201 protein-coding genes, 11 tRNA genes, 3 pseudogenes and 2 riboswitches (2 of these 217 running past the window's edge) are annotated in these 230,686 nt (G+C 56.4%); of the genes and pseudogenes, 142 read left to right on the top strand and 73 right to left on the bottom strand.

Annotation, left to right across the window (positions count from 1 at the left end):
- Both BBPC_RS04035 and rpsD read left to right on the top strand, forming a co-directional pair.
- Positions 1 to 766, top strand: the 3' portion of a protein-coding gene (locus BBPC_RS04035) for an ABC transporter ATP-binding protein (protein WP_004221687.1). The gene continues 74 nt to the left of window position 1, outside the view; 766 of the gene's 840 nt are visible here — the last part of the coding sequence; its start codon lies beyond the left edge, outside the window; its stop codon occupies positions 764 to 766.
- 278 nt (positions 767 to 1,044) lie between these two features.
- Positions 1,045 to 1,671, top strand: a complete 627-nt coding sequence (gene rpsD / locus BBPC_RS04040) for a 30S ribosomal protein S4 (RefSeq protein WP_004221688.1) — start codon at positions 1,045 to 1,047, stop codon at positions 1,669 to 1,671.
- A gap of 127 nt (positions 1,672 to 1,798) precedes the next feature.
- Here rpsD and BBPC_RS04045 read toward each other — a convergent pair whose 3' ends face one another.
- Positions 1,799 to 2,164 (bottom strand): phage holin family protein, encoded by a 366-nt coding sequence (locus BBPC_RS04045; RefSeq protein WP_033524093.1) that lies wholly within the window; start codon positions 2,162 to 2,164, stop codon positions 1,799 to 1,801.
- A gap of 53 nt (positions 2,165 to 2,217) precedes the next feature.
- On the opposite strand from BBPC_RS04045, the gene BBPC_RS04050 reads away from it, so the two are divergent.
- From BBPC_RS04050 to mltG, 6 genes are all read left to right on the top strand, one after another.
- Positions 2,218 to 2,892, top strand: coding sequence for a histidine phosphatase family protein (locus tag BBPC_RS04050; protein WP_033524008.1), 675 nt, complete (start codon positions 2,218 to 2,220; stop codon positions 2,890 to 2,892).
- A 95-nt stretch (positions 2,893 to 2,987) separates the two neighbouring features.
- Positions 2,988 to 3,371: a DUF948 domain-containing protein gene (locus BBPC_RS04055; protein ID WP_022244770.1), complete on the top strand. Its 384-nt coding sequence runs from the start codon at positions 2,988 to 2,990 to the stop codon at positions 3,369 to 3,371.
- Complete coding sequence (locus BBPC_RS04060; protein WP_004221698.1) at positions 3,371 to 3,607, top strand: hypothetical protein; 237 nt, start codon at positions 3,371 to 3,373, stop codon at positions 3,605 to 3,607. Before BBPC_RS04055 ends, BBPC_RS04060 begins: the two co-directional genes overlap by 1 nt.
- Positions 3,608 to 3,696: 89 nt before the next feature.
- Positions 3,697 to 6,375, top strand: coding sequence for an alanine--tRNA ligase (gene alaS, locus BBPC_RS04065; RefSeq protein ID WP_004221709.1), 2,679 nt, complete (start codon positions 3,697 to 3,699; stop codon positions 6,373 to 6,375).
- A gap of 10 nt (positions 6,376 to 6,385) precedes the next feature.
- A complete protein-coding gene (gene ruvX / locus BBPC_RS04070) occupies positions 6,386 to 6,859 on the top strand; it encodes a Holliday junction resolvase RuvX (protein ID WP_004221710.1) in 474 nt (157 codons plus the stop codon).
- Positions 6,856 to 8,040, top strand: a complete 1,185-nt coding sequence (mltG, locus tag BBPC_RS04075; RefSeq protein WP_004221712.1) for an endolytic transglycosylase MltG — start codon at positions 6,856 to 6,858, stop codon at positions 8,038 to 8,040. Before ruvX ends, mltG begins: the two co-directional genes overlap by 4 nt.
- Positions 8,041 to 8,042: 2 nt before the next feature.
- On the opposite strand, the gene BBPC_RS04080 is transcribed toward mltG, so the two are convergent.
- Positions 8,043 to 8,513: a prepilin peptidase gene (locus BBPC_RS04080; RefSeq protein ID WP_033524009.1), complete on the bottom strand. Its 471-nt coding sequence runs from the start codon at positions 8,511 to 8,513 to the stop codon at positions 8,043 to 8,045.
- 47 nt (positions 8,514 to 8,560) lie between these two features.
- On the opposite strand from BBPC_RS04080, the gene aroC reads away from it, so the two are divergent.
- The 12 genes from aroC to BBPC_RS04140 all read left to right on the top strand — a co-directional run bounded on the left by aroC (position 8,561) and on the right by BBPC_RS04140 (position 27,411).
- Positions 8,561 to 9,754, top strand: coding sequence for a chorismate synthase (gene aroC, locus BBPC_RS04085; RefSeq protein ID WP_004221715.1), 1,194 nt, complete (start codon positions 8,561 to 8,563; stop codon positions 9,752 to 9,754).
- Between the two features lie 16 nt (positions 9,755 to 9,770).
- Positions 9,771 to 11,390: a bifunctional shikimate kinase/3-dehydroquinate synthase gene (locus tag BBPC_RS04090; RefSeq protein WP_004221718.1), complete on the top strand. Its 1,620-nt coding sequence runs from the start codon at positions 9,771 to 9,773 to the stop codon at positions 11,388 to 11,390.
- Between the two features lie 20 nt (positions 11,391 to 11,410).
- Positions 11,411 to 11,860 carry a type II 3-dehydroquinate dehydratase gene (locus tag BBPC_RS04095; RefSeq protein WP_004221719.1) on the top strand — a complete coding sequence of 150 codons (450 nt, stop codon included), beginning with the start codon at positions 11,411 to 11,413 and terminating at the stop codon, positions 11,858 to 11,860.
- Positions 11,861 to 12,266: 406 nt separating this feature from the next.
- Complete coding sequence (gene pulA / locus BBPC_RS04100; protein ID WP_004221722.1) at positions 12,267 to 17,525, top strand: type I pullulanase; 5,259 nt, start codon at positions 12,267 to 12,269, stop codon at positions 17,523 to 17,525.
- 132 nt (positions 17,526 to 17,657) lie between these two features.
- Entirely contained in the window at positions 17,658 to 19,319 is a 1,662-nt protein-coding gene (locus tag BBPC_RS04105) for a CTP synthase (protein WP_004221727.1), read from the top strand.
- Between the two features lie 146 nt (positions 19,320 to 19,465).
- Positions 19,466 to 21,148: a L,D-transpeptidase family protein gene (locus tag BBPC_RS04110; protein WP_004221728.1), complete on the top strand. Its 1,683-nt coding sequence runs from the start codon at positions 19,466 to 19,468 to the stop codon at positions 21,146 to 21,148.
- A gap of 222 nt (positions 21,149 to 21,370) precedes the next feature.
- On the top strand, positions 21,371 to 22,825 hold the full coding sequence (gene sufB, locus BBPC_RS04115) for a Fe-S cluster assembly protein SufB (RefSeq protein WP_117501912.1): 1,455 nt from the start codon (positions 21,371 to 21,373) through the stop codon (positions 22,823 to 22,825).
- Positions 22,826 to 22,830: 5 nt separating this feature from the next.
- Positions 22,831 to 24,054, top strand: coding sequence for a Fe-S cluster assembly protein SufD (gene sufD / locus BBPC_RS04120; protein ID WP_004221730.1), 1,224 nt, complete (start codon positions 22,831 to 22,833; stop codon positions 24,052 to 24,054).
- An 18-nt stretch (positions 24,055 to 24,072) separates the two neighbouring features.
- Complete coding sequence (sufC, locus tag BBPC_RS04125) at positions 24,073 to 24,852, top strand: Fe-S cluster assembly ATPase SufC (protein WP_004221731.1); 780 nt, start codon at positions 24,073 to 24,075, stop codon at positions 24,850 to 24,852.
- Entirely contained in the window at positions 24,849 to 26,123 is a 1,275-nt protein-coding gene (locus tag BBPC_RS04130) for a cysteine desulfurase (RefSeq protein WP_004221732.1), read from the top strand. Before sufC ends, BBPC_RS04130 begins: the two co-directional genes overlap by 4 nt.
- 5 nt (positions 26,124 to 26,128) lie before the next feature.
- Positions 26,129 to 26,680 (top strand): Fe-S cluster assembly sulfur transfer protein SufU, encoded by a 552-nt coding sequence (gene sufU, locus BBPC_RS04135; RefSeq protein ID WP_004221733.1) that lies wholly within the window; start codon positions 26,129 to 26,131, stop codon positions 26,678 to 26,680.
- A 143-nt stretch (positions 26,681 to 26,823) separates the two neighbouring features.
- The gene (locus BBPC_RS04140) at positions 26,824 to 27,411 is read left to right on the top strand and encodes a metal-sulfur cluster assembly factor (protein WP_004221736.1); all 588 of its coding nucleotides are present in this window, start codon (positions 26,824 to 26,826) and stop codon (positions 27,409 to 27,411) included.
- A gap of 196 nt (positions 27,412 to 27,607) precedes the next feature.
- Here the strand turns inward: BBPC_RS04140 and glgC are convergent, their stop codons facing one another.
- From glgC to BBPC_RS04155, 3 genes are all read right to left on the bottom strand, one after another.
- Positions 27,608 to 28,852 carry a glucose-1-phosphate adenylyltransferase gene (gene glgC / locus BBPC_RS04145; RefSeq protein WP_004221738.1) on the bottom strand — a complete coding sequence of 415 codons (1,245 nt, stop codon included), beginning with the start codon at positions 28,850 to 28,852 and terminating at the stop codon, positions 27,608 to 27,610.
- A 147-nt stretch (positions 28,853 to 28,999) separates the two neighbouring features.
- Positions 29,000 to 29,866: a TrmH family RNA methyltransferase gene (locus tag BBPC_RS04150; RefSeq protein ID WP_004221739.1), complete on the bottom strand. Its 867-nt coding sequence runs from the start codon at positions 29,864 to 29,866 to the stop codon at positions 29,000 to 29,002.
- Positions 29,867 to 29,930: 64 nt separating this feature from the next.
- Positions 29,931 to 30,020: transfer RNA gene (locus BBPC_RS04155), tRNA-Leu, on the bottom strand.
- Positions 30,021 to 30,140: 120 nt separating this feature from the next.
- Here BBPC_RS04155 and BBPC_RS04160 point away from each other — a divergent pair.
- The 6 genes from BBPC_RS04160 to era all read left to right on the top strand — a co-directional run bounded on the left by BBPC_RS04160 (position 30,141) and on the right by era (position 35,541).
- Positions 30,141 to 30,938, top strand: a complete 798-nt coding sequence (locus tag BBPC_RS04160; RefSeq protein WP_004221741.1) for a 16S rRNA (uracil(1498)-N(3))-methyltransferase — start codon at positions 30,141 to 30,143, stop codon at positions 30,936 to 30,938.
- Positions 30,939 to 31,022: 84 nt separating this feature from the next.
- A complete protein-coding gene (locus BBPC_RS04165) occupies positions 31,023 to 31,358 on the top strand; it encodes a histidine triad nucleotide-binding protein (protein ID WP_033524010.1) in 336 nt (111 codons plus the stop codon).
- Positions 31,359 to 31,397: 39 nt separating this feature from the next.
- On the top strand, positions 31,398 to 32,537 hold the full coding sequence (locus BBPC_RS04170) for a PhoH family protein (protein ID WP_004221744.1): 1,140 nt from the start codon (positions 31,398 to 31,400) through the stop codon (positions 32,535 to 32,537).
- Positions 32,534 to 33,079, top strand: a complete 546-nt coding sequence (gene ybeY, locus BBPC_RS04175) for an rRNA maturation RNase YbeY (protein ID WP_004221746.1) — start codon at positions 32,534 to 32,536, stop codon at positions 33,077 to 33,079. Before BBPC_RS04170 ends, ybeY begins: the two co-directional genes overlap by 4 nt.
- A 49-nt stretch (positions 33,080 to 33,128) precedes the next feature.
- Entirely contained in the window at positions 33,129 to 34,550 is a 1,422-nt protein-coding gene (locus BBPC_RS04180; RefSeq protein WP_004221749.1) for a hemolysin family protein, read from the top strand.
- Entirely contained in the window at positions 34,543 to 35,541 is a 999-nt protein-coding gene (gene era / locus BBPC_RS04185) for a GTPase Era (RefSeq protein ID WP_033524011.1), read from the top strand. Before BBPC_RS04180 ends, era begins: the two co-directional genes overlap by 8 nt.
- A gap of 203 nt (positions 35,542 to 35,744) precedes the next feature.
- Here the strand turns inward: era and BBPC_RS04190 are convergent, their stop codons facing one another.
- On the bottom strand, positions 35,745 to 37,781 hold the full coding sequence (locus BBPC_RS04190) for an AMP-dependent synthetase/ligase (protein WP_004221752.1): 2,037 nt from the start codon (positions 37,779 to 37,781) through the stop codon (positions 35,745 to 35,747).
- Positions 37,782 to 38,017: 236 nt separating this feature from the next.
- On the opposite strand from BBPC_RS04190, the gene BBPC_RS04195 reads away from it, so the two are divergent.
- The 5 genes from BBPC_RS04195 to BBPC_RS09800 all read left to right on the top strand — a co-directional run bounded on the left by BBPC_RS04195 (position 38,018) and on the right by BBPC_RS09800 (position 43,248).
- Positions 38,018 to 39,163: an NAD(P) transhydrogenase subunit alpha gene (locus tag BBPC_RS04195; protein ID WP_004221753.1), complete on the top strand. Its 1,146-nt coding sequence runs from the start codon at positions 38,018 to 38,020 to the stop codon at positions 39,161 to 39,163.
- 3 nt (positions 39,164 to 39,166) lie between these two features.
- Positions 39,167 to 39,472, top strand: coding sequence for an NAD(P) transhydrogenase subunit alpha (locus tag BBPC_RS04200; protein ID WP_003809446.1), 306 nt, complete (start codon positions 39,167 to 39,169; stop codon positions 39,470 to 39,472).
- Positions 39,473 to 40,918, top strand: coding sequence for an NAD(P)(+) transhydrogenase (Re/Si-specific) subunit beta (locus tag BBPC_RS04205; protein ID WP_004221756.1), 1,446 nt, complete (start codon positions 39,473 to 39,475; stop codon positions 40,916 to 40,918).
- Positions 40,919 to 41,163: 245 nt separating this feature from the next.
- Positions 41,164 to 42,531 carry a hypothetical protein gene (locus BBPC_RS04210; protein WP_004221762.1) on the top strand — a complete coding sequence of 456 codons (1,368 nt, stop codon included), beginning with the start codon at positions 41,164 to 41,166 and terminating at the stop codon, positions 42,529 to 42,531.
- A 330-nt stretch (positions 42,532 to 42,861) separates the two neighbouring features.
- The gene (locus BBPC_RS09800; protein WP_129901833.1) at positions 42,862 to 43,248 is read left to right on the top strand and encodes a hypothetical protein; all 387 of its coding nucleotides are present in this window, start codon (positions 42,862 to 42,864) and stop codon (positions 43,246 to 43,248) included.
- Here the strand turns inward: BBPC_RS09800 and BBPC_RS04220 are convergent.
- On the bottom strand, positions 43,186 to 44,469 hold the full coding sequence (locus BBPC_RS04220; RefSeq protein WP_004221769.1) for an MFS transporter: 1,284 nt from the start codon (positions 44,467 to 44,469) through the stop codon (positions 43,186 to 43,188). The two genes, BBPC_RS09800 and BBPC_RS04220, sit on opposite strands and share 63 nt — an antisense overlap.
- 74 nt (positions 44,470 to 44,543) lie before the next feature.
- Positions 44,544 to 45,200, bottom strand: coding sequence for a TetR/AcrR family transcriptional regulator (locus BBPC_RS04225; RefSeq protein ID WP_004221771.1), 657 nt, complete (start codon positions 45,198 to 45,200; stop codon positions 44,544 to 44,546).
- Positions 45,201 to 45,698: 498 nt separating this feature from the next.
- Here BBPC_RS04225 and nrdH point away from each other — a divergent pair, with 498 nt between their 5' ends.
- The 4 genes from nrdH (at position 45,699) to nrdF (ending at position 49,678) form a co-directional block, all read left to right on the top strand.
- Positions 45,699 to 45,932 carry a glutaredoxin-like protein NrdH gene (gene nrdH, locus BBPC_RS04230; protein ID WP_003835061.1) on the top strand — a complete coding sequence of 78 codons (234 nt, stop codon included), beginning with the start codon at positions 45,699 to 45,701 and terminating at the stop codon, positions 45,930 to 45,932.
- Positions 45,839 to 46,363, top strand: coding sequence for a class Ib ribonucleoside-diphosphate reductase assembly flavoprotein NrdI (gene nrdI, locus BBPC_RS04235; RefSeq protein WP_231857847.1), 525 nt, complete (start codon positions 45,839 to 45,841; stop codon positions 46,361 to 46,363). The genes nrdH and nrdI overlap by 94 nt, the downstream gene beginning before the upstream one ends.
- Positions 46,364 to 46,365: 2 nt before the next feature.
- A complete protein-coding gene (gene nrdE, locus BBPC_RS04240; RefSeq protein ID WP_004221779.1) occupies positions 46,366 to 48,549 on the top strand; it encodes a class 1b ribonucleoside-diphosphate reductase subunit alpha in 2,184 nt (727 codons plus the stop codon).
- A gap of 136 nt (positions 48,550 to 48,685) precedes the next feature.
- Positions 48,686 to 49,678 (top strand): class 1b ribonucleoside-diphosphate reductase subunit beta, encoded by a 993-nt coding sequence (nrdF, locus tag BBPC_RS04245; protein WP_004221780.1) that lies wholly within the window; start codon positions 48,686 to 48,688, stop codon positions 49,676 to 49,678.
- Between the two features lie 65 nt (positions 49,679 to 49,743).
- On the opposite strand, the gene BBPC_RS04250 is transcribed toward nrdF, so the two are convergent.
- The 3 genes and pseudogenes from BBPC_RS04250 to BBPC_RS04260 form a co-directional block, all read right to left on the bottom strand.
- On the bottom strand, positions 49,744 to 52,260 hold the full coding sequence (locus BBPC_RS04250; protein ID WP_033524012.1) for an excinuclease ABC subunit UvrA: 2,517 nt from the start codon (positions 52,258 to 52,260) through the stop codon (positions 49,744 to 49,746).
- A gap of 364 nt (positions 52,261 to 52,624) precedes the next feature.
- Positions 52,625 to 53,397 (bottom strand): annotated as a pseudogene (locus tag BBPC_RS09560) (hypothetical protein).
- Positions 53,398 to 53,437: 40 nt separating this feature from the next.
- Positions 53,438 to 54,433, bottom strand: coding sequence for an alpha/beta hydrolase (locus tag BBPC_RS04260; RefSeq protein ID WP_004221799.1), 996 nt, complete (start codon positions 54,431 to 54,433; stop codon positions 53,438 to 53,440).
- Positions 54,434 to 54,718: 285 nt separating this feature from the next.
- Between BBPC_RS04260 and BBPC_RS04265 the strand changes: the two genes are divergently transcribed.
- The 7 genes from BBPC_RS04265 to BBPC_RS04290 all read left to right on the top strand — a co-directional run bounded on the left by BBPC_RS04265 (position 54,719) and on the right by BBPC_RS04290 (position 59,778).
- On the top strand, positions 54,719 to 55,315 hold the full coding sequence (locus BBPC_RS04265) for a 50S ribosomal protein L25/general stress protein Ctc (RefSeq protein ID WP_004221801.1): 597 nt from the start codon (positions 54,719 to 54,721) through the stop codon (positions 55,313 to 55,315).
- Positions 55,316 to 55,642: 327 nt separating this feature from the next.
- The gene (locus BBPC_RS10175; protein ID WP_004221803.1) at positions 55,643 to 55,768 is read left to right on the top strand and encodes a hypothetical protein; all 126 of its coding nucleotides are present in this window, start codon (positions 55,643 to 55,645) and stop codon (positions 55,766 to 55,768) included.
- Positions 55,769 to 55,776: 8 nt separating this feature from the next.
- Positions 55,777 to 56,286 carry a fluoride efflux transporter FluC gene (locus BBPC_RS04270; RefSeq protein ID WP_004221805.1) on the top strand — a complete coding sequence of 170 codons (510 nt, stop codon included), beginning with the start codon at positions 55,777 to 55,779 and terminating at the stop codon, positions 56,284 to 56,286.
- On the top strand, positions 56,283 to 56,651 hold the full coding sequence (crcB, locus tag BBPC_RS04275) for a fluoride efflux transporter CrcB (RefSeq protein ID WP_004221807.1): 369 nt from the start codon (positions 56,283 to 56,285) through the stop codon (positions 56,649 to 56,651). The genes BBPC_RS04270 and crcB overlap by 4 nt, the downstream gene beginning before the upstream one ends.
- 85 nt (positions 56,652 to 56,736) lie before the next feature.
- Positions 56,737 to 57,150, top strand: a complete 414-nt coding sequence (locus BBPC_RS04280) for a GNAT family N-acetyltransferase (protein WP_004221810.1) — start codon at positions 56,737 to 56,739, stop codon at positions 57,148 to 57,150.
- Positions 57,151 to 57,710: 560 nt separating this feature from the next.
- A complete protein-coding gene (locus BBPC_RS04285) occupies positions 57,711 to 58,838 on the top strand; it encodes a branched-chain amino acid aminotransferase (RefSeq protein WP_004221819.1) in 1,128 nt (375 codons plus the stop codon).
- Positions 58,839 to 59,028: 190 nt separating this feature from the next.
- Entirely contained in the window at positions 59,029 to 59,778 is a 750-nt protein-coding gene (locus BBPC_RS04290) for a trimeric intracellular cation channel family protein (protein ID WP_004221823.1), read from the top strand.
- A 97-nt stretch (positions 59,779 to 59,875) separates the two neighbouring features.
- Here BBPC_RS04290 and rpsT read toward each other — a convergent pair whose 3' ends face one another.
- Complete coding sequence (gene rpsT / locus BBPC_RS04295; protein WP_003835031.1) at positions 59,876 to 60,136, bottom strand: 30S ribosomal protein S20; 261 nt, start codon at positions 60,134 to 60,136, stop codon at positions 59,876 to 59,878.
- Between the two features lie 156 nt (positions 60,137 to 60,292).
- Between rpsT and lepA the strand changes: the two genes are divergently transcribed.
- Positions 60,293 to 62,173 (top strand): translation elongation factor 4, encoded by a 1,881-nt coding sequence (gene lepA, locus BBPC_RS04300; protein ID WP_022245173.1) that lies wholly within the window; start codon positions 60,293 to 60,295, stop codon positions 62,171 to 62,173.
- Positions 62,173 to 63,378: a radical SAM family heme chaperone HemW gene (gene hemW, locus BBPC_RS04305; RefSeq protein ID WP_004221832.1), complete on the top strand. Its 1,206-nt coding sequence runs from the start codon at positions 62,173 to 62,175 to the stop codon at positions 63,376 to 63,378. Before lepA ends, hemW begins: the two co-directional genes overlap by 1 nt.
- A gap of 153 nt (positions 63,379 to 63,531) precedes the next feature.
- Here the strand turns inward: hemW and BBPC_RS04310 are convergent, their stop codons facing one another.
- The 4 genes from BBPC_RS04310 to BBPC_RS04325 all read right to left on the bottom strand — a co-directional run bounded on the left by BBPC_RS04310 (position 63,532) and on the right by BBPC_RS04325 (position 68,445).
- Complete coding sequence (locus BBPC_RS04310; RefSeq protein WP_004221839.1) at positions 63,532 to 64,329, bottom strand: SDR family oxidoreductase; 798 nt, start codon at positions 64,327 to 64,329, stop codon at positions 63,532 to 63,534.
- Positions 64,330 to 64,345: 16 nt separating this feature from the next.
- Positions 64,346 to 65,845, bottom strand: a complete 1,500-nt coding sequence (locus tag BBPC_RS04315) for an acyl-CoA reductase (protein ID WP_004221842.1) — start codon at positions 65,843 to 65,845, stop codon at positions 64,346 to 64,348.
- The gene (locus BBPC_RS04320; protein WP_004221844.1) at positions 65,842 to 66,957 is read right to left on the bottom strand and encodes a LuxE/PaaK family acyltransferase; all 1,116 of its coding nucleotides are present in this window, start codon (positions 66,955 to 66,957) and stop codon (positions 65,842 to 65,844) included. The genes BBPC_RS04315 and BBPC_RS04320 overlap by 4 nt, the downstream gene beginning before the upstream one ends.
- A gap of 54 nt (positions 66,958 to 67,011) precedes the next feature.
- Positions 67,012 to 68,445, bottom strand: a complete 1,434-nt coding sequence (locus BBPC_RS04325) for a solute carrier family 23 protein (protein WP_004221847.1) — start codon at positions 68,443 to 68,445, stop codon at positions 67,012 to 67,014.
- Positions 68,427 to 68,529, bottom strand: a riboswitch (TPP riboswitch). It overlaps the preceding gene by 19 nt.
- A gap of 214 nt (positions 68,530 to 68,743) precedes the next feature.
- On the opposite strand from BBPC_RS04325, the gene gltB reads away from it, so the two are divergent.
- The 17 genes from gltB to pyrE all read left to right on the top strand — a co-directional run bounded on the left by gltB (position 68,744) and on the right by pyrE (position 92,915).
- Positions 68,744 to 73,315 carry a glutamate synthase large subunit gene (gene gltB, locus BBPC_RS04330; protein WP_033524014.1) on the top strand — a complete coding sequence of 1,524 codons (4,572 nt, stop codon included), beginning with the start codon at positions 68,744 to 68,746 and terminating at the stop codon, positions 73,313 to 73,315.
- Between the two features lies 1 nt (position 73,316).
- Positions 73,317 to 74,864 carry a glutamate synthase subunit beta gene (locus tag BBPC_RS04335; RefSeq protein ID WP_004221851.1) on the top strand — a complete coding sequence of 516 codons (1,548 nt, stop codon included), beginning with the start codon at positions 73,317 to 73,319 and terminating at the stop codon, positions 74,862 to 74,864.
- A gap of 198 nt (positions 74,865 to 75,062) precedes the next feature.
- Positions 75,063 to 75,524: a DUF2975 domain-containing protein gene (locus tag BBPC_RS04340; protein ID WP_022245180.1), complete on the top strand. Its 462-nt coding sequence runs from the start codon at positions 75,063 to 75,065 to the stop codon at positions 75,522 to 75,524.
- Positions 75,525 to 75,760: 236 nt separating this feature from the next.
- Positions 75,761 to 77,017 (top strand): glycogen synthase, encoded by a 1,257-nt coding sequence (gene glgA, locus BBPC_RS04345; RefSeq protein WP_004221867.1) that lies wholly within the window; start codon positions 75,761 to 75,763, stop codon positions 77,015 to 77,017.
- 105 nt (positions 77,018 to 77,122) lie between these two features.
- The gene (locus BBPC_RS04350; protein WP_004221873.1) at positions 77,123 to 77,974 is read left to right on the top strand and encodes an ABC transporter ATP-binding protein; all 852 of its coding nucleotides are present in this window, start codon (positions 77,123 to 77,125) and stop codon (positions 77,972 to 77,974) included.
- A gap of 111 nt (positions 77,975 to 78,085) precedes the next feature.
- Entirely contained in the window at positions 78,086 to 79,141 is a 1,056-nt protein-coding gene (locus BBPC_RS04355; RefSeq protein WP_004221874.1) for a tRNA (adenine-N1)-methyltransferase, read from the top strand.
- 91 nt (positions 79,142 to 79,232) lie between these two features.
- Positions 79,233 to 79,790 (top strand): SixA phosphatase family protein, encoded by a 558-nt coding sequence (locus BBPC_RS04360; RefSeq protein ID WP_004221875.1) that lies wholly within the window; start codon positions 79,233 to 79,235, stop codon positions 79,788 to 79,790.
- A 161-nt stretch (positions 79,791 to 79,951) separates the two neighbouring features.
- Positions 79,952 to 82,258 carry a 5-methyltetrahydropteroyltriglutamate--homocysteine S-methyltransferase gene (gene metE / locus BBPC_RS04365; RefSeq protein WP_004221876.1) on the top strand — a complete coding sequence of 769 codons (2,307 nt, stop codon included), beginning with the start codon at positions 79,952 to 79,954 and terminating at the stop codon, positions 82,256 to 82,258.
- Positions 82,259 to 82,287: 29 nt separating this feature from the next.
- A complete protein-coding gene (gene metF, locus BBPC_RS04370; protein ID WP_022245183.1) occupies positions 82,288 to 83,127 on the top strand; it encodes a methylenetetrahydrofolate reductase [NAD(P)H] in 840 nt (279 codons plus the stop codon).
- A 93-nt stretch (positions 83,128 to 83,220) separates the two neighbouring features.
- The gene (locus BBPC_RS04375; protein ID WP_080723476.1) at positions 83,221 to 86,313 is read left to right on the top strand and encodes a bifunctional [glutamine synthetase] adenylyltransferase/[glutamine synthetase]-adenylyl-L-tyrosine phosphorylase; all 3,093 of its coding nucleotides are present in this window, start codon (positions 83,221 to 83,223) and stop codon (positions 86,311 to 86,313) included.
- Between the two features lie 209 nt (positions 86,314 to 86,522).
- Positions 86,523 to 87,536 carry an aspartate carbamoyltransferase gene (gene pyrB / locus BBPC_RS04380; protein ID WP_004221884.1) on the top strand — a complete coding sequence of 338 codons (1,014 nt, stop codon included), beginning with the start codon at positions 86,523 to 86,525 and terminating at the stop codon, positions 87,534 to 87,536.
- Positions 87,536 to 87,961: an aspartate carbamoyltransferase regulatory subunit gene (locus BBPC_RS04385; RefSeq protein WP_003834948.1), complete on the top strand. Its 426-nt coding sequence runs from the start codon at positions 87,536 to 87,538 to the stop codon at positions 87,959 to 87,961. The genes pyrB and BBPC_RS04385 overlap by 1 nt, the downstream gene beginning before the upstream one ends.
- A gap of 3 nt (positions 87,962 to 87,964) precedes the next feature.
- Positions 87,965 to 89,383, top strand: coding sequence for a dihydroorotase (locus tag BBPC_RS04390; RefSeq protein WP_022245185.1), 1,419 nt, complete (start codon positions 87,965 to 87,967; stop codon positions 89,381 to 89,383).
- On the top strand, positions 89,383 to 90,345 hold the full coding sequence (gene pyrF, locus BBPC_RS04395; protein ID WP_004221887.1) for an orotidine-5'-phosphate decarboxylase: 963 nt from the start codon (positions 89,383 to 89,385) through the stop codon (positions 90,343 to 90,345). The genes BBPC_RS04390 and pyrF overlap by 1 nt, the downstream gene beginning before the upstream one ends.
- A gap of 75 nt (positions 90,346 to 90,420) precedes the next feature.
- Positions 90,421 to 91,239 (top strand): dihydroorotate dehydrogenase electron transfer subunit, encoded by an 819-nt coding sequence (locus BBPC_RS04400; RefSeq protein WP_004221889.1) that lies wholly within the window; start codon positions 90,421 to 90,423, stop codon positions 91,237 to 91,239.
- 1 nt (position 91,240) lies between these two features.
- Positions 91,241 to 92,191, top strand: coding sequence for a dihydroorotate dehydrogenase (locus BBPC_RS04405; RefSeq protein WP_004221891.1), 951 nt, complete (start codon positions 91,241 to 91,243; stop codon positions 92,189 to 92,191).
- 28 nt (positions 92,192 to 92,219) lie between these two features.
- The gene (gene pyrE, locus BBPC_RS04410) at positions 92,220 to 92,915 is read left to right on the top strand and encodes an orotate phosphoribosyltransferase (RefSeq protein ID WP_004221893.1); all 696 of its coding nucleotides are present in this window, start codon (positions 92,220 to 92,222) and stop codon (positions 92,913 to 92,915) included.
- A 116-nt stretch (positions 92,916 to 93,031) separates the two neighbouring features.
- Here the strand turns inward: pyrE and BBPC_RS04415 are convergent, their stop codons facing one another.
- Together BBPC_RS04415 and thiC are read right to left on the bottom strand one after the other, a co-directional pair.
- Entirely contained in the window at positions 93,032 to 93,955 is a 924-nt protein-coding gene (locus BBPC_RS04415) for a LysR family transcriptional regulator (protein ID WP_004221895.1), read from the bottom strand.
- Between the two features lie 330 nt (positions 93,956 to 94,285).
- Positions 94,286 to 96,928, bottom strand: a complete 2,643-nt coding sequence (thiC, locus tag BBPC_RS04420; protein ID WP_370739615.1) for a phosphomethylpyrimidine synthase ThiC — start codon at positions 96,926 to 96,928, stop codon at positions 94,286 to 94,288.
- Positions 96,929 to 97,128: 200 nt separating this feature from the next.
- Positions 97,129 to 97,231: riboswitch (TPP riboswitch) on the bottom strand.
- 192 nt (positions 97,232 to 97,423) lie between these two features.
- Here thiC and BBPC_RS04425 point away from each other — a divergent pair.
- Complete coding sequence (locus BBPC_RS04425) at positions 97,424 to 97,969, top strand: GNAT family N-acetyltransferase (RefSeq protein ID WP_022245190.1); 546 nt, start codon at positions 97,424 to 97,426, stop codon at positions 97,967 to 97,969.
- 73 nt (positions 97,970 to 98,042) lie between these two features.
- Here the strand turns inward: BBPC_RS04425 and BBPC_RS04430 are convergent, their stop codons facing one another.
- Both BBPC_RS04430 and BBPC_RS04435 read right to left on the bottom strand, forming a co-directional pair.
- Positions 98,043 to 98,393 (bottom strand): low molecular weight phosphatase family protein, encoded by a 351-nt coding sequence (locus BBPC_RS04430; protein WP_229030117.1) that lies wholly within the window; start codon positions 98,391 to 98,393, stop codon positions 98,043 to 98,045.
- A gap of 169 nt (positions 98,394 to 98,562) precedes the next feature.
- On the bottom strand, positions 98,563 to 99,684 hold the full coding sequence (locus BBPC_RS04435; protein WP_004221905.1) for a 5-methyltetrahydropteroyltriglutamate--homocysteine S-methyltransferase: 1,122 nt from the start codon (positions 99,682 to 99,684) through the stop codon (positions 98,563 to 98,565).
- Between the two features lie 304 nt (positions 99,685 to 99,988).
- Between BBPC_RS04435 and BBPC_RS04440 the strand changes: the two genes are divergently transcribed.
- The 3 genes from BBPC_RS04440 to BBPC_RS04450 all read left to right on the top strand — a co-directional run bounded on the left by BBPC_RS04440 (position 99,989) and on the right by BBPC_RS04450 (position 101,993).
- Entirely contained in the window at positions 99,989 to 100,618 is a 630-nt protein-coding gene (locus tag BBPC_RS04440; protein WP_022245192.1) for a sugar O-acetyltransferase, read from the top strand.
- Positions 100,619 to 100,908: 290 nt separating this feature from the next.
- Positions 100,909 to 101,211: an autorepressor SdpR family transcription factor gene (locus BBPC_RS04445; protein ID WP_022245193.1), complete on the top strand. Its 303-nt coding sequence runs from the start codon at positions 100,909 to 100,911 to the stop codon at positions 101,209 to 101,211.
- An 11-nt stretch (positions 101,212 to 101,222) separates the two neighbouring features.
- Positions 101,223 to 101,993: an SdpI family protein gene (locus BBPC_RS04450; protein ID WP_004221911.1), complete on the top strand. Its 771-nt coding sequence runs from the start codon at positions 101,223 to 101,225 to the stop codon at positions 101,991 to 101,993.
- 225 nt (positions 101,994 to 102,218) lie between these two features.
- Here BBPC_RS04450 and BBPC_RS04455 read toward each other — a convergent pair whose 3' ends face one another.
- Positions 102,219 to 102,854: an HAD family hydrolase gene (locus tag BBPC_RS04455; RefSeq protein WP_004221913.1), complete on the bottom strand. Its 636-nt coding sequence runs from the start codon at positions 102,852 to 102,854 to the stop codon at positions 102,219 to 102,221.
- 92 nt (positions 102,855 to 102,946) lie between these two features.
- A complete protein-coding gene (locus tag BBPC_RS04460) occupies positions 102,947 to 104,722 on the bottom strand; it encodes a bifunctional ADP-dependent NAD(P)H-hydrate dehydratase/NAD(P)H-hydrate epimerase (RefSeq protein WP_022245195.1) in 1,776 nt (591 codons plus the stop codon).
- 93 nt (positions 104,723 to 104,815) lie between these two features.
- Between BBPC_RS04460 and BBPC_RS04465 the strand changes: the two genes are divergently transcribed.
- From BBPC_RS04465 to BBPC_RS04475, 3 genes are all read left to right on the top strand, one after another.
- Positions 104,816 to 105,517 carry an ABC transporter ATP-binding protein gene (locus BBPC_RS04465; protein WP_022245196.1) on the top strand — a complete coding sequence of 234 codons (702 nt, stop codon included), beginning with the start codon at positions 104,816 to 104,818 and terminating at the stop codon, positions 105,515 to 105,517.
- 98 nt (positions 105,518 to 105,615) lie between these two features.
- Positions 105,616 to 105,688: transfer RNA gene (locus BBPC_RS04470), tRNA-Asn, on the top strand.
- Between the two features lie 57 nt (positions 105,689 to 105,745).
- Positions 105,746 to 105,821, top strand: a tRNA-Asn gene (locus BBPC_RS04475).
- A 32-nt stretch (positions 105,822 to 105,853) separates the two neighbouring features.
- On the opposite strand, the gene BBPC_RS04480 is transcribed toward BBPC_RS04475, so the two are convergent.
- Complete coding sequence (locus tag BBPC_RS04480; protein WP_022245197.1) at positions 105,854 to 106,231, bottom strand: hypothetical protein; 378 nt, start codon at positions 106,229 to 106,231, stop codon at positions 105,854 to 105,856.
- 160 nt (positions 106,232 to 106,391) lie between these two features.
- Between BBPC_RS04480 and BBPC_RS04485 the strand changes: the two genes are divergently transcribed.
- Together BBPC_RS04485 and BBPC_RS04490 are read left to right on the top strand one after the other, a co-directional pair.
- Positions 106,392 to 107,003, top strand: coding sequence for a M23 family metallopeptidase (locus BBPC_RS04485; RefSeq protein ID WP_022245198.1), 612 nt, complete (start codon positions 106,392 to 106,394; stop codon positions 107,001 to 107,003).
- A 114-nt stretch (positions 107,004 to 107,117) separates the two neighbouring features.
- Positions 107,118 to 108,929 carry an AMP-dependent synthetase/ligase gene (locus BBPC_RS04490; protein WP_004221926.1) on the top strand — a complete coding sequence of 604 codons (1,812 nt, stop codon included), beginning with the start codon at positions 107,118 to 107,120 and terminating at the stop codon, positions 108,927 to 108,929.
- 140 nt (positions 108,930 to 109,069) lie between these two features.
- Here BBPC_RS04490 and BBPC_RS04495 read toward each other — a convergent pair whose 3' ends face one another.
- Positions 109,070 to 110,602 carry a substrate-binding domain-containing protein gene (locus BBPC_RS04495; protein ID WP_004221928.1) on the bottom strand — a complete coding sequence of 511 codons (1,533 nt, stop codon included), beginning with the start codon at positions 110,600 to 110,602 and terminating at the stop codon, positions 109,070 to 109,072.
- Positions 110,603 to 110,757: 155 nt separating this feature from the next.
- Positions 110,758 to 111,978, bottom strand: coding sequence for an NADP-dependent isocitrate dehydrogenase (locus BBPC_RS04500; protein ID WP_004221932.1), 1,221 nt, complete (start codon positions 111,976 to 111,978; stop codon positions 110,758 to 110,760).
- 146 nt (positions 111,979 to 112,124) lie between these two features.
- Here BBPC_RS04500 and BBPC_RS04505 point away from each other — a divergent pair, with 146 nt between their 5' ends.
- A complete protein-coding gene (locus BBPC_RS04505) occupies positions 112,125 to 113,243 on the top strand; it encodes a GuaB3 family IMP dehydrogenase-related protein (RefSeq protein ID WP_004221934.1) in 1,119 nt (372 codons plus the stop codon).
- A 148-nt stretch (positions 113,244 to 113,391) separates the two neighbouring features.
- Complete coding sequence (locus BBPC_RS04510) at positions 113,392 to 113,982, top strand: 3'-5' exonuclease (protein WP_004221936.1); 591 nt, start codon at positions 113,392 to 113,394, stop codon at positions 113,980 to 113,982.
- A gap of 68 nt (positions 113,983 to 114,050) precedes the next feature.
- Here BBPC_RS04510 and BBPC_RS10025 read toward each other — a convergent pair whose 3' ends face one another.
- Both BBPC_RS10025 and BBPC_RS04515 read right to left on the bottom strand, forming a co-directional pair.
- On the bottom strand, positions 114,051 to 114,314 hold the full coding sequence (locus BBPC_RS10025; RefSeq protein ID WP_231857848.1) for a hypothetical protein: 264 nt from the start codon (positions 114,312 to 114,314) through the stop codon (positions 114,051 to 114,053).
- Entirely contained in the window at positions 114,250 to 114,687 is a 438-nt protein-coding gene (locus BBPC_RS04515; protein WP_022244728.1) for a cation:dicarboxylate symporter family transporter, read from the bottom strand. Before BBPC_RS04515 ends, BBPC_RS10025 begins: the two co-directional genes overlap by 65 nt.
- A 298-nt stretch (positions 114,688 to 114,985) precedes the next feature.
- On the opposite strand from BBPC_RS04515, the gene glmU reads away from it, so the two are divergent.
- The 22 genes from glmU to bsh all read left to right on the top strand — a co-directional run bounded on the left by glmU (position 114,986) and on the right by bsh (position 138,831).
- Positions 114,986 to 116,368, top strand: coding sequence for a bifunctional UDP-N-acetylglucosamine diphosphorylase/glucosamine-1-phosphate N-acetyltransferase GlmU (gene glmU / locus BBPC_RS04520; RefSeq protein WP_004221957.1), 1,383 nt, complete (start codon positions 114,986 to 114,988; stop codon positions 116,366 to 116,368).
- A gap of 2 nt (positions 116,369 to 116,370) precedes the next feature.
- Complete coding sequence (gene rsfS, locus BBPC_RS04525; RefSeq protein ID WP_022244726.1) at positions 116,371 to 116,778, top strand: ribosome silencing factor; 408 nt, start codon at positions 116,371 to 116,373, stop codon at positions 116,776 to 116,778.
- Positions 116,779 to 116,886: 108 nt separating this feature from the next.
- Entirely contained in the window at positions 116,887 to 117,618 is a 732-nt protein-coding gene (locus BBPC_RS04530; protein WP_022244725.1) for a histidine phosphatase family protein, read from the top strand.
- 113 nt (positions 117,619 to 117,731) lie between these two features.
- Positions 117,732 to 118,862, top strand: coding sequence for a hypothetical protein (locus BBPC_RS04535; protein ID WP_004221963.1), 1,131 nt, complete (start codon positions 117,732 to 117,734; stop codon positions 118,860 to 118,862).
- Between the two features lie 163 nt (positions 118,863 to 119,025).
- Positions 119,026 to 119,098, top strand: a tRNA-Ala gene (locus tag BBPC_RS04540).
- Positions 119,099 to 119,449: 351 nt separating this feature from the next.
- Positions 119,450 to 120,712, top strand: a complete 1,263-nt coding sequence (locus BBPC_RS04550) for a Fic family protein (RefSeq protein ID WP_004221966.1) — start codon at positions 119,450 to 119,452, stop codon at positions 120,710 to 120,712.
- Positions 120,713 to 121,202: 490 nt separating this feature from the next.
- Entirely contained in the window at positions 121,203 to 121,607 is a 405-nt protein-coding gene (locus tag BBPC_RS04555; protein ID WP_004221972.1) for a pyridoxamine 5'-phosphate oxidase family protein, read from the top strand.
- A 316-nt stretch (positions 121,608 to 121,923) separates the two neighbouring features.
- Positions 121,924 to 123,600 carry an isopeptide-forming domain-containing fimbrial protein gene (locus BBPC_RS04560; RefSeq protein WP_022245646.1) on the top strand — a complete coding sequence of 559 codons (1,677 nt, stop codon included), beginning with the start codon at positions 121,924 to 121,926 and terminating at the stop codon, positions 123,598 to 123,600.
- A gap of 108 nt (positions 123,601 to 123,708) precedes the next feature.
- Positions 123,709 to 124,617, top strand: a complete 909-nt coding sequence (locus BBPC_RS09565) for a class C sortase (RefSeq protein WP_147327258.1) — start codon at positions 123,709 to 123,711, stop codon at positions 124,615 to 124,617.
- Positions 124,550 to 125,338: a histidine phosphatase family protein gene (locus tag BBPC_RS04575; protein WP_072043554.1), complete on the top strand. Its 789-nt coding sequence runs from the start codon at positions 124,550 to 124,552 to the stop codon at positions 125,336 to 125,338. The genes BBPC_RS09565 and BBPC_RS04575 overlap by 68 nt, the downstream gene beginning before the upstream one ends.
- Positions 125,339 to 125,579: 241 nt before the next feature.
- Complete coding sequence (locus tag BBPC_RS04580; RefSeq protein WP_003834895.1) at positions 125,580 to 126,530, top strand: magnesium transporter CorA family protein; 951 nt, start codon at positions 125,580 to 125,582, stop codon at positions 126,528 to 126,530.
- Between the two features lie 20 nt (positions 126,531 to 126,550).
- Complete coding sequence (locus BBPC_RS04585) at positions 126,551 to 127,417, top strand: transporter substrate-binding domain-containing protein (protein WP_022245649.1); 867 nt, start codon at positions 126,551 to 126,553, stop codon at positions 127,415 to 127,417.
- Between the two features lie 94 nt (positions 127,418 to 127,511).
- Positions 127,512 to 130,484 (top strand): leucine--tRNA ligase, encoded by a 2,973-nt coding sequence (gene leuS / locus BBPC_RS04590; protein WP_004221986.1) that lies wholly within the window; start codon positions 127,512 to 127,514, stop codon positions 130,482 to 130,484.
- 174 nt (positions 130,485 to 130,658) lie between these two features.
- The gene (locus BBPC_RS09805; protein ID WP_004221989.1) at positions 130,659 to 131,450 is read left to right on the top strand and encodes a ComEA family DNA-binding protein; all 792 of its coding nucleotides are present in this window, start codon (positions 130,659 to 130,661) and stop codon (positions 131,448 to 131,450) included.
- Positions 131,447 to 133,198 (top strand): ComEC/Rec2 family competence protein, encoded by a 1,752-nt coding sequence (locus tag BBPC_RS04600; protein WP_004221991.1) that lies wholly within the window; start codon positions 131,447 to 131,449, stop codon positions 133,196 to 133,198. Before BBPC_RS09805 ends, BBPC_RS04600 begins: the two co-directional genes overlap by 4 nt.
- A gap of 33 nt (positions 133,199 to 133,231) precedes the next feature.
- Positions 133,232 to 134,209, top strand: a complete 978-nt coding sequence (holA, locus tag BBPC_RS04605) for a DNA polymerase III subunit delta (RefSeq protein WP_004221993.1) — start codon at positions 133,232 to 133,234, stop codon at positions 134,207 to 134,209.
- Positions 134,210 to 134,300: 91 nt separating this feature from the next.
- Complete coding sequence (gene tsaE, locus BBPC_RS04610; RefSeq protein ID WP_095279867.1) at positions 134,301 to 134,843, top strand: tRNA (adenosine(37)-N6)-threonylcarbamoyltransferase complex ATPase subunit type 1 TsaE; 543 nt, start codon at positions 134,301 to 134,303, stop codon at positions 134,841 to 134,843.
- Positions 134,844 to 134,917: 74 nt separating this feature from the next.
- Positions 134,918 to 135,727, top strand: coding sequence for a tRNA (adenosine(37)-N6)-threonylcarbamoyltransferase complex dimerization subunit type 1 TsaB (gene tsaB / locus BBPC_RS04615; protein WP_004222000.1), 810 nt, complete (start codon positions 134,918 to 134,920; stop codon positions 135,725 to 135,727).
- A gap of 9 nt (positions 135,728 to 135,736) precedes the next feature.
- The gene (gene rimI, locus BBPC_RS04620; protein WP_004222003.1) at positions 135,737 to 136,312 is read left to right on the top strand and encodes a ribosomal protein S18-alanine N-acetyltransferase; all 576 of its coding nucleotides are present in this window, start codon (positions 135,737 to 135,739) and stop codon (positions 136,310 to 136,312) included.
- Between the two features lie 48 nt (positions 136,313 to 136,360).
- Positions 136,361 to 137,404: a tRNA (adenosine(37)-N6)-threonylcarbamoyltransferase complex transferase subunit TsaD gene (tsaD, locus tag BBPC_RS04625; RefSeq protein WP_004222006.1), complete on the top strand. Its 1,044-nt coding sequence runs from the start codon at positions 136,361 to 136,363 to the stop codon at positions 137,402 to 137,404.
- 117 nt (positions 137,405 to 137,521) lie between these two features.
- A tRNA-Asn gene (locus BBPC_RS04630) sits at positions 137,522 to 137,597 on the top strand.
- Positions 137,598 to 137,880: 283 nt separating this feature from the next.
- On the top strand, positions 137,881 to 138,831 hold the full coding sequence (gene bsh / locus BBPC_RS04635) for a choloylglycine hydrolase (RefSeq protein WP_004222012.1): 951 nt from the start codon (positions 137,881 to 137,883) through the stop codon (positions 138,829 to 138,831).
- A gap of 160 nt (positions 138,832 to 138,991) precedes the next feature.
- Here bsh and BBPC_RS04640 read toward each other — a convergent pair whose 3' ends face one another.
- Complete coding sequence (locus BBPC_RS04640; protein WP_004222014.1) at positions 138,992 to 139,681, bottom strand: ECF transporter S component; 690 nt, start codon at positions 139,679 to 139,681, stop codon at positions 138,992 to 138,994.
- Positions 139,682 to 140,172: 491 nt separating this feature from the next.
- Between BBPC_RS04640 and BBPC_RS04645 the strand changes: the two genes are divergently transcribed.
- From BBPC_RS04645 to BBPC_RS04655, 3 genes are read left to right on the top strand one after another with little or no spacing between them, the layout of a single operon-like run.
- Entirely contained in the window at positions 140,173 to 140,637 is a 465-nt protein-coding gene (locus BBPC_RS04645; protein WP_072043408.1) for a MerR family transcriptional regulator, read from the top strand.
- Positions 140,638 to 140,695: 58 nt separating this feature from the next.
- Positions 140,696 to 141,742 (top strand): zinc-dependent alcohol dehydrogenase family protein, encoded by a 1,047-nt coding sequence (locus BBPC_RS04650; RefSeq protein ID WP_004222018.1) that lies wholly within the window; start codon positions 140,696 to 140,698, stop codon positions 141,740 to 141,742.
- Between the two features lie 51 nt (positions 141,743 to 141,793).
- Complete coding sequence (locus BBPC_RS04655) at positions 141,794 to 142,561, top strand: carboxymuconolactone decarboxylase family protein (RefSeq protein WP_033524020.1); 768 nt, start codon at positions 141,794 to 141,796, stop codon at positions 142,559 to 142,561.
- A gap of 112 nt (positions 142,562 to 142,673) precedes the next feature.
- On the opposite strand, the gene BBPC_RS04660 is transcribed toward BBPC_RS04655, so the two are convergent.
- Positions 142,674 to 143,804, bottom strand: coding sequence for a 5-methyltetrahydropteroyltriglutamate--homocysteine S-methyltransferase (locus tag BBPC_RS04660; RefSeq protein ID WP_004222020.1), 1,131 nt, complete (start codon positions 143,802 to 143,804; stop codon positions 142,674 to 142,676).
- A 126-nt stretch (positions 143,805 to 143,930) separates the two neighbouring features.
- On the opposite strand from BBPC_RS04660, the gene BBPC_RS04665 reads away from it, so the two are divergent.
- Positions 143,931 to 144,404 (top strand): GtrA family protein, encoded by a 474-nt coding sequence (locus BBPC_RS04665; RefSeq protein WP_004222022.1) that lies wholly within the window; start codon positions 143,931 to 143,933, stop codon positions 144,402 to 144,404.
- Positions 144,405 to 144,500: 96 nt separating this feature from the next.
- Entirely contained in the window at positions 144,501 to 145,529 is a 1,029-nt protein-coding gene (locus BBPC_RS04670; RefSeq protein ID WP_004222025.1) for a cation diffusion facilitator family transporter, read from the top strand.
- 57 nt (positions 145,530 to 145,586) lie between these two features.
- Here BBPC_RS04670 and BBPC_RS04675 read toward each other — a convergent pair whose 3' ends face one another.
- Positions 145,587 to 145,769 (bottom strand): hypothetical protein, encoded by a 183-nt coding sequence (locus BBPC_RS04675; protein WP_004222028.1) that lies wholly within the window; start codon positions 145,767 to 145,769, stop codon positions 145,587 to 145,589.
- A 235-nt stretch (positions 145,770 to 146,004) separates the two neighbouring features.
- Between BBPC_RS04675 and BBPC_RS04680 the strand changes: the two genes are divergently transcribed.
- The 5 genes from BBPC_RS04680 to BBPC_RS04700 all read left to right on the top strand — a co-directional run bounded on the left by BBPC_RS04680 (position 146,005) and on the right by BBPC_RS04700 (position 151,230).
- The gene (locus tag BBPC_RS04680) at positions 146,005 to 146,721 is read left to right on the top strand and encodes a hypothetical protein (protein WP_033524022.1); all 717 of its coding nucleotides are present in this window, start codon (positions 146,005 to 146,007) and stop codon (positions 146,719 to 146,721) included.
- 104 nt (positions 146,722 to 146,825) lie between these two features.
- Entirely contained in the window at positions 146,826 to 147,725 is a 900-nt protein-coding gene (locus BBPC_RS04685) for a hypothetical protein (protein WP_004222031.1), read from the top strand.
- Between the two features lie 251 nt (positions 147,726 to 147,976).
- Complete coding sequence (locus BBPC_RS04690; RefSeq protein WP_004222032.1) at positions 147,977 to 148,897, top strand: hypothetical protein; 921 nt, start codon at positions 147,977 to 147,979, stop codon at positions 148,895 to 148,897.
- A 145-nt stretch (positions 148,898 to 149,042) separates the two neighbouring features.
- The gene (locus BBPC_RS04695; RefSeq protein WP_004222035.1) at positions 149,043 to 149,819 is read left to right on the top strand and encodes a MazG nucleotide pyrophosphohydrolase domain-containing protein; all 777 of its coding nucleotides are present in this window, start codon (positions 149,043 to 149,045) and stop codon (positions 149,817 to 149,819) included.
- Positions 149,812 to 151,230 (top strand): C1 family peptidase, encoded by a 1,419-nt coding sequence (locus tag BBPC_RS04700; RefSeq protein ID WP_004222041.1) that lies wholly within the window; start codon positions 149,812 to 149,814, stop codon positions 151,228 to 151,230. The genes BBPC_RS04695 and BBPC_RS04700 overlap by 8 nt, the downstream gene beginning before the upstream one ends.
- 124 nt (positions 151,231 to 151,354) lie before the next feature.
- Here the strand turns inward: BBPC_RS04700 and BBPC_RS09575 are convergent, their stop codons facing one another.
- Positions 151,355 to 152,308, bottom strand: coding sequence for a CBS domain-containing protein (locus tag BBPC_RS09575; RefSeq protein ID WP_080550621.1), 954 nt, complete (start codon positions 152,306 to 152,308; stop codon positions 151,355 to 151,357).
- 349 nt (positions 152,309 to 152,657) lie between these two features.
- The gene (locus BBPC_RS04710) at positions 152,658 to 154,259 is read right to left on the bottom strand and encodes an ABC-F family ATP-binding cassette domain-containing protein (protein ID WP_004222045.1); all 1,602 of its coding nucleotides are present in this window, start codon (positions 154,257 to 154,259) and stop codon (positions 152,658 to 152,660) included.
- Positions 154,260 to 154,485: 226 nt separating this feature from the next.
- Between BBPC_RS04710 and BBPC_RS04715 the strand changes: the two genes are divergently transcribed.
- From BBPC_RS04715 to BBPC_RS09365, 21 genes are all read left to right on the top strand, one after another.
- Complete coding sequence (locus tag BBPC_RS04715; RefSeq protein WP_004222048.1) at positions 154,486 to 155,091, top strand: isochorismatase family protein; 606 nt, start codon at positions 154,486 to 154,488, stop codon at positions 155,089 to 155,091.
- A 23-nt stretch (positions 155,092 to 155,114) separates the two neighbouring features.
- Positions 155,115 to 155,492, top strand: coding sequence for an MGMT family protein (locus BBPC_RS04720; RefSeq protein WP_004222051.1), 378 nt, complete (start codon positions 155,115 to 155,117; stop codon positions 155,490 to 155,492).
- Between the two features lie 315 nt (positions 155,493 to 155,807).
- A tRNA-Gly gene (locus BBPC_RS04725) sits at positions 155,808 to 155,883 on the top strand.
- A 514-nt stretch (positions 155,884 to 156,397) separates the two neighbouring features.
- The gene (locus tag BBPC_RS04730; protein ID WP_004222061.1) at positions 156,398 to 157,894 is read left to right on the top strand and encodes a DUF3375 domain-containing protein; all 1,497 of its coding nucleotides are present in this window, start codon (positions 156,398 to 156,400) and stop codon (positions 157,892 to 157,894) included.
- A gap of 2 nt (positions 157,895 to 157,896) precedes the next feature.
- Complete coding sequence (locus BBPC_RS04735) at positions 157,897 to 158,679, top strand: DUF4194 domain-containing protein (RefSeq protein WP_004222063.1); 783 nt, start codon at positions 157,897 to 157,899, stop codon at positions 158,677 to 158,679.
- On the top strand, positions 158,679 to 162,137 hold the full coding sequence (locus BBPC_RS04740; RefSeq protein ID WP_033524024.1) for an ATP-binding protein: 3,459 nt from the start codon (positions 158,679 to 158,681) through the stop codon (positions 162,135 to 162,137). The genes BBPC_RS04735 and BBPC_RS04740 overlap by 1 nt, the downstream gene beginning before the upstream one ends.
- Positions 162,138 to 162,140: 3 nt before the next feature.
- Complete coding sequence (locus BBPC_RS04745) at positions 162,141 to 163,343, top strand: DUF3322 and DUF2220 domain-containing protein (protein ID WP_033524025.1); 1,203 nt, start codon at positions 162,141 to 162,143, stop codon at positions 163,341 to 163,343.
- 79 nt (positions 163,344 to 163,422) lie between these two features.
- Positions 163,423 to 166,410 carry an excinuclease ABC subunit UvrA gene (uvrA, locus tag BBPC_RS04750; RefSeq protein WP_004222071.1) on the top strand — a complete coding sequence of 996 codons (2,988 nt, stop codon included), beginning with the start codon at positions 163,423 to 163,425 and terminating at the stop codon, positions 166,408 to 166,410.
- Complete coding sequence (uvrC, locus tag BBPC_RS04755; RefSeq protein WP_004222073.1) at positions 166,407 to 168,710, top strand: excinuclease ABC subunit UvrC; 2,304 nt, start codon at positions 166,407 to 166,409, stop codon at positions 168,708 to 168,710. The genes uvrA and uvrC overlap by 4 nt, the downstream gene beginning before the upstream one ends.
- A 66-nt stretch (positions 168,711 to 168,776) precedes the next feature.
- Positions 168,777 to 169,721, top strand: coding sequence for a shikimate dehydrogenase family protein (locus BBPC_RS04760; protein ID WP_004222076.1), 945 nt, complete (start codon positions 168,777 to 168,779; stop codon positions 169,719 to 169,721).
- Positions 169,721 to 170,653, top strand: a complete 933-nt coding sequence (gene rapZ, locus BBPC_RS04765) for an RNase adapter RapZ (protein ID WP_004222080.1) — start codon at positions 169,721 to 169,723, stop codon at positions 170,651 to 170,653. Before BBPC_RS04760 ends, rapZ begins: the two co-directional genes overlap by 1 nt.
- Positions 170,654 to 170,802: 149 nt before the next feature.
- Positions 170,803 to 171,753 (top strand): DNA-binding protein WhiA, encoded by a 951-nt coding sequence (gene whiA / locus BBPC_RS04770; RefSeq protein WP_004222082.1) that lies wholly within the window; start codon positions 170,803 to 170,805, stop codon positions 171,751 to 171,753.
- Positions 171,754 to 171,882: 129 nt separating this feature from the next.
- A complete protein-coding gene (locus tag BBPC_RS04775) occupies positions 171,883 to 173,088 on the top strand; it encodes a phosphoglycerate kinase (protein ID WP_004222084.1) in 1,206 nt (401 codons plus the stop codon).
- A 128-nt stretch (positions 173,089 to 173,216) separates the two neighbouring features.
- Positions 173,217 to 174,011, top strand: coding sequence for a triose-phosphate isomerase (tpiA, locus tag BBPC_RS04780; protein ID WP_004222087.1), 795 nt, complete (start codon positions 173,217 to 173,219; stop codon positions 174,009 to 174,011).
- Between the two features lie 124 nt (positions 174,012 to 174,135).
- Positions 174,136 to 174,384: a preprotein translocase subunit SecG gene (secG, locus tag BBPC_RS04785; protein WP_004222089.1), complete on the top strand. Its 249-nt coding sequence runs from the start codon at positions 174,136 to 174,138 to the stop codon at positions 174,382 to 174,384.
- Between the two features lie 134 nt (positions 174,385 to 174,518).
- Positions 174,519 to 175,331, top strand: coding sequence for an HAD family hydrolase (locus BBPC_RS04790; protein ID WP_047749610.1), 813 nt, complete (start codon positions 174,519 to 174,521; stop codon positions 175,329 to 175,331).
- Between the two features lie 168 nt (positions 175,332 to 175,499).
- The gene (locus BBPC_RS04795; RefSeq protein WP_004222092.1) at positions 175,500 to 177,035 is read left to right on the top strand and encodes an aminotransferase class I/II-fold pyridoxal phosphate-dependent enzyme; all 1,536 of its coding nucleotides are present in this window, start codon (positions 175,500 to 175,502) and stop codon (positions 177,033 to 177,035) included.
- Positions 177,036 to 177,190: 155 nt separating this feature from the next.
- The gene (locus BBPC_RS09810; RefSeq protein ID WP_155114912.1) at positions 177,191 to 177,361 is read left to right on the top strand and encodes a hypothetical protein; all 171 of its coding nucleotides are present in this window, start codon (positions 177,191 to 177,193) and stop codon (positions 177,359 to 177,361) included.
- 17 nt (positions 177,362 to 177,378) lie between these two features.
- Positions 177,379 to 177,996 (top strand): nicotinamide riboside transporter PnuC, encoded by a 618-nt coding sequence (gene pnuC / locus BBPC_RS04800; protein WP_004222097.1) that lies wholly within the window; start codon positions 177,379 to 177,381, stop codon positions 177,994 to 177,996.
- Positions 177,997 to 178,073: 77 nt separating this feature from the next.
- Complete coding sequence (locus BBPC_RS10260) at positions 178,074 to 178,262, top strand: hypothetical protein (RefSeq protein ID WP_354001504.1); 189 nt, start codon at positions 178,074 to 178,076, stop codon at positions 178,260 to 178,262.
- An 83-nt stretch (positions 178,263 to 178,345) separates the two neighbouring features.
- On the top strand, positions 178,346 to 178,606 hold the full coding sequence (locus BBPC_RS09365) for a hypothetical protein (RefSeq protein WP_004222105.1): 261 nt from the start codon (positions 178,346 to 178,348) through the stop codon (positions 178,604 to 178,606).
- A gap of 88 nt (positions 178,607 to 178,694) precedes the next feature.
- Here BBPC_RS09365 and tal read toward each other — a convergent pair whose 3' ends face one another.
- On the bottom strand, positions 178,695 to 179,798 hold the full coding sequence (tal, locus tag BBPC_RS04810) for a transaldolase (RefSeq protein ID WP_004222108.1): 1,104 nt from the start codon (positions 179,796 to 179,798) through the stop codon (positions 178,695 to 178,697).
- Between the two features lie 92 nt (positions 179,799 to 179,890).
- Positions 179,891 to 181,999: a transketolase gene (gene tkt, locus BBPC_RS04815; RefSeq protein WP_004222111.1), complete on the bottom strand. Its 2,109-nt coding sequence runs from the start codon at positions 181,997 to 181,999 to the stop codon at positions 179,891 to 179,893.
- 392 nt (positions 182,000 to 182,391) lie between these two features.
- On the opposite strand from tkt, the gene hrcA reads away from it, so the two are divergent.
- Together hrcA and dnaJ are read left to right on the top strand one after the other, a co-directional pair.
- Complete coding sequence (hrcA, locus tag BBPC_RS04820; protein WP_033524026.1) at positions 182,392 to 183,525, top strand: heat-inducible transcriptional repressor HrcA; 1,134 nt, start codon at positions 182,392 to 182,394, stop codon at positions 183,523 to 183,525.
- Positions 183,526 to 183,578: 53 nt separating this feature from the next.
- Positions 183,579 to 184,727 carry a molecular chaperone DnaJ gene (dnaJ, locus tag BBPC_RS04825; protein WP_004222117.1) on the top strand — a complete coding sequence of 383 codons (1,149 nt, stop codon included), beginning with the start codon at positions 183,579 to 183,581 and terminating at the stop codon, positions 184,725 to 184,727.
- Between the two features lie 166 nt (positions 184,728 to 184,893).
- Here the strand turns inward: dnaJ and BBPC_RS04830 are convergent, their stop codons facing one another.
- A complete protein-coding gene (locus tag BBPC_RS04830) occupies positions 184,894 to 185,685 on the bottom strand; it encodes a fructosamine kinase family protein (protein ID WP_004222119.1) in 792 nt (263 codons plus the stop codon).
- A 199-nt stretch (positions 185,686 to 185,884) separates the two neighbouring features.
- On the opposite strand from BBPC_RS04830, the gene uppP reads away from it, so the two are divergent.
- Positions 185,885 to 186,769, top strand: coding sequence for an undecaprenyl-diphosphatase UppP (gene uppP / locus BBPC_RS04835; protein ID WP_004222120.1), 885 nt, complete (start codon positions 185,885 to 185,887; stop codon positions 186,767 to 186,769).
- A gap of 95 nt (positions 186,770 to 186,864) precedes the next feature.
- Here the strand turns inward: uppP and BBPC_RS04840 are convergent, their stop codons facing one another.
- Positions 186,865 to 187,689, bottom strand: coding sequence for a PAC2 family protein (locus BBPC_RS04840; protein ID WP_004222123.1), 825 nt, complete (start codon positions 187,687 to 187,689; stop codon positions 186,865 to 186,867).
- Positions 187,690 to 187,941: 252 nt separating this feature from the next.
- On the opposite strand from BBPC_RS04840, the gene BBPC_RS04845 reads away from it, so the two are divergent.
- The 11 genes from BBPC_RS04845 to BBPC_RS04890 all read left to right on the top strand — a co-directional run bounded on the left by BBPC_RS04845 (position 187,942) and on the right by BBPC_RS04890 (position 191,157).
- Positions 187,942 to 188,014, top strand: a tRNA-Gly gene (locus tag BBPC_RS04845).
- Positions 188,015 to 188,044: 30 nt separating this feature from the next.
- Positions 188,045 to 188,115: transfer RNA gene (locus tag BBPC_RS04850), tRNA-Cys, on the top strand.
- A 39-nt stretch (positions 188,116 to 188,154) separates the two neighbouring features.
- Positions 188,155 to 188,226: transfer RNA gene (locus BBPC_RS04855), tRNA-Val, on the top strand.
- A gap of 32 nt (positions 188,227 to 188,258) precedes the next feature.
- A tRNA-Val gene (locus tag BBPC_RS04860) sits at positions 188,259 to 188,334 on the top strand.
- 83 nt (positions 188,335 to 188,417) lie between these two features.
- Positions 188,418 to 188,627 (top strand): hypothetical protein, encoded by a 210-nt coding sequence (locus tag BBPC_RS09435; protein WP_004222125.1) that lies wholly within the window; start codon positions 188,418 to 188,420, stop codon positions 188,625 to 188,627.
- 76 nt (positions 188,628 to 188,703) lie between these two features.
- The gene (locus BBPC_RS09815) at positions 188,704 to 188,868 is read left to right on the top strand and encodes a hypothetical protein (protein WP_155114913.1); all 165 of its coding nucleotides are present in this window, start codon (positions 188,704 to 188,706) and stop codon (positions 188,866 to 188,868) included.
- 107 nt (positions 188,869 to 188,975) lie between these two features.
- On the top strand, positions 188,976 to 189,140 hold the full coding sequence (locus BBPC_RS09820; protein WP_004222131.1) for a hypothetical protein: 165 nt from the start codon (positions 188,976 to 188,978) through the stop codon (positions 189,138 to 189,140).
- 106 nt (positions 189,141 to 189,246) lie between these two features.
- Complete coding sequence (locus BBPC_RS04875) at positions 189,247 to 189,438, top strand: hypothetical protein (protein WP_033524028.1); 192 nt, start codon at positions 189,247 to 189,249, stop codon at positions 189,436 to 189,438.
- Between the two features lie 82 nt (positions 189,439 to 189,520).
- Entirely contained in the window at positions 189,521 to 189,961 is a 441-nt protein-coding gene (locus BBPC_RS04880; RefSeq protein ID WP_033524029.1) for an FHA domain-containing protein, read from the top strand.
- Positions 189,962 to 190,059: 98 nt separating this feature from the next.
- Positions 190,060 to 190,683 (top strand): MerR family transcriptional regulator, encoded by a 624-nt coding sequence (locus BBPC_RS04885; RefSeq protein ID WP_004222140.1) that lies wholly within the window; start codon positions 190,060 to 190,062, stop codon positions 190,681 to 190,683.
- Positions 190,684 to 190,788: 105 nt separating this feature from the next.
- Positions 190,789 to 191,157 carry a hypothetical protein gene (locus tag BBPC_RS04890; RefSeq protein WP_004222143.1) on the top strand — a complete coding sequence of 123 codons (369 nt, stop codon included), beginning with the start codon at positions 190,789 to 190,791 and terminating at the stop codon, positions 191,155 to 191,157.
- 352 nt (positions 191,158 to 191,509) lie between these two features.
- Here the strand turns inward: BBPC_RS04890 and BBPC_RS04895 are convergent, their stop codons facing one another.
- The 7 genes and pseudogenes from BBPC_RS04895 to BBPC_RS04920 form a co-directional block, all read right to left on the bottom strand.
- Positions 191,510 to 192,232, bottom strand: coding sequence for an HAD hydrolase-like protein (locus tag BBPC_RS04895; RefSeq protein WP_004222146.1), 723 nt, complete (start codon positions 192,230 to 192,232; stop codon positions 191,510 to 191,512).
- Positions 192,233 to 192,343: 111 nt separating this feature from the next.
- On the bottom strand, positions 192,344 to 192,691 hold the full coding sequence (locus BBPC_RS04900; RefSeq protein ID WP_004222148.1) for an RNA polymerase-binding protein RbpA: 348 nt from the start codon (positions 192,689 to 192,691) through the stop codon (positions 192,344 to 192,346).
- Between the two features lie 95 nt (positions 192,692 to 192,786).
- Positions 192,787 to 195,387 (bottom strand): DEAD/DEAH box helicase, encoded by a 2,601-nt coding sequence (locus tag BBPC_RS04905; protein WP_004222150.1) that lies wholly within the window; start codon positions 195,385 to 195,387, stop codon positions 192,787 to 192,789.
- Positions 195,388 to 195,407: 20 nt separating this feature from the next.
- A complete protein-coding gene (locus tag BBPC_RS04910; RefSeq protein ID WP_022244805.1) occupies positions 195,408 to 195,725 on the bottom strand; it encodes a hypothetical protein in 318 nt (105 codons plus the stop codon).
- Positions 195,726 to 195,738: 13 nt separating this feature from the next.
- Positions 195,739 to 196,833: pseudogene (locus BBPC_RS10265) on the bottom strand (helix-turn-helix transcriptional regulator); the annotation flags it as partial.
- A gap of 74 nt (positions 196,834 to 196,907) precedes the next feature.
- Positions 196,908 to 197,649 (bottom strand): annotated as a pseudogene (locus BBPC_RS10270) (helix-turn-helix transcriptional regulator); the annotation flags it as partial.
- 146 nt (positions 197,650 to 197,795) lie between these two features.
- Positions 197,796 to 199,190, bottom strand: a complete 1,395-nt coding sequence (locus tag BBPC_RS04920; protein ID WP_047749745.1) for a UTP--glucose-1-phosphate uridylyltransferase — start codon at positions 199,188 to 199,190, stop codon at positions 197,796 to 197,798.
- A 257-nt stretch (positions 199,191 to 199,447) separates the two neighbouring features.
- On the opposite strand from BBPC_RS04920, the gene BBPC_RS04925 reads away from it, so the two are divergent.
- Together BBPC_RS04925 and BBPC_RS04930 are read left to right on the top strand one after the other, a co-directional pair.
- Positions 199,448 to 199,524: transfer RNA gene (locus BBPC_RS04925), tRNA-Pro, on the top strand.
- An 88-nt stretch (positions 199,525 to 199,612) separates the two neighbouring features.
- A complete protein-coding gene (locus tag BBPC_RS04930; protein WP_004222161.1) occupies positions 199,613 to 200,017 on the top strand; it encodes a hypothetical protein in 405 nt (134 codons plus the stop codon).
- Positions 200,018 to 200,120: 103 nt separating this feature from the next.
- Here the strand turns inward: BBPC_RS04930 and der are convergent, their stop codons facing one another.
- Both der and BBPC_RS04940 read right to left on the bottom strand, forming a co-directional pair.
- Positions 200,121 to 202,250, bottom strand: a complete 2,130-nt coding sequence (gene der, locus BBPC_RS04935; protein ID WP_004222162.1) for a bifunctional cytidylate kinase/GTPase Der — start codon at positions 202,248 to 202,250, stop codon at positions 200,121 to 200,123.
- Positions 202,247 to 203,020, bottom strand: coding sequence for a pseudouridine synthase (locus BBPC_RS04940; RefSeq protein WP_004222165.1), 774 nt, complete (start codon positions 203,018 to 203,020; stop codon positions 202,247 to 202,249). Before BBPC_RS04940 ends, der begins: the two co-directional genes overlap by 4 nt.
- Positions 203,021 to 203,130: 110 nt before the next feature.
- Here BBPC_RS04940 and BBPC_RS04945 point away from each other — a divergent pair, with 110 nt between their 5' ends.
- A complete protein-coding gene (locus BBPC_RS04945) occupies positions 203,131 to 204,069 on the top strand; it encodes an MIP/aquaporin family protein (RefSeq protein ID WP_004222168.1) in 939 nt (312 codons plus the stop codon).
- Here the strand turns inward: BBPC_RS04945 and BBPC_RS09580 are convergent.
- The 28 genes from BBPC_RS09580 to BBPC_RS05080 form a co-directional block, all read right to left on the bottom strand.
- Positions 203,986 to 204,267: a hypothetical protein gene (locus tag BBPC_RS09580; protein ID WP_022244809.1), complete on the bottom strand. Its 282-nt coding sequence runs from the start codon at positions 204,265 to 204,267 to the stop codon at positions 203,986 to 203,988. The two genes, BBPC_RS04945 and BBPC_RS09580, sit on opposite strands and share 84 nt — an antisense overlap.
- A 121-nt stretch (positions 204,268 to 204,388) precedes the next feature.
- Positions 204,389 to 206,017 carry a bifunctional phosphoribosylaminoimidazolecarboxamide formyltransferase/IMP cyclohydrolase gene (gene purH / locus BBPC_RS04950; protein WP_004222171.1) on the bottom strand — a complete coding sequence of 543 codons (1,629 nt, stop codon included), beginning with the start codon at positions 206,015 to 206,017 and terminating at the stop codon, positions 204,389 to 204,391.
- Positions 205,965 to 207,353: a cell division protein PerM gene (locus BBPC_RS04955; RefSeq protein WP_004222174.1), complete on the bottom strand. Its 1,389-nt coding sequence runs from the start codon at positions 207,351 to 207,353 to the stop codon at positions 205,965 to 205,967. The genes purH and BBPC_RS04955 overlap by 53 nt, the downstream gene beginning before the upstream one ends.
- A complete protein-coding gene (sucD, locus tag BBPC_RS04960; protein WP_022244812.1) occupies positions 207,350 to 208,273 on the bottom strand; it encodes a succinate--CoA ligase subunit alpha in 924 nt (307 codons plus the stop codon). The genes BBPC_RS04955 and sucD overlap by 4 nt, the downstream gene beginning before the upstream one ends.
- A gap of 1 nt (position 208,274) precedes the next feature.
- On the bottom strand, positions 208,275 to 209,468 hold the full coding sequence (sucC, locus tag BBPC_RS04965; RefSeq protein ID WP_004222178.1) for an ADP-forming succinate--CoA ligase subunit beta: 1,194 nt from the start codon (positions 209,466 to 209,468) through the stop codon (positions 208,275 to 208,277).
- A gap of 50 nt (positions 209,469 to 209,518) precedes the next feature.
- Complete coding sequence (locus tag BBPC_RS04970; protein WP_022244813.1) at positions 209,519 to 210,100, bottom strand: adenine phosphoribosyltransferase; 582 nt, start codon at positions 210,098 to 210,100, stop codon at positions 209,519 to 209,521.
- Positions 210,101 to 210,216: 116 nt separating this feature from the next.
- Positions 210,217 to 210,609, bottom strand: coding sequence for a preprotein translocase subunit YajC (locus tag BBPC_RS04975; protein WP_004222184.1), 393 nt, complete (start codon positions 210,607 to 210,609; stop codon positions 210,217 to 210,219).
- A gap of 65 nt (positions 210,610 to 210,674) precedes the next feature.
- On the bottom strand, positions 210,675 to 211,748 hold the full coding sequence (gene ruvB, locus BBPC_RS04980) for a Holliday junction branch migration DNA helicase RuvB (protein WP_022244815.1): 1,074 nt from the start codon (positions 211,746 to 211,748) through the stop codon (positions 210,675 to 210,677).
- Positions 211,749 to 211,759: 11 nt separating this feature from the next.
- Entirely contained in the window at positions 211,760 to 212,377 is a 618-nt protein-coding gene (gene ruvA / locus BBPC_RS04985; RefSeq protein WP_004222187.1) for a Holliday junction branch migration protein RuvA, read from the bottom strand.
- 44 nt (positions 212,378 to 212,421) lie between these two features.
- Positions 212,422 to 213,003 (bottom strand): crossover junction endodeoxyribonuclease RuvC, encoded by a 582-nt coding sequence (gene ruvC / locus BBPC_RS04990; RefSeq protein WP_022244816.1) that lies wholly within the window; start codon positions 213,001 to 213,003, stop codon positions 212,422 to 212,424.
- A 6-nt stretch (positions 213,004 to 213,009) separates the two neighbouring features.
- Positions 213,010 to 213,765, bottom strand: coding sequence for a YebC/PmpR family DNA-binding transcriptional regulator (locus BBPC_RS04995; RefSeq protein WP_004222191.1), 756 nt, complete (start codon positions 213,763 to 213,765; stop codon positions 213,010 to 213,012).
- Positions 213,766 to 213,880: 115 nt separating this feature from the next.
- Entirely contained in the window at positions 213,881 to 214,543 is a 663-nt protein-coding gene (gene pgsA / locus BBPC_RS05000) for a phosphatidylinositol phosphate synthase (RefSeq protein WP_004222193.1), read from the bottom strand.
- Between the two features lie 108 nt (positions 214,544 to 214,651).
- The gene (thrS, locus tag BBPC_RS05005) at positions 214,652 to 216,685 is read right to left on the bottom strand and encodes a threonine--tRNA ligase (RefSeq protein WP_004222196.1); all 2,034 of its coding nucleotides are present in this window, start codon (positions 216,683 to 216,685) and stop codon (positions 214,652 to 214,654) included.
- A 156-nt stretch (positions 216,686 to 216,841) separates the two neighbouring features.
- The gene (locus tag BBPC_RS05010; RefSeq protein WP_004222198.1) at positions 216,842 to 217,669 is read right to left on the bottom strand and encodes a DUF881 domain-containing protein; all 828 of its coding nucleotides are present in this window, start codon (positions 217,667 to 217,669) and stop codon (positions 216,842 to 216,844) included.
- Between the two features lie 6 nt (positions 217,670 to 217,675).
- The gene (locus BBPC_RS05015; protein WP_004222200.1) at positions 217,676 to 218,008 is read right to left on the bottom strand and encodes a small basic family protein; all 333 of its coding nucleotides are present in this window, start codon (positions 218,006 to 218,008) and stop codon (positions 217,676 to 217,678) included.
- Positions 218,008 to 218,979: a DUF881 domain-containing protein gene (locus tag BBPC_RS05020; protein WP_004222204.1), complete on the bottom strand. Its 972-nt coding sequence runs from the start codon at positions 218,977 to 218,979 to the stop codon at positions 218,008 to 218,010. Before BBPC_RS05020 ends, BBPC_RS05015 begins: the two co-directional genes overlap by 1 nt.
- Before the next feature lie 5 nt (positions 218,980 to 218,984).
- Entirely contained in the window at positions 218,985 to 219,587 is a 603-nt protein-coding gene (locus tag BBPC_RS05025) for a CDP-alcohol phosphatidyltransferase family protein (protein ID WP_004222207.1), read from the bottom strand.
- 13 nt (positions 219,588 to 219,600) lie between these two features.
- The gene (hisG, locus tag BBPC_RS05030) at positions 219,601 to 220,452 is read right to left on the bottom strand and encodes an ATP phosphoribosyltransferase (protein ID WP_004222211.1); all 852 of its coding nucleotides are present in this window, start codon (positions 220,450 to 220,452) and stop codon (positions 219,601 to 219,603) included.
- 45 nt (positions 220,453 to 220,497) lie between these two features.
- Complete coding sequence (locus BBPC_RS05035) at positions 220,498 to 220,761, bottom strand: phosphoribosyl-ATP diphosphatase (protein ID WP_004222214.1); 264 nt, start codon at positions 220,759 to 220,761, stop codon at positions 220,498 to 220,500.
- 32 nt (positions 220,762 to 220,793) lie between these two features.
- The gene (gene rpe, locus BBPC_RS05040) at positions 220,794 to 221,459 is read right to left on the bottom strand and encodes a ribulose-phosphate 3-epimerase (RefSeq protein ID WP_022244817.1); all 666 of its coding nucleotides are present in this window, start codon (positions 221,457 to 221,459) and stop codon (positions 220,794 to 220,796) included.
- Positions 221,460 to 221,493: 34 nt separating this feature from the next.
- Positions 221,494 to 222,507: a prolipoprotein diacylglyceryl transferase gene (gene lgt, locus BBPC_RS05045; protein WP_022244818.1), complete on the bottom strand. Its 1,014-nt coding sequence runs from the start codon at positions 222,505 to 222,507 to the stop codon at positions 221,494 to 221,496.
- Positions 222,508 to 222,571: 64 nt separating this feature from the next.
- Positions 222,572 to 223,453 carry a tryptophan synthase subunit alpha gene (trpA, locus tag BBPC_RS05050; protein ID WP_004222231.1) on the bottom strand — a complete coding sequence of 294 codons (882 nt, stop codon included), beginning with the start codon at positions 223,451 to 223,453 and terminating at the stop codon, positions 222,572 to 222,574.
- 17 nt (positions 223,454 to 223,470) lie between these two features.
- The gene (locus tag BBPC_RS05055; protein WP_004222232.1) at positions 223,471 to 225,564 is read right to left on the bottom strand and encodes a bifunctional indole-3-glycerol phosphate synthase/tryptophan synthase subunit beta; all 2,094 of its coding nucleotides are present in this window, start codon (positions 225,562 to 225,564) and stop codon (positions 223,471 to 223,473) included.
- A 45-nt stretch (positions 225,565 to 225,609) separates the two neighbouring features.
- The gene (trpE, locus tag BBPC_RS05060) at positions 225,610 to 227,166 is read right to left on the bottom strand and encodes an anthranilate synthase component I (RefSeq protein WP_004222233.1); all 1,557 of its coding nucleotides are present in this window, start codon (positions 227,164 to 227,166) and stop codon (positions 225,610 to 225,612) included.
- Positions 227,163 to 227,570 (bottom strand): phosphoribosyl-AMP cyclohydrolase, encoded by a 408-nt coding sequence (gene hisI / locus BBPC_RS05065; protein ID WP_004222236.1) that lies wholly within the window; start codon positions 227,568 to 227,570, stop codon positions 227,163 to 227,165. The genes trpE and hisI overlap by 4 nt, the downstream gene beginning before the upstream one ends.
- A gap of 68 nt (positions 227,571 to 227,638) precedes the next feature.
- Entirely contained in the window at positions 227,639 to 228,409 is a 771-nt protein-coding gene (gene hisF / locus BBPC_RS05070; RefSeq protein ID WP_004222237.1) for an imidazole glycerol phosphate synthase subunit HisF, read from the bottom strand.
- Positions 228,410 to 228,528: 119 nt separating this feature from the next.
- A complete protein-coding gene (gene rlmN, locus BBPC_RS05075; protein WP_004222239.1) occupies positions 228,529 to 229,710 on the bottom strand; it encodes a 23S rRNA (adenine(2503)-C(2))-methyltransferase RlmN in 1,182 nt (393 codons plus the stop codon).
- Between the two features lie 17 nt (positions 229,711 to 229,727).
- Positions 229,728 to 230,686, bottom strand: partial view of a phosphatidate cytidylyltransferase gene (locus BBPC_RS05080; RefSeq protein ID WP_022244819.1) — the 3' portion only. It continues 28 nt past the right edge of the window; the window shows 959 of its 987 coding nt (coding positions 29-987); its start codon lies off the right edge, out of view; it ends in the stop codon at positions 229,728 to 229,730.

Here is a 230,686-nt window from a genome sequence, read left to right on the forward strand (position 1 = left end):
AGCCGTGGACCATGTGGATTTCAGGCTGGGCCAAGGCGAGTTCGTGGCGATCGTCGGCCGTTCGGGCAATGGCAAAAGCACATTGTTGAATCTCATCACCGGACTGCTGAAACCCACATCGGGCTCTATCGACTTGGACGGCAATGACGTGACGCGGTTGAACGACAAACAAATGTCAGTCGTACGCAATCGGATCGTCGGATTCGTCACGCAAAGCCAGACATTGCTGCCGAATCTCACGGCACTCGACAATGTGATTCTTCCTTCCGTGCTGTGCAACGGCAAAACGGCGCAGCGCGATGTTGAGATACCTGCGGATTCGTCTGATGCGAAATCAGTGGAAGAAACCGTATCCGACGCATCTTCCGAACAGACGGTTGACGACGGACTTCCGGACGTCATCGCGGCGGCTCCGGTATCGAAAACACACAACGATCCCGTTCAGGACCATGCCATGGAACGTGCGCACGCATTGCTGCGCCGACTGCAGGTCGACGATTTGGCGGAATGCTACCCGAAAGAGCTTTCCGGCGGCGAAATGAGACGCGTCAGCATAGCGCGAGCTCTGATGAATGGTCCGAAACTTCTGATAGCGGACGAACCCACCGGAGATCTGGATGCCGAAAGCACTGCCATCGTCATGCGGCTGCTGCAGGAAGTGGCGCACGACGGCACCGCAGTGTTGATGGTCACCCATGATCCGGATGCCTTGACGTATGTGGATCGAATCTATCGCATGGACAGGGGAGTGCTGGCTGAAGCATAGCGGCGCCATGATGGCATGACATGCCGAAGAGGGCGAAACGACGAGCTCGTCCCGCCCTCATGTGTATTATTAACGATTGGTGTGCGCCCGCAAGGGAGCATACCGTCTGGAGTCTTAGCCCATCAGTGGGTCGGCGACCGATACGAGCTGTTTACGGCACGTGTTCAAGTCGTTCGTGCGCATGCACGAAGAAGCACTGGAGAGGCTGGCTCAGCGCATATCGGAAACCGGTGTGCGCTCCGTTCAGACAACGACAGAACAAACAAAGGATTAAACCAATGACGAACGTTCAGCGTTCTCGCCGTCAGGTGCGCCTTTCCCGCGCCCTCGGCATCGCTCTGACCCCTAAGGCTCAGCGCATCTTCGAAAAGCGTCCGTACGCTCCGGGTGAGCACGGCCGCACCCGCCGTCGCACTGAGTCCGATTACGCAGTGCGTCTGCGCGAAAAGCAGCGTCTTCGCGCTCAGTATGGCATCTCTGAGAAGCAGCTTCGCGCCGCTTACGAGAAGGGCACCCACACCGCCGGCCAGACCGGTAACGCCATGCTGATCGATCTCGAGACCCGTCTCGACGCCCTGGTTCTGCGTGCAGGCTTCGCCCGCACCACCGCTCAGGCACGTCAGTTCGTGGTTCACCGCCACATCCTCGTTGACGGCAACATCGTCGACCGCCCGTCCTACCGCGTCAAGCCTGGCCAGACCATTCAGGTCAAGGCCAAGAGCCAGACCATGGTTCCGTTCCAGATTGCGGCCGAAGGCACTCACCGCGATGTGCTGCCGCCGGTTCCGGGCTATCTGGACGTCAACCTGCCTTCCCTGAAGGCCACCCTGACTCGCAAGCCTGAAGCCGAGGAAATCCCGGTGCAGGTCAACATCCAGTACGTGGTCGAATTCTACGCCCGCTGATCTGGATCTACATACTGTAAGAACATACAGTATAAGGACATACAGCAAGAGCCTCGCAATCGTCAGGATTGCGAGGCTCTTCGCTATCTCAAGCGCATGTGCGGCCTTTTTAAGCAACGGGAAGCCTTCAGTCGCCGATGATGCCGCCTACTATGCCGCTCACAATCGTCATAACAAGTGAGCCAAGCACAGACCATGCGAATCCGTCAATAGTGACGCCCACAGAGAAAAACGACAGCGCCAACCATGACGCAAGCTGCATGAACAGCCAATTGATCACCAGTGCGACCAGTCCGAACGAAATAATCGAGAACGGCAACGCTATGACATGGATAATCGGCTTTATGGAAGCATTGATAAGCGCCATGAACAAGGCGAACGCCGCGATGCCAAGCACAGGGGGCTCGCCAATGGCGTGCATGCCGGGCAGAACCGCAACCATAACGCCCGCCGCGACGGTAAGAATTAGCCAACGTGAAATAAAATGACCCATAACAACATCGTATAGCACGGATTTGCTCAAACCGTGAGGGTAGCATGGAACCCATGTTGCTTCATCTTCATCTTGTCCGACACGGGCAGACGTTTTTCAACCGATATAACAGGTTGCAGGGCTGGTCTAATTCTCCATTGACGGAATCCGGCATCGCCGACGCAGACAAAGCCGCAAACAAACTGAAGGAGTTTGATTTCGCCGCGGCATATTGCTCCGACACCACGCGTGCGCAAATGACAGCCCAGCGCATCCTCGACGTGAATGAGGCCGCAGGACACACCCGCCCCCAACTGGTCAGTGACATGCATTTCCGCGAACAGTTCTACGGCTATTTCGAAGGCCAGGATATGGGCGTGGCGTGGACCGCCGCGGGAGGGCCGCACGGTGCGAAGAACTACAACGACATCGTCGCAAAGTTCGGTCTTGGTGCGACCCGCGACTTCCTTAAGGAAGCGGATCCATTCCACGATGCCGAGTCCGACGTGGAATATTGGTCGAGAGTCGAGGAGGGATTCGCGCTGATCGCTTCGAATCCTGCGCTGAGGGACAGTGATGACGTGTTGCAGATTTCCCACGGCAACACGCTGCTGAGCCTTATGCACCGTTTCGCGCCGGAAGGCTATGACCTCAGCGAACGCCCTGCGAACGGATCGGTCACCACGCTCGATTTCGACACCAGTAAGCCTATCGCTGAAGCGGTAACCGTCGTATCGTATAACCAGTGACCGGCGGACGAAACTTGCCTTAGGTCTGGGCTTTTTACTACTGTTATGCGCGTGTTGTGTTCGCGGGCAACCGTGGGACTGAAAAGAGGTACAAGATGGGTGTTGGAGAAATCGCCGGTCTGATTGCGGCAATCGCTTTCGCGATTCTTGCCGGTTTCATGATCTACCCGTTGATTCGTCTCGGCAAACTGTTCGACCAGCTCGCCGAGACAGTCAAAGAAACGGGAGATCATGCGATTCCTGCGCTTGATGAGAGTGTGACCACGGTGCAGCAGGTCAACAAGTCGCTGGAAGACGTCAACAAGATTTCCGCAGCGGCTTCCACAACCGCCAATAATGTCAGCGCCCTGACCGATCTGTATGGATCCTTCTTGGGCAAGCCGGTTATCAAGGTTGCTTCCGCTGCATATGCCCTGAAAACCACCGCGCAGTCCTTCATGAACAAGAAGAACGTCAACAGCAATAACAAGGGGGAGTGATGTTCAAGCGTCTCTTCTGGATCTCCATTGGTGTGGGCATCGGTGCGGTGGCAGTGACCAAAGCACAGGCGTACGTCAAGGCCAACACCCCTGATGCGGCTCGACAATTTCTGTTCGGGCCGGATCAAGATCATGTCGCCGTGCGCACCCTTGAAGGTCTGTTCAATGAGTTCAACGAAACGCGTCGAGCCCGCGAGGCTGAACTTAATACCAAATACGCGGATAAGATCAGCTGATCTTATTCCCGTAACGTACGTTCGGACAACAATCACGAATTCGTTTGAAAGGCACCAGGCCTTTCAGCAAAAAAGGAGCTTAATCTCATATGCGCACTTCTGAAATCGCGAAGCGCTATCTTGATTATTTCGAAAAGCACGGCCATCTTATCGTGCCTTCGGCATCGCTGATCTCTCCAAACCCGACCACCCTGTTCACCATCGCAGGCATGGTCCCGTTCATCCCGTACCTCATGGGCGAGCAGACTCCGCCGAAGAGCCGCATGGCATCCAATCAGAAGTGCGTGCGTACCTTGGATATCGACGAGGTCGGCAAAACCACCCGTCACGGCACGTTCTTCCAGATGCTGGGCAATTTCTCCTTTGGTGATTACTTCAAGGAAGAAGCCATCCACTATGCGTATGAGCTGCTGACCACCCCGCAAGACAAGGGCGGCTACGGCTTCGATCCGGAGAAGCTGTGGATGACCACCTTCACCGACGACGAGGAAGCCCGTTCAATGTGGAAGAACGAGGGCGTTGACCCCGAACACATCCAGATCATGGGCATGGAGGACAACTTCTGGACCACCGGCGGCCCTGGCCCTGGCGGTCCGTGCTCCGAGATCTACGTGGATCGCGGACCTGAATACGGTGTGGAAGGCGGCCCGATCGCCGATGAGAACCGTTACATCGAAATCTGGGATCTCGTGTTCGAAAACTACGAGGTCGACAACGTCAAGTCCAAGACCGACCTGCACATCGTTGGCGAGCTCGAGAACAAGAACATCGATACCGGTGCCGGCTTGGAGCGTCTTGCCTATCTGATGCAGGGTAAGCAGAACATCTATGAGACCGACGAGGTCTTCCCGGTCATCGAAGCCGCCCAGAAGCTGTCCGGCCGCACGTATGGCGATGACGAAGCCATGGATGTGCGTTTCCGCATCGTGGCTGACCATGTGCGTTCCGCATTGATGATCATGTCCGATGGCGTACGTCCGTCCAACAACGGTCGCGGCTACGTGCTGCGCCGACTGCTTCGCCGCACAGTCAAGGCCATGCGCGAGCTCGGCGTGACCGATCCGGTCATGCCGACCCTGCTGCCGACCTCCAAGGCAGCTATGGAGCCGAGCTATCCGGAACTCAACGACACCTTCCACGATGTGTCCGAAGCCGCATATGGTGAAGAGGACGCGTTCCGTCGCACGCTGGAATCCGGCACCGAGATTTTCGACCTCGCTGTGGCCAAGGCCAAGGAATCCGGATCCGACGCCGTTTCCGGCGAAGATGCGTTCAAGCTGCACGACACCTACGGCTTCCCGATTGAGATCACCCTCGAAATGGCCGCCGATCAGGGCGTCAAGGTCGATGAGGCGAAGTTCCGCGAGCTCATGGCCGAGCAGAAGAGCCGTGCCCGTGCAGATGCCCTGAAGAAGCGTCACAATGTGGATCTGTCGGTCTATGACGATTTCAAGAAGACGCTGGTCCAGCCCATCGACTTCCTTGGTTACACCGACATGTCCGCCCGCGCCAAGGTGCTGGGCATCATGCAGGAAGGCAAGGGCTCCGTCCCCGCAGTCACCGGTCCGGCCACCATCGAAGTCATTCTCGACCGCACTCCGTTCTATGCGCAGGCCGGTGGCCAGCTCGCCGATCAGGGCGAGATCCTTTCCGACGATGGTGCTGTGCTCGAAGTCGACGATGTGCAGAAGCCGATCAAGGACCTCATCGTGCACCAGTGCCGCCTGACCGAAGGCACGTTGGTTGTCGGCGCCGAAGTCAACGCCAACATCGACCTTGACCGACGCGGTGCCATCGCCCGCGCGCATACCGCGACCCACATGGTGCACAAGGCGCTGCGTGAGGAGCTTGGCCCGCAGGCCACCCAGCGCGGCTCTGAAGACGCGCCGAACCGTTTGCGTTTCGACTTCCAGTGGTCCAGCGCCCCGAGCAAGGATGCGATGAACTCCGTCGAGGCGCGTGTCAACGAGAAGCTGCGCGAAAACCTTGCCGTCACCACGCAGGAGATGAAGTTCGACGACGCCATCGCCTTGGGTGCCATGCACCTGTTCGGCGAGAAGTATGGCGACGTCGTGCGCGTGGTCTCCATCGGCGAAGATGGATGGAGCCGTGAGCTTTGTGGTGGTACCCATATCGACCATGTGGGCAAGATCGGTGCCATCAACATCATGTCCGAAGCCTCCATCGGCTCCGGCGTGCGTCGTGTCGATGCGGTTGTGGGCGAAAGCGCTTATGAGTTCAACGCTCGCGAGCATGCGCTGGTCTCACAGCTTTCCGACATGGTCAATGCCCGTCCGGACGAGCTTGCCGACCGTGTGAACGCACTGCTTGCCAGGCTCAAGGAATCCGACCGTCGTCTTGCGACCATGTACGAATCCCAGCTTGCGGCTTCCGTGCCTGCTTTGGTTTCCGAAACCAAGGCATCCCAGGCTCCGGTCAAGGTGGCAGCGAAGAATGTCGAGCACTTCGGCTCTTTCGACGCGCTGCGCAAGACCGTGCTGGATGTGCGCGGACAGCTTGGTGAGGAATTCCCGGTTGTGGTGGCTCTCGCCGGTGTGAACGAGGAAGGCAAGCCTATGGTTGCCGTGGCCACTAACGAGGCTGCACGCAAGCAGGGTATCAAGGCCGGCGATTTGGTTCGTGGCGCTTCCAAGATCCTTGGCGGTGGTGGCGGCGGCAAGCCGGACTTCGCCCAGGGTGGCGGCGCGGATGCCACCAAGATCAATGAGGCGCTTGAGGCTTTGGCCGATCAGGCCATGAAGGGCTGAACCACCAAGCATGGTTTGGCTTGGCATTGATTTAGGTGATGCCAGGGTTGGACTCGCACTGTCTGATCCTGGCATCACTCTTGCACACCCCGCAGGCAATATTCAGGTCTACGGGGATTCGTTCCGTGCATTGGACGAGGTCGTGGACGTCATCGAAGACGAATCGGTCGACCATGTGGTAGTCGGATTGCCGTTGCTACTAAGCGGAGAAGAAGGCAAAAGCGCGAAAAAAGCACGGCGATGGACTGTTAATCTTGAGAAGAGACTGCGTGTCGCAGTAGATGATGAGAACTATGCGCTAAAGGAAGTGCCGTCCATCGAATTGGTGGATGAGCGTCTAACTACGGTGACTGCACATCATCAGCTATTCGATGCGCAGGTCGGTGGACGAAAGCACCGTCCGATGGTCGACCAGCAGTCTGCAGTGGTGATATTGCAGACGGCCATCGACCGAAGAGAGAGACCAGAGGAGAGAGGCCTGTGACTGATAATCTCGACGATTTTTTCTCCGATAACGCGCAATGGGTGAATTCGTCGGATGATGCATCCTTCGTTTCGGCAATGCCTCCGCAACCACCGAAATCACGTAAGGACATGCGTCGTCACCGTGAGCAGAAGCGTCGTCGCCGCTATATCACCATTATCGCCGCTCTGGTGGTGATCGTGCTGATCGGTGTCGGCGGATTCTTCGGCGTGCGCGCGCTGAAACATTGGAAGGCCGTGAACGAAGCGAATTCTCAAAGCCAAATCGAGGATTACACGGGCCCAGGCGATAAAGGCGTGACGTTTGTCGTGGAATCCGGGCAGGGAGCCGCGGAAATCGCGGACAACCTTGTTAAAGCTAAAATCGTCAAATCCGCAGCCGCCTTCACTTCCGCAGTAAGCGGAGCTGGCGCCACGTTGTATCCGGGATCATACGCATTGAGGACGCATATGAGGGCGTCCGATGTGGTCAAGGTGCTTTCTGACCAAAGCCAGGCCGGCGGTTTTGCCGAAGTGCGTGCGGGTGAACGTGTGTCGGACGTCATCGAAAATGCGGCGAGTGTGTCCGGCTTGGATGTTTCACAGTTCCAAGCCGTGATGGACGGTGGCGGTGCTGGAATCCTTCCTGACGAGGCCGGCGGCAAATTCGAGGGATGGCTTGAACCAGGCAGCTACAATGTGCAAAACAAGTCAGCGGAAGACATCATCAAGGAAATGGTCGACGCGCGAGTGAGCAAACTCGATTCCTTGGGCGTACCTACAGGCAGCGAACGTGAGCGCATCCTGAATATCGCATCCATCGCGGAGGCGGAAGTCGGCAGCGAAAAATACTACGGCCAGGTGGCAAGAGTGATTCTCAACCGTCTTGACGCCGATATGGCTCTCGGCATGGATACCACGGTCGCCTACGGTCTTGGTATTTCCGCAAGCCAGTTGACCGATGACCAGTTGGGCGATGACAGCAACGCGTACAACACCAGAATCCACAAGGGACTGCCGCCCACGCCAATCAGCAACCCTGGAGATGGCGCGATCACAGCAGCCGTCAATCCTCCGGACGGCAAGTGGCTGTACTTTGTCACCACAAACCTGCAGACCGGCGAAACGAAATTCGTGGAAACCGAAGATGAGTTCTGGCAGATTCGCGACGAGTACAAGAACAACAACGAGAACGCGAACTGATCTCAGAATAAAACGCCAATCGCAATGCCTATCGCCCCAGCTGCCACAAGCGCTGGGGCGAACGGCGTTTTACCGGCATATGCGGTATGCTTCTGCGGATCGAAACGTGTCCACAAAACGAGCCATAACAAGCCGACCACACCAATCGCAAGCCACCAAAACACCACGGCGAACAGACCGAACATGCCGACTGCCAATCCCATCAGCAAGGTGGCGGTGACATCGCCAAAACCCAATGAACCAGGTTTCACCAAAGCGAGCGCGCATTGCAGTACGGCCGACAGTACGGCGAAGAGTATTGCCTGCAATGCCAGGTACAGAGTGTTGATGGAAAGTGCGTATATGAGGTTTACGATGATTTGCGCTGTGCATCCGGTGGCGATCCAGGCGCGTGGAATGCGGCGTGAACGGATGTCTTCAACGCTGATGGCCAGTCCACAAAGCAGACTTGGCAGGCAAATCATATACCACATACCGTTAAGATAGTCCACTAGTTGCATTCGTGAGAAAAGGAGTTGGCATGTTGCGTTGGCAGACAGCAGGCGAGTCGCATGGTGAGGCGCTTGTCGCCATGATTGAGGGATTGCCCGCGGGCGTTCATATCACCACGGAGGATATTGTTGGCGCGTTGGCGCGTCGTCGTCTTGGGTATGGTCGTGGCGCGCGTATGAAGTTCGAGCAGGACAAGGTTCGTATGCTGACTGGTGTGCGTTTTGGTGAGACGATTGGTTCTCCGGTGGCCATTGAGATCGCCAACACCGAGTGGCCGAAGTGGACTGAGGTGATGAGTGCGGATCCGCTTGATCATGAGCTTGCTCGTGAGGGCCGCAATGCCCCGTTGTCTCGCCCGCGTCCGGGGCATGCGGATTTGACTGGCATGCGTAAGTATGGTTTTGATGATGCTCGTCCGGTGTTGGAGCGTTCTTCCGCGCGTGAGACGGCTTCGCGTGTGGCGTTGGGTGAGGTTGCCAAGCAGTTCTTGGAGCAGGCGTTCGGTATTCGTACCGTTTCGCATGTGCTTTCCATTGGTGGCGCAGGTATTACCGATCCGCAGCAGGCCACGCTTCCCAAACCGGAGGATCTTGAGGCGTTGGACGCTTCTCCGGTGCGCACTCTTGACAAGAATGCGGAAGAGCGGATGATTGCCCGTATTGACGAGGCGAAGGAGAACGCCGATACGTTGGGCGGTGTGATCGAGGTTGTGGTGTACGGCGTTCCCGCAGGCGTGGGCACGTATGTTGAATCGGATCGTCGTCTTGATGCTGCTCTTGCCAGTGCGGTGATGGGTATTCAGGCCATCAAGGGCGTGGAGATCGGTGATGGTTTCCTTGAGGCCATGCGTCCGGGTTCTCAGGCTCATGACGAAATGGTGGTGGGCGATGACGGCCGTATTGCGCGTCTAAGCAACCGTGCGGGCGGTATCGAGGGTGGCATGTCGAATGGGCAGCCGATCGTCGTACGTGCGGCGATGAAGCCGATTCCTTCCATTCCGAAGGCGTTGCGTACCGTCGATGTGACCACGGGCGAGCCGGCGCAGGCCATTAACCAGCGTTCCGACAATACTGCGGTTCCGGCGGCGGCTGTTGTTGCCGAGGCGATGGTGCGTTTGACCATCGCGCAGTATGTGCTTGAGAAGTTTGGCGGCGATTGCGTTGCCGAAACCAAGCGTAACGCCGAGCAGTACGTTGCCTCATGGCCTGAGCATATGAGGTGATTCGTCTATGAGTGGTATGCGTAGGCCTGTCGCCGTGATCATCGGCATGATGGGGGCGGGCAAGACTCGTGTCGGCAAGGAAGTGGCGCAGATGATGAATCTGCCGTTCGCCGATGCGGACAATGAGATTGAGCATGATGCCGGAATGCGGATTCCCGAGTACTTCGAAAAGTATGGGGAACCGGAATTCCGGAGGCTGGAAAGCGACGTCGTGCTTGATATGCTCGAGGATTTCGACGGTATCTTTTCCTTGGGCGGGGGAGCGCCGATGACGCCTTCCATTCAGGAAGGATTGGCGCAGTATATCGCGGACGGCGGCAAGGTCGTGTATCTTATGGCCGATCCTGAGGAAGCCATGGAGCGGGCAAATCGCGGTGGAGGCCGTCCGATGCTTAATGGCGATGCCAATGAGCGTTGGAAGAAGCTCTACAAGGAACGTGACCCGGTGTTCAGGAGCGTGGCGAACGTGCATGTGGGCACGCGTGGCCAGTCTCCCCAAGCCGCGGCGAGAAAGCTGATGGAAATGATTGATCAACGTATAGTCCATGTCACCGGTTCCACCATCGAACCATACGATGTTCGTATCGGAGAGGGTGTGATGGGCCAGCTTGCGCAGGTGTTGGGAAGCAAGCCTGCCAAAGTGGCGCTTATCCACACCCAGCCGGTGCAGCGTCATTCGGACCGTGCGCGTACTTTGTTGCGTCAGGCGGGCTATGATGCGTACGATATTGTGATTCCCGACGCGGAGGCCGGCAAGACCATTGAAGTGGCCAATGGTATCTGGCAGCGTTTGGGGGATGAGGGTTTCACTCGTTCTGACGCGATCGTCGGCCTTGGTGGTGGCGCGGCAACCGATTTGGCGGGGTTTGTGGCTGCCACATGGATGCGTGGCATTCGCTACGTGAACTGCCCGACGTCGTTGCTGGCCATGGTTGACGCTTCGACCGGCGGTAAAACCGGCATCAATACCCCTCAGGGGAAGAACCTGGTCGGCTCTTTCTATACGCCTGCCGGAGTGCTTGCCGATCTGAAATCGCTTGCGTCACTGCCGAACGACATCTTCATCGAAGGATTGGGCGAGGTCGCCAAGTCCGGTTTCATCATGGACCCGGAGATTCTGCAGATCCTCGAGGACCATGCCGGTGAATTGCGTGCCTTCGACGGGTCGACGTTCTTGGATTCCGGCCTGAAGGATGTGGTCGCGGAGCTGATCGAACATACCGTGAGCGTGAAGGCCTACCATGTGTCCGCCGACCTTAAAGAGGCGGGATTGCGCGAATTCCTCAACTATGGGCATACGCTCGGTCATGCCATCGAGAAGCTTGAGCATTTCCGCTGGCGTCATGGTAATGCGGTGGCGGTCGGTTGCGTGTATGCGGCCGAACTGTCGCATCTTCTGGGGTACATCGATCAGGATCTCGTGGACTATCATCGTTCGTTGTTGGGATCTCTGGGGCTGCCTACGTCCTGGAACAATGGCACATGGGATGATGTGCTCGCATTGATGCACCGGGATAAGAAGGCTCGCGGCAATAAGCTTCGTTTCGTGGTGCTTGAGGGCGTCGGCCATCCGATTCATCTTGAGGATCCGCCTGCGGACGCCGTTGAAGAGGCGTTCCGTCGTATTCAGCAGTAAACAAGGTAGGGAAGTGGAATATGACTAAAGTAGTGGTCGTCAATGGGCCGAATCTTGGCCGTCTTGGCGTGCGTCAGCCTGACGTGTATGGCAAGCAGGATCTTGAAACCCTGCGTACCCTGTGCGCGCAGTGGGGCAGCGAGCTTGGTCTTGACGTGGAAGTGCGTCAAAGCGATGACGAAGCCGAGATGATCGGCTGGATGCACCAGGCCGCCGACGAGAAGACCCCGGTCGTGATGAATCCGGCGGCTTTCACCCATTACTCCTACGGTCTGGCCGATGCCGCGCATATGGTGATCGATGAGGGATTGCCGCTGATGGAGGTTCACATCTCCAATCCATCCGCACGCGACGAATTTCGCAAGCGTTCCGTGATCTCGCCAGTAGCGACGGGCACTATCACCGGTATGGGGTTCTATGGCTACAAGCTGGCGTTGGATGCGGTGGCGCATCTGTTGGAATCGAAGTGATGATTTTCCGATTTCCCCTTGAGATAGTCTCGGAGGAACTATGAATGCCGGATGCTCTTGATGGGCATCCGGTTTTTACATAGCATTGCATTCGTTTGCAGAAAAAGCTGCAACAATCGCAAATATGATTGCCGTTTTGCGCAACACAATGAATTGTTGCTGAAAGCATTTTCTTTCGCTTGTCCTTCTTTTCCGTATATTGCAATCGGTCACGCTGTTTCATTGCGATGCGCAGCATCTACTGTACGATGAACCCCGATCTAGGGTGCAAACGTATGCACATTCATCGCAGAGTGTGTCTTAGATGATCCGCAGGTAACGCGGATGACCATGGCGCATACGTTGTCGAAGGGCGGAACCTGCCATGGGGGCCGGAATTCGATCTCAACGATGAGAACGGAGAACAATGGTCGTTCAGCGAATGAATCGGCCGGCTAGCCGTGCGGTGGCCATAGGCGTCGCCGCCGCCATGGCGTGCGCCACCTTGGTGGCGGTACCGCATATGGCTCAGGCTCAGCCCGAGGCGCAAACGAATGCGAAGAAAGACGTGCAGGTCATCGCCTTCCAGCAGACATGGAACACGGTCGCCAAGGAATGCACGAGCACATACGGTCCGGAAGGCGTGGCATACGTCGAGGTGTCGCCGCCGCAGGAATCCATCCAAGGCACGCAATGGTGGACGTCCTACCAGCCGGTAAGCTACAAGCTCGATTCCAAGCTCGGCACGGAAGCCGAATTCAAAAACATGATCAAGCAGTGCAATGCCGTCGGCGTTGACATCATCGCCTACGTTGTGCTGAACCAGACCACCGGTGCCGACGTGGCCGACGGCAAGCAGACCGGCGTCGCAGGAACCGAATACAACGGTTCGACCGGCGACTACCCGGGATTTGCCACCGAACAGTATCCGGAAGGCATCACGGCCTCCGACTTCCACAGCTGCTCCAAGAACATCTCCAACTACGCCAACCAGCAGGAAGTCCAGGAATGCCGCCTGAGCTCCATGTGGGACTTCGACTCCGAGAGCGAAAAGGTCCAGGATATTCAATCTGACTATCTTGCCGCCCTGTGGAATGCTGGTGTTCGCGGCTTCCGTATGGATGCCGTCAAGCACATCCACACGGACAGCATGAGGGCCATCAAGGAGAAGTTCGCAAAGAAGATCGGCGTGAATGCCGACAGCATCTACTGGATCCAGGAGGTCATCGGGAACTCCTCCGAAGCCGCGGGCATCCAGCCGAGCAACTACGTGCAAAACGGCACGGTGACCGAATTCGGCTTCAAGTCCGAAATGAACCAGACCTTCAAAGACAAGATCGCAAACCTCAAGGGACTTAATGAGCGGTTGAGCAAGGATCTCGCCTCCGAAGACGCCAACGTGTTCGTCACCAACTGGGACACCGCGCGCAACGAGGGCGCCCTGACCTACAAGGACGGTGCCAAGTATCAGCTGGCCAACGCATTCATGCTTGCCTACGACTACGGCACGCCGCGTCTGCTTTCCGACTACAAGTGGGATGAGAACGACAACGGCGCACCGGGAGCCACCGCCACATCCGTTCCGGACGTGAATATGGACGAGGTCTGTTCCACCAACAGCTCCGACTGGAACTGCGAGCAGCGCTGGACCTCCACCCGAGGCATGATCGCCTTCCGCAACTACGTCAACGGCACCAAGGTCGCCGACTGGCAGGATGACGGCGGCGACAACATCGCCTTCTCCCGCGGGGATAAGGGCTTCATCGCCATCAACAACGGCAAGACCGACAAGGACGCCTCCTACACGACATCGCTCGCCGACGGCGAATACTGCAACGTGTACGCCACCATGGACTGCTCCCAGACTGTAAGCGTCAAGAACGGCAAGGTCGAGACCACGGTACCGGCGCATTCCGCCATCGCACTGTATGCAGGCGCCACCAAGGACAGCCACCCGGCATCCAGCGTGGCCAACGACCCGTCCGATCCTGACGTGAACCAGGAAGGGGACGAGACCCTGCCCGACGACAGAAGCGTCACCATCTACTACAAGCCCGCCGATTCCAGCTGGAAGAGCCCGAAGGTCCACTACGGTCTTGGCGATGACTGGAACCAGCCGGAAGCCGACATGACCCTCGACGAGCAGGGGTACTATCGCGCCACCATCGACACCAGGGGCAAGAAGATCGACTTCGTGTTTCACGATACCGGCACCGACCAGTGGGAGAACCCGAAGGGCGGCGGCAACTACCACGCCAACGCGGGCATCACGCACGTGGGTGTGGCCGATCAGGCCGCGACCGTGGGTAATCCGGAATCCGTCAACGGCCAGACCCGACTCGTCGTGCACTACAAGCCAGCCAGCGATTCCGATAATCGCGGCGTGTACGTGTGGGGCACAGACGCTGGCGGCTCGAGCCTCTCGGCAGTCAACCATCCCTTCACCGGAGCTGACTGCTGGGGCAAGGTGGCTACGTTGACCTTCGGCGGCAAGTTTGACAAGTTCGGCTTCATCGTCACCACCGCAGACTGGAACAAGTACGGTGGCGACCGTAGCGCCACGGTGAACGCCGACGGCACAGCCGAAGTGTGGATCGACGGCACCAAATATGAGGATCAAGGCGAATCGACCACCGTCGAAACCCTCGACTCCGCTCCGAGCGACTACGAATGCAAGGCCAACACCGTTACCGTGAAGGTCCACTACAACCGTGATGACGGCCTGTACTACAACGCCGAAGACACCTCGGTCACCGTTCCCCAGTGGGACATCTGGACCTGGGCTTCCAATTGGAACGGCGGAGCCGCCACCTTCACCACCCACGATGACTGGGGCGAGGTCGCGGAATACTCCTTCACCAACTACACCTACTACAACGTCGACGGAGCCTCCGACATCGGCATGCTGCGCCGTTACGGAAAGGATGCGTGGAAGGCCAAGGATCCGGATGACGCCGATTACAAGATCCCGTCAAACGCCTTGGTGTTCAACGAATCGGACGGCACCGCATCGGCCGAAGTGTGGCTGATGGGCGGCGACGCCACCGTGTATTCCTCACGTCCATCGTTGGGAGCGTCCATGAAGTCTGTTGAAATCTCCGACGTCAACAAGCTGACCGCAAGACTGTCCAAAAAGGTCACTTCGGATGAGCTTGAAGGCAAGGTCTCCGTCACTGACGCCGACGGCAAGGCTGTAGATGTCAAGAACATCAAGACCGACGGCACCAAGGTGATCATCACCACGGCCAAGGATCTTGACATGCGAGGCAAGTACACCGTCGAAGTCAAGGGCTTCGGTTCGCAGGACGCCATCGCGGGCTCGGTGGTGCGTACGGATGCCTTCGACAAGAAGTACGCCTATGACGGCGACGATCTGGGCGCCACTTACACGAGCGCGAAGACCGGATTCAAGGTGTGGGCTCCAACCGCCACCAAGGTTGAGCTTGTCACCTACCAGTCCGACGATGTGAATGCCGAAGTCGACAAGACCGTCGACATGGCCTCTGAAGACAAGGGTGTGTGGAGCGCCCTGGTGAAGAACCTTGCTAGCGGCACGGCCTACTCCTACAAGCTCACCTTCGCGGACGGCACGGTGAACGTCTCCGCCGACCCGTACGCGACCGCTGCGGTCGCCAACGGCGAACGTTCCGTGGTGCTCTCCAGCGAAGACATGGGCTCCGCAGGCGACCGCATGCCGGAATTCGGCAAGACCACTGACGCCACCATCGCCGAAATGAACATCCGCGACTTCTCCATCAACCCGAATTCCGGAATCTCCGCCGACAAGCGGGGCAAGTATCTGGGTGTTGTGGAATCCGGAACGAAGACGGCGAACGGCGCCACCTCCGGTCTTGACTATCTCAAGCAGTTGGGCGTCAGCCACGTGCAGATCATGCCGATGTACGACTACGGTTCCGTTGATGAGATCGGCGATCTGAGCTACAACGCGCAAGGTGCGCAGAACTGGGGCTACGATCCGGAGAACTACAACGTGCCGGAAGGCTCGTATTCCTCCGATCCATCCGACCCCGCCTCTCGCGTCACCGAAATGAAGCAGATGGTCAAGGGACTGCACGAGAACGACATTCGCGTGATCATGGATGTGGTGTACAACCACGTCTACAATGCCGCCAACCACTCGTTCAACAAGACCGTTCCCGGCTACTACTTCCGTTATGATGACAACGGTTCCCTGGTCAACAACTCCGGCTGCGGCAACGATACGGCCTCCGAGCGCAAGATGATGCGCAAGTACATCGTCGATTCGGTGACGTATTGGGCGAAGAACTACAACGTCGACGGCTTCCGATTCGATCTCATGGGTCTGATCGACACCGAAACGATGAAGGAAGTGCGTGCAGCGCTCGACGAGATCGACCCGTCCATCATCATCCTCGGCGAAGGCTGGGATATGAACACCACCATGGACGAGGGCGAGATGACCATCCAGCCGAACGCGTACCAAGTCGCGTCCGACGGCACGAACAACGGCATCGCGTTCTTCAACGATTCCGTGCGTGACGGCTTGAAGGGATCCGTGTTCTCCGACACCGACACCGGTTTCGTTTCCGGCAAGGCCGACCAGGAGAGCCTGATCGCCCACAACGTGCTCGGCTGCCAGTACGACGAGAACGCGACCACGACCTGCTGGAACGGCAACGCGCAGGATCACTACGCCGATGCCGGACAGGTGGTCAACTATGCCGAAATCCACGACAACATGACCCTGTACGACAAGCTCAGGAAGTCCGTCCCGACGGATGACGACGCCACGACCGTGGCACGTGCCAAGCTTGCCGACTCCGTCGTGTATCTGTCGGAAGGCATCCCCGCGATCCAGCTCGGCCAAGAGTTCCTGCGCACCAAGGGCGGAGACGGCAACAGCTACAACACGGGCGACGCGGTGAACGCCATCGATTGGGACCGCACCACCCAGTACGCCGATTCCGTCGACTACGTCAAGGGCCTGATCAAGCTGCGCAAGCAGATCAACGCGCTGCGTCTGACCGACTACAACGACATCAACGCCAACGTGACGATGCTCAAGTCCGCTGACGGCGTCGTGGCCTACCAGGCCGAGCAGTCCGACGGCACCTACGTGGTGATCTTCAACGCCAACGCAGACAAGACCGCGATCGAAGGCTTGGCAAACGGCTCCTACCAAGTGCTTGCAGCCGACGGCAAGGTCTACTCCGATGATGCTATCGCCAATGTCGATCTCGCCGAAGGGGCCTCGTACGAAGCGGGCGCACTGTCTGCCACTGTGCTGAAACTCGACAGCAGCACCAAGCCCGATACCGACAGCGCGCCTGTCATCAAGGGTCTGGTGGCTTCCGACAGCGTGACTCTGGGATCAAAGTTCGATCCGATGTCCGGCGTCAGCGCATGGGATGAGGTTGACGGCGATCTGACCGACAAGATCACGGTCGAAGGTTCGGTCGATACCTCTAAGGAAGGCGAATACACGCTCGTGTACTCGGTGACCAACAGCAGGGGCAAGACCGCCACCTTCACGCGCACGGTAACCGTGCGCAAACCCGCGGTCCAGCCAGCTTCCGACAAGAAGAGCGATGCTGTGCAAAGCCCGAATACTGGTTCCGCCATCACCGGTTTCGCACTGGCCGCGGTGGCTCTTGCCATCGCATCCGTGTTCGCGTTCGCGGCCTCCCGCAGAAAGGAGGACTGATCTCATAAGCCAATGATTGACTGAATGTATCTCCTATTCCTGCTAGGCGGGGCCATCAAGGCAATGATGGCCCCGCCTTTTTGTATTGAAGGAAACACGCCGCGTCTCATGCCGCTGATAGACTGAAGTTCCATGGTTAGAAGACAACATGGCAATTCTCAAGAGCACGTTACCAAGCATATTTTCGTCACCGGTGGCGTCGTTTCCTCTCTCGGCAAAGGCCTGACAGCCTCCTCCCTCGGCCGCCTGCTTCGTAGCCGCGGCATCAAGGTTTTGCAGCAGAAGCTCGATCCGTACATCAACGTGGATCCGGGCACGATGAATCCATTCCAGCATGGTGAAGTCTATGTCACCGAAGACGGTGCCGAAACCGATCTCGACATCGGCCACTATGAGCGTTTCCTTGACGTGTACCTGAGCCAGAAGGCAAACGTCACCACCGGCCAGATCTACCAGGAAGTGCTGCGCAAGGAACGCGCCGGCGAATACCTTGGACAATGCGTGCAGGTCATCCCGCACATCACCAACGAAATCAAGTCCCGCATGCGTGCGCAGGCGTCCGATGACGTCGACGTGATCATCACCGAAATCGGTGGCACCGTCGGCGACATCGAATCCCAGCCGTTCCTGGAGGCCGCGCGTGAGGTCCGCCGCGATCTGGGCGCCGAGAACTGCATGTTCGTGCACGTCTCCTTGGTACCGTACATTGCCGCCGCCCATGAGCTCAAGACCAAGCCGACCCAGCACTCCGTCATGATGCTGCGTCAGCTGGGCATCTCCCCGGACGCGCTGGTGCTTCGTTCCGACCGCCCGCTGAACCAGTCCATCAAGGACAAGATCTCCCTGATGTGCGACGTGGATTCCGAAGGCGTGGTCAACTGTGTGGACGCCCCGAGCATCTATGACGTGCCGAAGACCCTGTTCGACGAAGGCCTCGACGCCTATGTCGTGCGCGAGCTCGGCCTGCCGTTCCACGATGTCGATTGGGACGAGTGGGAGGACCTGCTGGAGCGTGTGCACCACCCGAAGCATGAGGTGAACATCGCCATCGTCGGCAAGTACATCGATTTGCCGGATGCCTACCTGTCCGTCACTGAAGCCATCAAGGCCGGTGGTTTCGCCAACTATGCCAAGGTGAACGTCAAGTGGGTCGCCGCCGATAAGTGCGAGACCGAGGAGGGCGCGGCCGCCGCGCTCGACCAGGTCGACGGCATCGTCGTTCCCGGAGGCTTCGGCATCCGTGGCATCGACGGCAAGATCGGTGCCCTGAAGTTCGCCCGTGAGAACAAGCTGCCGGCCCTCGGCCTGTGCCTCGGCCTGCAGTCCATGGTCATCGAATACGCCCGCCACGTCCTCGGCTTGGAGGACGCGAACTCCACCGAGTTCGAGCCCGATTGCGCGACCCCAGTCATCGCAACCATGGAGGAGCAGAAAGACATCGTCGCCGGCAATGGTGACATGGGACACACCATGCGTCTTGGCTCCTATCCGGCTGAGCTTGAAGAAGGTTCCATCGTCGCGGAACTGTACGGCACCACGCATGTCACTGAACGTCATCGTCACCGTTACGAAGTGAACGTGGCATATAAGGACCGTCTGCGTGAAGCGGGTCTGCGCATTTCCGGCCAGAGTCCGGACGGCGAACTCACCGAGTTCGTCGAGCTTCCTCGCGAGGTGCACCCGTTCTATGTGTCCACTCAGGCTCATCCTGAGTTCAAGTCCCGCCCGACCAAGCCGCACCCGCTGTTCGCAGGTCTGGTCAAGGCCGCTCTGGACCACCAGCAGGAGCGCTAAATCGACGAATTGTGATTAACGTCGGATAACCCGATATGCAACATGGTCATGAGTCCAAAGGAGTTCATGGCCATGTTGCATAATAAGGGCTTGGCCTTGAATTATCAACAAGACGTATTCGTAATGAAAAACCTTTACGAGGGAGCATGAGCTTGAACGATATGGATTCTCCGGAAAGCGGCAACGGTAAGTTCGCCTTCCCGAACATGGGCGATGAACCAAAAGTCATCTCGCAGGTGAGCTTGGATTCGTTTGCCGAAACGGCCGATTCCATTGATGATGGTGCAGCGTTGACTGTGAATGCCAGCAAGAAGCGCCACCTGTTGTGGCTGTGGATTGTTCTTGCGGTGATGCTTCTTCTCGGTGCCGTGGCCGGCGGCGGATACTGGTTCTTCCAGTCACATGCGTTGCCAGGTGTCACGCTCTGGGGCAAGTCCATGACAGGACAATCCCGAGATCATATCATCCAAGAGATTTCCGATACGGCGGAATCATTAACGGTTCCCGTTTCCTATGAGGGAACGAGCAAGAAAGTCACGTTGAAGGATCTTGGCGTCGCCATTGACGCGGAATCCATCGCCGAAAATGTGATGAACGCGAAACGTGACGATTCCTTCTTTCAGAAGTATGCATTCTGGACCCGTGAGGATGTCGACGTCGAGTCTTTCGATGATTCTCGAGTCAGCGCCCAGACGGTAGGTGACATGTTGGGAGTGCAGTCCGTGTCCGCCACCAACCCGTCGCTACAGCTCAACGCGGATGGTACCGCTTTCGATGTGACGCCAGGTCAGCAGGGGACTGGTATCGATGTGACGGATATCGTCAAAGAAGCCAAGAACGTGCTTGAGTCCTTTGGCAAGCAGACCGCTCAAATGGTGACTCTTAAAAATAAGGTTACTGATCCCGCCATCACGGATGACCAAGCCAACGAGGCCAAGGCTTCTGCTGACGCGTGGATAGCGAAGCCGGTGGCTATCAAGATCGGCGACCATAAAGTGGCGGAATTCGGTGCGCAGTCCATTGCATCGGCCATCACGCTTGGACCGGATAGTGAGAAGCTCGGCGATAATCAAACCCGAAATGGCTCTTTGATTATCGATGGTGACAAATTGCAGCAATACTATAACGATTCCATCAAATCGAACTTCCATGCTGATCGAGTTGACGGTGATGTCATCGTTAATAGTGTCGGTGATGTGCTGCAAACCAATGTAGCTGGGCATGATGGTATAACCGTTACTGATGGTAGCGACACCAATGTTGGCCGTGATGCCGCTGAGGCGTTTGCCAAGGGTTCTGATTCAGTAAGTATTCAAGGCACTTGCGACCCACAGAATGAGAAAAAAACCACGCGTACCGTGGTAGTCAGCTTGTCTTCGCATACCGTTACAGCCATTGAAAATGGGCAGACCGTCCGTGTCATGCATATGTCTGCCGGTCAGGGCAATGATTATCAGACGGGCCAGTGCCAGCCGAGCGGCGACTTGTGCACGCCAACCTACTGCGATCCGAACTCCTACGACAACTGCACGCCTGACGGTGACTTCAAAGTGTGGCTCAAGTACCAGTCCCAAGATATGAGCGGCACCCTTACCCTATCGGATGGAAACACCGAGAAGTGGGATGTCAAGGATGTTGGATTCGTCAACTATTTCTCGAAAACAGGTTGCGCGATTCATCGCATCGCCACTCAAAGTGCGTTTAACGACAGCAGTATTCAGGCTATGGGGAAGAACACGTCCCATGGTTGCGTCGGCGTCGGCTGGGATCAGGCTGAATGGTTCTACAATTGGTGCCTGATGGGAACGACGGTTCACGTTCAGGCCTGATATGCGGGCTAACGGCAGAAAGACGCAAAGGCGGAAGACTGAATGTTCGGTTTCCGCCTTTACGCTATGTAAGATAAATCACGACAAATCATTGCCGAATAGCGAAAGGGGCGCTAGTGTTTAGCCCCACGTTCTGTTAGGTTGTCATAGGTACAAACGAGTGATTGGAGGCAGCGTACGGTGGCAGAGAACCAAGCGCCCAACGCCGCGGCTGACGTGGAGATGAGCCAGTATGTGGCTGATCGCACGCGAGTGAATGAAGACAAGATCAAGCAGGATGACGAGATCATCCAGCAGTTCGGCGACTATACGTACGGATGGCATGACACGGATTTCGCCGGAGAAGCGGCAAAAAAAGGCATTGACGAGAATGTCGTGCGCGCTATTTCCGCAGATAAGAACGAGCCGGAATGGATGCTGGAAAAGCGATTGGAAGGCTATCGCGATTTCATCAACCGTCCGATGCCTCAATGGGGTGTCGATCTGAAGGATTTCGACGCCGACGATTTCAAGTATTACGTCAAGCCGATCGACAAGCAGGCCACGACTTGGGAGGAATTGCCTGACGAGATCCGTGCGACGTATGACAAGCTCGGTATTCCCGAAGCGGAAAAAAGCCGTCTTGTCTCCGGCATCGCGGCACAGTACGAATCCGAGGTCATCTACAACTCAATCCAGAAGGATCTTGAAGACCAAGGCGTGATTTTCGTCGACACCGACACCGCGGTGCAGAAGTATCCGGAAATCGTCAAGAAGTATTTCGGCAAGTGCATTCCGAGCAACGATAACAAATTCTCGGCATTGAACACCGCCGCATGGTCGGGCGGATCGTTCGTCTACGTGCCGAAGGGTGTGCATGTCGATATTCCGTTGCAGGCATACTTCCGTATCAATACGCCGAATATGGGTCAGTTCGAGCGCACGTTGATCATTGCCGACGAGGGATCGTACGTGCATTATGTGGAAGGCTGCACCGCACCGATCTACTCGACCGATTCGTTGCATTCCGGCGTGGTGGAGATTTTCGTCGAGCCGCATGCCCGCGTGCGCTACACCACCGTGCAGAACTGGTCGAACAACGTTTACAATCTGGTGACGCAGCGTGCCTACGTGCGTGAAGGCGGCACCATGGAATGGGTCGATGGCAACATTGGTTCCAAGGCAACCATGAAGTATCCGGCCTGCATTCTCGCCGAGCCGTATGCGAAGGCCAGCACCATGTCGCTCGGCTTCGCAGGCAAGGGCCAGTATCAGGATACCGGTGCGAAGATGATCCATCTTGCCCCGCATACCAGCTCCACCATTGTGGCGAAGTCGATTTCCCGCGGCGGTGGACGTTCCGCATACCGTGGTCTCGTCAAAATCGTCAAGGGTGCCGAAGGATCGTCCAACTCGACGGTATGCGATGCACTGCTTGTCGATGAGTTCAGCCGCTCCGACACCTACCCGCATGTGGACGTGCGCGAAGATGACGTTTCCATGGCACATGAGGCTACGGTTTCCAAGGTTTCCGAAGACCAGCTGTTCTACCTGATGAGCCGCGGTCTTTCCGAAGAGGAGGCCATGGGCATGATCGTGCGAGGCTTCGTGGAGCCTATCAGCCGTGAGCTGCCGATGGAATACGCGCTTGAACTGAACCGACTGGTGGAATTGCAGATGGAAGGATCGGTGGGCTGATTACCATGGCACAAACTCAGGAAATCAATATTCCCGTTGCGGATCCGAACGATCCGTATGCGAATCCGGCAGCCATGCCCTCTTCGGCGGATCGCTCGCCGCGGTCATTTGATGTGGACGCATTTGAAGTGCCCGACCGCAAGCAGGATGATTGGCGTTATACCCCTGTGGAACGTGTCGAAGAGTTCTTCAACGCGTTCACGCCGTCGAACGAAACCCAGATTGCCGTCACTATGATCGACGGCACGGCTCTCACTGAAGGCGTGACCTATAGCGAGGGCAAGCCGGGAGACGCCGATACGGGCATCGTTTCCAAGCCCTGCGATCGTGTGTCCGCAGTGGAATGGAACTCCGCCTCCCGTGCCGGAATTCTGCGTATCGACGGTGAAATCAGCCAGCCGATACTCGTTAAGATTCATGGTGCCGGAACGGATCTGGACGCATTCCACCTGGTGATCATTGCCGCCGATCGCGCCCACGCTGACGTTGTGGTAGAGCATGACGGCGATGCACGTATCGCCGAAGGTGTGGAGATTCTCACAGGTAGGGACTCCCATGTGTCCACCACGTTCATTCAAGAGTGGAACAAGGGCTCCAAGCATGTGGGCAACCAGCGTATCCACTTGGGGGAGGGTGCGTCCCTGCGCCATTCCGTGGTCACGCTTGGCGGCGATGTCGTTCGGATTCGTATGGATCAGGATTTTGGCGGCGATCAAGGCGATCTCAACATGCTTGGCATCTACTTTGTGGATCCGGGCGAGCATATCGAACATCGCACCATGATTGTGCACAACCATCCCGAGTGCAAGAGTCGTGTGGTATATAAAGGCGCTCTTGACGGCAAGGGCGCGCACTCCACATGGGTCGGCAACGCGCTGATTGCTCCGACCGCGCCGGGTACCGACTCGTATGAGCTCAACCGCAATTTGGTACTTACTCCGGGCGCGATCGCCGATTCCGAACCGAATCTGGAAATCGAAAACGGCAACATCATCGGAGCCGGACATGCCTCTTCCGTCGGGCGCTTTGACGATGAGGAGCTGTTCTATCTGCAGTCTCGCGGCATTCCGGAAACCGAAGCCCGCAAACTTGTGGTGCGAGGCTTTTTTGGCGAACTCGTCGAGGAAATCGGCATTCCCGCAATCAGCGAACATCTCATGAACGTTATCGACAAGCGCCTGGCACGCGGCGAGAACGACGCGATCGCCCAGGTGTTGGAAGAGAAGTAGAACGTAGGAGCGAAAACCATGTCAACTCTTGAAATCAAAGATCTGTACGCGCACGTCGAAACCAAGGACGGCATCAAGCCGATCCTCAAAGGCGTGAACCTGACCGTCAACTCCGGTGAAACCCATGCCATCATGGGGCCGAACGGATCCGGCAAATCCACGCTGGCCTACACGCTGGCGGGCCACCCCAAGTACGTGGTCGATTCCGGACAGGTGCTGCTCGACGGCGAAGACATCCTCAAGATGACCCCGGACGAGCGAGCCAAGGCAGGCATCTTCCTAGCCATGCAGTATCCGGTCGAAGTGCCGGGCGTGTCGATGACCAACTTCCTGCGCACCGCAAAAACCGAAGTCGACGGCAAGGCTCCGGCCATCCGCACGTGGACCAAGGAACTGTCCGAGGCGATGAAGCGCCTGAAGATGGATCCGAAGTTCGCCACACGTTCCGTGAACGAGGGTTTCTCCGGCGGCGAGAAGAAGCGTGCCGAAGTGCTGCAGCTCGAACTGCTCAAGCCGAAGTTCGCCATCCTCGACGAAACCGACTCCGGCCTTGACGTTGACGCGTTGCGCATTGTCTCCGAAGGTGTGAACCGCGCCAAGGAAGCCAACCAGTTCGGTATTCTCATGGTCACGCACTACACGCGAATCCTCAAGTACATCAAGCCGGACATCGTGCATGTGTTCGCAGCCGGTCACTTCGTCAAGACCGGCGGCCCTGAACTGGCCGATGAGCTCGAGGAATCCGGCTATGACGCATACCTGCCGGAAGGATCCGATTCCGAAAGCGCGCTGGCATGACCGATTTTGCAGCGATTCGCAAGGAATTTCCGATCCTTGATCAGGAGATCCACGGCCATCCGCTCGTGTATTTGGATTCCGCGGCGACTTCTCAGAAGCCGCAATGCGTGATCGACGCCGAAAGCGATTTTTACCGCACCATCAACGCCGGCGTGCATCGTGGAGCGCATGAGCTTGCCGCACGCAGCACCATGGCGTTCGAAGAGGCACGTGCCAAAGTCGCACGTCTTGTCGGCGCCAACTCCGCTGAAGGCGAAGAGGAGATCGTTGTCACCTCCGGCGCCACCGCAGGACTGAATCTGCTAGCCACCGCATTCGGCAACGCATCGCTGGGACGTGGGGGAGAAGCGGCACGACGTTTCGCTGTGAAGCCGGGAGACGAAATCGTCGTATCCAAGGCCGAACACCACTCCGTGCTATTGCCGTTCCAGGAGCTTGCCGTGCGTACCGGAGCGACATTGAAATGGTTCGATCTGGACAGTGAAGGTCGCATCCTTTCCAACACTGCGGACGAGGTGATCACCGAACGCACAAAGATCGTGGCCGTCACCCATGTGGGCAACACCACCGGTGCCATCACCGACATCGCGCCGATGGTGAAACGTGCGCACGAGGTAGGCGCGGTGGTTGTGCTCGACGCATGCCAGTCCGTACCGCACCTGAAGATCGACCTCCACGCTTTGGACGTTGACTTCGCGGCATGGAGCGCGCATAAGATGTACGGCCCGACCGGTGTCGGCTTCCTCTACGGCAAGCGCGACATGTTGGAGGCGTTGCCACCGGCGAATTTCGGTGGATCCATGGTGGAACTTGCCTGGATGGATCAGGAAGCCCAATACATGGCTCCTCCTGCGCGTTTCGAGGCGGGCACGCAGCCGGTCGCGCAGGTCGTTGCGGCCGGTGTCGCGGCCGAATGGCTGATGAATATCGGCATGGAGAATCTCGAAGCCCACGAGCGCGTTATCGCAGGCGAACTCCTCAAGATGGGGCAGATCGACGGCGTGCGCATTCTCGGACCGCAGACCAACGAGCAGCGCATCGGCACGGTGGCTTTTGAAATCGACGGCGTGCATCCGCATGATGTTGGCCAGTTCATCGATGCGCAGGGCATCGCCATTCGTGTCGGACATCATTGCGCGCAGCCGGTCCACCGTCACTTCGGCGTGTACGCATCCAACCGCGCATCCAGTGGCATCTACAATTCCGTCGAAGACGCGCAGGCATTGGTTGAGGCGTTGAAGAAGGTCCGTCCGTTTTTTGGAGTTGAGTAACGCATATGAGTGATTTTGCAATGTCTGGCGACGATCTCGAGCAGATGTACCAAGAGGTCATTCTCGAAGCCTCGAAGAATCCGCATGGCAAGGAGCATTTCGCTCCGGATCTGGCTTCCGAAAACGCCTCCCAGGCGGGAAAGACCACGGTTCAGGCAACCCACGAGTATTGCACTCCCGGCGAGTCCCACCAGTTCAATCCGACCTGCGGAGACGAGGCCACCGTGCATGTGGAGGTTTCCGACCAGGAGCCGCACGTTATCGAACGACTGGTGTGGGACGGTCACGGCTGCTCCATTTCACAGGCCAGCCTTTCGGTGATGGTGGATCTGGTGGAAGGCAAAACCGTGGATGAGGCCATGGAATTGGCCGGAACGTTCCATAAGCTCATGGAATCACGCGGCAAAGGCTTGGACGATGAATCCGCCGAGGAATCGTTGGAAGACGGCATCGTGTTCCAAGGAGTGTCCAAGTATCCAATGCGTATCAAGTGCGCGCTGCTCGGATGGGAAGGCATGAAGGACTCCGTGGCCAAGGCATTGGCCGCGAAAGCCTGACAAGTATTGTTCTATGGTGGAAAGCAGGATGTTTCCCGTGCTTCGTGCGCCGCGTTCTACAACGGGCGAAACACGTGAGACAAACTCCAGCCAACGCGATAGGCTACTCAACGGAACATATTCGAATCATATATGGAGCGACAATGAGCGATACCTTGGTACCTGAACCGCAAGCCTCGATTTTCGATTCCGTGGCCAAGGCATTGGGCAATGACGAGGCCGCGGCGCGTCGCGTCATGCTTAACCCAAATCTCGCCAAAGGATTCAAGGACGGCAAACCAGTGGAAATCGAACACGAAGACACCAAGCAGGACGCTTGTGGCTGCGGCAATCAGGCTGGAGCATGCGGTTGTTCCGAAGAACAGGATGACGGCATCGCGTTGAAGGCTATTGACGACATTGGTCGAGCTACTGCGGCCGACGTGAAGGAAGCGTTGCATCAGGTCATTGATCCTGAGCTTGGCATTGATGTGATTGATTTGGGATTGGTGTATGGCATTGAGATCGATGAGCTTGGTCGTGCCATTATCACGATGACATTGACCACTCCGGCATGCCCGTTGACTGATCTGATCGAAGACGAGTGCGCGAGCACGCTTGCCGGCCTCGTCGAGGAATTCCGCATCGACTGGACGTGGCAACCGCGTTGGAGCATGGAAAAGATCACGCCGGAAGGTCGCGAGCAGTTGGCTGCGCTCGGCTTCAATTTCGACAATCTGCCAAAATACTGACAGAAAATCTGTGATATATCAACCTGATATTGCTGATATGTTGATTCCGCAGCGAAACTGCATGTTCGTTGCGGAATTTTTTGTAAAACAGATTTTGATGATATTTGATTGGATATCATCATCAAGAAAAAATGGCACAGAAAAAGCGTGCTCCCGACGCCGGGAAGCACGCTTTTGTTCTGTGTGCGGCAGAACGTCAGTCGTCGACCACGGTACCCTTCGGCACCACGGTGATGCCTTCCGGCGTGACGGTGAAGCCACGGGCCAGATCATGTTCGGTATCGATACCGACGGTCGAATTCTCGGTAAGCACAACATTCTTGTCGAGGATCGCCTTGTAGACGCGTGCTCGACGATTGATGGTCACGCCGTCGAACAGAATCGAATCGACGACCTGGGACCACGAGTGGATACGCACGTTCGGCGAAAGCACGGAATGATGCACTTCACCGCCCGATACGATGACGCCAGGGGAGACGATCGAGTCGGTGGCGTGTCCGAGACGGTCGCGACCGGCATGGACGAACTTCGCTGGCGGCAGATTGCCGGACAGCGTGTAAATCGGCCATTCGGTGTTGTACAGGTTGAATTCCGGCACATACGAGATCAGATCCATATGCGCATCGTAGAACTGCTTCAGAGTACCCACGTCGCGCCAGTAGGCATGATCGGTCGGCGTCGCTCCCGGAATCTCGTTGGAGTTGAAGTCGTACACGCCAGCCTCGTTACGGGCCGCGAAGTACGGTGCGATATCGCCGCCCATATCATGCTTGGTGTCTTCGGCCTTCTCGTCAAGCGCCAAAGCTTCGAACAGGGCGTCGGTGTTGGCCACGTAGTTGCCCATGGAAGCAAGAATGGAGTTCGGATCATCTGGCAGGCCGGTCGTGGTCTGCGGCTTCTCCTGGAAGCTCTTGATCATATTCGGGTGCTCCGGATCAACCTCGATCACGCCGAACTGGTTGGACTGGCTGATCGGCTGGCGAATACCCGCCACCGTGAACTCCGCGCCGGATTCGATATGCTGCTGCACCATCTGCTGGAAATCCATGCGGTAGACGTGGTCGGCGCCGACGATCACCACAATATCCGGCTGCACGTCCTCGATGATGTTGATGGTCTGGTAGATGGCGTCGGCAGAGCCGAGATACCAGTGCTTGCCAAGTCGCTGCTGAGCCGGAACAGGGGAGACGTAGTTGCCGAGCAACGGCGAAAAACGCCACACCGTGGAAATATGACGGTCAAGCGAATGGGACTTGTACTGGGTGAGCACCACGGTCTGCATATAGCCTGAATTGACCAAATTGCTCAGCGGGAAATCAATCAGACGGAACACGCCGCCGAACGGGACGGCGGGCTTTGCCCGGTCTCTGGTCAAAGGCATCAGACGAGTGCCTTCGCCTCCTGCAAGCACGATGGAAAGAATTTTCGGATTCTTTGCCATGAGAACTCCTCTCCTAGAGCGTCGTTACGACACCGCACACATTGGTCGGTCTGCATCATCGCAAACCACTTACGCACTCAATAATTGCATATTTTCTGCAACATGCAAGGAGTTTGCATCGCGAGTCTTGAAAATTTGCTGACTGTTTCAGTGAACAGCTGTTGAATAGAAGGCCACGGCGCTCGATGCGGCGACGTTAAGACTGTCCACTCCGTGGCTCATGGGAATCTTGACCGTCAGGTCGGCGCGGGAGATGGTGTGATGCGACAGACCGTCGCCTTCGGTGCCGAAAATCAGCGCCAATTTGTCGATATGGTCCTTTTCGCCGTTGTCGTTGTTCAAACGACGAACAAGCTCCTCCAGCGAAATGGAATCGTCTTCAAGGGCCATCGCAACGGTGGTGAACCCAAGATCGCGCAATTCCTGCATGCCGGTGAATGGCCAGTAGTGTTTATCATCTCCGCCGATACGAGTCCACGGAATCTGAAACACCGTGCCCATCGACACGCGGGCGGCGCGTCGATACAACGGATCGCCGCAGGAGGGCGTCACCAACACTGCATCGACGTTCAACGCGGCGGCTGATCGCATGAGGGCTCCGACATTGGTGTGGTCAACGATGTTTTCCATGACCGCGATGCGTCGTGCGCCGCGACACACCTCCTCGACGCTGGGCAGTGGCCAGCGTTTCATCGCGGCCAGGGCGCCACGATGCAAGCGGTAGCCGGTCAGCTGCTTGAGCTGTTCAGGGGATGCCACGTACACGGGAATGTCGGTGCCCCAACGTTGGTCGATGCGTGCGAAGGTTTCCGACATGCCTCCGATCCACGGTTCTTCGACAAGCAGGGAAATCGGTTCCCGGTCGGCGGTCAGCGCGCGATCGATGACTTTCGGCGATTCCGCGATGAACAGGCCCTTGCTGGGTTCAAGCTTGTTGCGAAGCTGGATTTCCGTGAGATTCGTGTATGCCGACACGCGCTCGTCGTCAATGGAATCAAGATGGATGAACTGCATGTGATCGATCTTTCGCCGAATAGCTTTCAGATACAAGAAAACCCCTTGTTTCCAAGGGGTTTGCTGGTGTCCGGAGCGGGACTTGAACCCGCACGCCTGTATAAATAGGCACTAGCACCTCAAGCTAGCGCGTCTACCATTCCGCCACCCGGACAGGTGCGTTGCTCAGCGGCAACAAACGAAAACTATAGCAGATGCTCGGTGTGATGCAAGTCTCGGCGTGTCGCGCGGAATTACGCCATTGGTATCCGAGGTGCTGGTAGGCTCTGAAACTATGACTGATGCCCTTTTCCTGCTTGATACGGAACATGATGATGTGCCGGTGAACAGTGACGAATTGAACGCCGGATGGAAATTGACGTTGCCCCAGTCGGTGCGTCGACATGCCATTCAGGCCATGCGTCTGAAAGACGGTGACGAATTGCAGCTTTCCGACGGTAAAGGGCTACGTATCCACGCGGTGTTGCGCGATGCGCAACAAGGAATCGCGGAAGTGTCGAGCTTCGGCAAAGAACCGCAGCCTACCACCAAACTCGCTTTGATCCAAGCGCTGGCGAAAACAGGACACGATGAGCAGGCCATCGACACCGCAACGCAGATCGGTGTGGATGAGGTGATTCCATGGCAGGCTGATCGTTCCATCGCCAAATGGAAGGCGGGGCGCACCGATAAGAAGTGGCGGCAAGTGCTTGATGCCGCCACTGAACAATCCCGACGCTCCTGGACGCCGGAATTGGGGGAGTGCGTGACCAGCAAGCAGTTGATTGCCATTTGCAAGCGTGCCTGTGTGCACGGCGACATGGTGATTGTGCTGCACCAGGATGCTACCAAAACTTGGAGCCAGCTGGAGGAAGCGATCGCGGTGCTTTCCGACAAATGCTTGCAGGACGGGCGCCAGCGCACCGTGTACGTGGTGGTCGGCCCGGAAGGCGGCATCAGCGATGCTGAAATCGAATCCTTCACCAATGCGGGAGCTGAAGCATGCGTGCTTGGAAGCAATATTCTGCGAGCGTCGACAGCTGGTCCCGTCGCGTTATCGCTGCTCGCACGGGCGTTGGGACGATTCATCTGACGCCACACGCCGGCGAAATGCGGCGGATTATCCCGGTTGCGCAATAGCATGGGTACCGAAGGACAACCAGCATTAAGGAGCATTATGAGCGACAAGGATTGCCTGTTCTGCAAGATCATCGCAGGAGAAATTCCAAGCGAAAAAGTGTATGAGGACGATACCACCTACGCATTCAAGGACATCAATCCGAAAGCCAAAGTACATGTGCTCGTGGTGCCTCGCAAGCATTATGCGAACGTGACCGAGCTTGCGGCGGCCGATCCCCAGCAGCTCGCCCACATGGCTCAGGTCGCGCAAAATATCGCCGACCAGGAATTCCACGGTGCCTTCCGCCTGATCTTCAACACCGGAATTGATGCTGGCCAGACGGTACTCCACGTGCATGCTCACGTGCTGACCGGCGAAAAGCTTGACGAATAATCTTCCCTTTCCCCATATATCGACGTCAGAAGAGGTTTTGTGGCCACTACTACACGTACCATCGCGATTCCGCAGCAGCTTGACCCGGTGACCGTGCTCGGACCGGTCGACGAGGTCCTTCGGGAAGTGGAACGTGCGTTCCCCGACTTGACCATTATCGTCAGAGGCAACCGCATCGCGATCATGTCACGTTCCAGCAAATCCGAATCCCAAGCCGCACAGGCCGAGCATGTGATCGAAAACATCATCCAAGCCGCATATACGGCTCCGATGGACGCCGATACGGTGCGACGCATGCTCGATCAAAACGTGTTGAAAAATCCTGTGCGTGCTACTCGCCCGGGCCATGGACGTGTAGTGGAGGAACTACGGCTGGCCGATCGGCAACAGGAGCATACCTCCAATCGCGAGAATCATGCGGACCGACGCAAACCGCATGTGCCCGGAGTGATCACCTTTGCGCTCGGCAAGCCGGTGCGTGCCAAAACGGCTGGTCAGATCACATATGTCAATGCCATCGAATCACATACCATCACATTTGCCATCGGACCGGCAGGCACCGGCAAAACATACCTTGCAGTGGCGAAAGCGGTACGCGCATTCCAAGATAGGCAGGTGCGCCGCATTATCCTGACCAGACCAGCCGTCGAGGCGGGAGAAAGCCTTGGTTTTCTTCCTGGCACATTGAACGAAAAAGTCGATCCATATCTGCGTCCGCTATATGATGCGCTTTCTGACATGCTCGGGGCGGACCAGCTCAAGCGCTACATGGATGACGGCACCATCGAAGTCGCACCGCTCGCATATATGCGTGGACGCACGCTCAACGATGCATTCGTGATCCTCGATGAGGCGCAGAACACCACCGAACAACAAATGAAGATGTTCCTGACCCGACTAGGCTTCAATACGAAAATGATTATCACCGGCGACGTGACGCAGGTCGATCTGACAGTACCGAAATCCGGGCTCGCCACCATCGAACGCATCCTTGACGGCATTGACGACATCGCATTCGCCCACCTCAAACCGGAAGACGTAGTGCGACACGCGCTTGTCGGCAAAATCGTCGCAGCGTACGACCGACACGCGGCCATTGCCGGCGACCACAGCAGACACGCCACGGGCAAAACCACATCCAGGCAAACAAGCGAGCAAATCGAAAGGAACGCTGAATGAGCGTCGAGGTAACCAACGAAACCGTCTGGCAAATTGACGGCAAGGTGTTCTCCGATCTTGGCATATGGGTGATGGACCAAATGCGGGTCAGCACGCAATCCGACCTGACCATCATGTTCGTAGACCCCGATCCCATCGCCCAACTGCACATGCGTTGGATGAATCTTGAAGGCCCCACCGACGTGATGAGCTTCCCCATGGACGAGCTGCGCCCAGGAGACGGCCGAACTGTGATGGAAGGCGTGCTTGGAGATATCGTGATTTGCCCGTGGGTGGCTGCGCAGCAGGCGCTCGCGGCCGGACATAACACCATGGAGGAAATGATGCTGCTGACGATTCATGGCATCCTCCACCTACTCGGATACGACCATGCCACCCCAGAACAGGAGCGTCAGATGTTCGGTCTGCAGCGACAGCTGCTACTCACCTTCTTCGCGCTTCGCCAGGGAGCGGGGACGCAGGCCATCCTTCCGCCGGATACGCCGGACGCGCTCGCCGAATGGGATAGGCAGCATGGCACGGGACGGCAGATCGCCAAATAATGATTGACGTTGCCGGTAGCATATCGTCCGGCATGATGGGGGCTGAATTATGCAGGCAACAATGATTGCGATGATCGTGGTGCTCGCCGTGGTGGCGCTGCTGTTGGTCTGGCTGTCGCTTTCAATGGCCGCGACTGAAGGCGCTGTGGGACGTGTGACCAGGGCGAGCCTGAATAACCTTATTCTCGAAATTCAAACGGATGCCGAGCTTTCGCAATTCATACGCGACAAGAAAATCAGGCGCATTCATAAGGTTCAGCGGTTGGTGGCCGATCGCTATGCCACCGCCGGATCGTGCGCGTTCTTCCGCATCTGCTGCAATGTGGTTGATGGTGTGCTCGTGACGGTGATTGCGGGCATGTTGGACGCTCCACTATGGGCCGAATTACTTGCCGGATTTGTTTTTGCCATCGTCATTGCGGTGATTTCGCTGTTGGTGCGTCCGCGTAGTGCCGGGGCATCCAAGCCAGTCGACATTATGCTGCAGCATGTGGATGCTGTTTCCATTGCGGTTCTATTAACCCCATTCGCAAAAATCGGGGGGCAAAAAGGCGCGAAGCGTCGCGGCAGTGATCTTTCCGACGACGAGGAGCTCGAAAAAATCCAGATCGAACAAGGACGGGCAACCATTGACCGTCTGGTCGAAGCCAACGATTTCGATCCTGAAGTTTCCGAAATGCTGCGCAATGTGCTCACGCTTTCCGAAACGCTGACTCGTGAGATCATGGTGCCGCGCACCGACATGATTTGCATCGAGCGAGACGAAACGTTGGAGAATATGCTTAAGCTTTGCTCCCGTTCCGGATTCTCACGTGTGCCGGTCATCGGCGACGATGTGGACGATCTGGTCGGCGTGGCTTATTTGAAAGATGCCGTGCGCGCGACGACCTTCAACCATGCGGCGATGACACGCGAAGTCGAATCGATAGTTCGTGACCCCATGCTCGTGCCGGAATCCAAGCCGGTCGACGATCTTTTCCACCAAATGCAGCGCACACGCCAGCATGTCGCCATTGTGGTGGATGAATATGGCGGAATCGCGGGCATGGTCACCATCGAAGATGCCATCGAGCAGATTGTGGGCGAACTGGAAGACGAACATGATCGCACGCAACATGCCGATCCGGAACGGATCGGTGACAAGAAATGGAGCATGCCCGCACGCACGCCTATCGCCGACTTGGAAGAGATTTTCGAAATCGACATTGACGAGGATGATGTCGACACCGTTTACGGCTTGCTGACCAAGCTGTTGGGACGTGTGCCGATCGTCGGATCCTCCGCAGTCACTCGAGGCTTGCGCATGACCGCGGTCGACTCCGCAGGACGCCGCAAAAAAGTGTCGACCATTGTGGTGGAGCCGGCCCACGTCGAGGGCGTGGACGAAACTGAAACACGTAACGAAGAACATGCGGATGATGCCGAAAAGGCATCCGACAACGATAAGGATTCCAAAGACAAGCATGACTGACGCAGCAACAACCGAGACGACTTCCGACCATTCCGATTCCGCCACGCCCGTTCCATATCGGTCCGGTTTCGTTGCCGTGGTCGGGCGTCCTAACGTGGGCAAGTCGACGTTGATCAACGCGTTGATCGGTACGCAGATCGCCATCGCATCATCTCGCCCGGAAACCACTCGTAAAGCCATTCGTGGCATTTTAACCACGGATAATGCGCAGATCGTTTTGGTTGATACGCCTGGCATCCATCGACCGCGCACACTACTTGGGCAGCGTCTGAACGATGTTGTGGACGAGTCGCTCGCCGACGTGGACGCCGTTGCTTTCCTGCTGCCTAGTAATCAGGAGATTGGTCCCGGCGACAAGCGCATTTTGAGCCGTCTGCGTTCTGATTTCGCAGTCAAGCGAGATGATGGCACATTCAAATGGAAGGTGCCGCTGGTTGCCATCGTTACCAAGATTGACGAATTAAGCCGTGACGGGCTGATCAACAAGCTCATTGAAATCAACGAATTCGCCGACTTCACCGATATTGTGCCAGTCAGCGCGCTGAAGCATGACAATCTTGCGGAAGTCAAGAACGTGCTTATCGAGAACATGCCGGAAGGCCCGCAAATGTACCCGGCCGAGCAGATCACCGAAGAGCGTCCGGAAGAAACCATTGCGGAACTGGTCCGTGGCGCTTTCCTGGAAGAATTGGATGACGAGTTGCCGCATTCACTGGCCGTAGTCGTGGATTCCATCGAATATCCGGAAGACAACGATAGTGGCGAAGCTTACGATGGCAAAGCCCACGTGATTGTGTCGATTTATGTGGAACGCGATTCCCAGAAACCGATCATCATCGGCAAGGGAGCGGAACATCTTGTGCGTGTCAAGAAGAAGTTGCGTACGCCGGTCAACCGTATTGTTGGACAGAAAGCCAAACTCGATTTGCATGTCAAGGTTGCCAAGGGATGGCAGTCGGATCCTAAACAGCTCGAGAAGCTAGGCTTCTGATCTGTTTAGGATCCGCTTCGCAGCGAAGCTGCTCACTTCACCTAAGGACAGTCCACTGGACTGTCCTTTTGACGGTTCAGCCAAACAGCTCGAGAAGCTAGGCTTCTGATCTGCTTAGGATCCGCTTCGCAACGATTGCGTGGAAAATAATAAATGAGGTCTGATTCCCGTAGGAGTCAGACCTCATTCTGCTGTTTCGAAGACTACTTCTTCTTGGTGTACATCTGCGTATTCAGCAAAGTGGCATAACGCTTGATGACCTTCGGACGAATCACCTTCATGGAAGCGGTCATCAAACCATTCTCCTGAGTGAATTCCTCCGGCAGAATGATGAACTTACGTACGGACTCCGCACGGGAAACACCTTCGTTGGCCTGATCGACCCACTTCTGCACTTCCGCACGGACGGCGGCATTGTTGGCGGCCTCCTCCATGGGTATGTCGCGATTCAGCCCCTTGCTTTCCAACCACGGACGCAAGGATTCCTCGTCAAGCGTAACAAGTGCGGAAATGAATGGACGCTTGTCGCCAAGCACCAAGGCCTGGGAAACGAATTCGCAACGCTTGATAACCTCTTCGATCGGACCGGGCGAGACATTCTTGCCGCCTGCGGTGATGATGAGATCCTTCTTACGTCCGATGATATACAGGAAGCCGTCATCGTCGATACGTCCCAAATCGCCGGTACGATACCAGCCGTCTTCAGTGAATGAATCCTCGGAGGCTTCCTCGTTCTTGTGGTACTTCGGGAACACGGCGGTACCCTTGACCTGAATCTCCTCATCTTCGGCGATACGCAGCTCGAAGCCAGGGAAAGCCACGCCGACGGAACCCTGATGATAGGGCACACCAAGCGGATTGAACGCGCAAGGAGCCGTGGTCTCGGTCAAGCCATAACCCTCATACACGGGCACTCCGGCGCCACGGAAGAACGCCATAAGTTCCGGGTCAAGAGGAGCGCCGCCCGCCACGATCCACTGGGCACGTCCGCCGAGCACCTCGCGTAGCGAAGCGTAGACCACCGGGTCGAACGCCATACGGCGAGCCTTGGCCAAAGCTCCGGCCTTACCCTTCGCACTGACCTCCTTCATGTAATTCTGGGCTGCCACAACGGCTGCGGCGAACGCCACGCCCTTGGCGCCATGACCAGCCTTCTGCGAGGCCGCGTTATACACCTTCTCAAGAACACGCGGAACAACGATCATGACGGACGGCTTGGCGACCTGAAGATCGGCGATCAGCGTCTTGATGCCCTGCGCGATGTAAATATGCAGTTCGCTGGCTACGCAAATGTAGTTGATGGCACGTGCGAAAGAGTGCGCCTGTGGAAGGAACAGCAGCACGCTGTTCTTCCTCTCATGCAGCAGTTTCGGCATATACGCCGGAAGATTCAACGCGGTGGTGCAATAATGCTCATGGGTCATCTCCACACCCTTCGGCGCGGCGGTGGAACCAGAAGTATACACAATGGAGCACAGGTCGGTTTTCTTGATGGAAGCGATGCGCTCGTCAAGCTCTTCGTCGCTCACGCCGGAGCCGTAGGCCATGATTTCGTCGAGACCGCCGTTCTCGAAGCAGATAATGTGTTCCAGTGCCGGGCATTCCTTATCGGCACCATCGGCTTTGGCGCGCATATCGGTGGTCTCGACCACCAGCAAGCGGGAATCGGAATTATTGACGATATTACGGATCTGCTCCGCGGAATCCGTGTCGTAGATCGTGGCGAGCACACCACCACATGCCATGACGGCCGCGTCGAACACATCCCACTCGTACGAGGTACGGCACATGAACGCCACGCCGTCGCCCTTCTTAAGACCGTAATGCATCAGACCCTTGGCGATCTGACGAATATCGGCGAGCACCTCGTTGCCGGTTTTGGTCACCCATTCGCCGTTCGTCTTATAGGTGTAGAGCGGCTCGTCACCCATACGCTCGGCTCGATCGGCGTAAATATCGTAGATGGTGGTGCCCTCGTCCAGCGGCGGCTTGCCCTCGGTTTTGGTGGTCAACAGACCGGTTTCCGGATCGAGGAACGTGGTGGATGGGAATCCTTCGCCCCATTCGACGGTGTGCGGAAGGTCGATATGGCCGTCGGGGGAGATGATGTTGTTCGGATCGTTGTAATCCGGAGTGTTGCCGGAATCGTCGCTGACGGGGTGAACGAAGTCACCTCCCAAACGCAGTGCCTTCTGCGCAAGATTTGCAGCTCGCTTGTTCAAAGAGGTGATGACGGACACGTGACTCTCCTACACATTTAAATCCAATATCTGTAGGAATGATAGACCCATGAATGCGACACGTCACCTTACGGTAGCGTAGGGAAAGTGCGCATCCAGCGGGGCCTGCGTAAAGGAATTGCCATGCGATGCCATTCAATAGGTGAACTTTTCTTCATACAAAGGTGTGACCTACGTTACACTGGTGCGCTGTATCTGTTCATTTTGATTTCTTTAACGAGGAAGAAAGGGCACCTATGGCTGAAACAGCTGAAGCCACCGTGGTCTTCGGAGTTCTCAATGAGACCTCCGAACACGAGTCTCGTGTTGCTCTGACACCGGATATCGTAACGAGGTTGCGTAAATCGGGTGTTAACTGCCTGATCGAATCCGGTGCGGGCGTCGCATCGCATTATGTTGATGAGGATTATAGTAAGGCCGGAGCGCAGGTCGTCTCCGCCGATGAAGTGATTGCGCGTGCCGACGTGCTTGGTTTCGTCGATCGTCCGAGCAGCGCGCTGCTCGGACGCGTTAAGCAGGGTACCTGGATTATCGGTATGCTCGGTTCGTTCACCGACGCCGATTATGTCACTGCGATTGAAAAGGCCGGTCTGGTCGGTGTTGCCATGGAGAAGCTGCCGCGTCAGTTGAGCTCCGCGCAGTCTATGGACGAGATGACTTCTCAGAATTCCGTAATGGGTTATAAGGCGGCCATCGTGGCGGCCAACGCGTACGGTTCGTTCCTGCCGATGATGACCACCGCCGCTGGCACGATCCGCCCGGCCAAGGTGCTTATTCTTGGCGCAGGCATCGCGGGTCTGCAGGCCATCGGCACCGCCAAGCGTCTTGGCGCGGTTGTCACCGCGTACGATGTGCGTCCGGCTTCCAAGGGCGAAGTTGAATCCTTGGGCGCGAAGTTCCTGGATCTGGGTCTTGACTTCTCCAAGGGTCAGGGCGAGGGCGGCTATGCCCGTGCGCTGAGTGCCGAAGAGCAGGCCCAGCAGCAGGCTGCCGTCGATCAGAAGGCTGCCGGCTTCGATATCGTCATCACCACCGCCAAGGTTCCCGGCCGCAAGCCTCCGGTTCTGCTGACCAAGGCTGGCGTGGCCGGACTGCACCGTGGCGCTGTGATCGTCGACTGCGCGGCAAGCGACCTCGGCGGCAACGTCGAAGGTTCCACCGTCGGCACCCAAGTCACTGAAAACGGCGTGACCATCATCGGCGCTCCGTACCTGTCAAGCGGCGTTTCCACTACCGCATCCAACCTGCTGAGCCGCAATGTGGCCGATGTGCTTGCGCATTTCGTGCGTGACGGCAAGCTGGCCATCGATCTGAACGAAGAGCTTGACAACGCCATGGTCGTGGCCGGCCGCGGCGAGGAAGCCAAGAAGGAAGGGGAGTAAGCAATGGATATCGTTGTTGCGATTACTCTGTTCGTCCTCGCGCTGCTGATCGGCGTTGAGGTTATCGGCAAGGTGCCGGCCACCTTGCATACTCCGTTGATGTCGGGCGCGAACTCGATCCACGGCATCGTCATCGCCGGCGTTGTTATCGTCGCCGCGCATGCCACCAGCCCGCTCGCCTGGGTGTTCATCTTCCTGGCTGCAGTGCTGGGCACGATGAACGTGGTCGGCGGCTATGTCGTCACCGACCGCATGCTGGAGATGTTCAAGTCCGACAAGGGCAAGAAGAAGGAAGAGGAGGCCAAGTAAATGGGTACCATGGCTGAAATGCTGAGCACGCCGCTCGGCGTCATCGAATGGTTCGTCTATCTGCTGGCCGCCGTGATGTTCGTTATCGGCCTGCACTTGATGAACTCTCCGAAGACCGCTCGCAAGGGCAATATGGTCTCCGCTGTCGGCATGATCCTTGCCGTGGTCATGGCGTTCATTGTGCTGTTCGCAGGTGAGATCTCCAACGGATTCCAGCATGGCGTTGCCGTTGTGCTGCTGATAGCCGGCATCATCATCGGTGCCGTCGCCGGTGTGGTTTCCGCCAAGAAGGTCAAGATGACCGACATGCCGCAGCTCGTTTCCGTATTCAACACCGTGGGTGGCGGCGCCGCCGCGCTTGTGGCTTTGAACGACATTCTGACCTCCGAGGGCACGCCTTCCATCGTGGTGTTGATCACCGCTGGTTTGGGCATCATGATCGGTTCCGTCACGTTCTCCGGCTCTCTGATCGCAGCCGGCAAGCTGCAGGGCATCAAGTGGGTGAAGAAGCTGAACTTGCCGGGCAAGGGCTTCTGGAACATTCTGTTCGCCGTACTGACCGTCGTATCCTTCGTCATGCTGTGCGTGCAGCCGGGCCAGCGTCTGCTGTGGTCCGTGCTCACCACCGTGTTCGCGCTGTGCTACGGTCTCGTGTTCGTCATCCCGATCGGTGGCGCCGATATGCCGGTGGTCATTTCCGTACTCAACGCCTGCACCGGTACTGCAGTGGCCATGTCCGGCTTGGCTATCAATAACATCGCTCTGATCGTGGCCGGCGCACTGGTTGGTGCCGCCGGTGTGACCCTGTCCATCGCCATGTCCAAGGCCATGAACCGTCCGCTGCTGTCCGTGCTTGCAGGCGGTTTCGGTGGTGCCAATGCCGCCGCTGGCGCTGGTGAGGGTCCGGAAGGCAGCATGAAGGAAACTTCCGCGGACGATCTGGCCGTACAGCTCGTATACGCCGAAAAGGTCATCTTCGTGCCGGGCTTCGGTCTGGCCCAGGCTCAGGCCCAGCGCGAGCTTGCTGATCTTGGTGTGCTCCTCAAGAACCACGGCGTCGAAGTCTCCTACGCCATCCATCCGGTGGCAGGCCGTATGCCTGGCCACATGAACGTGCTGCTCGCCGAAGCCAACGTGCCGTACGAGGAGCTCGTCGATCTGGATGACATCAATCCGCAGTTCCCGCAGGCCAACGTGGCTCTTGTGGTCGGCGCCAACGATGTGACCAACCCGGCCGCACGCAAGCCGGGCACCCCGGTCTCCGGCATGCCGATCCTCGACGTCGACAAGGCCCAGAATGTGGTGGTCATGAAGCGCGGTCGCGGTACCGGTTATGCCGGTATCCAGAACGAACTGTACTTCGAAGACAACACGCAGATGCTTTTCGGCGACGCCAAGGCAAGCCTGCAGGCCGTTATCGCGGCAGTCAAGGAGCTCATCAACTAACAGCTGAAACGTTGCGTTGATGCTTTTCCTGAAAGGTCTCTTCCGGTGAGGGAAGGGACCTTTTTGCATATGGTGATTTTCGTAAGATCAGGTCTGTTGCATGCGAATTGTGAGTTATCCACAGTCGTTATTCGCCTGTGGATATGGGTGGAGTTTTCCACATATCCACAGATTTTCAAGGTTCGGTGGCGCAAGATGATTTGAATATGAGACAGTAGGTGCACCCTACAACAAAGGAGTTGCACATGGCGGAAATAATCACTGGCCCGTTCCATATGGATGAACAGGGATTTTTGGCAACGATCGAAGAACTTATCGAGCGGTTTGATGGATACAGTTCTGGCAAATATCTTGCGGAATTGGGAAAAATCCACGATGAATACGGTGAGATCGGATCTCTTTCGCTTTTTGACGAAAAAGTCTGTGAACTGGGGAAGGAATTATTCTGCAGCACATCATGGGTGGCGAATCTGGCGTGGGCCATGATTTCGTTCGATTATGATCTGGTTGAGCATGATGCGAATTTTCTTGATGGATGCCGTAACATCGTGCGTAAGTACGGTATGAGCGTTTGGCTCTATGAAATGATCAATGACGCTTCGATAGCGGTGGCTTTGCAAAGGCCCAGCAGCAGAATGCCATTCCAGATTGGATTGACCTACACCAAGGATGTGTTTCGGAGAAGCAAGAAAAAGGGTGGAAAATACGCTACCAGCAAAAAGAAGAGACTGGCCTGCATGGCTGAATATTTGCAGGAAGTATATTGGCTGGCCGCGTACAGTCTGCTACGTTGGGGTGAGGAAGAGCCGCGTGCGGCCGATGTTGCGTTGATGGTGCTTGGATATGGCGGTATCGGCATGTGCATGCTGAGGGACGATCCGAAAGTGGTGGATTCCGGATGCGATGAAGACTTCTCCTATCGAAATCTGTGCGACCATCTGCGCGATCTTAGAATTCAAGCCGATCTGGACTATGCTTGCAATGCCGACCTTGCCGAATCCATGTTGCTTGAATATCCCGCGTGTATGGATGCGCGATATCTGTACGATGCGGGGAAAATCGTGGAAGCGTATCGTGCTTTGTGGAACAAGCAGACTGAATCAGCTTCGCAAATCATGGAACGCGTTTACCAGAAGGGCGCGTATCAGGTGACGAACATTTGGGAGGATCCGCTGTACCTGCATGATCTTGCCCTGTCGCTGTTGGGGGCAGTCGGCTCGCGGCCCCTTACTGAAGGGTTCCGGACTCGTGATGACAAGATGTTCCAGCAGGGAGTGGAAAGTCTGAGACGAACGACTGAATCCGTTAAAGGGATGGGGTTGGCGATGACATTGGGAGGGTACATCTGCTTCCCGGAACCGGAAAGTAGGGATGATGCGCTTTTCGCACCGCGAAAGGAGAAGAAACGATTAATGGACGCCTGTAACGGGCTTAGGGATTTGTCGGCAATGGTTGCGCTCTACCGTTTTCCAAGGGATATCGAATCCCTGCGTGCAACGCGTGCGCTTCTCGCTCATGACGCGAAGGGATATATCGATCTGATGGGTCCATACATGGGAAGCGCGGATGAGACGGGAGGAAACGAGGGGAGGCCGGTTTCAATCGGCGACTGATCGGCCTCTCAGATCGCGAACGTCAAAGCGTATGTATCATGGTTGTGCCGAGATTGAATGGCGGAACGTTCAGATGAACTTTGTCTCTTCGATCTCGGTGCATGCTATGCCGTATTGCTCCAACAATTCGCGAAATGCTTTTACGTATCTATCTGTGGCGAACTTCTGTGTGAATGACAGACAGAAGTTCTCGTTTACGTAATTCACTTCCACCAGCGTGGACGTCCAATCCGCATAGGCGTAACAATTTTGGACATGCCGTGCCAAAGAACCCCGATCGAACATTCCTGTATAACTGATGTCAGCTGTTGAACATCGCATGCTGATAACTTGTCTGCACATCTGTTTCTGGGCTTCCAGATTCGGCAGGCTCTCAAGATAGTGATTCAGCCAAGTGGTTCCTGCCAGCTTGGGAATCAGTGTTTCAATATCGCACGCGTCTACCTGTTCATGGGGCATTTTCAGCTTGGTCCGGCAGATGCGGCCCTTGGCACAATCTTTGCACAGACCATCAGTGTGATCGTCGCGCTGGTGGTGATTCGTTGCAAGCAGAAAGGCATTCGTTTAAGGAAGGCTGATTTCAAGCCGAATCGCAATATGTTGGGCGGCATTCTCAGCATACGGACGTTCGTATATCGGCTTCATTACCCTGCCTTACTTGGAAATCGTATCGTCAAGGTGCGCAAACAGTGGGCGAGCCAACCATGCCAAGGGTAGTGATGCCAGTGCTGAAATCAGCAGAATAAGCCAAACCGTGCAATGTGCGTGCAGCCATCCGTAAAGCATCTGCCCGAGTGGCTGGGCGCATATCGTCAATGATGAAATAATGGCCATGACCTTGCCTGTAAGCGCGGTTGGTGTCCTCATCTGAATAGATGGTACGAGAATGAGGTTCAAGAAATCAACGGCGATTATGACTGCCGCAGTGCAGAGCACCAGCATGATGAGCTTGGTTTGCGTTGAACATGGAAGCAGGAAGGCGATGGCCGGTGGGAGCAGCATAAGACTTTCCACGAACAACAACGAAGGGGCGTTTCGTGATTTCAAACGGTTGGCGAAACAGCCAGCGATGAATGTTCCCGCTATGCCGGCAATGCCGATAATGCCATCGCATAGACCATATGTCGCCGCATCGTAGCCTAACGTAGTTCGAATAATGTAAGGAAAGCTTACTGAACTGAATCCAGTCAGTATCAGATTGATCCATGTGCAAACACCGGCTAATCGTGCTACGGTCGGCTCCTTGCGAAGCAGGAAAGCGGTCGCCGAATGCATATCGCCAATGATGACGTCGAGCAGGCAGATGCCGGCATCATCTTGATTCGATAGGGGCTTTGCGAGTCTGATGAAGCATTCAACCATGGCTGCCGACATAAGACATGCTGCGGTGATGAGCATCATCGGTCGAATGCCGACCAGCCCGTACATCACGCCACCTAGGAAACTCGGGAGTAATTGGCTGAGCTGCTGCACTTGGTTGATGATGGCCGCGCCTCGGCGAAGATCAGTGGAGGACTCTCTTCCGATGATTTGTGGCAGTGCGGATTGCACGACGGGAGTTTCCATGGCATCGAGTACTGCCAACACTACCTGCATGATGGCGATGGCGAGAATGTTGAATCCGGATAGTGCGAAAAACACAGTCGCGAGCAGTGTGACGATTCCTGAGATGATATCGAGCGCCACCATCATGGCACGTTTGCTTACTCGGTCGGCCATAACACCTCCGAATGGGCTAATAAGTATGGTCGGAATGACGGATATGGCCAGCACGGTGGCGAAGGTCGTGGATGATGCGGTTTCGTCCAGTACCCACATGGACATGGCAAATCGGAGCATGGTATTGCCGAACAAGGAAATGCCTTGACCGAGTACAAGCAGGATGAAGTTTGCGGAGCACAAGCTGGATTGGAGTGTCTTTGCTGACGAGTTTTTCATGACTATTCCTTTCGATACCGACTGACGGTATGTAAAAAAGGTACAAATAAAGACAGATTGACATTGCCGAGCTTTTATTGCGGATTACTGGCGAGTAGGAAGAAGCCTTCCGCAAGCCGATCTTCCATATCACTGTCGTGATCGATAAGTGGAACTCCGAGCGAGTCCATAATCAATCCAAGACCGTGGATGCGATGCTTGAATTCACTTAGGGTAGTGATGGGGTAGAAGTTTGGGGCTAGCCAGTAATTGAACAGCAGTGAAAAAAGTTCCGCGGCTTCTTGAGGGTATTCGGTTGTGATTGAACCGTCCCTTAACCCCTCCTGGATGAAGTCGTACGCGATTTTGGTGCTGTCGGTTCGCCAGATGCGAAGATTTTCGGCGAGGATTTTCGGGTCGTTCAGCAGGGGAAACGCATCGCGCATGAGGGTCATATGTTCGGTGTCGGTAATCTGCATCATGAGCGAATTGCGTAGTTTCTGCAATCCGTTTCGTGAGCCATCCTCTTGATTTGCCTGGGGAAGAAGTCGTTCGTTGTCGGAATCTACCAGCGCATGCAGCATCGCTTCTTTGTTTTTGAAATGATGGTAGATAGCGCCTTTGCTGAGGTCTTCGAGCTCGTCGAGAATATCTTGAATCGTGGTGCGCTCATACCCCTTTTGCGCGAACAGCTTTTTCGCGGCGTCAAGGATTCGCTGTCGTGTCACTTCAGGGTGCGCATTGCGCGCCATATGCCTCTCCTTCGATGATGGAGTCGAATACACCGACATTATACATACCGTTGGTCGGTATGGTATGTCGGATATCTCCCAGCTCGATCGAAAAGTGTGCCGAAAGACTCTCTGCAGATTTCTGCGAAGAAACCTGAATCTGCGTTGCCGGGGTGCGGGATGTCTGTCTTTTCTGCGGTTGGTGCATGATTGGGTGTCCAAGGTCAACTTGAGTGAGTGACGGCTGGTTTCCCGAAGGGAATAAGACCCTGGTTCCTATATGCCTTTTTATGGCATGGGGCTTTCGGTGAAGAACGATTGCATCCGATGTGAAAAATCCCACAAATCCGGCCCACGTCCTGCTCGAGAACTTCAAAACTGTTGCCAATACTGGAAACACGCCGTATATAGTGTTTGAAAATGTGACGAGACACTGTATGTTGTGGTCTTGATTTTTATTTTCGTTCGGATAATGTGTGCCACATACCAACGACGTACGGTCGTGAAAGGACGTGGAACATGAACATTACGTTATACACCAAAGCAAACTGCCCGCAATGCACGGCGACGAAACGCCAATTGGACAAACGAGGCCTTCCCTATACGACTGTCGACATTACGGCCAACGCACGTATTTCCGACAGATTGCGGAACGAAGGATGGCGGCAGATGCCAGTCATCATCGCAGACGACGAATCCTGGTCCGGGTATCGTCCCGACAAAATCCACGAGCTGGAGGCTCGCTGCCGGTGAGCGCGTTGGTGTACTTCTCGTCGGCATCGGGCAATACGACACGCTTCGTCGAAGGATGCCGATTGGATGAATTCGGCATTCATACAATGCGCATACCGCTGCGGCCGGACGAGCCGGAGCTGCATGTGGATGAGTCCTACGTCTTGCTGACACCCACATACGGCGGAGGAACAATCGGCAAAGCAGTGCCCGTGCAAGTCAAACGATTCCTCAATGATGAACGCAACCGCAGTGGCATCATCGGCGTCATCGCATCGGGTAACACCAACTTCGGCGAAGCCTACGGCATCGCAGGCGACATCATCGCGGCTAAATGCCGCGTGCCGCTACTCTACCGGTTCGAACTGATGGGCACTTCAGAAGACACCGCGACCGTGCGCGAAGGACTGCGCAGATTTTTCGACGAATACACACAACAGGAACAACGATAACCATGCCAGAAGATTCAACGACACCACACGCAGCAACCGACGTCATAGCCTCCTACGATCGCGCCCATGACTGGCACTCGCTCAACGCGATGCTGAATCTCTACGACAAGCAGGGGCGCATCCAATTTGATAAAGACATCCAAGCCGTACGCGAGTACGTCGAAAAGCACGTGCTGCCGAACACCGTCCGTTTCAACTCCACACAAGACAGACTCAGCCGGCTCATCGCAGACGGCTATTACGACGAATCCGTATTTGCCCAATATGATGCCGAATTCCTTGACAGGTTCTACCGCAACGTGGATGACTGCGGATTCGAATTCGATACATTCCTCGGAGCTTTCAAGTTTCACCGCTCATACGCATTGAAAACCTTTGACGGCAAACAGTACCTGGAGAACTTCCCGCAACGCGCGGCCGCCGTTGCGCTCGCGCTTGCCGCCGGCGACCATGCGGCCGCCGAATCGTATTTCGAAGAACTTATATCAGGACGTTTCCAACCGGCGACGCCCACTTTCCTCAACCTCGGCAAGGCGCAGCGCGGAGAGGCGGTCAGCTGTTTTCTCGTACGTATCGAAGACAACATGGAGTCCATATCGCGTGGCATCAACGCCGCATTGCAGTTGAGCAAACGAGGTGGAGGCGTCGCGCTGTTGCTTAGCAATCTGCGCGAGGCCGGCGCGCCCATCAAGCGCATCAAACACCAGTCCAGCGGCGTTGTGCCTGTGATGAAACTGCTTGAGGACTCTTTCAGCTACGCCAACCAGTTGGGCGCTAGACAGGGTGCCGGTGCGGTGTACCTCAACGCTCATCATCCGGACATCATGCATTTCCTCGATACCAAACGCGAGAACGCGGATGAGAAGATCCGTATCAAATCTTTGGCTCTTGGAGTAGTGATACCCGACATCACATTCGAGCTGGCGAAGAGACACGAACCTATGGCCCTGTTCAGCCCATATGACGTCGAACGCGTCATGGGCAGACCCTTCGCCGATGTCTCCATCAGCGAAAACTACCGGAATATGGTGGACGATGAACGCATCGGGAAAACCTACATCGACGCACGAGAGTTCTTCATGACTTTGGCCGAATTGCAATTCGAATCCGGATACCCGTACATGGTGTTCGAAGATACTGTGAACCGAGCCAACCCGATCGACGGACGAATCGCCATGAGCAACCTGTGCTCGGAGATCCTCCAAGTGCAGGAGCCAAGCACCTATCATGAGGATCTGTCCTACAATCACGTGGGACGTGACGTGTCCTGCAATCTTGGATCGCTCAACATCGCCAAAGCGATGGACGGTGATTTGGGACGAACCGTGGAACGTGCGATTCGCGCATTGACCTCGGTGTCGGAACATACGGACATCGCGTGTGTGCCATCCATCCGACGCGCCAACGACGAAGGTCATGCCATCGGCCTGGGACAGATGAACCTCCATGGATTCCTTGCCAGAGAATCGATCATGTACGGTTCACCGGAAGCCCTCGACTTCACCGACATGTACTTCATGACCGTTGCATACCATGCCTACCGTGCCTCGCATGAGCTCGCAGTCGAACGCGGAACACGGTTTGCAGGCTTCGAACGGTCCGCCTATGCGAAGCCTGCAGGCGCAGGCAACTATTTCGACAAATATACGAACGGCGAGCGCTCGCTGGCGCCGAAGACCGGGAAAATCGCGTCGCTGTTCGCACGGCGGGGCATCCATATCCCCAACGAGGATGATTGGCGTCGTCTGCGTGACGACATCATACGTGACGGTATCTTCAACCAATATCTACAGGCCGTGCCGCCCACCGGGTCAATTTCGTACATCAATCATTCCACGAGTTCCATCCATCCTATCGCCTCGAAGATTGAGATTCGCAAGGAAGGCAAGATTGGACGGATCTACTATCCAGCTCCGTATATGACCAACGACAATCTCCAGTATTTCGCGGATGCGTACGAAATCGGATGGAAGGCCATTGTTGATACGTATGCCGAGGCAACGCGGCATGTCGATCAAGGCCTGTCGTTGACCTTGTTCTTCCCCGATACGGCGACTACCCGAGATTTGAACAAGGCGCAGATTTATGCATGGCGCAAAGGCATCAAAACGCTGTATTACATCCGCATTCGTCAGCAGGCGTTGTCTGGCACCGAAGTACAAGGCTGCGTCAGTTGCATGTTGTGAAACCTGTGACTTGAAAGGAAAAGAAAAGACATGTCTCGTTTGGTTTACCGCGCGATGCTTCGTCTGACGGCTCCGGACGAATACAGGCGGTTATACGGCCGCGACGATAAGACGACGATTAGAAAGGACGACCATCATGGCGCCGATATCCGTACCTCGACAGAGGATTAAGCTCATTGACCGTGTGAGTGCCATCAACTGGAACAAACTTGAGGATGACAAGGACCTTGAGGTATGGGACAGGTTGACCGGCAATTTTTGGCTGCCGGAGAAAGTGCCCGTCTCCAATGATTTGCCCGTTTGGCGCACAATGAGCGAGGCCGAGCATACGTTGACCATGCGCGTGTTCACCGGTCTCACCTTGCTTGACACCATCCAGGGAACCGTTGGCGCGGTCAGCCTCATACCCGATGCGCTTACCCCGCATGAGGAAGCCGTCTATACGAACATCGCGTTCATGGAGTCAGTGCACGCCAAGAGCTATTCCTCGATTTTCTCCACCTTGTGTTCCACCCGACAGATCGACGAGGCGTTCTCTTGGAGTGAGGAGAACGAGTATCTGCAAAGGAAAGCGCGCATCGTGCTCGACTATTACGAGGGGGATAGTCCACTCAAGCGCAAAGTGGCCTCCACGCTGCTGGAATCGTTCCTGTTCTACTCAGGCTTCTATCTACCGATGTATTTCTCCGCGCATGCCAAACTCACCAACACCGCCGACGTGATCCGTCTTATTATCCGCGACGAAGCCGTGCATGGTTATTACATCGGATACAAATATCAAAAAGGGCTTGAGCTGGTCAGCGAGGACAAACGCGGCGAACTGCGCGACTACACCTACGACCTGCTCAACGAGTTGTATGACAACGAGGTGGAGTACACGCGCAGCCTCTACGAGCCTGTCGGATTGACGCAAGATGTCGAAAAGTTCCTGCGATACAACGGCAACAAGGCGTTGATGAATCTCGGATATCCAGCGCTTTTCCCACAAGAGATCTGCGACGTGAACCCGTCGATCCTTGCCGCGTTAAGTCCGAACGCCGATGAGAACCATGACTTCTTCTCCGGTTCGGGAAGCTCGTACGTAATGGGCAAATCAGTCGAGACCGACGACGATGACTGGGATTTCTGACTGTATCCCAGACAACCCCGAGGAAAGCAGCTATGGGAAACCGTCACGGGCGAGTTCGCGTCGGATCATCCACGCAGATATCTGCCCGTGACGCTGTCAGGACAGGCACGGACCGTTTCCGGTGTTCCCTCGCATACGATGCGACCGCCGGCCATGCCTCCGCCCGGACCCATGTCGATGAGATAATCCGCGTTCGCGATTACATCAAGATCATGTTCGATTACTACAACTGTCGCCCCAGAAGCCACCAACGAGTCGAACACGCGTAGTAATACCAGCACATCCAACGGGTGTAGCCCGATCGTCGGCTCGTCGAACACGAATACCGAACCGGACTGTCCGCGTCCCATTTCGCTGGCCAGCTTCAGCCGTTGCGCTTCGCCGCCTGATAACGCAGGAGTCGGCTCGCCAAGTGTCAGATACCCCAGGCCAAGCTCATGCAGTGTGGCCAGTTTCGATCGAACGGGGCGTAGGAAATCCAATAGAGGCATCATCTCGTCGACGCTTAGCAACATCAATTCCGGCAGTGAACGGGCGACGCTGTCCGCGCAAACCAATCGAATGTCATCGGCGGTCTGTGCATACCGTGTCCCATGGCAATCGGGACACGTGACGTCAACATCGGGCAGGAACTGCACGTCCAACGAAATGGTACCGGTTCCATCGCAAGTGGAGCAGCACAACTTGCCCGTGTTGTATGAGAATGCGCCAGGTTTGAGATTCTTCTTATGGGCATCGGAAGTCTTCGCAAACGCACGACGCAGATCATCGTGAACACCGCAATATGTCGCCACGGTCGAACGGATGTTTGCTCCAATGGGCGTGGCATCGATCAGTTCCACTTTCGAAATGCCATCCGCGTCAATCAGACGAATCGAGCTCGGGGAAACGGTACCATCAGCGGCCGAGCGCAACGCAGGGACCAGTGTCTCCAATACCATCGTCGTCTTACCGGAACCCGACACGCCAGACACCACAGTGAGACGTCCTCGCGGAATGTCCACCAATAACGGATGCACCGTATGCACGGTATTCGTCTCCAAATGAATCCGACCCTTGGCGAACATCGCATCTAAGTCAATCTGCGGCCGCGCCCGCTCATGTATTTTGCCACCATCACGCAGAAAAGGCGCTATCTGAGAACCAGGTGCCGTCATAACATCCGCCACCGCACCCTGAGCGATCACATGACCGCCTTCGGCACCGGCCGTTGGACCCATCTCCACCAAATGATCCATCGCGGCAAGCACACGGGTATCATGATCGACCACAACCACCGAATTGCCGTCAGCCACCAAATCGCGCATCACGCCCAACAGTCCATCCACATTCGCCGGATGCAATCCGATAGACGGTTCATCCAGCACATACAGCACGCCTGTAGTGCGGTTACGCACCGAACGGGCCAACTGCACACGTTGGCGCTCGCCGGTGGACAGTGTCGCACCTGCGCGGTCAAGCGACAAATAGCATAATCCGAGTTCCACGAGCCGCTCGGCCGTATCCTCGAACGATTCGCAGATGGCTGTGGCCATCGCACGCATCTCCTGCGGCAATGACTTGGGTACTGAACGCACCCAACGTATCGTTTCGTCAAGTGTCATCGCCGTGGCTTGTGCCAGATTAATACCGAGAATCTGCGGTTGACGAGCCTGCTGTGAAAGCCTCGTACCGGAACAATCCGGACATGGTTGCTCGCTGAGGAATCTCGACACGCGTTTGATACCCTTCTCATCCTTGGCTTTGGCGAGCGCGTTCTCCACGGTATACACGGCGTTGAAGTACGTGAAGTCAAGTTCGGCGAAATCATTGCCTTTCTTCGGTTTGTATAGAATATGCTTCTTGACGGCCGGGCCGTTGAACACGATGTCCCGCTCGGCGTCGGTCAGCTGGTTGAATGGAATGTTCGTGCGCACTCCCATCGCGCCGCACACCTGCTTCATCAGATCCCACATCAACGATCCCCATGGTAATACTGCGCCGGCGTCGATGCTTTTGGTCTCGTCTGGTACCAGGGAAGCACGGTCGACGGTTCGCACGATGCCTGTTCCGGAGCAGGTCGGGCATGCGCCGGCGGAATTGAACGACAGCTGTTCGGCGGATGGTGGGTGCATGAGTTGATTGCAGGATGTGCATCGTATAGGCAACTCGGCCGCCACGTTCATTGTGGGACGGTTGCGTTCGCCACAATGCTCGCAGACATGTGAGGCGCAACGGGAGAACAACAGACGCAGACTGTTGAGCAGCTCCGTCATCGTGCCGAACGTGGATCGCACGCCGGGCACTGAAGGTCTTTGATGGAGGGCGAGAGCCGCGGGCACATGACGTATGTCGACTACCTGCGCTCGACTCGCTTGGGTGAGACGTCGCCTGGTATACGTCGACAAAGCCTCCAGATAACGTCGGGATCCTTCAGCGTATAGCACACCTAAAGCGAGAGAGCTCTTTCCGGACCCGGAGATACCGGCGATGCCGACTAATTTGTTCAACGGAATGTCGACGTCGACGTTCTTGAGATTATGTACACAGGCACCGCGCACTTCGATGCGGGACGGCGGGAAAGCTCCAGATGATTGTTCCATACCCACTACAGTACCTGTGTGGCGGAAAACACGCGGGCAGGGGAACCCTGTTCGTCATGGTATTGCTGCAATTGTGGTATCTGATCCATATATTCGACCGCAACGGAGGGGATGCCATTGTTTTTCACGGCTACCGTCAGCGTACGTGAATCGGAAGGCGATGCGGTGGAATACGGGGAAATGGATTGGGAAAGGAAAGAATCATATACATCGTATATATCAATGGGAAGAAGTTCGCCGGGGAGCGGAACCAGAGTCTGTTCCCCGGCGCAGGGCGGCTAACAAGCGAATGCCCAGAACATCCGCATAAGGCGTTGATGGGCTCATCCGCCGTGTCAGCGTGTTGAACGATGTATCATGCCGCTCAACGTGATGATAAGGCGTTGGCGCCCTTGCCTTTCGTGGCGAGCGTCACGGCGATGATGGACGCGAGAGCGACGGCGTACAGTACGGTGATGATCGGAATCAGCGCGCTGTATCGGTGGGCCGCATCCGTCGCATGAGAGACGACGAAGGATGCCAACTGGTTGCCGGACAATCCGGCGAACGCCCACGCGCTCAAAGCCAGTCCGTGCACGGTGGACACTGACTTCATGCCAAAGTGCTGCTCAAGCAGCACCGGCAGCGTTGAACACGGCATCGACGGTCAGGATGACGCTGATGCTTCCCGCGATGGCCTTGGCCAGACCGAATCCCGCGACGGCGATGCCGGTGGCGAGACCTTTGGCGAACCACAGCATTAGGTTCTTCACCGGCGTCAGATAGCCGACGCCCAATCCAATGCCCATGATTACGCCATAGAAGATGAGCACGCCGGGGGCATCCTGCCGCGATACTGGCTCCGGTACCGGCGAACCTGCAGGCGAAGCAGACCGTTGAGATCAAAGCCGATTTCTTGATGTCCTTTTCGACGAAGGGTCCAAGGAAGACGGCCGACATGCCAAGGATGTTGATTGGCCATGTAATATTCGTTCCTCTCTGTTGTTTGTTCGCCCTGCGACGAACAAACAACAAGATAATGGTGAAGTATTCCGTGGCCTTGAGCGTGCCGGGAGGCGGCAGAAGTGGGTAAGCCGTTGATTTCATTGGATTTTCCAACAAATGAACATTGTGTATGTTCACCTTGGGGATAAGCATGAGGAAAATCTCATGTGAACCTTGACACAGTTTTCATGGCTCACAATTCGAATGCGCGTTTGATGAAGGCATTGACGGTGTTCCAATACAGTTCGGGATCCACGACGGATGCTTCCATATGGCGTGCGTCGGGAACCATGAGCTTTTCTCGATCGATGCTCGAGCACGCTTCGTAATTGATCTTGAGAAAACGTGAGCTCACGATGTCGTCCTGTTCGCCATGAATGAACAGCATCGGAATGACAGTATGTCTGAGCGACTGCAGACAGGTGGCTTCCGAAAAATCGTACCCTGCATAATGTTTGCAGAACAATCCCGCGGCATCCACACATACCGCGGCAAGCGGTTTCGGCAGACGCGACGAATGCCGAAGGCTGTCGATGAACACCATGCGCGCAGACGTGTAGCCGCTATCGACAATCGCGGACACCACATTGCGCGGCAGACGCGGGTCTCCCGTCGTCATCATCACCGTTGCCGCGCCCATCGAACCGCCATACAGCAGGATACGGGCGTCGGCGTCACTCGACGCGATAAGGTCGATCCAATTCAGTAGATCATTGCGTTCAAGCCAGCCCATGCCGACGTACCGTCCCTCGCTCAAGTCTTGGGCACGCTGTGACGGAACCAATACGGTGAAGCCCATGCGGGCGTAACGATGTGCCCATTTCGCGGTTTCCTCCGGTACACCGGTATAACCATGCATGCAGATTGCGTACAGGTGTGGTTTTGGCGCAGTGCAATCCGGATCGAACAGCCATCCATGCAGTCGAAGTCCATCATCGCTGGTAATCGTCACAGGCTGTTTGGCTTGCGCGAACCATTCTCCTGCTTCCTGTGCCTCACCCTGCTGAAGTTTTTCGATACGCTCCGGCGCAATCAGCGATTGATGGAAAACGGAACGTTTCCATTGCGTATCGATGCAGAAATGGAACAGGTATTTCGCAGTCGTAGCCAACGATGCGATACAGGCAGCCGTCACGGCTCCCGTGGCGATGCAAATGTCGCGAACGATTGTGTCATTGTCATGCTTCATTGCTGTCTCGTTTCCTTGCGATTGACGGATTGTTCACAATTACTATCGATTGTACGTGCGTACGGCGTTTTCGTGGGCTTTGACAGATTTTTTCATTTTTGATGTGAGACGTTTTTCGATAATGTCCGCCCTCGCCGTATACTGGTTAACTGTTGTCTTGGCGAGGGAAGCGTATGGCTTCCGTAATCGACTCGGCGTGTGATTGTAGGCTCCTTGTGGGTTGATTCACGGCTCGTTGATGCGCCGAAACAGAATGAACGAATAAAACATAAGGAGAAATAGCCCATGGCTACCACCATTACCCTCGAAGGCGCTGCCCGTACCGAGTTCGGCAAGGGCGCTGCCCGCCGCATGCGCGTCGCCAACCTTATTCCGGCCACCGTGTACGCAGGCGGCGAAGAGCCGGTCTTCGTGCAGCTGCCGATGAAGGAAACCACCCTGTCCCTGCGTCACACCAACGCTCTGTTCACCATCAAGTTCGGTGACGAGACCAAGATGGCCGTCGTCAAGGACGTTCAGCGCAACCCGGTGAAGCGCATCGTCGAGCACGTTGACTTCTACGAGGTCAAGGCCGGCGAGAAGATCGACGTCGAGGTGCCGGTGTTCGTCGAGGGCACCCCGAAGGGCGCTGCCGTCGCATTCGTCGACATTCAGGAGCTCAAGGTTCGCGCCGATGTCGCCAACCTGCCGGAGAAGATCGTGGTCAACGTTGACGGCCTGACCGACGGTTCCAAGGTCTTCGCCAAGGACGTCGTGCTGCCGGAAGGCGTTGTGCTCGACGTCGAGGATCCGGAAGAGTCCGTCGTCACCGTCGAGGTGCCGGAAGACGCTGCCGATGAGGCTGCTCCGGTCGAAACCGCTCCGGCTGAAAACGCTGAGTGAGTTCAGATAGCTTAAGGAAGCAAACTTCCATCTTACGGTTTTGAACAACCGTAAGAGATGATGAAAAAGCCCATGTGCTCAGACGCACATGGGCTTTTTCATACTCGGCAACACCCGTTCTATGAGCTGGAAGACATAAGAGACTGACGGCGCATCCTGCATTCCTTACGCAATATTGATACAACGGGTGGATACGGACGTATACTCGCCTATACGTTCAGTGAACCCGTATGGCACTGTCGGGTACGAAGGGAGCGATTGCGTACTGCCGGAGACGGACTGCGTGACGATCCGTTTTCCCGGCAGCCATCCTGATGCCGCACATTAATGGACTATATCGAGAATCATCATTTGACGGTGGTAGGCTTCCCACGTGAGATCACACTGATCGACAATGATCTGACGCAGGATTCCAGCAAATACGTGGCATGCATCAGCATTCCAATCGAATAACGACTAGCATGACTGACGATGCATGGAAACAATGCACGAGAGACGAAGTGAGACGGTGCGGAAGAGAGAAACATTTGAATAAGCATATTATTCGGCTTGATGTGGTGACGGTGGTATTCCTTGGCGGATGCGTCGGCACGGGACTGCGGTATGCGAGCTCGTCCATTGCGGACGTGGGCGGCTTCCATGTCGGTACGTTCGCGGCCAATATGGTGGCCTGCTTCGTATATGCGGCGCTTTCCGCATGGCTGGGATCTTCCAGTCTGTTGAAAGGCCGTGCAAAAGAATACGTGAATCGTGGATTCGGCATGGGCATGTGCGGAGGCCTTTCCACCATGTCCACGCTCGCATTGGAAGAATTCATGATGATTGACGATCATGCGATTCCCGGAGTCCTCACCTATTGCTGCGCAACGTTCATTGTCGGTTTTTCGCTCGCCTACGCCGGTGCCTTATGCGGTTCGTGGTTGGCGGAACGAAACAAAGACGAACATGCTGACAAGGAGGCGATTCGATGAGCGCAATGCTTGCGATCGGCGTATGCGCATGCGGTGGCGTCGGCGCGGCCGCACGCTATATCTGCGATTCGTATATCAAGGCATTGTGGCGCAAAACGTTCCCGCTTTCGACGTTTGCCATCAATGTTGTGGCCGGTCTGCTTGCCGGCTTGGTGGCGGGATTGTTCGCGGCGAACACCATAAGCCCCGACTGCCGCCTACTGCTCGCAACAGGATTTCTCGGCGGTTTCTCAACGTTCTCAACCATGATGAACGAGACGGTTACGCTCCTGCGCAATGGGAAAATCGCTTGTTTCATCGGTTATGCTCTGGCTTCGATCGTCGTGCCCGTCATGGCCGTTGCGTGCGGTTACTGGCTGGCCTGAGCCAACGTAAACGTGATTCCAAAATCACGTCCGAATGCAGAGACTGGCTTCAGTCCGCGCGTAGCATGCAACCACGCTCGGGGCTATGGGAATCACGTATACCGATGAAAAGAAGTTCACCAAAGAACGGACGCAGCAACTGTTCCGATCCGTCGGATGGGTGTCAGGCAAATATCCGGAACGTCTGTACAAGGCTCTGATGGGATCGTCCACCGTGTTCAGCGCATGGGACGGCGACCGCTTGGTAGGCTTGGTGCGCGTGCTCGATGACACTGAGATGGTGGCTTATATGCATTACGTGCTGGTCGATCCGGAATATCAGGGTCATGGCATCGCAGGCCACCTGGTGGGCATGGTCAAAGAGAGATATCGCGACTACCTTTATATTGAAGTCATGCAGGAAGAAAGCAAGAACGCCACCTTCTACCAGAAGCACGGCTTCTCAATCATGGAAGACGGCGCGGCCATGCAGATCCGCAATCCAGGAGAACGCCGCTGAAACAAGCATCGTGACGCCAACAATCTTATTGCCCCGTCTAATGACGGGGGTATTGCTTTTTCGAGTATCCACCAATACATCGGAGGGTTGGCTTGCATGCTTCACCCGAAAGGATCGCAGCATGACCGGAAGCGACGAACGGAACACGCAGAACGCGACGAGCGTTGGGAAGGCTGCGTTTCCAGCGCCTTCCGCCATGAAGTCTCCTCACCCCAATAGGCGACAGCGGCATGTTGTACTACGACGTCGAAACTACTCGCCCCATCATTCTCACCCACATCCCGCTGTCAGAGACCTGAACGTCATAATGGTGTTTTGGGGAATGAGGCACAGTCATTTTTTGAACAATTCAGAATACGTTCCGAGTCTATAGAGCATCAATCAGGCGTGAGGGCGGCGACTTTTTCGCAGGATGTTTCTTCCTATCTCATATCGCGAACGCTTGTAATCGAAAGAGATTATGATGTGGGAAAGTTACTAACCAGAACCGGTGCCACAAGCACTGGGATACCAACAACCGCGGGCCGCTTTCGGGTGGCTGCAACAAGAAGAAGTAAAGAATGACTGAACAGAATCATCACGATCCGGCAGAGCTTGACAAGCTCACCGAGAAGTTCACCGTGCTCCCGAACGACAACCCGGCATCCGACGCCAAACGTGCCGAACTCATCGACAAGCCGGCATTCGGTCAGGTCTTCTCCGACAACATGGCCCACATGACTTGGACCAAGGGCGAAGGCTGGGGAGACCGCCGCATCGAGCCGTATGCGCCGCTGAAGATGGATCCGGGCGCATCCGTTCTGCACTATGCTCAGGAATGCTTCGAAGGTCTGAAGGCCTACCGTCATGCCGATGGCTCCACCTGGCTGTTCCGTCCGGATGCGAACGCCGAGCGTTTCCAGAACTCCGCCAAGCGTCTGTACCTGCCGGAACTGCCGATCGACGATTTCATCGGTTCCGTGGCCGCCCTCGTCAAGCGTGACGTGAACTGGGTTCCGACCCGCCGCGAGTACACCCTGTACATGCGTCCGTTCATGTTCGCTTCCGAGCCGTTCCTCGGCGTGCGTGCTCCGCAGGAAGTGGACTACTGCGTGATCGCATCCCCGTCCGGCCCGTACTTCCCAGGCGGCGTGAAGCCGGTCAGCATCTGGGTTGAAGACAAGTGGTTCCGCACCGGCCCTGGCGGCACCGGCTTCGCCAAGTGCGGTGGCAACTACGCCGCATCCCTGCTGGGCGAATACACCGGCATCGACCACGGCTGCGAGCAGGTCTGCTTCGTCGACGCCGCTACCAAGACCTACCTCGAGGAGCTTGGCGGCATGAACATGATGGTCGTGCACAAGGACGGCCACGTAGAGACCCCGTCTCTGACCGGCAACATTCTGCCGGGCGTGACCCGTCGCTCCCTGATTCAGCTCATCCAGGACAACGGCCACGACGTGGTCGAAACCATGATCGCTCTGGACCAGTTGCTCGAAGACATCAAGTCCGGCGAAGTCACCGAGGTGTTCGCTTGCGGTACCGCAGCCATCATCACCCCGATCGGTCGTTTCAAGTCCGAGAAGTTCGACGTGACCGTTGCCGACGGCAACTCCGGCGAATTCACCGTGAACCTGCGCAACCAGCTGCTGGGCATCCAGCTTGGCGAGATCGAGGATCCGCACAACTGGATGTGGAAGGTCTGCTGATTTTTCGCGACTGACTTATAGTTCAAAGTCCGCCGAGGGGCGGGGAACATGGTATTCGACATACTCAAGGCCGTTCGGCCAAGCCTACGGTCGAACACCATGTTTCCCGCCCCTCGGCTTATTGTGTACGATGGGAAGTCGCGAAATCCGAGAGTGAGGGAAGTGAGGGAAGGGAAAAGGATGGGAAAGCATGTCGGTGGCGTTGGAGAGTAATGCCTTCTTTTGGGGGATTGAATATTTGGCGACGTTCTGCTGCGGCATGTGCGGCGGACTTGCCGCCGTGCGCAAAGGCTACGATATCTTCGCGATTCTCGTCACCACATGGCTCACCGCATTGGGCGGAGGAATCATCCGTGACGTGCTGCTGGGCATCGCGCCACCGGTAGGCGTGTCGGATAAAGGACTGGTGATCGTTGCTCTGCTGGCTTCGGTGGCCGTCGCGGTGTGCCATCCCGAAATCAACAGGCTCAAATGGTCCATGCTGTCGTTGGATGCTCTGGCATTGGGATTGTATGCGGTCAACGGTACCAGCAAAGCCATGATGTACCACACGTCAGGCATGACCGCGGTTTTTCTCGGCATGTTCACCGCGCTTGGAGGTGGCCTGATTCGAGACATGCTCATCAACGAAGTGCCGATGGTGATTCGTGACAAACATTGGTATGCGGTTCCATCTGCCGTGGGGTGCGTACTGACGGTGCTTGTCTGCAAAGGCGTGGACGCTGGAATCGTCAGTTTTCCAGCCGAAGTGGTGCTTGATCTGCTGATCGTCGCATTGATGGTCAGCATGCGATTGGTATCGGTGATTTTCGACATTCAGCTTCCGGGAGCGTTGGTGCGTCATAATACATATCTGCCAAGTGAAGCGAAATATTTGAAACGACCGGTCATTCATTCTGATAAGGATTCCGACAAACGCAAGTGTGACAAGCGTAGGTAGCGACAGTGAGATGGTAATTAAACGGAAGACATTTGCGTAACAAAAAATCCCGCAGGAAAAACCTGCGGGATTTTCGTTAGCTGTGAGCTTCTAAAACTCAGAGAGCGTTGATGGCCACGGCAAGACCGGACTTGCGGTTAGCAGCCTGGTTCTTGTGAATCACGCCAGCGCCAGCAGCCTTGTCGAGCTTCTGAGCTGCGACCTTGTAGGCGGCTTCTGCTGCGGACTTATCGCCGGCGGCGATAGCTTCACGGGTGGCGCGAACGGCAGTCTTCAGGCTGGACTTCACGGCCACGTTGCGCTTGTGGGCCTTCTCGTTGGTGAGAACGCGCTTCTTCTGCGACTTAATGTTTGCCACTATTTCTCCAAACGACGTTTTCTATAAGGACATACAAACGATGATGATAACATGGCGCGCGGATAAATTGCCAACGGGCTTAGGAGTGTCGCGACTCACCATGCCGATACTAGCAGTTAGAATCGTTTGCGTCGAATATTTCAAGAGGAGGATGGCGTGGGCCAGCAGCATAACCAGCCCGGTTTCACCGATCAGTCGTTGATTCGCAATTTCTGCATCATCGCGCATATCGATCACGGCAAGTCCACGGTGGCAGACCGTATTCTGCAGCTCAGCGGCATCGTGCCCGAACGTGAGATGCGTGATCGTTTCCTGGATCGTATGGATATTGAGCAGGAGCGTGGCATCACCATCAAATCGCAGGCTGTGCGCGTGCCGTGGACGTTCGACGGCACTGAATATACCCTCGGCATGATCGACACTCCAGGCCACGTCGATTTCACTTATGAGGTTTCCCGCGCTCTCGCCGCATGCGAAGGCGCAGTGCTGCTTGTCGACGCGACGCAGGGCATCGAAGCGCAGACCCTGTCGAACCTGTATATGGCCATCGACCATGATCTGGCCATCATTCCTGTACTGAACAAAATCGATCTTCCCAGCGCGGAACCAGACAAGCATGCCGAGGAAATCGCAGGTCTGATTGGTTGCGATCCTTCCGAAGTGCTGCGCGTGTCCGGTAAAACCGGTGAAGGCGTGACCGAACTGCTCGACCGCATTGTTGCCGACGTTCCTGCACCAACCGGCGATCCGGAAGCTCCCGCGCGTGCGCTGATCTTCGACTCCGTCTACGACTCCTACCGCGGCATCGTCACCTACATTCGTATGGTCGATGGCGAGTTGCGTTCCCGTGAGAAACTGCACATGATGGGTATCGGCATGACCCATGATCCGATTGAAATCGGCGTGATCAGCCCAGACATGATGCCTACGAAGGCGCTTGGTGCGGGTGAGGTCGGTTATGTTATCACCGGCGCGAAAGACGTCAGCCAGTCCAAGGTGGGCGACACCATCACTTCCGCGCTCAAGCCTGCGGCCGATCCGCTCGAAGGCTATCGTGACCCGCAGCCCATGGTCTACGCTGGCCTGTTCCCAATCGACAACGCGCAGTATCCGGAACTTCGTGAGGCGCTCGACAAGCTCAAGCTCAACGACGCGGCTTTGATCTACGAGCCGGAAACGTCCGTGGCGTTGGGTTTCGGTTTCCGCTGCGGCTTCCTTGGCCTGCTGCATATGGAAATCGTGACCGAACGACTGAGCCGCGAATTCGATCTCGACTTGATCTCCACCGCACCGAACGTGCCATACGAGGTCACCGCGGAAGACAATTCCGTGCATCGTGTGACCAATCCGAGCGAATTCCCCGACGGCAAGATCAAGCAGATCGTCGAACCGGTGGTTGCCGCCGACATCATCACTCCGAAGGAATTCATCGGCGCGGTTATGGACTTGTGCCAGGACCATCGTGGACAGATGGGCACTATGGAATATATTTCCGCCGACCGTGTGGAAATGCATTATCGCATTCCGTTGGCCGAAATCGTGTTCGACTTCTTCGACCAGTTGAAGAGCCGCACCAAGGGCTATGCGTCGCTCGACTACCATGAGGACGGCGAACAGTCCGCCGATCTGGTGAAGGTCGATATTCTCATCCAGGGTGAGAAGGTCGATGCGTTCAGCGCCATCGTGCATAAGGATAAGGCGTATTCCTACGGCGTGATGATGACGAAGAAGTTGCGTGAGCTCATTCCTCGCCAGCAGTTCGAAATTCCGATTCAGGCCGCCATCGGCTCCCGCATTATCGCACGTGAGAACATTCGCGCACTGCGCAAGGACGTGCTCGCCAAGTGTTATGGCGGCGATATTTCCCGTAAGCGCAAGCTGCTCGAAAAGCAGAAGGCCGGCAAGAAGCGTATGAAGATGCTCGGCCATGTCGAGGTGCCGCAGGAGGCGTTCATCGCCGCATTGTCGACCGGAGACGCAGGCAACGACCGCGACACCAAAGACAAGATTCGCGCCGCCCAGAAAACCGAAGGCTGATGTTCGAAGCCTACATTCATGTGCCGTTCTGCATACGGCGCTGTGGGTACTGTGATTTCAACACGTATACCGCTGTCGACATGGGAGCGGGCGCTTCGCGTGGCAATTACGCCAATATGGTGATTCGCGAGATGTCAATCGTCCATGATTGGCAGATCGCGCATGGCGTTAACGAACCGGAAGCGGCCACCGTCTTTTTCGGCGGTGGCACTCCCACGATTCTGAAAGCCTCGGATCTGGTCGCCATGTTGAATGCCGTGCGTGACACGTGGGGCATTGCCGACAATGCGGAAATCACCACCGAAGCGAATCCGGACACGGTGAACGCCGATTACGTGAAGGAACTCGCGGACGGCGGATTCAACCGCATCTCTTTCGGCATGCAGTCGGCTGTGCCAAGCGTGCTGAAAACATTGGATCGTACGCATACCCCGGCCAATGTGGCGGCGGGAATCGCAGCGGCAAATGCTGCCGGCATGCGTTCCAGCGTGGATTTGATTTACGGTGCGCCGGGGGAGAGTCTCGACGATTGGCGTGTTTCCGTACGGACGGCGATCGACTTGGGTGTTGACCATATTTCGGCATATGCGTTGACCGTCGCACCGAACACGAAAATGGGACGTCAGATTGCTGTTGGAACCTTGCCTACGCCTGATGATGACGATGAGGCGACCAAGTATGAGATTGCCGACGATCTACTGAGCGCAGCCGGTCTTGAATGGTATGAGATCAGCAATTGGGCACGTCCTGGTTATGAATCGCAACATAATCTTGGCTATTGGCGCAATGTTGATTGGGCGGGGCTCGGTCCCGGCGCACACAGCCATTACGGCAATGTGATGGATGTTGAACAGTCCACGTCGGCTGAAACATCTGAAACGGTCAAATCGTCGGGCTTGCGCAGCTGGGATATTGCGCATCCTCGCATGTGGGGGCAGGCTATCAACGATGATAATGTGCCATGGTCGGGAAGCGAACGAATCTCCAACGAGGAGAACCTCGAAGAAATCATCATGCTTGGTCTGCGCATACGTGAGGGTCTGGATTTGAGTCGCCTTGGAAACATGGTTGATATGGCTCGCATCCAGCCCATGGAAGACGAAGGCCTTATCGTTATCCGTGACGGACGTGTGATTCCAACCCGAACCGGACGCTTGCTCAACGACACCGTCATCGAGCGTTTCTTCGACGCCTGCTCGTTGTAATGCCGATAATCCTCTGACGAATTGGTTTTAGATGATCCATCTTGGTATGGGTGGATACAGTGTGCAGATTGAAACGGGCCTCGGATGCAGGTTGTTGCATTCCAGGCCCGATGGCATAGAGCCTAGAACGAGGCTGTCACCGGATGTTCGTAATCAGCGCATCGTGAGTCCGCCATCGACATGCAACGTCTGACCGGTGACGAAACGAGCGTCCTCGCCAACCAGCATCGCCACACCGCCCGCAATATCATCAGCCGTGGCAAGCCTGCCCAAAGGCGTCTGCGCGATGATGCGCTCGCGGACGTCTTCGGTGGTGGCGCGGCTCGAATCCGTGCCCACGGTCAAACCGGCCGCGATGGCGTTCACCGTGACGCCCCACGCTCCGGCCTCCTGCGCCAGCGAGCGCGTGAATCCGATGAGTGCTCCTTTGGCTGCGATGTAGTCGTGGTAGGGGACGATCGGGCTGTCTACGAGGTTGCTGGAGATGTTGACGATGCGTCCCCATGATTGGCGTCGCATGTAGGGCAGCGCGGTCGTGCAGGTGTTGTAGGTGCCTTTGAGACATCCTTCGAGTTGGGTCGCGTAGTCGTTCCAGCTGGTGTTGCTGAAGGTGTTGCGGTTGCGTGGGTCGAACGAGTAGTGGCTGAGCGCGTTGTTGATGAGGATGTCGATGCCTCCGAAGGTGTTGGCTGTGGTTTGTGCGAGTTCGTTGACTTGGGTTTCGTCGGTCACGTCGGCTTTGCATGTGATGACGCGTCCTTGTGCGTCCGCTTCGTTTTCGATGTGTTGCTTGGTGTGTTGGGCGCGTTCGTCGTTGCTTAGGTAGTCGATGGTCACGTTGGCGCCGAGTTGTGCGAGTCTGAGTGCGATTGCGGCGCCGATGCCTCGGCTTGCGCCGGTGATGATGGCGGTTTTGCCGGTGAGTGTCCGGTGTTCGGATTGCTGGTTCACGTAAGGTCCTTTGGGATTATTCGTAGTCGATGTCGAAGGTGTCGGCGTAACGGTCGGTGTTGCGTTCGATGTCGACGGCTCTGACGAGGTCGAGGATGTTGAATCCGCCGTCGTGGTGCCATCCGGATTTCGCGCGGTTCATTTCTCCGACGGGGCAGATGCGGTCGATGCCGTATTCGCCCACTTGTTGCGCGAGTGCGAACAGTCTGGATGAGCTTGTGGCGATCGCGCAGGTTTGCAGCCACTCGCGGTAGGGTTTCAGTGTGGGCAGCGCGTGTTTGAGTTGGTCCACGGCGACGATGTTAATGGTGCGGTTGAGCGGTGTCCCCAACGAGGGGAGACTGCTGGTATTGGGGTAGTAGAGCACGGTCCAGTCGGTGCCTTGCGGCGATTCGATGACGAACGGTGCCTGTGGGTCGGCCTGTGCGGCGCTGTCTGGAGTCATGGACGTCATGAACAGCGCTTGCATCTCGGTTTGAGAGCGTGCCCTGCGGATGGCGAGGGATTCCGTGTCGGAAGGGGTTGATCGTGGATATTTGCGTTGTTGCGAGTCGAGCTCGCTGGCGAGCAGTTCCGCCGTCTGAGCGGGGGAGATGGCTCCGCCGCGTTCCACGAAGATGGTTTGCGGCGCCAGGCAGCTTTGCTGGTCGTAGGTGGCCACGTCCACGGCCATACGGTGCACGGTTTGCACGTGAGTGTCCGCGCGTAGCGCTTCACGTCCGATGAGTGAGAAGCCGATGCGTGCGCCATAGCTGAGGAACGGTTTGCCCGCGCTCACGCGTGGACGGATCGCCTCGGTGGTGTGCGACGAACCGTAGGCGATCACGGCGTTCGCTTCGCCGATCGCCACGTCTTCAAGCTCTACCGTGCCGCCGCGCCACGGCACTATGGCCAATACGTCGGCGAGATCCGGGTTGATCTGTGTCAGAGAACGAGCGAACAGTACGGGCATCAGCGGTTCGTCGAACGATGATTTGCCGATGATCGCGCTTTTCGTCAGCAGACTCATGGTCATGCTCCATACGGGAATGCCGGGAACATTGCTGGAAAACACGTGGAATGTCAAGTCCGGCCCGTACAGGCGCGTGTATCCGCCGGACTTGTTCGGTCGGTATTCGTCCAGCATGCGCGGGCTTGGCAGTTCGTCATCAAGAAAACGCAATAGTTCGCGTCTGCGGAACATGCGCATGTAACGTTTCAGTTCGATACGCGTCATCGTCGCGTCATAGCCGGTGATGGAGGGAATCAGAGACTCCGCTATCTGGCGACCCTCATAATCGGGATTCGTCCACAATTCCACCGCCTCGCCGATGATGTCGACGATGTGTTCGACGGAATATGCTGCCAATGTCTGCGATCGATTGCAACGCGTTGTCTCGCACAAATCTTGGACAGTCTCAGGCGTGAGTACCGGATAACGCAACGTGACCTCACCGCGGTCGGTGAGAACGCCGCGTGTTTCGAAATCCTCAAATACGAAGCCGCGCGGCGCATGGAAAATGTCGATGACGCTCATGCGTTTGCCGCCATCACCTCGTCGACGGCGATGGAGCAGCCGCGTGCCTCCGCACCCTTCGCACGACCGTTGAGCTCGTAACCGGAATCGGTGCGCACGCCAAGATCTTCGGTCAGAATCGCCAGACAGGAATTCCAATTCGCCAAATCGTAATGCGCGATCACCCCCTGCTCGCCATCGGCGACAGGCGTGAGCGTCGCCGGATCGAGGAACACGGAACGAACCCACGACGGCGTCGCCTTCAGATAATTCGACGAACCATCCGTATAGTACGACAGCAGATTCTGATCGTAAATCTGCGAACTCAACTCCGTCATACCGTACATGTTCACGCAATGCGTGCGTGCGACGCCAAACACCTCAAGGAACTTCGCATACAAATCATCGACGGTCATATCGGTTTTCGTACTCTTGAAACCACCGGTATCGAAAACACGCGAATCCTTCGCCAACGCATAGGTTTTGCCCCGCTCGGCAAGATAGTCAAGCAGATACAGATACGCGGACGAAGCGCCCATCAGCATCACCGGCTCGCCGTCTGCCACCGACTGATCAAGGAACTTTTCCACACCAGCGAAGTCCAAACCATCCTCATGGAAGAAGAAGCCGCTGCCCTCGCTGCCGCACTGCTCCACCGCACGCGTCAGATAACGGGCCAACGAACCATTATGATTCATCTCCCAGGCAGGGGAGAGCACCGCGATACGCATGCGCTCACGGTCAGGCATGATGAAATGACGGAACGGGCCGATCATCGACGCATCCCACACCTCAAGATCAGGATGATAGTTGCGTCCACGCTGACCCGGATGCGTAGTGCCGCTGGTCATGAACACTGCCTCGCAATCATCTTCAGGCACCGAAGTGAGCGTCAGCATCTTGAACCCATCCACCGGCATCGGCGGAATATCCATCCAATCCGACAACATCTGCGGAGTCACCCTACGAGACATGCAATACGCGCGATACTGCATGTTATGGGCAAACTGGAAAGCGAAAATCTTATGTGCGAGCGCGTCGAACGCCTCATCCGGAGCGACCTCGCAACCATACTTTTCGATGAACTCAAGCACGTTTGCCTTGACTTCCTGCGCGTCGGCACCCAACGACATTGATGTCATATGCGGTATTCCTTTCTATAAACGATACTGATATTCGAAAGCAAATCAGATCTGCGACGGAACTTCAGCTTCGCTGTTTCCTTTACGACGATTGATCAGATTCGGCAGGTCGATCAGCAGTGCCTTGAGAATCACCACACAGAACGCCCCAACCAGAATCGAATTGGAGAAGAACACGTGAGCGCCGCCCTCCAAGCCGCTCAACGCGCTCGGCAGCGCGATGCCCAACAGCAGGGACAATCCAATGACCGCCTGGGAACGGTCGTTCGACTCCACCTTGCGCAGCGTATTGAAGCCCGTGCTGATCAGGCTTGCCGCGGCCGGCAGGAAAATGCCGCCGATCACAGGGGAAGGAATCAACGACAATACCGCTCCGGCCTTCGGAATGAAACCAAGAACCACAAATACCACGCCGGCGATGATCACCGGCACACGGGTACGGGTCTTGCCCTCATCCGTGACCTTAAGCAACGCGACATTCTGCGGATACGCGGTAGTGGTGAAACCGCCGATCATCGAAGAAATCGCGGAACCGGCAGCCTCGCCGGCCAAACCATAACGAACCTGACGATCCTCAAGCTTGACGCCCTGGATCTCACTGGCCGCCTGATACACGCCAAGCGCCTCCATAATCGCAACCATATATGCGATGAAGAACGGCACAAACACCGCCGCATCAAAGTCAAAACCGCCATACGGCATAATCTGAGGAAGACCAAACCAAGGCTTCGACGCGACACCGGAAAAATCAGCCATGCCAAATACCATCGAAAGCGCAGTGCCGGCAACCAGAGCAATCAGATAGGAAAGCGCCCTGACCATACCCTTGCCGAACTGGGAAAGCGCCACCACCAGCACGCAAGTCACGATAGACACGGCCAACGTCTTCGGATCGGCAAAACCATCATCGCCGGGAGCGCCACCAAGAAACTCGCTCAACGTGAAACTCGACAGCGAAACGCCAACCAGAAAAATAATCACGCCCGACACCATCGGCGCGAACAGAAAACGCATCTTCTCAATCACACGGGTCAGACACAGCACCAAGAAAATCAGCGAACTGACAAAAATCGACGTACCAGCGGCAGCCAACGAACCAGCAGTGCCCGCAGCGATCATCAACGCATCGAACGCGGCGGACGGACCCTGCACAATCGGCAAACGCACCAACCTCGTGGCCTGAATCAATGTGACCAAACCAGACACAATGAAAATGGCATTCACCATATTTGACGACAACGCCAACGGCAAGCCAATGGCACCAGCCACAAACACCGGATCAAGCCACACATTGGACACCAACACATGCTGCAAACCCAGCAGCACATTCTTCGGAGTCAACTTCTTCGAACCCGAACCAAGCTGCTCAGGCACCTGCGACGCATCAGACACGCCAAATCCCTTCTCTTTCCACGAAACACACGGCCAAACACCAGCCGTCAGCACAGAGAAGACGCGCACGCGCACCGTTCGTAACATCCCTACGCAGGCACTACCCTGTTCAGGTCATAAGGGTCCGGGCAAACGCCCATCTCAGCCACATCGGCTCCCCTGTACTCTTCGGACAACCACCAGCATAACGACACGCATCGATACCGGCAACCACCACAACCCAACACATATCCTCCACATTTTCCCAAGAAAAACAGTCTTGACTTTTCCGAGTATTCGTTATATGGACACGCGAAACGTATTTGATACAGGGGCGCGGTATTCTAAACCACGCATTAAAGAACCGCAAGACTTTTCTTGCCCAAAAACATTGAAGGTGGTTTCGGTGACTTTCCACGCCCCGTTAGATCTCACGATCCATGATTCCCAAGGTATGTACGATCCCGGCGCCGAGCACGACGCCTGCGGCGTGGGTATGGTCACCACCCTCAACAAGCGCCCCGAACGCAAAATCGTCGACGACGCCATCGAAGTGCTCGTCAACCTCAACCACCGCGGAGCCGTAGGCGCCGAAGAAAACACCGGCGACGGCGCAGGCATCCTCATGAGCATGCCCGACGAATTCATGCGCGCCACCGCAGGCGTCGAACTGCCCGAAGAAGGCCACTACGCCGCCGGCATCGCATTCCTCGACCGCGACATCGCCACCTCCGGACAACAAGAACAAGCCATCGCCAAAATCGTGCGCGAAGAAGGCCTCGAAGTACTCGCATGGCGCGTCGTACCCACCAACCCGGACGGACTCGGACTGCAGGCGCTCGCCAGCATGCCCGCGTTCAAGACGCTGGTCGTGGCCGACCCCGAAGGCCAGCTCGCAGGCATCGAACTGGACCGCAAGACCTTCCGCATCCGCAAGCGCGTCGAACACGAGGTGGGCATCTACTTCGCGTCCCTGTCCGCACGCACCATCACCTACAAGGGCATGCTCACCACCATGCAGCTCAAGCCCTTCTTCCTGGATCTTTCCGACGAGCGCATGAAGGCGAAGATCGCCATCGTGCACTCCCGCTTCTCCACCAACACGTTCCCGAGCTGGCCGCTGGCCCAGCCGTTCCGCCAGCTGGCCCATAACGGCGAGATCAACACCATCCAGGGCAACCGCAACTGGCTGTCCGCACGTGAAGGCCGCCTAAGCTCCGAACTGCTCGGCGAATTCAAGCCGCTGCTGCCGATCGCTACCCCGGGCTACTCCGATTCCGGCACGTTCGACGAATGCCTCGAACTGCTGCACCTGTCCGGACGTTCCATGCCACATGCCATCTCCATGATGCTGCCGCCGGCATGGGAGAAGAACGACCAGCTTGACCCCGATGTCAGGGCGTTCTACGAATACAACAATACGCTGATCGAACCGTGGGACGGTCCGGCGCACATCATCTTCACTGACGGCACCCAGGTCGGCGCGCTGCTCGACCGCAACGGCTTCCGCCCCGGCCGCTGGCAGCTTACCGACGACGGCTACATCGTGCTCGCATCCGAAACCGGCGTGCTCCCGGAGAACGCCGAGGAACACATCGTGTCCAAGGGCCGCCTGGAACCGGGCAAGATGTTCCTCGTCGATACCAAGGAAGGCCGCATCATCCCGGACGAGGAGATCAAGAAGTCCCTCGCGTCCCAGCATCCGTACCGTCAGTGGGTCGAAGGCAACACCGTCGAGATGAGCCAGCTGCCCAAGCGCGAGCACGTCAACCACTCCGGCCAGTCCGTGCAACGCCGCCAGCGCGCCTTCGGCTACACCGAAGAGGATCTGAAGCTGCTGCTCGCCCCGATGGCCAACACCGGCAAGGAGCCGCTCGGATCCATGGGCAATGACGCGCCTATGGCCGCGCTTTCCTCCCGCAGCCGCATGCTGTTCGACTACTTCACCCAGAAGTTCGCGCAGGTCACCAATCCGCCGCTCGACTGGGAGCGTGAAAAGATCGTGACCTGCCTTGAATCCGCCATCGGTCCCGAGCCGAACCTGCTGGCCGATTCCGAACTGCATGCCAAGAAGATCCTCATTCCGTTGCCGGTGCTCAACTCCGACGAGATGGCGCAGCTCAAGCGCCTCGACCGCGCCAAGATCCTCGGCGGCTACTATAAGCCGTTCGTCGTCAAGGGTCTTTATCAGGTCGCTGGCGGCGGCAAGGCGCTGAAGGAACGTCTCGACGAGATCTTCCAGGAAGTCGACGAAGCCATCGAAAACGGATCCAACTTCCTCGTGCTCTCCGATCGCGACTCCAACTACACGTGGGGACCGATTCCGTCGCTGCTGCTCACCTCCGCGGTGCAGCACCATCTGCTGCGCAGACACACGCGCACCCAGATCTCCATGGTCGTCGAGGCCGGCGATGTGCGTGAAATCCACCATGTCGCTCTGCTGATCGCCTATGGCGCGGCGGCCGTCAACCCGTATCTGGCGTTCGAATCTGTCGAAGACCTGTCCCGCAAGGGCTATCTCAACGTCGATGCCGAAACCGCGGTGAAGAACCTGACCAACGCGTTGTCGACCGGCGTGCTCAAGATCATGGCGAAAATGGGCGTCTCCACCATCATGAGCTACCGTGGCGCACAGCTGTTCGAAGCCATCGGCCTGAACAAGGACGTCATCGACGAATACTTCACCGGCACCACCTCCCGCGTCGGAGGCGTCGGACTCGACGAACTGGCCGAAGAGGTCGCCATCCGCCATCGCGTGGCCTACCCGTCGCAGTGGACCGCCCGCCCGCACCGCAACCTGCGCACCGGCGGCGAATACAAGTGGCGTCGTACCGGCGAAGACCACCTCAACGACCCTGAAGCCATCTTCCTGCTGCAGCAGTCCACCCAGCGCGGTGACTACGACATGTTCAAGAAGTACTCGGCGCACATCAACGACACCTCCAACCGTTTGATGACGCTGCGCGGCCTGATGAAGTTCAAGTCCGGTCGCAAGCCGATCGACATCAGCGAGGTCGAACCGGCCAGCGAGATCGTCAAGCGTTTCTCCACCGGCGCCATGAGCTATGGCTCCATCTCCCAGGAGGCGCACGAGACCCTCGCGATCGCCATGAACACCATCGGCGCACGTTCCAACTCCGGTGAAGGCGGCGAATCCGAAGACCGCATCAATGATCCGCTGCGCTACAGCAAGATCAAGCAGATCGCATCGGCACGTTTCGGCGTGACCAGCGACTACTTGGTGCACGCCACCGACCTGCAGATCAAGCTCGCCCAAGGCGCCAAGCCTGGCGAAGGCGGACATCTTCCTGGCGCCAAGGTTCCGCCGTGGATCGCCAAGGTGCGTCACGCGACTCCGGGCGTCGAGCTCATCTCCCCGCCGCCGCACCATGACATCTACTCCATCGAGGATCTGAAGCAGCTGATCAACGACGCGAAGATGGCCAATCCGAAGGCCCGCGTGCACGTCAAGCTCGTTTCCGAGTTCGGTGTGGGCACCATCGCCGCAGGCGTTGCCAAGTGCCATGCCGACGTGGTGCTGATCTCCGGTTACGACGGCGGCACTGGCGCGGCTCCGCTCAACGCCATCAAGCACGCCGGCACCCCGTGGGAGATCGGCCTGTCCGAAACCCAGCAGACGCTCGTGCTCAACGGCCTGCGTTCCCGCATCACCGTGCAATGTGACGGCGAGCTCAAGACGGGCCGCGACGTGGTGATCGCAGCCCTGCTCGGCGCCGAGGAATTCGGTTTCGCCACCGCCGCGCTGATCGTCGAAGGCTGCGTCATGATGCGCGCCTGCCAGAAGAACACCTGCCCGCAGGGCATCGCAACCCAGGATCCCGAACTGCGCGCACGCTTCAAGGGCAAGCCGGAACATGTCATCAACTTCTTCATGTTCATCGCCGAGGAAGTACGCGAGCTGCTCGCCCAGCTCGGCTTCCGCACCTTGGAAGAGGCCGTCGGCCATGTCGAATGCCTCGACCAGAACGAAGCGATCAAGCGTTGGAAGTCTGACGGCATCGACCTGAGCAACGTGCTCATGCAGCCGGGACCGGTGCCGGGAACCATCCTGCACCAGACCATCGAGCAGAACCACGAGCTCGACAAGGCGCTCGACAACAAGCTCATCGAGCTCGCGCAGCCCGCCCTTGAGAAGAAGGAGCCGGTGCGCATCGAGATGCCGATCCGTAACGTGTACCGTACGCTCGGCACCATGGTCGGCTACGAGATCACCAAGCGTTACGGCGAGGAAGGCCTGCCTGACGACACCATCGACATGACGTTCCATGGTGCGGGCGGCCAGTCCATCGGCGCGTTCATTCCGCGTGGCGAGACCATCCGCGTGTACGGCGAAGTCAACGACTACGCGGGCAAGGGACTTTCCGGCGGACGCATGGTCGTGCGTCCGGAGGCGGGCATCACCTTCGATCCGCATGAGAACGTGATCGCGGGCAACGTCACCGGCTTCGGTGCCACTTCCGGCCAGATGTTCGTGGCAGGTCGTGCAGGCGAACGCTTCGGCGTGCGCAACGGCGGCGCCACCTTCGTGGTGGAGGGCGTCGGCGACCATGGTTGCGAATACATGACCGGCGGCACCGTCGTGATCCTCGGTCCCACGGGTCGCAACCTCGGCGCAGGCTTCTCCGGTGGCCACGTGTACGTGCTCGACCTTGACATGAAGCAGGTCAACCCGGCTGCCGCCGCCAACGGCGCGTTGCTGTTCGAACCGCTCGACAGTGAGTCGAACGAAATCGTGCACGGTCTGGTCAAGCAGCATGCCGAAGAAACAGGCTCCGCATTCGCGGCCGGACTGCTCGCCGACTGGGAGAACGCATCCAAGCGATTCACACACATCGTTCCGAAGCACTTCCTCGCCATGCAGAAGGCGATGAAGAACGCCGAAGAGAACAACATCGATTTCAATACGCCCGGCGTCTGGGAACAGGTGTACGAGCAGGTTATGGAAGGAGCGCGCTGACATGGGAGATCCACGTGGATTCCTGAAGGTCCGTACCCGTCGCGAACTGGCCGAACGCCCCGTCGAGGAGCGAATCAAGGATTGGTTCGACGTCCACGCCGAATCCGGCCTGCAGCCTTGGACCACCGAACAGGCGGCCCGATGCATGGACTGCGGCACGCCGTTCTGCATGAGCGGCTGCCCGCTGGGTAACATCATCCCAGAATTCAACGATCTGGTGCGCCAGGAGAAGTGGGAGGACGCGTACAACCGCCTGTCCGAAACGAACAACTTCCCCGAAGTCACAGGCCGCATCTGCCCCGCGTTGTGCGAGGCAGCCTGCGTGCTCGGCATTCACCAGCCGCCGACCATGATCAAGAACGACGAATGCACGATCATCGATCAGGCTTGGGAACTCGACTACGTCAAGCCATTGCCTCCGCAGCGCCTGACCGACCAGACCGTCGCCGTGGTCGGCTCCGGCCCGTCCGGTCTGGCATGCGCCCAGCAGCTTACCCGCGCAGGCCACACCGTGGTCGTATACGAGCGTGATGACGCCATCGGCGGCCTGATGCGCTACGGTATCCCGAACTTCAAACTCGACAAGCGACTCATCGACCGCCGCGTGGAACAGATGGAAGCCGAAGGCACCGTGTTCCGCACCGGCGTGGAGATCGGCAAAGACATCTCATGGGACGATCTGCGATCCCGCTACGATGCCGTGGTCGTCGCCATCGGCTCCACCGTGCCGCGCGACATGAAGATTCCGGGCCGTGAACTCAAGGGCATCCACTTTGCCATGGAATTCCTGCCCGACGCGACCCGCCGCGTCTACGGCGTCAAGCCAGTCAACGACATCACCGCTGAAGGCAAGCACGTCGTGATCATCGGTGGCGGCGACACCGGATCTGACTGCCTGGGCACGTCCATCCGCCAAGGCGCCAAGGACGTCACTGTGCTGCAGATCATGCCGCAGGAACCAAGCGAACGCCCGGCCAACCAGCCATGGCCGACCTTCGCGCGCCTGTACCAGAAGACCTCCTCCATGGAAGAAGGCTTCGAAACCCAGCGCGCCGAGTACGTGTACAGCACGGATTCTGTGAACTTCGTCGGTACCGAAGAGGAACAGGCCAAGGTGAAGGTGGAGCACTCCACCGCTACTGAAGGCTTCGTGGCCGATGAGAACGGACATGTGACCGGTCTCAAGGTAGTGAACGTTGCACCCGGCGAAAACGGACCGTTCACCCGTCAGCCCGGCACCGAACGCGTGATTCCGGCTGATTTGGTGCTCATCTCCGTCGGCTTCCTGCACCCGGACACCACCACGCTCGTGGACCAGCTGCCCGTCGACCTTGACGGACGAGGCAATGTGGCGCGCAACGACAAGTTCGCTACCAGCCAGGACGGCGTGTTCGCCTGTGGTGACGCCGGACGCGGTCAGAGCCTCGTGGTGTGGGCCATCTCCGAAGGCCGTTCCTGCGCGGCCGCCGTGGACGAATACCTCACCGGCGCCACCGAACTGCCGGCACCCATCGTCGCATCCAAAAGGCCGATGATGCTGCCGCGCTGAACATAAGCAGTTAACGTAACAGAAAAATCGTCCGATTCTCCGCCAAAACGGAATCGGACGATTTTTCATATCCCCACTTCCCGGAACCTCGAACAATACAGACGTGGCATAAACGTCCGAATGACGTGCCGTTCGGCGAAAAACCGGCAGTCATGCAGTAAAGTGAACTGCAGCACATCGCAACAAAGGAGTGACCCAATGCCAAATCGTGCAGAACGTCGAGCGCAGGCAAAGAACAACCGCAGGGGAGTGCCGCAGCAGTACGACCAAACCCATGGCCGCGCACGTTCCGGAATGCTGGACGAATACCAGCTGCAGGAAAAGTCCCGCCGACTGCAAGACGGTACCGATGGACCTTGGAAGCCGACCGGCGGCACCATCGAAGAAACCGAAAGCCTGCTGACCACCAGCCCGAACTACACGAACCCGAAGATGTTCAAGGCACCGCATTCCGCACGCCAATGGTTCCGCGTGATCAGCTGGCTGCTCATCGCACTGTCCGCAATCGCATTCCTGGTGATCATGTGGCTGCCGTCACATCCCATGTGGTTGGTCGCCACGGTCTCCATCGTCTTCGCTGTCGGTGTGCTTAGCCTGTTCTTCACGGCGGGTAACCCGAAGCATAATCCGAACCTCGATCAGAATGGTACGGCCGTCTGATAGCAAGGCGATGAACGTAAAGCGGGGCTGCATCCGATGGAAGGATGCAGCCCCGCTTTCACATGCGAGTCACGAATGACGGCACTATTCGTTCCTGGTTTATTGACCTCCTTGCCTGCATTTTTAGGAAAGATGCAAAACTTTGTGACACGAATGAAACAATCAGGCGTTTCATTGAAAAATTGCCTTACAGTAGTGATGGAACAACTGCCTGACTCGAAGAGGAGAGCACAGATATGAAGGTTGACATCCTTTCCCGTGAATATCCGCCCAAGGTGTATGGCGGCGCAGGCGTGCACGCGGAGGAGCTTTCCAAAGTTCTGGCGGAACGCGTGGATGTGACGGTCCGTGCGTTTGACGGACCACGTGCCGAGAATGAGATTCCCGAAATCCCGGGTGACAATCCGAAAGGTTCGCTCAAGGTCGTCGGATACGACGTTCCCAAGGAACTCCAGGAAGCAAACGGCGCGCTGAAGACGTTCGGCGTCGATCTGCAGATCGCCGACGATGTGGACGCCGACATCATCCACGCGCACACGTGGTATGCATGCTTGGCCGGATACCTTGCCAAGATGCTGCACGGAACGCCGCTGGTCATCACCGCGCATTCCCTCGAACCGTTCCGCCCATGGAAGCGTGAACAGCTGGGTGGCGGCTACGATTTGAGCTCGTGGGCCGAGCGTGACGCATACGAGCATGCCGACCGCGTGATCGCCGTGTCCGCAGGAATGCGCGAAGACATCCTGAGCGCCTATCCGAATCTTGACCCCGACAAGGTGGTCGTGGTGCACAACGGTATCACCATGAGCCAGTTCGAAACCCCATCCGACGACGATCCGGGCTGGAAGGTGTTCGAACGCTACAATATCGACCGCAACAAGCCCACGCTGCTGTTCGTCGGACGTATCACCCGGCAGAAGGGCCTGCCATACCTGCTTCAGGCGTTGCATTTCGTCGATCCGGGCATCCAGATCGTGCTATGCGCGGGCGCGCCCGACACTCCGGAGATCATGAACGAGGTCAAAACCGCGTTCGCCAAGCTTGACGAGGAGCGCGGCAACATCATCTGGATTGAGGAGATGCTGCCGAAGCCGGAGCTCAACGCGCTTGAGCACGGTTGCGACGCGTTCATCTGCCCATCCATCTACGAGCCACTCGGTATCGTGAACTTGGAGGCCATGGCGTGTGGCCTTCCGGTGGTGGCCTCCGCGACCGGCGGCATTCCCGAAGTCGTCGTCGATGGCGAAACCGGATATCTCGTGCCTGTCGACCAGCTGCACGACGGCACCGGCACTCCGACCAATCCAGACAAGTTCGTGCATGACATGGCCGACGCTATCAACCGCATCATGGCCGATCCTGAAAAGGCGAAGCAGATGGGACAGGCCGGTTACGAGCGTGCGCGCGACCACTTCAGCTGGGAGTCGATCGCCGACAAGACCGTCAAGGTCTATGAAGACGTGCTTGCCGAGCAGGGCAAAACCGCCGAATAACCAGTTCACCACGTAGACGATGCGTGGAACGCCTTCCGCTGAAAGCATTATGCTGGCGGAAGGCGTTTCCATATCTACAAGCCGAACAACGATAGGGGAGGAAGAATGCCGGAGCAGAACATCGCACTGGAACTCGCTGACGTGGAATTTCGTCGCCGTGGACGCGTGATTCTCACCAAGGTCAATCTGAAAATCAACAAGGGCGAGAAATGGGTGCTGTTCGGACCCAACGGCATCGGCAAATCCAGCTTGGTTCAAATGATGAGCACCAGAGGATTCCCGTCGGAAGGCACCGTCGACATTCTCGGCAATCGCTTGGGCAAGGTCGATGTGTTCTCCTATCGCAACCGTATCGGTTTGAGCTCCGCGGAACTGAGTCGCGCGTTCCCTCCCCAAGAAGATCCGCTCGACGCCATCGTGACCGCATTGACCGCGACCACCGGCCGTTGGCGCGACACCTACACCGACGAAGACTATGCCAAGGCGCGTTCCCTGATGCGTGAATTCGGTATCGAATATCTCGAAGGTAAAATGATGTTCAAACTTTCGGAAGGCGAGCGTACGCGCGTGCTGATCTGCCGTGCGTTGATGGCTGATCCGGATCTGCTGATTTTGGACGAGCCGACTACCGGTCTTGATTTGGGCGGTCGTGAGATTGCGCTTCGTGCGTTGAGCCGTGTCGGCGCCGAGCAGTCGGATCGTGCCGTGGTGCTGGTGACGCATCGTCTTGAGGAGATTCCGCAGGGATTCGACCATGTGGCGATCATGGGCAGGATCACCGGCAGCGAGGCCGACGCCTACGCCGACAATGTCGCAGGCAACGATCCGGCTCCGGGCACCATCGTGTACTCGGGTGATCTGGAACACGGTTTCACTTCGGAACGGTTGAGCGAAGTGTTCGGTTTGGAGCTTGAGGTGACGCATGCGAATGGACGTTGGAGCGCGTACGCGCGGTAACGGGTGCTGTGTGCGCCGGAATATGCTGTAGCATGAATAGCGTCGGACAGGAGTCATTCGGTTCCGTGCTGTCGTGATGGTGGAATCCGTGTGGGTATGAAGGAGTGATTGATGCGTCGAGGACCGTTGACGGCGGGTGAGAAGGTACAGTTCACGGATCGCAGATCCAATAAGATCACCGACCAATTGGTGCCGGGCGGTGTGACGCAGACCTCGCACGGCATCATTCTGCATGACGATGTGATCGGGCAGTCGGAAGGGTCCGTGGTGGTGACGGTGAGCGCCAAACGTGAGGCGCAGATCAATCAGGATCATCCGGAACGCGACGCCAACAAGCCTTGGAAGGGAACGCGCGCCATTGGCGGATGGCAGTTCGCGGTGATGCGCCCTCGGTTGGCCGATTATGTGCTGTCGATGCCTCGTGGCGCGCAGATCATGTATCCGAAGGACATTGCCCAAGTGATTCAGCTTGGCGACATTCGTTCCGGCATGAACGTGTTGGAATCCGGTGCCGGATCCGGCGCCATGAGCGTCAACCTGCTGGACGCGGTGGGGGAGCGTGGAAGACTGACCACCATCGAGATGCGTTCGGAATTCGCCCGCGTGGCCGAAGCGAATGCCACGGTCTATTTCGGTGGGCGCCCCGCATGGTGGGATCTGAAAATCGGTGATTTCGATTCGGTCGCCGCCACATTGCCGGAGCATTCCTTCGACCGCATCATGCTTGACATGCTTGACCCCTGGAACCGTCTTGAGCAGGCATACCGAGTGATTGCGCCCGGCGGTGTGCTCGTGGCGTATGTGACCACTACTACGCAGCTAAGCCGTATGGCGGAGGCGTTGAGGGAGGCTGGCTGCTGGACGGAACCGGATATCCAGGAGACTCTGGAACGCGACTGGAAGGTTCAGGGATTGGCGATACGTCCCGACCATCAGATGATCGGACACACCGGCTTCCTTATGGTTTCGCGGGCTATGGCGCCGGGATTTCAGGCGTTGCGCAAGCGTGACCGTGCCACGAAAGACACGACCACCGATATTGATTCGCTGAGCGCCGAAGAACGTGCCGAACAGCTCGAAGATCTTGAGTTGCGGGATATTTCCGATCGCAAGTTGCGTAAGGTGCTGCGTGATCTCGACGCGCAGGTCGAGGCTATCGGCGATTGATACGGTGTTTCTTGCCGTTGTTCTGAGACAATAGTCATAGCGCGTTGCGTTGGTACATACGCTGGATCGTTAAGGATTGGAGCATTCGTCCATGGGAACGAGCCTCAAGAAGGTTGCGAAAAAAGCCAAGGATTACAAGTATGTGTTGCTGGTGATGCGTCACGCCAAAACCGAGCCGTTTGGTGACGGTGGCGACGCCGGGCGTGAGCTGACCGACAAGGGGCGTAAGCAGGCGAAAGCCGTCGCCAAAGGCCTGGCCGCGCACAAGATGGTGCCGACGCGCATTGCGTGCTCCAGCGCCACCAGGGCCAGGCAGACCTGCGATCGCATGCTTAAGGTGTTCGGCGACGACCCGAAGGTCGACTATCGTCAGAGTCTGTACGAAGGTGGGGTGCAGTCGGTATTTGACGAGCTTGCCCAGACCAAGGAGAAGCATCGCGAGCTGTTGGTACTCGGCCATGAGCCCACTGTGTCGATCGCATGCCAATGGCTGGCGAGCTCCGAATCGGATGCAATGCTGCTCGACATGCTGAATCTGGGCATGTCGCCGGCATCGCTCGCCGTGTTCGGATCAAATGAGCCATTCAACCAATGGCAGCTGCACAGTGGCGAACTCATCGCATTGCTGACGGCCAAGGATTTTGAATGATTCCTTCGCCTCTCGGCATGATGCTGAGAGGCGTGAAATGTTGCCATGCCAACTGATATAAATCGTGCTTATAGCGACACTTAAATTTTCTTGATGAGTTATAGCTGGCGATTTCGTGGTAGCTTGAGCGGGTTGCATTGTTCATATCAGATGGAGGATTCATGTCCGTTCTCACTTCCGTCTCCGGTTTCCCTCGCATCGGCCAGAACCGCGAGCTGAAGAAGATTATCGAAGCTTATTGGAAGGGTGTCGCAACGCTCGACGACGTGCGCGCCACCGCCAAGGAGCTGCGCGCCAAGCATTGGAAGCTGCAGCAGGAAGCCGGAATCGATTTGATTCCGAGCAACGACTTCAGCTATTACGACCAAATGCTCGACACTGCCATCCTGCTGAACGTCATTCCGCAGCGCTACCAGCGCCTCGCCTTCGACAATCCCGAAGAGACGCTGTTCGCCATGGGCCGCGGCTACCAAGGAGACAAGGGCGACGTCACCGCGTTGCCGATGAAGAAGTGGTTCACCACCAACTACCACTATCTGGTGCCGGAAGTCGACGAAGCCACCGACATCAAGCTCAACAGCACCAAGCCGTTCGACGAATTCAACGAGGCGAAGGCGCTCGGCATCACCACCAAGCCGGTGCTCATCGGCCCGTACACCTTCCTCAAGCTCGCCCGCAATCCGCAGGCCGAAGAACTCGAATACGACAAGGGCCTGGTCAACGCGGTCGCCGCCGTCTACGCCGAGGTCGTGGCCAAGTTCGCCGAGCTGGGCGCCGAATGGATCCAGATCGACGAACCGTACCTCGTGCTCGACAAGGAGCCGGGCGACGTCGAACTGTTCAAGAGCCTGTACACCAAGATCCTGCCCGCACGCGACGGCAAGATCAAGGTGCTGCTCAACACCTACTTCGGCCACATCGCCGACGTGTATGAGACAGTCAACCTGCTCGCCTTCGACGGCATCGGACTCGACCTCAACGAAGGCAAGGACGAGAATCTCGCCGCCGTTGAAAAGTTCGGCGTCGCAGAGAGCACCACCATCTTCGCCGGTGTGGTCAACGGCCGCAACATCTGGCGTAACGATTACGCCGTCAGCCTTGGACTCGTCGACGCGCTGAAGAAGGTCACCGACAACGTGGCCGTCTCCACCGCAAGCTCCCTGCTGCATGTGCCGTTCAGCACCGAAGGTGAAGACGGTCTCGCCGATGATGTGCGCAAGCATTTCGCCTTCGCCGTTGAAAAGCTCGGCGAACTGCACGACCTCGCGGTTCTCGCCGACGCCAGCGAGGAAGACAAGAAGGCATCCGGGGCATTGGCAGCCAACCAGGCGCTCTTCGACGGTACCCGCGTCGCCGCCGACAAGAACGTGGCGGAACGTCTCGCAGCCCTGACCGACTCGGACTTCGTGCGCCAGCCGGCACGTGCCGAACGTCAGAAGGCACAGCGGGAGGCGTTGAACCTGCCATTGCTGCCGACCACCACCATCGGATCCTTCCCGCAAACCAAGGAAGTGCGCGCCGAACGCGCCAGACTGCGCAAGGGCGAAATCACCAAGACTGAATACGACGAATACATGAAGGCGCAGATCGACGCCTGCATCAAGCATCAGGAGCAGATCGGCCTTGACGTGCTCGTGCACGGCGAATTCGAGCGTAACGATATGGTCGAATACTTCGGCCAGAACCTCAACGGTTTCCTGTTCACCAAGAACGCTTGGGTGCAGTCCTACGGCACCCGTTGTGTGAAGCCTCCGATCGTATGGGGCGACGTGTCCCGCGCCAACCCGATCACCGTGGAATGGAGCGCCTACGCACAGTCCCGTACCAGCCATGTGATGAAGGGCATGCTCACCGGCCCGGTCACTATTCTCAACTGGTCCTGGCCACGCGAGGACATCACCCACGAGCAGCAGACCCAGCAGCTGGCCCTCGCCATCCGCGACGAAGTGCTCGACCTCGAAGCCGCAGGCATCAAGGTCATCCAGATCGACGAGGCCGCCCTGCGTGAAAAGCTGCCGCTCAGGAAGACCGACTGGCACAAGAAGTACCTCGACTGGGCCATTCCGGCATTCCGACTGGTGCACTCCGCGGTCAAGCCGACCACGCAGATCCACACCCACATGTGCTACTCGGAGTTCAACGACATCATCACCGACATCGACGCCATGGACGCCGACGTGATCTCCTTCGAAGCCTCCCGCGGCGATCTCGTGGTGCTCGACGCCATTCACGACGCCAACTTCGAAACCGAAGCTGGCCCGGGCGTCTACGATATCCACTCGCCGCGCATCCCGTCCGAAGCCGAAATCGAGGAACGCATCTACGAAATCCTCAAGAAGATGGACGTCGAAAAGGTGTGGATCAACCCCGACTGCGGTTTGAAGACCCGCGGCAACGCCGAAACCTGGCCAAGCCTCGAAAACCTCGTGGCCGCAGCCCAGGCTGTGCGTGCCAAGCTGACCAAATAAGGCGAAACGTTAGGAACAAGACGACAGCCATGCATTCGCCAATGTTCTCGCTCGAGGTGTTCCCTCCGAAGCGAACCTCCCCTGTAGGCACCATCTACGACACGTTGGATGGCCTGCAGGGGTTGGACCCCGATTTCATTTCCGTCACCTACGGCACCGGCAAATCATCCGACCGTACATTGACCGCGCGCATCGCCCACACGGTAAGCGAATACGGCATCCCCAGCGTGGCCCATCTGACCGCGCAGTATCTGAACAAGGATGACGTCGACCAGGCACTCGACATGTTCGAACAGGCCAAGGTCTCCGGCGTGCTCGCCTTGCGTGGCGACCGCATCGACGGTGCCGAACCGGCAGGAGTATTCGAACATGCCAGCGATCTGGCCGTATACATCCGCCAGCAACGTCCGGACATGAAAATCTACGGCGCCTGCTACCCGGAAAAGCACCCACAGTCGGCAACGCTGGAAGAGGACATCGACAATCTCAAAAAGAAAGTCGATGCCGGCGTGACGCATCTGATCTCACAACTGTTCTACGACAACGAGGACTTCCTGAGATTCCTCGACAAAGCGAGGGCTGCGGGAATCGACGTGCCGATCGAAGCGGGCATCATGCCGGTCATGAACGCGAAATCGGTGCTGAACATGTCGAACAAATGCCAGTCGAAAGTTCCTGAAAAACTCGGCATCATGCTCGATAAATGGGGAGGTGACAAGGCTCTGCTCAAAGAAGCGGGCATCGCCTACGCATCCGAGCAGATCTGCGAACTGGTGGCGCGGGGCGTCGACGGCGTGCACCTGTACACGATGAACCATCCATGTGTCAGCCGACGCATTTGGTCCAACGTCAAACCATTCTTCGTCTGATTTCAGGCGATGCAACAAACATCAAGGGTGGTTGCGGGTATTTCGCAACCGCCCTTGGTTTTATCAGCGGTTACTATAGAAACCATGACTTCCATGCAACACAAGTTCGGGGCGCTTGATCTGATTCGAGCAGGGCTGCAAGATCTCGACAGGGCTCGCACGTTGTTCGACGAGCTGCACAATGACGGCATCGATGACGACAGGATGCGGCTGCTACTAGCCACGCTGGAAAAAGCGTGCGATCCCGACATCGCACTCAGCAACCTGGTGGACATCATCAAAGTGATGCAAAGTCAAGGCAAGGATTTCACCAACATCATCGCCGATGAAAACTCTTTCGTGCGACTGATCACCGTGCTCGGCGTATCCGATGAAATGGGCAAGCTCATGCGATTCCGCCCGGAACTTGTGGAGGCCGCAGCCAACGATGCCTGCGAAAGCCACCTTTACAATCACGAACAGCGCAGAGCGCATGTGCTCAAATCGGTAGGAGCCGATCCCAATGACCACACCATGCCGACCGCAAGCCTGCCACTTGCCGAAGCTGCGACGGCGCTACGTAAAACCTATCGCAAACAACTCGCCGCAATCATGGCGCAAGACGCCACGGCGAACGATCCCATCGAAATCCAACCGCGCATCAGCACCGAACTTTCCGACCTTGCGGACGCGGCGCTTGAAGGCGCGCTCGCCATCGCACGCCATGAAGTGGACGGCAGCGAACATGTGCGTTTCGCCATCATCGGCATGGGCAAACTGGGCGCACAGGAGCTCAACTATGTATCCGACGTGGACCTGATCTACGTGGTGGAACCCGCCGACATGGACACCAACGGCATGGCACTCAGCCGAATCGGCACCAAAATGGCCACCACGCTGCAACGTGTATGCCAATCCGTCATCATGGGCGTCGCAGAACCGACACTCTGGCAGATCGACGGTGGACTACGCCCCGAAGGCAAGGACGGTCCGCTGGTACGCAGACTCGAATCCCACGAAGCCTATTACGAGCAATGGGCGGAAAACTGGGAATTCCAGGCCCTGCTCAAAGCCCGCCCGGTAGCCGGCGACACCGACCTCGGACAAGCGTATATGGATATGACCCGACCGTTCGTTTGGACAGCTTCCAAGCGAGACAACTTCGTCTATGACTGCCAGCAGATGCGCAAACGTGTCGAAGACCTTATTCCCAACCCGCTGAAAGACCGCGAAATCAAACTCGGCAGGGGAGGCTTGCGCGACGTCGAATTCACCGTGCAGATGCTCCAACTCGTGCACGGCCGCTCCGACGAAGCATTGCGTACCAGCTCCACACTCGAATCCCTGCAGGCCTTGGCCGAAGGCGGGTACGTCTCACGCAAACAAGCCAAGAAACTTTCATGGGACTACCGATTCGAACGTGTGATGGAACACCGCCAGCAAATGTGGGCGCTCAAACGCACCCACCTGTTCCCAGACCTCGGCAAAGCCAACGCTGGCGGTCTTGAACGCAAACGAGACATCACCATCGACGAGCTGAACCAAAATCCCGAACTACGTCGACTCGCGCGCGCATTTCACATGCATCCCGAAGAACTCGTCAACAAATACGATGAGACACGTCGTGAGGTGCGTCACCTGCACATGGACATCTATTACCGGCCCATGCTGCCCATCAACGCGGGACTCGACGACGAACAGGTGGAACTCTCCACGAAAGCCACGCAGGAACGATTCGAATCCATCGGATTCGCCGATGCCGACGCGGCCATGCGGCACGTCACCGCGCTCACCGCAGGCATCTCCCGTGCGGCAAAAATCAACCGCATCCTGCTCCCCGCAGTACTGCAATGGCTCGGCGAAGGGCAGAATCCCGACATGGGACTGCTTAACTGGCGCAAACTTGAAGAAAACTTCGGCTCCGAAAGCGGATACCTCGGATTCCTACGCGATTCACCATCCGCGGCACAACGCCTATGCCACGTACTATCCAACTCACGATTCCTCGGCGACGCACTCAACAAATCCGTCGAATCAGTCACATGGCTCGGCAACGACGACTCTTTGCAACCACGTTCGCGAGAAAGCCTCGACATTCAAACCAAGGCGACGCTTGAACGCAATGCCGGCAACATCAACGATTTCGCCAACTCCATCCGAGCCATGCGCAGACACGAAATCGAACGCATCGGTCTCGCTTGGATGAGTGGCGTGATCGACGATGAAGCATCGCTCGCCGGCATGACCGACGTATACGACGCGGCCATCGAAGCATCGCTGCAGTGGGCCATCCAGCATCGCATCAACGACATACAGATCGACGAAGCTCCGGCGGCGATCGCCATCATCGGCATGGGACGGTACGGCGGTAGGGAAGTGAACTTCAGCTCTGATGCTGACGTGATCATCATCTACAGGCCGGCCGAAGGTGCCGATGACGACCAAGCCAACCTTTTCGCACGAAAAGTGCAGGAAGACCTACGTGCGATCCTGCAAGGTCCAACCACATTCGAACCAAAAATCGAACTTGACATGGATCTTAGGCCTGAAGGCAAAAACGGACCGCTCGTACGTTCCTACGCATCCTGCGAGGAATACTATCGATCCTGGGCAAGCACATGGGAGCATCAGGCGCTATTACGCGCACGATATGCGGCAGGCGACGCGTCTCTTGCCGAGGATTTCCTCATGAACATCGCCGACCCGTTGCGTTATCCGAAAATCGATCTTACGGAAACGCAGATCGCCGAAATCCGCAAACTCAAGGCACGTATGGAAGCTGAACGTCTGCCGCGCGGAGTACGTAGGGATCGCCATCTGAAGCTCGGCAAGGGCGGACTGTCTGACGTTGAGTGGACGATCCAGTTGCTGCAATTGCAGCATGCGGGAGACAATGCCAACTTGCGTGTCAACGGTACGTTGCAGGCATTGAACGAGTTGGAACATCGCAAGCTGATTTCCGCTGGCGATGCTGTGGTGTTGCGTAAGGCATGGCGTATGTGCACGGCCGCGCGCAACGGCAGTTATCTGTGGAGCGGACGCGTCAATCAGGCTGATATTTTGCCGGACGATTCATATTCGCTGGGAGGCATCGCCGTGTATCTCGGTTACGATGCGAATCGCGGCCAACATTTCGAAAACGACCTGCTCGCCGTGATACGCAAAGCCCGTGACGTAACGGAACGCCTGTTCTACGGTCGTTCGTGAGTCGTGCCATTTGAACGGCTAGGAGCATGGTGTGGCCGTCGGACCGAAGTTATACGGCTCTGACGGTTATGCTGATTCAGGGTTTCGTGCATGGAAGGATGGAGGTTGCGCCACGAATACTTGTGAACACGCGGTGAACTGGCAGGGTCTGCATTTCAGGCTATAGTTGGCTAGGTCACTTCGAGTGGCCACCTTCAACCACAAGTTGCATGAAAGGTGAGCCGTTGTCTTCAGTACTCGAACAGGCGGTTGAAACGCCGATGGTCGGGAAAAGCGTCATCACATTGGATGATCTTTCCATTCGCCAGATTCAAGAATTACTCCACAAGGCGCAGTACATTGATTCTCATCGTAAAGAAGTGGCGCACACCTGCGACGGCAGGGTGCTCGCCACTTTATTTTATGAGCCCAGCACCCGTACGCGTCTGAGCTTTGAAACCGCCATGCTCCGACTCGGCGGCAAGGTGATCGGCTTCGCCGGCGCCCAGCTCGCTTCCGTGACCAAGGGCGAAACCATTTCGGACACCCTGAAAACCGTGTCCAACTACGTGGACGTGGTGGCGATCCGCCACCCGAAGGAAGGCGCCGCGCTCGTGGCGTCCCGTGCAGCCTCCGTGCCGGTCATCAACGCCGGCGATGGTGGACATATGCACCCCACGCAGACTCTGGCCGATCTTGCGACGATGCAGTCGCGCTTCGGTCGCGTGAACAATCTGACTGTCGGACTGTGCGGCGATCTGACTTTCGGGCGCACCGTGCATTCCCTGATCGAAACCCTGTGCCGTTTCGGCAACGTGAACTTCGTGCTGATCAGCCCGGATGAGCTCAAGACCCCGCAGTATGTGCTCGACCGCATCAACGCCACCGACTCCTGCTCCTACACGGAAGTCAAGGATCTCGTTTCCGTGATCGGCGATCTCGACGTGCTGTACATGACCCGAGTGCAGAAGGAACGCTTCTTCAACGAAGACGACTATCTGCGACTGCGCGACACCTACATTCTCGACGAAGCCAAGATGGCTTACGCCAAGAAAGACATGGCCGTGCTGCACCCGCTGCCGCGAGTCAACGAAATCGCCGTCGAAGTGGATGACGACCCACGCGCTGCCTACTTCGAACAGGTCAAGAACGGCATGCTTATGCGCATGGCATTGGAAAGCTCGGTGGTCGGAGACGAACTGCCGGGATATGAACCGCTTGAATCCAAGGAGGTTGCAGCCTGATGGAGGTCACCAGCATTCAGAACGGCATCATCATCGACCATGTGCCTGCTGGCACCGCGCTCAAGGTGCTCGAATACCTGAAAATTGATCCGGCTAAGACCAAGCTCGCGCTGATCATGAACACCGACAGCCACATGTTCGGCACCAAAGACATCATCAAAATCGAAAGCGAAGAGGAAGCCGAAACCATCGACCTTGACGTGCTCGGCCTTGTGGCACGCACCGCAACCGTCGGCATTGTGCGCGGCGGTAAAATCGTAGAGAAAAAGCAGCCTACACTGCCGGAACATGTGGTCAATATCATCAAATGCGTGAACCCGCGCTGCGTGACTACCACCGAGCCGGCCGTACAGATGTTCCACCTGGTGCATTCCGACCGTCAGGAATACCGCTGCGACTACTGTGACGAGGAAGCGAAGTTCTGACCCATGACCCTCACCCTTCACGACATCAAGGTTTGGAACACCGGCGAAGTCATCGACCTGATCGTCCCATCTGACGCTGATGAAACGGTGGACGCTTCGGCCATGACCATCGCCCCGGGATTCGAAGATCCCCACGTCCACTTCCGCGATCCGGGCCAGACCTACAAGGAATCCATGGTTTCCGGTTGCGCGGCTGCCGCCTCTGGCGGGTATACGAACGTGCTCATCATGCCGAACACCGTTCCCGCCATGGATGGCGTGAAGGTGACGGCGGGGGAACCGGGCGCCAGTGAAGTGCTCGACGCCGGTTTCGACACGGTCATCGACTATTTGCAGCATTACGAACAAGCCCATGATGTGACCTTGCCGGTGCGTTATGACCTGTGCGTATGCGCTTCCAAAGGGCGTGCAGGCAAGGAAGCAACCGACGTGGCCGACTGGATCGGCTACCTGCCTGAACACGATGACGACAACAAGGACGCCTACCAGCTGTGCCACCCGGTGACCGCCATCAGCGATGACGGTTCCGCGGTAACACCGGAAATCCTCGATCAAGTGTTCGACAACGTCAAGAAATCAGGCTTATACCTGATCGAGCATTGCGAACACCACGACACCGGGGCGGTCAATGAAGGTCCCGTATCACGAGAACTGGGCGTACCCGGCATTCCCGAAGATACCGAACTGAAAATCGTCGAACGCGATATCGAGATGGCGCGCAAAACCGGCGTGCATGTGCACTTCCAGCATGTCAGCACTGCGATTTCTTTCGACGCGATTCGCAAGGCCAAAGCTGAAGGCTTACCGATCACGTGCGAAACTGCACCGCACTACGTTGCGTTGTGCGATGAAGCATTGCTGAAATACGGCACTCTCGCCAAGATGAATCCGCCGTTGCGCTCCGAAGAGGATCGCAAGGCAACCATCGCAGCCGTAGCTGACGGCACCGTCGATCTGCTGGCCACCGACCATGCACCGCATACCATGGAAGAGAAGGACCTTGGTTTCCTCGATGCTCCGAACGGCATCATTGGTCTTGAATGCGCGTATGGCGTATGCCACAAGATTCTTGTGGACGGTGGCTTTATCTCCGACGAACGCCTGATTGAACTCATGTCGACTGCGCCAGCCGAACTTATGGGCCACAGCAAGGCCGACGTCACAGCGTTGCTTGACGAATACGCAGACGCCGTCCCCGGAGACGACGACACCAAACGCGTGCTGGACCTCGTCAAGGTTCCTGCAGAAGACCGCGCGGATCTGGTGGTGCTCAACACCGACGAGGCATGGACCGTGAATCCTGAACGATTCCATTCCTCGGCTCGTAACACCCCGTTTGGTGGATGGCAGGTCACCGGCCGTCCGCTCGCCACCATCATCGGCTCGAAACTAGTCTTCAGCCGTATCAACAAGGAGGATTGATGGATCGCCTGATCGAAGCAATCGAAGCCAAGCAGAATCCGAGCGTTGTGGGACTTGACCCGACCGAAGCGCTCGTGCCAGCGCAAATCGTGGCCGGCTTTGCCGAGGAAATCAGCGAACAGGTTGAAGATCCGGCGGAAGCGCCGTCCATGCAGCTTTCCGTGGCCTTCTTCGAATTCAACCGCGCCATCATCGACGCCGTCGCAGACATCGTGCCTGCGGTCAAACCGCAGATCGCCATGTATGAGACGCTCGGTCCGGCAGGCATCGACGCCTACACCATGACCTGCGAATACGCCAAGCAGCAGGGCCTGTACGTGCTCGGCGACGTCAAGCGCGGAGACATCGGCTCTACCGCGGCTGCATATGCTCATCACCTCAGCGGTATAGGATTGGACGACACCGCCTATGATCCATGGCATGAGGATGCGGTGACCGTGAACCCATACCTCGGCACCGATGGCATCACACCGTTCGTCGACGCCGCCACCGCCAACGACAAAGACATTTTCGTGCTTGTACGCACCTCCAATCCGTCTAGCAGTGAACTGCAGGAACTTGAACTCGCCTCCGGTGAACGCGTATACGAGCATGTCGCCGATCTGGTGGAAGGCTGGGGCGCCGAAACCATCGGCAAGAACGGCTATTCACGTGTAGGCGCAGTGGTCGGAGCCACGCACCCAGAGGAAGGCAAGGCATTGCGCGCACGCATGCCGCACACGTTCTTCCTTGTACCGGGATACGGCGCTCAAGGCGGCACCGCGCAAGGTGTGGCCGGCATGTTCGACCGTGACGGCATGGGTGCGCTTGTCAACTCGTCACGTGGCGTTATCGGTGCATGGAAAAAGTCCGGCAAGTATTCTGAATCCATGAGCGCCGACGATGCTCTGGATCTGGTTGCGGAATCAGCCCGTGAGGCAGCCAAAGATATGCGTGACAATCTGCGTGCGGTCTTGCCGTAACCTGCCGACTGGCCAACTGTTCAATCTGAAAGAAAAACAACCACCAAACCATCGAACGTAACAGAGAGGGAGTTCATGACCACCGCAACAACGTTCGTTCCGACCGTTGCCGAAGCGACTGCGGCAGGCTTTTTCCCGAGCCGGCATGAAGTCGAGGTCGTTGACAATCAGGAACTGACTGACGGCGTGTACCGTTTGACGTTCCGTGACGAATACATCGCCAGCCATGCAAAGCCGGCACAATTCGTTGACGTATATTCCAACGATCCAAGCAAGCTGATGCCGCGTCCGTTCGGCGTTTGCGAAACCAACGGCGACGAAGTCAGCCTCATGTTCGCCGTGGTAGGCAAGGGCACCGCAGAATTTGCCGGATTGAAAGCTGGGGACACCATTCGTGTGATGGGCCCGCTCGGCAATTCGTTCAAGACCAAGGAGCCCGCCAATTATGTGCTCGTGGCAGGAGGTCTTGGCGTGCCTCCGCTCGTGCATGCGGCACAGCATATCGCCGGCGTCGAAGGCGCGGTCAGCACCGCGGTGTTCGGCTACCGCAACGTGCGTTTCGGCGACGAATATGCGGGCAAGTATGCCGACAAGGTGTACAGCATCGACGAGAGCGAAGGCAACGTGATCACCTTGCTTGACCGCATCGAAGGCGAGTTGATGGATTCGGGACTCAAGCCGGTGATTCTGACCTGCGGTCCTCTGCCGATGATGAAGGCCGTCGCCGCATGGGCCGTGAAGCGTGACATGGCGTGCCAGCTGAGCTTGGAACAGCGCATGGGCTGTGGCTATGGCACTTGCGTGCTGTGTACGGTCGACACGTTGGACGGACGTTTGAAGGTCTGCTCCGATGGTCCGGTCTTTACTCGCGAACGTTTGGGATGGGGTGAATGAGATGATCGACGATACCCAGCATGAGAACCTGTACGGTTCGTACGAGTGGAAGCATCCCACGCAGGTGGCGGGCGTGCCGTGGAAGAATCCGGTCGCCACGGCTTCCGGCACCTTCCAGTATGCGGCGGTCCGCTGGTTCTACGACGTGAGCCAACTGGGCGCGGTCACCACCAAGGGCGTCTCCCCGGTGCCATGGGAAGGCAATCCCGGCATTCGTACCGCTGAAGGCCCATCCAGCAACATCAACGCGGTCGGCCTGCAGAACCCGGGTGTGGACCATTATTTGGAAGACGACCTGCCCAAGCTCAAGGCCATCAACGCTACGGTCATCGCCAATGTGGCCGGTCACTGCGACGACGACTATGTCGAAGTCGTGTCCAAGCTGAACGATTCTCCGGCAGACATGCTGGAAATCAACGTGAGCTGCCCGAACGTGTCCGCCGGAGGTATGAGCGTCGGCACTGATCCGGTGGCGTTGAGCCGTCTGATCACCCGCCTGCGCAAGCTCACCGACAAGAAGATGATTGTCAAGCTCACGCCGAACGTCACCGACATCACCGTGCCTGCCCGCGCGGCCGTGGAAAGCGGCGCCGACGCGCTGAGCATGATCAACACACTGCTCGGCATGCGCATCAACATTCGCACTGGAGAACCGATCATCGACCATGTGACCGGCGGCGTTTCCGGACCGGCCGTGCTGCCGATGGGACTCGTGGCCGTGTGGAAGACCCGCTCCGCATTACCGAACACTCCGATCATCGGCATCGGCGGCATCGATTCCGGTGAGAAGGCGCTTGAATACCTGTATGCCGGAGCGAACGCCGTGGAAGTCGGTGCGGCCGCACTGTTCGAACCGACCGCGCCATTGCGTGTGGCCCGCGAACTCGACGAGCTGCTCGACGCACGTCCCGAACTCGCAGACAAGCTCGCCAAGGGCGAAACTTGGCGTTGACCTCGATCATTCATCAAAGGAGCATGACATGACTGAATCCCTCGACCACCGTTTTACCAAGTTCCTGCTGGAAGCGCAGGCGCTGAAATTCGGCGAGTTCACGCTGAAGTCCGGTCGTAAGTCGCCGTATTTCATCAATGCGGGCGCATTCAACGACGGACGTAAGATCGCCACGCTCGGCGCATTCTATGCGGAGAAGATCGCGGCGGAAATCGAAGCAGGCAATCTGCCGAACGACATCGACACCATTTTCGGTCCTGCCTACAAGGGCATTCCGCTGGGCGTCTCCACCGCGATCGCTCTGACTTCCGGCCACGGTATGGAAGTCGGCTACACCTTCGACCGCAAGGAGAAGAAGGATCATGGCGACGGCGGCATGATGGTCGGCACCCAGCTGACCGACGGCATGAAGGTACTGCTCGTCGACGATGTGATGACCGCAGGCACCGCAGTACGCGAGGTCATTCCCAAGCTCAAGGCCGAAGCGGATGTGGAGGTCGTCGGCTTGGTGCTTTCCGTGGATCGTATGGAAAAGACCAAGGATTCCGACACGTCCGCGGTGAAGGCCGTCGAAGCAGAGTTCGGCTTCCCGGTATTCGCCATTGCCAACGTGCGCGAGATCTTCGAGGCCGGCCAGCATATCGAAACCGCTGACGGCACCGCGTATGTGACCGACGAGATCAAGGCCGCTGCCGACGCTTATCTGGAGCAGTATGGTGCCTGAATTCTATAGGCGGGTCCTACAGTTGAACATATGAAAAGTGCCTCACACCAATCGAAAGCATCGGTGCGAGGCACTTTTCAATCTCATATCAGAGTGCATCCAGTTGATGAGTGCATTCAGTCGATCAGGTTGTATCCATGGTCGGCCACCACCGACTTGAGCTTCTCCAAATAGTTTTCCGCGGCCTTCGACAGCTTCGCACGCTCGTTCGTGATCCAGCCGACCAGCATGGTCTCATCGGTGTCAAGCGGCACGGTCACGATTTTCTCATTGTTGAGATCGCCGTTGTCGATGCCGGTGCACACGGTGTAGCCGTTCAGACCGATGATGAAGTTCAGAATCGTCGCACGGTCGGTCACGTTGATCTGCTTGGGGGAGTATTCCGGCCAGACCGCCTCTTCGGCGAAGAAGAAGCTGCCCTCCTCGCCCTGCTCGTACTGGATGAACGGGAACGGCTTCAAGTCGTCCATCGTGACTTTCTTCTTGCCGGCCAGTGGATTGTTGCGTGAAATGAACACATGCAACGGAGCACGGAACAGTGGATGGAATTCCAAATGCTTTTCGCGCAACATCTTGCCAATCACGTCTTTGTTGAAATCGGACAGGTAGATGATGCCGATTTCGGAAAGCATGTTCGCCACTTGGTTGATGATGTCTTTGGTGCGCGTCTCACGAATGGTGAACTCGTATTCGTCGGATTTGATGGAGTTGATCATTTCCACGAACGCTTCGACGGCGAACATGTAATGCTGTGTGGACACGGAGCACAGCTGCTTGCGTGGCTTCGCGTTCTTGTAACGTTCTTCGAGCAGCGACGCCTGATCGAGCACCTGGCGCGCGTAGGTGAGGAATTCCGCTCCGTCCACGGTCAAGGCGATGCCTTGCGACGAGCGGGTGAAGATCTCGATGCCAAGCTCGTTCTCGAGTTCCTTCACAGACGAGCTCAACGCGGGCTGTGACACGTACAGCTCGTGCGAGGCTTCGTTCATGGAACCGCATTCCACGATTTTCACAATATATTTCAGCTGAAGAAGAGTCATAAATTCAGGTTAGAGCCATGTACTGACCGTGGGGGAGTGCTTATACCCTCTTGTCTGGATAGTGGACTGCCGATCGCGCAGATCAAGGACGTGAAAAAACCAATTGCAGCTTGACGAGGATCGCACACAGTTGGAAACCCCACAAACCGTGCTCGACAAAACCGGTCAGGTGTTCGCCCAATGGGAGCGGACCGGCTTGACGGGTCAGGCCTACAAGCAAAAGAGTTGTCCCTATCGGAGTGCTCCATATCGGCATAAGCGACAAAAAGGGATTGCCCGGCTTTCTACACACCAGACAATCCCGTTCGTCACAACCTACTACAGTTCGGTCTACTGGTACAGATGGCCGCCCTGCTCGCGGAAGCGCTCGCTCATCTCTTGCATGCCGGCAGCGATGGTTTGCGCGTCGGCGACGAGCTTCTCCTGTGCTTCGGCATTACCGAATTTTTTGCGGATGTTTTGGCTGATGGCCATGGAGCAGAACTTCGGACCGCACATCGAACAGAAATGCGCCATCTTCGCAGGCTCGGCCGGCAAAGTATCATCATGGAACGCGATGGCGGTGTCCGGATCGTAGCTCAGGTTGAACTGGTCAAGCCAACGGAATTCGAAACGTGCCTTGCTCATGGCATTGTCGCGGTCGATGGCATGCGGATGATGCTTGGCGATATCAGCCGCATGGCAGGCGATCTTGTATGCGATCACACCTTGCTTCACATCGTCCTTATTTGGCAGCCCAAGATGTTCCTTCGGCGTCACATAACACAGCATGGCAGTGCCATAGCGGGCGATTTCCACACCGCCGATCGCCGACGTGATGTGGTCGTAGCCGGGAGCGGTGTCGGTGGTGAGCGGTCCAAGCGTATAGAACGGCGCGTCCTTGCAGATCGCCTTTTCCATCTCGATGTTCATGCGCACGGTGTCGAACGGAATATGGCCGGGTCCTTCGATCATCACCTGCACGTCGTGTTCCCATGCGCGCTGCGTAAGCTCGCCCAAAGTCATCAGTTCGGCGAACTGTGCCGCATCGTTCGCATCGGCAAGCGATCCCGGACGAAGTCCATCACCCAGTGAGAATGCGACATCGTACTTGGCGAAGATCTCACACAACTCATCGAAATGCGTATACAGGAAGCTTTCCTGATGATGCTGCAAACACCATTCGGCCATGATCGAACCGCCACGCGAAACGATGCCCGTCATACGATTCGCCGTCAACGGCACGAAACGCAGCAGCACACCGGCGTGAATCGTCATGTAATCCACGCCTTGCTCGCACTGTTCGATCACTGTGTCGCGGAACAGTTCCCAGCTGAGCTTGGACGCATCATCCTCCACCTTTTCGAGCGCCTGATACATTGGCACGGTGCCGATCGGCACGGGGGAGTTGCGCAGAATCCATTCACGAGTGGTGTGAATGTCGTTGCCGGTAGACAGATCCATCACAGTGTCGGCACCCCACTTGGTGGCCCACGTGAGCTTCTCCACCTCCTCGTCAATAGACGAAGTGACCGCCGAATTGCCCATATTGGCGTTGAGCTTGGTGAGGAACTTCGAGCCGATGATCATGGGTTCAGCTTCGGGATGGTTGATATTGCAAGGCATGACCGCACGCCCTGCGGCCAGTTCGCTGCGTACCAATTCCACGCTGCAATGCTCGCGCTCCGCCACATAGCGCATTTCCGGCGTGATGATGTTGTGGCGCGCGTACCACATTTGCGTCACCGGATGATCCTTGGCCTTCATCGGCTTATGCTGGCGACCACGCCATTCCTTGGAAGCCTTGCCACGTTTGATGGCGCGTTTGCCGTCATCTTCCAAATTGCGGCGACGTCCTTCATATTCTTCGACGTCTCCACGGTCAAGAATCCAGTCCAAACGTAGGGGAGCGAGACCCTCCTTCGGATCGCATTTCGGACCTTCGGTGTTGTAATCCTTGAATGGTGCGTTCGGTCCGACGCCAGGAGTGTCAGACAGTTTGATTTCAGTGTACGGCACTTGCAGATCGTAGGAACCGAATTCGTTTTCGAAATGCACCGGCGTGGTTTTGCGAATATGTGCTTTGTCTCGCTGCTTGGAATCGCGTGCGGCAATGTCGACGCGCTGTTGCTTGGCAAGCTTGGAGGCGGCCTTGGCTTCCTTCGCATTGGTGAACTTCTTTTCGCCGGATGCGCCGTCGGCTGTGTTGTCAGTGTTGATTTCCGCTGTTTTCTGGGCTTTCACGCGCGGCGCGTACCCGTGCTTCGTGTCGCCACGTACGGCTTTCCAGCGCGCTACCATATTGCGGGTTGCAGCTTCCGGATCATCGGCTCCTGCAATCGCGGACACCACGAACCAGCCTGCCGCCTTTGAATGCGCCAGCATCTCCATATCATCTGCGGTCACGCCACCGCCTACCACTACCGGAAAACCACTGGCTGAACAAATGGTGTTGATCTGCTCTTCGTCAAGCGTGCGACCGGAACCGTCATTGCCGCCTACGGACGCTTCCGGCTTGGTGACGGAAACATGCAGTGGTGCCGCACCGATATAGTCGATGCAGCCGTCGGGCAATTCGTTGATGAGTTTGACCAGGCTTTCCGTTTCGGCGGACAAGCCCACGATGGCATCTTCGCCAAGCAGTGCACGGGCTTCGCGCGGTTCCATATCGGTCTGTCCGATGTGCACGCCGTCAACCTTGATGCCTTTGCTGCGGGCCTGCCAGACCACGTCCACACGGTCGTCGATCACGAATGCCACGGAATCCGACTTATTGTTGTCTTCGATGATTTGCGCGATATCACGCGCCATGTCGGTGAGATCCTTCGCGTCAGCGTCTTTGACGCGCAGTTGGATGAAGCTTGCGCCCCCGCGCAATGCGTCATCGATGACGTCGGTGATCGGTCGGCCTTTGCAATCCTGTGGTCCTACCACAAAATAGGCGCTCAGGTCGAAGCTGTCTCGCATCGACGCATATGGATAATTGCTCATGATTCCCCCTTGATTATGCTGTTTTGGGTTGGGAAAACTTGATTTCGCAGGCAATGGGTATGCTGACGCGCCCGTATGCTCGGTTATACGGGATAGAAAATGGAATTACGATTGATGATTGCGCGATGCAGACTGTTTGGTCGACGCATCTGCTGCGCAGACTTTTACGGATGCCAATTGACGCTGGCAATGCGTGTGCGCTACGACACTCATTCTTCGCTCCCTACGTTGGTGCTAACCAACAGGTTCAAAGGGTCAGGCATTCGCCTATCTCAGCTCCGTTGGGGAGCCCCCCTGCTTTACGTGTTGGCTATGAATCTACGCCCTGCACTGGACGTAACTTTCATCGAAGCCCACAGGAGAGTTAGGCCAGCCGTCACTTTCGCATGTATCGCCTCCATCCGCGTCACGCCTCCGCCGCGCAACTCACAGCAAACTCTCCTTGCAGGCTAATCTATACTTCAGTTCAATGCATTGCGTGTGAAAGAGGTCGACTACATGTTGGAAACGGAACGGCTGACATTGAGGGCTTGGGCGGAAACAGATGCGGAAAGCTTGTACTCCTATGCGAAAGATCCGGATATCGGGCCTATCGCGGGCTGGCCCGCACACCGATCGAAAGAAGAAAGTCTCAATACGATTCGTCATGTGCTCAATGGCAAGGAATGCTACGCGATTTGCGAGCGCGGCAGCAATAACCCCATTGGTTCGATTGAGTTAAAGCTTAATGGTCATACGGATATGACGGATCGTGATGATGAGTGTGAGTTGGGTTACTGGCTGGGCAAGCCTTTCTGGGGGAGGGGTTATATGCCGGAGGCAGCCAAGGAGGTTATCCGTCATGGTTTTGTTGATCTTGGTATGAGTGCGATTTGGTGCGGCTATTATGACGGCAATCTGAAGTCGAAGCGGGTGCAGGAGAAGGTTGGTTTTGTCTATCATCACACGTGTGATGAGGTACCGGTGCCTCTTATGCACGAGGTGCGTGTCGGGCACGTGAATGTTCTTACCAAATCACGCTGGCAAAATTTAGCTGCCTGCTGATTGTGCTAGAAGCTAACCTAGAATGCTTTGGAAGGGTCTTGGTGGGCTTCGAACGGATGCTGGTCAAGACCCTTTAGAGCTTCATGATGTTTTCCTCGATGCGACGGATGACGTCAATGAAAGCTTCATCGTTGTGCCCGGTTGGATCTGGCAGATTCCAATTATCGTCGAAAGCCTTGCCGATATAGGGACATCCCACGTCGCAGCCCATGGAGATCGCGGTGTCAGGTTTTGGAATATCCGAAATCAGCTTGGAGTATTGCGTTTTCTCCATGTCGATGCCGTAAAGCTCTTTCATGAGTCGTACGGCATCCTGATTGATCTGCGGCTTGGTTTCCACACCTGCGGAATAAAAATCACAATCGGTTCCGCGTAGATGCTTTCCCAACGCTTCGGCAATCTGGCTGCGGCATGAATTATGCATGCAAATAAAAGCCACTTTTCTCATAGCTTTCCCTGTCTGCGATGTTATGATTTCACGATTGCTGTCCCGTATTATACGTTTCGCCCAATGCTCCGCGTTCACATCATCGAATAACACAATGCCCGGTACGACCATGTCATAAGCTGGTCGTACCGGGCATTGGCTTGGATTATTCGCCCCAGACTTCTTCGGCGATGGACCTTACGAGTGCGATCTTGGCCCACTGCTGCTCCTCAGTGAGCTTGTTGCCTTCCTCAGTGGAGGCAAAACCGCACTGGGTGGACAGGCACAAGCGGTCGAGCGGCACATACTGGGCCGCTTCGGAGATGCGAGCCTTAATCACTTCCGGATCTTCAAGTTCCGGTCTCTTGGAGGTGACGAGGCCAAGCACAACCTGTTTATCGCCGGAAACCTCAGCCAGTGGCGCGAAGTCACCGGAACGGTCGTCGTCGAACTCCAGATAGTAGGCGTCCACGTTCTCTTCGCCGAACAGCTTGGCTGCGACCGGAGCATAACCGCCGGACGACAGCCACGTGGAATGGAAATTACCACGGCAGATATGGGTGTTGATCACCAAATCATCAGGCTGGTCTGCGATCACTGCGTTGATCACGTCAAGATTCTCCTGCTGCAGGCGGGCCGCATCCTCATCGCTCCAGCCGAGACGCTCACGCACGCTCTTGTCGCACAGGCGAGTCCAAGTGCAGTCATCGAACTGCACGTTACGGCAGCCGGCGGCATACAGGTCGGCAATGACCTGACGGTATGCGGCCACGATATCCGCGGTCAGCTCGTCGTCATCTTTGTAGAACTCGTCGTACGGGTAGGCGTTCTTGTTGCCGGTAAGCACGAAACGGGTCTGCGCTGGGGAAGGCATGGTCTGGCGAGCAACGGTATTGTCATCTTCAAACTGCCTGACGAACTTGAAATGCTCCACGAACGGATGATCGTGTCCGTCGAGCTTGCCGGTCACCGTGGCAGTGTCGGCGGGAGTGACCTCGTCATGGAAGGCAACGCGATGGGCGGCTGCGACATGGTCCACGCCGTTGAAGCCCCACATGAAATCGAAATGCCACCAGCCGCGACGGAATTCACCATCGGTGATGACATGCAGGCCGGCGGCCTTCTGCTTGGCAACCAGATCAGTGATCAGCCTGTCTTCGACAGCTTTCAATTCAGCGGCATCAATAATACCTGCAGCATAATCTGCACGAGCCTGCTTGAGTTCGTCCGGACGCAGATAAGAACCGACCACATCGGCGCGGAACGGCGCATTCTTGGAATATGTCATGATTCTCCTTCGACTATTGACTTGCAATTAACAATCACAACGACAAAACCAACAATATGCTATCCCACCACCCACAAACACGACGTATTCCATCCGCCTGGTTGACAACGTACTTCCGTCCATCCGCAGAGTTTTCAATGCTGGAATAAATGGGGGTAAATGACACTGCATGGCGTTCCGATATTGGCAGACGCGCGGCCGATGATTGTGCAAAGAATCGCGAAAGGCATGCGGAATCACGACATGAGTGGCGTTGTGTTCGTATATAATCGCAACGGACATGAACGACTGCAAGGAGGCTGCCATGACTGTGCCGCAACGAGTGCTTGACACCATGAATTCCGGACTGATCTACACCTGCGATGACGAAGAGATGATCAAAGCACAGAAGGAACAGATGGAACTGCTATACGACTTCAATGCAACCCGCCCCAGTCAAATGACGCAACGCAACGAAATCGCACGCCAACTGCTTGGCGAATTCGGCGAGGACGCTTATATCGAACCGCCGTTACATGCCAATTGGGGATGCAACACGTATTTCAGTGCGCACGCTTACGCCAATTTCAACCTTACGTTAGTTGATGATGGTGAAGTGCATATCGGCGAACATACCATGATCGGCCCGAACTGCACTATCATTACCACCGGCCATCCGATTCGTCCTGACCTGCGCGAGAAGGTCACACAGTATTCTCTGCCGGTCACCATCGGCCGTAATGTGTGGTTGGGCGCCAACGTTACCGTGCTTCCCGGCGTCACCATTGGCGACAATTCGGTGATTGGCGCATGCTCGCTGGTTACCAAAGATATTCCCGCCAATATGGTCGCATTCGGACAGCCATGCAAGGTGTATCGCGAAATCGGCGAACATGATGACGTCTACTATTGGCGTGACCGCATGATCAACCCACCCTATGACCAGAAGCAGTAAAACAAATCACTATCGACCAACCGTTCAAACAGGTCGAATCATCGTGGACTAGTCGTTATGACAGATCCACGATCCCATAATTTGCGACTGTCAAGCGAAATACCGGGCGCACCATTGCTCCACCACACGGGCAAGGTGCGCCTTCTTTGAAAACTCAGTCCTGGTTGCTCCAATCAATCATGCTTCCCACCATAACGTGCGAAACGTAACGCACGCATGTCCGCGGTAGATGTTTAGATAATTATCTAAATAAGAAAATGTGTGAACATTGCGAAGCGAAGGAGGAATGTATGGCAGGGGAGGGATTCAAAGCGCTCTCCGATCCCACGCGACGGCGCATTTTGGAATTGCTGCGCGAACGTGACATGACGGCTGGTGAACTTGCGGAACAATTCAACATGAGCAAACCGTCGATCAGCCACCATCTGACCACGTTGAAAACCGCGGGACTGGTAACCGACGAACGGCACGGGCAGAACATCATCTACAGTCTCAACACCACGGTGATGCAGGATCTGATCGGATGGTTCATGGGATTCATGGACGGCGATGGAAACGTCAATCAAGCGAATGATCAAACAGACAATAAATAAAGGAGGGTCTTATGCGCGGGAACAACTTGAACGATTTAAAAAACAACATCAACAATGCCGAAGACAAGAACAAGACTGATTCGGGGGAGAAGATCGCTCCGATCGGACGCAATCTGTGCATTGCGCTTGTTGCACTGTGTGTAGTCAACATCATCGCACATCTTGCCTGCTATAGTCGGCTTCCCGAAAACGTGCCGATTCATTGGGGTGCCGATGGTTCGGTCAATGGTTATGGCCCGCGTGCCGTAACGTTGATTCTTGATGTATTGCCGTTGCTGTGCTTGGGACTTTTCCTCGTCATCCCGAAGATGGACCCCAAGGGAGAAAACTACATGAAGGCCAGCGGACTGTATCGTGGATTCGTCATCGCGTTCACACTCATCATGTGCGGTGTCACATGGTTCACTGAAGCCACCGCATTCGGTGTAATCCCAGCTACCGGCGGTCCCGTTGGGCTTATTGTTAGCGTGGTATTGGGCGCGCTGTTCGTCGGCTTAGGCAATTACCTTCCGCGCATGCGCCAGAATTACACTTTCGGCATCAGAACGCCTTGGGCTCTGGTCGACGAGAACAATTGGAAGCGTACGCAGCGTGTGGGTGGCATCTCTTTCATGGTGTTGGGAGTGCTGTTGATTGTGGCGGGTGTTGTCAGCTCTGTTGTGCCTGTGGGCGACATGCTCATGGTCGCAATTATTGTGACGATAGCGGTTGGTGCAGCGCTCGTTCCTTATGTATACAGCTACCTGTTGTTCCGCCGCAGTCGCGGTTCGCGGCAAAACTGAAGTAACGTCATAGCGACGCTAGATACCGTCGCCTTGACACAGAACACAAATCAACGTTGACAAACGCCGTTGGCAATCTGGGAAAGTTTAATGAACGGACTCAGGAGAACCAATTGCAAACAGTGAAGGAATCGAATCTGAATTTCTTCAGTCCAACAATCGGGGTGCGGTTCACATGCGTGCGATCCGCACCCTTTGTTAATTCAAGTGTTCGTTTTGAAAAAGTCAGAAATCCATGCCCAAAGATTTCAGATCGCGGCGAGCCTGACCGGCGTTAGTGAAGCGGAACGCGTGCATGCCCACGGCCTGTGCGCCAGTGACGTTCTTCGCGGTGTCGTCGAAGAACACGCTGGATTCCGGCCTGAGATTGAAACGGCTCAGCGCCAGTTCGTAGATGTCGGCATTCGGCTTGTGCATCTTCTCTACGCCGGACACCACCGTGCCCTGCAGCAGCTCGCCGAGCTGCGGGAAACGTTCGAATGCGAAATGGAACGTCTCATGCGACCAATTCGTCAACCCCCACACGCCGTAGCCTGCAGCCTTCAAATCACGAAGCAGCTGTTCCATATCCGGAATCATGCGGGGAAGCGCATCGCCGTAACGTTCGATGTAATCGCGGAAAATCTCGGCGATCTCTTCGCCCTGTTCACGTACCACGTCGGGATAAATGGCTTCGAAATCCTCGCCATGGTCCATGCGATCCTCATAATCGTAGAAGCCGCACGGATCATTATCCGCGCAAATACGGTCTACAACCACTTGGGGGTACCTGCCTTCAAGGCATGCGCGCGTCTGCCAGTCGATAAGCACGCCGCAAAAATCAAAGACCACATCGGTGACGTTGGCACTGGGGGAGGTCATGAAAATCCTTCCTGCAAAATACGGATTGGCAACGCTAGTGTAGCGCAAAGCCACCGATGTTGGGGCTGGTGTTCGGTAAATTTGTTTTGCAATTAAAGTAATTGCAAAAATGCCGGCTGAATGCCGCCGATAATATCGCTCGCGATGATCGGATGGCCGATTTCCCCGAAATGCTGCTTTTTGGAATGCCCATAGATCTGCGGACGATGCCATCCACGCTGTTCGGATCGCGATGCGATCGCGCCCGCAAGACCATGTATGTAGGCTCCGGCCGCCACGACTTCGGGAACTAATGCCGGATCCTCGGCAAGCATGTCGTCCTGTTGCGCGAGCAGGGCGCCCAACATGCCGGCAAGCACATCGCCCGATCCTGCGGTGGACATCCACGCCGGCGCGCGTCCGGAAAGAATCACCCGCTCGTTGCCTTCGCCGTCCGTGCCGACCACCATGGTCACCGCGCCCTTCAACAATACGGTCGCGCCGGTCAGCTCATGGACCCTGCGGGCGCAGGCGAGCGGCTGCGAGCGCACTTTGTCGACGCTGGCTTCGTTTCCGTCTAGCCGAGTCAACATGCGGGCCAGCTCCCCGACGTGCGGGGTGACAACCACTTGAGCCGGCACTTTGCCTGGCAGCAGGTCCAAAGCTCCGGCGTCTACCACGATCGGCGGCATGCCCAGGGCGCTTTCATTCCTGGCGTCGTCATTGGAGCCGGTTTTTTCCTGCAGTGCGTAATGCTTCAACAACGCGGTTATGGTTTCGCGTTGAATGTCGGTGTCGGCGGCTTCGTCGCCACCCGTGGGAACGCCGGAACCAACCACCCATGATTGGACGCGGCCCTTGCCGATCACCGCCTCGGGCAACGAGGAAAGCACCATGTCCTGCGCTCGTTGCGGGCCGAGATAGCGCACCATGCCAGTGTTGGCGCGCGCCGCCGCCGTGGCCGACAATACGGCTGCACCGGGGTAACGGGCGGAGCCGGTCACCAAGCCGACCACTCCACGCGAATACTTGCCGTCCGAAAGTTGCGGAAGGCGAATCGAATCCGTTACGAAATCGCCGTCCGTCATTTCGGCCGCGGGGACGCAATCATCAATGTCGAAACCGAAATCGACCAAAGTGAGGCGGCCGCATGCGTATGAGGCGGGTGGCACCATCGCGCACGGCTTCATCGCGCCGAATGTTACCGTAACATCAGCAGGAATGTACGGTCCTGGAAGCGAACCGTCATTTACGCCAACGCCGGACGGCGTGTCGATCGCCACGACGAGCGGCAGGGCGGAGGAAGGCTCGTTGTTCGGCAGGGCGGGCCTGTCGGGAAGTTCGCCATCGAATCCCAAGGAGGAAGCGATGGCGCCTGCGATGCCACGCAATGCGCCGCTTACGCCGATTCCGGTCATCGCGTCGATGATCACATGGGAGCCCTGAACGTATTCAACGGCGGCCTGCAGTCGTTCTCCGGCCTCTCCCGCGGAAAAACCCGTGGTGCATCCTGGGATTTCGGCGGCGGGATCAAGTACGAGAACACGGCCTCCGGCATGCACGAACGCGCCGAACGCCTCCTCGTGCAGGGAACGTCCCACGGCGATCGCGGTGACATGCGCGCCTTCGTTCGCCAGTTCCGCGCCGGCGTATAGACCGTCGCCGCCATTATCTCCCGCCCCTACAAGGAGGGCTACCCGCGCGTCCTCGACGGCGAGGTCCTCATCATCGAGCAGTGTCATGGTCACATGGGCCGCAGCCGAGGCGGCCATGCGCATCAGCGGCACGCCGTCGTCAAGCAGCGGACGTTCCATCTCGCGCACGGTATCGGAATCGTAAGCGCTGTACAGCAGTGTTTGCAAACGGTCGGCGTCGTCGGCGATGTCCATAACGTTCCCTTCCTCGTCGTCTATGAGCAACAATCCCTACTGTAGTCGTAATATTGGGAGTCAAGGATTTTTCGGCGTGGAATGGAGACCAAAATGGCATATATCGAAATGCAGCATAGTTACAAGCGTTACCAAATGGGTTCCACCACCATCACCGCGAACGATGATGTGAGCTTCGGCATCGAAAAAGGCGAACTGGCCATCATTCTGGGCGCGTCGGGCGCGGGCAAGTCGACGGTGCTCAACATTTTGGGTGGCATGGACACGAATTCAGAAGGCAGCGTGGTCATCGACGGACGCGACATTTCCAACTATTCCCCGAAACAGCAGACGGCTTATCGCAGGACGGACATCGGTTTCGTGTTCCAGTTCTACAATCTTGTGGCGAATTTGACCGCGAAGGAAAACGTCGAGCTCGCCTCGCAGATCGTTTCCGATGCTCAGGATGCCGTCAAAGTGTTGGAAGACGTCGGTCTCGGCGATCGTGTCGACAATTTTCCCGCGCAGCTTTCCGGCGGTGAACAGCAGCGTGTGGCCATCGCCCGAGCTGTGGCGAAGAATCCGAAGATCCTGCTGTGCGACGAGCCGACCGGCGCGTTGGACTACAACACCGGCAAGCAGGTCCTGCAGATTCTGCAGGACATGAGCCGTAAGAAAGGCGCCACCGTGGTGATCGTGACCCATAATTCCGCGATCGCGCCGATCGCGGACCGTGTGATCCGCATGCATGATGGCAAGGTCACCGCCGTCGACGTCAACGAGCATCCGATGGACATCGCGGAACTCGAATGGTGATGTCGCGACACGCTGTGCGACACTCGATTTGCGAAGACAAAGGATTTGTGTAATATATGTGACTTGTGCACGGAAGCAATTCCGTACAGGAAGCACATTCCTGCGTAGCTCAGTTGGCAGAGCATCCGACTGTTAATCGGACGGTCACTGGTTCAAGCCCAGTCGCAGGAGCGCGTTTTTAGGTTTTTCCTGATTTTCGTCGGGGAGAAGCTTAGAACAGGAGAATATTCCTGCGTAGCTCAGTTGGCAGAGCATCCGACTGTTAATCGGACGGTCACTGGTTCAAGCCCAGTCGCAGGAGCCACATGAAAGCCCTTGGAAATCAAGGGCTTTTTGTTACTCTAACGAATCAAGCACGTCGTCGATCAGCGTGCGCTCGTGCGGTCCATCGGTCTTGAGCCGAGGAAAGCGCCGCAACGCGTTGGCGGGACTTGCCCCGGCCGCGCGCGCCACATTCGATTTCGACTCGCCGTGCGCCAAAGCCGTTTCCGCAAGACGGTCCACCAGCGAGTCCGACACCTTGCGGATCTGCTCGGCAACCCACAACTGCGCCAGTTCGGGGGAGAGCGCGTAATCGTCCTGCAATTCGCTTGACGCTTCCTGCACGGCCGCCCACAGCACCATAAAAGGCTTCTGATAGTAGGTGATCCGATCGTAATCGGACTCGCTTTCCAGTTGCTGCAACGCTTTGCGCTGTGACGTGTTATCGCTCATACGTTCCATCGTATGCCGAGACACGCCCGGAGCCTGTGGATAACTCATCCTCCGACCACAGGGCCGTTTCAGCTGGACAAGCACAACTTCACACTGTCATGCTGGCGATTTACCACAGCACAACGCAACGGCGCAAACACAGCAACGTGAAGGAGCCATCATGGACGAACGTGAATATCGCAGGCGAATCCGACGGAACAGAATCGCACAGGAGGAAAAGAAGCGCATCCGCCAGCAGTTGCGCCAAACCATGGTCGTATGCGCTCTGGCATGTGTCATGCTGCTCGTGTGCTGCCTATGGTCGGCCGAACCGACGTATGCGAAAACGAATGCGGCGACCGCGTCCGGTTCCTGCGCCGTCCTGATGCGATGGCCGCTGAACGGCGCGCAGGTGGTCGGCAAGTACGATGCGCCGAAACAACAGTGGCTTCCAGGCCATCGGGGTGTCGACCTGCTTGCGGACCCTCAGGAAGCCATCGTCGCGCCCGCGGACGGCGTGATCGCCTTCAGCGGCAACGTGGGAGGCAAAGCCGTGGTCACCATCCGGCATGGAGGCGACCTTTCCGGCCTGACCTCGACGTTCGAACCCGCCATTGCGGAACGCGATGTCGGCGCACATGTTGCGCAAGGGGAGCGTTTCGCGCGTGTGGAGGGCGAATCCGACCATTGCGACGAGCGGTGCCTGCATTGGGGGATAAAATCGGAAGGACGGCAATACACCAATCCGGAAAGCAAAACCCGTACGGTGAGAATCGGATTGAAAGGCCTGTGAAACAGGGGTCGACAGAACCATTGATTTTGTCCATACGTCGTGGCCTCGTCGAAAAAAGTGAAGCTCTCAGGCTATGATGCTACATGTACGACGATTACGCAGGGGAGAAATGCCATGTACAAGGAATACACGCGGCCTTTGGAACAGCAGATCGACACGGATAAGAACATTTTCTCGGTGCTTGATGAACGAGCGAACCGCACTCCGAACGATTCATTGGTCGAATACAAGAACGAGCATGGCGAGTGGTCGTCGTTCAGCGCCACCGAATTCCGTGCCAAGGTCATCGCCATCGCCAAAGGCCTGATCGCCCAAGGCATCATGCCCGGCGAATCGGTGTCCATCATCTCTCACACCTGCTGGCAGTGGACTGCGCTCGACGTGGCCATCATGTCGATCGGAGCGCTCACCGTTCCCGTATACGAGACGAATTCTCCCGCGCAGGTCAAAATGATCTTCAACGACGCCAACGTCAAAATGGCGTTCGCAGAAGATGACGCGCAACGCGACAAGATCGAATCCATCAGAAACGAATGCTCCAATCTTGGCGACGTCTACGTCATCGGACTTGGCGCGATCGACACGATGATCGAATACGGACATGCCGTGTCCGACGCCGAATTCCAAGAGCGCGAACATGCGGTCAAAGGATCGGACCTCGCCACCATCGTGTACACCTCCGGCTCCACAGGCACGCCAAAAGGCATTGAGCTCACCCATTCCAATTTCGTGTTCATCACCTATTCGGGCATTAGCTCCATGCCCGATATCGCGATGAAGCCGAACCGTCGTCTGCTGCTGTTCCTTCCACTGGCGCACGTGTTCGCACGCTACATGCAGTTCTTCTGCTTCGCAGGTAACGTCTCGCTCGGCCTATCCAGCAACTTGAAGACGATCCTGGCTGATTTCAAAGCGTTCAAGCCGACGTTCATCCTTGCCGTGCCGCGTATCTTCGAAAAGATATACAATGCGGCGTCGCAAAAGGCCGGAGCCGGCCTCAAAGGACGTATTTTCGCAGGTGCCACGCAGACGGCGCGCGACTGGTCGTACGCACAGCAGTCAGGCGAAGGCATTCCGGTTGTCTTGAATCTCAAGCATGCGCTGTACAACAAGCTGGTGTACTCCTCGATCATGGACGTGTTCGGCGGCCATGTGGAATACGCGGTTTCCGGAGGCGCTCCGCTTGATTCATCCATCGCGCATTTTTTCAATGGCGTCGGACTGCCGCTGCTGGAAGGCTACGGCATGACCGAAACCTGCGCTCCGTCAAGCGTCAATCCGACCTCCGGATACAAGATTGGCACCATCGGACTGCCTCTGCAGGGCGTGGCCATGGGTGTCGACGAGGAAGGTGAACTGTGCATCAAGAGCCCGGCCGTATGCGCCGGCTACCACAACAATCCCGACGTCACCAGGCAGCAGATTGTCGACGGCTGGCTGCATACCGGTGATCTTGGTTCCATCGACGACGAAGGCTTCGTCTCCATCGTCGGACGTAAGAAGGACCTCATCATCACCGCCGGCGGCAAGAACGTCTCTCCATGCGAAATGGAAGCGTCGATCATGACGTCGCCCGTGGTGAGTCAATGCGTGATGATCGGCGACCGCAAGCCGTTCATAGCGGCCATCATTGCGTTGGATCTTGGCGAAACGAACGCATGGCTTGCATCGAAAGGCGCGGAATGCGCGGCATCCCTCGAGGAGGCCTCCCGCAATCCGATCGTGCGCGCCGAAGTGGAACGTGCCGTCAACAAAGCCAACGAGCTCGCATCCCGTGCCGAATCGATCCGTAAGTTCGAAATCGTGCCGGACGAGTTCACCGAAGAAAACGGCTTGGTCACGCCGAGCATGAAGGCACGCCGTCAGGCGGTGGTTGATCACTACCGCATGCTGATCGACACCGTCATCTACGTTCCGAAGAAGTAGAATGCGATGATCGGCGGTAGGAATGTGCCGGCCGCAACATAAAAAGCTGGCTTCCGTCGCGGCGGTTCGACGGAAGCCAGCTTTTTCCATCTCTTGTCGGATTTCCTATGTCTGATAATCCGGATTACCTTGTTGCCGGTCTACAAGCCTGCTTCGGCGAGCGAGATATATCCCGGTTCGATCAGCGTTTTCTTCAGATTGCTGGCGCTGACCGCAAGCGCCTCTTCCTGAATGGTCGGCACTTTCATGTCTTCCATGGCGACGGATGAGATGAACGTCATCTTCGCAAGTTTGCCCGACGTGTTGAGCTGCACGCAGGTCTGTGCGATGTCGGATGCTAAGGTCTTGCGATTTTCCAAAGCGGTCATCCACTGTTTGCCGTTCACGATATTCGGTATGGAGCTGACGTAGGCGCCGTAACCGGTGATGATCGGCCATTGCGAGTTCTGCTCGTCAAGGGAATCGCTGGTATCCTCCGTATCGGAATCGCCGTCATCGGATTCAGGCGCCTGCGCAGGATCGGGAACGGACTGTTTTTTCAGGTCTTTCTTGCCGGTGATATTGTCTACGATGCCGGAAATGGTGATGGATGGGTTGATGTCGGCCGCCGAACCGGTATATCCAAGATCGTTGAGCTCTTCGGAAGCATAGCCGGCCACATAATCATTGCAGGAGATGATGCCGTCGATGCGGGTATGGCGCGATGTGTCCTTATCCATGCCGAGACGTCCGGCGAGCGTGGATTTGACCCGCTCACTTTTCGCCGCGTCGAACGCCACGGACACCCAATCGGATTCCGCGCTCGACGAGGTCAGCGTGCCGGATGGGGAAACGGCCTTCCCATCTTTGAAATACGGTCCAAGCACTGACCAAATGCCTTTGAACACGCCTTGCGCGAAAGTCGCGTCCGCTGTGCTGCCGCTTTCATTGGCGGCATCGTAGGGGAGTAGCACTTCGATATGCTTCGGATTGTCGGAGCTGGTTTTGTCGAGCTCGAGCTTGCTGACCAGCTGTTTGGCTTGAAGCTGGCCGATCTGCTCGGCCGTGGTCATCGGCACGTACACATCCGGAGTGAAACCCTGCAGCGTGTTCGACACTAACACGACTTTCATGCCCTCGTTTTGAGCGAGCTGCAATGCGGAAACCAAACGTTCCGCGGATTGGGCGTAGTCCTGGGCGTCTTCGTCGGAGGAGCTCCCATTCCATGTGATGGCGTGCGACACATAGTCTCCATATTGGCGGTCGGATTCGGTGGTGTCGGCCACCGGCGCCACTACCAGAGTGGTTTTGTCGGAGGAATCCGCATCGTCGCTGGTGCTGTTGACGTGATTCACCACGTAATCCTGCACGCTTTGGCTTTGCTTGTCGAGACTTGGCGCCGCTTTGACGGTGATGTTGGCGCCTTTGACATCATTGTCTTTCAATGATGAAACGATTTCCGGCACCAGCTTCTCCCATTTGCTCAGAGGCGTCTGCTGGGAGATGGTGATGCCGTCCGAAGGGGTGAAGATCACCACGTTGCCGGCATCGGTGGCAGTGGCGGTGCTGGGGGAGTCCGTTTCATGCGATTGCGTTTCATTGGCGGATGAGCAGGCGCCCATGGTCATGATGAGCGAGGTCGATGCCAACAGTGCGAACAGACGTTTCGTCACGGTCGTGCGGTGCAGTGTCATGCCGTTTCCTTCATGAAAATCGAATGATGATTCCTATGCTGAGCTCCGATTGTAATATCCGGACGTCAAAAAGGGCTGGATATGCGTGTGAACCATACATATCCAGCCCTTTTGAGCCTGCTGCTGGCCGTTCAGCCAAAGGTTATTTCGCTAGGTCATTCGGCCAGAGCCTTGGCGAGATTCTCGTCCAAAGCGTTCATGAAGCCTTCGGTGTCAAGCCAGGCCTGATCCGGACCAACGAGCATGGCGAGATCCTTGGTCATCTGACCGCCTTCAACGGTAGACACGATGACCTTCTCCAAAGTTTCGGCGAAATACTTGACTTCCGGAGTGTTATCCAAGTCGGCGCGGTGCTTGAGACCGCCGGTCCAAGCGAAAATCGATGCGATCGGATTGGTGGAGGTCTTCTCGCCCTTCTGCCAGCGGCGGTAGTGGCGGGTCACAGTGCCGTGTGCGGCCTCGGCCTCGACGGTCTGGCCGTCAGGGGTCATGAGCACGGAGGTCATGAGGCCGAGAGAGCCGAAGCCTTGCGCCACGGAATCGGACTGCACGTCGCCATCATAGTTCTTGCAGGCCCAAATGTAGCCGCCATGCCACTTGAGGGAGCTGGCCACCATGTCGTCGATCAGACGATGCTCATAAGTCAGGCCCGCTGCGGCGTACTTGTCTTTGTATTCGTTTTCGAACACTTCGGCGAACGTATCCTTGAACTGGCCGTCGTATGCCTTGAGAATCGTGTTCTTGGTGGAAAGATACACCGGATAGCCGCGCATCAGACCATAGTTAAAGCAGGCGCGGGCGAAACCACGGATGGAATCGTTCACGTTGTACTGCACCTGGGCCACGCCGCCGTCGGCACCATAGTTGTACACGACATGTTCGATCGGCTCGGAACCATCTTCCGGAGTGAAGGTGACGGTGAGCGTGCCTGCCCCCGGAACCTTGAAATCAGTGGCCTTATACTGGTCGCCGAACGCATGGCGGGCTACTACAATCGGCTTGGTCCAGCCGGGAACCAGGCGCGGAACGTTGCTCATCACGATCGGCTCGCGGAAAATGGTTCCGCCGAGAATATTGCGGATGGTGCCATTGGGGGACTTCCACATCTTCTTCAGGCCGAATTCCTTGACACGCGCCTCATCCGGCGTGATGGTGGCGCACTTTACGCCGACATGTTCACGCTGGATGGCCTTCGCCGCGTCGACGGTCACCTGATCGTCGGTGGCATCGCGGTTTTCGATGCCGAGATCGTAATATTCGAGATCCACGTCGAGGTATGGAAGGATCAGGCGATCCTTGATATCTTTCCAGATGACGCGGGTCATTTCGTCGCCGTCGAGTTCGACGACCTTGCCTTCGACCTTGATTTTGGCCATGTGTTGCCCTCCTGTCGGGATTGAAGGTGATAAGTTCCTGTCTTATAACGAACGTGTTAACGGCACCTGTTAATGTCCAAAAAACGGTGTGGCGGCAGGTGACACGCTCTTGCATACTGTCATTGCTGAGCATTAGCCTTGAAAACATGTCTCAGGAAATTGAAATCGGTTTGGGCAAGAAGGGCCGTCTGGCATACTCTCTGGACGACGTTTCCATTGTTCCCTCCCGTCGTACTCGCGATCCGCAGGATGTGTCCACCTCGTGGCAGGTTGACGCTTATGAATTCGACGTGCCGGTTATCGGCGCTCCGATGGATTCGGTGACCAGCCCGGCCACCGCCATCGCCATGGGCAAGATGGGCGCGCTTGGCGTGCTCGACCTCGAAGGCCTGTGGACCCGCTACGACGATCCGCAGCCGCTGCTTGACGAGATCGCCGAACTGCCGGCCGAAAGCGCGACCGAGCGTATTCAGCAGATCTACGCCGAGCCGATCAAGCCGGAGCTCATTGTCGAGCGTCTGCATGAGATTCGTGACGCCGGCGTCACCGTTGCGGGCGCCCTGTCCCCGCAGCGCACGCAGGACTATTATTCGACCGTGCTCGAAGCGGGCGTCGACCTGTTCGTCATCCGCGGCACGGTCGTTTCCGCCGAGCACGTCTCCCAGGATCACGAGCCATTGAACCTGAAGAAGTTCATCTACGATCTGGATGTGCCCGTCATCGTAGGCGGCGCCGCCAACTACACCGCGGCCCTGCACTTGATGCGTACCGGCGCGGCCGGCGTGCTCGTCGGCTTCGGCGGCGGCGCAGTATCCGCGAACCGCAACACCATCGGTGTTCACGCTCCGATGGCCACCGCCATCGCCGACGTGGCCGAAGCCCGCCGCGACTACATGGACGAGTCCGGCGGCCGTTACGTCCAAGTGATCGCCGACGGCGGCATGGGCGACTCCGGCAGCTTCATCAAGGCGTTCGCGCTTGGCGCCGATGCCGTGATGCTTGGCTCTCCGCTGGCCCGTGCCGAGGAAGCTCCGGGCAAGGGCATGCATTGGGGTGCCGAAGCCCGTCATCAGACGCTTCCGCGCGGCTTCCGCACGAACGTCGGCACCGTCGGCACCCTGGAAGATATCATGTTTGGCCCCAGCCACAATGCGGACGGCACCACCAATTACATTGGCGCGCTCCGTCGTGCCATGGCAACCACCGGCTATGTCGATCTCAAAAGCTTCCAGCGTTGCCCGGTCACGGTCGCTCCGACCCGCTGAACGAGCTTTGCGGTAAAGCCTGAATAACGGTTCATTGATCCTGTAGCGTCATGCTGCAGGATCTTTTTTGTTATGTTTCCCCGGCTAAGAAAGTCAGGTTGGAATGATTAAGCTATACATCGCAAATGAAAGAGCAGAGGTGAGATGAATGGCAGCGCATAGAAGTGGCGATTCCCGACGTTTGGACCCGTTGTCCGGACGATTCACGGATTACATCGTGATCGATACGGAAACAACCGGATTGAGTGTGCGCAAAGGTGCCAAGCTCATTGAGATCGGCGCGGTCAAAATCCGTAATGATGAGCTGGTTGACGAATTCGACCAGCTCATCAACCCGTTCGAACACGTCCCGTCAAGAATCACTGGTTTGACGGGAATCGACGATGGCATGCTGCTCGGCAAACCGGATGTGCGTGAAGTCATGGATGAGTTTGCACGCTGGTGTTCGGACACAGCCGTGGTCATGGCGCACAATGCGTCCTTCGACATGTCGTTCCTCGACAATGCTGTACAGCTCGCTTACTCGGAGCGAGACGCGCGCTTTGCGCACCATTTCGTCGACACTCTGGACCTCAGCCGTCGACTGCATCCGGAAAAACGAAGCCACAAAGTTTCCACCCTCATCGTCGACTACCACATCGCCGACATGGAGGAGCACCGCGCATTGTCCGACGCCAGGCAGGAGTGGATGCTGTACCGCGCCATGCGTGACGAGGCCGAGCTGCTCGGCATGCTCTGACAGCCTAACGTCGTTCGAACACTTCGATCCGGTATTCTCCCACAGGTGTCTGTTGATTTATGGATGGATTATTTGTTCGGCTTCGTGCCGCAGCAGGCGTCATCTCCACTGGCGGAGAACATTGCATTGGGTGCGAAGTTCAGAGCGAAACCGCTCTGTTGGTGGGAGACGTTGGCTGAATCGGATTTGGCGTCATTCGTGATATTTGCCCTCTGTGAGGGCTCCGTTCCGGCAACGAACGAGGCGATATCTCCTGGAACGCCTGCGCTACGTAACTGACGCACGGTGACTGGAATCGTGCCGATGCTGCTTTCCGAGGTGAACGCGACCACTCCGGCAGGGAAGAACGCTTTGAAGAAGTGGATTGGATTCAACTTCGTCAGTGTTAAGCAGCAGGAAGAATACGGTTTTCGCACCAATACTCTTTAAGCGCATGGACTCTCCAAGGTTCGTGATGCTGGAGATGATGCTGAACAGCAGCAGCGGAACCACCAGTGCGGTAATTGCGTTGGACCAGATGGAACCCACCGCGCCGACATAATCAGTGTGGCCGTTGAAAGCGATTCCCAAAATGATACCGAATGCCGTTGCAAGCAACACGCGTGTGGTGAAACCCGCGTTTTTCTTACGTTTGAGAAACGCCAGGATGACGAACAGGATCGCGGCTACGCCGAGGGCGATCCAATCATATGCGATGCCTGACATTACTATCATTCCCTTCCCAAAAAATGGTGATACATTACGTGAGATACCCCCACGTTCATGTCGGACATCAATCTATCCGCTCCGTCTCCGGCGCAACGCCTTGTAGTTATTGCTGTTTTCCATAGTCGTCTATCAGACGGTAGTCATTCCGAGGCACGCATGCTGACATTCCAGCGCTCCACAAGTCATTCCGAGACGTGGTTGTTTTGCGTTTAGGGAGGGCTCGTTTTAAGATGGAACGTCGGATAACTGGCTTCGTGTCTGGATTTGTGAGAGCCGGAGGAATTGGAGATTAGACATGGCATTAAGTGCCGCGATTATTCTTGCGGCGGGTGAGGGCACCCGCATGCGTTCCAACAAGCCGAAAGTGCTGCACACTTTGGCCGGAAAGACGTTTTTGAACCGTGTGATGGACTCCGTGTCGGCGCTCGACCCTGAAACGTTGGCCGTGGTCGTGCACTACCAGGCGGAACGAGTCGCCGAAGCGGCCCGCTCCTACAATGAGCGTGTCACCATCGTCAATCAGGACGACATTCCCGGCACCGGGCGAGCCGTGCAGTGCGCCATGACGCAGTTGAAGGAGCAAGGCGGTCTTGACGGCTCGGTGCTGATCGCAGCTTCGGATATGCCGCTGCTCGACGCCGACACGTTGAACCAGCTGCTTGCCTTCCATGAGCAAAGCGGCAACGGAGCCACCGTGCTCACCACCATTCTTGACGATCCTACTGGCTATGGTCGCATCATCCGCGACAGCAAAGGCAACGTGCTGCGCATCGTGGAACAGAAGGACGCCAACAGCAGCGAACTGGCCGTGCATGAAGTGAACACGTCCGTCTACGTGTTCGATGCCAAACTGCTGGCTGAAGCGATCGCCAACCTCAAATCCAACAACGCCCAAGGCGAGTTCTACCTGACCGACGCACTCGAAACCGCCAAAGCCAACGGTGCCGTCGGTGCGTTCGCCGCCCCCGACCCGTTGAGCGTCGAAGGTGTCAACGACCGCGTGCAGCTCGCAGCGCTCGCCAAAGCTCACAACAAGCGTATCTGCGAGCATTGGATGCGTAAGGGCGTGACCATTCTCGACTCTGAAACCACGTGGATCGAAGATGACGTGCGTATCGAACGCGATGCGGTGATCCTTCCCGGATGCTTCCTGGAAGGCCAGACTGTGATCGGCGAGGGCGCGCAGGTCGGCCCATACACAACACTTATCAGCGCGGTCATCGATGCCGACGCCCATGTGGAGCGTTCCCGCGTGCAGGAAACCCACATCGGTCGCGCGGCCAACATCGGTCCGTGGACGTACCTGCGTCCGGGCAACGATCTTGGCGAGGAGTCCAAGGCCGGCGCCTTTGTGGAAATGAAGAAGGCGCACATCGGCAACGGCACCAAGGTGCCGCATCTGAGCTATGTTGGCGACGCCGACTTGGGTGAGCACACCAATATCGGCGGCGGTACCATCACCGCCAACTATGATGGCGTGCACAAGCACCACACCACCATCGGATCGAACGTGCACGTCGGTGCCGGCAACCTGTTCGTGGCCCCTGTCGAAGTCGGCAGCGGCGTCACTACCGGAGCCGGTTCCGTGGTACGCCACGACGTTCCGGACGATTCCATGGTCTATTCCGAAAACACACAACATGTAGTAGAGGGCTGGAAGCCCGAATGGGAGCGCTGAATATGCCGGCAGTACAAGATTCCATCGACGCCATCCGCATCGCCGCCGCCGCGGCCGACCGTATGAAGGCCACCGACCTTGTTGCCTTCGACGTCACCGAACCATTGGCCATTACCGACGCGATGCTCGTCGCCACCGCTTCGAACGAACGTCAGGTGTTGGCGGTTGCCGAAGAGATCGAAAAGGACCTGTATCTCAAAAGCGGCAAGCGTCAACCGCGTTCCCGCGAAGGCTTGACCGAAGGCCAGTGGGTGCTGCTCGACTATGGTGATTTCGTGATCCACGTCATGCATCAGGAGTCCCGCGACTTCTATCGCCTCGAACGCTTGTGGAAGGATTGCCCGAGCATCGACCTGCAGCTCGAACATCCGGAGACTTCCGACGAAGAGACCGCGGAAATCGCGGAATAACACGTATGAACATGCCTTCCCGTATAGATGCGGAAGGCATGTTTTCATATCAAGCGAAGCAGTTTTCGCAAACATTCCATAATCGAGAAAGCAACGGAGAGCAGCAGCATGCCTCGAAACGTCGAACTTGAGCATAACAGCGCAGTACCGGAACACGTGCACGCCATCACGCTGGTGCGTCACGGACGTACCGCCTACAATGCGCAGCATCGTCTGCAAGGCCAGATCGACATTCCCCTCGACGAAGTCGGACAATGGCAGGTTCGCCAGACGGCCGACGCATTGCGTGAACTGTATGTTGATCGTCGTCCCGATATTCCGAACCGGCTGGTCATCTGTTCCGATCTGGGGCGTGCCGCAGCCACCGCGCATGCGTTCGCCGACCCGCTGGGCTTGGAAGTGCATCCCGACATCCGCGTGCGTGAACGCAGCTTCGGCGATTGGGAAGGCATTCCGGTTGAGGAACTCGCGCAACGGTACCCGGAAGACTATCGTTCCTGGGCTGAATTCCGTGGCGGCGAACTCAAATACGGTGCCGAACCCAAGGAGGAAGTCGGACGTCGTGGCGTCGAAGCGTTGAACGATTGGGCGTTCCGTGCCGGATCCGACACGGACTTGTACGTGTTCTCGCATGGTGCATGGATTTCTCAAACGTTGCAGACGCTGCTGGGAATGGCGGATGCGCATGGCGATTTCGCCGACATTTTGTCGATGCGCAACGCTCACTGGGTGCGGCTCATTCCATTGGAGATCGGTTCCACATTGCGTTGGCGTTTGATGGACTACAATCACGGTCCCGCTATCGCCGATTCCGAGGAATGGGAGCATCCCAGCCTGTAGCCAGCCTGTAGCCGGCCGATACATGATGTCGGACGCTGGTCTGTCACCGCTTTTTCAAGCTTTTCACAGAATCGCCAGTACTTTCATAGCGAAATTAGCTATCGTCATGGCTTGTGAAAAACTTTTTTAAGGGAATCTCTTTTTCGTCGATTTGCGCGGGTGCGCTGGCGGCGGTCACGTCATTCCTACTTTCCGCGAAAATCGGTATCGCGGGATCGGTGATTGGTGTGGCCGCGGGTTCGGTTGTTTCCGCGGTTGCCACGCAGGTCTACAAGAACGTTTTGAAGGCATCAGGGGAGAAGATCCAACAGGCCGTGCCGTTCCCGTCGAGTAGCGAGACGGTTTCGAATGAGCGAGCTGCGGATGAAACGCAGGTGCTTGGCTCTTCCGAACAGGATGATGAGACGAGGATTATTGGATCGTCTCCTGTTGCGTCGGATGTCACGATGGTATTGTCTGCCGATACGGCTGCGGTAGCGCAGTCCGGTTTACCGCGCGTCATTTCCTCCGGACAGGAATATGCGGATGCGACTCGTGCGCTCGGCGATATTGCCGGGGCAGGGGAGACTTCCGTTTTCCCGAACGGACAGCGTGGCGTCAGCGATGTTGGCGTAGTTACCGGTAAGACCGGAACACTCGGAAGCGCGCATGATGCCCGAGTACAGCATGCTGGGCAGCGTTCCTCGAATTGGTTGCATAGCAAGTACGCTCCGGCGATCATCGCATTCGTCAGTGCTTTGGTTGGTGTGGGAGTGAGCGCGGGATTGATTCTTGCTTTCACCGGCGGTCAGGGGACGGACACCGTGGTGCGTGACGTGGTGCATGAGAAGGTTGTACCTTCGCATGGAAATACCGATGACTATCAGACTGGCGACGGGCAGACCCCCGTGCAAAAGCCTAAGTCCGATTCCACGGATTCGAACGACGAAACCACCACGGACGGCAGCGACAAAACCACCAACGGATCCACCGACTCGTCCACTTCCAACGGCACATCGAGCAATACCAATGGATCCACGTCCGGAAACAGCGGGTCGTCATCCGATAATTCCAGCAATGGTTCCAGCCAGAACGGAACGGATTCGTCCAACGGCACTGGCTCAAACGGAGGCACGTCCGGCACCACTGGTGATGGCTCATCATCCGGATCCGGAAACAGCGGAACCGATGGTTCGACTGGCACTGGCACGTCGGGATCCACCGACGGTACTACCGGCTCGACGGGAGATGCAAGTAGTAACTAATGTCGCTGGTGGCGCACTTCCCATGTCGCCCGCATAAGGTTCACATAAGGTGATTGCGTAGTGCGGTTTTACTCATGCCAATTCCTCAGTGCGGGCGACACGCCGAAATTTGCGTGACTTATGTCTGCGATGTATATTATACAGAGTTTGCAGGGCAGACTTTGGGGCTATGGCGCAGCTGGTAGCGCATCTCCATGGCATGGAGAGGGTCAGGGGTTCGAATCCCCTTAGCTCCACGATTATCGAGGGCCACTCCGTAAGGGGTGGCCCTTTTTGTTGAAACGACGCTGTTTCGCGGACGTGCTTGCCGAACCTCAAAAACGGTTCAAGGTGATAGAAACCGGTTATAAGGTGGTAAAGAAACAGGACTTCCACGACGACGCGGAGAACCTTCGGCAAGATCGTATACAAGCCGAACAGACGGACGCATGAACGACCCGTGTCGGCAGGGGTGTCGGCGACGGACGGTAGAGCCGACATGGGCTTATTGTTAATTTTCATTCATAGATGCTTTGTCTTGTCTTATGAGTGCTTCTAATTTATAATCCTCATAAAATATAAATGACTTTTTGAAAGCAGTGACCGTTATGAGCATGGAATACAGGACTTTGGCGCGGCTGTTCCACGCCGACAGGAGCATGGACTCCTACGCCAACCACGACCGGCTCGTCAGACAACGCCTCGAAGCGGACTCCACATTCACAACCGGAATCGGCACACCCTTGGGCGAACTGTTCATCGCCACGCCGCGCTGCGTGTGCATGCTCACACAGAAGGTGCTCCTCGCCGAACGCCGGGTATCGGCCATGTGGCGGAGCATCCCAGGAGTCATGCGGTGGAACTACATCTACCACGCCATATCCGAGGAATTGCTCGCCACCAACGAGATGGAGGGGGTCAGGTCGACGCGGAAGGAGACGGAAGCCGCCGTGGCCGCAGCCCGGCAGGCCAGGACCGAGGGCGACATGGAGAAGGCCAGGTTCGGCGAGTTCGCGAAACTGTATCTCAACCTCACCAATCGCGACGTTGAACTGCCCAAGACTCTCGAGGACATCAGGGACATCTACGACAAGATAGCCCTCGACGAGATCGACGACAAGAACAGACCCGACGGGGAGCTGTTCAGGAAAGGCGATGTCGAGGTCCAAGGACCGCACGGCACCGTCATCCACAGCGGCGTCAGCAGCGAGGCGCGGATATCAGCGCTGCTCGCACAGATGATGGACCTCGCCCGGTCGGATACCATACCGTTCCTGCAGCGGGCGATAGCCAGCCACTTCCTGTTCGAATACATCCACCCGTTCTACGACGGCAACGGCAGGACAGGCAGGTATCTGCTCGCGCTCTACCTCAGCAACGATCTCACTCTGCCCACCGTGCTGTCCCTCTCCAGGACGATCGCGGAGAACAAGAACGAATACTACAAGGCGTTCACTGAGGCCGAGGACAAACTCAACAGCGGGGAACTCACGTTCTTCGTATACACCATCCTCGGACTCATCGAACGGGCGCAGGAATCCCTGATCGAGGAGCTCGGCGTCAAAATCGACCAGCTCGACAAGGCGACCGTCCTGCGTGACGAGCTACGGAGGGAACATGCACTGTCCACGAACGCGACCCTGCTTCTCTACGCAGTCATGCAGGAGGAGCTGTTCGACACCACCAAGTCCATGACGCTCGAAGATGCAGGCGGCGACCTCATGCTGACGAAACAGACGATCCGCAAATACGTGGATGAGCTGGCGGGCGCGAGCCTCATCGAGTTCACAGGAAGACGCCCTCTCAGATTCAGGGCCTCCGGGGCGTTGCGTACGCGCATACAAGCAAAGCGAGAATGGGGGATGGAATAAAATGCCTTTGTGCTTTCTCTGGCAGATACTGTCTGACATATCTAAGCCAGCAAACAAGAATTGCCACATCGCAAAAAGCCCAGGCTAAATCGGAAATGTCTGAATCTGCATAAATTCTTTTGAGGGAAAAACCCATCAATGGAATAAAGGAATTCACACACAATATCTAAACCAAGTGCGGATATCGGCATGCTGCAGGCTTTGTCTTTGAACCCATTGCGAATCAACTCGACGTGCATATCGTCCAGCAGATACCGCTGATGCCAACCCAAAATCAATCCTTTCTTTTCCATGATTGATTGGATAGCGGATGATCGTGGTCTGATGCCTCAGCAAAGTGCGAAACAGGTGTTATCTCTCCTAAATTCGGTTTCAGATGGAGCGCGTATGTGATGTTATTCACGTTGGGCGAACATGCGTTGTGGGGTTTCTTGTCGTAGTCTGAAAGTATGCCCGCATTCCATGGGCATATAGACGAAAGGACGGCATCATGGTAGATCTCACCGATGAGATGAAGGGATTCCTCAACAGCAACCTCGCATGGGTGGCCACCATCAGCAAAGAAGGCCAGGTCGATCTCGGTCCGAAGATGAGCATGTTCATCATCGACAACAACCATATCGGCTACCACGAGCGCACCGCGGGCCAGACATACCGTAACCTGCTTGACGGCAGTGATCTGGTCGTCGCGGTCGCCAACCTCGAACAGAAGAAGGGATACCGTTTCCGCGGCAACGTCGTGCTGCATTCCGATGACGCCATCTATGACGAACAGGTCAAAGTCGCCGAAGAACGCGGCACGAAAAAGCCGATGACCATTCCGGTTTTGGAGATCACGGAAATTCAGGATCTCACTCCGGGCGCTACGGCAGGCAAAACCATCGTCAAGGACTGATCGGTTCCATACTGAACCAGTCGAAACGACAATATCGGAGAACCGCAGACGGGACTGTATGTCCGGTCTGCGGTTCGCTGTTATCGGAACGGAAGATCGCGAATCTGCAGCATATCGTTCGCGGCGGTTCGACCATGGATTCCTATACGGCAGTTGCATGTATGGGTTGTGGATAAGTGTGGATAAGTGTTCGCTCATCCACTTATCCACAGATTTTCTTAAAGAGGTGGCGGGCGAATATTGGTTTCTGCCATGCTGGTCTGCACGCATAAGCGAAGACGCCTATGCGACAACCAACAACCAAAGAAGGTGAACCATGACACAACACACCATACGCCGCCGATGGACCTCCATGCTTGCGCTGGGCATGATCGCGGCTCTTGCCATGCCGGGCACGGCCCAAGCCACGCCGCAACTCGGCGATTTAGGCGTCAAGCAGTCCATGAGCGTGAAGGCAAGCAACGGGGAAAGCCTCGAAGGCAAGGACCTCCGCGCCATCCAGCTTGCCACATATACCGCCGCAAGCGTGGACGGCAACACGATCGTCGGCTACGATCTGACCACGAACACGGCATTGGCATCCGACATCACCGCGGCAGCCAAAGCGGCCGGAGCCACCGATACGAACCTTACCGTCAACGGCAAAAACGATCCGATGGTGTGGGTGGTGAAGAACCTGACCGACTCGCGCAGCGATCCATGGAGCGGAAAGCTACGCAACTTCTGCAACAGCCTCGCCAAACAAACCAACTTCGCCAAGCAGGATGGAACGGCGGTTTCCACACTCAGCCAAGACAAAGCCACCATGTCGACCGGCAACGTACTCGTACCGGGAATCTACGCCATCGTGGACCGTACACCGGCGACAACCACACTAAGCAGCGGCACCGCCATCAAAACAACCGCGTCCATCATGATGATGAACGGCACCGCGGTCAACGGCGTCAACCAACTACGTACGGCCGGCGGCACGACCCTGACCCTCGGGCAAGTGATCTACAAGGTATCCAACGTGGAATCGCCAGACAAAAAAGTCAACGTCGGCAGTGCCTGGAAAGACAGCGCATCCGAAGCGATAGGCAAGGACCTGACCTACCGTGTGACGCAGAAAATCCCCAACTGGACAGGCTACGAGCACTACTATCTTGCGTTGAACGATACGCTTGGCGCGGGTCTCGACTATGGTTCGCTCACCTCGATCACCGTCGGCGGCAAAGCATTGGCGAGCACGTTCTACAAGGAAAACGTCAACGGCAAAACCATCAGCTGGCTGTTCGGCGTCAACGGAGACATTCTCGCCTCGGACGCATCAAAGGCGGCCCTGCCGGTCGGCGCGACGATCACAGTCACCTACAAGGCCAGACTCAACAGCAATGCGGTCATCGGAAGCCCCTGCAACGTCAACTCCATCGACTTGGAATACTCCCACAATCCCAACGCATGGCAGGACCACAACAACCAGCCCGGCAACGAGGTTAAAGTCTGCACCGGTGAAATCGCATTACGCAAGGTCGACGCCAAAAGCCAAAAGCTCACCGGCGCGAAATTCGCCATCGCCCAAGGCGCCAGCGACAAAACGCCTTTGAAACTCGTGGCCCTCGGCAACGGCACCTACCGCCTCGCCACCAGCGGCGATACCACCACAACCACCACATTCGAAGCCGGCGAAACCAAAATCCAAGGACTCAAAGGCGAATACACCATCACCGAAACACAAGCGCCCCAGGACTACTCGTCGCTCATGCTGCCCAGCGCAGTCGTCACCGTCAACGTTGACGACACCAACATGACGTGGAGCCTCGACGTCAAATCCGACCCCAACAACCTCATCAAAAAAGGCGACAGCCACACCGTGGTCGTCACCAACATCCGTACCATCACCGAAATACCGTTGACTGGTGCGGCAGGCCTCACCATGCTCTTCAGCATCGCGGCACTCCTCTTCATAGGAGGCATCGTCATGCTGCGCATGTGCCGATCAAGCAACGACTAGCCAACATCCGACAATAGGCAACACATGGCGATTCCCCCGCATAGCAAACCACGGCACAAAAAAGCGCCCAACAAACGCAGCATCATCCGATGGTGCGTGGGAACCGCCATGCTCACCGCAACGGCACTCATCATCAGCATCCCCCTGATCATGCGCGCCGAAGACAACATCCAACAAGCAGCCAACGTCAAAGCGTACGCAGCCACCATCACCAACACCGCAAACAAGGCAATCCAAGAAAGCAAACGGCAGGCGAAACTCTACAACGCGCGCCTCGCAAACCAAACCAGCAACCAAACAGACGACGAACCCGCAACGCAAAATCCCGACGAATACAATCGGCAACTCGTCATCCCACCCAGCGACGTCATGGCAACCATCAACTACCCGAAACTCGGCATCAGCCTACCCATACGTCACGGAACAAGCGAACAGACGCTCGCCATCGGCGCAGGGCATTGGGAAGGCACATCCCTGCCAATCGGGGGAGCGGGAACCCATACCGTCATCACCGCACACCGGGGCCTCGCCGACAAACTCATGTTCACCAAACTCGACCAAGCCCGAGAAGGTGACGAATTCACCATCACCACCCTCGGCGAAACCCTCACCTATCAAGTGCAAACAATCCGCACCATCACCCCCGACGATTTCACCTGGATAAACAAACACGACGCCAGCGCCGATCAGGCCACCCTTATGACCTGCACCCCATACGGCATCAACACCCACCGGCTTCTCATCACAGGAACGCGCGTCCCCAACCACGACGAATGCCCGCCAGAAACAGGATGCCTCACCGACGGAACCCTCTCCACCACGGCATTCGCGCTCACAGCCATCTGGGCGACCCTCACCACACTCGCACGGCATAGCTACAATGAAATGCATGATCGACGAAGTACTCTTCCTGCGCCACGGACGCACCGCATACAATCTCGCAAGACGACTGCAAGGCCAAATCGACATTCCCCTCGACATCGTCGGCAGGTGGCAGGCCGACCAAAGCGCTTATGAACTCGCCAAAACATACTATTGGGCGAAAGTCGCGCACATCGCCGACCATAATGATGAACTCGCCCAACCCGCGTACGAGGGCGCGTATCTCGCCGATCTTAACGAAATCAACGAGGCACCGGCCGCGAGCCGACGCATGGTCGTCGTATCATCCGACCTTTTCCGCGCCCAACAGACCGCTCACGCCATCGCCGACCTTCTCGGACTTGACGTAGCCCTCGACCCACGCCTGCGCGAACGCAGCTTCGGCGAATGGGAAGGCATGACCCGCGAGGAAATCCTCGAACAGTACGCCGACGACTACCATTCATGGCGTGCCCACACCGGAGGCGAAACCAAGCATGGCGTCGAAAGCCGCAGGCATACCGGCCAGCGTGGCTCCCAAGCCATACGAAGCATTATCGCCGAACATGCCGATGATCCGACGGCCACCACGCTGCTCGCAGTCGGCCATGGATCGTGGATCGTGGCCACCGTCGCCGTGCTGCTCGACATGGATCCGGACGACCTCAACAATCTCGGAGCCATGCGCAACGCCTTCTGGACGAGCATGAGCGTCAACACAGGCGGTTCCAACGGTCCTGCGGATCCCGACACATGGCAGTGGAAGCTCGACGCCTTCAACCAAGGTCCCGCCATCGCCGCGCTTACCGATTGGGAGAATGGGCCGAAGGAATTGCGAGGCCCCAACATGCCATTGTGGAAGCCCATCGTGCAGTGATCCGCAGTAACCGCAACGATCTGCAGTGACTGTCGCCTGCCGCGGACGCATGCGTCGAACATGAATTCTCGATGAAATCTCAGGCACGCGGCCGGCCAACTCTCAAGGTGGGACTATCCTAAATAAGGTTGTTTGCCCGAATGTTCCAGATCGATCGCAAGAGACCGATCGCCGGAGATGTTGGATTCGGGCTGCCGTACAGCGATAGAACGTCGGAAAGCGCGAAAGGCGGGTGAGAGACATGTTGAGAATGTTCAGAACGATTAACGGCCAGGTGGAGCAGATCCAAAAACCCGAAAACGGATCTTGGTTATGCCTTTCGGATCCGACGGATGTGGAACTCGCCAACGTTTCCATGGAAACCGGCGTTGATCTCGCCGACCTGCGCGCCCCGCTTGATGACGAAGAACGCTCCCGCGTGGACGTGGAAGACGATTACACGATGATCATCGTCGACATTCCAACCGTCGAAGAGCGCGGCGGGCGAGACTGGTACGAGACCATCCCGTTGTCGATCATCATCACGCAGTCGGCCATCATCACCGTCTGCATGCAGGACACTCCGGTGTTGCACCCGTTCATGGAAGGTACGATCCGCGGTTTCAACACGTATATGAAAACGCGTTTCATCCTGCAGATCCTGTACCGCAACGCCACCATGTATCTGCGGTATCTGCGTATCATCGACCGCGAAAGCGACAAGCTCGAACTCAAACTGCGCCATTCCATGCAGAATCGTGAGATTCTCATGCTGCTCGAACTGAGCAAAACGTTGGTCTACTTCACCACGTCGCTCAAATCGAACGAAATCGTGATGGAAAAGCTGACCACGCTGCCGCGCATCAAGCAGTATCCGGAAGACGAGGATCTGCTCGACGACGTCATCACCGAAAACAAGCAGGCAATCGAGATGGCCAACATCTACAGCGGCGTTCTTGCCAACATGACCGACGCGTTCGCGTCGATCGTGTCGAACAATCTGAACAACGTGATGCGCATCTTCACGATCATCTCCATCACGCTGTCGATTCCGACATTGATCTTCTCAATGTACGGCATGAACTTCCAGGAGGGCATGCTAGGCATGCCGTTGACGGACAAGCCGTGGGGCTTCGCCGTGATCATCGGAATCTCGCTGGTCGTTTCGGCCATTGTCACCTGGTTCCTGACGCGTTCGCGCATGTTCAAGTAGAATCGCGTAGAATCGCGCGTATGCTACGTCTGTCACGTCTGTCACGAAATATCGCGGCGCTGGTATGCGCCGCTTCGACCGTATTGGGCACGAGCGCGTGCGGCACTTCCATTTCCGTAGTGACCAATGGTCTCGCGCAGGGGCCGACCATTGCGATTGGCGTGGCCGCGGACCAGCCTGGTTTGGGTTTTCTGCATGGGGGAGAGTATTCGGGTTTCGATATTTCCGTGGCGCAATATGTGGCGAACACGCTGGGATTCGCGAAAAAACAGATCGTGTTCAAACAGGTGCTGCCGTCGACGCGCGTTTCGTCACTTGAAGACGGCACCGTGGACATGGTGGTCGATGCTTTCGCCGCTGATGACGTTCAGGATGGTGAGGTTGAGCTTGCAGGACCGTATCTGACTGTGCATGCGGCATTGTTGGTACGTTCCGACAGTGCGGGAACCATCACCGGAACCGATGATCTTGCCGGAAGGACGGTATGCGTGGCCAAAGGAGGAATACCCTCCTACAGCGTGCGAAATCTTGCGGAAGATGTGACCGTGAGCGAACGCGACACGTATCCGCAATGCGAAACGGCATTGATGATCGGGCAGGCGGACGCCATCGCGGCAGATGACGCCATAGCGGCGGGCCTCGCATCCAACAGGGGAGGCGGATATCTCAAGGTCGTAGGCGAAACGTTCGGCGAACGTTCGTACGCGATCGCGGTCAAATCCGGCCAATCCACGCTGGCCAAACAGATCGACGCCGCATTGCAGTCCATGATGGACGACGGCTCGTGGAAGCAGGCCATAGACAAGATGAAACAGTCGATCGGCTACGTTCCCGACATGTCGCTCAACCCTCCCGCGATAACGCTCTCGGCAGCGTCGGAAGGCTGACGGCCCCCGCCTTGCGTGACGCTTTGCAAAACGCTTCTTGCATAATGATTGACGCCTTGCGAAGTGTCCAGTTGCGCGGCTAGTTTCATGCATTATGAGTGACATTGAGAAAAGCGCGCAGACGCAGTCGAACGAACCAGCCGAACCGTCGTTCCGTTACAACGCGGATTTGGCTCAGGGCATTGAGGAAAAATGGCAGAAGATTTGGGATGACGAAGGCACCTTCTGGGCCGCCAACGTCAATGGCGATCTGAAGGACGGCAAGGGTCGCAACGCCGAAGGACGCCCGTCGTACTTCGCCATGGATATGTTCCCGTACCCGTCGGGCAAGGGCCTGCATGTGGGCCATCCGCTCGGCTACCTCGCCACCGATGTGGTCAGCCGCTACCACCGCATGAAGGGCGAGAACGTGTTGCACGCCATGGGCTACGACGCCTTCGGTCTGCCGGCTGAGCAATATGCAGTCCAGACCGGCCAGCATCCGCGCATCACCACCGAGCAGAACATCGCCAACATGCGCCGCCAGCTGCATCGTATGGGCCTGAGCTTCGACAACCGCCGCTCCTTCGCCACTATTGACCCGGGCTATGTGCGTTGGACCCAGTGGATCTTCTCCCGCATCTACGATTCCTGGTACGACGAGGATGCCACCAACCCGTCTGGCTCCAAGGGCTGCGCACGCCCGATCAGCACGCTGGTGGAGCAGTTCGAATCCGGCGAGCGTGAGATTCCGGGATTCGCAGGCAAGCAGTGGAATGATCTGACCGAAGCCGAGCAGGCCGACGTGCTCAACGACTTCCGCCTGGCATACATCTCCAAGTCTCCGGTGAACTGGTGCCCGGGCCTGGGCACGGTGCTCGCCAACGAGGAGGTCACCGCCGAAGGCAAGTCCGAACGCGGTAACTTCCCGGTGTTCCAGCGTGAGCTGCGCCAGTGGTCCATGCGCATCACCGCATACGGCCACCGTCTGATCGAAGATCTTGACGGCATCGACTGGCCGGAAAAGGTCAAGCTCATGCAGCGCAACTGGATCGGCGAATCCCACGGCGCTTCCGTGCATTTCGACGTCGAAACCCCGAACGGCGTCAAGGACATGGAGATCTACACCACCCGTCCCGATACCCTGTTCGGCACCACGTTCGCCGTGGTCTCCCCGGAGCATCATCTGCTCGAGGATGTTCCCGCCGAATGGCCGTCCGAGACTCCGGAAGACTGGAAGGGCGGCTACGCCACTCCGGTCGAGGCTGTGAAGGCCTACCGTATGGCCGCGGAATCCAAGACCGCCAAGGACCGTGTGGACGAGGCGGGCGAGAAGACCGGCCTGTTCACCGGCCTGTACGCCATCAACCCGATCACCGGAGCCAAGCTGCCGCTGTTCACCGCAGACTATGTGCTTATGGATTACGGCACCGGCGCCATCATGGCCGTGCCGGGTGGCGACCAGCGTGATTACGATTTCGCGGTCAAGTTCGGTCTGCCGGTCACCTACACCGTGCAGCCGCTGCCGGAATCCGGCGACGATCTGGCCAACTATGAGGGCAAGGCTCCGTTCGTCTCCCACGACGGCATCGTCATCAACTCCGCTGTGGACGCCACCCGTGCCAAGGGCGACGCGTTGAGCCTCAATGGACTGCGCGTGGACGAAGCCATCGACAAGGTGAACGCATGGCTGGAAGAAGCTGGTGTCGGCAAGGGCACGGTCAGCTACCGTCTGCGCGACTGGCTGTTCAGCCGCCAGCGTTACTGGGGCGAGCCGTTCCCGATCGTCTACGGCGAAGATGGCACCCCGCATCTGTTGCCGGACGACCAGCTGCCGATCAACCTGCCGGACGTGCCGGACTACAGCCCGAAGACTTTCGATCCGGAAGACGCCGAATCCAATCCTGAAGCGCCGCTGAGCCGCAACGAGGATTGGGTGAAGGTCGAACTCGACTTGGGCGACGGCAAGAAGACCTACTACCGCGACACCAACACCATGCCGAACTGGGCCGGATCCTGCTGGTACTACATGCGCTACCTCGACCCGACCGACACCGAACACATGGTGGAGAAGAGCGAGTTCGACTACTGGATGGGCCCGAACCACAACGAGACCACTGGCAAGTCCGGCGGCGTGGACCTGTACATCGGTGGCGTGGAGCACGCCGTGCTGCACTTGCTGTACTCCCGCTTCTGGCACAAGGTGCTCTTCGACCTCGGCTTCGTGGATTCCGCGGAACCGTTCCACAAGCTGTTCAACCAGGGCATGATCCAGGCATACGCCTACACCGACGACCGTGGCCAGTACGTGCCGGCCGCCGAAGTGGTGGAAGGCCCGGCCGACGCCAACGGAGAGCCGACCTTCACCTGGAACGGAGAGCACGCCAACCGCGAGTTTGGCAAGATGGGCAAGAGCCTGAAGAACATCATCACGCCGGACGACATGTATGCGAACTACGGCGCGGACACCTTCCGCCTGTATGAGATGGGCATGGGCCCGCTGGCCGAATCCCGTCCGTGGAACACGCGCAACGTGGTCGGATCCATGCGCTTCCTGCAGCGCCTGTGGCGCAACGTCGTCGACGAGAACACCGGCGAAGTGCGCGTCACCGATGGTAAGCTCGACACGAAGACGCTGAAGCTGCTGAACAACACGATCGCCGACGTGACCGTGGAAATGGAAGCGATGCGTCCTAACACGGCCATCGCCAAGCTCATCGTGCTCAACAACCATCTGACCAGCCTCAACGAAGTGCCGCGCGCGGCCGTCGAACCGTTGATTCTGATGCTTTCCCCGATCGCTCCGCACATCTGCGAGGAACTGTGGAACAAGCTCGGACACGGCGAATCGTTGGCCCACGCCGAATGGCCGAAGGCCGACGAACGCTATGTCGGCCAGGACGCCGTCACCGCGGTCGTGCAGATCAAGGGCAAGGTGCGCGCCAAGCTCGAGGTCTCGCCCGACATCGATCCTAAGGAACTTGAGAAGATGGCGTTGGAAGCCGTCGCCGATCGTCTGGGCGGCAAGGAACCGCGCAAGGTCATCGTCAAGGCTCCGAAGATCGTGTCCATCGTTCCTGCGGAATGATATTTCGAAAAACGGATCCAACGGCTTCTGGCGAGACCTTTGACGAGGCTTCCAACAGGGTGGGAACCGTTTCCGCATAAGGCGACACGCCGAACATGTGGATAACTCCCATCCTTCGACCACAGGGGCCGTTTCGACTGGACAACATGCCCATGCATCCTCCACTTTGGATGCATGGGCATTATCGTTACCCCGCCGGGCAGGCGCAACAGGCAAGCCGAAACCGCATCGCAGTCCGCGCAACGGCTGCGCGGACTTGGCATGCCCGAAACACGTGGAAAGAACGCGCGCGGGCAGAACGTTCGCAACGAACATGCTGTTCCCGCGATATCCGAAACAACCTCAATATCCGAGATTTCCGCAGCGGCTGAAACGTCCACTGCAATCGCGACAACTGAACAATCGCCTGAACCCGCAAAACCCACATTGCGGGATCTGGCCGGCGTCAAGCCTTCCGACAAACCGACTGAACAGGACCGGCCCAAACGCGACCGTCCACGACTCGTCTTCCAACCAATCCACGCGGTCATCGCCATACTCACCCTGTCGTGCGCGCTCTGCGCAAGCCTGACCATGCTCATCCAACAGGCCGTCCACTACAGTGCGCTCCAACAATCGCAGATCACCCAATCCGAACAATCGAAGGCGAACGGAACCGAGAAAGACAAGACGGCGTCCACGCAAACAACACCAAGCCAGCAGCCATCCACGGAACCCGACAGCCAGAGCGAACCAACATCCGGACCAGCGGAGCCCGCCGATCCGGCTGACGGTCTGCTGAACATCAACACCGCAGGATCCGACGAACTGCAGACCTTGAAAGGCGTCGGTCCCGTGACCGCGCAACGCATCATCGACTATCGCAATCAGATCGGCCGTTTCGACAATGTCGACCAACTGTTGGAAGTCAAAGGCATCGGCGAGAAAACGCTGGCGAAATTCCGAGACCAAGTGTGCGCACGATGAGAGGAAACACGTTCGAATGGCGGGATGGGGAGCAGGGGAGCAGGGATTGGCGTCTGCTGCCGGCCGCCCTATGCGGGTGGGCGGCGAGCTTGGCCACGCATATGGGATTCGACTATTGCGTCGAACGGGATGGTCGGTTCGGCATGCTGCTGCTCGTTGTGGCATTGGCGGTACCGTTGCTGGCATTATTGGGATTATTGGGATTGCCGTTCCTGCGATCGCCTATGCTGCGAGTGCCGGTTGGCGTGCGGCGGGCGGTCTCGGCATGGCATTTCAGCATTATCGTATGCGTGGTCGCGGCGATGGCATGCGCGTCTTCCGCGTTGACCTACGACGTATTGCAATGGAGGGATGTGGCCTCGTACGCGGCCAGAAACGGCGAAAGCGACGTTGTCACGCTGGTACGTACGACATCTCCCGCAGTGAATTCGAACAGACGTGCAAACGATTGCCAGATTGATGCGACGATCTCAACGATCACGGCAAGCCAGGTCACGCAGCCAAGCATGATGCGGGTGCGCGTCTATGCGGACCGGCCGGACTGTGGCACGCTCAAACAAGGCGGCGAATACCGGATGCGGGGCACGCTCGCCATATCGCAATACGGTGCCATGCCGCTATGGCTGACGGACATCGCCTCCGTGGAACGCATACGGGGACCGAACCTCGCATTGCGCACGATCGGCATGATGCAGCAGGCGTTCTTCGAACAGACGTCACGGCTTTCCGACCAAGGGAAAGTGCTCGTTCCCGGCCTGACCTTAGGTATTCTTGGGCAGGATTACGTTCCTCCAGATAGTGGCAATGGCCAGACGGGCACGGGTATTGATTCCACATACGCCAATCTGCTTGAAAATGCCTTCCAACGTTCGGGCATACTGCATCTGATGGCGGTCAGCGGCGGGCATCTTGCGGTCGTCGCCACCCTGGTGCGCGCCGTCTGCTCGTTCCTGCTGCTGCCCAAACGCGTCACGGCCATCGCCATCGGCGCGTCGTACATCATGCTGGCGATGTGCGTGTTCCCATCCGATTCGGTGTCGCGCGCCCTGCTCATGGGTTTGGCGGGAGCGGGCTTCCTGTTCCTCGGCCGAAGAACGCAAGCCCTGTCAACCCTCAGCTGGACCACGTTGGGCATGCTCATGGTCAATCCGCACATGTCACGCAGTTTCGGATTCGCATTGTCATGCGCCGCCGTACTTGGCATCGTACTGTTCGCAGGACCGTTAGGCGCATGGCTCACACCGATCATGCCGGCATTCATCGCGCAAACCATGGCCATGACCATCGCCGCGCAACTCTTCACCCTGCCGATCCAAGTGCTTATCGAACCAGAACTGCCGGTCTACTCCATTCCAGCCAATCTGGTCGTCGCACCCTTCGTGGGATTCTCTACACTTGCCGGACTCGCCAGTCTCGCCATCTCATGGATACTGCCAAGCCTCGGGTTCATATTCGCCAGCCTCGCCTCATGGGGCACCGCCATCATGGAATTCATGGCCCTCAACCTCGGATCAGGAGACCACGCCACCATTCCATGGACCGGAGACGCAGGCGGCGCGCTACTGATCATCCTCGTCGAAATCATCGGATACACGACCGCACGATTCGCCGGAACACTCTTCGCCCGCATCACCACAACGGAACCAAACCTGCCGGGCCGACGCCTCATACACAATCCGATCGAACGGGCGAAAGCATGGGGCGAACGAACCTACAACGCGCTCAAAACCATGAAATGGAACGAATGAATCTTGTCCACCGATACAGCGAGATTGAATACTATGCCGAAACCATCCGCAACAACGCCCTTCCACCTCATCTACGGAGGCGACCCGTACCTCAACGAGCAGACCGTACGCGACCTGCGCCACCAAGCGCAACGCAAACACCCCGACGCGGAAACCATCGAACTCGACGCAACCAACGCCGATCATTACGCCTTCGACGAAGCGGTAAGCCCATCACTGCTCTCCGAACGATCAATCGTCATCGTATCCAACCTGCAAAACGCCGACGACAAACTCGGCGAAACCATGGTCGCCTACTGCAAGCAAGCCGTCAACAATCCAGCCGAAGCCAGCGTCGTCATCTGCCAACACGAAGGCGGCATCAAAGGCAAACGACTCATCGACCAACTCACCAAAGCCGGAGCCGTCAAAGAAACCGTAGCCGACCTCAAAAAAGCCGAAGCGAAACTCAACTTCACCATACAATGCTTCGAACGACGCAACCGACGCATCGAACCCATGGCCGCACAACAACTCGTGGCCGTACTCGGCGACAAAACCGGCGAACTCGCAGCCATGGCAGGACAACTCTGCTTCGACTTCGACGACAATCCCATAACATTGGAACGCGTCAACCAATACCTCACAGCAAATCCCCAAGTAGACGGCTTCCGTGTCGCCGACCTCGCACTCTCCGGACGTGCCGCCGACGCCATCATCGCCATGCGAGCCTCAATAGAACAAGGCACCGCGCCAATCGCACTCATCGGAGCGCTCGCCATGAAACTACGCACCATGGCCAAAGCCTCAGCCGTACGCTCCGGCACCATCAGCGAAGCGGAAGCGAAAACCAATTCATGGGTGCTGAAAAACGCCACCAGACAGCTCTCCGGATGGACCTCCGACGGCATGAGACGATGCATCCAAATGCTCGCATGGGCCGACGAACAAAGCAAAACTAACGGATCGGACCCTGTCTACGCGCTAGAACGATCCATCGAACTGATCAGCAGCAAAGGACGAACCAACTAACATGAGCGAGGCAACCATTACTGACGCCAACGAAAACACCAGCGAAGGCACTGCCAAAACCGTCACCGTCGAAGCGACAACCGGCGAAGCCATGCGCGAACTCGGCAAACAAGTCGCACACCTCACCCACGGCGGAGACGTCATACTCCTCTCAGGGCCACTCGGCGCAGGAAAAACCACCTTCGCACAAGGCTTCGGCGCAGGACTCAACATCAGCGAACCCATCGTCTCGCCAACCTTCACCATCGCACGCGAACTCAAAGGCCAATTCCCCAGCGGTAACTCCGCCCACCTCATACACGTCGACGCCTACCGACTCGGCGGCAACGCCTATGCCCCAGGCCAAAATGCCATCGAACGACTACTCGATGAACTCGAATCCCTCGGACTCGACGAAGAACTCGAAGACCCCAGCGACAACACCATCATCCTCATGGAATGGGGAGAACAGATGGCAGCCGCGCTCGCACCGGAACGCCTCGAAATCCACATCGACCGGCCACTCAACACCGTTAGCACAGACGAAACAAGCAGAGCCGACAACGAACTCACCAGCAACGGCACCCGCACTGTAACCTTCATTCCCGTCGGCGCATCCTGGCAAACCTTCGACATCACACGCAACAACCGCTAAAACACCAGCAGCAAGCACGATTCCAGCATCGGTTGTACAGTAGTTCCCAGCTTGGCATAAGGAGTTTCCACAAAATGCAGACACTGGTGATCGACACCTCATACGGCTCAACCGTCGGCATGGTCGGACACGACCCCATCGTCGAAACCGACTCACGCACCCACGTCGAAAAACTACAGGTGAACATCGCCACAACCGTGGAACAAGCCGGCCTCAAACCGGAAAACATCGACCGCATCATCGTAGGCATCGGACCTGCACCCTTCACCGGACTACGCGCAGGAATCGTTGCAGCCAAAGCGCTCGCCTTCGCCACCGGTGCACAGCTTATCGGGCAGAATGTGCTTTCCCCGCAGGTGCTTGTGCGCAACGCGGAGCATGACGGCCGCCATCATCTGACGCTCGCCGTGAACGATGCGCGACGCAAGCAGCTGTATTTCACATTGTTGGATGGCAGCGGCTATGAGGCCGGTGGCAGCGCAGGCGAAGACCATGACGCAAACGTTGAAAACGGCTGTGTGGAAACCCTGATCGACATGGATATCGACTATCCCGAATCGATTGCGAACCGTGTCAACGAGGTGCTGGAACGGCTTCGCCAGGCCGATCCGAACGTGGAATATGTGGTCGACGTCGTCGGCCATGGAGCGGCGAAATACGCGCAATCGTGGGCAAGCCTTCCCGAAGGCGGCGAAGTGCGCGATCAGGCGCTGCTCGACGAGGGCGCGTCCGGATTGGAACGATTCGCGGCCTTCGCCACTTCGCAACAGTCTTTGGTGAATCCGGAGCCGGTCGAACCGTTGTATTTGCGCAGGCCGGACGTGTCGGTGCCGAACCCGTTGAAGCATGTACTCAACCATGCCGGCGCGGAACGCACGGAGTGACGATACGGCATGATCGTTGACCATACAAGCATCGATGAACAGATCGCAGTGCCGCAGATGGCCGCTTTGGAAGCGGACCTGTTCGGCAGGGGAGCGTGGAGCGAACAGTCGATTCGCCAGGAATTCCAAGCGCCAGCACGCACGTATCTGTTCGATATTGATGATGACGGCAAGACCGCGGATTGCGGGATTGCGGGTTGCGTTGCCGTGGATGAGCCGGTTGCTGGATCGGTTGCAGGCGATTCTGCTAGACAACAGCCCGTTGTGCGCGGCTATGCCGGTTTCTGGTATGACGGCGACGATGCGGAAATCATGACGATCGGCGTCGGCAGACGGTTCCAACGGCAGGGAATCGCGGCTTCGTTGATGGAGGCGTTGATTGCGCGGGCACGTGAGCAGGGGGCCAAACGCATGTTGCTTGAAGTGCGCGTCGACAATACTCCGGCCTTGGCATTGTACGAACGGTTCGGTTTTGCCAAAATGGGATTGCGCAAACGCTACTACCAGCCCGAAGGCATCGACGCGTACACCATGAGCCTTGACCTTGAGCCGAGGATCGTCGGCTTCGCAGCAGCGGAACAATAAACAGAACAACCAAACGGAACAGCAAGCAAAGCAGCGAACGGAGCAGCAATGAGCGGACCAATCGTACTCGGCATCGAATCCACCTGCGACGAGACCGCGGCCTCGGTAGTGCAGGGGCGCACCCTGATTTCCAACGTCGTCGCATCCTCCATGGATGAGCACGCGCGTTACGGGGGTGTGATTCCAGAAATTGCGTCACGCGCCCACGCCGAAGCGTTCGTGCCATGCGTTTCCAAGGCGTTGGCCGATGCGAACATGACGTTGTCTGACGTCGACGCGATCGCCGTGTCCGCAGGTCCTGGACTTGCTGGCTGCCTCGCCGTTGGCGTGTCCGGCGCGAAATCGCTTGCCTGGGCGGCGAATAAGCCGATTTACGGCATCAACCATGTGATCGGGCATATTGCGGTCACACAGTTGCAGTTCGGCCCGTTCCCCGAAGACACGCTCGCCTTGATCGTGTCCGGCGGACACACGTCCTTGCTGCATGTTGAGGATGTCGCACGTCATATCGACGTGGTCGGCACCACGCTTGATGATGCGGCCGGCGAATGCTTCGACAAGGTCGCTCGCCTGCTCGGTTTCCCCTATCCGGGCGGACCGCATATCGATCGTCATGCGCAGTTGGGCGACCCGCATGCCATCAAAGTGCCGCAGGGACTCACCCAAGGCAAAGCGGGCCAGCAGCATCCGTACGATTTCAGCTTTTCCGGCGTGAAAACGGCCGTCGCGCGTTGGATCGAGGAACAGCAGGCGCAAGGCAATGAGATTCCCGTCGATGACGTGTGCGCGTCGCTGGCGGATTCCGTGGCGACTGTACTCGCCAAGAAGGCGATGCGCGGCTGCGAGCAGTACGATTCGAAGACGTTGATTGTAGGAGGTGGCTTCTCCGCGAATTCGCAGCTTCGTGCCAAACTGTTGGAAGTCGGTGCCGAGCATGGGGTAGAGGTGCGTGTACCGCAGCTCAAACTGTGCACCGACAACGGTGCCATGGTGGCCATGCTGGGCGTCAACCTGGTCGAAGCGGGAGTGGCTCCGTCAAACCCGGATTTCGCCATCGATTCGGCCATGCCGTTGACGAAGATCTCCATGTAAGATTAGGCCGAAAGCATCGTATGGAAACGTTTTGCAAGTCGAAACACACATGTGACACGCTGAAGATTTGAAATCCACAAGTTTTGGTGTAGTATTTTTGTCTTGTGCACAGCGCATTCCTGCGTAGCTCAGTTGGCAGAGCATCCGACTGTTAATCGGACGGTCACTGGTTCAAGCCCAGTCGCAGGAGCCATTTGAAAGCCCTTGGAAATCAAGGGCTTTTGTCATATTCATCGTCATATTCGAGGAATCAACGAAGATGCCGAGGTTCTGGCTTATAGGAACTTTTGGCCAATAACCCGGATATTGCGGCAGGCACGTTTTACACGAAATTCATGATTGAGGAGAACGATACTATGGATGAGGTAGCCAAAGCAGATTCTTCCACGGGCAAAACTTAAGATTTTCCCAGCAAGCGGCGTTTACCATGAACACGCAAGCAAGAAAACCACGGCAAATCATGGAAGGGAGTCCATATGTGCACTGGTGTTCGTTTCTCCGACAATGAGGGAAACATGTATTTCGGCCGTAATCTCGACTGGAGCTTCTCCTACGGCGAGACCATTCTGGTCACTCCGCGAGGCTACCGGTATGACTATGCGTATGGGGCCAAAGGCAAGAGCGAGCCGAATGCGGTGATCGGCGTGGGCGTGGTTATGGCCGATCGCCCCATGTATTTCGATTGCGCCAACGAGCACGGCTTGGCCATCGCCGGATTGAACTTCCCCGGATACGCCTCCTTCGCGCACGAACCGGTCGAGGGAACCGAAAACGTCGCCACTTTCGAATTCCCGCTGTGGGTGGCACGCAATTTCGACAGTGTCGACGAAGTCGAAGAGGCGTTGAAGGACGTGACGCTCGTTTCGCAGGTCGTGCCCGGCCAGCAGGAGTCCTTGCTGCACTGGTTCATTGGCGATGGCACCCGTAGCATCGTCATCGAGCAGATGGCTGATGGCATGCATGTTCATCATGACGATGTGGATGTGCTCACCAATCAACCGACCTTCGACTTCCATATGGAAAACCTGCGCAACTACATGTGCGTGAGCAACGAAATGGCGGAGCCGACCACTTGGGGCAAGGCGGAACTGAGCGCATGGGGCGCCGGCGTGAGCATGCACGGCATTCCCGGTGACGTGAGTTCGCCGTCGCGTTTCGTACGTGTCGCCTACACCAACACGCACTATCCACAGCAGAACAACGAGTCCGCCAATGTGTCTCGTCTGTTCCACACGCTGGCCTCCGTACAGATGGTTGAAGGCATGTCCAAGATGGGCAACGGCCAGTTCGAGCGCACGCTGTTCACCAGCGGTTATTCCGGAAAGACTAACACGTATTACATGAACACGTATGAGGATCCGGCGATCCGCTCGTTTGCCATGTCCGACTTCGACATGGATTCGAGCGAGCTGATCACCGCCGATTGATTCCGGAATTTCGAGTTCGAAGATTCCGCAGTAATCGCACTATGTGCGATGGCATAAAAGGACGCAACGTCGCAGTCGGCGTTGCGTCCTTTTAATCAGTAAAACTGATGAGATTTGATTAAAAAATTAAAATGGTCGAGGCATGCTTCCAAACGTACTTTCAGGCGTTTTCTTCGTTATGTTCCTTATGCGAGGAAGCGAATCGCGACAGAACACCTGACTTACGTAAAGCGCAATACATTCCCCAGGAACCGAAACCGGCGAATGCCACCGCGCTAAGCAGCTCGCAAATAGTGCCGATGATGCCTCGCGGGCTGAAGAACGTGAATGCCTGATAGTAGAAGAACAGCAGGTAGAAGTTGTAGACGATTCCAATCGCCAAAGCAGACAGAATGGTGACGCCGAGCGTCCAACGACGGTAGCGGAACAGTGCGAATACCGCTTCTGCGGCTGCCGCCTGCAGCAATGCGATTACCACCAGGCTCACACTGTATTTCGTGCCGAGTACCACCTCGACGAACGATGCGACCAAAAGCACGTAGGCCGAAGCTCCCGGCTTGCGCACGATCAGAGAGCCCAGCGTGGCGGGGAAGTAGAACAAAGCATGAAGTAGCGCCGCTGAACCAGGAAGAATCAAAGTCATCAACGGAAAAAGACCATACGACAGGCCGTCGAACACCCAAAACATCACTCCCGACATCACGCCGACCGCCGCGCCGACCGCGATATCGACCACACGCCATGTGAGGGCCTTGTGTATTCCTTGGTTTGTTTTCAAAGGCTGCCTTACCTGCTTCGACAGCTTCGCGTCTGTATTATGAATAACGGTTTTAGAGAATGGCTTCGCCATAATGATAATGAATCCTTGCGTTGGTCGATGCCGTGCACCGTGAGTCGGAGATCGCGGCAGTCGCCGTGGGCCGTTCCTCGACCTGCGCGGCTCGGGCAGGAACGACGAAAGGTATTATACGACGTGTTGTTTGCCGAATACGCATCATGGATTTCCCTGTATCCAAAATATCGTTACAAATATTCCAAATCCGCATCATGGATTTCCCTGTACCCAAAATATCGTTACAAATATTCCAAATCCGGGCGTACGGTCCAGTCCAGTACATCTAATCCGCACGATTTCGTTCAACTCAGCAGCATAAGAGCTTTTTGTTGTGAGGTGGCATTCGTCCAAAACAGCGTGGTCTGATGTTCCTTACGATGAACACGTAAGTTACGCTTTGCAGACGCAACTTAGCTAATTGTCAGGATTACATGTTCTTTTGCTATGAGATAGCATGCAACACGCCAATTAGACTTCAAGCACTTTAAGTTTTTACAGTGCAGGGTATGAGCACTACAACATGGCATACGATTCGTGAAGCATCCATGATTTCCGGACTTCCCGAATCCACTTTGCGCTACTACGAGCAAATCGGTATCATTGCCCCGATCGCACGTGACCCAAGTTCTGGCCATCGCGCCTACACCGACGAAGACATTCAATCGTTGGTCACTATTTCCTGCTTGTCTGCGACTGGCATGCCGCTTGACGCCATGCGCGAGTATCTGAAAAACCGTTTCGACGGAACCGAAGGTGCGCGCAGGCAAATGGCGCTACTGGACGCGCAGGCGTTGCGTTTGGCCGCAAAAGCCGAAAGCATCCGCATGCAGCAAGCCTATGTTTCCCTTAAAACATTGTATTGGCGTGCCGTGGCGGAAGGCCATGACGACGAAGCGCAACGACTTCTGGAGGAAAACCACGATGTCATCGAAACAGTGAAAAAACAGATTCGTAGCAAGGCTGACGCATAAGTCGAGGCGTCATCGCAGACGTTACCTTAATTCAATTCGTATAACAAAGGAGCAACTCATGAAGGCAGCGATCTTCAAGGGAGTCAAGCAGATGGCATGCGAAGAGCATGCCGAACCGACCATCATCGATGGGGGAGATGCCATCATCCGCGTGGTACGCGCATGCGTGTGCGGATCCGACCTGTGGTTCTACCGCGACGGCAGCAAGGAACCCAACACTCAGGCCGGACATGAGGCCATCGGCGTGGTCGAGCAGATCGGCGACGACGTGACCGTGGCCAAGCCGGGCGATTTCGTGATCGTACCGTTCCCGTTCAGCTGCGGCAAGTGCCCGGTATGCAAGGCCGGTTTCGAATCCAGCTGCCCCCACGGCGGATATTTCGGAGACGAGGGATTGGGCTGTCAGGCGGAATACCTGCGCGTTCCCGAGGCCGATGGCACGCTGGTGGTCGTTCCGGGCGACGCGAAGAGCTTCTCCGACGAAATGCTCGCATCGCTGCTCACCCTCTCTGACGTGATGTCGACCGGTTACCATGCGGCTGCTTCCGCCGAAATCAAGCCGGGAGACACCGCAGTCGTGTTCGGCGACGGTGCGGTCGGCCTGTGCGGAGTGCTGTCCGCCAAGCTGATGGGCGCCACCCGCATCATTTCCATGAGCCGCCATGCCGACCGCCAACGTATCGCACGCGAATTCGGTGCCACCGATTTCGTGGAGGAACGTGGCGACGAGGCTGTAGCCAAGGTACTGGAAATGACTGATGGTTACGGTGCCGACGCCGTGCTTGAATGCGTAGGGTCCGCATTGTCGAACGACACTGCCATGAAGGTTGCGCGTGCGGGCGCTGTAGTCGGGCGCGTTGGCTTGCCGCACGGCGTGGAAGCCGATATTCCAGGACTGTTCTACCGCAACGTTGGTCTGCGCGGCGGTCCGGCACCGGTGCGCACGTACGATCTGCAGCGACTGCTCAAGGAAGTGCTCGACGGCAACATCAATCCCGGCATCGTCTACACCTCCGAATACACGCTCGACGATATTCAGGAAGCGTACGCGGCCATGGACGAGCGCCGCACCGTAAAGTCGCTGCTGCGCATCAGTGAGGTCTGAGCAATATACCGACGATAGAATAAGCGCAAATCAAACGAAAGGAAGCAAATCTTGTTTGAAGAGCTGCACAAACGGATGAATTCGTTCTGGAATAATGACAGGACATTGTCGCAAACCGATCCGGAATTCATTGAATTCTTCTCGAATTTCGCTTATGACGAAGTGGTGAACGAACCGGGAGCGAACCATCCTGATTTGGATGACAAAACCCGCTCTTTGGCCATTCTTGCCGTGCTGGTCGGATGCCAAGGCTTGGATGCTTTCGAAATGATGCTGCCGGTGGCCTACGAAACCGGACTGTCGTCCATCGCCATCAAGGAAATGGTGTATCAGGCGACCGCATACTGTGGTTTCGGCAAAACCCTGCCGTTCCTGAAGAAACTCAACAACTTTCTCGGCGCGGCCAACGTGCATCTTCCGCTTGAACCGCAAGGCACCACCACGCCGGAAACGCGTGCCAGGGCGGGCGAAGACAAGCAGATCGAAATCTTCGGTGAAGGAATGCGTGGATTCACGCAATCCGGCCCCGAAGATACGCGACACATCAACAAGTGGCTTGCCTGCAACTGCTTCGGCGACTACTACACGCGCGGTGGCTTGAGCACGCGTGAGCGTGAAATGATCACGTTGTGCTTCCTTGCCGCGCAGGGCGGTTGCGAGCCGCAGCTGACGTCTCATGCGAAGGCCAATATGGGCGTAGGCAATGAGAAGGCATTTCTGATTGCCGTTATTTCGCAGTGCATGCCGTATATCGGGTATCCGCGTACGCTGAATGCGATTCGTTGCATCAACGATGCAGCGGAGCAGATGCAAGGCTGATTGCGGTAGGATTTCGTTCGCTTCAGTACGAAAGGGGCTGTTTGCCAGTCACGATTGGATTGCAAACAGCCCCTTATATGTTTTTTACAAGCGCGCTACGCGTGTGCGATCATCACTCGCCCCATACGTCCTTGGCGACGGACTGCACGAGCGCGATCTTGGCCCACTGCTGCTCTTCGGTAAGCTTGTTGCCTTCCTCGGTGGACGCGAAACCGCACTGGGTGGACAGGCACAAGCGGTCAAGCGGCACATACTGGGCCGCTTCGGCAATGCGAGCCTTGATCACTTCCGGATCCTCAAGTTCCGGCTTCTTGGAAGTGATCAGACCGAGCACAACCTTCTTATCTCCGGAAACCTTGGCGAGCGGCTCGAAGTCGCCGGAACGATCATCGTCGAACTCCAGGTAGTAGGCGGCGACGTTTTCCTTGCCGAAAAGCACGTCGGCCACAGTGGCGTATCCGCCGGCGGAAGCCCACGTGGAGTGGTAATTGCCACGGCAGTCGTGCGTGGTGATCACCAGATCCTCTGGCAGATCCTCGATGGCGGCGTTGTTCATGGCGGCATACTGTTCCTGCATGGCGGCGAACTCATCGGCGGTGTAATGCTGGTTGAAGTTCGGATCACAGAACATGCCCCACGTGCAGTCATCCAGCTGAACATTGCGGCAGCCGGCCTCATACAATGCCATGATCAGACCATGGAAGGCCTTGGCGTTGTCGTCGGCAAGCTCGTCGTAATCCTTCTGGGTGTCGCCGTAGAACTCGTGCACGGAAGCGATGTTCTCCGGGCGGAACAGCTCCGCATACAGCTGTGCCGGAGCCGGAATGGTCTGGCGTGCAATGGCGGTGTCGTCTTCGAACTGCTTGATGAACTTGAAATGCTCAACGAACGGGTGGGCCGGGTCGAAGGCGATCTTGCTGGTCAGGCGTGCGGATTCGGCGCGGGTCTCCTCATCGTGGAAGAAATAGCCCTTGTCCATCGACACCTTTTCCACGCCGGCGAAGCCCCACATGCAGTCGAGATGCCACCAGCCACGGCGGAATTCACCGTCGGTGATGACGTGCAGACCGGCGGCCTTCTGCTTGGCGACCAGTTCGGTAATGGCATTATCTTCCACGGCCTTGAGTTCGGCCTCGTCAATCTTGCCTGCTGCGAAATCGGCGCGAGCCTGCTTGAGTTCTGCCGGACGCAGGTATGAGCCGACCACGTCGGCGCGGAACGGCGCGTTCTGGGAATACGTCATTGGATGCTCCTTGTTGTGCTGTCAGTGAAAATACCTAGGGAAGACTAGTCAATCCTTCAGAAAAATGCACGATTACGTCGGGAATATGAGACGGGCGCATTATAGTGTTTTGCGATTGAACGACATATGATTCGGGGGGGGGGTGATATGAGTGATGGGACCGGGCGGCAGGCAATGGCAGCGCAAAGTGGTACGTCGGATAATCCGAAATCCTCCAATCAGGAATCATCGAAAAAGCCGAAAACGCTCGGCAAATATCTGTTGGTGTCGGCAACGCAAACCATTGTGGAATTCGGATCGTTCACCTTGCTGCATGTGCTTTCCGTACCATCCGCCATCGCGAACGGCGTGGCCATCGTGCTGTCGGCTTCGTACAACTTCCTGATGAACCGCAATGTCACGTTCAAATCGTCCAGCAATTTCGGCCGTAGCGTGGCTTTGTTCATGCTGCTGTGGGTTTGGAATTACCTGTTCGGTTCGATCATGCTGGCATGGCTGCCTTCCGCATTCGGATGGAATGCGGTGTTGGTGAAGTTCCTGACTATGGCATGTCAGTTCGCGTGGGGCTATCCGCTGTGCAAGGAAGTGATTTTTCGCTGAACCTGCAAGCGTGTCAATCCGGGTGGCACCCTATGACAGCACCCTATGTATGATTGAATATGTCTTGTATTAACTCCAGAAAGAAATGGAAAGGCAATGAACGAATCGCAAGATTCCAACGACAGTAGTACGAGCAATCCGAACGATATTCGCCAACAGGAGGCAGAACATCAAGGAGCGGCCGTAAAAGCGGCGCTCGGAGCCAACATTGGTGTGGCCATCGCCAAGCTCGCTGCGGCGTTCTTTACCGGATCGTCCGCGATGCTTTCCGAATCGGTGCATTCCATCGCCGACTGTTCCAACGAAATCGTGCTCATGGCAGGCGGTCGCTTCTCCAAGCATAAGACGGACGGCGATCATCCGTTCGGTCTGTACCGCGCCAAATATCTCGCTTCGTTCGTAGTGGCGACGCTGCTGTTTTTCGTCGGTGGTTTCTTCTCCACTTCGGAGGCGGTGAAGAAATTGTTCGCCATTGCCGAAGACCCCGCACTGCGTGACGCCAACCAGATGGAACTGCTGGTGGCGTTTATCGTGGTGTTTATCAGCGCTTGTTTGGAAGGCTACGGCCTGCATCAAAGCATCAAGGAAGCGAACGAGCGTATGGAGCGCACGGGTGTGGCCCATATGGGTGTGTTCCGTTTTTGGAGGCGTACCAAGTCGGCGGAGCTTGCGTCCGTCATTATGGAAGACACGCTTGCTTTGATCGGCTTGGCATTCGCAGGGGCTGGCATCGGTCTTGCGATTCTGTTTGATAATGAGATATTTGATGCATTCGGCGGTTTGATGGTTGGTCTTGTATTGATTGCGGGATCGTTGCTGCTCATGTTCAAATCCGGTTCGCTGTTGATTGGTGAGGCCGTCGATTCGGATACGCGCAAGAAGATTGAGCAGGCTGTTATTTCAACGCCTGGTGTGGAACGACTGCTGAATATGCAGACCGTGCATATGTCCGAGGATGACATTCTGCTGTGCGTCAAGGTGCAGACCAGCAAGCTCGACCGCGATTACGATGTTGAAACCGTGAACAAAATCGAACGAAGCGTGCGTACCGCGCTGCCGTGGTTCCGTTTCGAAATCTACGTAGAGCCCGACCTCTACCGCGCCGACCACAAAATCGTCTCGTAGTGGTGTGCGGTGTACCTATGGTTATGAGACGTAGAGTATGAGGCGACGATACGGTTTTCAGGAGGAGCTGGCATTCCGATGAGTTCGGAGTGCCAGCTCCTCCTTTTCATGTGCTTTCTTGTTATGCGTCTCCTTGAGCCCATACATATGCATCCTTTCCAACATCCGAGCTTTAGCCTCATCAACCTCGGCGCGAGTAATGCCGCTATCCAGTATGAACTGCTCAATGCTATAGCTCATTACATTTCCTTTCGTATGATTCCTCTAATCTAATGGATTACCCCCATATCTAATAGATCGTAAAACCCGTTTTCTTGAAGCAAAGGCGTCTAGGTGGAGGTATGTCTCGGATGCGATTGGTTTGTTTATCTCGAGATGTGAGACACACTTACCCCCCCTAAAGTGGTAGGGTGGGTGGTGCATTCGGGGACGCATGCGCCCCTGTCATAACGTTCCGGGAGACAGGATGGAGAAAATGGAGAATATGGAGAATCCGAAGAAACTGGCCGTTGCGACCATCGCAGGCTTGACCGAGGTGGCCGGTATGGCCGCGCCCGCCATGGCAGATGAGACGGCCGCCGATCCGATGGTGGGCCAGACCCAGTCGGCCGATCCGACGAAGGATGCGCTCGACAAGGCCAACACGGCCGTATCCGAATCCCAGACCGCTTATGATAATGCCCAGCAGAATGTGCAGGACGCTCAATCCAAGGTGGATGATGCGTATGCTTCCGACCCGGCCACGAATGCGGCGCAGTCCGAACTGGATGCCGCCCAGTCGGCTAAGAAGGATGCCGACCAGTCGGCGGCTGACGCGCAGGCCGATGTGGATGCCGCCCAGGCTGCTCTGGCTGAAGTGAACGCCACGCTGAAGACAGCCGAAACCGCATTGGCCACGGCGAAGTCCGACGCGGAATCCGCGCAGGACGCGTACGACAAGGCCCACAAGGTTGTCACCCCGTCGAAGGATACGACCATCACGGTTGATACTCCGGACAGTGCGAACAGTGCGAACAGTGCGAACAGGGCGGCCGTGAAGACCTCCACGCAGGCCAAGCTTGGCGACACGGGCGTGGACGTGATGGAGACCGCCGTGTTTACCATTATGGCCGCCGGTACCGCCGGAGCCACGCTCATGCTGAAGCGTCGTGGTGACGGCCGTTACGGTCTTATGGCACGCCACGCCAAGTAGGTTTTTGCCATAAAATCCTAGAAAATGATGTGCGGATGGGAACGAACGATTCCCATCCGCTTTTTCCTAAAACGTATGTGACATAACTCATCGAAAGCACAAGTATGCAGGGAAAACTATCTGAAGTTTCCAACCCGAATATAAGCGATGCCGGGTCAAAGAATGTAACTGAAAACAAGAAGAAGAGCAGAAAGCCTGCTGTGATCGCCGTGGCTTCGGTCGCGGCCGTGGCTGTGCTGGCTGGTGGCGGCTGGTTCGTTTGGAAGACCTACGCGAACCATGAGCTGGCCGAGGCGAGACAGGCGTGTGTGGAAGCGTCGGAAAGCTACCGCAAGGCGGCGGACTCGTATTCCGGGCTGGTGGATGGCGACGCGGCCACAGCCTCCCAGATCACCGTGAAGCAGGTGGCGGATGCGAAGACCGTGGATGCGTTGGCCGAAGCGTTGAAGGCGAACGAGCCTGACGTGGTCGCCTGCGTGGCCGATTCGAAGGCGGATTACGAGTCGAAGACCAGCCTGATTGAAAAGAACACCGGCTGGTACGGGAAACACGAGAAGAGCTTGGAAGAAGCGGTGAAGGCCGTGAACGATTCGAAACTGGAGAAGACCGTTTCCGATGCGGAACGGTTGTTGAAGAATTCGGACGGCAAGGTCGCCGATGCGGCGACGCGCGACGAACTGTCCAAGGCAGTCAAGGCCAGGGATGCGGACAAGATCGCGGCCGCGTCGAAGAAGGTCAACGACTCGGTGACGGCGAAGACGAAGGCGGACGAGGAGGCGCAGCGCAAGGCCGAGGAGGAGGCCGCCGCACAGGCCGCCGCACAGGCCCAGACGCAGCAGTCGTATTCGGCGCCGCAACAGTCGTACACGCCCTCGTATTCAGGCGGTTCGACATCGAGTGGCGGCGGTTCCAGCAGCGTGCCGGACTTCGTTCCAAGCAGCGGAGGTCTCGGATGCACGACAGACTGCCCTCCGTCCTCAAGCGATGGATTGATTCACCACTGATTTAGATGACTCTTCTTCTCAAGGGACCCTTCGGGGTCCCTTTTTCGTATCCGCAGCCTTCCGGGAAAATGTCCAACCCGACACGCCCGAAACCGTGGTTGCATAGCAGGTGGATGACGGAAACGAATCCGATATCGACGTTTGTCGACGGCCGGGCATGTGAAGTGTTCGGACGGGATTTGTTCTCCTGTCCGACCCCACCGGGAGTGGGGTGAACATCTGCAGATGAATCTCTGAAAGGAGACGGAACATTGGGTTCCAAGAACAGTAACGGAAGGCGAAAGACGCTGGCCCTGCTCGCCGCCACGGCGACATTGGCCGGAGGCCTGACCGCCGGCACCGCCTGGGCGGGCGGCGGCGGAGACCAGGGAGGCACCGGCGGAGGCGGCTCGGCCGCGCAGTTCTGGGCCTACAAGGACGACGCGACGGGCTCGTGGGGTTCCGCGACGGACCTGAACAGCGTGAGCCGCGCCATGGCCTGGAAAGGCGTGACCATGGACGATTCGGCCGGCAAGGCCGCCAAGGCGTTGAGCGACGCGAACGCGGAATGCGTGGCCGGCTTCCGCCAGAGGCATCCGGGCGAGGGCGACGGCGATTGCCGCGTCGTGGCCGTGGGCGCGGCGTCCGGCAACGGGTCCACCACCAGCGTGTGGAACGGGTCCGGCGTCTACGACGCGAAGATATGGAAGGACAACTGGTACAAGTACGTCGCACCGAACACTTACAACTACGCTGGATCTCAGTCTTATCACACCGGCGATGGCTTCAGCGATGATCCGTCGAACAGCGTCGACAAGATCATGGAACGCCATGTCGACTCGACCCGCAGCATCGTCGTGATCGTGCTCGACAAATACCAGCCCGCCCCGCCGAACTACACGCTGAGCGTGGCCACGAAGGCATCCGGCACGACCACCAAGGCCGGCGACACGCAGAACGTGGCGGACACGGTCACCACCAGCCGTAACGGCAGCTCGATCAGTGAGAACGTGACCGGCACCAGCACGCTCCGCTGGGCCGGCGTGGACGGCACCACCCACAACACATGGAACGGTGATACCGAAGTCACCGCCGAAGGCTACTACTACGCATCCGAGGACGAAACCATCCTCCAGCCCGTCGCACGCAAAGACGGCGAAACCGTCGACCAGATCACCAGCACGCTGAGGTGACTGTGAACGTCCCGAATCTTCCAGCTACTGGAAGATTCTTCCCGCTGACGAGCACATGAGCGCACCAAATTCTCCAGTGGGTGGAGGAATCTGCCCATTAACGGTTACGATCGCATGGTCGGCACATGCGAGAAGAATCAGTGGCATGACTGAAGCCGCACATGATGATTATCAGTTGCCCGAAGAATTCGAACACTGTTTGAAACTTGCCCCTGTACGCGATGCGCCTAGCGCGTTGGACCGTGTCAAGCAGGTCGTACGCATTCTGCACGAACCAGGCGGATGCCCTTGGGACGGCGAGCAGACCAACACGAGTCTGCTTAAGCCGCTATTGGAAGAAACCTACGAATACATCGACGCCGTGGAAACGAACGATCGCGACAACATGCGTGAAGAACTCGGCGACATGCTGCTGCAATCCGTTTTCCAAGCGCAAGTGTGTGCCGTGGATGCGCAGGATCCGTTCGGCATCGACGAAGTGTGCAATCGTCTCGTCGACAAGCTCATCACCCGACATCCGCACGTCTTCCAATCAGACGACGCTACCGACGCTTCCGCGCCAGCACCGGAAAATGCGCAAGATACGTTGAAACTGTGGGAAGCGATGAAACAGAAGGAAAAGCATCGCAAGTCCATGCTCGAAGGCATCTCCCACGCGCAAGGCGCATTGCCGCGCGCCACGAAAATCGTATCGAGAGTACACAAATCGCAGTATTGCGATCAGCTTGAAACAGCATTCACAACAAGCGCAAGTCAAATGGACGAACAGCATGATGGCGATCATCCTTACGCTGACGAAATCATCGCCATCATCCGCAAAGCGCAACGTGACGGCGTAGACGTGGAATCCGACCTGCGTTGCCGCCTGCGCGACATAGAATCCGAAATCGAACATATCGAAAGGACCATGAACCATGAGTGACGTCAAAGCACTCGACCCTGCGCTGCTCAAACAGTATTCCACAGACTTCAACGCTGACCGCGCCAATCTGGTGGCAGCCAACGCGGCAGTATCATCCGGTGTGCTCGCCGCAGCCACCGACTATAAGGGCGAGCGCGTGCTGCAGAATGATTTCTCCATCGAGCTGAAGCAGGGGAGTATCACCAATCAGCGTAGTTCGGGGCGTTGTTGGATGTTTGCGGCGCTTAATACGTTGCGTTATGAGTTGATGCATCGTTGGAATTTGGAGGATTTCGAGTTTTCGGAAACCTACCTGTTTTTCTGGGATGCGATGGAGAAGTCGAACACGTATTTGGAGAATGTGCTTGCCACGTTGGATGAGCCGCTGGATAGTCGTGTGTTCGAGGCGATTAATTATGGTCCGGCCGATGATGGTGGTTGGTGGCAGATGTTCGCTGATTTGGTGAACAAGTATGGTTTGGTGCCGAAGAGTGCTTATCCGGAGTCGGCTAATTCGAAGAGTTCGGATGCGTTCAAGCAGTATTTGAATACGAAGCTACGTGAGTTCGCGTCCGATTTGCGTGACCGTCATACAGCTGGAACGTCGTTGGATGAGTTGCGTGCGTTGAAGAATGCGGATATGGCTACGGTGTATCGCATGTGTGCGATTGCATTGGGTGAGCCTCCGGAGCGTTTTGATTTTCTTGCGCGTACGAGCGATGACAAGGATGACGGCAAGAAGAAAACCACGGGGGAGGGGCCGTCTGAAAAGGCTGCGAAAACCGGTAAGGATGAGCGTCCGCAGATTCGTGAATTCGGTATCACTCCGATGGAGTTTTATAAGAAGTACGTGCCGGTGGATGTGAACGATCTGGTCACGCTATGCAATGTGCCGATGGAGAGTCGTCCGTTTGGCAAGCGGTATCGTATTCGTTTTTCCGCCAATGTGGCGGAAGCGGGTGATATGGAGTTTGTGAACGTGCCTCTTGACGTGTTCAAGAAGGCTGCTGTGGACCAGATCAGTGACGGTCATCCGATTTGGTTCGCTTGTGATTGCATGCAGTTCTCGTTGCGTGGCGATGGCTATTTTGATTGCGATACCGTGCGCGTTGACCAGCTTTTCGGTACGAAATTCACGTTCGACAAGGCCAAGGGATTGGAGTATGGCGATTGCCCAAGCAATCATGCCATGACGTTGACTGGCGTGAATTTGGATGCTGACGGGCGTCCGAACCGTTGGAAGGTGGAGAACAGTTGGGGCAAGGATAATGGTCAGGATGGCTATTATGTGGCGTCCGATGCTTGGTTCGACCGTTATGTTACCGAACTGATCATTCGCAAGGAGTATCTCGATGAGACCACACGCGAAATACTGGCCGATCAGCCGGTCGAGCTTGAACCTTGGGAGCCGCTCACCAAGCGAAGCCGGTGAAGGCTTGCGCATATCGCGCATGATTCGGTTTGATTGCAATAAGGAATGAGATAAACAGTGGAGGGCGTCGATTGACAGATTCGGCGCCCTCCACTTATTGCAGTATTTAGTCATTATTTAATTGCTATTCGGCAGTACCAAGGCATGCTTCGAAGGAACGGCGGGTGAGGCGTCCACGGTTGACGACGCCCACGAGCTTGCCTTGTTCAACCACCGGCACTTTCTTGTACTGCTGATAGCCGAACATCTGGCAGACTTGCGCGATATTGGCATCCGATTGCACAGTGACGGCCGGCTTTGCGGCAATAACCATGACGTTCATATCAAGCAGTTCTGCGTGAGACAGTTCCGGGAATTCGCCGCGGGCCATGCCAGTGACCAGCGTGGAAATGTCGGAAACCGGCGCGTTGTCTTGTGCGAAGCGGCGCAGTACGTCGCTATCGGAGATGAAGCCGACCACGTGGCGTTCGTCATCGACGATAGGCATGCCGCTGATGTTCTTTTCCAACATCATGCGCACTGCGTCACGTACCTCGGCATCCGAGGCTACCGTGTAAACGTCATGCTGCATCACATCGGCAACGGTCTTGACATCCAAAGCGGGAACATGCTGTTGCGCGGACTTGTTCCATCCGGCGGCATCGCCGATGGCGTGAACTATCTTGCCGGACAATGGTGCGACGATCAGCATCTGAATCGGCAACGCGATGGTGAAATTGTAGGGGAACATGCGCCAGAATCCCGTGAACGCGCCGAATGTGAAACCGAATGCCATGATGGCGCCGAATACGGTCATCAGCACCACCATGAGGAATTTGACCGTGATGCCTTTCCATACCGCACGGTCGGTTGCCGCGCAGAATGTATTCATAATCGCGCGGGAGCTTGGCGTGCAGATGCACAAATCGCAAATCATGCCGACCACGTAGGCCAACGGCCAGTCGAACAATGCGTAGCTCCACGCCGCCGCACCGACGTCACCGATACGTACGCCGTAATTGAGTGCCGCCATCACATAAATCATGATCGCGGACATGATGAAACTGAAGAGAATGCCCTCCTTGCCGTTACGTGGCATGGAACTTCCTTTCGCTATGCGTTCGATGTGTTGCTGCATCGGCCCCTCTGGTCTGTTCCGCACGTCATGTTCCAACAGGAGCGCGGAAGGCTAGGGGGCGCATAACGAAATCCGAAAAGGTTCGGACGATCGCAATGGCGACTTCCTGGCAAACGAATCGACTCAAGCCCTCAATGGGCATGCAAGATGCGATTCATGAGTCGGGGCCGCTTGCAAATCACAGATTGTTCGCAGACCCCAAGACAAATACGGAAATACCGAACGTGCTCGAAACGCATGTGGAAAGAAAAAGCCGGACGTTTTCGCGTCCGGCATAAATACAATCCGAATAAAACTCGAATTACTCGGCTTACTCTTCGGCGACCAATTCCAGATAGGAATCGTTCCACAGGTCTTCGTCGCCGTCAGGCATGAGCAGCACACGTTCAGGGTTCAATGCCTGCACCGCACCCTCATCGTGGGTGACGAGCACAATGGCACCCTCATACTTGGCGATGGCCTTGAGAATCTCATCGCGTGAGGCCGGATCAAGATTGTTGGTCGGTTCGTCAAGCAGCAGCACGTTCGCACGGCTCGTCACCAATGTCGCCAACGCCAAGCGGGTCTTTTCGCCACCGGAAAGCACGCGAGCCGGCTTCAACGCATCATCCCCGGAAAACAGGAACGAGCCGAGAATCGAACGCGCCTGCGTATCATTCAGTTCCGGAGCCACATGAATGAGGTTTTCCAACACTGTGGCATTCAGGTCAAGCGTGTCATGTTCCTGCGCGAAATAGCCGATTTTACAGCCGTGACCGTAGTCCACGGAACCGGTGTCCGGCTCTTCCAAATGCGCGAGCAGACGCAGGGTGGTGGTCTTACCAGCACCGTTGTATCCCAAAATCACCACACGCGAGCCCTTGTCAATAGCCAGATTCACGCCGGCGAATACAATGTTCGAACCATACGCTTTCGACACATCCTTCGCCATGATCGGCGTGCGACCGCACGGAGCCGGCTCCGGGAACCGGATATCCGCCACTTTCTCCTGCTTTTGCGCTTCGGACGTGTTCTCGAGAAGTTTCTCCGCACGACGCATCATGTTCTGCGCGGCCACGGCCTTGGTCGCCTTCGCATGCAGGCGGATACCCTGCTGCATGAGGCGTTCCGCCTTCTTCTCGGCCACTTCACGTTCGCGACGGCGACGTTCCTCATCAACCACGCGCTGATGCAGGTAGGCTTTCCAACCAAGGGAATACATGTCGATCTGTCCGAGCTGCGCATCCAGATGCCATACCTTGTTCACCACTTCGTCCAACAGTTCGGTGGAGTGGGAGATGACCAGGAATCCACCCTCGTATTTCTTCAGGTATCCGCGTAACCATTCGATGGAGTCGGCGTCCAAATGGTTGGTCGGCTCGTCAAGGATTAGCGTATCCGCGTCAGAGAACAGGATGCGGGCCAATTCGATACGACGACGCTGGCCGCCGGAAAGCGTACCCAATTGCTGGCCCATGACCTCCTGCGGCAGGCCAAGGCTTGCCGCCATCGCAGTTGCCTCGGACTGTGCCGCATAGCCGCCGGCCTTTTCGAAATCCTGCATGGCCTTGTCGTAACGGTTCATCGCTCGGGTCATGACGTCCGGATCCGGATCGGTCATCTCCTTTTCGGCCTTGCGGATACGACTGATGATGGAAGCGATGTCTCGCGCGCTCATCATGCGGTCGAGCGCGGTCTGTTCCGGATCGGCAGCATGCGTGTCCTGCGGCAGATAGCCGAGCTTGCCCGATACACGCACTTTGCCGGCGGTGGGCAGCATGTCGCCGGTGATCACGCGGGTGAGCGTGGTCTTGCCGGCGCCGTTACGTCCGACCAGACCGATCTTGTCGCCCTTGGCGACGTGGAAATTCGTGGGATGCAGCAACGTGCGCGCGCCGATCTGAATCTCAAGCTCCTGCGCTTCAATTGCCATGCCTCAACACCTCTGCACTTTCGTTACTGTCGTTCCAAACTGGCTGTGCCGCACATAACGGCCTGCCCATCATTTCATAAGGCCAAACGCCAATCGAACATCATACCGAACGCCTGTAACCACGTGAATCCCACCGCGTGGTACGCAATCGCAAATGGAATAGATTGCGCGGAAGCGTAACAATCAGATTATTCTGGTGAGCAGGCAAATTCGGAAGGGAGCAAACATGAAGAAAGCTTTGATCATTGTGGATGTGCAGCCGACATTTTGCGAAGGCGGCGAACTGGGTGTAGCCGGTGGCAATGCCGTCGCGGAACGTATCGCGGATTACGTGAATGCGCATCGCGGCGAGTACGAATACATCGCAACCACGCAGGATTGGCATATCGAGCCCGGCTCACACTGGTCGGAGCAACCCGACTATGTGGATACGTGGCCCGTGCACGGCAAGGCCGGCACTCCCGGCGCCGAACTTCATCCAGCGATCGCCGCGCTGCATGTAGAGCATCATTTCAAGAAGGGACAGTATTCGCCGTCATATTCGGGGTTCGAAGGATACGAGGATAATACGGATTCGATTCCTTCCCGCGAACAGGTCGCCTCTGACATGGCTACAGGGCGTACGCTTGTCGTTGCATTGGAATCCGCGGGTATCGAATGCGTCGACGTGGTTGGCTTGGCCGAATCGCACTGTGTCAAGGAAACCGCGCTGGACGCCCGTAAGCTTGGACTTGAAGTGCATGTCATCGAAAACCTGACCGAACCGGTCAGTGAAGAACTCGGCATCGCAGCCCGCCAGCAAATGCTCTCCGCCGGCGTCATCCTCGACTAGTTTCTTGAGGAATGGGACAACGAATGGAGAAGGGATTGTTCAGCAGGCGTGTTTATGAGGTGGTGCGGCGCATTCCGAAGGGTAAAGTCGCCACCTATGGGCAGGTTGCGGCTTTGGCCGGAGCGCCACGCAACGCGCGTTTTGTCGGCTATGCCCTGCATTCGAATCCTGAGCCGGGTGTGATTCCATGTCATCGTGTGGTGTTCCGAGACGGCTCGTTGGCACCCGGATTCGCGTTCGGCGGTCCGGAAAGACAGCGGCTTCTGCTCGAAGAGGAAGGCGTTGTCTTCATCTCTCCGAAAGGTATGCCCGAACTAAGCGAGTCAGGCAAGATGAAAGACTCGAACGCCGGAGCTTCCGGACTGCGAGTCGATCTCGCCCGTTGTCAGTGGGACGCCTAGTCGCTTTCAATCCGTGTCAACCGCTTACGCCCCCAACGACATTTGCTTTATCCGCCGTGGTTGGATAATGGGTGCCTGCCATAAGGCGAAGAAAGCAACGGGGACGCAAAGGTGGAACGGCAAGGCATGTGGCAACAGGACGCACCAGGGGCGATATCGGTCGGAATGCCGGTTGTATCGTTGGCACCGGCTCCGCGAACCATGGCATAACATCGGCTTAAGTCGTTGGAAAATAGCGCGACACGCCGCGATTTGCGGAGTTGGCATGCTTCATGTATATTTTCTACTCGTTGCCCACCACGGTGGAAACAACTTGCGGACATAGCTTAGTTGGTAAAGCGCAACCTTGCCAAGGTTGAGACCGCGGGTTCGAGTCCCGTTGTCCGCTCCATTCGAAAGCTTCCGGAAGGAAGCTTTTTTCATATCCGACCGCAAATCCGGGCGTCATCCTCAATTCATCCCGACCGAAATCCGAACTGGAATCCTCCTCTGTTGAGAAAACGTTTGACCACAATGTGAACGTTCTCTTGAAAAGAGATAATCCATGCGAGAGGCTAGGAGAAGTTCCGCCAAAACAGGCAACGATGCCGGGGGAGAGCGGAACGGACGGAGGCAAAACAAATGAACGAGAACAGCGACATTATTTTCGTGCCGGACGATTCCGCCAGCCACGAGTGGACGGAACGGGACAGCGAACTCGTAGAGGAGTATGCGGCCCAGCTTATGAGCATGAGCATCTAGCCGGAAATTAGATGGGGCCGGGTTCCCTCTTCCATGACAGGAAAAGACGTCGCATTCGTACTGTAACTGCGGCGTCTTTTCCTTGTTTTCGTTTAGAATGGAGACTTGCCGCCAAGGCATCGAACACATGGAAAGGCGTATTGTTGGCTGAGATCAGACGGGAGATGGAACGGCTTCGACCCGTATACGAAACCGGTGTCCTACGGTTGCTGCTGCGTAACAATTCCATGCTGTACGTCGCGTTGTTGCGTTCCACGTTCGACCCGCTGACGGGGGAGCTGCCGCGCGAAATCGTCGAAGAACGGTTCGCGCGCAGTCTCAACCGGCTCATCGAAACCGGCGATTACACGCTGAAAGACGGGCAGACTGCGCGCGAGGCCGCGCATTCGGTCCTGCTTGACCTCGCCCGCGAAGGGGAAGGCGACTACGCCTGGCTCGCCAATTCCATGGACGTGGCCTCGCACCGCTACCTGTACCGTCTCACAGCGCGAGCGCACCGTGCCATCGAAGCGCTCGACCGGCTTGAGGACACCACGAAAGCGCTGTCCGGCGCGCAGGCCAACAGCATCATCATGGAAATCGAGCATGCTCGCATGCAGTTGACCGCCGATCCGCGCGAACGCATCCGCCTGCTGAAGAGGGACATTGAGGAACGGCAGAAGGAAATCGACGAGCTGGAACATAGCGAGGCCTTGGAAAAGCTCACGTCCGAACAGGTCGGCGACATCATCGGCGTGATTCACAACACTCTGCGAGGAGTGCCCATCGACCTGCGCGAGCTCGCCCTTTCCGAACGGGACAACGGCGACGCGCTCCGACGGCGCATGCAGGCCGGCGCCATGAGCGTGGAAAGCATCCTCACCGCATACCATGACGAATACCGACGTGCGTTCCGCGAATCCGACAGCGGACGTCGTTTCGAAGACGCGTTCCAAGTCATCGTCACCGACGAAGGCCGGCGCGAGATCGACGACGCGGTGCGGGACATCGCCAGAAACCCCTATTTGGATGGCGAGCCGAGCGTGCTGCTCAACCAGGTGCGTTCCGAACTCAAACGCATCTATGAAGGCATCGAGGACGTGCGCCGGCAGATCCGCACGTCCGACGAGGCGGTCAGCCGTCTCGTACGCCAGCAGACCGACACGAGCTACCGGACCATGCTCGCCAAACTCAACCAGCTGTTCGCAAAGACCAGCGCCGAAGCCAAAGCCCATCCCAATGACCAAAGCCGGCCCTACCATACGGACGCCGGGCAGGCGAAATTCCCGACATTGCCATCTCGTCCGGCCAGATCAATGGCGCGCGCCGCATCATCCAGCCTGAACGACGCCCCAGCGGCGACCATCGAAGCGCCGGACCTCAAGAACATGGTCGAAATATGCGGGCCGCGGCTGACGCGCATGATCAGGCTTATCCGCAGCAATCCGGTGACGACATCGGACGGCATGTTCGTGGACCTCGCGGCAAGCTTCAACCAGCTGCCGAAAGCCGAACGGAGGGAAAGCGAACTGGTCGGCTTCCTTAGCGCCCTGCGCACGCAGGACGACTCGTCATACGTGACATGGCGCTGCATATCGATCGACGGCAGCGAACGCGTATGGCGCACCAAACCCATTCTCATCACCGAAACGACGCTCGACGACATCATCGAGGAGAGATAAGCATGACGGACTATATCGAAGCCAACATCGAGGAAACGATCCTGACAGAAGGGGAGCCGGTATTGGAAGAGGCCGGCAGCCAGCAGGCCTCGACCGCGCTGTTCAACGGCGACACCGGCGACATGCCCGTCGAAGCGCGCATGGCCGCGATCGCGCTCAAACGCGAACGCTACATCGACGGCAGCCTGTATGACCTCGCCTGCGAGAACCGTGAGGTCGTGGAACGTTCGCTCAACAACGACATGCTCAGACTGGTCGACAACACGAAATACCGCATCATGTACGCGTCGCCGGTCACCGACTCGGAGACATGCATCCGTTCGTTGAAAACACGTATGAGCCTCACCCGCGAGGAGGCCGCCACGCTTGCCGCGCTACGCATCAAAGCGTTGGAATACGAAAACCAGAACGCCGAACCATGCGACTGGCTTATCAGCTTCGACGACATCCGCGCATTGCTCGCCACCGGCGCGGGATTCCTCACCGCCAGCAACGACGAGGAAGGCACTGCGAAGAAAATCACGTCCATCATCTCACGCATGCGCACCTACGGGTATCTCGCGCCGATCGAAGACGACGACATGTACGTCCTCACGCCACTGGTGCCCATGGTGCTCGACCGCGGCCTCGCCGACCAGTGGCTCGGATCCGAAACCACGGACGAGAACGCATTCGCCGACGGCCGCACCAACGCCGGCCCGGACGACAGGCCCATGGAAGACATAGAACAAGACGCATTCGATTTCAACACCGACGACAACCGTTTCGACGAGGAGGAACACTGATGGCAGACGGCATGAAGATCGTTTCCGACAAGTGGATGCTACAAAGCCGACAAATCGTCAACTGGGGCTCATACGGCGGCTGGCACGAATTCCGCCCATCCATGGACGAAACCATGCCGGTGACCCTGCTCGCCGGCGCCAGCGAATCAGGCAAATCCACACTCGTCGACGCGCAAATCTCACTCCTCTACCCATCCGGAACCCCCTACAACAAGGCGTCGAACTCCGGACGTTCGGAACGCAACGACTACACCTACCTGCGTGGCATGATCGGCGTAAGCGATAGCGAAAACGGCGAAACGCCGATCTTCCTGCGCGGCAAAGACGCCGACGGCACCCCACAGAACATCTGGGGCGCAATCGTCGACACCTACGTGAACAAAACCGACGGAGGACTGCTCTCCTGCGGCAAATTCCTCTACCTGAACGCCGGAGACGGACAAGACGGACTACGCCGCCGCTACATCACCTGGAACCGAACCATCGACCCACGACTCATGGACCAGTACCGCAACACACCATTCACCCGGTCCATGTTCGAAAAAACCTATCCGGAATGCACCACGCACACCAACGCCGCGGCATTCCACGCCTCCATCTGGCAGGACATGGGCCTAAGCGCCGACGCCTGCCGCCTCCTGCACAAAATACAATCGGCGGACGCCCCCTCAAAACTCGACGACATCTTCAAGCAAGGCGTGCTCGACATACCCGAATCCATCCGCCTCGCCCACGAAACCGTCGACGACTACAACCGGTTCAACGAAAACTTCCACAGCATGGAAGACAAAATGGCCCGCGTCGCCATCCTGCAAAACATCCAGACACGCTACGGCGAATACGCAAAGCAAACCACCGAACGACGCGAATACGAACCCATCAACCCCGACAGCGAACATGGCAACGCAACACTGTCCGCATGGGCGCGCTCGCGCATGGCCAGCGAAGTGCGCGCTGGTCTGCCGGCCGCGCAGCGCAAGGTCAAGGAGTCGCAGGAGGCCATCGATCGGGCGATGCAGCGCGTCGGCGAGCTCAACACGCGAATCGACGCCGTCAAGGAACGTATCCAAGGCATCGACGGCGGCAGTCTGCAGCAGCTCGGCAAGGATCTTCAACGCGTGCGCCAGGACATCGACGAGGCGAGCAGGCAACGTCATGCCATAGCCGAACGATTCGAACAGGTCGAAGGCAGGCTTCCCGACAGCGAGCAGACATGGGACGCCAAACGCGCCATGCTCGCCGAAACGCTCGACACATACGAGGAACGGTTGAAGGACGCGAACGCCAGATTCCAGCAGCTGGTAGGGGAGCGTCACGACCGCCAGCGCGACCGTGACAGCCTACGACGGGACTATCAGCGCAAACTCACGCACAGGACGCGCATCAGCGATGACATGGACGACGCGCGCACGCTTATCATGCGGGCGACCGGATTGGACGCGTCCGAACTGCCGTATGTGGCCGAACTGATGGACGTGAACGAACAGGACGAACAGTGGCGTCTGGCAATGAACGTCACCTACGCGCCCATCGCGCAGACCATCCTCGTCGACAAACGCCACGAGCAAGGATTCGCGGCGAAAATCAGCGCCATCGACCCGAAACTCATGACACGACGCACGTGGCGGTTCATCGACACCGGCATGCAATACGAATCCTCTGCCAGCGAAGGCTGGATGTCGTCGAAACTGCAATACCGGGAGGACTCTCCGTTCGCCGGATGGCTGAAAAACCAGACGACGTCGCCACGGTTCGACGCGCGTTGCGTGCACGCCATCGACGACATGAACCATGACGAACGACAAGTGCAGGCCGACGGACAAATCAAATCCGGCGACCGTGGATTCCACGGCAGCAAAGGACTACACCAGGTCATCGGCTTCATGAACGAACAATACCTGGCCGAACTGAAAAACCAACTCGACAAGGCGGAGCAGGCGTTGCAGAACGCCGACCGTCGAAGCGAACAAATGTCCAACGCCATCAGCCTGCTGCAAGACGAGCACGAGCTCGCACGAATCGTAGCCGACATGCCATGGAGCAAAATCGACGTGAACGGACTACGGGAACAGGAAACGCGAATCCGCAGGCAGATCGAACGCATCGAAAACGACCCGGAACTCGGCCAACTGCAAACCGAACTGAAACAGCTCAACCAACAGGCCACCGCCGAAAACAGAAACCAGTACCAAGCCGAAGACGACCTCGACAAGGCCCAACACGCCGTCCAAGCCGAACAAGCATGGCTCGACGCCTACGGCAACGACGACTTCGACGATGCCACACTATCCAGCATGGTATCGAACCTACTCGCCGACGCATACGAGAACTGCTTCGGCGCATCCGTACGCGCGCAAGACCGGCCAAAACTCATCGCAGGCCTCTTCGACCATGAAAGCGAAACACCATTCCACGCGCGCGCGCTACGCAACATCGCACGCATCGCACGCACACGAATCCAAGAAATCGACGCCAGATCCAACCAACTGCGCGCCGACACGGAACGCATCATGGACGACTACCTCAACAACCACTCCACAGATGACAACACCGTCATGGCAAGCGTGGAAGACTACCGATACTTCCTCGACGAACTCGACGAACTCAACATGCTCGTCACCCGCGCCGCAACCGACGAAGAATACGCCAACAGCGTCAAAAAACTCTACATGAGCTTCCAACAGCTCAACCGCGCGCTACGCACCGACGAAGAAAACATCAAAGAACAACTCAACCGCATCAACAGCATGCTCAAAGGACAACAATTCGGCCCACAAGGCGGCAGACTATCACTCGACGTGACCTTCAGCCCAATCGACCGACAATTCGAAACAACCCTCAGCCGCATCCTGTCAAAACTGGAAGACTGGACGCGCAACGCAAGCGACAATCCCACGGAAACACGCAAAGCATTCAACAACTGCGAAACATTCGTGAACAGACTGCACAACGAACTCGACAAAATACACGACACCAACGGCATCAAAGCATACGGCGCACGCAACCTCGACCCACGCGTACGCAGCTCATTCTACGCAATCGTGCACCACGACAACGCCCCCGACGAACGCATCAGCTCCACCGGCGGAAAATCCGGCGGAGCCCTCCAAGAACTCACCTCATTCGTCTACGGCGCGGCCCTCATCTACCTCCTCGGCGGCGACCTCACCGCACGCCCCACCTACACCACGCTCTTCCTCGACGAAGCACTCATCAAAGCCGACGGCCGCTACACCAAACGCGCGCTCGCCGTACTACCCCGACTCGGCTTCCAAATCATCGTCTCCGCCCCGGAAAGCAAAACCGCGGAAATCCTCAACGTCGCCAACAGAGCATACGTCGCATACAAAGACCCATCCACCGGCAACTCATACCTACAGGAACTCGACAGCGAAACCATCACACAGGACGAAACACAGCCCACCACCGCACCCGCGAAACCAACAACGGAGGCATAACCCATGGCAACGGCCAGAAGCACCACCAACAGCGACATCCACAGCCAACTCAACGGATACGTCACCGACTATCTCACCAAGCACATGTATGACGCCAACACCTCCTGGCCATTGCGCAAAACCATCCGACTACCCAAACAAGCCGAACTCGAAGCCCATTACACGCACATCCGCGCCCAAGACGAAGCCATCCGCAACTGGGCACAACAACACCACTGCGAAACCAGCGAAAAAACCAAAATCATCTCCAACGGAATCGTCCGACAAACCAGCCAACTCATCGACTCGGTAACCATACCCGACCTCAACACGGCCCTCAACATCACCACACCACAAACACGCAAACTCTACCAACGCGAACACCAACGCGCACACACCATCACCAACCAATTCAACCTCGACTCCAACACCTCCATAAACATCGCCAAAATCCTCAAAAACCACGACGACACCGACTTCAACCTCGTCATACAAGCCGCACACTACTTCGCCAACCACAACACCGAAAACATGACCCCACGCATGGTCCCCATCCCCGGATTCAGCGCAAAATGGCTAGGCAAAACAACATCAAACCGCTGCAAAGCAATCTGCAAACTCCTCAAACGAGAACAACTAGCCCTCAACGACCGCCACGGAGAAATCCGACTCCGACTCCTCGACACACAACACCACAACCAACCAGACCTCATCGTGACACAACCATGGACAGACGGCGCGCCACACGACATCACCCACATCATCATCGTGGAAAACAAAGACACCTACCAAGCCATACCCACAACAGAACACGCCATCTGCATATTCGGCAGCGGACACGCGGCGACCCGAATCAAAACACTACTACCTTGGATCACAACCACACCCCACATCATCTACTGGGGAGACATAGACGCAGACGGCCTCGAAATACTCTCCGAACTACGACAAACCGGCATCACCTGCGACTCCATACTCATGGACAGCACAGCATACAAAACATACGAACCATACGGCACCAAACTCGACACCAAAAAACAACCCCTCAAAACACGCGACCCCAAACCAACACCAGGACTCACACAACACGAAAGAAACTTATACGAACAACTCTGCACCGGGAAAAACACAACCTACCTACGAATCGAACAAGAACGCATCCCCATCAACGACGCAATGACAATACTCCACAACCAACACCAATGGAACACAACACACCACAAATAGAACACCTGTTCGAAATCATAACGAAAATGAGGTATCCTAAACAACTAGAACAAAGAACAACCACCAGCGGAGGCAAGCCGTGGCAACCAAACGCAACAACGCAGCAAACGGCGACGTCATAGTCGAACGCGTTCTCACCAGCGACGCATTCCTCGCAAGAGAAATCAAAAAAGCCCCTCTCAAAACGAAAAACGGTTCACTTACAGCCGACCTCAAGCACCTGCCCAACGACCTCAAAATCACCATCCAAGGCGCTCGCGAGCATAATCTGAAGAACGTGGATCTTGAGTTTCCGCGCAATCGCATGGTGGTGTTCACCGGACTGTCGGGTTCTGGCAAATCCTCGCTCGCCTTCGATACGTTATTCGCCGAAGGCCAACGCAGATATGTGGAGTCGCTGTCGGCGTACGCAAGGCAGTTCCTGGGGCAAATGGACAAGCCCGACGTCGATTTCATCGAAGGTTTGAGCCCTGCGGTGTCGATCGATCAGAAGACCACGAACCGCAATCCACGTTCGACTGTCGGCACGATTACCGAGATTTACGATTATCTGAGATTGCTGTTTGCCCGCACTGGCATTCCGCATTGCCCGGAATGCGGCGCGTTGGTCAGCGCACAGACGCCGCAACAGATGGTGGACGCGTTGCTGCAGTATCCGGAGCGCACACGATTCCAGATTCTCGCGCCGGTCGTCCGTGGGCGTAAGGGCGAGTTCGAGGATCTGCTTGAACTCTTGCGGGGCGACGGCTACGCACGAGCGCTGATTGACGGCGAAATGAAGCAGCTGTCCGACGACATCAAACTCACCAAGCAGAAAAAGCACACCATCGAAGTGGTGGTGGATCGACTGGTGGTCAAGGACGGCATCCGTCAGCGTCTGACCGATTCCATTGAAACCGCATTGAAGCTCGCCAAGGGTATCGTGGTGGCCGATTTTGTGGATTTGGATGAGAAGGATCCTGACCGCCGTAAGCCTTTTTCCGAAAAACGCGCATGCCCGAACGGGCATCAGCTTGAACTTGATGAGATTGAGCCGCGCACGTTCTCGTTCAACGCCCCGTACGGTGCCTGCCCGGTATGCACGGGCATCGGATACAAGCTGGAGATTGATCCGGAACTGGTGATTCCCGATCCCAGCAAGACACTGAATGAGAACGCCATCGAACCGTGGGGCATGACCAAAGGCACCGGCGAATATTATCGCCATGTGCTTGAGGGGCTCGGCGATGAGATGGGTTTCGATCTCGACACCCCTTGGAAGGATCTTCCGGAAGAGGCCCGTCAAGCCATTATGTATGGGCGTGATTTCAAGGTGCAGGTCTCGTATCGTAACCGTTGGGGTCGTATGCGCGAATATTCCACCGGTTTCGAAGGCGTGGTGCGTACGCTGATGCGTAGGCATGACGAGACCGACTCCGATCAGATGAAGCAGTATTACGAATCGTATATGCGTGAAGTACCTTGTCAGGCATGCCAAGGCCGTAGGCTTCGTCCGGAAGTGCTGGCGGTGACCGTTGGCGGGGAATCCATTGCCGATGTGTGCGACATGTCCGCTGAGACAAGCCTCGCATGGATGGACGGCTTGCAGCTTGAAGGGTCGGCCGCGCAGATCGCCGGCGAGGTGTTGAAGGAGATTCGTGCCCGTCTTGGATTCCTCAACGACGTCGGACTGAACTATCTGACACTGTCTCGTGCCGCCAAAACCTTGTCTGGCGGCGAGGCGCAACGTATTCGTTTGGCGACCCAGATCGGTTCCGGTTTGGTGGGCGTGATGTATGTGCTCGACGAACCATCCATCGGCTTGCACCAGCGTGACAATGAGCGGCTGATCACCACTCTGCATCATCTGCGCGATCTTGGCAACACGCTGATCGTTGTGGAGCATGACGAAGACACTATCAAGAACGCTGATTGGGTTATTGACATCGGACCTGGAGCTGGCGAGCATGGCGGCGAAGTGATCTATTCCGGTCCCGCGAAAAAGCTCGTTGACGCTCCGCGTTCGGTTACGGGCGACTACATTGCCGGCCGCCGAAAGATCGAGGTCCCGCAGTCCCGTCGCAAAGTACGTAAGACCAAGCAGTTGCGCGTGGTTGGAGCCCGCGAAAACAATCTGAAGGATTTGACGGTCAACTTCCCACTGGGAGTATTCACTTGCGTGACGGGTGTTTCGGGTTCCGGTAAATCCACTTTGGTCAATCAGATTCTGTACCCGGTGCTTGCCGACAAACTTAACGGTGCGCGCATCGTGCCCGGCAAGCATACCCGTGTGGAAGGTGTGGGCCAGTGCGACAAAGTGATCCACGTTGACCAGAATCCGATCGGACGCACTCCACGTTCCAATCCGGCCACCTATACCGGAGTATGGGATAAGATCCGCACGCTGTTCGCCAAAACCCCTGAAGCGCAAGTCCGTGGATACGGTCCGGGGCGGTTCTCGTTCAATGTCAAGGGTGGCCGGTGCGAAGCATGCCATGGCGACGGCACTTTGAAGATCGAAATGAACTTCCTGCCGGACGTGTATGTGGACTGTGAGGAATGCCATGGCAAACGCTACAACCGCGAAACGTTGGAGGTGAAATACAATGGCAAATCCGTTGCCGACGTGCTTGGCATGCCGATCGAAGAGGCTGCCCAGTTCTTCAAAGCGTATCCCTCCATCTCCCGCTATCTCGACACGCTTGTGCAGGTCGGACTTGGGTATATCCGACTCGGACAGCCTGCTCCAACGCTTTCCGGCGGCGAATCGCAGCGTGTGAAGCTTGCGACCGAGTTGCAGCGAAGGTCTACGGGCAAAACCGTGTATATTCTTGACGAACCTACCACGGGTTTGCATTTTGAAGATGTGCGCAAACTGCTGCTTGTCTTGCAGGGATTGGTGGATAAGGGCAATACCGTTATTGTCATTGAACACAATCTCGATGTGGTCAAGTCGGCCGATTGGATCATCGACCTTGGGCCGGAAGGCGGTGACGGAGGCGGCACCATCGTTACCGAAGGTACGCCGGAACAGGTGGCTCAATGCGAACAGTCTTGGACCGGCAAGTTCCTTAAGGGCATGCTGTGAGCGCACCCATCGAGCGGCACAGCCAGGAGGTTTGGCGCAAAACCGCCGAACAGTTGAACGGCGACGGTTTCAGTGTCGGTGGTGATGATTCTCCCGGCAAAGACGTAAACAAGAACGGCGCGCTGGGGGATTCACGTGACCTGTTTCGTCCGAAAACATCCGACATTCCGGCGCAGCCGGGCGTATACAAGTGGCGAGATGGTGAAGGCAGGGTCATTTACGTAGGCAAGGCGAAAAACCTGCGCAACCGTTTGACCAATTATTTCCAACCGTTGTATCAGCTGCATCCCCGCACTCAAACCATGGTATTGACGGCCCGTAACCTGGAATGGACGGTCGTTGGTACCGAACTTGAGTCATTGACGTTGGAATACACGTGGATCAAAGAGTTTGACCCACGATTCAACGTTGTGTTCCGCGACGACAAAACCTATCCGTATCTGGCGATCTCATCCGGTGAACGCGTGCCGCGGGTGTGGGTGACCAGAAGCCGCAAACGCCGCGATACAAGATATTTCGGCCCGTACGCCAAAGTATGGGATCTGCGTCACAGTCTCGACCGTCTCCTCAAGACTTTTCCTGTGCGCACCTGTTCGCAGAACGTTTATCATAAGGCGGAAATCACTCATCGTCCATGCTTGCTTGCGTCCATCGGCAAATGTTCGGCCCCTTGCATTGGACGTATCAGCGTCGAGGAACACCGGAAGATGTGCGAACAGCTTATTGGCGTATTAACCGGTCGCATCGGCAAATCGTATATCGCACAGCTCACGCGTGAAATGAAGGAGGCCAGCGACGAGTTGGAGTTCGAGAAAGCGGCTCGGTTGCGCGATCAGATCCAGATGCTATCCACAGTGGGTGAGCAGAATGCCGTGGTGTTCGATTCCGATGTCGATGCGGATTTCTTCGGCGTCGATTCGGACGAGCTGGAAGCTTCCGTGCACGCGTTTTACGTGCGTGCCGGTTCCATCCGAGGTGAACGCAATTGGAGTGTGGAACGGGTTGAGGATGTGACGGATGAGGAGCTGATTGCCGACCTTATTGTGCAGGTGTATTCGGAAACCGCAGGGGAGACGATTAGGGCTTCGCAGTCGACTGTTGTCACCGAACAACGCAATGCCATCGGATCGACGCAAATCGTGACGGCGACCGATGCGGTGGCACGCGCGCAAGCTACCAGGGAACGTAACGAGCGGCAGGATCAGACCGGTCGTGCGGATTTGTTGGCTCCTATCTCTCCGGTGCCGCGCGAGGTGATTGTTCCCATCGAGCCGGCCCGGCGTGAAGAGCTTGAATCATGGCTTAGCGGATTGCGCGGTGGTGCCGTGAGCATTCGCGTGGCCAGCAGAGGGGATAAGAGACGGCTTCTGGACCGTGCCAACGATAATGCCAAGCAGGCAATGCAGCGCAGCAAGATGAGTCGCATCAGCGATATGGGCGCCCGCAGCACAGCCATGAATGATGTTGCCAAGGCTTTGGGACTTGAACAGGCTCCATTGCGCATCGAATGCTACGACATTTCCAATACCGTCGGCGGAGCGTTCCAGGTCGCTTCCATGGTGGTATTCGAGGACGCGATTGCCAAAAAGTCCGAATATCGTCGTTTCGCCATTCGCGGAGCGGACGGACAGGGTGCACTCGACGATTTGAGCGCATTGTACGAGACGCTGACGCGACGATTCCAACATGGCAATATCGCCGGTGACTCCGGCGAAAGCATGGATAATGAACGTCGGGCATCCGAGCATGGTGACCAGACTCATGAACCGACTGTCCAGCAGAACACCAATCGGCATCATTTCGCATACAAGCCTAATCTGGTGGTGGTCGATGGCGGCAAACCGCAGGTCATGGCGGCCGCGAAGGCGCTTGAGGATTGCGGTGTGGATGACGTGGCCGTGTGCGGATTGGCAAAACGTTTGGAAGAGGTGTGGGTGCCGGATGACGACTATCCGATCATTCTCAAACGTCAATCCGAAGGCATGTATCTACTGCAACGCGTCCGCGACGAATCGCATCGTTTTGCCATCACCTATCATCGTCAGACCAGAAGGAAAGGCGCGTTGCGTTCCGCCTTGGACGATATTCCAGGCGTCGGCGAGGCATACCAGAAGCGCCTACTGAGCCATTTCGGCTCGGTTCGTGCCATGCGTGAGGCGGATGTCGAGGATTTCGAGCAGGTCAAAGGCGTCGGAAAAGCCAAAGCCGCAGCCATTTACCAAGCGTTGCACGCCCACGACGGGCAACCGTCGACGGAAAATGCCATTTCGTCGAATAGTCCGAAAGATGAAATGGAATAAGATTGGGTAGCGAAAAAAGACAATCGGATTGCTAGCATGATGACGGTGAATATATAGGGAGGGAATATGACCGAGGTCAACCACCGGTGCGCGGTTCTGGGCAAGCCCATCGCACATTCATTGTCTCCGGTGCTGCACAATGCCGCTTATCACGCGTTGCATCTTGACGACTGGTCGTACGACAAGCATGAGGTGGGCGAGCCTGATCTTGAGGGCTTTCTTGAATCGCTTGATCCGACCTGGTCGGGACTCAGCCTGACCATGCCATTGAAGAAAACGATCCAGCCATACGGAACACCGTGCAATACATGGGCCAAAGAGCTTATGGTTGCCAATACCGCGGTGTTTGATTGGACCAAAACCTGCGTCAATGGCAATTCGAACATCCCCTTCATCAGGCTATATAACACGGACGTACGCGGCATCGAACTCGCTTTCGAACACTCGTATCAGACACGTGCGATAACGCCGAAGACGGACCGTTCTGGAACGGCCGTGATCATCGGCAACGGCAACACCGCAACGTCGGCGTTAGCGGCATGCGTGGAGATGTCTGCGATCGGACATGTCATCGTTGTGGCTCGCCATCCTGAGAAGAACGCCGATCTCAAGCCACTTGCCGAACGGTATATGCCATCGGAACAGCCGATCAGCATTGTCGGCATGGACCACGCCATCGAAGCGTTGCGCCAGGCTGATGTGGCGATAAACACCATTCCCGGATTGGCTGCGGACGGTATTGCCGAATCATTGAGAATGCCAGGTGTGCGCATGCATGGAACATTGCTCGACGTCGTATATGACCCACGCCCTACCAAGCTGATGCAGGCATGGCGCCAACAGGGAGGAATCGCCATTGGCGGCGAGCAGATGCTGTTGTATCAGGCCATGGTGCAGGTCTGGTTGATGACGGGAATCTGGGATGACGATCCGCCGAGCGGTATGGTTGATCAGGATTGCACCGCGCGTTTGGAACAAGCCATGCGCATCGCGCTTGAGGAGGCTCTGTGATGGCACAGAAAGACATCGACGTACAGGCGAATGGCACGCATGCCAGCGCCCCTTCGCCGGCTGAAGGTTTTGAAGTATTGCTGATCACCGGCATGAGCGGTGCGGGCCGTTCGCATGCTGCCGACAGCATTGAAGACATGGGTTGGTATGTGGTTGACAACATGCCTCCAAAACTGCTGGTGCCCTTGGTGGACATGATGACCACGGGATCCAATATTCACAAACTCGCCGCTGTTGTCGACGTGCGTTCCCGCGACTATTTCGATGACCTGTCCGCGGTGCTCAGCCATCTGGACGATCTTGGTGTGAAAACGCGTATCCTGTTCCTTGATGCCAGCAACGAGGTGCTGATCAAACGATATGAATCCGTACGCAGGCCTCATCCGTTGCAGCAGGGCAATCGACTGATTGACGGCATTCTCGAGGAACGAGATCTGCTTGAGAATCTCAAAGAACGTGCGGACATCGTTATCGACACGTCATCATTGAGTATCCATCAGCTGTCCACGAAATTATATGAGGCCATGCTCGGATCCGGTCCGACCACGGTTTCCGTGCACATCTTCAGTTTCGGTTTCAAATACGGTATTCCCATCGACGCCGACTTTGTGGCCGACGTGAGATTCCTGCCGAATCCATTTTGGGTTCCCAGGCTTCGCTCGCTGACTGGACGCGACAAAGAGGTGAGTGATTACGTACTTTCCAGCGAAGGGGCCGCGGACTTCCTCGACTCGTATGAAAAGGCGCTTTCGATTGCGATTGAAGGATATGCGCAGGAAGATAAGCATTATGTGACTATTGCGATTGGTTGCACCGGAGGCCAGCATCGTTCTGTCGCGATGAGTGAGGCTTTGGCTAAGCGACTGCGTGCGAGGGGGTTGTCGGTTTCCGTTTCCGCACGCGAGCTTGATAAGCGGTCAGCGGAAAAATGACCGTATTATGAGAGAATAGTGTCCATATGTAAAGAAACCTGGCTGTGATTGTCCAAGATATTCGGTATCACAGTAAGCCGTGGCAGTGCGGAATGATTCCGCGACTCGCCTGAAATTTAGGGAAGAACAGCAAGGTAGGAGGTTGGCTCTTGGCTCTTCTGGATGACGTCAAAAGCGAGCTGGCCGCAATCGATAACGAACTGCCGATCGCCAAAAAGGCGCAGGCGACAGCGATGATTCGATTCGGCAATGGTTTGCACTCGGTGGATCACCACATTCTCGTGCAGGTGCAGCTCGACTCCCAAGATGCGGCTGCTTGGCTGCAGGACACCATCAAGAACCTGTATGGTCATGAAGCCACGCTTACTCCTGTCTCTAGGCAGACGCCAACCGGCACCGTGCAGCGTTATGTGATTCGCGTGCCGAAGGGCAGTACGGCGCTCGTGCTGCAGACCGGCCTGTACAGCCGTTACACCAAGAACATGGTGCTTGGTCTTCCAAGCGATATCATCAACGGCAAAATCGCGCAGATCAAGTCCGCATGGCGCGGCGCGTTCCTCGCCAACGGACGTCTGTCCGATCCAGGCAAGGCCAGCTATCTTGAAATCGTGTGCCCGAACCATGAGGCCGCTCTGGCACTGGTCTCCACCGCACGGCGTCTGGGCATCACCGCCAAGCCGCGTAAGCTACGCAGCTCCGAACGCGTCACCCTGCGCGATCCCGACGCCATCGAACGTATGCTCATTCTTATGGGTGCGCCGCGCTCCGCACGCGAGTGGACCGGAAAGCGTTCCGACGGCGAAGCTCGGGGCAAAGCCAACCGTCTGGCCAACTTCGACGACGCCAACATGCGTCGCAGCGCCAAGGCGGCTGCGGAAGCATGCGACAAGGTTCGTCAGGCGTTTGAGATTCTTGGAGATGACATTCCAGACAACCTCAAATCGGCCGGCCAGCTTCGTCTCGACCATGCTGATGCGTCGCTGGAACAGCTGGGACGTTTGGCCGATCCACCAATCACCAAGGATGCCATCGCGGGCCGCATCCGTCGACTTCTGCAGCTCGCCGAGAAAACCGAAAAGGCGCGCCGCCAGTCGGCTTGATTGAATCTTTTATGCAAAACACCATGCCTGTTTTCGAACAGTATGGTGTTTTTGTTCGTTTGGGCTTGTATTATTCGTAAATGGCAATATGGCCATTCCACGCTTACAAGCGGCTAGGAAAGGATATACATGAAGACACTCAAGGATCTTGGAGATCTCAAGGGCAAGCGCGTTCTCGTTCGCGCCGATTTCAACGTTCCGCTGGACGGCACCACGATCACCGATGACGGTCGTATCAAGGCCGCTCTGCCGACCATTAAGGCCCTGCGCGAAGAAGGCGCGAAGGTCATTCTGATGGCTCACCTCGGCCGTCCGAAGGGCAAGGTCGTTCCGGAACTGTCCCTTGCCCCGGTCGCTGCTCGTCTCGGCGAGCTGCTCGGCATCGAGGTCCCGCTGGCTGAAGACACCTATGGTGAGGATGCCCAGGCCAAGGTCGCCGCAATGGGCGACGGCGATGTCGTTCTGCTGCAGAACGTGCGTTACAACCCGGAAGAAACCAGCAAGGATCCGGAGGAGCGCGCCGCTTATGCCAAGAAGATTGCTGCGCTCGGCGAAGCGTTCGTATCCGATGGCTTCGGCGTCGTGCACCGCGCACAGGGCTCCAATTACGACGTTGCTGCCGATCTTCCGGCTGCTGCCGGCCTGCTGGTCGAGAAGGAAGTCAAGGCTCTGTCCCGCGCTACCGTTGAGCCGGAACGCCCGCTGACCGTCGTGCTCGGCGGTTCCAAGGTCTCCGACAAGCTCGGTGTGATCGAAAACCTGCTCGACAAGGCCAACCGTCTGGTCATTGGCGGCGGCATGGTTTACACCTTCCTCAAGGCCAAGGGCCTCGAGGTCGGCACCTCCCTGCTGGAAGAGGATCAGGTCGAGACCGTCAAAGGCTACATCGAGCGCGCTGAGCAGAACGGCGTCGAACTCGTGTTGCCGACCGATATCGTGGTGAACCCGGTCTTCCCGAAGTCCGATGAGGACATCGCTCCGGAAGTCGTGGCTGCCGACGCCATTCCGGCTGACAAGATGGGTCTGGACATCGGTCCGGATTCCCAGAAGCTCTTCCACGACAAGATCGTGGATTCCAAGACCGTCGTTTGGAACGGCCCGATGGGCGTGTTCGAGGTTCCGGCTTTCGCTGCCGGCACCGAGGCCGTGGCCCAGGGTCTGGTCGACGCTACCGCAGCTGGTGCGTTCACCATCGTCGGCGGCGGTGATTCCGCTTCCGCAGTGCGTAACCTCGGCTTCCCGGAGGATGGCTTCTCGCACATCTCCACCGGTGGCGGTGCCTCCCTCGAGTTCCTCGAGGGTAAGGAACTGCCGGGCCTGAAGGTGCTCGACTGATTGCTTAACGCATAACCGGAGGTGCTCCCTTATCAACAAAAAAGGTGGGGGAGCACCTCTTGTTTTCACTAACCCGAAACCACGGCGTACGAACACTGAATGAAATAAGAACGGAGGCAGGCAAACACATGGCATCGCAACGAATTCCACTGGTCGCCGGCAATTGGAAGATGAACTTCGACCATCTTGAAGCCACCTATTTCGTTCAGCAGCTCGCATGGAAACTTCGTGACATCCATTTCGACTACCGCCATTGTGAAATCGCATTGATGCCGTCCTTCACATCGTTACGCAGCGTGCAGGTGTTGGTCGAATCCGACAATTTGAAGATTCACTACGGCGCACAGGCTGTTTCCGTAACATCGCAGGGCGCGTTCACTGGAGATGTGTCTGCCGATATGATCGCCCACCTCGGCTGTTCGTATGTGATTGTCGGACATTCCGAACGACGAAAGTACCATCCGGAAGATGATGCGAACATCGTGGATCAGGTACGCGCTGTTTTGGCGGCCGGAATGCAGCCGATTCTTTGCGTCGGCGAAAGCTACGAGGAACGTCGCAAAGGCATTGAGCTTGATTTCGCCGTGGGGCAGGTGCATGACGTCACACGCGATCTTTCCGACGAGGAAGCGTCGCGTCTGATTGTGGCGTATGAGCCGATATGGGCCATCGGCTCCGGAATGGTGGCCACTCCACAATCCGCTCAGGACGCGGCCAAGGCGATTCGGGATGATTTGGCTGAAACTTTCGGCACGCATGTAGGAGAGTCCGTGCGCATTCTGTATGGTGGCTCCGTCTCCTCAAAGAACGCCGAAGAATTGATTGGCGAGCCCGATGTGGATGGATTCCTTATCGGCGGTGCCGCGCTGAACGTGGATGAGCTCACCAGAATCTGCCAGCTCACCATGAATGCGACAGTATGATGCTCGCGGAGTAATGTTTTTATCGAGTTGGCCTTTCAAGGTGTGGTCATTATTCGGTTTTCTCAATACCTTGCGCTATTGTTAACAGCAGTGTTTACGAACTGGAGGTTCACTCGTGTCCGCTATGGCCATCGTCAAGCTTGTGCTGCAGATTATTCTTGTTATTTTCAGCCTCTTGCTCACCCTGTTGATTCTGATGCACAAGGGTAAGGGCGGCGGTCTGTCCGATATGTTCGGCGGCGGTCTCACCCAGAATGCGGGTTCTTCCGGTGTCGCGGAAAAGAACCTGAATCGTTGGACCGTCATCATCGCGGTGCTGTGGGTTGCCATCATCATTGCCCTCGGTCTGATGACGAAGTTCGATCTCATCTGATTGGCTTTTTGCTTCGGCCCATGACTGGATTACAGTCATGGGCCGAAGTGTTTTTTATCGTAGTATTGTCTACAACATACGAGCTAAGGATTGATTTGACGTCTTTGAAAATCGAGAAAACCCAAGAAACCACGATGGTCGTCGCGGATTTGGACGGTACTTTGCTGCATGATGGCGAAACGTTCGAGGAACGTTTTCTTACACAACGTTCCATCGATGTGATTAACCGCATGCACGATAATGGCGTGACCTTCGTTGTGGAAACGGCACGTCCGGTCAGCACAGGCTTTTCGTTCGTGGAAAAACTGCCGGTTGATGCCGTTGCCTATCTCAATGGAGCATTGATCGATTTCAATCCAGCCTCATCAAATTATGAAATGCTCACTTCGCCGATGCTGCCGGAAGACGGCCATCTCAAGAAAATCGGATTCTCCTCACAGCGAGCATGCGAAGTCTGCAAGAATCTGTTGAATGAACTGCCCGGTATGGAAGTCGGCATTGTCATGGATGATGTGAGATACACCAATTTCGATGTTACGAAATATTGGAAAACACAGACCTGGCGATACACTGACTTTGACGATGTTCCTGAAGGCATCGCCGATAAGCTCATTATCTTCCCTAACGATGAGCAGCGGAATCAGGTCGGTTCTCTTGTGCCCAACGATTTTGACGTACATATCTCTGAGGGATCGCTGTGGATGTTGATGAATCCTCAAGCCAACAAGGAGCATGCGTTGGATTTGCTGGCAGAACATTTTGAGACGCCGATGAGCAATACCGTCTCATTCGGTGACGATTTGGTCGACATTGCCATGCTACGTAAATCCGGCAGGGGAGTGGCGGTGGCGAACGCCAATCCGGATGTGTTGAACATCGCAGATGAAATCTGTCCATCTAATAATGATGACGGTGTGGCGCAGTGGATTGAAGATAATCTGCTGTGATGTCTCGTGATATTCAAGAGTTACATGAGTTGAACTTCGTGAATTGAACTTTTGTCGCAAAAGGATGCGAAATAGTTACATTTGATATTGAACTTCCGCAATTTCGTTAGTTGGTTTGTGTTAGGATTTGAACTAGCGCTTGATGAAAATTGAACTGAAAGGACTAGTATGGCGGAATCGTTCTCCAACCGGTTGAACGTCGCTATGGCGTTCCGCAATGTCAAACAAATTGACTTTGTGCATGCTGCTGAGAAGTTCAATATCAAACTTGGCAAAAGTCATATGAGTCAGTACGTGAGCGGCAAAACCGTGCCGCGTGCCGATATCGCCCATTTTCTTGCGGCTTTTCTGCAGGTCAATGAGGACTGGCTGATGGGAAAGGACGTTCCCATGGAGCAGAACGTCGCCACCTTGCCCGCAATCAAGTCTGATGAAGCCCAACATGATAGCAATCCTGCATCAGCGCAATCAACAGAAGGAAAGACTATGCGCACCTTTACGAAATCTCATAAGCTCGACAATGTGCTCTACGACGTTCGTGGTCCGGTGGCGGACGAGGCAGCACGCATGGAAGCCGCGGGAACGCATATTCTGAAACTCAATATCGGCAATCCTGCGCCATTCGGATTCCGGACTCCGGATGAAGTCGTGTATGATATGGCGCAACAGCTCCCTGAAACCGAAGGATATTCACCGTCCAAGGGTCTGTTCTCGGCACGCAAAGCCATCATGCAGTATGCACAGCTCAAGAATATTCCGAACGTCTCCATCGATGATATCTTCACCGGCAATGGCGTCAGCGAGCTCATCAACCTGTCGCTGTCCGCGTTGCTGGATGATGGCGACGAGGTGCTGGTGCCTTCGCCGGACTATCCTCTGTGGACCGCCTGCGTGAATTTGGCTGGCGGTACCGCCGTGCATTACATCTGTGATGAGGGATCCGAATGGTATCCCGATATCGACGATATCCGCTCTAAAATCACGGATAAGACCAAGGCAATTGTCATCATCAATCCAAATAATCCGACCGGAGCGCTTTATCCAAAGGAACTGCTGCAACAAATCGTCGACATTGCCCGAGAACATCAGCTCATTATTTTCTCCGATGAGATTTACGATCGTTTGGTCATGGATGGACTGGAGCATATTTCTATCGCATCGCTGGCTCCGGACCTGTTCTGTGTAACGTTCTCCGGTCTGTCGAAGTCGCATATGATTGCCGGATATCGCATTGGATGGATGATACTTTCCGGCAACAAGCGTATTGCGAAGGATTACATCGAGGGCTTGAACATGCTGGCGAACATGCGTATGTGCTCGAATGTCCCAGCTCAGTCGGTGGTACAGACCGCTTTGGGCGGGCATCAGAGCGTCAAGGATTACATCAAGCCAGGTGGCCGTGTGTACGAGCAGCGCGAACTGGTCTATCAGATGCTCAATGAAATTCCCGGCGTTACCGCAGTTAAGCCGAAAGCGGCGTTCTATATCTTCCCGAAGCTGAACGTCAAGAAGTTCAATATTCACTCCGACGAGCAGTTTGCGTTGGATCTGCTGCATGACAAGCATATTCTGATCAGTCATGGCGGTGCATTCAACTGGCAGAATCCGGATCATTTCAGGGTGGTATATCTGCCACGTATCACGATGTTAAAGGAAACCGTAAGTGAGATCGGTGATTTCTTGAGCACATATCATCAGGCATGATGACCTTGATTGCTTGAAGGGCTTTCATGGTGTGAAGTACGCGCAGCATCGCGACACTCCGTCCCCAAATACTTATAGTCATACTGACCATAAGTAGGGCTACGATGGCTCCGGCCTTAGGGCCGAGCCATCGTTTCATTGTGAAAGGGGATATTGTGAACGATTTGCTCAAAGGAATCGGCAACGTCGTCAATCCGAAGCGTGTGTTCCGCGAGCTGACTGACTTCAAGCCGGGGGAGTTTGTCCTGATCGCGGTCATGCTGTTGGCGCAGTTGGTGTCATTCTTCGTGTCCAAAGATTTTCCGCGGCAGGTTGAATTGGTCTGATTTCCGGCCTATGCATCGTGTTCAATCTCATTCTCGTCGACCGTGGGCGACTGACCAACTATCTGTGGGGCTTCATCGGTTGCGCCACTTGGCTGATCGTTGCCATCATGAACCATCTCGTCGGAGACATCTTCGCTCAGATCTTCTACGTCACCATGCAGTTCGTCGGCGTATGGGTGTGGCAGCGCCAGCTTGATCGTCAGGAAAAAAACGAGTATGAGGAAGTCAATGCCCGCATGTTCACATGGTGGCAAGGCATTCTCGCCGTCATCGCAACCATCGTGATCTATCTGATTGTGGTATTCGTGTCGAGCCATACTGGCGGTGTACAGGTTCGGCTTGACGGCACGCTGCTGCCGCTTGGTATCGTCGGACAGATTCTCATGACATACGGCTACCGCAGCCAGTGGGTCGCATGGATTATTCTTGACGTGATCAAGGTGGTTATCTGGTTCAACCAGCTTTCCGCCGGAGGTCCTGGCGCCATGTCGATGTTCGTTCTTCAGGTGGTCATGTTGGCCAACGGTTTTTACGGCGCATGGGTCTGGTTCCACAAGAGCAGCACTATGGCCGTATCGGATGATCTGCAATCAAGTATTTGCACGGAAAGCATAATCGCAAATGGTGGCCGCTGATCAATCAATCGTTCCGTCGCGAGTTCACAACGATCATATTGGTTGTTGGGCCGGCTTCCGTCGGCAAAACCACATTGGTGACACGCTTGTCGAAATTGTATGACGCTCCGATCACGGTCGAGTATGCCCGTGAATTTGAGGAAGCCTGCAATGTTGACGATGATGAACTTACCGCTTTCGATTACGAGCGGCTGATTCTTTCCAAGTTCTCTCAGAACGAGCATGCAATAGCATCGCATGCCAATCATGGCATCGTTTTTTCTTGATACTGATGCCATGGTTACGCGTGTCTATGCGGAACGCTATCTGCCGGCCGATGAGAACGCCAAGCTGCAAGCCGACATTCGATATGGTGATTGAACAGGAGAAGCCTGATCTGGTGTTGCTGATTCCTCCGATCACCGAATATGTGGATGGTGGGTTCCGTGCAATGCGGTGGGCTTCGGATCGGTATCGGTTCCATGAGACTTTGGTACGCGTCATTCAGGAGTCACCGTATGCCGACCGTGTGGTGACGCTTGACAATCCAACTTTTGAAGGGCGCAAAACGCAGGCGATTCAAGCGATCCGCCAGGCCACTGGTTTTACGCCTCGTACCGGAATAAGCTGAAAACATGTAGAGCAATAGCAGATTCCCCCTGCCAGAATTCTGGCAGGGGGAATCCTTAGCTTAGATCGCTAACACTTAAGCAAGAAGCTCAGCCGTTGACGCGGTCGATGCCAGCCTGGACGTCAGTAAGGACGGAATCCCAGGACTTGATGAAGGAAGCGACGCCGTCGGCTTCCAGCTTGTCGGTGACAGCCTTGAAGTCGATGCCCAGCTCAGCGAGCTTGGCCATGATGGCGTGGGACTCTTCGTAGGTACCCTTGATGGTCGGAGCGCCGTTGCCGTGATCGGCGAGAGCGTTCAGGGTCTTCTCCGGCATGGTGTTCACGATGAGCGGGGCAACGAGCTCGTCAACGTAGACGCAATCGGAATAGGCCGGGTTCTTAGTGCCGGTGGAGGCCCACAGCGGACGCTGCTTCTTGGCGCCCTTGGCTTCGAGAGCAGCCCAACGCGGATCGTTGGCGAACTTGTTCTCGAACAGCTCGTAAGCGAGGCGAGCGTTGGCGATAGCGGCCTTGCCCTCGAGAGCCTTGGCCTCATCGGAGCCGATCTCCTCAAGCTTGTTGTCGACGGCGGTGTCCACGCGGGACACGAAGAAGGAAGCGACGGAACCGATGTGCTTCAGGTCATGGCCGTTGGCGTCAGCCTGAGCGATGCCTTCGATGAAGGCATCGATGACCTGCTCGTAACGCTCGAGCGAGAAGATCAGGGTGACGTTGACGGAGATGCCCTTGGCCAGGGTTGCAGTGATTGCCGGCAGGCCTTCGAGGGTTGCCGGGATCTTGATCATGGCGTTCGGACGGTTGACCTTCTCCCAGAGCTCGACAGCCTGCTGCTCGGTGGCTTCGGTCTCGTGGGCCAGACGCGGATCAACTTCGATGGAAACGCGGCCATCGACGAAATCGGTGGCTTCGGCGATCTCACGGAAGATGTCGGTGGCGTTGCGCACGTCGGTGGTGGTGAGCTCGCGGATAGCGGTCTCAACGTCAACCTTGCCGAGCTCCTTGAGCTGTGCATCGTACGGGCCGACCTGGCTCAGAGCCTTCTGGAAGATGGACGGGTTGGTGGTGACGCCAACGACGTTCTTGTCCTTGATGAGCTCCTGCAGGTTGCCGGATTCGATACGGGTGCGGGACAGATCGTCCAGCCAGATCGAGACACCGGAGTCAGAGGTGCGCTGAGTTGCTTCAGTCATTGTTTTTCTCCTTGATACCTTTTTGGATCAAATCTTTATTTATTGTGCGGTAAAAGGGGAGAGGCACATGCATCATGCCCCTCCCCGTCGAATCACTTGGCGGCTTCGACTTCCGCAATGGAGGCCTTGGCGGCTTCGACAACATGCTCGGCGGTGATGCCCAGGTCGATCATGTTCTGAGCACCGTCGCCCTGCAGGCCGAACTGCTCGATGGAAACCGGCTTGCCGTAGGAGCCGAGGTACTTGTACCACGGCATGGCAACGCCAGCCTCGACGGAGACACGAGCCTTGACGGAGGCCGGAAGCACAGCTTCCTTGTACTCGGCGTCCTGCTCCTCGAACCATTCGAGGGACGGAGCGGACACAACGCGAGCCTTAATGCCTTCACCAGCCAGGGTCTTGGCTGCGGAGACGGCCCACTGCACTTCGGAACCGGTGGCCATGATAATGACGTCAGGGGTGCCCTCGGTGTCGACAAGCACGTAAGCGCCCTTCTTGACGCCGTCCTTGGCCTTCTCAGCGGTTTCGGCAAGAACCGGAACGCCCTGGCGGGTCAGCACCATGGCTGCAGGCAGAGTGTTCTTCTTCTCGAAGAAGTAACGGTAGGCTTCGGCGGTCTCGTAAGCGTCGGCCGGGCGGACGACCTCAAGCTGCGGGATGGCACGGAAGGAAGCCAGGTGCTCCACCGGCTGGTGGGTCGGACCATCTTCGCCGACGGCGACGGAGTCGTGGGACCACACATACAGGTTCGGAATCTGCATGAGGGCGGCCAGACGCACAGCGGAACGCTCGTAGTCGGAGAACATGAAGAAGGTGCCACCGAACGGACGGGTATGGGAGCCCAGCAGGATGCCGTTGGTGATGGTACCCATGGTGAACTCGCGCACGCCGAAGTGCAGCTGACGGCCGTACGGGCTGCAGACCGGCCACTGCTTGGTGGCGCACTCGGCAGGAGCGAAGGTGGCAGCGCCCTTAAGATCGGTCTTGTTGGAGCCACCGAGGTCGGCGGAGCCGCCCCAGAGTTCCGGCATGACAGCGGCGATGGCGTTCAGCACGGAACCGGAAGCGCCACGGGTTGCAACGCCCTTGCCGACTTCGAAGGTAGCCTCGAGGTCATCGATGGCCTTGTCGAAGCCCTCCGGCAGTTCGCCGGCCTTGAGGCGGTCATACAGGGCAGCGTTGTCCGGGTTGGCCTTGCGCCATGCGTTGTACTTCTCGTCCCATTCCTTGTGGGCTTCGAGGCCGCGCTCGGCAACCTTGCGTGCGTGAGCCAGAGCCTCTTCGTCGACATGGAAGGACTCTTCCGGATCGTAGCCAAGCAGTTCCTTGAGGCCTGCGACGGCTTCGGCGCCCAGCTTGGAGCCGTGAGAGGACGGATCATTGGTCTTGCCCGGGGTCGGCCATGCGATCAGGGTATCGACCTTGATGAGCTTCGGCTGGTTCGGAGCGGCCTCGCGAGCCTTGGCGATGGTGTCGGCCAGACCCTCGACGTCCTCCTTGTAGGAGCCGTCAGGCTGGATGAAGCTGAACTCGTCGGTGTACCAGCCGTAGGCCTGGAAGCGCTTGAGCACGTCCTCAGCCAGAACCAGATTGGTGTCGCCTTCGATCTGGATGCGGTTGGCATCGAAGATGACGGTCAGGTTGCCCAGCTGCTGGTTGGCAGCGAGGGAGGCAGCTTCGCCAGAGATACCTTCTTCGATATCGCCTTCGCCGCAGATGACCCAGATGTTGTGGTCGAACGGGGATTCGCCTGCCGGAGCTTCCGGATCAAGCAGACCACGCTGGAAACGCTGGCCATAGGCGAAACCAATGGCGGAAGCGAAGCCCTGGCCCAGCGGACCAGTGGTCATTTCGATGCCCGGGGTCAGACCATATTCCGGGTGACCCGGGGTACGGGTGTCAGCACCGCCGCGGAAGTTCTTCAGGTCATCCAGAGTCAGGCCGTAGCCGGAGAAGTACAGCTGGACGTACTGGGTGAGGGAAGCATGACCGCCAGAAAGGATGAAGCGGTCGCGACCTTCCCAATTGGGATCGTTCGGATCATGCTTGATGAAATGCTGGTACAGAGTGTAGGCGATAGGCGCCAGGGAGACGGGGGAACCCGGGTGGCCGTGTCCCGCACGCTCAACCGCGTCGGCCGACAGGACCTTGGCCATCTTGATGGCGCGCTCGTCCAGCTCGGTCTCCTTGAATTCGGTCATGGATTACTTTCCTTCCAATTGGTCGGGCCGCGTATCCGGCTTGTGCCGAGCGCTCGACGCCCTCACATTGCGTTTTCCATAGTAGCGATGTGAGGTGACGTTGTGGTGGATTTTTGGCGTGTTTTGGTAGTTTGTGTTCTGTTAACGCTCACAGTTAACATTCTCGTGCGATTGCTCTGTTCGATTGGTGGTATGACGAGCATTTCGGGAGATTGCTATCGGGAAAAACGAGAAACGAGTACTCTGGAAGCGAACGTATTAGCACTCGCGCCTCGCGAGTGCTAATACAATGGGAGAAGTATTTACGGAAGACGGTTTCTCCTAATATCGCAGATATTCCGAAAACCGGCTCCCGCTGAATCGTATCGTGTATACATAAAGAGGAGGCACGCATGACGCAGTCAAGACGTATGTTGGTGCTGCGTGCCGTCGTCGAGGACTATATTCGCTCGCAGGAGCCAGTCGGTTCGACCACCTTGACCAAAGATCATGATCTGGGCGTCAGCTCGGCCACCGTCCGTAATGATATGGCCGCCTTGGAAGATGAGGGATATCTTATTCAACCCCATACGTCGGCAGGGCGCATACCAACGGAAAAAGGGTACCGATACTTCGTGGACCGCTTGGCCACAGTGGTGCCGATGTCTGAAGCGCAACGCCGTGGCATCAACAGTTTTCTGTCGGGATCCGTCAATCTGCAGGACACCTTGCAGCGCGCAGCCCGCCTTCTGGCACAGATCACCGGTCAGGTCGCGGTTGTGGCGGCCCCGTCGTTGGCGAAATCGACATTACGGCATATCGAAATCGTTCCCGTATCAATCAACACCCTGTTGGCCGTCGTCATCACTGACACCGGCCGAGTGGCGCAACATATACTCAACGTTTCCGAGTTGCCGGACACCACAGTGCTGTCGCATCTGGTCAACGAAATCAACGCGCAGTGTGCCAGCGTTTCTTTGACACGAACCGCGGACTATGTCAGGCAGATGTCATCCCGCAAGGAATACCGCCCCATCAGTAGACTGGCGGAAACGCTTGCTCAAGCTTTCGATGGCATGGCCGACGACGAGCGCGCGAGCGAACTCTATATGGCAGGAACCTCACGACTCGCGCACCAGCGTGCCGTGGCCGATCTTGCACCATTGTTCGATGCGCTGGAAGAGCAAGTCGTGCTCATGAAACTCATGAGCACGTTGAGCGAAACCACGCAATCCGATGGAGTCGGAGTGGCCATCGGCTCCGAAACGCACACGCCCGGTCTGCTGCATGCATCCGTGGTGACCAGCGGGTACGGTCGAACCTCGGCAACCGCTGACGACGTAACAAAAGGCGAGACTGCGGAGGAGCAGGGGAGAGAGACAAGCAATCACACCACTGCAGCGCAGGATTCCACCGAGCCCATCGCCTTCGTCGGATCCATAGGACCGACGCATATGGACTATGCTGCGACCATGGCAGCAGTGCGTGCCGTTGCCAGATATCTGACCGCATTCGTGGCTCACGACGAAAACCAAAACAACAGCTGACCCCGCCTTATGGCACAATGACACGCGAAAAGCAATAGGGAGAAAGAACAACCGTGACGGACTATTACGAAGTGCTGGGCGTAGACCGCTCCGCAAGCGACGACGAGATCAAAAAAGCTTATCGAAAGATGAGCCGCAAATATCATCCCGATATCGCAGGTCCGGAATTCGAAGACAAATTCAAGGAAGTCAATAACGCCTACGAAGTGTTGTCCGATCCACAGAAGCGTCAGATGTTCGACGCCGGCGTGGACCCGAACGATCCGAACGCCGGCGGCATGCATGGCGGATTCAGCGGCGGATTCGGCGACATGGGTGACATTTTCAACATGTTCACCGGAGGTGCTTTCGGCGGTGGCAACGGCGGTCCGACCCCTCGTACACAGCCGGGACGCGATGCACTGGCCACAGTGACCATCGACTTGAAGACTGCGGTGTTCGGCGACACCGCACATGTTGAAATCAAAACGTTCGGTCTGTGCCAGGAATGCGCCGGCACCGGCTGCCAGAAAGGTACCCAGCCGGCACAGTGCCCCGACTGCCATGGTCAGGGCTACGCACAGCGCGTGGTGCGCACCATGCTTGGCCAGATGATGACCACCGCTCCATGCGAGCGTTGCGAGGGACATGGTACCGTTATCGAAAATCCGTGTCCGTCCTGCCTTGGTCATGGTCGTGTGCGTATCACCCGTAATGTCGGCGTGTCCGTGCCTGCCGGCGTGACGAACAATACCCGTCTGCGTCTCGCTAATCAGGGCGAGGTGGGTGAAAACGGCGGTGTTGCCGGCGACCTGTATGTCGACATCCGCATCGCTCAGGATGACACCTTCACTCGTAACGGTGATGATTTGCACTGCTGGATCCAAGTGCCGATGAGCTGGGCCGTACTGGGGCATGATCTGGAAATCGACACGTTCGATGGCAAGCAGTCTGTGAGAGTGCCTGCAGGAAGCCAGCCTGACGACACTGTGACCTTGAAGAATCTGGGCGTCACGCATCTTAACAACAAGAGCGAGCGTGGCGATCTGGTGGCGCATATCGCAGTGAAGATTCCGACAAAGCTCACTGACGACGAGCGTGCCTTGATGGAACGGTTTGCCGAAAAGCATGACACAGATGCCCAACATGTTGCGGTAAGCGCACGCCCGACTTCCGGAACGAAGAAGGGCTTCTTCTCCAAGCTGAAGGATGCACTGCGCTGAATTTCCCTATCCTCATGTCGTACATCCGATGAGAAAACGTTAGATCGCATATCAAATAGCCGGTTGCTTCAAAAACGAAGCAACCGGCTATTTTGTCAATGTTTCTGCTGTAGCAAGCGGATTGCCTCACGCCTACAACAGCCAATCATTAGGCATATCTACGTGTTTATTTGAGCAATGACCGGCACATAGCGCGATACTGGTTCACATAGCCACCGCCGAAGAACACGCAGTGGCCTGCGATGGGGTAGAGCTGCCACAATGTGGTGCGCTCCTGCCATCCTGCTTTCAGCGGATGTACGGACTGGTATCCGTCGAGAATGTCCCGCAAGTACGACATGCCGAATAGGTCAAGCATGGCGAGATCCTCTTCACGATGCCCGCCGTGCGCGGCTGGGTCGATCAGCACCGCTTCCACGGATCCGGAATCGGCCGACCACATGACATTGCCGCTCCACAGATCGCCGTGCACTCGTGCTGGCTTGTCATTGGCCGCCTTGCCCAGTATTTCAGGCAACGCTTCAATGACGGCCTCAGTCAGTTCCATATCGTAATCAGTGAGTTCACGGCGCTTCATACCAAGCTGTACCATCGGGCGGAGCCTGCCTTCGGCCAAATATGTCGCCACATCATCCCATTCGCCTGCGTCCATGGGAACGGGATCCTGCAAGGGGCCGAAATAACAAGTTCCCGTATATCCGGCTGGGGCAGATCCAAAGTAATCGGCTCCGGCATCATGCATACGCGCGAGAGCAGCGCCGAAATCATGCGCGGCCTGCAAAGTCGGACCACAGGCGTTCACTCGTTCAATGTTGAGATAATCCTTGCCCCAGTCGTACACGTCTACCACACGTGGCCCGCCTTTGGATTGCGCTTCGCCAAGCCACTGCAGGCCACGGCCCTCGCATTCGAAGAAACCTTCAGGACTGAATGCCCTGCTCTTGCGATATTTGCTCATGCTGCCCGACCTTTCCTTGCATGATCCGCCACATTTGCGAGACCTTATGGAATCGTTAGTGAAGCTCCGATGGGTTTTGGCACCATTGTGTGCATGGTTTGAGACAACTCAAGGATCCATAGCGAAAAATTAGACCCCTCTCGCTAGTCTTGGATGCGGAAAAGCAGACGAAACCATTGATACATATAAAAGAGGGTTCATGAATTTCTTCCAAGCGATTTTCCTTGGTCTGGTGCAGGCATTGACCGAGTACCTGCCAGTTTCTTCCAGCGCGCATATTCGCATTATCGGCGATTTGATGCTGGGATCCGATCCGGGCGCCGCGTTCACCGCAATCATCCAGATCGGCACCGAGCTTGCCGTGATTTTGTATTTCCGACATGACATCATCCGCATTCTTGGAGCATGGTTCGGTTCCCTGTTCGGCAAAGAAGGCAAGGATTTCAAAAGCCGTATGGGAGCGCACAATCCAGACACGCAGATGGGCTGGTTCATCATCCTCGGCACGATGCCGATTCTGATTGCCGGCCTGCTGTTCAAGCATGCGATCGAAGGGTCACTGCGTAATCTGTGGATCACCGTCACCGTACTTGCATTGTTCGGCGTGCTGCTGTGGGTGGTCGACGCCCGTTCCAAGCAGGTCAAGACCATGAAGGAAATGACCTGGAAGGATGCGCTGATCTTCGGCATCGGCCAGATGCTCGCATTGATTCCCGGCGTTTCCCGTTCTGGGGGCACCATCACCTTTGGACGCGCCATGGGATACACCCGTGAGGCAGCCGTTCGAGTGAGCTTCCTCATGGCCATTCCTGCCGTGTTCGGCGCAGGCATTCTGGAAGCCGTATCGGCCGTCAAGGACGTTGCCGCGGGGGATGCCGGTATGTTCCCCGGCTGGGGTCCTACCATCGCCGCAGCCATCGTGGCATTTGTGGTCGGCTACGTGGTGATCATCGGCTTCCTGAAGTTTGTTTCCACCTTCTCGTACAAGGCATTCGCCATCTACCGCATCGGCTTGGCGATCGTCGTGGCATTGCTGCTGATTACCGGCGTGCTTTCGCCGCTGGAAGCCGCAGCTGCAGCGTGAATCTAATTCGATAATCGAATAACAAAAAAGTCGGGCCGATCATCCTGCGATGGTCGGCCCGACTTATATATTCACTGCTTATCGCCAATCACAACTTAATTGCCACGCAAGAACGATTCAGCCTCACGAATCAGCTCTTCGCAAGCGGGCATGCCATTCGACGCGATACGTTGCGCTTGAGCGTTCAAATCGTAGTCGCGTTCCAGACAGGCAAGATAATCGCCGGCATGCGTCTGCTCGACAATCTCGTCGGCAGCCTTGCGCCATTCGGCGGCTTTTCTGTTCAAATCACCTTCAGTCAGCGGATGCTCAAGTAAAAGAGACAATGCGCGAACCAATTCCAGCGTGCCCTGCAAGCACTCGGTATTCGCACAGTAATGGGGTACGGACACCCACATGGATGTGGTATGAAATCCTGCGTCCGCCGCAAATGCGTCAAGAATGTTGGGGATGCCCACAGGGCCGTTATATTCCTTGTCGGGTTCGCTTTCGCAGTCATTTTTGGAAATGTCAAGCGGCAAAGGCCTGGTGTGGGGGCAATCGTCGAACATGGATCCAAGCGTGACGATACCGCTCACATCGTAGTCTTCTGCGATGCGCAACGTCTGCCTGCAGTATTCCTCCCAACGATAATTTGGCTCGGGGGCGATCTGAGCGAGAAAATGCAGCGAGGGGGAGACTGCAATGTCATAGAACGTGGTCTGTGGCCAGATGATTCGTTTACGACCTTGTACCGAGCAAATCATCGGACGGGCTACCTGATAGTCGTAGAAACCCTCATTGTCGATATGATGCACCTCCTGTGAATCATATCGCGACACAAGATGCCGTATGACGTTCGTCGCAGCCTGGCAGGCGTCATTCCACCCCTCAAACGCGGAGATCATTATTGTCTCGCGTTTTTTCGTCTCCTCACACATGCTTTAAATGTATAACGAAATCATATTTCCGCAAACACGCTTCCGCCATCGGTGAATGTGACGAGCAGGGCATCCCGATCTAGACAACAGCATCTCAAAATACCCGAATGTCAAGAAAGCTCAAAACCTTTTTTCGGTAGATAAAAGCCCTTTGAAAACAGCAAAACACGAACACGACACGCGGACTTGCAAATTTTGAGAATGCGGATATAGTAGATACTCGTGCTCAGGCAGTAGTACTGCGGAGAACAGGCGGACATAGCTTAGTTGGTAAAGCGCAACCTTGCCAAGGTTGAGACCGCGGGTTCGAGTCCCGTTGTCCGCTCTAAGGTCCCGATTGATTATCGACCTTTAGGGTGGGTTAGCCAAGCGGTTAGGCAGCGGCCTGCAAAGCCGTATAGACGAGTTCGACTCTCGTACCCACCTCTTGTTGTGCTTGACATGTGCGAGTGCGACGCATGACCCGGGCGGTTGGCGCAGAGGTAGCGCACTTCCCTGACACGGAAGGGGTCACAAGTTCGAATCTTGTATCGCCCACTGGAACGTGAGTTCCTATATAACCCATCATCGGGTGATTGGCGCAGCGGCTAGCGCACTTCCTTCACACGGAAGGGGTCATAGGTTCGATTCCTATATCACCCACCATCGGGCGGCACGTCGTGCCGCCTTTTTTGTTGGTTTCGTTGGGTTTCCGCCGTTTCGTGCGGCATGTCGGAAACGGGTGGCGCGTGGTGTTGGTTTTGGGCGCCATAGCGATTCATGGCGCCTATACTTCCAGGCAACGCAACATCAATCAAAAAGTCGAGCAGGATCTCAGAGGTAAGCTGGGACTGCCGGCCACAGGCGAAATCTATTACGTGCAGGATCGTCCGTTGTATCAGGAGTACGAGAATCTCGTTCTGACCACCTACGACAAATGGTTCGGATACCATCCATGATGGAACGATTTTCGACAAGGCCAACGTTCCTGCAACAGAGGAGGGCGGTGATTATGTTCACCAGTATATGGTGATTTTGACTGACTACAAAGAATCGGTTGATATTGGATGGTATCAAATGTCTTCCAGCACCGATGAACCTGATGATCTCGTTCAGGCAGGCATCGACGAATTCCAGAATTATGAGAACCAGTTCCTGAAGGATGAGGATCTTGTACGGCCTATTTTGATGCTGTTGTAAGGCATGAGTTGTCTCACAGGGAAATCTGGGCGCGCTGCGGAACCGCTGGTCCGCCTGTCGCGGGCAACTTGATTGGAGCTGCAACCAACTCCTATGCAGTGAAATACATGGGTGCGGATAAATCCCAGATCGAGTCCACGCAGGGAGAAGACTATAAGATGACGCAGCAGAGCGACGCGGTGGCCGAGGCCATTCACTCCGGCGATGCTCCTAATTCAAGAAGAGCCGTCTGCAACAAGGCATTGCGGGAAATGATCGACGAGCAGCGCTGAAATCAATCCCCGCGAATATAACTTCGAATACAGTTTTAAATCCGGAATACACACTATCCGGGCTTTTTCCGTGTTCTTTCAAGGTGTACGGCTACAATGGCAGCTTGTGAGTGACGAAGCATTGAATCTCAATCAGCCGGTCAAAGACATGGGGCCGAACGAGTTGAAGGCTTATGCCAGGCTCGGCAAACAGCAGCATGACGAGGCGAATCGTGAGCTGGAACGCCGTTGGCGCAGCTATGATGACATGTTGCCAAACGACCAGTTCGTGTCAATTATCGACAAGACTGAGGGATAAGACCCACTTTACGGTGTATGATTCGTGACCATGCCGGTCTCAATACCGGCTATTTGCAAGGGTAATGACTAGAATGGCGACTATGACTGATCCGATTCCAAGCGCAGGTGAAACGACCATCATTGGCCTTCCTGCAATAACCGTACCGGTGACTTCCACCGGAGACCGTCCTCTGACGAAAGAGGACCTTGAAACCATCATGCGTCTTGCCGATGGCACGGCATTGCTGATCTCGACTAGGGGAGCGGTGTCGGGGTCGCGGTATCTTCTTGACGAGGATGAGATTACCGTCGGCCGTGATCCAAGAGCGGACATTCTTTTGGATGATTCCACGGTTTCCCGCGCCCATGCGGTGTTCCGCAGGTCTGACGGCAGGTATTCCGTTATTGATGCGGGCAGCTTGAACGGCACCTATGTGAACCGCCAGCGTGTTGATCAGCAGGAGCTCAAGAATGGCGATGAGATTATTCTTGGCAAGTTCCGTCTGGTTTATTTCGACAATAAAGCCGTCATTGCCGGTTGATCCACGTTATGCGGGATAGACTGTGTACAACAGCTTCGCGCCCATGAGCTTCGCACGAATGCTCATGGGCGTTATTGTAGATGTCGTAGGAGAGCGTGATGAACGAAGCAGAGCCAACAACGCGGTTGCGTCTGCATGTGTCGACTGCGGTGCAGGGGGAGTTATTCCCCGCGACCGGCACTCAGCCGGTGACGCGCGGCTACAAGGGTACGGTGGCTTCAAAAGTAGCAGGCATCACTTATCGTCAACTTGACTATTGGGCTCGCAGACAAATCGTGGAACCCTCCATCACGCCGTCGCATGGATCCGGTTCGCGCAGGCTGTACTCGTTCAAGGACGTGGTGATCCTTGCTGTGTCGAAAAGACTGCTTGACGCGGGCATCAATCTGCAAAATGTGACGACTGCCATCAGTTTTCTGACGCAGCGTACCGCGGAACAACTTGAGAATATCACGATTATGTGCGACGGTCAGCAAGTGCACGAATGTACGGATAGTGAGCAAATGGTGGCGTTGTTGCAAAGCGGTCGGGCGGTATTCGGCGTATCGGTGGGATCTTTATGGAAGCAGATCAGAGAGACTCTTGCCCACGAGGAATACGTCGATCTGACCACCATGCCTTCCATGATGGGTGGAAACCGACCTGTTGACGATATCACTGCAATGCGCATGAGAAAGAACTTCGAGGCGCAACATCAGACACGCGCCGCCGCGTCACTGTAACATACCAGAATGCATGCCGTATGGTTGATGCGGACTAAGACGGATGTACGAGTCGTTGATATGAGATAGATATGTACAGACAGACATACAACAGGGGAGCAATACATGTTTGATATTCTGCCGGCATTGCTGTGGATTGTCGCAGCGGTCATATCGTTGAACATTTGTTCGATTACTGCAATTCGAGGAAATATCTTCTCAAAAACCAAGAGTGACGTATATCCGGTACGCTGGTCAATTGTCGGATTGCATTTCACATCGCTGATCATCGGAGCTCTGCCGTATCCGATATATACGATGTTCAAACCCAGCTTTTCCTTGAAATTTCAGCATTTCTACGAACAGGTTGGTTGGCCGTCGGCAGCACTGATGGTTATGCTCATCGCCACGGAACTGGTGTTTATGTATCTGCAGGCCCGAAACGGCATGAAAAGCGAAATGGAAAGAAAACTCAGCCAAGCCATTAAGGACTAGCCAAAAAGACATCCATCGAAGCGAAAACGCAGCCGTGTGGAAAAACGTCCAGCGAAGCGAGGACGCACCATCCATCATGCCGGTGGGTTATGTCGAGCAAAGTCCCGAAAGGGACGTGCTGGCATAACCCACCGATGTTATGTACAGAAAAGAGCGTCAGTCGAAAACTGCTGTAGCTTTTCTGACATAACATACATTATCGGACAAAAGTGGGAGCAGGTGCAGGGGGTATTTGAGATGTACGCGATCTCTCAAAACCCCAGGTATGCAAATGTCATCGCTGGCATGCATACCCAGGGGTTTCTTTGTCTTTATGCACAAGATGATCCGCTCGTGCATCAGCCGTTATCTATCAGGCGAAATAGTCTTCGATGGTTTGCGCAAGCTCACTAACCGAATCGATCACCTTATACGCGCCATGTTCTTTCAGCTCGCCAGGCTCGGCATAACCCCAGCCGCATCCCAAGCAATCCAGACCGCACGCTTTGGCTCCGTCAGCATCGGTCCAACGGTCACCGACCATGAGCGCCTTATCGCCAGCGGCTTCGTCAAACCCAATGTGGTCGAACGCCCATTGAATAACCTGATCTTTGTCGAGACGCGAATTATCTTCGCTGGCACCGTAAATGCCGTTGACCATGGTGTCCAAATGGAAATGCTCGCAAATCGGAATGCACTGATACTGCGGCTTGCAGCTTGCGATCGCCAAGTAGTATCCGTCAGCACGCAGTTTGGCCAACTGTTCTGGGATACCGTCATAAATGGTATTGTTCAAACGGCCCGGAACCTTTTGACCCGGATTATTCGGATCATCGAACACCGCTTCCTGCGCATAATACCTGCGGTAGATGGCAATGCCCTCATCGAGTAAGTCGTCCGGAATATTATTGCGCTGCAACGACTCGACAATTGCAGGACCAATGAATCGCTGCAACTCCTCATCATCAGGCACTGGATACCCCAGTTCCTCAAATACCTTCACCACACAACCAATGATGCCCGGATCAGACTTGGTCAATGTGCCGTCAAGGTCAAGCAGAACGACTTTCTTGGGTTGCTTGGTCTTCTCGGACATGAGATTAATGCACTCCTTGTTAAATGCTCGATGCAATGTGAACTGTTCAGATAACAATTATGCCCGGTCTTACTGACCGGGCATGCAGTTCAAGTGTCGTTCAACTACTGGTTACTCGTAGTCTGGAAACCAGCCGTCGCGATGCATCTGCAGACGCTTTTCAAGCAACGTCTTCAGCTCGTCTTCAGTACGGCGTTCCAATAGCATGTCCCAGTGTGTACGGGTCGGCTTGGAAATCTCGTCGGCCTCACGATCCTCGTCGCCTTCACGATGCGCGGTCATGCCGCACCGGCACTCCCATTCCTCCGGAACCTCCGCGCCTTCAGCGAACGGCAGAATCGTGCGGTGTCCCTTTGGGCACACATATGCGACGTCGTTTCGCGCCGCGAAATCCACATTGTCATCAGATTCCAACGACTTTGCGCCGATGCTCATGCCTCGCAGGCTGCGTTCTGCCATATTGCCTTTGCCTCCTTGGATTGTCTGCTCTGTCTAAGCTACAGAACAGTTCGGACGTGTCTTTTATTCCTTATTCGTCTGCTTGATGTTCGATTTTAGTCGACGCCGGAGTATGCGACGATGCCACGATTGATGCGATCGTACGCCTGCTTTGCGACTGGCGCCAACGTTTCGGCACGATCCGCAAGATACGGTCCAGCCACGGCTATCTGCTGAAGCACGTCGGCAAGCCGTTTGCCGTTACGCACGAAATCGCCGCCCGTCAGATCGGTGCCGTACAGCACCTGCGACAGGCTTTCACCTTGCGCCCAATCGTAGACGATATCGGTGATGCCAAAATCGAGTTGGCGAGGCTCCTCAAGCATGTGATCCTCACATAACATGGCAATCGACGCATGGACGCCCTTAAGCTGCGCTGCGCACACGGCGACGTTCCCTTGAATGCCTCCAGGGTAACGACGCGGCTCTCCCCCGCCTCCCCTGCGGGCTTCGAACACCAACGATGCGACGACGCTGGCCAATTCACAGGCGTTCAACCCGTCAAATGCGCCATCGTCAATCGCCTGCGCCAATACTAGATCAAGCTCGCTGTACAAATGCCGCAACAGCTGGCCACGTTCCGTGAGCTGATAATCACCATGGCCCGCGGATTCCCGTACCGGCTGAAGATAGCCGAGATTGGAAAGCACAGCGCAAATATGATCAAACTGACGTGCCACGGAACCGGTTCGCGAATCGTAACGATGCTGTACCCGTTCCAACTCGCGCATCTCACGAGCCCAACGATGTCCCCATTTCAAGTGCTTCTGCACATCAGGGCATTTACGGCATGGATGGTCGCGGTCTTCTTCTCTGAGTTTCTTGATGCGTTTGTCAAGATCCATAAACGCCTGGCTGCGTTCCTTCTGCGTACGGAACACCTCATGCTTGAGTTTGCGACGTTCGTTCTTCTCCAAATCACTCAAACGCATCCGCAAACGCATGAATTTTTTGAAATCGCCGAATTCACACTGGAAAGCCTGCTCGTATCCTTCCAGAGCCTTGCATAAGGTTTCCATCTGTGCTTCAAGCTGCCATGCCGACTCGTTGGCTTCCCATTGCGCAAAGGAGTGGTCAAGCGTAACGCGAGCTGTTTCATAGTCGCTGGAATTCAATAGATTGACAGCCATATTGAAGGTCGGTCTGAAGCTTGAGTGAAGCGGATACACTCGTTTGCTGGACAAGGCGGCCGCAGTGGCGGGAACAAAACCATGGTGGTCCACCACAACGGCATGTCCGATGGTGTCGATGCCACGTCGTCCCGCACGACCGGTCAACTGGGTAAACTCGCCGGGAGTCAACCCAACATGCCCGGTGCCGTCGAATTTCTCAAGCTTTTCAACCACCACACACCGTGCGGGCATGTTAATGCCCAAAGCCAGCGTTTCCGTGGCGAAGACCATTTTAACCAAGCCTTCTTCAAACAAGCGTTCGACAATCTGGCGGAACAATGCGACCATTCCCGCATGATGCGGAGCGAACCCTTCTTCCAGGGCGAAACGAAATTGCGAGAAATGCAGCGCTTTCAAGTCTTCTTGGCTCAACTGGCCTTCGACCATCTCATCGACGATCCGTCTGATTTGTTGCACTTCGTCGCTGGTGGTGAGTTCCAAGCCTGCGTTGATGCATTGGTCAACCGCTTGATCGCAACCGTTTCTTGAAAAAATGAAGTAGATTCCCGGCAGCATGTCAAGAAAATTCAACTCGTCCACAACCGCCCAGCGTCGAGGCGTATGGCGTTCGACCTTATGCGGGCGATCGTCCCATCGTCCACCTTTACCTTTGGCCCTACGCTTATCAGGACGTCGCTCGCCCTTGCGCCGTTCCGCCTGACGATCAAGCTGATCAAGTCTGTTTATCAGCTGCGCATTGAGTTTGACCGTCTGTTCGCCATTGGCGTCACGCCGATATAGGTCGATGAGTTCTGGTTCGGTATGGTCATCTGCCTGTACGAGCACATGCTGCTCCAACGGTACCGGACGCTGTTCCGACATGACCAACGTGGTTTTGCCACGAACAGATTCGATCCATTCGGAAAAATCCTCGACATTGGAAACCGTCGCGGAAAGACCTATGATGTTCACGTTTTTCGGCAAGTGGATAATGACTTCTTCCCAGACCGGCCCTCGGAAACGGTCAGCAAGATAGTGCACTTCGTCAAGGATCACATAACGAAGCGCTTCAAGCGTCACGGAATGCTCATACAGCATATTGCGCAACACTTCCGTGGTCATAACCACAATATCCGCCTCAGAGTTGATGGACGTGTCTCCGGTCAGCAATCCGACCTTATCCGTTCCATACTGGTCGACCAGATCATGGTATTTCTGGTTGCTCAGCGCTTTGATCGGCGTGGTATAAAAGGCTTTGACATTCCGCGTCTGCGCCAGATAGATGGCGAAATCGGCTGCGACAGTCTTGCCTGCTCCCGTAGGAGCTGCCACGAGCACATTATCGCCAGCCTCCAACGCATCGTTGGCTTGCATCTGGAATTCGTCAAGCTCGAATGGCATGGATCTTGCGAATTCGGCCGCAACCGTGCGCTGCTTGGCCTGCGTTTGTTTGAATGCGGCATACCGTTGCGCGGGAGACAACTCCACGGTCTCATTGATTTTCGACGGGTCAATACCGTTATTACGGCGACGATGATGGGTCATGATTCCTTAATATGGTTGGGTCAATCGTTACAATGACGCCATTGTGCCCACTGTTGAGCATGACGGCTTCGCTTCGCTTCATGCCTCTCAATGACTCCGGCATGGGCATCCGCATAACGATCTGCAGCATCCTTTAAAGGTCTGGTAAAGAAAGGCGCTTCATTCTCGTTGTTTTGGGGCAATGGTTTGCCCATCGCCTCGATTCGTTTTGCCGTCCGTTCACCCAGCTTCGCCACGTCCTTGAATGCTCGATAGCCGTGTAAACATGCGTAGACGACTCCGGAAACAACCATTGCAAGCATGAACAGAGCGAGCAACAGCCAAATCCACCAAGGCATAGTCTCTCCCCCGTCAGCCTTCATTCTCACGATCGCCAATGCTCAGCTCATGCTGGGCACGGGCGACAATCATGGTACGCAACGTTTCGGGAGCTACGGCAGTGATATGCCGTGCGTGGGAAATACAGAATGCGACATACCAGGAATCGGACGAGACGATCAGATGCACCTTCTCGCCCTCTCCGCACTTTTCGACTGTTGCTCCCGACAGCCCGTCAATAAATGACAGATCATCCTGATTGGTGACGAACACAGCTGGAGTTCCATTATCGAAGCTCCATTTGCGCAATTCGGATGCGGGAACGTCGGGAATGTCGATTTTCGCGGTAGGTTCAACCAGTTCGGCCTTTTCAATGCGGGAAATGCGAAGCACCTGCCAGATGCGAGGCTTTCCTGTGGCCTTGTTGATCGTGGTGTCTTTCTTCACGTACTTAGCTTTGTCAGCCGGTGCAGCGGCAGCGACGTCAGTCCATACGGCAACGTAGAAGACTCCCTCATCGACGAAGATCTTATCTGGCGCGACAAGCTTACGCTGGGTCCTTCCGGCGCCATCCGTATATTCCATGTCAAGCAGCAAGCTCTTGGAGATCGCGCTCTTCACAATGGAGAAATTACGCGGTTCCATCTCATAACCGGTCAGACTCAGCCAAGGCATGTCCCCCGGCTCAACATGTTGACGAAGACGGCTGTACAACGATTCAGCCTGTTCACGCAACTTGTCCGGCAGCAACGACGAATGCGCAAGATAGCTCACCGATGCGGTAAGCATGCTCAAATACTGCTGGGAGATACCTGCCAAGCGTTCCAGCCCAAGCGAATTCGTGGCGGAAACAATGCCTTCAGCGTCAAGCAACGACCAGTCGATGTCAAAGAACTGGCTTCCTGCCATCTCACCATCGTCGGAAACCGTAGTCAGCGTGTTGATGTCTTTATGAATGACATTGACGAACTTCTTCAGCTCGTCATCGGACTTCGGTTTGCCAATGAAACGTTCCGCAAGTTCCTCAAGCGAATATTCTTCGCCGAGGTGCGCCGAAAGGAACAGCATCAGACGCAGACGACGGTCGACTTCACTACCCGTCTGGAATGCGGAATTCTTCTTCGGACGCCCCTTGCACTCCTCTGCATCGTCGTCAGCGCTGTTGCGGTTGATTTCCATGGCTGTGACAGTGGAGCTATCGCCTCCTGTGGATTCGTCGGCAGGCACGAACTGCGTGGCGGCATTCAAACGGCGGTTGAACGCGTCGACAGCCTCCTGAGGACTGACGATGGAAGCACCCGGATGAGAAAGCACGAACATGGCCAGATCATCGGAATCGGTGTAGGCGACGTTCAAATGCTCGCCGTCAACATCTACAGTCGCCGCGAAACGACGCTGGTCAACGACCTTGACCAATTCGTCGGGAATGGATTGCGTTCCCAGACCCGGAGCGATGGAATCAAGACCAAGCCCTGGAGTCGGAGTCTGAGGGACGCGAGGCGCGGTACGGGACGTATGCTGCGTCTCATGTGCGGGAGCTGAGGAAATCGACATGGAACGGGCCAGATAGTTGGCCGCGGCAAGAATCGGCAAATCCTCGTCGCCGAACAGCAGACGAACGCGAGGCTCATCTCCAAGCTGCAGACGATAGGATGCGAAATCCTGGCCTTCCGACTTAGATGAATACTCAGGCTGCCTCGATTCGATGGCGATGCCCATGGCCGCAAGCTTGGCACGGTCACGCTGGAATTGCTTGGCAAAAGCCGCCTTCGCCGCCTGATCAGCCAGCTCCCCATAGGAATCGGCATACGCCTTCACACGCTGGGCAATCTGACGGGAAGTGAGCCATTGCGGGAAAGCTGAGGAAAGCACAGCCAATACATCAAGTTCGTGCTTGCCCCATTTGTCGGAGAAACGACGCCTTCCGTTACTGCCCTCTGCCATTAGTCCTCACGTCTCGTTAACGTTTCATCTTAAGTGCCTAGCCGGTTCAGGCTCTGCACACACCTCTCTATGATAGAGGGTTTTCGTTCAGATTGTGTCTATTTTACGAAAAAATACAGTTTTTCGTGTTGAGGCTACCCCTCGAATCAGACCCAATCATCAGGCTCAACACCTTGCGGGCCAACGTATTCGCCATTCGGAACATAACTCGGCTCACTTGTGTCGGTCAGCCGCGCGTCACCGAACAGTATCACGTCCCTGCCGAAGGTCCAGTCACCATCGATGTCGACGGAATTGGCCGCGGCAAGCGACGGAACGCCATAAGGGAATCTCGTATCGAAATCATGGATGTTCTTGTAATACCGCGCATCCAAGTGAACATCCGGGAAGACGTAATTGCCATCTTCCATCTCGTACTGGTCCGTCAGATGGAATCGATCGGATCGCATGATAAACAAATCGTCGGTGGTTTTCACCGGCAGGAAACGCATACGGTCAACGCATACGCAGGTAGCCCCGTCGAACAACGTCACCGCCGCTCCCATGGCTGTTTCCAGCTGGATGACCGGCTCGCTCGTCGGATCGGTCGGATCGACGGTCTTGTTATTGCGAATCACCGGAAGAGGAAGCACGCCATCATATGCGGACAGCTTGGCCTTCAGAGCGTCGATACGCACCCAGATGCTGTTCGTGTTAAAATACGGATGCTTTTCGATGTTCTGCGCATCATCCTTATCGTCCGGATGCACCTGGCTCATCTCACGCAACATCAAGCGGCCGGTCGCCTTGTCCCGCACGATATGCCCGCCCTTGCGATCAGCTGGAGTACGTTTTGCGACCTCGATCATGAATGGCGCACCGGTATTTTCGAAGTGCTGCGCCAGCGTGCGCGAAGGACGTGCGCCGAGATTGTCGGAATTCGAGATGAACAGGTATTTGAAGCCCTTCTCCTCGAGGACGTCCAATAGGCCGGATTCCCAAATGGTGGAGAACAGGTCGCCATGGCCTGGCGGGCACCATTCAAGTTCCGGATTTGCCGGGAAGCTGACAGGAAGACCGGTTTCCGCACCGATTTTCGGTTCCTGATGCTGCACGATTTCCAGAGGAATGTCCTCTTGATGGAACTTTTTGTTGGCACGCAGCACCTTCATGGTGTCATTCGACGTGCGGAAGGAGTTCATCAACGTCAATGGCAGTTCCACACCCAGACGAGTGCGTGCAGTCAGCACCTGACCGATGATGATGTCGATGAAGCGCATCTGACGTGCCTTATGGCGACGCACTGGCAGCAAGGACTTGGCGCAATCCAAGCCCATGGACGTGCCGAGGCCACCATTAAGTTTGAGGAACGCGGTTTTGGCAAAAGCATCGACGGCTTTGTCATGGTTGATGGTCTCGTAGACATCATGGAAGCTAGGCACTCCCACCAGAGGCTCAACATCATCCTCACGGATCCATGTGCTTGCTTCCTCACTGCGCCAAACCTCGTACAGTCGTTTGAATTGCGCAATGGCCATATCGGTCATCCCGTTGTCCCGCATCTTTGCGGCGGAATGTTCAAATGCGTCCTCAGTCAATGTCTTTCCCTTTCGTGCGGGCGTCCTGTTCTCATCGTACCTAGGCAATACTACGACAAAATTCCCATGACGGGGGCTTTTGGTGGCAAAAAGGGAAAATTCTTGACAAAAATGACATCCCAAGAACTCTTTTATCATGTTTCGCGAATCGTGCGACACGATGAATTTGAAAAATAGAGCAGGTTGTGCTATGTTTCATGTTCGGTGCTTTTTGCATCGTTCGGACCATAGCGCAGTTTGGTAGCGCACTTGACTGGGGGTCAAGGGGTCGCGGGTTCAAATCCCGCTGGTCCGACCAGAAAAACCCGAATTCATGCGATTTCGGGTTTTCTTTTTTAGGATGTCAGTCTTACGCATGCAGGTAAGGGGTGATTGTCTTGAAGTCGATGGACGCCCAGCCACAGTTTGACGACGTTGACGGCTTTGCCCACGTGTTTGACTCATCCGAGCTTGAGGATGAGTGGAAGATACGTCTGTCCCGGGAACTTGGCGTAGCGGCCAGGGAGCGGGCGAAGCATGATGGCATCACCCTTACCGAACTGACGCGCAAGGCGCTTGAATGCGACGATCTGAATGAGACCACGGACACCGTCCGCCCTGGACGAAGACCGAAGAACACCGACGGTCGAGAACAGCTCGGAGACGAATGGAAAATCAAACTCCCCTATGCCATCGGCAAGATGGCACGGGAGCGCGCGTCCGAGGAAGGCATATCCTTGAGTTCGCTCGCGCGGCGTGCGATCAGCGGATATCTACGTCAACGGGATACTGAGGAACAGCCGCTGTTTTAAGCATGTGACAATGAGTCACGCATGATTGGCGTGCACTGATCTAGCAAATATGGATGGTGGCCGCACACCCAAGGAATGGTGTGCGGCCACCATCCATAGAAACTTACTTGCGTTTCTTCTTCTCTCGAATATTCACCGAAATCTGAATCGGGGAACCTTCAAAACCGAATTCCTCGCGCAGGCAACGTTCGATGTATCGGCGGTAACCATGCTCAAGGAAGCCGGTAGCGAAAATCACGAAACGCGGTGGACGCGTCGAAGCCTGCGTCGCGAACAAGATACGCGGCTGCTTGCCTCCACGCAGTGGATGCGGATGGGCGGCTTGGATTTTACCCAAGAACGCATTGAGCTTACCGGTCGGAATACGCTTGTCCCATGATTCCAGCGCTCCACGCATGGCTCTGGCCAGACGGTTCGTATGCCATCCGGTTTTAGCCGACAGATTCACGCGCTGAGCCCACGTTACACGGTCGAATTCTGTCTTCCACAAGCGTTCCATTCGCTGACGGTCGAAATCATCCATCAAATCCCACTTGTTGAACACCAAAACGATGCATCGACCGGCGTCCACTGCTTGGCTCATCACCTTCAAATCCTGATCGGAAATCGGTTGGGAAGCATCAAACAGCACCAGCGCAAGTTCCGAACGCTCAATCGCGGCCTGAGTACGCAAGGATGAGAAATATTCGGCACCAGACAGCTTATGCAGGCGACGCTTGATGCCTGCAGTGTCGATGAACAGCCAATCCTCCCCATCAACCGTCACCACTTCATCGACTGGATCGCGAGTGGTACCTGCCAAATCATTGACCACAGTACGTTCCTCGTGAGCCAGCTGATTCAGCAAAGACGACTTGCCGACGTTCGGTCGACCGACCAACGCCACACGGCGCAAATGGGACGGAGTAAGGAAACCGGATGTTTTCTCAGCCTTCTTCAACGAATCCAAGGCAGCGTCAAGCAGTTCGCCAATACCGCGACCGTGCATGGCGGAAATGCCATACGGCTCCCCCAAGCCCATCTTCCAGAATTCAGCGGTCAAATATTCGCTCTCACGATCATCAACCTTGTTCACCGCCAGCGTGACCGGCTTGCCGGAGGCGCGCAGCATCTTGACAATGCGCTCGTCGGTGTTGGTAAGACCAACCTGGCCATCCACCACAAGCACCACAGCGTCTGCAAGCTGAACGGCGATCTGCGCCTGGGATGCGATGGCGGATTCGATACCTTCGACGTCGGCTTCCCAGCCACCGGTATCAACCAGCTTGAAATCGGTGCCGGCCCATTCGGCATCGTAGCTCACACGGTCTCGAGTCACGCCGGGAGTGTCTTCCACCACAGCAGCGCGGCGGCCGAGAATACGGTTCACCAGCGTGGACTTGCCGACATTAGGGCGCCCAACGACGGCAAGCACGCCAACCGGCTTCGGGCCGGACCGGCGTTCGCCGCCAACGAACGACGATCCATCGATCAGTCCTTCATCGCCCTCATCCAACTCATAATCGTCAAGATTGGAAGCGTACTGGCGATACTGCTGCTCTTCGATGGCATCGTCGACAATGCGCACAAGCACATCAAGCGTTTCGCCGAAATTCAAATCGGAATTATCGACGGTCAGCACGCCTTCCGCGGCAGATGTGAAATTCGTGACCTTGGAATCAGCTGCATCTCGCGCCGCAACATTTTCTGATCCGACACCATCAGTTGACTGACCGGAACGACGAGCCTGTCGCACCTCTTCACGGGCGGTGAGCAACACACGCACTTCAGCATCCGGCGCAACAACCGTAGTGATGTCACGGCCTTCGGCGACCACTCCGGCACCCTCAGAAAAAGAGTCAGACGCAGCTTCGCGTGCGATGTACGCGCGTTGAGCGGCAATCAGCACGTGACGGACGGGAATGATGTTCGACACCTTGGACACATGGGATGACACTTCGGAGGAACGAATAACGTCGCTGATGTCTTCGCCGTCGGCATATACCTTCGAATCGTCTGGATCGACGCTGATGTCGAAATGACCTTCGGTAAAGAACTCTCCCACGGTTTCGGTGACCAGTTGTTCATCGATCGTCTCCGCGTCAAGGTCAATGCCCTTGTTCATGCACCACCATGCGCAGGCACGATACATGGCACCGGTATCGAGGTAAGCGAAACCGTAATATTTGGCCAACGCCTTGGATGTGGAAGACTTGCCGACACCCGCAGGTCCATCAATCGCTACGCGAATCACAGGCCCACCGCCTTGGACAGGGAACGCACCTCGGTCTGCGAAAGCACACGGTACGATCCGGATTTCAGATCGCCAAGCTTAATCGGGCCGATCTGGGTGCGTACCAGACGCTTGACCGGGAATCCGATCGAACCGAAAATGCGACGGACGATACGGTTCTTGCCGGAATGCAGCACAACCTTGACCAGCGTGCTGTCGCGGCTGGCATCAAGAATCGCGCAACGGTCGAGCTTGATCCAACCATCGTCGAGCTGCACGCCTGTAGTGACCAGTCGGCGGCACACCTGACCGCTGATGCGACCTTCCAACGTGGCGATGTAGGTCTTCTCAACCTCGTACTTGGGGTGCATGACGTGCTGGCTGAGCTCGCCATCGTTCGTCATGAGAATCAGGCCTTCGGAATCATAATCCAGACGGCCCATGTGGAAAATACGGTCATACTTGTCGCCGACGATATCGCTCAGGGTGTAGCGTCCCTTCGGATCCTCCATGGCGCTCAGCACACGCTTCGGCTTGTTCAAAGCGAGCGTGACATGATTGGGATTCACGCGAACACGGGAGCCGTCCACACGGACTTCCTGATGTTTCGGATCGACGCGAGTGCCCAATTCGGTAACAAGCTCGCCGTCGATTTCGACACGTCCTTCAGTAATGATCTCTTCACATTTGCGACGGGATCCGAATCCTGCCTGAGCAAGAAGCTTCTGCAGACGGATACCTTCATTATCGTGTGTGTGCGCCTTCGCGGCGCGGGAATATGCGTTTGGCATCGTTCTCCCAACGTGGCCGGATAATACTTATAGGGACTGCTGGTACTATGGCAGTCGTTTGGCGATTTCCCAAAATCGCAACTTGTCCACTATATGACAGAGGAAAGACTATGACTGCTGTTGAAGCAACGCCCATAACCAAGGAAGAACAAAGCAAGCCGTTGACACTTCGTGTCGGAGCGGAACTTGTGGGAAGCTTCATCATTTGCTTCGCGATTTATGCGATCTGCTCGCTTGGTTCCGCGGTGTATGGCATTAACATGGCGTTCATCGCCCTGTTGACGGGCATCGTATACGCCGCCGTCACCGTAATCTTCGGTTCCATTTCCGGAGCACAGTTCAATCCGGCCGTATCCGTCGCCGCCATGCTCACTGGCAAAACCCACGTGCTTGATGGCATTCTGTACATCATTGCCCAAGTGCTCGGCGGTATCGGCGCGGGTGCCGCTATCCGGTTCCTTCTGCCGACTTCCGAGCAGGTGACATTCAAGATCTGGATGACACCAACGGTCAACGGTTTCGATAAGAATTCCGTCTCCTACTCCACCCTCGGCAATTATGGAGTGACCCTCGGCATCACTCTGGCCATCGCCGTTGAAGTCGTCGCAGGTATCATTATCGTTGCCTCCGCACTGCGCACCACGGACGGACACGGCGAGTCCAAAACAAACCACGCCGTTGCCATGGGCCTTGCCTACGGCATCGGCACCGCTATCACCTATCCGGTGACCGGAGCCGCACTGAATCCGGCACGTGCCACGGGCATTGCCATTTTCGCACAGAATCAAGGACTGAATGAAGAGCCGCTGCAACAGCTGTGGGTCTTCTGGATTTGCCCTGTTCTTGCCGCTGCAGTTGTTGCTCTCGTCGTCATCGTCGCCGGCATGATTGGTACGAAGAAGAACGTGCCGGATACTGTCGAGACAATCGATAAGGTCGAAGGCAATACCGTTCTTGGCGAAGCGTCAGTTGCCGACGGGAACGATGGTGAGCAGGATGAACAGTCCTACGCCCAAGCCAATGCCGATGAAAGCGTCGAAAGCAACTGACCGAACCTTCCATGGACTGCGCTCACGCAATGCCAGTCTGACCAGTCCAGTCGCTATGGCCGTCACCGCAATCGCAGCGGTGGCGGCTTTTGTATATCCTGCGACCGCAAGCACCGTCGCAACAATCACTACCGCGGCGACGATCCATTCGAACCACGGTTTGCCCTCATGATCTTCGGAAACGTAAGGATGGCTCATTCCGGGGCCTTTCATCTTGCTTGCTGTACAACAACCGTAATCATAATAAAACGTGGCGTCCGAAACCAATACGGAATCGGACGCCACGTTGACCAATACCCCTCACATGAGAGGCGGCGTATCAGTGGAAGAAGTGACGGGTGCCGGTCACATACATGGTGACGCCGGCCTTACGAGCCGCTTCGAACACTTCCTCGTCGCGAATGGAACCGCCCGGCTGAACGATAGCCTTAACGCCTGCATTGATGAGAATTTCCGCACCATCCGCGAATGGGAAGAACGCGTCGGATGCAGCGACAGCGCCCTTGGTGCGGTTTGCGCCATCAGCCAGCGTGTTGGCGCGTTCGACGGACAGGTTCGCGGAATCGACACGATTCACCTGACCCATGCCAATGCCAACAGTGGCCTGATCGTGGGCGATCAGGATAGCGTTCGACTTGACACAGCGGATGGCCCGCCAAGCGAAAACCAGATCCTTGACGGTCTGCTCATCAGCAGGCTCGCCGGAAACCAGTTTCCAAGCGTTCGGATCGTCGCCCGGAGCATCGATAAGATCCGTGGACTGCACCAACAGACCGCCGTCGATCTGACGGAACTGCGTCTTGGACTTCGGCGGCTCGGAAACCTTCAGAATGCGTAGGTTCTTTTTCTTGGTCTGCAGCAGTTCGAGAGCGTCGGCATCATAGTCGGGAGCAACAATCACCTCGGTGAAAATCGGGCGGACGCTTTCCGCCATTTCCATGGTGACCTTGCTGTTCGCGGCGATCACACCGCCATAGGCGCTCATCGGATCACAGGCATGTGCCTTCTTGTGCGCTTCCGCAACAGTGGCGCCAACGGCGAGGCCGCACGGATTGTTGTGCTTGACCACGGCGACGGCAATCTGGGGAGCAAAATCCCATACGGCACGCCAAGCAGCATCAGCATCAACATAGTTGTTGTAGCTCATCGGCTTGCCACCGAGCTGTTCGGCATGCGCGAAACCATCCTGGTTCAGCGGATCCAGATACAGCGCGGCCTGCTGGTGGGGATTCTCACCGTAACGCAGCACGTGGGCACGGTCCCAAGTACGAGTGAATGCGGCCGGGAACTTGGTCTCATTCACTTCCGGCTCGTCTTCGGCGGTTGGCTGCTCAACGGTCAAAGGCTTCGGCCAGTGCTTTGCAGTCCACTCGTTAATGGTGGCATCGTAGGCGGCAGTATGGGCGAACGCCTTGCCGGCCAGCCAACGACGTTCTTTGAGAGAGAAGCCCTCTCCGTTTTCGATGCGCGCAGCTACCAGTGCGTAATCGTTCGGATCGGTGATGATGGCCACAGTGGCGCTGTTCTTGGCCGCACCGCGAACCATGGACGGACCACCGATGTCGATCTTCTCGATGGTGGCAGCCTCATCCGCGCCAGAACGAACCGTATCGGCGAATGGATACAGGTTGACGACCACCAGATCGAACGGCTTGATGCCGAACTTTTCCAGCTGTGCCGCGTGGTCCTCATTGGTCATGTCAGCGAGAATGCCCGCGTGGATATGCGGGTCGAGGGTTTTGACGCGACCGTCAAGGCACTCCGGAAAGCCGGTTACTTCCGAGACTTCCGTCACCTTGACGCCAAGTTCCGCAAGACGCTTCGCAGTGGAACCAGTGGAAACCACTTCAGTGCCGGCCTTGATGAACGCTTCGGCAAGAACCTCGATGCCTTCCTTATGGAAGACCGATACCAGAGCTCGCCGTATCGGTCGATTCGTTGTTGTCACCCTGATCCTCCTTGTTATTGATGGTTGAGGTCACTGTGCGGGCCGCATTGGCGACCTCACGATTATCTGATTCAAGAGCCGCAGTGGACGCACCACTCCTGCTCTCGCGGACACGCTTTACTATCCAGCGTATTCCAAAAAACATGGATACGGCCACCAAAGTCAGCAGCCATGACGAAAACAGTCCCACGGCAGTAGGCTGTCCAATCTTACGGGTCGATGAAATCACGTCGACGCCGATGTGCGCAAGATGTTTTGAGCCCAACGCTCCACTGGAGATGGCAAAAAGCAGACTCGAACATACCGATACAACGGTGCAGGAAATGCAGAACGCTCCCGCTGGATAGGCAAAGCCAAGCACTACCCTCTTGACATCAATCTGCTGATCGGAGTTGCCTACTCTGATATGAAAGCCCTTGTTGAACAGCATGACCACCATGCCCGCGGCACAAGCTAAAGCCAAAGGAACGCACATCAACGCGATCCGAATCCAATTCGTTTCAATCGCTTGAGGAAGCAAACCGAATATCGGCAGAGACGGCAATGCCGACCCCTGACCGCTCCACATGGTGAATTCCGCTAGATCGCCAATCGAAAAACCGGCCCCGAATACCCAGGAAATAGCCCAAATCGCGATATTTGGAATCCAAGCGATCATGGCGATCGTGGTGAGGATGCGAGAACCGTTCTGCATTCCCGATAGCTCATACAACTTCACCATGGCCGACTGGTTGCTGAATGCCCAGTACAAGACCACAATCAGTCCAATGACCAGATAGACCGTGATCAACAGCACACCCAAGGCAACACCAATGGTGACGGTTTTACGGACCGGAGACGAAACATGCTCGCTGATCCAATCCAAATCTCGTTTGGTCAGTGGTGATTCGGGAATCGCGGCAATGGCATAGCCAAGTACAAAGACGATCGCTGTTTTCACAGCAACCACGCCCGTCGTATCAACGAGTTTGATGTCAAGGCTATTGGCGAAGAACACATTGATCAACACCCAGCCTATGGTTCCTGCCACGCATCCGGACAGACTCGTTCCGACGCGTTTGGCGAGCGATGCGATAAGAGCGATCAGCAAAACCGTAAGCAGCAACGGCATAATCGTCAAAGTGATGGATCCGGTTTTGAAACCGTTCCCTTGGCTGAGAAGCACAACCGCCTCGGTCAAGGAAACAGAGAAGGCGGAGAGATTGTCGCCGCCTTCTTCCATGGAAATAACCAGAAGCATCAGCGCAATGTAGCAGCCTAGGGCACCGGCATAGACGACCATGGACAATGCCGCCACGGCAAGCCCCTTCAACCAATACTTCAGGTTCGCCATCATATCGACTTGGAAGCGAGCACCTCGCGCATGATTTCAGCGGTCTGCCCCGGAGTGCGTCCGACACGAATACCCACGGCTTCGAGCGCTTCCTTCTTATCTTGCGCAGTTCCCTTGCCTCCGGAAACGATGGCACCAGCGTGGCCCATCTGCTTGCCTTCCGGCGCGGTGAAGCCTGCAATATAGGCGACAACCGGCTTGGTCATATGCTCGGATGCCCACTTGGCCGCATCCTGTTCGGCACTACCGCCGATTTCACCGATCATCACGACAGCCTTGGTGGCATCATCGTTTTCGAACGCCTCAAGCGCCTCCTGCAACGTAGTGCCGACGATAGGGTCTCCGCCAGCACCCAAACATGCGGTAAAACCAATGTCAGACAACTCTCCCATCAGTTGATAGGTGAGCGTACCGGACTTAGACACCAAACCCAAAGGTCCACGGGAGACGATGCCGTCCGGAATAATGCCAAGATTGCAACCATTCACACCTTCCGTAGAAGGCAGGGTAAGCAGACCAGGGCAGTTCGGACCGACAATACGCACATCCTTGCGCAATGCGAGTTCAACAAAGTACGCGCTATCGGCAACAGGAATGCCTTCGGTGATGACAACAATCAGCTTGATGCCGGCTTCAATGGCTTCGACCACGGCATCCTTGGCGAAACGCGGCGGCACGAACACGACGCTCGCTTGGGCGCCGGTGACTTCCACGGCTTCGGCGCAATTGCCGAACACACGCAACGTAACATCCTCGCCGTCTTTGGCCGCGGGGAAATTGACTTCCTGGCCGGCCTTGCGGGCGTTGACGCCGCCGACGATATTGGTGCCGGCCTTCAGCATGCGGGCGGTATGGGTCATGCCCTGATGTCCGGTCATACCCTGCACGATGACAGGTGCGCCATCCTCAATGAAAAGCGTCATTTCAGCGAACCTCCTTGCCATTGGCCGCAAGACGCGCGGCCTGCTGTGCGGCTTCTTCCATGGTCTGTGCAACATGCAGATTGACACGATCGGCCTGAGCCAGAATATGTAGACCTTCTGCCGCCGCGTTGCCGTCGAAACGGACTACCAGAGGCTTGGAACTGCCAAGCTTGTCAAGGGCTTCCAGAATGCCCTTGGCAACTTGCTCGCAGGATGTGATGCCACCGTACACGTTGATCAACACCGATTCGACTTGCGGGTCGGACAGCACGATCTCCAAACTGCCGCACATCACTTCGGCGGACGCACCACCACCGATATCAAGGAAGTTTGCCGGTTTGACATTGGTGCCCTGATCTTCTCCAGCTCCGGAAACCGCGTCAAGTGAGCTCATCACCAAACCAGCACCGTTGCCAATGACACCGACGGAACCCTGAAGGTGCACATAGTGCAGACCATGCTCTCGCGCCTTCTGCTCAAACGGATCCACATGCACTGGGTCAGCGAAGCGCTTCCAGCCATCATGACGGAACGCAGCATTGTCATCTAAAGAAATCTTGGCGTCCAGGGCGCACAATGTCTTGGAAGACTCGTCATCCGGATCGCCGATCTTGGCAAGCGGATTGATTTCCACAAGCGTGGCGTCGTTCTCTTTGAAGCACTGCCACATCTTCAGCAGAATCTGTGCTGCCTGGTTGACGTCGGCATGATAGAAGCCAATGCTTTCCGCCATCTTGGTCGCAGCCTCGATATCGAAATCCTCCAGAGCGTCGATATGCAGACGCTTCACAGATTCCGGGTGTTCCTTGGCGATCTCCTCGACCTCGGTTCCACCATTCGCAGTAGCGAGCACGTCAAAATCGCGAGACGAACGATCCACGGAAATAGAGACATAATACTCGTGAAGAATGTTCTTTGCCTCGGCCACCAACACGCCGCTGACCTTGTGCTTGTGAATGGTCATCGGCAGGATGTCTTCGGATGCAAGAATGGCCTCATCACGATTCTTCGCCAGCTTGACGCCACCAGCCTGACCGCGGTGGCCAATCTTCACCTGAGCCTTAATCACGTTGGGGTAGCCAATCTGCTCGGCAGCCTCAGCCACTTCGTGAGAGTTCTGCGCGAACACTGCCTTAGGCGTTGGAATACCCTGCTCTTCAAGCAGTTCCCTAGCCTGGTACTCATAGAGATCCATGGATTCTTTTCCCTTGATGCTATTGGTTATTTACGAAGAATGTACTTAACTCACGCAGGCATGGTGATCAGTGAACTTGTCGGGCAGTCTCCCAGCGATGCCATGCCACCAATGCCGACAAGCTCCATGACGAAGCTGAAACCTGCCACCGTGCCGCCACACTTTTCGATCAACGAAGCAGCCGCACGCGCTGTTCCTCCAGTGGCAATCAGATCATCAACGACAAGCACACGAGATCCCTCATGCACGATATTCGTCTCGATTTCGACGGTGGCCTGCCCATATTCAAGGTCATAGCTTTCGCTAACGGTTTCCGGAGGAAGCTTGCCAGCCTTGCGCACTGCGATGAAGCCCTTGCCCAGGCGCGCTGCCAACGCAGGACCAAAAAGGAATCCGCGGGCTTCCAAACCTGCGATGATATCGAATTCATCGGCAGCGACCGGCAACGCGGCTTCGAGTGCGTCAAGTAGCAATCCGAAGGCACGCGCATCTGCCAGAACAGGCATGAAATCACGAAAAAGAATACCTTCCTTGGGGAATCCCGGAATGGTGCGAATCTTTGAAACAAGGTACTCGGCGTTTTCGTTTCCAATCTTGCTAAGACCGGAAACGGTAATATCCGACGATGCCATGACTGTATTGTCCTTCTTTTGTAGTGCTACGGCACTTTGCATTATAGGTTTCCGTCAGGAATAAAATCGGCGAAAACCTCAAAAATGAGATTTTCGCCGATGCCTTAATGAGCTTGTCAGCTGTTCTTCTGCTCGGTCTCAGTCTGCGCCGCTTCGATTTCGCCTTCAATCGGCTCCTGAGCAGCCTGATCTTCGTCTGTGGAATCGGTGGAAAGAGGATTACCGTTTTCATCGACCTCATCGTCGTGTACGTACGCAGGACGCACGTATTCGCGGCTGATGGCGTTGAAACCGAAACGAATCTGAGAGCCTTCGGAATCGATGACGATCTCCTCGTATTCGGTATCGACGGAAACAACCTTGCCGATCACACCACCAATGGTGATGACCTCAGTGCCCGGCTGCAGGTTGGCACGGAAATCCTGACGCTCGGCCTGCTGCTGCTTAGCCTTCTTGGACTGCCAGAACATCATGCCAAACATGACGACAATGATGACGATAAGAAACATGTAATCCAAAGCACAACTCCTTGGGATGGACGCTCGAACAGGACTCTATGTCCAGAACACCGAGTCTAAGCTAGCTTGCTGACATCAACCTGAGATTCGTCAGAAGTCAAGCCGAGATGATCCCATGCCTTGCGCGTCGCCACACGCCCTTTCGGGGTGCGCACAAGGAATCCTTCTCGGACCAGATACGGCTCGCACACCGTTTCCACGGTCTCCGATTCCTCACCGACCATGGCCGACAGGTTGTTCAGACCGACCGGACCGCCGTTGAAATTGGTGACAATGGCTTTCAATACCGCAATATCCAAACGATCCAAGCCCTCGGTATCAATCTGGTACAGTGCCAACGCCTCCTTGACATCGTCCGGATGCACAGTTTCTAAATCGTGCACAATGGCCCAATCCCTTACGCGGCGAAGCAATCGGTTGGCGATACGCGGCGTGCCCCTTGAACGCATGGCAAGCTGATGGGCCGCTCCCTCTTCGAGACTGATGCCCAGCACCGAAGAGGATCGTTCGATGAGCTTTTCAAGCTCCTCATGCGGATAAAAGTCAAGATGCGCGGTAAAACCAAAACGAGCCCTCAACGGTGATGGCAGCATGCCTTCGCGAGTGGTGGCGCCAATCACCGTGAATCTCGGCAAAGTAAGGGGAATGGAGGAAGCACCCGGCCCTTTGCCCACCATCACATCAACACGGAAATCCTCCATGGCGATATACAGCAGCTCCTCGGCCGCTCGTGGAAGGCGGTGGATCTCGTCGATGAACAGCACCTCCCCTGCGTCAAGGGAGCTTAGAATCGAGGCCAAATCACCAGCATGCTGGATAGCAGGTCCGGAAGTGACTCGAATCGGCACTCCAAGCTCGTTGGCTACAATCATGGCCAACGTGGTTTTTCCCAAGCCCGGAGGCCCCGCCAGCAGGATGTGGTCAGGGGGAACGTCACGTTTACGGGCAGCATCCAAAAACAGCTGCAATTGCGCCTTGAGTCTTGGCTGTCCAATAAAACCATCGAGGACGTGAGGACGCAGTTCCTCATCGCTTACCGGCTCGTTGCCGACAGGCGACGCGGAAACCATGCGAAGCGATTCCTCATTGGCACCGGTATTCGACTGTTCGAATGCGACGTCGTTCGTCATGATGATGCGTTTCACCTACCTCGGTCAAGAGAAGCCAATGCAAGTTTGAGCACGCGGGGCACATCATCGTCCCTCAATGGAACATTGATATGATTGCTCTCGCAGACTGTCTGCACGGCATGCAAGGCATCCTGCTGACGCCACCCTAGTGACATCAGACCTTCCACGACCTGTTCCGAACCGGCATCTTCCGCAGAACGAACCTCTTTGGAAGCCCCCTCGATCTGACTGAGATCGATGGACCCCTTGAGTTCGAGAATAATCTTCTGCGCACCCTTCTTGCCTAGACCAGGCGCCTTCGCCAGCGCGGTGGCATCCCCGTCCGCCACAGCTTTCGCCAAACGTTCCGGAGGCAACGTCGAAAGCAAGGAAAGCGCGACTTTCGGACCAATTCCGCTGACCTTCTGTAATTGCAAAAACATGCGTTTCGAAGCAAGCGAGGAAAACCCATACAATGTAATCGCATCCTGCGAAACATTCAATGACGTGTATACCTTCACCGTCTGCCCAGCGTGCATGGACGCCAAATCCGCCGAAGGCATACGGGTCTCATATCCCACTCCCCCGACCTCAATAATCGCCGAAGCGGCGTCAATGAAATCGACCTGGCCATGCAACATGCCTATCATGCCGTCACCTCCCGCATACAACTGTAGAACATCTGTTCGATAGTCTACATTCCCCTACGGACGCCGCGTTGTCGCGCCGCCTTCTGTGAGGCCAGAGCCCATTGACGCTGTGCATCGGTCAAGTGTTGTTCACGCTCTCCCCCCTGTAACGCGCCTGCGGGGCGAAGCGCATGACAAATCGCTATAGCCAACGCATCGGCGGCATCGGCGGGCTTAGGCAAGGTATTGAGCCCCAGAATACGGGCGACCATGCGTTCCATCTGAATCTTTTCGGCCTTGCCGTTGCCGGTAATCGCCATTTTTGATTCAGTGGGCGTATGCAAGGCGACGGGAATGCCCCTCTGGGCCGCAGCCAGCATGGCCAGTCCGGCGGCCTGTGCAGTCCCCAGTACGGTGTTGCGATTCTCCTGTGCAAACACACGCTCGATGGACACCGTATCCGGTGCGAACCGTTCGATCTTTTCCACCAAACCGTTATAGATGGCTAACAGACGTAAGTCCTGCGACATTTTCGGATCGGAACGTACCACGTCCACATGAATAAAAGAAAGCCGGCGGTATGCGCCGGCTTCGATCACGCCGACCCCGCAGCGAGTCAGCCCGGGGTCGACGCCAAGAATAATCACGCTTGATTACTCCTCGTCAAGCTGAGCCATGACCTCGTCAGAGGCGGTCCAGTTGGAGTAGATGTTCTGCACGTCGTCCAGATCATCGAGGTTGTCGATCAGCTTGGACACCTTCTGGGCATCTTCGAGAGTCAATTCGACCTCGTTCTTCGGCATCATGACCAGATCAGCGGAATCATAATCGAATCCAGCGTCCTGAAGGGCCTTACGAACGTCGATCATCTCGGACGGACCGGTGACGACAGTGAACACGTCGCCGTCGTCCGTAACATCTTCAGCGCCAGCTTCTGCGGCCTTCTCAAACAGATCATCAAAATCGACGCCCTCGGCCGGAACGATGATCTGGCCCTTGCGCTCGAAGTTGAAGCTCACGGAACCGGAGGTAGCCAAAGAGCCATTGCCCTTGGTCAGGGTGGAACGCACTTCGGCGGCCGCACGGTTACGGTTATCGGTAAGGCATTCAATGATCAGACCGACGCCTGCGGGAGCGTAACCCTCATAGACGATATCTTCATAGTTGGCACCGCCGGCTTCTTCACCAGAGCCACGCTTAACTGCGCGCTTGATGTTATCGGCAGGCATGGAAGCCTTCTTGGCCTTGTAGATGGCGTCGTACAGGGACGGGTTGCCGTCAGGATCGCCACCACCCATACGTGCTGCGATCTCGATGTTCTTGATCAGCTTGGCGAACAGCTTGCCACGCTTTGCGTCGATGGCGGCCTTCTTGTGCTTGGTGGTCGCCCACTTGGAATGACCTGACATAATGCTCCTAGGCAGGTTGCGGATGTTTCAAACGAAACGATTCTAAAGCGGTTCTAAGACAAAGCGCCCGACATACGTATGTCAGGCGCGTCAACGGCCGTTTCATGCAGCCGGTTCACAACTGATACGTCTTATGACCGACGGCCATCTGGCAACGAGCCTCAAGAATGCGTTGGAATACGGTAATGAGTCCCAAAACCGCAAGCAATACCATGGCGATGGCCAGCCATAACCCTTGGTGCGTGAGCCCGGTAATCGCCATGCCCACCAGAATGATGACCAATCTGTCGGCACGCGTTGCAATGCCGTTTTTCACTTCGAAACCGACGGATTCGGCACGGGCGCGCGCATACGACGTCACGAACGACGTCATCATCGACACCATGGCTGCGGCGATACCAATCCAACTAATGCAATCCGGGCTTGACCGGTTGATGTCATACCACCAATCGGCATGCAGGATGAAGAAGATGACCACTCCGGCAAGCAATGCCCAATCAGCGATACGGTCCAATGTGGAATCCAAAAAAGCACCGAATTGGGTGCCTCCCGTGGTCAGTGCCGCAATTGAGCCATCCAGGGAATCGGCGAGCACCAGCAACGTCAGCACCACCGCTCCGGCGAACAACCATCCCGTAATGCCAGTGGCGAAAGCCACCACAATGGTTCCAATAGCGCCAATAACCGTCACCGCATTCGCTGTCAGGCCAAGGGATACCAGTGCCTTGGCGAATGGCTCGATAAGTCTTTTGAATGGTGCACGGAGATGTTCTAACATGCGAATTCCTGTTCTTCGGAAAGCAAAAGGGCGTGCAAGCGTCAGTATGTGATGCTTGCACGCCCCCATAATTCATAACCGTATGCGACCGAACGTGAACGAATCAGATCAGTCTGCGATGGCGGCCTTGAAATCGTCGACGTTGTTGACCTGAACGCGCTTCTTCAGCACGGTCATGATCTGCGCCTTGGCCTCATCGACCGGCACACCGTTGAGCTGGCTGCCGTCACGGAAGCGGAAGCTTACCGCGTTGTTGTTCATGTCTTCCTCGCCGACGATGAGGATGAACGGCACCTTCGACTTGGAAGCGTTACGGATCTTCTTGCCGAAACGATCATCGGACATGTCGATTTCGCAACGAACCGTCTCCTCTTCCAAGCTGGCAATGAACTGCTGCAGGTGTGGGGCGAATTCGTCGGCAACGGGCACGCCAAGCACCTGGACAGGAGCGAGCCACGCCGGGAAAGCACCGGCATAATGCTCCAGCAACACGGCGAAGAAACGCTCAATGGAGCCGAACAGTGCACGGTGAATCATCACCGGACGCTGGTGGGTGCCATCGGCAGCGATGTACTCCAAGCCGAAACGTTCCGGAAGGTTGAAGTCAAGCTGGATGGTGGACACCTGCCACGTACGGCCGATGGCATCGCGAGCCTGCACGGAGATCTTCGGACCATAGAAGGCTGCGCCGCATGGATCGTCAACCAGTTCAAGTCCGGATTCCTTGGCGACTTCAGCCAACGTATTGGTGGCCTCTTCCCAGATTTCGTCGGAGCCGACGTACTTGTGCGGATCCTTGGTGGACAGCTCCAGATAGAAGTCGTCCAAACCAAAGTCCTTCAACAGACCAAGCACGAAGGTCAGCAGGTTCTTCAGCTCGTCCTTCATCTGCTCGCGGGTGCAGTAGATGTGGGAATCGTCTTGAGTCAAGCCGCGCACACGGGTCAGACCATGCACTTCGCCGGACTTTTCGTAGCGGTACACCGTGCCGAATTCAAACAGACGCAACGGCAACTCACGGTAGGAACGCTGACGGGATTTGAAGATCAGATTGTGCATCGGGCAGTTCATCGGCTTCAGGTAGTAGTCGAAGCCCTGCTTGACGACGTTGCCGTTCTCATCCTTTTCCTCGTCCAAACGCATTGCCGGATACATGCCATCCTTGTACCAATGCAGGTGGCCGGAAGTCTCATACAGACCGCCCTTGGTGATGTGCGGAGTCTGCACGAAGCTGTAGTGGTGCTTGCGATGCATTTCGCGGGAGTAATCCTCCATCGCGTTGATCACAGCGGCGCCCTTCGGATGGAACACAGCCAAGCCCGGACCGATCTCGTCCGGGAAGGAGAACAGATCCATTTCCGCGCCGAGCTTGCGGTGGTCACGCTTGGCGGCCTCCTCAAGGCGGGTTTGATATGCCTTGAGGTCCTCCTTAGTGGCGAAAGCCGCGCCATAGATGCGCTGCAGCATCGGATTGGCTTCGCTTCCGCGCCAGTATGCGGCTGCAGAACGCTCGATCTTGAACGCCTTGATATAGCGAGTGTTCGGCAGGTGCGGTCCGCGGCACAGATCCTTCCACACCACATTGCCGTCACGGTCGACGTTGTCGTAGAAGCTCAGTTCCTTGCCGCTGATTTCGGTGGCGGCTTCTGGATCGAGGTGGGCTTCCTTGTCTTTGATGAGTTCAATCTTGTACGGCTGATCGGACTCTTCTGCCAGAGCCTCCTCTTCGGTCACCACGCGGCGGCGGAAGGACTGGGAGGACTTGATAATGCGCTGCATGCGCTTTTCGATCTCTTTAAGATCGTCAGGAGTGAACGGAGTCTCGACATCGAAATCGTAATAGAAACCGTCTTTGATGACCGGGCCGACGCCGAGCTTGGCATCAGGACGGATCTCCTGAACGGCCTGTGCCATAACGTGGGTTGCGGAGTGACGCATGATGGCCAGGCCATCTTCGCTGTCCAATGCAATCGGTTCCACGACGTCGCCGTCGTGCAGTTCGGTATACAGGTCGCGGGGTTCGCCGTTAAGACGCACTGCGATGATATTCTTGTCTTCCGCGAAGAGCTGGACGCCAGTCTGATCTGCTGCCACCTCCTTCGCTTCGCCGTTGAGTGTAATGGAGATGGTCTGTTCAGCCATGAGTTGTCCTTTGCTATCGGGGTCCGCGGTACTAATGTGCAGGCCTGGACTGTATGTCAACGATGAACAAGATAGGGTTGAGTGCAGACATCGGCACGCTGAAAGAGTGAACAGCATGCTACAGCGCGATTATATTTTAACGGATCGTATTTGATGCTATTCGACGACATGCGCGTACGTGTATTGTGGCGCGCTTCGTGTCGACGTGATCTCCACCTTATCGGATGGCACGATCGACACGGTGGCTCCGTATTTCACTTTCAAACGTGAACCGACGCCTCCAGCGAGATTGACCGCGTTCTGCAGATTGTCGCTGTCTCCAATCGCCCTGATGATGAACGGCGCCTTGATATTCGTACCGTCGCAATCGAGACCGTCCGCCGTATCGCTGATGTATGTACTGGTAATCACGCGAATATCGTTGATTTCAATGACTTCCGCGCCGCTATTGCGTAGTTCCTCAAGTAGGGTGAATAAAATCGACGCGTCAATATCTCGCTTTGATCCTTTAGAAATACGGATGACCACGCCTTCGCCGGATACTGGTAAACGCCCGGAAAGAATGCCATTCGATTCAGCGTTCTGCCTGGCGATTTCCGCTGCCTTCTCGTTCTTGTCGGCGGTATCCTTCAGAGAGTCAAGCTGATTGGATAGTTCGCTTTTACGCTGTTCGAGCTTTTGCACCTGCGTACTCGTTTCGCTAATAAGCTTGGTCAGCTCGTCCTCGCTCATCGTCTCATATGTGGAGGTCGTGTTGTTCAGCTGGATAGCGTAGCTGAAGCCCAGCAACGCGCAAAGCACGGTTACGAGCACGCTTGAATACAGGCGCGCGCGAGTGGCCTTCGCATTCAGCGAAACCCTCTTCGGTTTGCGCCTGACCACAGGAAACGATCCGGTTTGGGTGCTGTCGTTGTTTTGGTCTTTGACGATCTGCTCGTGGATCTTGGAGAGTACATCCTTGTTGGCATCGTTGCGTCTGCTCATACGCCGTCATCCCTTGAAGATGAAACGTCGGATGGATGACACATTGGTGAAGATTCGAATGCCGAGCACGACGATGACCGCAGTCTGCAGCTGGGAACCGACGCCAAGCTGGTTGCCTAGGAAAACCAACAATGTTGCCGTAATAACATTCGAGAAGAAGGAAATCACGAAGACCTTATCGGAAAAGCTACGCTGAAAATAGGCTCGGGCGGCACCGAGCAGCGCATCGAGCGCCGCCAGCACCATAATCGGCAGATACGGCTGAAGCGCAATGGGAATGTCCGGCCGGACGAACACGCCAATGACCACGCCTATGATAAGTCCCAAGACCGCTGCCATTACTTGACCTTCCTTGCATATGTCACTTCGCCGGTCACCGCCGCTTCCAGCGTAATCGATTTGCTTCTGCTCACCTGCGGATAGATACCGGCTTCTTTGAAATCATCGTACAAACGTTTTTGCGTTTTCTTGCTCACCGCATTGGCAAGCGCACTGGAATTGCCGATCGCCTCGATGCGATAGGGGCTTTGCACGGAATTGACGCCGATAAGGATCGTCGTCCCTGCCGTTCGTATGGAAGTCTGCACACCGAGACGATACCCGTTAATGGCGATCGCCTCCGCACCGGACTGCCAAAGCAGCGAGACAAGCACCTGCAGATCGGAATCCGTGACCACACGGACTTGGCTGCCGTTTTCCCTTGGCAGTGACGAATCCGCGTTGTCTCCGCTCACCGATATTGGATTGGCGATGGTGAGCGTGATGCCTTCGCCTTGCACAGGAAGTACGCCATTGACCATTTCGTCATCCTGTATGGTCTGGTTCAGAGACCAGTTCGACACGGATTTCGATTCCTCCTCAACCCGGGCTCGCAGCGCGTTCACGTCTTTGGTGAGGGTTTCGACGTTTTTCGTTTGATCAGATAACTGACTTGACAGTTGCTTGCGTACTTCCTTACGTGGATCGGTACTCAGCTGTCGGACGAACACGCTTCCCGCCGTGCCTACGGCAATGCAGATAAGGAATACCAAAACCCGGGTGAACCAGACCGAAAACAATGACGGAGTTTTGGTGGCCAACCTCGAGTCCGTGTACATCACGTCCATCGGACGATTGGTCAAATCGTCAATAAGCCGCAATGAGTCATCATCCAGATTCCGCCTTCTGCGCGAAGTGGATGTCACGATATCAGGCTGCACATGATGCGAAGTCAGCCCGGCGAAGGACGCCGAGAAAACGGCGCGCCGCTTCGTAGGCGTATTCTCCGGAGACACCGGGAACGACGCACGTTCCGGAGCATCATGCATCATGTGAGTCAATCCTTATCGTTCTTCAGAAGCTGGATTCCCTGACGTATGTAAATATAGCCGGCAAGCCAGTACAATCCCACACCCCATATGCCGGTGGCGAGACCACACAAATGCAAAGTATCCGTAGCCGAATTAGACCAGATATCTGCGAAAATCAAGGCGACAATGGCAATCATCAGCATGGCGGTGCCTGCTTTTCCAACGAAATGCACCGGCAGCGGACCGTAATCACGCTGCGCCAAAACCAGTACAAGAATCGCCATGATCAAATCTCGCAATCCGACGACGATCAGCATCCACCATGGAATGATGCCAGCGACTCCAAGCGCGAGAATACTGCAGAAAATCAATAATCTGTCTGCAATAGGATCGAGGATCTGCCCGATTTTGCTCACCTGATTGAACGAGCGTGCAATCAGACCATCCAAGCCATCGGACACCGCCGACAGCGCAAGCACAATCAATGCAAGCACCATCTCATGGCGAGAGACCAATACCGAGATGAAGGGAATCGAAATGATTCGCAACAGGCTGATAAGGTTCGGAACCGTGAAATAGATATCCCGCGGTTCCGGACTGTACTGTTTTTTGATAATCAGTTTGCTCATACTTCGAGCAATATTACATTCTCGAGGCCTGCAAAGCGGTGACGATTATGCCACGAGCACCAACTTCATACAACTGGTCCATGAGTTGGTTGACCTTGGCCTTCGGCACAACGACACGCACGGCCGCCCACTGCTTGTCATGAAGCGGGGAAACCGTCGGGCTTTCGAATCCAGGCGTGATGTCCACAGCCGCGGAAACCTTCTCGACTGGAATATCGTAATCCATGAGCACGTAACGCTGAGCAGTGAGCACGCCCTGCAGACGACGGCTAAGAATCGTCAAACGATCATCATCTTCAGCAAGACGCGGGGAACGAATGAGCACAGCTTCAGAATGCAACAGCGGTTCCGCGAAAATACGCAGGCCGGCGTTACGGAGCGTGGTGCCCGTGGATACCACGTCGGCGATCAAATCAGCCACACCGAGTTGCACTGACGATTCGACGGCACCATCAAGGTGTACGGTTTCAGCGTTGATGCCATGCTCAGCCAGATAATCATGCACAAGCTTGTCGAAACTGGTGGCGACGCGCTTGCCTTCGATATCTTCGAGCTTGCTAATCGGAGAATCATTGGGGGCTGCAAAACGGAACGTTGAAGCGCCAAAGCCAAGCTCCATATGCTCCTTGGCATCCGTACCGGAGTTGAGCAGCAGATCATGACCGGTAATGCCGACGTCGATGGTGCCTCGGCCAACGTAGACAGCGATATCGAGCGGACGCAGGTAGAACAGCTCCACGTCATTGTCGGGATCCTCCACAACCAGCTGACGCGGATTGCTCCTCAGGCGATAGCCGGCCTCGGCCAGCATGTTCCATGCAGGTTCGGACAGCATGCCCTTGTTGGGCACGGCGATTCTCAGCATTTTCCCTCCCAAAAAGGCCACGCCTCCTATGGCACGGCCAAAAACTCACAGATTCTTGTAGATGTCTTCGAGTGTGATGCCTCGGTCGATCATCATGACCTGCAGATGGTAGATGAGCTGGCTCATCTCTTCCGCAGTACGATCGGCGCCTTCGTACTCAGCTGCGATCCAGGTTTCGCCCGCCTCTTCGACAATCTTCTTGCCGATGAAATGCGTGCCCTTGCCCAGTTCGTCAACAGTCAACGAGCCAGCCTGCTTGGCTGCGGCCTTCTCGCTCAATTCAGCAAAGAGAGATTCAAAAGTCTTCATTATTCGTATCTATCCTCGAAATATTGGTAGGTTCAGGCCTTGAATGCGGCTTCAGCCTTCTCACGGATGGAATCAATGGCTTCCGCAGGATCCTCGGCACCATACACGGCGGAACCTGCGACCAGTACGTCGGCACCGGCCTCGGCTACAATGTGCGCGGTCTTCGGGCTGACACCGCCATCGACCTGAATCTTGGTGGCGAGGCCGCGACGGGTAATCTCGTCACGCAGACGACGTACCTTGGCCATCTGGTTGTCAAGGAACTTCTGGCCACCGAAGCCGGGCTCGACGGTCATGATAAGAATCATGTCGAATTCGTCGAGAATATCGAAAATCGGCTCGACAGGTTCGGCCGGACGCACCGCGAAGCAAGCCTTGCAACCCATCTCGCGCAGCTGGCGCGCCAGACGCACCGGAGCGTGGGTTGCCCCCATGTGGAAGCTTACGGATGCAGCGCCCAACTTGGCATATTCGGGTGCCCAACGATCCGGGTCCTCGATCATCAGATGCACGTCGACCGGAAGATCGGTGACTTCGCAGATACGAGCCACAATCGGCTCGCCCAAGGTCAGATTCGGAACGAAATGATGATCCATCACGTCGACGTGAACGAGATCTGCATTGGAGATGGCCTTGAGGTCGCGCTCAAGGTTGCAGAAATCAGCGGACAGGATGCTTGGTGCGATTTGAATAGTCATGGCTCTTATTCTATGAAAGGTAATCGACTTGCTGTTATTTGATGCCGGGCTGCTTGTCGGTATTCGAGACAGTTTCGGCATCGTTGGTTTTGATTTCATCAACCGTTTGCTCGGGGAAAGACACCACGGAATCCGAAGAATCCTCCGATTCACCGTTTTCAAGACGCTGCTCGATTTCGGTGACGGTACGAAGCTTCTCCGCCAACAGGTCAGTGTCTTTGCCCATTTGCTGCACGACGATGAATGACACCGCGCCGAGCACGAACACCGCCATGGAGACCCACACATTGATGCGCACGCCCAAGAATTCGTGCGCATAATCGATACGCAGGGATTCAATCCAAGTGCGTCCCAGGGTGTACCACATGATGTACACGGCAAACAGGGAACCTGCCTTGAGTTTCTTCATGGCTTTGGAACCGATGTATACGATAATCGCGGCGCCGATGAGGTTCCAGATCATCTCGTACAAGAACGTCGGATGGAACAGCGTGCCACTCGGGCATGTGGCTCCGTCATAGCACTGTTCGCTATGCCCGATGGCAGTGCCTTCCATGTTGAGTTTCAAACCCCATGGAAGCGTTGTCGGAGCGCCATACAGTTCCTGGTTGAACCAGTTGCCCAAGCGCCCAACAGCCTGCGCTACCAACAGGCCCGGAGCGATGGCGTCAGCCAGCAAGGCCATTGGATAGTGCTTATGACGGCACCATGCCCATGCGGCCAGCGCTCCGAACAGCACGCCGCCCCAGATGCCAAGTCCGCCATTCCAAATGCGGAACATTTCCGCCCAGTCGCCATCCGGTCCGAAGAAACGTTCAGGCGTGGTGATGATGTGATAAAGTCGTGCGCCGATAATGCCCGCAGGCACGCTGACCAGAGTGATATCAAGCACTTGGTCGAAATTGCCACCCAACTTTTTCCAACGTGTGGTGGTTATCCATACTGCAAGGACGATTCCCATCAAAATGCACAACGCATAGATATGAATCGTTACTGGACCGATGGAAAACTGCGAAATCGTTGGCGATGGAATGTATGCAAGTGTCATGGTTTCCTGATGGTAGTCCACGCATCCGATATGGTGCGTGGACCACCGAAATCGTCAGAATGGTTTACTTTGCGACACGCGCGTTATGGACGCCGTCCGCAAGCTCTTCGGCTTTGGCGGCCAACGCCTTGAGACCCGTGGCCTCATCGACTGCGTTTTTCCCGGATTCGTCAAGCATGGTGTGCACCAATGCGGATCCGACGATGACGCCATCAGCGTATGAGCCGACTCGCGCGCCTTGTTCGGCGGTGGAAACGCCGATGCCAACGCAGACGTTCTTCGCGCCGGCATTGCGCGTGCGTGCCACCAACTCTTCCGGAGAAGCATCGATGGTGGAACGTTCGCCAGTGACGCCCATACGGGCTGCCGCATAGACGAAGCCGCGAGCGTTGCCTGCCACGACCTTCAAACGGCTGTCGGTGGAGTCCGGGGACACGAGGAAGATTCGGTCAAGTCCATGACGGTCCGAAGCTTCGATCCATTCACCTGCCTCGTCTGGAATGAGATCCGGAGTAATCAGGCCGGCGCCACCGGCATTTTCAAAATTGCGTGCGAAACGTTCCACGCCGTAATGGTAGATGAGGTTCCAATAGCTCATCACCAGAGGGACTCCCCCGGCGTTGGCCACGGTTTCGACGGCTTTGAACACGTTCGCGATTTTCTCGCCGTTGTCAATGGCGATCTGCGAAGCCGCTTGGATGACGGGACCATCCATAACCGGATCGGAATACGGCAGACCAATCTCGACGGCATCGACGCCATGCTCAACCATGGTGCGGAATGCTTTCAACGAATAGTCAGAATCAGGGAATCCATATGGAAGATAACCGATGAATGCAGGCTTGTTCGCCGCTTTGAATTCATCGAACATGGCTTCCGTCGGACTCGGCTTATGGCTGATGCCGAGAGGCTGCCCGGACGGCGTGGTTACTGTTGCGTTCGTCATAATGGATACTCCTTCTTTCACTCGCCGTCCGCGTTATTGCCCTGGGCTCCATTGGCTTCGAGCGCTTTGGCTTGCTCGTCGGTCAGATAACCGAACCATTTGCCGGCAGTGTTCATATCCTTGTCCCCACGACCGGAAATGTTGATGATCATGACCGGATGCTCATATCCCTTGGCCTTGAGATCCTCAGCCGCCTTGTATGCGCCTGCAACGGCATGGGAACTTTCGATCGCCGGAATAATGCCTTCGGTCTCGCAGAGATCCTTGAAAGCGCTCATGGCTTCCTCATCGGTCGCCCAAGAATAATTGACACGTCCGATTTCCTTGAGCCATGCGTGCTCCGGGCCCACAGAGGCGTAGTCCAAACCAGCGGAGATGGAATACGTATCGAGGGTCTGGCCTTCGGAATTCTCAAGAAGATAGCTCTTGGCACCTTGGAACATACCCAGTTCACCGGTTCCCGGTGCGAAGCGAATGGCATGGCGTCCGGATTCCGGACCATTGCCGCCTGCCTCATAGCCGTACAGGTTCACGCGTTCGTCATCAAGGAACGCATTCATGATGCCGATGGCATTGGAACCGCCACCGACGCATGCACAAACCGCATCCGGGTGATCGATACCATACCAATCCTGAAGCTGCTGCTTAGCTTCCTCGCCGATGATCTTCTGGAAATCGCGCACCATAGCCGGGAATGGATGCGGACCGGCAACAGTGCCCAGCAGGTAGTGAGTGTCTTTTACATTGGTAACCCAGTCACGAAGAGCCTCGTTGATGGCGTCCTTAAGGATGTGATCGCCCAAGGTGACTTCCACGACTTCCGCACCAAGCATGCGCATACGTGCAACGTTCAGGGCCTGACGACGCGCATCGATTTGGCCCATGTAGATACGGCACTTCAGTCCAAGCATGGCGCACACCGTAGCGGTGGCGACACCGTGCTGACCTGCACCGGTTTCAGCAATGACCCGAGTCTTGCCCATGCGCTTGACCAGCAGGGCCTGACCGAGTGCATTGTTGATCTTGTGCGCGCCAGTGTGGTTTAAATCCTCACGCTTGAGGAACACGCGGGCGTCAAGACCAGTCTTTTCCCTCAGACGCTCGGCAAAGCGCGGCGCATCGGTCAACGGTGACGGACGACCGACATACTGCTGGTTCAATCGAGCCAGTTCCTTATGAAATTCCGGATCAGCCTTGGCTTCCTCGTAGACACGTTCAAGCTCGTCAAGCGCTGTAATCAGCGCTTCCGGCACATAGCGTCCACCGAACTGACCGAAATACGGTCCTTCATGACTTGCCAACGGGGTTTGTTCGGATGCTTTCACTCTTGCTCCTGCCTTTACTAGTCGCTCCACAGCCTGTTCATGGTTGGATGCGGTTGCGACACCTTCGCCAACCAGCACCGCGTCGGCTCCGGCGCGGGCATAATCCTCAAGTTCCACCGATCCGAACACTCCAGATTCCGCTACGCGGATCACATCGTCCGGCAAATCGGCGGCAAGCTCGTTGTATTTGTTCACATCGACCTTGAGATCCTTGAGATTTCGTGCATTGATGCCGATGACTCGCGCTCCGGCATTGATCGCGCGCTGAATCTCCTCGCGAGTGTGCGTTTCGACCAGCACCGTCATATTGAGGCTATGCGCCAGTTCAAGCAAAGACTTGAGCTTGTCGTCATCCAACGCGGCAACAATCAGCAGCACCAAATCGGCGCCATGCGCCCGTGCCTCCCAAATCTGGTATTCCGTGACAATGAAATCCTTGCGCAACACTGGAATTTTCACGGCTGCACGGACCTTATCGAAATCATCAAGCGATCCAAGGAATCGACGACCTTCGGTCAGCACGGAAATCGCGCTGGCACCTCCTTTTTCGTATTCCCTGGCCAATGCGGCAGGATCAGGAATGTCGCTAAGGTGCCCTTTCGATGGCGAAGCCCTTTTAATCTCCGCGATCACCGGAATGCCATCCGCTTTTTTCAGCCACTGTCGCGCATCAATAGGGGCCGGCGCTTCGAATGTCTGACGCTTCACCTCATCAAGGGAAATGTTCTGTTCACGTGCTCGTTGGTCTTCGACAGCTCCCGCCACCAGTTCATCGAGTACAGACATGGTGTTCCTTTCAGCATTTTACTCGATTGGTTAGCTTGATTTGACTCACAACTGGCGAAGCTGCGAGGCGATCTGCACCGCTTCGACGCTGGCCTCGGCCTTGTTGCGAGTCTCCTGCCACTCACTGGCCGGCACGGAATCAAGTACGATTCCGGCTCCGGCCTGCACGCTCGCTTCATGGTCGCGGATGAATGCCGTTCGAATGGCGATTGCCATATCGAGGTTGCCTGAAAAATCGAAATAGCCGACAGTGCCGCCATAAATGCCACGATCTGCGGGCTCAAGCTCGTCGATGATTTCAATGGCACGTGGTTTTGGCGCACCGGAAAGCGTTCCGGCTGGGAATGCCGACGTGAACACATCGAACGACGTCATGTCGGGGTTAACTCGCCCGGTAACGGTCGAACAGATGTGCGTAATGTGGCTGAATCGTTTGATATCCATCAAGGATACGACTTCCACGCTTTCCGGAAGACATACACGGCTCAGATCATTGCGGGAAAGATCAACGAGCATGATGTGTTCGCTACGTTCTTTTGGATCGGCAAGCAGATCCTTGGCAAGTTGCTCGTCTTCCTCAATAGTGGTGCCACGAGGCCTCGAACCGGCAATCGGGAAGGTCATGGCATGGCCATTGTCCACTTTGATCAGCGTTTCCGGGCTGGATCCAATAACGTTGAAGTCACGCCCCTGCGCATCGGTCAACGACATGAAATACATGTATGGGCTGGGGTTGAGCGTACGAAGCACGCGGTACACGTCGAATGGATCGGCTGGCGAATCAATGTCAAGACGCTGGGAAATGACCACCTGGAACACGTCACCATCGATGATGTGCTGCTTGGCGATTTCAACGGAACGCTCATAATCGCTCTTCTCCGTACGGAAACGAAGCTCGGGCTGGCTAATGGTCTCATCCAACACATTGATGCGAGCTTCACCTTCGACAGGCGTGGCGGCCTTACGCTGCATATCATCCAATCGCGCCACCGCCTCGTCGTATGCCGCATCGGCACGGGTGGATCGATCGTCTACGTTCACCGCATTGGCGATCATCCATACCGATCCGGACACATGGTCGACCACAGCAATATCCGTGGCCAATGCCAGAACTGTTTCCGGCTGCCCGGTCTCGTTCGGCGCCTCGGCACGCAAGGTCGGTTCCCAATGGCGAATCGCATCCCAACCGACGGTACCGACCAGACCACTGGTCAGGTTCGGCAGTCCTTCGACATGCGGCGCTTTCAGTGTTTTCAGCGCAGCATGCGCGACTTCCATCACATCGCCTTCGGTAGGCACGCCTGCGGGAACCTGACCCAACCAATCGGCCTTGCCGTTGTTGGAACGCAACTGAGCCATGGAATTCACACCGATGAAGCTGTATCTGTTCCACGTGCCGCCAAATTCCGCGGATTCAAGAATGAATGTGCCGGAACGTCCTGCAGCAAGGCGTTCATAGAATCCGACAGGAGTCAACGAATCAGCCAGAAGTCGGCGCACAATCGGAATCACACGATATCCCTGATCAGCCAATTCGTGGAATTGTTCGCGACTCGGCCAGGTGGCGCCCCACTTGAGTGCTTGTACGCTGCATTCACTCATCGCTGGCCCTCCTGTTCCTTGGTACGGTATCCTACGACCACGGGCAGTTGCCCGCCTTCTTCGAAGCAGGATCGTTTGCCGGTATGGCAGGCCGCTCCCACTTGATCGACTTCAACCAGAATGGCATCCCCATCGCAATCCAGTGCGAAGGACTTCACATACTGGGCATGTCCGGAAGTGTCTCCCTTGCGCCAGTACTCCTGCCTGGACCTCGACCAGAACGTGACGCGACCAGTCATCAGGGTGCGTCGTATGGCTTCGTCGTTCATGTAGCCGACCATCAGCACTTCTTTGGTGTCGAATTGCTGGATGACGGCTGCCACCAGTCCTTTATCGTCCCTCTTGAGACGTTCTGCGATTCGTGGGTCAAGAATAGTGCTGTTGTCGTATGCTTCGTTGGTCATGATGGTGTTATTGATTTGTTTCTTCGATTATTGATTACGTTATTCGCCTGTTTTGCGGTTTTCGGCTTTCATCGCACGGTATAGCCGGCGGCCTTGATGGCATCCTTGACTTCGCCGATGGTGACTTTGCCGTAATGGAAGATCGACGCGGCCAACACGGCATCCGCTCCGGCTTCGATCGCCGGGGGGAAATCGGCAGCCTTGCCCGCACCTCCGGAAGCGATGATCGGAATCTTCACTTCCTTACGCACGGCTTTAATCATTTCCAAGTCAAAACCCTGTTGGGTACCATCCGCGTCCATGGAATTCAGCAGGATCTCCCCCGCGCCCAACTCCTGAGCACGCTTGACCCACCAGATAGCGTCAATGCCGGTGGATTTGCGGCCTCCCATGGTGGTTACTTCAAAGCCCGACTGAGTGTGTCGCTCGCCCTGCTCACGGCGTGCATCGACGGATAATACGAGCACTTGGTTGCCGAATCGTTCTGCGACACGGCCAATCAGCGTCGGATCATTGATGGCCGCAGTGTTGACTCCTACCTTGTCAGCTCCGCAACGCAGCAGAGAATCCACATCTTCAGGGGCACGTACGCCTCCACCCACGGTCAATGGGATGAAAATCTGTTCGGCAGTTCGACTCACCACATCGACCATGGTCTGCCGATGCGAGCTCGAAGCGGTCACATCGAGGAAAGTCAGTTCGTCGGCACCCTGACGGTAGTATTCCGCGGCAAGTTCAACCGGATCGCCGGCATCGCGAAGATTCTCGAAATGCACGCCCTTGACTACTCGTCCCGCATCAACATCAAGACATGGAATGACTCGGACTGCCAGTGACATGCTATTTTACTCCTTCGCGCATAATCATGTGTGCAACGAATGCAAGAGTAACCGTTTTACGTTACGCATGTTCGTCGGAAGTCCGAGTAGCGGACAGAACAAGCATCTTTCCTTGAAATCTAATCTTGTTCCTTAGCTGCGAGCTGCCCGCATGCACCATCGATATCCTGCCCGCGCGTGTCTCGCAACGTCGCAGTAATGCCTGCTTTATGAAGGATATCAAGGAACTGCTGTTCATCCTCAGGCTTCGAAGCGGTCCATTTCGATCCTTCGATGGGATTGAGCGGAATCGGATTGACATGAGCCCAATTGTCACCATAATGGTTCAATCGCTTAGCAAGTAATTTGGCATGCTCGGCTTGATCATTGATACCGCGCATCAGAGCATATTCGATGCTTACGCGACGTTTCGAAGCCAAGTAATAGTCATGTGCCGCATCAAGCACCTGCGTAGTATTGAAACGCTTGTTCATTGGAACGAGCTCGTCTCGCAACTCATCGCTCGGAGCGTGCAAGGACACGGCCAAACGCACCGGAATGCCTTCTGCCGTGAGTTTCTTGATACCTGGTACCACACCGACCGTGGAGACGGTGATGTTGCGTGCCGAAATGCCGAAACCTTCAGGTGGCATGGCGCTGATTTGGCGTACAGCGCTCAATACGGACTTGTAATTGCCCATAGGTTCGCCCATGCCCATGAACACGATGTTGCTCAGGCGCCCGAGACCACCAGCGACTTCGCCGTCGTGCATGGCTTTCGCGGCCACACGAACCTGTTCCAGAATCTCGCCTGCCGACATGTTTCTCGTCAGACCCAATTGACCTGTGGCACAGAACGGGCAGCCCATTCCACAGCCTACCTGGCTGGAAATGCATAAGGTGGTGCGGGTGGGATACCGCATGAGCACGGACTCAATAAGAGAACCGTCGAACAGACGCCATAGCGTTTTGATAGTAGTGCCCTCATCGGCCACTTGACGGGTCACTTCGGTAATGAGCGTTGGGAAAAACGCCTCTGCGGCTTCGGCTCGTTTCGCTGCAGGAAAGTCAGAGAACTCTTCGGCAGCGACGTCGAAATGCCCATAGTAATGATTGGCAAGCTGCTTGACTCTGAATTTCGGAAGTCCAAGATCCTTGGCTTTCGCGATACGTTCGTCTTCAGTCATATCAGCAAAATGCAGCGGCGGCTTGCCTCGACGCGCATGATCTTTGGAAAGCACGTCGCGGAAGGCACCGGTAGTGCCTCCTGGAGTAATACCGGTTTCCGGCAAATCCTTCGTGGAATTCACGGAGTCGCTCATGCTTGTGTTTGCCTTTCTCACATTCCAGTTGCCCACAGCAGCACGCACACGAACGGCGCGCACAGCAGAATGGAATCCACACGATCCATCACGCCACCGTGTCCCTTAAGCAGGTGTCCCATGTCCTTGATGCCGATATCTCGCTTCAACATGGATGCGCACAAATCGCCAAACGTTCCGGCGATGCCGATCATGAAACCGGCCACGACAGGAACCCACCAGCGGGAAATCCACACATCCGACCCGTACGTGCAGAACATCACGGCAAAAGATCCGATCATGGAGAACAGAATGGAACCTGCAAGACCCTCCCACGATTTCTTCGGCGAAATGCGGGGGCTTAGCTTGTGCTTGCCCAGCCATGCCCCGGCGAACAAACCACCGGTATCGCTCAACGCGGGCATGAATACCATCATAATAGCATGCGCGACGGGATGATCATTGAATGTCAACGGCATGATGAGGCAGGAAGCCAGAAGCGGAATGTACAGCACGGTGAACATGGAGACCGCGACATGGCTCAGCCTGCTATGGCTTACCTCTCCCTGCTCATGGTTGAAGGAGGATTCAAGTCTTGCGCCTGCATCGGTGTGGGAAAGCTTATCCGCCACGGCCAGAGAGATGCGGCTGCCGAACGTCACTTTAGCGCTGGCGGCGATCGCTACGACCACCAAAGACACCAGCACGCATACCGTCATGGCGACGATATGACGTTCGCTGTAATAGGTGGACAGCAACGTCGCCGCCGAACATACCCACAACACCGCCACGGGAATATGAAGTCCCGCAGTGGCGAAATCGACGCGCAGCTCCCAAAGGGCAAGCACCATGAACAGCACAACCAGATAGACGAACAAGTCAATGCTGATCAGCAGACACGCCAAGATGAGGATGACGAGCACCGCCCCTGTGGCGATGGCCTGCGGCATATTACGCCCCGTCTTCTTGTTGATGGCGTTGATGGCCTCTTCGGTTT

The sequence above is a fragment of the Bifidobacterium pseudocatenulatum DSM 20438 = JCM 1200 = LMG 10505 genome (assembly GCF_001025215.1).
Taxonomy (GTDB): domain Bacteria; phylum Actinomycetota; class Actinomycetes; order Actinomycetales; family Bifidobacteriaceae; genus Bifidobacterium; species Bifidobacterium pseudocatenulatum.

Coding starts and splice junctions, on each gene's coding strand:
- BBPC_RS04080 (WP_033524009.1), bottom strand. CDS start 8,513: ATGTGGTATATGATTTGCCTGCCAAGTCTGCTTTGTGGACTGGCCATC.
- sufD (WP_004221730.1), top strand. CDS start 22,831: ATGGCACAAACTCAGGAAATCAATATTCCCGTTGCGGATCCGAACGAT.
- BBPC_RS04150 (WP_004221739.1), bottom strand. CDS start 29,866: ATGCAGTTCATCCATCTTGATTCCATTGACGACGAGCGCGTGTCGGCA.
- metE (WP_004221876.1), top strand. CDS start 79,952: ATGTCCGTTCTCACTTCCGTCTCCGGTTTCCCTCGCATCGGCCAGAAC.
- BBPC_RS04405 (WP_004221891.1), top strand. CDS start 91,241: ATGATCGACGATACCCAGCATGAGAACCTGTACGGTTCGTACGAGTGG.
- BBPC_RS04045 (WP_033524093.1), bottom strand. CDS start 2,164: ATGGGTCATTTTATTTCACGTTGGCTAATTCTTACCGTCGCGGCGGGC.
- sufU (WP_004221733.1), top strand. CDS start 26,129: ATGAGTGATTTTGCAATGTCTGGCGACGATCTCGAGCAGATGTACCAA.
- BBPC_RS04995 (WP_004222191.1), bottom strand. CDS start 213,765: ATGTCAGGTCATTCCAAGTGGGCGACCACCAAGCACAAGAAGGCCGCC.
- BBPC_RS04640 (WP_004222014.1), bottom strand. CDS start 139,681: ATGGCGAAGCCATTCTCTAAAACCGTTATTCATAATACAGACGCGAAG.
- glgA (WP_004221867.1), top strand. CDS start 75,761: ATGAAGGTTGACATCCTTTCCCGTGAATATCCGCCCAAGGTGTATGGC.
- BBPC_RS04270 (WP_004221805.1), top strand. CDS start 55,777: ATGACTGACGATGCATGGAAACAATGCACGAGAGACGAAGTGAGACGG.
- BBPC_RS04385 (WP_003834948.1), top strand. CDS start 87,536: ATGGAGGTCACCAGCATTCAGAACGGCATCATCATCGACCATGTGCCT.
- BBPC_RS09365 (WP_004222105.1), top strand. CDS start 178,346: ATGGTGATTGAACAGGAGAAGCCTGATCTGGTGTTGCTGATTCCTCCG.
- BBPC_RS04225 (WP_004221771.1), bottom strand. CDS start 45,200: ATGGCGCGCAATGCGCACCCTGAAGTGACACGACAGCGAATCCTTGAC.
- BBPC_RS04280 (WP_004221810.1), top strand. CDS start 56,737: ATGGGAATCACGTATACCGATGAAAAGAAGTTCACCAAAGAACGGACG.
- rsfS (WP_022244726.1), top strand. CDS start 116,371: ATGCCGGCAGTACAAGATTCCATCGACGCCATCCGCATCGCCGCCGCC.
- BBPC_RS04890 (WP_004222143.1), top strand. CDS start 190,789: ATGTTTGATATTCTGCCGGCATTGCTGTGGATTGTCGCAGCGGTCATA.
- BBPC_RS04105 (WP_004221727.1), top strand. CDS start 17,658: ATGGTTAGAAGACAACATGGCAATTCTCAAGAGCACGTTACCAAGCAT.
- BBPC_RS04390 (WP_022245185.1), top strand. CDS start 87,965: ATGACCCTCACCCTTCACGACATCAAGGTTTGGAACACCGGCGAAGTC.
- BBPC_RS04325 (WP_004221847.1), bottom strand. CDS start 68,445: ATGTTACGAACGGTGCGCGTGCGCGTCTTCTCTGTGCTGACGGCTGGT.
- BBPC_RS04140 (WP_004221736.1), top strand. CDS start 26,824: ATGAGCGATACCTTGGTACCTGAACCGCAAGCCTCGATTTTCGATTCC.
- BBPC_RS04290 (WP_004221823.1), top strand. CDS start 59,029: ATGTCGGTGGCGTTGGAGAGTAATGCCTTCTTTTGGGGGATTGAATAT.
- BBPC_RS04050 (WP_033524008.1), top strand. CDS start 2,218: ATGTTGCTTCATCTTCATCTTGTCCGACACGGGCAGACGTTTTTCAAC.
- nrdH (WP_003835061.1), top strand. CDS start 45,699: ATGAACATTACGTTATACACCAAAGCAAACTGCCCGCAATGCACGGCG.
- BBPC_RS04415 (WP_004221895.1), bottom strand. CDS start 93,955: ATGACTCTTCTTCAGCTGAAATATATTGTGAAAATCGTGGAATGCGGT.
- BBPC_RS05025 (WP_004222207.1), bottom strand. CDS start 219,587: ATGAGCAAACTGATTATCAAAAAACAGTACAGTCCGGAACCGCGGGAT.
- BBPC_RS04355 (WP_004221874.1), top strand. CDS start 78,086: ATGCGTCGAGGACCGTTGACGGCGGGTGAGAAGGTACAGTTCACGGAT.
- BBPC_RS05055 (WP_004222232.1), bottom strand. CDS start 225,564: ATGTCTGTACTCGATGAACTGGTGGCGGGAGCTGTCGAAGACCAACGA.
- lgt (WP_022244818.1), bottom strand. CDS start 222,507: ATGACACTTGCATACATTCCATCGCCAACGATTTCGCAGTTTTCCATC.
- BBPC_RS09575 (WP_080550621.1), bottom strand. CDS start 152,308: ATGCCACGTAACGGCAAGGAGGGCATTCTCTTCAGTTTCATCATGTCC.
- BBPC_RS04680 (WP_033524022.1), top strand. CDS start 146,005: ATGGAGAATATGGAGAATCCGAAGAAACTGGCCGTTGCGACCATCGCA.
- BBPC_RS04730 (WP_004222061.1), top strand. CDS start 156,398: ATGGAACGGCTTCGACCCGTATACGAAACCGGTGTCCTACGGTTGCTG.
- hisI (WP_004222236.1), bottom strand. CDS start 227,570: ATGACCAACGAAGCATACGACAACAGCACTATTCTTGACCCACGAATC.
- BBPC_RS04450 (WP_004221911.1), top strand. CDS start 101,223: ATGCGCGGGAACAACTTGAACGATTTAAAAAACAACATCAACAATGCC.
- BBPC_RS04110 (WP_004221728.1), top strand. CDS start 19,466: ATGAGCTTGAACGATATGGATTCTCCGGAAAGCGGCAACGGTAAGTTC.
- glmU (WP_004221957.1), top strand. CDS start 114,986: ATGGCATTAAGTGCCGCGATTATTCTTGCGGCGGGTGAGGGCACCCGC.
- ruvA (WP_004222187.1), bottom strand. CDS start 212,377: ATGATAGGCATGTTGCATGGCCAGGTCGATTTCATTGACGCCGCTTCG.
- BBPC_RS04360 (WP_004221875.1), top strand. CDS start 79,233: ATGGGAACGAGCCTCAAGAAGGTTGCGAAAAAAGCCAAGGATTACAAG.
- pgsA (WP_004222193.1), bottom strand. CDS start 214,543: ATGTTAGAACATCTCCGTGCACCATTCAAAAGACTTATCGAGCCATTC.
- BBPC_RS04920 (WP_047749745.1), bottom strand. CDS start 199,190: ATGCGGGACAACGGGATGACCGATATGGCCATTGCGCAATTCAAACGA.
- BBPC_RS04430 (WP_229030117.1), bottom strand. CDS start 98,393: ATGCATAATTCATGCCGCAGCCAGATTGCCGAAGCGTTGGGAAAGCAT.
- BBPC_RS04795 (WP_004222092.1), top strand. CDS start 175,500: ATGGCGGAATCGTTCTCCAACCGGTTGAACGTCGCTATGGCGTTCCGC.
- BBPC_RS04715 (WP_004222048.1), top strand. CDS start 154,486: ATGAAGAAAGCTTTGATCATTGTGGATGTGCAGCCGACATTTTGCGAA.
- tsaB (WP_004222000.1), top strand. CDS start 134,918: ATGCAGACACTGGTGATCGACACCTCATACGGCTCAACCGTCGGCATG.
- BBPC_RS04790 (WP_047749610.1), top strand. CDS start 174,519: ATGGTCGTCGCGGATTTGGACGGTACTTTGCTGCATGATGGCGAAACG.
- BBPC_RS04485 (WP_022245198.1), top strand. CDS start 106,392: ATGGACGAACGTGAATATCGCAGGCGAATCCGACGGAACAGAATCGCA.
- BBPC_RS04885 (WP_004222140.1), top strand. CDS start 190,060: ATGAACGAAGCAGAGCCAACAACGCGGTTGCGTCTGCATGTGTCGACT.
- BBPC_RS04895 (WP_004222146.1), bottom strand. CDS start 192,232: ATGTCCGAGAAGACCAAGCAACCCAAGAAAGTCGTTCTGCTTGACCTT.
- era (WP_033524011.1), top strand. CDS start 34,543: ATGACTGACGCAGCAACAACCGAGACGACTTCCGACCATTCCGATTCC.
- BBPC_RS05035 (WP_004222214.1), bottom strand. CDS start 220,761: ATGAAGACTTTTGAATCTCTCTTTGCTGAATTGAGCGAGAAGGCCGCA.
- rlmN (WP_004222239.1), bottom strand. CDS start 229,710: ATGAGCGACTCCGTGAATTCCACGAAGGATTTGCCGGAAACCGGTATT.
- trpA (WP_004222231.1), bottom strand. CDS start 223,453: ATGACGAACGCAACAGTAACCACGCCGTCCGGGCAGCCTCTCGGCATC.
- hisG (WP_004222211.1), bottom strand. CDS start 220,452: ATGCTGAGAATCGCCGTGCCCAACAAGGGCATGCTGTCCGAACCTGCA.
- BBPC_RS04460 (WP_022245195.1), bottom strand. CDS start 104,722: ATGGACATCGCCGACGACGCCGACCGTTTGCAAACACTGCTGTACAGC.
- BBPC_RS04695 (WP_004222035.1), top strand. CDS start 149,043: ATGACTGAAGCCGCACATGATGATTATCAGTTGCCCGAAGAATTCGAA.
- BBPC_RS04090 (WP_004221718.1), top strand. CDS start 9,771: ATGCGTAGGCCTGTCGCCGTGATCATCGGCATGATGGGGGCGGGCAAG.
- BBPC_RS04700 (WP_004222041.1), top strand. CDS start 149,812: ATGAGTGACGTCAAAGCACTCGACCCTGCGCTGCTCAAACAGTATTCC.
- BBPC_RS04455 (WP_004221913.1), bottom strand. CDS start 102,854: ATGACCTCCCCCAGTGCCAACGTCACCGATGTGGTCTTTGATTTTTGC.
- BBPC_RS04440 (WP_022245192.1), top strand. CDS start 99,989: ATGACTGTGCCGCAACGAGTGCTTGACACCATGAATTCCGGACTGATC.
- BBPC_RS04200 (WP_003809446.1), top strand. CDS start 39,167: ATGGATATCGTTGTTGCGATTACTCTGTTCGTCCTCGCGCTGCTGATC.
- BBPC_RS04130 (WP_004221732.1), top strand. CDS start 24,849: ATGACCGATTTTGCAGCGATTCGCAAGGAATTTCCGATCCTTGATCAG.
- pyrE (WP_004221893.1), top strand. CDS start 92,220: ATGACTGAATCCCTCGACCACCGTTTTACCAAGTTCCTGCTGGAAGCG.
- tal (WP_004222108.1), bottom strand. CDS start 179,798: ATGACTGAAGCAACTCAGCGCACCTCTGACTCCGGTGTCTCGATCTGG.
- BBPC_RS04530 (WP_022244725.1), top strand. CDS start 116,887: ATGCCTCGAAACGTCGAACTTGAGCATAACAGCGCAGTACCGGAACAC.
- BBPC_RS04940 (WP_004222165.1), bottom strand. CDS start 203,020: ATGCCAAACGCATATTCCCGCGCCGCGAAGGCGCACACACACGATAAT.
- BBPC_RS04315 (WP_004221842.1), bottom strand. CDS start 65,845: ATGAGCGTCATCGACATTTTCCATGCGCCGCGCGGCTTCGTATTTGAG.
- BBPC_RS04775 (WP_004222084.1), top strand. CDS start 171,883: ATGAAGACACTCAAGGATCTTGGAGATCTCAAGGGCAAGCGCGTTCTC.
- BBPC_RS04840 (WP_004222123.1), bottom strand. CDS start 187,689: ATGTGTGAGGAGACGAAAAAACGCGAGACAATAATGATCTCCGCGTTT.
- BBPC_RS04665 (WP_004222022.1), top strand. CDS start 143,931: ATGATTCGGGGGGGGGGTGATATGAGTGATGGGACCGGGCGGCAGGCA.
- trpE (WP_004222233.1), bottom strand. CDS start 227,166: ATGAGTGAATGCAGCGTACAAGCACTCAAGTGGGGCGCCACCTGGCCG.
- rpe (WP_022244817.1), bottom strand. CDS start 221,459: ATGACTATTCAAATCGCACCAAGCATCCTGTCCGCTGATTTCTGCAAC.
- ybeY (WP_004221746.1), top strand. CDS start 32,534: ATGAGCGTCGAGGTAACCAACGAAACCGTCTGGCAAATTGACGGCAAG.
- BBPC_RS04720 (WP_004222051.1), top strand. CDS start 155,115: ATGGAGAAGGGATTGTTCAGCAGGCGTGTTTATGAGGTGGTGCGGCGC.
- BBPC_RS04510 (WP_004221936.1), top strand. CDS start 113,392: ATGGCAGCGCATAGAAGTGGCGATTCCCGACGTTTGGACCCGTTGTCC.
- secG (WP_004222089.1), top strand. CDS start 174,136: ATGGCCATCGTCAAGCTTGTGCTGCAGATTATTCTTGTTATTTTCAGC.
- BBPC_RS04660 (WP_004222020.1), bottom strand. CDS start 143,804: ATGACGTATTCCCAGAACGCGCCGTTCCGCGCCGACGTGGTCGGCTCA.
- BBPC_RS04505 (WP_004221934.1), top strand. CDS start 112,125: ATGTCTCAGGAAATTGAAATCGGTTTGGGCAAGAAGGGCCGTCTGGCA.
- holA (WP_004221993.1), top strand. CDS start 133,232: ATGCCGAAACCATCCGCAACAACGCCCTTCCACCTCATCTACGGAGGC.
- BBPC_RS04880 (WP_033524029.1), top strand. CDS start 189,521: ATGACTGATCCGATTCCAAGCGCAGGTGAAACGACCATCATTGGCCTT.
- BBPC_RS04340 (WP_022245180.1), top strand. CDS start 75,063: ATGCCAAATCGTGCAGAACGTCGAGCGCAGGCAAAGAACAACCGCAGG.
- metF (WP_022245183.1), top strand. CDS start 82,288: ATGCATTCGCCAATGTTCTCGCTCGAGGTGTTCCCTCCGAAGCGAACC.
- BBPC_RS05010 (WP_004222198.1), bottom strand. CDS start 217,669: ATGAGCAGACGCAACGATGCCAACAAGGATGTACTCTCCAAGATCCAC.
- sufC (WP_004221731.1), top strand. CDS start 24,073: ATGTCAACTCTTGAAATCAAAGATCTGTACGCGCACGTCGAAACCAAG.
- rapZ (WP_004222080.1), top strand. CDS start 169,721: ATGGCACAGAAAGACATCGACGTACAGGCGAATGGCACGCATGCCAGC.
- BBPC_RS04675 (WP_004222028.1), bottom strand. CDS start 145,769: ATGAGCTATAGCATTGAGCAGTTCATACTGGATAGCGGCATTACTCGC.
- BBPC_RS04160 (WP_004221741.1), top strand. CDS start 30,141: ATGACTGATGCCCTTTTCCTGCTTGATACGGAACATGATGATGTGCCG.
- BBPC_RS04320 (WP_004221844.1), bottom strand. CDS start 66,957: ATGTCGTTGGGTGCCGACGCGCAGGAAGTCAAGGCAAACGTGCTTGAG.
- BBPC_RS04555 (WP_004221972.1), top strand. CDS start 121,203: ATGGTAGATCTCACCGATGAGATGAAGGGATTCCTCAACAGCAACCTC.
- BBPC_RS04580 (WP_003834895.1), top strand. CDS start 125,580: ATGTTGAGAATGTTCAGAACGATTAACGGCCAGGTGGAGCAGATCCAA.
- BBPC_RS04180 (WP_004221749.1), top strand. CDS start 33,129: ATGCAGGCAACAATGATTGCGATGATCGTGGTGCTCGCCGTGGTGGCG.
- BBPC_RS04400 (WP_004221889.1), top strand. CDS start 90,421: ATGACCACCGCAACAACGTTCGTTCCGACCGTTGCCGAAGCGACTGCG.
- nrdE (WP_004221779.1), top strand. CDS start 46,366: ATGCCAGAAGATTCAACGACACCACACGCAGCAACCGACGTCATAGCC.
- nrdF (WP_004221780.1), top strand. CDS start 48,686: ATGGCGCCGATATCCGTACCTCGACAGAGGATTAAGCTCATTGACCGT.
- BBPC_RS04710 (WP_004222045.1), bottom strand. CDS start 154,259: ATGGCAATTGAAGCGCAGGAGCTTGAGATTCAGATCGGCGCGCGCACG.
- BBPC_RS04220 (WP_004221769.1), bottom strand. CDS start 44,469: ATGAAAAACTCGTCAGCAAAGACACTCCAATCCAGCTTGTGCTCCGCA.
- leuS (WP_004221986.1), top strand. CDS start 127,512: ATGAGTGACATTGAGAAAAGCGCGCAGACGCAGTCGAACGAACCAGCC.
- BBPC_RS04285 (WP_004221819.1), top strand. CDS start 57,711: ATGACTGAACAGAATCATCACGATCCGGCAGAGCTTGACAAGCTCACC.
- nrdI (WP_231857847.1), top strand. CDS start 45,839: ATGGCGGCAGATGCCAGTCATCATCGCAGACGACGAATCCTGGTCCGG.
- BBPC_RS04260 (WP_004221799.1), bottom strand. CDS start 54,433: ATGAAGCATGACAATGACACAATCGTTCGCGACATTTGCATCGCCACG.
- pyrB (WP_004221884.1), top strand. CDS start 86,523: ATGAAAGGTGAGCCGTTGTCTTCAGTACTCGAACAGGCGGTTGAAACG.
- rimI (WP_004222003.1), top strand. CDS start 135,737: ATGATCGTTGACCATACAAGCATCGATGAACAGATCGCAGTGCCGCAG.
- BBPC_RS04195 (WP_004221753.1), top strand. CDS start 38,018: ATGGCTGAAACAGCTGAAGCCACCGTGGTCTTCGGAGTTCTCAATGAG.
- tkt (WP_004222111.1), bottom strand. CDS start 181,999: ATGACCGAATTCAAGGAGACCGAGCTGGACGAGCGCGCCATCAAGATG.
- BBPC_RS04685 (WP_004222031.1), top strand. CDS start 146,826: ATGCAGGGAAAACTATCTGAAGTTTCCAACCCGAATATAAGCGATGCC.
- BBPC_RS04945 (WP_004222168.1), top strand. CDS start 203,131: ATGACTGCTGTTGAAGCAACGCCCATAACCAAGGAAGAACAAAGCAAG.
- BBPC_RS09805 (WP_004221989.1), top strand. CDS start 130,659: ATGGGCATTATCGTTACCCCGCCGGGCAGGCGCAACAGGCAAGCCGAA.
- BBPC_RS04425 (WP_022245190.1), top strand. CDS start 97,424: ATGTTGGAAACGGAACGGCTGACATTGAGGGCTTGGGCGGAAACAGAT.
- BBPC_RS04500 (WP_004221932.1), bottom strand. CDS start 111,978: ATGGCCAAAATCAAGGTCGAAGGCAAGGTCGTCGAACTCGACGGCGAC.
- BBPC_RS04095 (WP_004221719.1), top strand. CDS start 11,411: ATGACTAAAGTAGTGGTCGTCAATGGGCCGAATCTTGGCCGTCTTGGC.
- BBPC_RS04910 (WP_022244805.1), bottom strand. CDS start 195,725: ATGCCTTGGTGGATTTGGCTGTTGCTCGCTCTGTTCATGCTTGCAATG.
- tsaD (WP_004222006.1), top strand. CDS start 136,361: ATGAGCGGACCAATCGTACTCGGCATCGAATCCACCTGCGACGAGACC.
- BBPC_RS04550 (WP_004221966.1), top strand. CDS start 119,450: ATGAGCATGGAATACAGGACTTTGGCGCGGCTGTTCCACGCCGACAGG.
- BBPC_RS04650 (WP_004222018.1), top strand. CDS start 140,696: ATGAAGGCAGCGATCTTCAAGGGAGTCAAGCAGATGGCATGCGAAGAG.
- BBPC_RS04205 (WP_004221756.1), top strand. CDS start 39,473: ATGGGTACCATGGCTGAAATGCTGAGCACGCCGCTCGGCGTCATCGAA.
- BBPC_RS09820 (WP_004222131.1), top strand. CDS start 188,976: ATGGGTGCGGATAAATCCCAGATCGAGTCCACGCAGGGAGAAGACTAT.
- BBPC_RS04210 (WP_004221762.1), top strand. CDS start 41,164: ATGGCGGAAATAATCACTGGCCCGTTCCATATGGATGAACAGGGATTT.
- BBPC_RS04970 (WP_022244813.1), bottom strand. CDS start 210,100: ATGGCATCGTCGGATATTACCGTTTCCGGTCTTAGCAAGATTGGAAAC.
- BBPC_RS04165 (WP_033524010.1), top strand. CDS start 31,023: ATGAGCGACAAGGATTGCCTGTTCTGCAAGATCATCGCAGGAGAAATT.
- sucC (WP_004222178.1), bottom strand. CDS start 209,468: ATGGATCTCTATGAGTACCAGGCTAGGGAACTGCTTGAAGAGCAGGGT.
- BBPC_RS04265 (WP_004221801.1), top strand. CDS start 54,719: ATGGCTACCACCATTACCCTCGAAGGCGCTGCCCGTACCGAGTTCGGC.
- ruvB (WP_022244815.1), bottom strand. CDS start 211,748: ATGACGAACGACGTCGCATTCGAACAGTCGAATACCGGTGCCAATGAG.
- rpsD (WP_004221688.1), top strand. CDS start 1,045: ATGACGAACGTTCAGCGTTCTCGCCGTCAGGTGCGCCTTTCCCGCGCC.
- uppP (WP_004222120.1), top strand. CDS start 185,885: ATGAATTTCTTCCAAGCGATTTTCCTTGGTCTGGTGCAGGCATTGACC.
- BBPC_RS04955 (WP_004222174.1), bottom strand. CDS start 207,353: ATGATGGCGAACCTGAAGTATTGGTTGAAGGGGCTTGCCGTGGCGGCA.
- hrcA (WP_033524026.1), top strand. CDS start 182,392: ATGACGCAGTCAAGACGTATGTTGGTGCTGCGTGCCGTCGTCGAGGAC.
- hemW (WP_004221832.1), top strand. CDS start 62,173: ATGTTCGAAGCCTACATTCATGTGCCGTTCTGCATACGGCGCTGTGGG.
- BBPC_RS04830 (WP_004222119.1), bottom strand. CDS start 185,685: ATGAGCAAATATCGCAAGAGCAGGGCATTCAGTCCTGAAGGTTTCTTC.
- BBPC_RS10175 (WP_004221803.1), top strand. CDS start 55,643: ATGGACTATATCGAGAATCATCATTTGACGGTGGTAGGCTTCCCACGT.
- BBPC_RS04600 (WP_004221991.1), top strand. CDS start 131,447: ATGAGAGGAAACACGTTCGAATGGCGGGATGGGGAGCAGGGGAGCAGG.
- bsh (WP_004222012.1), top strand. CDS start 137,881: ATGTGCACTGGTGTTCGTTTCTCCGACAATGAGGGAAACATGTATTTC.
- BBPC_RS04645 (WP_072043408.1), top strand. CDS start 140,173: ATGAGCACTACAACATGGCATACGATTCGTGAAGCATCCATGATTTCC.
- crcB (WP_004221807.1), top strand. CDS start 56,283: ATGAGCGCAATGCTTGCGATCGGCGTATGCGCATGCGGTGGCGTCGGC.
- hisF (WP_004222237.1), bottom strand. CDS start 228,409: ATGTCACTGGCAGTCCGAGTCATTCCATGTCTTGATGTTGATGCGGGA.
- pyrF (WP_004221887.1), top strand. CDS start 89,383: ATGGATCGCCTGATCGAAGCAATCGAAGCCAAGCAGAATCCGAGCGTT.
- BBPC_RS05020 (WP_004222204.1), bottom strand. CDS start 218,979: ATGATGCATGATGCTCCGGAACGTGCGTCGTTCCCGGTGTCTCCGGAG.
- BBPC_RS09580 (WP_022244809.1), bottom strand. CDS start 204,267: ATGAGCCATCCTTACGTTTCCGAAGATCATGAGGGCAAACCGTGGTTC.
- BBPC_RS04465 (WP_022245196.1), top strand. CDS start 104,816: ATGGCATATATCGAAATGCAGCATAGTTACAAGCGTTACCAAATGGGT.
- BBPC_RS04740 (WP_033524024.1), top strand. CDS start 158,679: ATGGCAGACGGCATGAAGATCGTTTCCGACAAGTGGATGCTACAAAGC.
- BBPC_RS04930 (WP_004222161.1), top strand. CDS start 199,613: ATGGACGCCCAGCCACAGTTTGACGACGTTGACGGCTTTGCCCACGTG.
- BBPC_RS04560 (WP_022245646.1), top strand. CDS start 121,924: ATGACACAACACACCATACGCCGCCGATGGACCTCCATGCTTGCGCTG.
- BBPC_RS04975 (WP_004222184.1), bottom strand. CDS start 210,609: ATGTTTCTTATCGTCATCATTGTCGTCATGTTTGGCATGATGTTCTGG.
- pulA (WP_004221722.1), top strand. CDS start 12,267: ATGGTCGTTCAGCGAATGAATCGGCCGGCTAGCCGTGCGGTGGCCATA.
- BBPC_RS04585 (WP_022245649.1), top strand. CDS start 126,551: ATGCTACGTCTGTCACGTCTGTCACGAAATATCGCGGCGCTGGTATGC.
- BBPC_RS04335 (WP_004221851.1), top strand. CDS start 73,317: ATGGGAGATCCACGTGGATTCCTGAAGGTCCGTACCCGTCGCGAACTG.
- BBPC_RS04735 (WP_004222063.1), top strand. CDS start 157,897: ATGACGGACTATATCGAAGCCAACATCGAGGAAACGATCCTGACAGAA.
- BBPC_RS04445 (WP_022245193.1), top strand. CDS start 100,909: ATGGCAGGGGAGGGATTCAAAGCGCTCTCCGATCCCACGCGACGGCGC.
- tsaE (WP_095279867.1), top strand. CDS start 134,301: ATGCGCGAACTCGGCAAACAAGTCGCACACCTCACCCACGGCGGAGAC.
- sufB (WP_117501912.1), top strand. CDS start 21,371: ATGAGCCAGTATGTGGCTGATCGCACGCGAGTGAATGAAGACAAGATC.
- sucD (WP_022244812.1), bottom strand. CDS start 208,273: ATGACGCTTTTCATTGAGGATGGCGCACCTGTCATCGTGCAGGGTATG.
- BBPC_RS04905 (WP_004222150.1), bottom strand. CDS start 195,387: ATGACCCATCATCGTCGCCGTAATAACGGTATTGACCCGTCGAAAATC.
- aroC (WP_004221715.1), top strand. CDS start 8,561: ATGTTGCGTTGGCAGACAGCAGGCGAGTCGCATGGTGAGGCGCTTGTC.
- BBPC_RS04760 (WP_004222076.1), top strand. CDS start 168,777: ATGACCGAGGTCAACCACCGGTGCGCGGTTCTGGGCAAGCCCATCGCA.
- BBPC_RS04515 (WP_022244728.1), bottom strand. CDS start 114,687: ATGTCAGGCATCGCATATGATTGGATCGCCCTCGGCGTAGCCGCGATC.
- BBPC_RS04060 (WP_004221698.1), top strand. CDS start 3,371: ATGTTCAAGCGTCTCTTCTGGATCTCCATTGGTGTGGGCATCGGTGCG.
- tpiA (WP_004222087.1), top strand. CDS start 173,217: ATGGCATCGCAACGAATTCCACTGGTCGCCGGCAATTGGAAGATGAAC.
- thrS (WP_004222196.1), bottom strand. CDS start 216,685: ATGGCTGAACAGACCATCTCCATTACACTCAACGGCGAAGCGAAGGAG.
- BBPC_RS09565 (WP_147327258.1), top strand. CDS start 123,709: ATGCTCACCGCAACGGCACTCATCATCAGCATCCCCCTGATCATGCGC.
- ruvX (WP_004221710.1), top strand. CDS start 6,386: ATGGTTTGGCTTGGCATTGATTTAGGTGATGCCAGGGTTGGACTCGCA.
- BBPC_RS05015 (WP_004222200.1), bottom strand. CDS start 218,008: ATGGCAGCGGTCTTGGGACTTATCATAGGCGTGGTCATTGGCGTGTTC.
- BBPC_RS04435 (WP_004221905.1), bottom strand. CDS start 99,684: ATGACATATTCCAAGAATGCGCCGTTCCGCGCCGATGTGGTCGGTTCT.
- alaS (WP_004221709.1), top strand. CDS start 3,697: ATGCGCACTTCTGAAATCGCGAAGCGCTATCTTGATTATTTCGAAAAG.
- BBPC_RS04055 (WP_022244770.1), top strand. CDS start 2,988: ATGGGTGTTGGAGAAATCGCCGGTCTGATTGCGGCAATCGCTTTCGCG.
- BBPC_RS04375 (WP_080723476.1), top strand. CDS start 83,221: ATGCAACACAAGTTCGGGGCGCTTGATCTGATTCGAGCAGGGCTGCAA.
- BBPC_RS04480 (WP_022245197.1), bottom strand. CDS start 106,231: ATGAGCGATAACACGTCACAGCGCAAAGCGTTGCAGCAACTGGAAAGC.
- BBPC_RS04350 (WP_004221873.1), top strand. CDS start 77,123: ATGCCGGAGCAGAACATCGCACTGGAACTCGCTGACGTGGAATTTCGT.
- glgC (WP_004221738.1), bottom strand. CDS start 28,852: ATGGCAAAGAATCCGAAAATTCTTTCCATCGTGCTTGCAGGAGGCGAA.
- BBPC_RS04900 (WP_004222148.1), bottom strand. CDS start 192,691: ATGGCAGAACGCAGCCTGCGAGGCATGAGCATCGGCGCAAAGTCGTTG.
- BBPC_RS04250 (WP_033524012.1), bottom strand. CDS start 52,260: ATGGAACAATCATCTGGAGCTTTCCCGCCGTCCCGCATCGAAGTGCGC.
- BBPC_RS04745 (WP_033524025.1), top strand. CDS start 162,141: ATGGCAACGGCCAGAAGCACCACCAACAGCGACATCCACAGCCAACTC.
- BBPC_RS04670 (WP_004222025.1), top strand. CDS start 144,501: ATGAACGAATCGCAAGATTCCAACGACAGTAGTACGAGCAATCCGAAC.
- BBPC_RS04490 (WP_004221926.1), top strand. CDS start 107,118: ATGTACAAGGAATACACGCGGCCTTTGGAACAGCAGATCGACACGGAT.
- BBPC_RS04495 (WP_004221928.1), bottom strand. CDS start 110,602: ATGACACTGCACCGCACGACCGTGACGAAACGTCTGTTCGCACTGTTG.